The sequence below is a fragment of the Flavobacterium ardleyense genome (assembly GCF_033547075.1).
Taxonomy (GTDB): domain Bacteria; phylum Bacteroidota; class Bacteroidia; order Flavobacteriales; family Flavobacteriaceae; genus Flavobacterium; species Flavobacterium ardleyense_A.
Genome location: NZ_CP137891.1, coordinates 2,883,573 through 3,114,258 on the forward strand (window position 1 = coordinate 2,883,573; position 230,686 = coordinate 3,114,258).

The window sequence follows — 230,686 nt, forward strand, 5'->3', positions numbered from 1 at the left end:
TATTTTGAAAGATTTCTAAATCTAAACCGGAAAAGTCCGCCTGATTTTGATATCGATTGGAGTTGGAAAGAGCGGGATACAATTTTAGAATATATTTTTAATAGATACGGAAAAGAACACGTGGCTTTCTGTGGTACTAATGTGGAATTTAAATACCGTTCGATTTTCCGGGAATTAGGAAAAGTTTTCGGACTTCCAAAAGAGGAATTAGATGTGCTTGCCACTACTCCACTTCAAAATCACGACACCAATAAAGTGGTAAAACTCGTCCACGAATACGGGCAAATGTTGGAGAAATATCCCAATCAGCGCAGTATGCACTCCTGTGGAATCATCATTTCCGAAGAGCCAATTACCAATTATACCGCTCTTGAAATGCCTCCAAAAGGTTTTCCGATTGTACAATTTGATATGCACATCGCCGAAGATATTGGTTTTGAGAAATTCGATATTCTCAGTCAACGCGGCATTGGACATATCGAAGAAGCGACGCAGATAATCAAAGAAAACCGAGGTGTGGTAGTGGATATTCGAAATCCGCTGTTATCCAAAAACGAAGCTGCTGCGAATAAATACTTGAGTAGCGGGAATACGATTGGCTGTTTTTATATCGAAAGTCCCGCAATGCGTGGCTTGTTGCGACGATTAAAATGTGAAGATTATAAAACTTTGGTCGCGGCATCGTCTATTATTCGACCAGGAGTAGCCCAAAGTGGAATGATGAAAGAGTATATTTTCCGACATAATTATCCAGATCAGTTCGAATATTTTCACGAGGTTTTCAAAGAGCAGTTGGGAGAAACCTACGGCATTATGGTTTATCAAGAAGATGTGATAAAAATTGCTTTGCATTACGCTGGCGTTCCCGCTTCGGATGGAGATATTTTGCGTCGTGCGATGAGTGGAAAAGGTCGAAGTAAAGATGCATTGCAAAAAGTGAAGGATAATTTCTTTGAATGTTGTGCCAAAAAAGGACATCCATTGCAATTGAGTGAAGAGATTTATCGTCAGATCGAATCTTTTGCGGGATATTCTTTTTGCAAAGCCCACTCCGCTTCTTACGCCGTAGAAAGTTATCAGAGTTTGTATCTAAAAGTACATTTCCCCATAGAATTTATGGTTGCGGTCATAAACAATCAAGGTGGTTTTTATAGAACCGAAGTGTATCTGCACGAAGCTAAAATGTGTGGTGCCATTATCCACGGGCCTTGCGTAAACAAAAGTGATTATGTGAGTACACTTTACGGAAAAGATGTTTATTTAGGATTTATGCAATTGCAAGGAATTGAGCAGAAATTAGTAGATACTATATTTCGAGAGCGCAAAGAAAATGGACTTTTCTTATCGATCGAAGATTTTATAAATCGGGTTGATATTGGAATTGAAAGTATGAAAACCTTGATTTTCATTGGTGCTTTTGCCTTTACCAATCAGACCAAAAATCAGTTGTTGATTCGAGCACAGATCATTCTTGTGAACTTCAAACCCGCACATAAACAAGCGATGCTGATTCAGGAGCCTATCAAAGAATATACTTTGCCAGTCTTGCCGCGCTCACAATATGAAGATGCTTTTGACGAAATTGAACTCCTGGGATTTACCGTTTCCTGCAGTCCTTTTGATTTATTAAAAACCAGTTTTCGCGGCGATGTAATGGCAAAAGACCTCAATAATTACCACCAAAAAACCGTAAGAATGTTAGCCTATTTGATTGCTCGCAAGCACGTGCCTACCAAGCGTGGCGCAATGTTTTTTGGAACTTGGATTGATGCTGACGGAACTTTTTTTGATACGGCGCACTTTGCCGATACACTTAAAAATTATCCATTTCAAGGCGGCGGTTGCTATTTACTTTTGGGAACGGTGCAAGTAGATTACCACTTCCCCACAGTCACTATTACGAAGATGGCCAAAATGCCATTTATCGCCGATCCACGCTACAACAATACCGAGAGAGAGCGTTTTGCAACTCAAAATAAGCTAAAAGAGGATATTTCAATGACACAACGCGCGCCATATCCGCAAGCACACGAGATTAATTTGCCGAGGAATAAGATGACGGTTTAGAATATGTGTCGTTTTTTGGGCGCAACCTTCGCCACAACGAATATTCTAACATTGAAAATTTCGTGAGGCTCAGGTCGGGCTGTACTCTATATCTTTGCTGCCTGAAATTTTATTTTAAATTAGAAAAACTCACTAGGCAGCAAAGGATGCCGTTCCCATCCCTTGCGCAAGAAAGTATCCGCCTCGATAGAAAAGTGCTCTTAAATTCGGTTTAATTCATGCAAAATCGACTGAAAGAATAAATGTTAAAAAAAGTTAAAAAAAATTAAATATTAAGCCAATAATTATTGTATTATTGCCCACATTAACTTTAACAAACCCAAATAATGAAAAAATTTTACTCTTTGTTCTTTATGCTTGCGACTGTTTTCGCAATGAATGCCCAAAAACAAGTTTTTGAAAAACCAACTCTTAAAAACGATATTAAAGAACACAAAACCATTGCAATTCTTCCTTTCTTCGTCAAAATTTCTTTTAAGAAACCACCAAAAAACTTTAGCGCAGAAGGAAATAAAGCAGAAGAAATTAAAATGTCAAAATCAATTCAGTCAAGCATGTATACCTATTTGCTTAGAAAAGGTGACAAATATTCTGTTGGTTTTCAAGACGTAGATAAAACCAATATTATGCTTCGAAAAGCTGGAGTAATCGAAAAGCTTGAAGACATGACAAAAGACGAAATCGCAAAAATATTAGGAGTTGATGCTGTAATAAGTGGCTCTTTTGAAACAGAACAAACAAAATCTGAAGCTGGTGCAATTGCAACAGCTGTACTACTCGGTGGTTTTGGTGGGAAAACTGGCTCAGGATCTTTAACTATGATGCTGCACAATGGCTCCGATGGAGAGTTATTATGGAGATTTTTCAAAACTATGGACGACAACATTTCAACATCTACAGATGATATCGTAGAGAGTATGATGCGTAAAGTTTCAAGAAATTTTCCGTATACTAAATAATATTAATACTAAAATTGACTAAGGCTGCTAAATTTTATGCAGCCTTTTTCTTTTAATGTACATAGCTAATTTAAAAATTACTTTGATAAACAAAACAATATATAAAAACTTTAAATTGGTTTAGAATAGCATCTCTTTTCCAAATTATAATATTTTGAAAAATTCTGCTTAAGAATAAATAGTAAATTGCCTTCTTATCACTGAGAATTGCAAAAGTTAAAAATTATTTGTTTTTGAATATTAGTTTAAAATCCTTCAAGAATTAATACCAGCTACTTACTACTCTTCCATTTTAAAAGATAAATTTTTATATTAGTTTTTTTTGTATTTTTAAAGTAGAAAAAAAATAGTTATGGAATATAATTTCAACCGCTTTCTAACTGAGCACGATAAGGACTATGCAACTGCTCTTTCAGAAGTAAAATCAGCTAAGACAACATCGCGTTGGATGTGGTATATTTTTCCACAAATAAATGGCTTGGGTCAAAGTGAAACTTCCAAAATCTACGCAATTCACAATTTGAAGGAAGCTAGAGAGTATGTTAAACATCCTGTTTTAGGAACTCATCTCATCGAAATTTCCGAAGCTTTATTAGATCTTGAAACCAATGATGCTTACTCGATCTTTGGAAAACCCTACGATAAAAAATTACATTCTTGTATGACATTATTTGATCAAGTTAGCGGCAACACTGTTTTTGAAAAAGTTCTTTGTAAATACTTTGGTGGAAAATTTGATCAAAAAACTTTGGAGTTGATTGCTATCAATGAAGATTAATACGCTTAATAAAATTCAACTTAATGAAGATGGAAATATTTGATTGTTAGGAATATTAATCTAACAAAATTCCCCAACCCCTAATTTTGTCACGATTCAAATCGGAATCCTGTCAAGAAATGTTATTACTCTATTGCTCAAATAATTAACGCAACTTTTAAAAATACCAAGAAAAAAAGCAGCATTTTTGTTTCGATAATAAAATAACCAAATGAAAAACATATTTTTCTCTCTCCTATTTACTGCGTTAACAATTCCTGCAATTGCGCAGGAATTTCAAGGAACCGCTACTTACCAATCAAAAACGAATACTTCTGAATGGATGGATAAAATCTCTGGAAACAGTCAGATTACTCCCGATATGCAAAAGATGATCGAAGATCGAATGAAGAAAATGTCCGAAAAGACTTTTATTCTAAATTTTGGAAAAAGTAATTCTATTTATAAAGAAGAAGAAAAATTGGATGCTCCCGGCACCGATGGTGGAAGCCGCAGAATGATGGCATCGGTTATGGGTGGCGGCGGAACGTATTATAAAGATATCAAAGACAAAAAGTTCATTGTTGATCGTGAATTTATGGGAAAAGAATTTCTAGTTCAGGACTCATTGCCAAAATACGATTGGAAAATGGAAAGCGAATCTCGAATGATCGACGGTTACACTTGCTATAAAGCTACTGCGATAAAAGCGGTGGATAAATCTGATTTTAGAAATATGGGTTTCAAAAAAGAAGATAAAAAGGAAGCGGATAAGAAAGCTTCAACTAGTAATTCAAACATCATCGATATGTTGGAAATGCCCGACAATGTAGCCATTACTGCTTGGTATGCACCAGAAATTCCGGTGAGTCAAGGGCCAGAAAGTTATTATGGACTTCCAGGATTAATTTTGGAAATCAATGACGGAAAAACGGTAATTCTTTGCTCAAAAATCGTTTTAAATCCTAAAGAGAAAGTAGTCATCAAAGCGCCAACAAAAGGTAAAACTGTTTCAGAAAAAGAATATAACAAAATCGTACTGGAAAAAATGGAAGAATTAAAGCAGATGAATGCTGCTCCAGGAGGATTTAGAATGGGAAGATAATTCTTTCACTACAGACAAACTTCATCGGCACAAATGATTGGCTGATTCAAAACTAATTTCCCGTAATATTCAATTGTTGAAATTATTCCCGAGCTTTAGACTGCGAAGCTAGCCCCGACATTCGTGGAAAGCCTTTTGAAAATAACGTCTAATTTTTCTTGGCAGAAAAGAGCGACCAAAGGCAGCTCCTTTTATGCCTTAGAAAAATAGACGGAATTGAAAAAGCTTGGAACATTGGCGGGATTGGCTCCAAAAAATTATCATTCTATAAAGTATAAATGCTATGAAAAATTTAATTATTGTGTTTTCGGTAGTTGCAAGTTTATGCTCAGCGCCAATTGTGGCTCAGAATTTTCACGGGATGGCGGTCTTTGAAGTTAATACCGCGGGAAGTGGCGCGATGGTGACGAGTACTGGTCTAAATCCGGCACAGATAGCTAAAATGAACGAACTTATGAAACAATCTAGTACAGAAACGTACATTTTGAATTTTAATAAGTCGGAATCGTATTATGAACAAGAGCAAAAGCTTGCTGCTCCAAATAATTCTGAATCAACAATGGGTTTTGGAAGTGGAATTGATAGGAAAGTGTACAAAAACATAAAGGATAACTTACAGCTTGAAGAGAAAGAGTTTATGAGTAAAGAATTTTTAGTGACTGATTCCTTAAGGAATTGGAACTGGCAATTGACTTCTGAAACCAAGAAAATTGGAGATTACACTTGCTATAAAGCGGTGTCTATAACCCCAGTTACAGATGTAGAAAAAGAGAATTATGAAAAGGCGAAAGCTTTGGAATCAGCTGCAAATACGTCAATTTTACTGACGAAAGCACCTCAAGACAAAACTTTTATTGCTTGGTATACCACAGAAATTCCGATTGCGCAAGGGCCTGAATATTATTGGGGATTGCCGGGATTAATTCTAGAAGCAACTAGTGAAAAAACCCAAATACTTTGCTCAAAAATTATTTTAAATTCTAAAACCAGCCAAAAAATAAAGCAGCCAAAAAAGGGGAAAAAAGTCACAAGTGAGGAATATAAGAAAATTATGCGTGATAAATTTGAAACCTTGAAAGATGCCAATGGTATAATTCAAATTAAAGTTGACTAATAATTTGAAATCCATATTTTTTACAATAAAAAAAGCAATGCATAAGCAAATTTTTATTTTTCTATTTTCTCTAGTGGCATTTGCTGCAAATTCACAAAACATTCGCTTTGACGGTTATGTAACTGATTCGGGAATTGTAGGATTGGAAATGGCGAATGTGATGGCGGTAAATGCTGAAAATGGCGTGATGGAAGCCTATGCAATTACGAATGATAAAGGTCGATTTTTGCTAAATCTGAAACCTAACTCCACATATATCGTGAAAGTGAGCTATTTGGGAATGAAAAATAAGGAGGTTTCAGTTCGGACTTCTACCGAAAATATTACCCAGAATATTATGCTTGAAGAAGGCGGTTTTGAACTTGATGGTGTGGAAATCGTGCGCGAAATGCCAGTTTCAATTAGTGGAGATACCATAATTTACAACGCAGATTCTTTTAAAACAGGCACCGAGCGCAAACTTGAAGATGTTTTGAAAAAACTTCCAGGAGTGCAAGTAAACGCTGATGGCGAAGTTGAAGTTGAAGGTAAAAGAGTGAGCAAATTGATGGTGGAAGGGAAAGACTTTTTTGATGGTGACACAAAACTTGGTGTGAAAAATATTCCTGCAGATGCAATTGACAAAATTCAAGTTTTGCGAAATTACAATGAAGTAAGCGCTCTCAAAGGTTTGGGGAATGACGAGGAAAGTGTGGCGATGAATATTAAATTAAAGGACGGTAAAAAGAACTTTTGGTTTGGCGATGTCTCTGCGGGAATTGGGATCGGGCACGAGGAATCGCGTTACATTGCGAATCCAAAATTGTTTTATTATAATCCAAAATTTAGCGTTGGAATTCTGAGCAACTTTAATAATATTGGCGAATTGCCACTTACGGTGCAGGATTATTTTAAATTTAGCGGAGGATTCAAGAATATGATGCGGAAAGGTGGCACAAATTTCAATGTTGCGTCGAATGATTTGGGAATTTCGCTGATGCGAAATAACCGCGCCAAGGAAATTGAAACGCAGTTTGGAGCAACGAATTTCTCTTATAATATTTCGAAAAGCTGGAGTTTAAGTGGTTTCGGAATTCTATCCTCTTCTACAACCGAAATGGAAACGGAATCCAAAGTTGAGATTTTAAATACTGGAGTTGTGGAAGAGCGAAAAGATGTTTCACTTCAAAATAATAATCTGGGATTATTCAAATTGAGTTCAACTTATAAGCCAAATACTAAACTTCAATTTGATTATGATGTCTTGATGAAAATATCTGGTCAAGATGAAAATAATGCGCTGTTGCGAAATGTAACTGCAGGCGGAATTCAGAATTCAGAAAATATTTGGACTGCAAAAGAGCAGAATCCATTGTCGGTAAATCAGAATGTGAGTTTGTATTATACGGCAAGCGACAAAAATGTTTTTGCTTTTGAAATGCAGCATTTATATCAAGACGAAGATCCTTTTTATAATGCAAATCTTCAATCGCAACCGTTTGATTTTATTGGATATGACGGTGGACAAAATAGAAATAATATTAATCAACAACGTTTTGTAAGAACGAATAAAATCGATTCGAAACTTGATTATTATTATATGTTGACTCCAAAGAGCAATATCAATGTCACTCTTGGAAACACCTATTCTCATCAGAATTTTGATACGAATATTTTCCAAATTTTGGATAATGAGTTAGTTAACAGTCTTGCGGCAGCGGAAAATAGCAATGATGTTCGCTATATTTTTAATGATGCGTTTTTAGGCTTGCATTATAAATTTATAACCGGAAAATTCACTTTTACGCCCGGATTTAGCGTTCACAATTATTCGATGCTTGATGATCAGAATGCTACCGAAAACAAAAAGTCGTTCGTGAAAATTCTTCCAGATGTTTATGCTTTATACCAAATTAAGAAGTCTGAATCTTTGACCTACAATTTCAGTTTGAGCAATGATTTTACAGATATTAATCAACTTGCGGAAGGATATGTGTTTTCGAATTACAACAGTTTGTTTCGCGGAAATAGAAATTTAGAAAATGCCACTTCGCAAGTTCATTCTTTGAGATATTTCAAGTATAATATGTTTAATTTCGAAAATATTTTTGCGTTTGCAAATTACTCGAGAAGAGTTGATGCGATAAAAACAGCAGCAATTTTCGAAGGAATTAATCAAACATCTTCACCATATCAGTCTAATTTCGCAGATGAGAATTTCTCGGCAAATGGACAATACGGAAGATCTTTTTTAAAGAATTATAAAGCTTCTGCAAGTGTGGGAATCAACTGGTCGAAGTATAATAATATTCAGAATGGCGAACAGATAACTTCTGAGAGTTTTACACAGAATTACACTCTGAAAGGCTCGACCAACTTCAAGAAAATGCCAAATTTAGAATTGGGTTATAACTTAGTAATCAACGAATATAGCAATTCGACTTTCTACACTCAAAGACCATTTGCAAAACTTGACTATTATTTCTTAAATAGCTTTTCGCTAGTTACAGAATATGAATTTTTTCATTACAAAAACGAAGACAAAACCGTTATAAATAATTACGATTTTCTGACTGCTAGTTTAATTTTCAAAAAACCATCTAGCAAATGGGAATATAAAATTAGCGGAACCAATTTGCTGAATACAAAATCTCTGAACGATGATAGCTTTACGCAATTTGCGAGTAGAACATCGCAGTATAAAGTACAGCCAAGATATTTGATATTTGGGTTGAGTTATAATCTTTAGCTGTTAGCTACCAGGTTTTAGCCTTTAGCTTTTAGCCTTTAGCTTTATAATTTCATGAATGTTTTATAAATTTCAACTTATGTAAAGACGATTTAAGTTAGTGTACCTTATACTCTTGTGTAATTTTTAATAAGCAATGTTGAAAATTAACTTTGATGATTGCATACGCTTGGAGGACAATAGAGTAAAAAAATAAGTCCACATTTGACAAAATTTTCTTGTCAAATGTGGACTTCAATTATTTAGCTAAAGGCTGTTAGATAAAGGCTGTTAGCTGTAAACTCGCTTATTTTCCAAAACTATACCTAATTCCCACATTCACTCCTACTCCACTTGCATTGACAAATTGAGTTGGAATAGTTCGCGGCTTATTTGGATCATCTCCTTGCACTGTCCCGCTATATTCATCAGAAAATTCGAAGTTCTTTTCGCTCTGAGGAAGATCTGCAAGTTGCTGCCCAGGAATTAAAAAGGTATTACTGCCATTAATTCCTGTGGTAACATATTCTTTAATTTCGGCCGATTTGCTTTTTATGCTAAAGTTTTTGAATTCTATTTCGCCAAATACAGAAAGATTTTTTCCGATTGGATAGGTCGCTCCTACGGCTCCTGCAAATCCTACACTAAATTTTGCCGTAACTTCTGTAAGTGCTTGTACTTTTACATCAGTCCCTGGCCCAGCAGCATCTTTTGCAAAAACATCACTTTCGATGGTTAATTTTCCAGCACCCGTAAGCAAAGCACCAATTCGCGCGTATGGATTTAGTTTATCAAAACCAGGCGTAATCAAGATTGCAGGCATAATATCAAGACCTCTTAAATAGGCAACAGCAGACGAATTGATTTCAGGAGTACTGAGTTTTCCGATGGTTTTCTTATCGCCATCAAAATAATTAAAACCAATTTCAGCGCCCACATATTTATTAAACATGTATCCTCCAGTAATGTTTGCTTTAAACCCACTTCCTAAAGTTCCGTTTAAAGACTTGACACGAGTTGTACCATCGGCATTAATGGTAACATCTGTGGATTGCTGAATATTAGTTAGACCATTTGGATCGGCATTATTATATTCAGTTTTTCCAGATTCGCCGTGAAGTCCAACTCCACCGCGAACGTAAAATTCCTGAGCAATTGCAGCACTGCTGCCCATAAGCAAAAGCGAACCAATGATTGATAATCTAATAAATTTTGACATAATTTCTCTTTTAAGTGTTGAATTTTTAAAGGTTGAAAATTTTTTGCATCAATATACGCATAATAATTTCATAGGTTAAACTGCTCGTGTACTATAAGAAAATGTAAACCTGACTTGCGCCTATAATATTTTTGTCAACTTTTACCCATGCGCCCTTCGGCGAAAGCCATACTTTTCGATAAATGAGGTAAGACAAATTTAGGATAGTACAGCAACTTCCTTCACTTCACCAAAGTTATCAATAATCTCAGCAATGCTATGGAAAGGTGAAACTATTTTGTTGAAAAAAAATACTGTAACAAAAGAAATGAATTGTGTAATCTACTTTGAATTTATAGCATGATATTTACAGTAATTATAAGTCTAAATATTCACGACTTCTTAAAATAGTATCTATGCAATTTAATATCCAACCTTTGCGATCGAAAGATGAGATTACAGCTTTACGATCTCTTTATGAAGGATATCTAAAAAGTATTTACTGGTCAGAAAACGAAATGATTACTATTCTGACTGGTCTATTTGAAGAAGTTCGTTCGGATGAAATTGTAAATATTTTTCAGCAACATCTCAATACAAAGTATGCTCACATAAAATCGATTCAAACTATATGTGAAAGTACTGGAATTGTAGCAGAGATGAAGGTTTTCGAGTCAATTAAATGTCTATGCGACGAAATTTCTTTTATCACAAGAAATACAAGTCGCGGAGTGGTTCGAGATGCTGCTTATATAGTGTTGATTCAGCATATTGTACATTCACAAATTGCCTCATACGGGACATTAAAAGCTTTTGCAATTACTCTTAAAGAGGAAGAAGAAGAGATTGTGGATGTTTTTGACATGCATTTGATGGATGAGAAACTTTTTGACCTAAATTTATCTAATATAGCCGAAGCTTATGTAAATGAGGAAGCGGCAAATAAAGAATTTTAGAAACCTACTGTCATAGTTAGGCAGTAACTTTATTAATTTAAACTCAATTATTATGGAAAAGAAATCGATTATGGGAATTGTAAGCGGGGTTGCAGCAGTAGTTGTAATAGGAATTATCGCAAAAAAGTCAGGAATTTTAGATTCAGTGATGGAAAAGATCAGATGTTTGATAGACGGTGATGCAGATTGTGGGTTTGACACCAAAAATACTGGAGATATCTTGCCAAAGGGCGAGGACACCAATATCAGCTATAAACATCTATTAAAAGATAATAAATAATAATCTTCAGTTTTGCAGTTATCTTAGAGATGCTAATGTTCTAATTGTGTGAAGTCTGATAATTTAATTTTTAATAAAGTACATATAAAATAAATTGTGTACTTTTGCAAAAAATTTGACTTTCAGGTCAATACAAAAAAGATTAAACGTTCCATTTTTATGAAGAAAATTGTTGAATTCCGTAAGTTATTAAATGTTGACAAAACGGTTGAATTAAAAGAGTTAAAAACAATCTACCGCAATGCAATGAAAGAATGTCATCCTGATAAATTTACAGGTGATGCAGATGGTCTTCATGCAGCAGAAGAAAAAAGTAAAAGCGTTATTGAAGCATACCACCAATTGGTAAGCATCAATCCTGCTACAATTGAGCAATTGCGTCCTGAATATAACGAAACTGTTGCAACGGCAACGATTACCGATTATAAATTTGAAAATAGTAGACTAATTGTAAATTTTTCTAACGGAAGTGTTTACGAATACATTAGTTTGCCAAAGGCTACGTACCAGAAAATGGTAAATGCAGATTCTCCGGGTCGTTTTGCGAAACGTCACATTTTTAATGCATTTCCTTACAGAAAGGTCAGCAATCAAGAATAATTACGTATTCATGATCAATATTATTAGAGTGCTCCAATTTGGAGCACTTTTTTTTTAGACACAATGCGGTGCGTTTTTGTGCGGCAGTGCTAATGTTTTAACTATTTTTGTACTTTAGACCAATCAGTAACTATGATAGAAGTAATAGGATATATTTTTGCGGTAATAATTGGATTAATTCTGGGACTCATGGGCGGCGGCGGATCAATTATCACTGTTCCGGTGTTAGTTTACATTATGGCACTAAATCCTGTAACTGCAACCGCATATTCGCTATTTATTGTTGGTACAACCTCTGCTTTTGGTACAATTCAAAATCTTAAAAATAAGCTTGTCGATATTAAAACATCATTGATGTTTGCCCTACCGTCTTTGGTTGGAGTATACCTATCACGCAAGTATGTAATTCCAGCAATTCCCGAAACATTATTAACCGTAGGTGAATTTGAATTACATAAAGGAATGTTTTTGATGGTCCTATTTGCAATTGTAATGCTGCTTGCAGCCAAATCAATGTTGAAGACTCGTGCGGAGGAGGAAATATTACAAACCAAACCCGAGGCCACTTCAACTGAAATCGCAATCTCGCTTTTCCAAGTTTTTTTAATCGGAATTCTTGTCGGTTTGATCGGTGCTGGAGGAGGTTTCTTATTTATTCCAATGTTGGTTTTCATTACTAAATTGCCAATGAAAACGGCGGTTGCTACATCATTATTTATCATTGCAATCAATTCGCTCATCGGATTCATTGGTGATATTGGGTCGACTGAAATAGATTGGCCTTTCCTACTTAAATTTTCGTTCTTCTCGATTATCGGAATTTTCCTGGGAATATACCTCAATAAATTTATCAACGAAAAACAGCTTAAGAAAGGTTTTGGCTACTTTGTTCTACTAATGTCTGTGGTAATCTTCGTAAAAGAACTGTTTCTATAATTTTTACGTCTAAGCGACAGTAGCTTAAAGTATTTACAAAAAGACCAAATCGCCCCACTGCCAATACATACTATTCAGAAAATTATTATTCAAACAGTTTTTAATTAATACGATACTATTCTTATAATTATTTCAAGGCATTTTCGCACCTAAATGGAAGTGTGACCCATAATAATTGAGAGATCTATTTAGAAAAGAAATTTCGACGCACCGCAATTCCTTTACTAAATAAGCTAAAATATGTATAAAAATCACAACTAAATTCTCTTAATTTTAATAAATTCGGTAGATTTGCACCCAAAATAAAACACAACTCACAACATGAAAAAAATCTTTTTATTACTTTCTGTTTCGACACTTTTCTTTGCCTGCAATAGCAAAGATTCTTACTCTCTAACGGGAACAGTGAAGGGTATGCAGGATGGTAAAATTATCTTAGAAAAACAAGATGACGCAGAAGCAGTTGCCGTAGATACGGCGATAATTGAGAATGGGAAATTTAAATTTGAAGGTAAAATTGCCGAACCAGCGATCTACTCTTTGGTATTAGAAGGGTCTCAAGGAAGATCATTTGTGATTCTTGAGAACGGAAAAATCAATATTGAAATTAATAAAGATAGTATGTTCCTAAACAAAATCTCAGGAACCTATAACAATGAGCAACTTTCAGAATACAATGCTATCGGAATGAAAATTCAGAAAAGGCTTAAAGATTTTGAAACTGTAAATGGTGAGAAGATGATGACCGCTCAGCAAAATCAAGATACTGTAACCATCGAAGGGTTGAGAACCGAATACGGTAAAATCCAATCAGAAATGGAGCAATCTACTTTAAAATATATTCAAGAGCATCCAAAAGCATACGTTTCTTTATTGCTAGTAGAGGGAATGATTTCAAATCCAAATGCGGATGCGGCAAAAACAAAGTCTCTTTTTGATGGTCTTGACTCAAGCTTAAAGAGTAGTGCAAAAGGTAAAAAAGTCGCTACATTAATGGAGACTTCCAAAGGTGTTGCAGTTGGATCTCCGGCTCCAGATTTTTCTGCACCCAATCCAGAAGGCAAAATGGTATCACTAAGAGAGTCGTTGGGCAAAGTAACAATTATCGATTTTTGGGCATCATGGTGTGGTCCTTGTCGTCAGGCAAATCCAAGCCTAGTGGCACTTTACAAAGAATTTCACGATCAAGGTCTAAATATTGTTGGAGTTTCACTTGACAAAACTGCAGACAAATGGAAAGAAGGAATTGCTGCTGACGGACTTCCTTGGACACAGATTTCAAATCTTAAATTTTGGGATGATCCTATCGCGGCGACATACAATGTAAAGTCGATCCCTAATATGTTTGTTCTAGACGAAAACGGAATTGTAGTTGCAAAAGATCTGCATGGTGCCGAATTGAGAGCAAGAGTTGCTACTATGTTGGGCGCAAAATAGACTTAAAAGAGTAAAATTTTAAAATCCCCTTTACGGGGATTTTTTTATTTATTTCATTCTCAGACAACTAAAAAAAATATCAAAATTTCCTGATTTTTTTGTGCAAATAACCAAAAAACGTCTGTATATTTGCAACCGCTTGCCGACGCTATTACAGCGGGAGTTATCCGGGGAGATACTCAAGCGGCCAACGAGGGCAGACTGTAAATCTGCTGTGCAAACTTCGCAGGTTCGAATCCTGCTCTCCCCACTTCAAAAACCCAACAGTCTTATGATTGTTGGGTTTTTTTCTTTTAAAGCACTTCCAATTTTCATTTTTGCAATAAGTTTTTTTTGGGCGCGTCCCTTTGGGCCGGGCTGTACTCTCTATCTTTTGCTTTCAGGACTTCTTGCTAAACAATAACGAATAAGACAAGCAAAAGGATGCCGTTCCCATCCCTCGCGCAGTTTACGGTAAGTAAGAGGATTTGATGACCCTAAAAAACTCTTCCGCTATTACGGTCAGGAACAGATTTCTGATTTCTCACTACTATAATTTTAAATAACTACAAATTCACGGCACTTACTATAAAATTCTATCCAAATATAACTATAGATAGACCCCTGCTACCATAAAAGTGTTTTCTAAAGCTGAGCATTCAAATCTGATCTACAGCCGCTTATAAAAAATATCGGCACTGTTAAAGAAAACTTAATAATATGTCAGAAAAATATCTAAATTTGCGCAACTTATTTTGAAGTTTTAAAAAATATTTTGAAAATATGCATTCCTTATGAAATATAGTATTGTTCTTATCAGCTGCCTTTTATTGACAAGTTGTGGCGCGAGAGTTAAAGCAAATATCACTGATCAACGCGAGCTATTAACCATCGACGACAAAGTGGCTTTTCTTGAAGTGAAACATGCAGTTCCACAAAGTGCTAAAAAAGTTGGTTCTGCAAAGTTTGGCGATTCGGGTGTTTCTACAGATTGTAATTATGATTCGAATCTCGTAAAGGCTAGAAAAATCGCACGCGCAAATGGTGCCAACATTGTCAAAATTATAGAAGTCAAAACACCTGACTTATGGTCGTCATGTCACCGCATGAAAATCGATTTTTACTACTACGATGGAGATGTATCACAACTTGCACAGACTCAAATTCAAATTAAATAAATTTACTAAATATCAAAATATGAAAAATGCTTTAGTTTGCTGCTCGCTAGCATTACTAGTTTTAACTTCTAGCTGTGCTACAATTATTTCAGGCACAACTCAGAAAATCAATTTCGCCAGCACACCTCCTGCTGCAGGAATTTTTATCGATGAACTTCAAGTTGGAATTACTCCAAAAGAACTTGAACTTGAAAGAAAAAGAGAATACCACGTCATGATCAAAATGGACGGATATACTACCTACGAAACCAAATTAACAAAAAAGTTTAATGCCTGGTATCTTGCAAATATTGCTTTGGGAGGTATTATCGGGCTTATCGTTGATCCAATTACTGGTGCGATGTACAAATTGACTCCAAAGCAAATTGATGCTGAGTTGACAAAAGGTGTAGCCTTCAACAAGAAAAATGGAGAAGTTTATATCGCCGTAGCTTTAGAAATAGATCCTTCATGGCAAAAAGTTGCACAACTAGAAGCAGCAAAATAATTTCAGATCACTAATTAAAGCTCGGCAAAGTAAATAAAGGTTTATTTTGCCGAGCTTTTTTTAATATATAATTTTACTTTTCTGCCCTGTTTTGAGCCTCGGGCGAATTTTGCTTTTTAGAAATATGGAAAAATGTTTCAGTTGCGGTTTCCTCTACGCTACTGCGAGCATCCTGCTCGTCCCCACAATCAAAAATTTATTTTCTTCCAAATCCATTTTCTTTAAGCAAATACAATCAATCAATCACTATATCATTTTACTTATATAAATTTGCTTCACCCGGAAACACAAACCAAAAGTTGAGAAAATAATGAAGTTTAAAATTGATCCTTTTATTCTTGCCATAGTAATCACCGTTGTACTCGCTTATCTCTTTCCGCAATACGGAAGTCATTCTAGCACTATAGATTTAGATTTGATCGCGAGTATTGGAATCTCGTTGATTTTCTTTTTTTACGGACTTAAACTCAGCCCCGAAAAAATGAAAAGCGGTCTGAAAAATTGGAGATTACACATTCTAGTTCAAGCATCAACCTTTATAATTTTTCCTTTAATCGTTCTTATATTCTATCCACTTGTAGATTCAGAGCAAAACAAAAATCTGTGGTTAGCATTTTTCTTCTTAGCTGCCCTCCCATCTACCGTTTCCTCTTCTGTTGTAATGGTATCAATCGCCAAAGGAAATATACCCGCAGCAATTTTTAACGCCAGCATTTCCGGTATAATCGGAATCATCATCACTCCCTTATGGATGGGATTCTTTCTGAACAACGCCGACACTGATTTCGAATTAGGAGCGATCTACATCAAACTAATTACCGAAGTCTTACTTCCCGTTATCCTCGGACTTTTCCTGCACCGCTACTTAGGAATATTCGCCACCAAGTATAAAACTTTTCTAACCACCTTTGATAAATCGGTCATCCTATTAATCATTTATAAAAGCTTTGCTACCTCTTTTGACGAAAACATCTTTGCCACTTTAAAGCCGTCAAACCTAGTAGTAATGGTAATATGTGTGGTAATTTTATTTTATGTGATGTATTTTATTACCGGCTTCTTAAGCAAGAAACTTGGCTTTAATCTGCAAGATAGAATCACCGCTCAGTTCTGTGGTACCAAAAAATCATTAATTCACGGAACCATATTCTCCAAAATTCTATTTCAAAATGCCGCCACAATGGGAATCATTCTACTTCCCTTAATGCTCTTCCACGGTTTCCAAATATTCATTATCAGTATAATCGCCAACAAATTTGGAACTTCAGCTTCAGATGACTAAAACGGCAGTATATTTCAATAATTAAGTTAATATTCTTTTGGGCGCGTCCCTTTGGGCCGGGCTGTACTCTATATCTTTTGCTTTCAGGACTTCTGCTAAACTATAGCGATTAAGCTAAGCAAAAGGATGCCGTTCCCATCCCTCGCGCGGTTTACGTAAGACAAGATGATTTTGTTGTTGATCGTGCAAAAACAAATATCACGTAAATGCCGTTATTTAATTAATTAATAGTATTTACCAAGAGAAATAAAGTCGCTACACTTTTTGACGGTTTGTCCGTCGAAAGAAAAGTCAATTGATTTTAAGTATACTTATAAATATTGCTTAAGTTTGACAATAAAATTTATTTTTCCACATGGCAAAAGATTTCGCAGGAAAAGGTGGTAAAAGACCTCAAATAGAGATACCGATAAGTAAAATCCTATTAGATCATCAAAATCCGAGATTAGTTCAATATACAACAGGAAGTGATGAGATCTCACAATTTGATTTAATTAAAATATTACAAGAAAACTTTGACACTGAAACTATTGCAATGTCATTAAAAGAGAATGGATATTTCGATGAAGAGCCATTAATTGTAGTACCAAATAATCTGCCTGAAGATATAAATTTAGAAGAATATAGCTACGAAGATGCTGTTAAAATACTTCAAGAATATACAGAAAATCATGATTTAACATTTACTGTTGTTGAAGGTAATCGTCGTGTATCATCAATTAAATTACTTACTGATTCTACTCTTAGAGAAAAATTAGGAATAGATAAATTCTATCCTAAAGTAGAGAACAAAGATATTATTGAAGATATTTCAAATATACCTTGTATTGTGTATCCCACTAGAGATAAAGTCTCTAATTATTTGGGAGTGCGTCATATTGCTGGCCTATTAAAATGGGAAGCATTTGCTAAAGCAGCATATATTGCGAACACTATAAAAAGTGAAGTAGATAAGGGAAAAAGTGTTGCAGCGGCAATAAAAGAAGTTCAAAATACTGTAGGAGATAGATCAGATGTTCTGAAGAAGCAATTTGTTGCTTTTAAATTATGGGAAGAAGCAAAACATGACTTACCTGAATTTGATACTGAACCAATATTATATAAATTTTCACTTTTAAATGTTTTATACAACTCACCTTTGATACGTGAATATATTGGAGTGAAATCGTATTCAGAAATAAATTTTGATAATAGAATTGTTCCATTAGAAAAATTAGATGAATTTCAATCCGTTTTGACCTGGGTATTTGGTAACAAATTTAAAAGTGAAAGACCTGCTTTAACAGATTCTCGTTTAATTACAAGTACTTTAAGTCACGTTGTACACAGTCCGGAAGCAGTTGCTTATCTTAGAAAATACAAAGATCTTGAAGGAGCTTTTGACAGAACTAATGGAGAAAAGGAATATTTAATAAAAAACCTTAGTAAAGCATTTGTTACAATACAAGAATCATTAAAATTCGCTTACAAGTATGCTGGTGACAAAGAAATAAGAGAAAAAGTAAAAGACTTAGAGGAGGTTATTGAGGTATTAAAAAATAATCTTGAAGTTAATTCTAGCCAAAAAAATCTCTAATGAATCCTATTTTATTCCCATATATTCAAGGTAGTGAAGTTGAGTGGATTGAGTTAAATTTACTTAAATATGGCCAACCAATATCAAAAGCAACAATTATTGCTCAAGTTCCACAACATGATGATACTGATAATTTTAATGAAACATTAGAAGAACGAGTTGATTCATGGCTATCTGAACTTATATCCAGAAATTATAATTTATCGTCTTCATTTTACGAATTAAAAGGAAATACTGTGTATCCTAATTTTAGTTGGGTTGAATATCCAGAATATTTTCTTTGCCTTTATTTTTCATATGCTGGTGCTTCCAATGACCCAGTTGGAACCAAATTATTTGAAAGAATATCAGCAAATACTATTAAAAATTTTATTGGAGGTGAAATTTGTACTTTTGGATTTCCATCATCTAAAAATTTAAATGAATTTTTAGATGATGTAGCTCCAGTTTGTTTTGAAGAAAGAGGATCTAAAGCGCATAATGATTACAAAGATGATGGTGTCGATGTACTTTGTTATAAAAGTTTTGATGACAATAAAAGTTCTAACCTATATGTTTTATTACAATGTGCGGCAGGTAACAATTGGAAAAATAAAGTTCCAATTCATGTTGAACGATGGACTAGATATATTCAATGGTCTTCTAGAAACATATTGACCTCTATCTCAACAACAGATTATGTAAGTGAAAGACAATGGTCAAAAAGTGCAAGTGATTACGGAATTTTATTAGATAGAAATCGTATTATTAATTGGTATATTAAAACAATTGACGTTTTTTTACGAAGAGAAGTTCTCATCTGGTGTAGTGATAAAGTAGCTTAAAAAGAAAAGGATTATTATTTAAATTCGTTTTTTTTATACAGATTTTTAAGAAGATTAAAACCAAACTTTAATCGACAGTTTTTTAAAATTTTCTTTAAAATATTAAACTAATAATTACACTAGTTAATAATAAAAGACTTTAGTTCATTAATATTATATGATGGTCTCTTTTTATGCAGCACTGCATGACAATTTGGACAAACCGGTTTTAAATCTACAATAGGATCTAATTCATACTCAGAACCAATTGTAGAAATATCTACTACGTGATGAACATGAATAAAATTTTTTCCAATTTCACCAAACTTCTTTTCAAAATCAAATTCGCAAACCTGACATTTAAACCCATAATGATTTATACATAAACTTCTAGCAACTGTATTCTGGATGTGCTAATTTAGCTGACAGTAGAAGTTAAGCATAAAGTCTTACATTAAGCTTATGATACAAGAACGAAAATTATATGATGCAGCTTTTAAACGACAAGCTGTAGAATTAAGTAAAGACAGAAAGAACCTATCTGAACTTGCAAGAGAACTTGGTATACAGGTCACTTTACTTTACAAATGGCGTAAAGAGTTTGATGCTTTTCAATCAGGAAGCTTTCCAGGTAATGGTAATTTAAAATTAACTCCGGAACAGGAACGTATACGGGAACTAGAGAAGAAATTACATGATGTTGAGTTAGAACATAGTATATTAAAAAAAGCAATCGCCATTTTCTCCAAGACCGATCGATGAAATACTGGTTCATTAAAAGTAATGAAAAGGTTTTTCCGATTGATAAAATGTGCAAGGTTCTAGAAGTAAGCTTTGGTAGCTACTATAGATGGAAGCGGTCTTCTGTTAGTAATAAAGTCAGCAAAAAAGAACATTTAAAAGTAGTAATAAATGACACCTACTTTCATTATAAGCAGCGGTATGGTAGTCCAAGGCTTTGTATTGATCTACAGAAGAGAGGGATTGAAATATCTCGAATTACTGTAGCTAAGTATATGAGAGAAATGGGGTTACGAAGTAAATTAAGTAAAAAATTCCGAATAACTACAGATTCCAACCATGATTATTTAATTGTAGAGAACCACTTAAATCGGCAGTTTAAACAACCTGAACCTTCCAAAGCATGGGTATCTGATATTACCTATATTCCTGTAAAAGAAGGGTTTCTTTATTTAACGACTATATTAGATTTATATGATAGAAAACTGATAGGCTGGAGTTTAAGTGATGGAATGGCTACTGATCAAACAAGCTTACCAGCGTGGAGAATGGCTCTTAAAAACCGAAAAATAAGTAAAGGACTTATCTTTCATTCTGATCGTGGTGTTCAATATGCCAATAAGAAATTTGCTAATACTCTTGAGTCTTATAAGGTCAAAAGGAGTATGAGCAGAAAAGGGAATTGCTGGGATAATGCAGTCGCTGAAAGCTTCTTTAAATCACTCAAATCAGAGCTGATTTACGGCAATAAGCTTATATCGAGAAAGGACATGGAGAAGGAAGTATTTGAGTACATAGAACTATGGTATAATAAAATGAGAAGGCATTCTTCACTTAATTATCTAACCATTAATGAGTTTAATAATTTAAAAATTAATAGCAAATATGCGGCTTAACTAATACTGTCATTATTGTTTGCATATCCAGTCCTTTCAAAAACATTTACCAGTATTTTTTTTGATTTTCCTTCAATAAATTTTTCGGATGACTCAATATCATCTGGATAAATAACTTCAATATTAGAACTTAATTTAGATAAAAACTTTTCATATATTTTTCTTCGTTATATAACTTTTGTTTTAGATACTTCTTCGTAATAATCCAAATGAAGAGAAAGAGATATTAATGCTTTTTGAAGTGCTGTTTCACCACCATTTTCAAAAATTTTGTCAAGATAATATTCAGTGCCAAACGTATTAGAATTACGAGTCATTAATTTCCCATCCATCATACATTGATAATTATAAATATAATCTGATGCAGAATTACGATTCATACCGAACAACACTAATTCATCTAAACCATTTTTTTGAGTAATATTACCCTCAAAAATTTCTTTAGCTATGTCAAATGATTTAATAATCTGATCATTAGTAATTTTAGGCATATATTTATGTTGTTTTATTATTATTTTTATTTAAGACTTAACTTTTATTTTATATAAAGATTTTATTAATTCAAACCATTCTTTAAATGTCATGTTTGGATATTTATCCGCATAATACTTTGTGCAAACTTCAACCGCTTCAAGAACTCTATTTTTTTCTAATAATGGATTTATTAAATCTAAAACATCTATGTCGGATATTTCATTTAGTTTATCTAAATATAATACTTCAATAGGTTCAGAAGCAACATCCACATCAACTTTTATTTCAATTTGATTATCAATAAATAAAATTGGAAGTTTTTCAAAAAACATCTCCAAATTCTCTCTTCTGAAAAGGATTATTTTTTCTCCGTTTGATAACACTCCGGTTTTAAATTCATTTTGTTTAATATTCGATTGCAGCGAGTTTCTTGAATAGAGTGAAACATTGTTTTTGGCATTTAATCTATCCTTAGTTTTTGAAGGATTCCAAGAAACCATTGTATCATTATCAACATCGTATCCAAGTATAATAAAAGGAATATTTGCTTTGAAAATTTTATCAAAATGATCACTAAATGGTAATTGAACTCTAGTTACATCAGGAGAGTTTTTGAAATAAGCAGGTGATAGATTTTTAAGAAAAATAAAATATTTCTGTTCGTATATTTTTATTAGGAATGGATTACCCTCATCGTAGCTAAAACTCTCTATATGATTTAGTGTTTCAACGAATTTTATCTTTAGTTCTTTTGCTAATATATTTCTCATACTTTAATTTAACTATCTTATTATTCCATCAAAGTTTTGTGCAATAAAGAATTGCTTTTTATTTTCTTCAATTGTTCTACATTTGATAAATCACTGTCAAAGTGAACATTTGAAACTTCTTTACTAATTAATGTTGAATTAATTTTAGGCACCGTTTCACTTTCGAAAAAAGCCAAAGTATCTTTTGCTAATTGGTAATCAAAAAAATGTTCGAATGATTTCTCAAAGTCACTTCCTAAAGTATCTATAATTACTTCATTAATTATGTTTAAAACATCACTATTTTCTATTTTATCAGCAATTGACTTTACTAAATCAAATATTGATTTACCCTTACCTGTTTCTACTGCAAATACTGAAGCTATAATTAGTTTTGAGTTTTCATTAGGGTTTAACTGTTCCACAGAAAAACTATGAATTCTTTTACTATTAGCTGTACTTTTGACTTCAATCTTATCTATCCCATCATTAAAATCAAACTTATCTTTTGGAGAAACGTGCCAGGATTTTATTAAATATTCTGGATTAAGTGATTGCTCAATGACCAATATTTCAGCCCAAAGACCTTGGATAGATTTTGTTGGCAATTTTGAAAATTTAGTAAACAGAATAATTAAATTTTCTACCTCAATTTTAAGTTCTTTTAACTTTGCGATTTCAGCTAATTTTAAAACAATAAAGTATATAATATTTAAAAAATATTCTTGTAAATCAACAGAATCTGTCTTTAGAGCAATTATAGTATAATTACCCTCAGTATTTTTTTTGCCTTTAGCTTTTAACTGACATCTTTGGTTGAAACGTATTGAAATAGATTCTAAATTATAATCTAAAACTTTTTCAGTTGAGACTTCCTCGCATTTAATAAAAAATAAAGGCAAACCTTCTTTTGATATTCCGATTTTATGACTTTTAATTTTAGGTAAACTAGCAATTGAAAAACCATCTTTATCTTCGGGTATTTCATTCTTTAAATTAGAAAATATTTGAAAAATTGATTGCATATAGTTACTTATTAATACCAACAAATGAGTGGGAAAAATCTTCTGGATAATAAATACCAAATGTATATACCAATTTATTATCCCATTGCATTGAATCATGCTTTAATCTGACTCTATGAATTTGAATACAAATTGAATCATCAAACTTTATACCCTTATCACCAGGATACTTGTCACTACCTGATAATGCACGACCTGAGAAAATATTATTTATTTTAAATTTATCACCATCAGATACTAAACTCCTTTTACGACCACCAGATACTTCAAAAGCCATCTCAAATATATAAATATGACTTACTTCTTTTATATCAGCTAAATACCTAAGATACTGAATTGTGGATGATTTACGAAGTGCATCTGGCATGTTTGCAATTTTGAAATTTTTAAAAAATTCTATTGCTTTGTCTACTTCAATTTTTATATATCTGTGACGCCTGTCTGGTGTACCAAAATCTTCAAAGTTTACAAAAGTATTATTAGCAATAAAATCTTCAATAAAAATAATATTTTCATCAAGATGCTGTAAGGCATTTAATTGTCTCCAACCACTTAATTTATGTTTTATCAGGTCAACAGATAAGATATTGTTTCTGGTAGGATTTACATTTCCACTTAAAATTAAAAGTTGCTCATATTCTTCTAATGAATGTTCCTTTAAATTTGTTCTAAAAATCTCTTCGTGTTCAACATACTCTCTATATTCTAGTATTGATTCATTAGGAAGAAAAACTCTACAGCTATCAATGAAGTTCTTTTTATATCCAAAGAAACGACAACGCTGCTGGATTGTATCAGCATTAGACTTACCTATGCTATATCTAGGCATATATGAAACCATTAAACCTTCAACGGTGTAACCACGATTTAACATATCAGCACCAACTAAAATGTGAGCAGAGGAATTACTCCAATCAATCTCTTTTGAACCAGCAATAACTATTTCAATATTTGTATCAAGTATAACTTGCAAAATTTCGGACATTACATCTTTAAAAGCAGGTGGATTTTCAATTCTTCTTACAGCTTCTGTATAATTATCTTTAAATTGTTCTATAAGTTCTTTTTTACTAGGGTCACCATCGGGTAACTGCAAACGATCTTCCCAACTGTCTTTAAGCATTTTTACCCAATCATAAAATTGTCTACTAACATCCTTTAAGCTATCAGCATGAACTAACATTGACAAAAATTTCTCTTTACCTTGAATATTTACTGTAATTGCTACACCACATAAGAAAATTTGCAACGCATTAATCAAACTTTGAGGACATTCAGTAAGTTGGTTTTTTTTATGATGATAAACTTCACTCTCAGGGATGGTAATAATTAAATCCGTATTTTCAATAAAAAAAGTTTTACCTCCAGTATATGATTTACCTGGCGTTAAGACCTTGTGAAATTTTGGCGAAAGTAAATCCATGATATTAATCAGTAGTGGACCTTGTGGAGTAGCTGTATATTGAATATAAGAATGATTTGGAATAGCAGCTCTTAAATTTAAAATACTTGAATAGGTTGAACTAAATTCATCTTCTTCCCAATCTTCGCTTTTACTATTTTTTCTACCATAAGTATTTAAACTTGCTTGGTCAGCCTCATCATCAATAATCATTACTCCATTATTTCCGAGTGCACCTTTTACCTCAAAAGTTTCGAAGATTTTAGTTAGCTCTGAAATATGCTTGTAGTGTTTTAAAACTGTAATTAGAATTGCCGGTTTATGGTTCAATAATAATGCACTTTTGATTTTTAAATGAACATTGTCTTTAATGGCTGGACTTGGATATACTTTAAAAAACCTACTATTACTAGAATCTGTTAAAAGGTCTTTCTTTAAACGATTTGTAGTTTGTTCTAATAAATTAATTTTAATACCTGCAAAATAAATTATAATTCGAAAGCCATTGTCAATTGCCAAAGCTGTTAGCGTTGTAAATGACATTGTTTTACCACTTTGAACATATCCAACAGCAATTCCCGTTGTGCTCCCTATTGTTTCAACTGGATCAATACAATTGGTTAATATGCTTTCTGATTCATTTAACAACGTTTCTTTTTCTTCACGGTCTAGTTGTGTTAATCTATCAATTAGATCTATAGTTCGTGGACCTTTAACTACATTTAGTTTAGCTTCGTTACTTTTGATTACAATTATTTCTTCTGACATATACTAAAGGTTTTTAATAAATGAATTAAAATTCAATCTAACATTACCTGCTCCTTTAGTTCCTTGAGAAGGAGCAATTATTTCTGCTAATACCAGAGACCTGATTATTAGTAATATTGGCTGATAGTCTTCTTCTTTTTTTAATTTTTCAAATCTTGTAAAAAAAGGATGAGCTAGATTAATTTTATATATTATTTTTTGCGTAAACAACTCATCTTCAATGGTACTTATTGAATACAAATCTGAAATTTTTGCTTCCGTAATTAATTCAAGAATAAGTTTATATTTTTCACCTTTCAGTTCAATAATATCTTCATGCGAATCAATAGTTTCGGCTTTTTTATAAAAGATCTCATTGTTGGCCTCTAAAACTTTGTTCTCAATTTGTTTTATTGAATTGTCTAATTGAGTTTTAAGATTTTCTCTGTCATAAGTTTTCTTAATGGTGTTTAAAATATTTTTTCCAACAGTCTTATTGTCTTCAATTGATTTTGGTTTTATAAACTTTTCAGCTTGATTATATAAGTCAAAATCTTTACTAGATATTTCTGTTTTTAGTGCTTCCATTAAAGCCTCTAAATCATCTTGTTCTTGGAAACTACCTTTATTAAAACTAACTGCAAATCCTTCTAATTCTAATTCCCCAAAAATTCTTTTATATCTTGGAGAACCTACTTGACCACAAAGTGCTTTAGGCCTATATTTTTCATCATGACTACCTTCAATAACTCTACCACGTCTAAAAAGAGAGATCCCATTTACTTTATTCGTACTCATTGTACTAAGTAAAGCTATGAATCCATTTACTTTATATTTGCCAGTAGAAAAGTTAATTTCTTTTTTCCATTCAATTGGCTCATCATTTGGGCTGTTATAAAAAGGAGCTTTTAGTATCTCAGGCTCTTCATAAATTAACTCCTCATTATTAATAAAAAGTTTCATATCACCTTTTCTAATAAACTTTCTGTAAATACTTAATAAATGTCTTTTTATTTTATCAATCTGATGATTGGAAGGTGCGTTTTTTGAAAGTTGTGTTAATGTCAAAAGTGTGAAATGAGTTGTCATATCTTTCTTTACATTTACAACTTCTAATAATTCTTTTTCCTCTTTTAATACTTTTTTCAAATCAAATTCAACCAACCTTTCTTCATCTTCGTCAAGTGCTGCCGTTCTAACCGACCAAAAATCTGCTAACCAAATTGAAGCAGTTTTCATACCCATACCAAATTCATGTAAACCAGTATTATCAATAGGAATATTAGCTGGTTCAAATGCTCTTTGAAAATTATCTATATCAATACCTGCTGCATTATCATATATTTCAATAATATCATTTTCCTTATCAATATTAATTCTAACCTCAAATTGATAATTATTATCATTGGCTTCTAATAATCTTGATTTATTATTTTCGAAACTTTGAACTGCATTATCAACATACTCACCCAAGGCATACCATGCCGTATTGTTTAAATTACGGAACTGACCATATACACCTGTTTGGATTTTAATTGATACATTTTCTATATTATTCATACTCTCTAATCAAGTTAATAGCTATTTTTTTTACAACACCTACATTGACAGCATTCCCAAGGGCTCTAAATGCTTTTGCAACTGTAGGTGGCAATTCATTTAAATCTTCCATACATTGTAGTTTAGCAGCTTCCTTTCTAGTCATATACCTACCTAACCAAGGAAAAATAGGTATTTGTGTGGTTGTTAGTACTAACGCTGGTGAATATGTTGGTTGCTTAACTCTTATTCCTGATGGTCTGAATTGTACAATTTTGTCATTGATAGTTAATGGTCCTTTATCTCCACAATTCCATTCAAACTTTTGATGACTATTCTCAAATTCTAATATTTTTGGAATCCAATTATCCAACCACTCTTTGTGCTTTTTGTAAAACTCTCTATTTGCCCGGATATAATACTTTTTCCAAACAGGAAACTCTGATTGATTTATTTTTAAACCATCCTGAGCATACGTTGGCAAACATTTGAGCATATCGTCAAAAGAGTTTCCTTTTATTAAAGTCCCAAAAGAACCTCTTTTATTTTTTAAATCTTTAGCGTGCAATTTTATAGGTGCTTTTCCTTCAAAAGGATAATCTGCCCCAAATTCCATTGCCCAGATAGGGAACCTAGGTACTTCTTCAGGTTTTAGATTATTTAAAAATTCTTGCCAAATCGCTAAATGATTTTTAGTAGTTTCTTTGAATGTCATAAAGTCATTATCCTCTGGAATAACAATATCATGAATACTTATATCTTCTCTTTCTTCTTTCTCAGGAAATAAAAAGTCTTGCAAACCTCCTTTTTCTCTTAGTCGACCAACTATATAAAATCTTGAACGGTGCTGCGGAATACCAAAATGATGTGGTGACAAAGTTGCTTCACTTACTTCATATAATTTTGACAATTCATCATAAATTACTTTCCAAGTATTACCATCATCATGGCCTTTTAGATTTGCAACATTTTCTAAAAACACAAATTCTGGTTTATGACGATTTAATATTTCTAATATTTTATAAAATAAATTTCCATTTCTTGGGTCTTCTAAGCCTAATCGAGCACCTGCTTTTGAAAATGGTTGACATGGAAAACCAGCACAAAGTATATCATGACTTGGAATAAGATTTACATCAACTAAATTAATATCACCTTCAATTTTAGTATTGTGATTTTTTTCATATAAAACTCTTAGTTCACTATTTAATTCACTTGCAAAAACACATGTATGACCTAAATCTTGTAAAGCCAAGTGAAAACCACCTAACCCAGCAAATAGATCAATAAATTTTAATTCTCTCATTTTATTTTAAACCAAATTTATTAGCAACTAATTAGATCAACGCATTATCTATTACCTCGAAATTAAATACCCTAAGGTATACAAAAGAAGTATATGAATGATCGACATCAAATACTCTTAATCTAAGTTGCTGCTAAAATACATATAAGTTTTCCACATTTTAAGATTTCAATAGAATTATAATTTATCTTATGTGACATAGTATATTTCTTTTTGAAAAATATTAGTATCCTATATAAACGAATCTAAAACTCAGCTATGACAACTCAACGAAAACATATTATCGATACTGTAAATGCTATAACTGACTCTGAAGAATTACTTTTCGGTGCAGGATTGAATGTCGAAATGAGCGGCGATATGCTCGAAGTTTCGGAGACTTTTGATGTGGGAGATGTTTTTACTTTCGACCTTAGCTTATTGCAAAGTAGTAAGAACGAAACCGTGCAGAAAGTAGCGGATTTATTAGTGCAGATGGTAGATTTTAGAGAATCGCTCATCAATCTGCACTCGCTTACGGATGAGGAAATTGATGATGTTCGACAAGAGAATGAAGACTTCGACAATGAAGAAAATGAGACTTTCAATAATCAAGAAAACGGTGAACTCTAACTTATAAAGAATCAAAAAGTGTCCAACCTTCATTTGAAGCTTTTTCTGCTTCTGCGGCCAATTCTACGGAGTAAGGAAAAGCATATTTTTGAAGTGAATCTTTCTGAAGCCATTTCTGCTCATCTTCTCTTTTCAAAATAATCGGCATTCGCCTTTTACTATTATGAATTTCCGACATTAGTTCGTTGGCTTCGGTAGTGAGCATCGTAAAAGTTTTCTGCTCCTTCCCTGTTTCTGCATTTTGAGTAATCGAATAAAGTCCCGCGAAAGCGAATAATCCGTGGTCGGGTTCGAAAATCGAGTATTTCTGCTTGTTTTTGCCTTTCGCGTCAAGCCACTTCCATTCTAAATAACCATCCGCAATAATCAGACAACGTTGATTTGCCACGTCTCTAAACGACGGCTTTTCGGTTACCGTTTCTATTTTCGCGTTAAGCGTACTTTTCCGAATCTCATTATCCATAGCCCAATGCGGAATCAATCCCCAATTAAAATGAGTTATAATTGCCGGATTTTGATCGGTGATGATGGGCATCGGGGGAAAGTCAAAACCGTTGTAGTGATTTTGAGGAGCGAAGTTGATCGTTGGATCAACCTCAGCGTCAAAGCGCTTCTCAACTTCAATCTTCATTTTTGTTTGAGTAACGTGGTAGCACATTTTTTTATTTGATTATATTTCTAAAGATAAAAAATGATTCCAGAATCTGCAAAATGCTTTTTGAAAAATATATTTTCAGAAATTGAACAAAAAAAAATCCCTTTCAACTTTTGCCGAAAGGGAAATTAATATTTTTATAAAATAAATTTTCTAGTTCAATTTGAAACTCACCGTAACATTTGCAGTCACATCAATTTCGCCAATCGCGATGGTTTCTCTTGGCATATCGCTACTTGCAGCACCTTTGGCCATTGAGCTATACATCATTGGCCTCGGGTAATTTGGTTGTGAATTATCACTAATCATAATCGCTGCACCAACTTTTTGTCCTAAAACTGATACGTAGTCATTTGCTTTCAACTGCGCTTCTTTCATCGCCAACTTTCTAGCTTTCGATTGGTATTCGGCCAATTTTGAAGATCTAAAATCTACGGTTCCGATTGTATTTACACCCGCATGTATTAGCTTCTCCATAACTATATCATACTTTGATAAGTCTCTGAGCAAAATTTCGATGGTTTGAGTTGCCACATAACTATATTTCTTTTTGTCGTAATCATATGGTGAACTCAAAGAAACACGTTTTGTCTGCACATCCTCTTTTGGGAGTTTTAAATCTTTAATTGCTTTAATAACCTCAGCAACCGTTTTATCATTCTCTTTCTTTACAGAAGTTGCATCGCTACCTTTATTTTCAACCGAAATAGAAATAAAAGCTTGATCTGGCTCTACTTTAACTTTGCCTTCTCCCGAAACGGTAATCTGAGCTGGCGGAATTAATTCTTGTGCCTGTGATGGCGTAATAGTGCACATTGCAACCACGGCTAGTATAAGGAATGACTTTTTCATAATTTAAATTTTTAGTTTTGAGTTAGCGTACTTTTCAAAAGTTGTGCCACTAAATCTTTTTCATCTTGGCCATCACACCCAAAATGATAATAGGAATGGCAAGAATTACCACCATAAAAATATTCTCTGTAAACATCTCTGGAAATTTTGCCAAGGTAATTGCATACCCTCCAATTGCTCCACCAAAGTGAGCGGTATGCCCAGTATTATCTCGCTTGGCACGCATTCCGTAAAGAGAATATAGCAAATAGCCTATTCCAAAAATATAAGCTGGAATCGGGATCGGAATAAAGAATAAATACAAATTCATCTCCGGCTGAAGTAATATCGCCGAGTATAAAACTCCAATTACGGCTCCCGAAGCTCCAATTGCTCGGTAATTTAGATCGTCTTTATATAAATATAAAGTCAATAAGCTTCCGCAAATAAGACTTCCGAAATAGACTAGCAAAAATGAAAATGCATTCGTGTACATTAATACTACTGGTGCAAAGAAATAGAGCGTCAACATATTAAAAGCCAAATGACCAATATCTGCGTGCAAGAATGCCGAGGAAAACATTCGATATTGCTCACCATTTCTGATTGAAGCTATGTGAAATTCAAATTTTCGGAAGAATGCCATATCTCCAAATCCCTTAAAACTGAACAACGCATTGGCGGCAATAATAACTATTAAAACTAAATCCATACAGTTTTTAAAAAGTGAAAAGTAAAATTAAACATCTTCGTACAGCTTTTGGCATCGACTGCTATCTAAATTTGGTTTTAAGCGTATATTTGTACTTTCAAAACTTGACTAGATGCAATTACTGTTCTTTATACTTTTCTATCCACTTATTTGGCTAATTTCCATTTTACCTTTTAAACTGCTATACTTCGTTTCAGATTTTTTTTAAATCATCGTTTATAAATTAATTGGGTACAGAAAATCTGTCGTTCGACATAATTTAAAACTAGCTTTTCCAGAAAAATCAGAAGCGGAAAGATTAATTATCGAAAAGAAATCTTACCATCACCTGTGCGATATTTTTATGGAAATGATAAAAACGATGAGGAATGCTGATAAAGAGATTCAAGAAAGATTCAAATTTGTCAAAGTATGATAAGAATCATAATGATATGCCAAGTTTAGAAGTATCTTTGCACCATGAAAATCTTTATATTCATAATTGTTACAGTTTTACTTCTAAAACCTGCATTGCCGTTTCTGGAGTATGTTGTCAATTATGATTATATAACCCAAGTTCTTTGCGAAAACAAAGCGACACCTGAATTAGAATGCAATGGAAAATGCCATCTTATGAAGGAACTTGCAAAAGCTTCGGAGGTAGAAAAACCCTTATCATCACAAAAAAAATCAGTGGTTGGATTTGAAATCATGTTTTTTCAAAAAATCCAAGAATTTACTGTCCTTACACCTAATTCTACTTATTTGGTAGTTAGTAATTATTACTTTGATAATTACACATACTTAGTACTAGATACGCCCTTTCGTCCACCCACAGTAGCATAATTTTTTATTGACTCATATTATTGATTTCTCCAATGGCATTTTAGTCATTGGATGTAACATCGTATTTAAACAATTCAAAAAAAAAATTATAATATATGGAAACTAAATTTTCAAAAAACATCTTGCTTTCTGTGGCAAAAATTACTTCTATCATCGTCTTAATATTCTCAATGAACTCTTGTAGTTCAGACGATGACAATAATCCCATATCGGATGAAACAGCGGGACTTGTAAAAATTCAAACAATCGAAAACGACATGCATTCAATCGAATTATACTCACAGAGTGGTACGTTAGTTCAAGGGTATAATTCGGTTTCTTTTCGAATAAAAGACAAATCAAATTCAAATTATATCACACCTTCGAGCTTAAGTTGGATGCCGATGATGCATATGACAAATATGATGCATGCCGGGCCATTTTCGGAAATTAAGGTTATTTCGGGAACAAATCTGTATAGTGGTTATCTTGTCTTCCAAATGGCTGAAAATGCTAGTGAATTTTGGGAAATTAGATTAAAATACAGTGTTAACGGGCAGGAACATCAATTAAATGCGCCAATTTCGGTCGTTGCAAGTGCAAAACAACGTGTAACGACTGTTACGGGACCTGACGGCGTGAAATATATTTTGGCTCTAATTGAACCTACTACGCCAAAAGTCGCTTTGAATGATATAACTGTTGGGGTTTTTAAAATGGCTTCGATGACTTCGTTTCCAATCGTAGATAATATGAAAATCTCAATTGATCCACGTATGCCTAGTATGGGGAATCACGGATCTCCAAATAATATTTCACTTACACAATCTACTTTAGATAGGTTATACTACGGAAAACTTTCGCTTACAATGACAGGATATTGGAAAGTAAATATGCAGCTTTTTGATGCTAGCAATGTCCTTGTTGCTGGTCAATCTATTGAAGGCGCTGTAGAAAACAGCACTTTATATTTTGAAGTAGAATTCTAAATTTACTCTTCTATTATAATATGGTCGGATTTACGAATCCGACCATTCTTAAAACAAAGTTATGAAAAACTTTAAATTTTTGATGGTAGCTGTAGTAGTTGCAGCGTCATCTTATGCACAAGAAATTGAAAAAGACAGTACTTCGACCCATAGTTTAAAAGAGGTGATTGTGATTGGTCAAAAAGCAACTCTTGATAAGAAACAGTATAAATCTCTTGGTACGGTTGAGGAATATCTGGAAAATTCTCCAAAGATAAATATGATAAAAAGAGGTGGTTACGCTTGGGAACCACTTATAAATAATATGCCATCAGAAAGAACTTTGATTACAATTGATGGAATGCGAATTTTTGCTGCTTGTACCGATAAAATGGATCCCATAACAAGTTATGTTGAAATATCTAATTTGTCCGAAGCATCGATTGTTTCGGGACAACAAGGCGCTGTTCACGGCTCCACGATTGGCGGCGGAATAGATTTGAAAAGACAGCGAGGAACATTTAAGGATTCTGGTTGGAAAGGATCTGCTCAGGCAGGTTTCGAGACAAATAATAAACAGAAAATTGGCGGCCTTGCTACACAATATTCAGACAGTACCTTTTATTTTGATGCAGCCTTTATGGCACGAGATGCCGAAAATTACTATGCTGGAGATCGCAAAGAGGTTTTGTATAGTCAATATGGCAAGTACAACGTTTCGGGAAATCTTGGTTTTTTGTTAAATCGCAATTCGGTTTTGGAAGCTTCTATTATTTATGATCGAGCGACAAATGTAGGATATCCTGCCTTGCCAATGGATGTATCTCTAGCCGAAGCATTGATTACATCAGCTACCTATAAAATTATGCCGACAGAATTGTGGTATTCTAAATGGGATACTAAGATCTACTTTAACAAAATAACACATATCATGGACGATAGCAAACGTCCTGACGTTCCAATACGCATGGATATGCCTGGTTGGTCTACAACTTACGGATTTTATTCAACTATCGAGAGACATCAAAACAAACATCACCTTACTGCAGATATCAATGGGTTTCTAAATCAGTCGCGGGCAAAAATGACGATGTATCCAAATGATCCAAATGAGAACGCGATGTTTATGCTTACTTGGCCCGATGTTCAGACAAGATACGTGGCGCTACAATTGAAGGATCATCTAGTTATATCTGATAATTCAGATCTCGAAATTTCGGCAAGTTTGGGTGCGCATACCAATGAGGTGACGGATCTATTTGGACTACAAAGTCTGCAGATTATCTATCCAGAAATGGAAGCTAGCCACACAAGATTACTAAAAAGTTTAGCGGTAAATTTTAATTATAGTAATTCAGGATTAGGATATGGACTAGGTTTAGGATATGGCGAACGTGCCGCTTCAGTTTCGGAAGGATATGGATTTTATCTTTTTAATAGTTTTGACCGTTATGATTATATCGGAAACCCTACACTTAAAAATGAGCAATCATTGGAATTCAACTTCTTTTCGTCCTTTAAAACAGAAAATACTAAGGTGCAACTAAGCGGATCGTATTTTAATATTCGAAATTATATCGTTGGTATTCCGAAGCCATCATTTCTGCCAATGACTATTGGCGCTGATGGTGTAAAAGTATATTCGGCACTTAATTATGCGGTAATCGCATCGGCCGACATTACTTTTGAGCAGAAACTAACTGAAACTTTTACCTTTTCGGCGCAAGCTACTTACAGTCAAGGGCAAGATGATAATGGCGGCAACTTGCCATTTATTAGTCCATTACAATATAAGACTGCCCTAAAATACTATCGAAATCAAACAAGTGCCGAAATTTCTTTTCGAGGGAATGCTGCACAAACGGCATTCAATTCCTTTTATGGGGAAGATCGCACTGCTTCTTATGGCGTTTTTGATATGGCTTTGGCAAAATCATTTACCTATGAAAAAACAAATTTGACCGCAAAAATTGGGGTTGAAAATATTTTGGATAGTCACTATTCTACTTATACCGATTGGAACAATATTCCAAGAATGGGTAGAAATATATTTGTAAGTTTAAAATTTAGCCTCTAAAAAAGAGGAATAGTTCCATCTAGCTACTCTTCTAACTAACTTGAATTTTTATTAAAGTAGTAGTAGATGTTCCTTAAATGGGATGTTTTGCCGCGATATGATTGAATTGTAGTTACTGCGATCTACTGAAAACGGGAGCCCGCGCAAAGGATGGGAATGGCATCCTTTGCTGCAAGCGAAAATTTTCAGAATTGAAAACTGAACCTACTTGCAGCAAAGATATAATGGACAGCCTGACCTGAGCCACATTGTAATTGAATGTTAGGAAGGTCGTTGTGGCGAAAGGTTGCGCCCAAATAAAATCGATAATATCTATTTTAATTCTAATGTTCTAATGAGTTATCTTGCTTTTTATCTCGGATAAAATAAACGCCAATCAAGATAAGAAGTCCGCCGAGAGCGTACCAAAGTGTGAACTTTTCGCCGTCAAGAATTCCCCAAATTACTGCAACCACAGGAAGTAAGAGCGAAATAGTACTGGCAAAAACCGCCGATGTATCTTGAACGAGTTTAAAAAAAAGAAACATCACCAGTGTGGTGCTAATCACGGTAAGAAAAATTAGATAGCCCAGAGATTCTAGAATTTGAGATTGGGTGAAATCAATTTTGGTGAAGAAACCTGAAAACGCTAAAATAAGCAGCGATGGCAGCATCCAAAATGTATAAATGGAACTCGCAAGGTCTACAGATGAGATGTGCATTAATTTTTTTTCGATTATTAGAGCCGAAATTGCGTACAAAGCGGCGCCGAGAATCAGAATGCCAATGTAAAAATAATGATTGGAGCTGCTATCATCTCCAGAGCTCAAAACCAGCACCAAAGCCCCTGCAAACCCAATGATTGCACCGAAATACTGAATTATTTTGTTTCGGATTCCAAAAAGTAAAGCGCCGATTAACAATGTAAAAATCGGATCGAGCGCGTTGATTATTCCCGCTAATGAACTGCTAACTTCCCGTTGCGCAAAGGGAAAAATGAAGACCACAAGGAAATTTCCAAAAAAACCTGAAAGCGCTATCCAAAACACATCTTTTCTGGACATTTTTCGTAATGCCGGAAAGCCAATGAAAGCCAAAAGTAAGCCTGAAATTCCGGCTCTAAAAGCCCCAATCTGCAATGGATCGAAAACTGGCAAGGTCTTTTTGATCAATATAAAAGAGGAGCCCCACGTGATGGCGATGATAAATAGAACGAGGAATTTTTTGGCGAGGAGTTTTTTGAGCATTGCGAGGACAAATTGAAGTTGACAAAAGTAGTATTTTGGCGAGTAACTTATGGGCCAATATCAAAGTCTTTTTTCTATAACATTGCTTCTAATACTGTTGATGTATTTTAAAAAATAGCAACTAAGATAGACTTTAGAGTTAGATAGAAGCGATTATTCTATTTTACTATATATCAATGGAATACTTACAAATAAAAAGTGATAGAAACGAAAATTACTGAAAAGACAGTATATTATATCGGAAACCAAATGATGGGAAGTCGTCATTTATTATCAGCTTTTTTAAAATAGATACAATATCGAAAACATTTATAATTATTTTGAAACTATTCATGCAAATTATATAAAAATCCTTATTCCATATTTGTGAACTTTATCACTGTGAAAATAACTTCACAATTAAACAAACTATATTATGGAAAATGATCACAATGGAAATTTAGACAGAAGACCTATGATGACTGGTATGTTTGCCGACCGAGAGAGTACAGAAAGTGCCTACAATGCATTACATGAAAGAGGATATACCAAGGATGAAATTAACTTGATTATGTCTGATGATACTCGCGAAAAGTATTACTCAGATAAAAATGACCATTCTGAATTAGGTACAAAAGCAGCAGAAACTGCAGGTACTGGATCAGCAATTGGTGGAACATTGGGAGCAATTGTTGGAATCATCGCGGCTATTGGAACTAGTGTTGTAATACCTGGCTTAGGATTAATTATCGCTGGACCAATTGCGGCCGGATTAGCCGGCGCTGGAGCTGGAGGAATTGCTGGAGGACTTGTGGGAGCACTTGTGGGATCTGGAATTCCTGAAGATCGTGCAAAGGTATACGAGTCTGGAATTAACGATGGACACGTAGTAATGGGGGTTCGTCCAAGAAGTGACGAAGATGCAGATTACCTTGAAAGAAATTGGAGAGACAATCGAGGACAAGATATCTACAGATAAATTTTAAAGGCGGACTAACAAAATACCTGTTGTAATTTATCAACAGGTATTTTTTTTTATTAACCGGGTGAAGAATTCGAACTTTATTTTGGAATTGTCAGCTTTTTTTGCAAAATAATTTCAATGCATCCATGGTGATTAAAATAAAGCTCTTACATCGTAGATCTAACGAGATTGTAGTATTTTTTAAGTACTTCAATTAGTGCCGATATTTGAATCTTTGACATTAATTTGCTTTTTTCTGTAAAATGGAATTTGTCTTGTAATCTATCAGCACGCTTTTTTGCTGCTGTTCGCCCAGACTATTTGCCTTCTCCTTATTTAGTACAAGAGCATTTTTTAATTTGATTGCTTGTATTATAGCCGTGCCTAAACGAGCTTCGGGAATATTTAGATTTTTAAGAGTAGCATCATCAATTAAATAATTGGCAACACTTCTATGAATGAATTCCATGTTTTGTTTTACAAAATCTAGTTGAAGTAAACTGATGGGAGTACTTTCCATTAAAAGCGATTTGGCTAATTTTCGCGCGTCTTGATCGGCTTCTGCTTGATATTGGGTCCAGAAAGAAAAGAATTGTAAGGCCTCACTTTTATTATTTGGAATTAGGTTTTGAGGTACACCTAAAAGATAAGTTACATATTTCCAGAGATGAAAAATCCCTAGTTCTTCTTGTTCAGAGTATTTGAAATTAAGCTTTTGAAGCCCGTATAAAAAGTAGACGGTAAATGCAGTATTGGTTGCAATCATATCGGCGTGATTGATTGGAATTCCATATTTTTCTTGATTCCAATTAAGGTCTTTGTCCAAAATTGTCAATCTAGACACAGCGTGCACCAATCGTGTTTGGAGGCAAGCATCTATTCTAATCTTATTATCTTCTTTGCTTCTGCTTACATTTACCCAAAAATTTAATGTATTATACAATCGATGAAGAGAACCTTTTTCCAATGAACCTGTAGCAATTAAGGGTTTGGTGAGATTTGCAAAATTATATCCTCCCAAGAGTGCAAAATTTCTTAAAATTAAAAGTCCTGTTAATCCACTTCTTTCAGATAGGTTGCAACCTTCTCTAATCAATTCAAAATCGACCCAAGTGGGAACTTTCTCTAATTTATTTTTGAATTCTAAAAAGCTATTTGGTAATTTCTCATTTATTTTATTTGAATGTAGCGATTTCATTATATTCTTAAACTCGCCGTTTTGCAACCATTCTTTGGTTAAGAGATCCAGGTTATGATCATATTTATAGAATAATTCTGGATCGAGATTAGATTCCAAATTTAATCTATCAATTTTGGCCCACTCTAGAAAATCCCGGCCATTTCCCGTCTCCCAAAAAGTCTTATTCGTTTCGTTTTTAACCATTATAGGGTAGCAAATATTAGATTTGAAAAATTTAGTGCACTTAAAGATTCGCGCTATAAAGTTCAAATTTTTAAATTAGAAATACAATTCTACCGAACTTAAAGTCCTAATAAAATCTCACTTGATTAATCCCTTTCTGATTTACCGCCAGTCATTTGCGCAAGGGATGGGAATGGCATCCTTTGCTGCCATCACAAATTTGATTTTTGAAAACTAAATCTTCTGGCAGCAAAGATATAATGGACAGCCCGACCTGAGCCACACCCTTTACTTTCTTGCTAAAGTAAAGGTTGTGGCTCAGGTTGCGCCCAAATAAGAATACACCTACTACCAACTTAAGATTTAATACTTTACCTCATCAGTGCTCACATCTTCCTATCTTAAACTGTGTAGAAGAGTAAGGAAAAAACCTTTATATGATATAGGTCATAAAAAAGGACAATATTATCCTTTACCTTTACAATGGTTCTAAATAATCTATAAACAGTTTTTAAAAATATAAAATTATGACAATTCTAGATGAAAAAACAATTGGTGAATATGTAGCGCAAGATTTCAGAACTGCTGCTGTATTTTCAAAGTATGGTATCGATTTTTGTTGCAAAGGGAATCGTAGTATTACAGAGGCTTGTGAGAAAAAAGCATTGGATCCAACAAAAATTCAAGGTGAGATAGACAAGTTATTGCAAACTTCGCAAACCGGTCACATTGATTTTACCAGTTGGCCGCTCGATTTGCTAGCAGATTATATTGAAAAAACGCACCACCGCTTTGTAGCCGAAAAATCGCCCCTATTGGTGGCTTTTCTTGATAAACTGTGCAAAGTTCACGGGCACAATCACCCTGAATTATTTGAAATTACTGAATTATTTAAAGGTTGTGCACAAGAATTAGGCAGTCACATGCAAAAGGAAGAGCAGATTTTATTTCCTTTTATCAAAAAAATGGTAGCTAGCAATTTGAATAATTCCGAATTAGATCAGCCTGGCTTTGGATCGGTAGCGAATCCAATTGCGATGATGAAAGCGGAGCATGAGAATGAAGGAGAACGTCTTGAAAAGATTTCTGCCCTCACAAATAATTATCTGCCGCCTGCTGATGCTTGCAATACTTACAAAGTTACGTACGCAATGCTGCACGAATTTGAACAAGATTTACACACACATATTCACCTAGAAAACAACATATTATTCCCCCAAGCTTTGCAAATGGAATCGCAAATGGCATACGCATAATCTTTCAATTACTATTTTTTAAAACCTAAAAACCCGGCTTAATTAGGCCGGGTTTTTCATTATCTTTAGTAGCAATTTATACTAATACTTCACTGTCTTTTGAGGGTGATAGTGCGTTAAGTTCCAAACTATAAAGTTTTAACTCTTCTTCAATCTTGCCTCTTGTCTGGACAAAAAACGTTGAATGATCAAACAAATCACGGTAATAATTAATTCCCTCTAGCAGATTGGCTTGAAAATTTTTCAGTTTTTTAAGTTGCGCTAAGGATGCATTTTCTGAAATATTTCCTAATTCCTCTTTAAGGTACTCTACATACATTTTGATTTCATTGATAAACATATTAGGCCTAGAAATAGTTTCATTAATAATATTTGTTTTGCCGTAGATATGTTGTGCCATTGTATTTAGCGAAACTTCTTTATCAAAATAAGCCAAATTTGGTCCAGGGCAAATTACGATTCCTTGCTGCTGTCCTTTAATTTTGATGCCATTTTCAAGGTAAGATGCATTAGCCAGACCTACACAAAGACAGGCTTTTTCGGTGATTTTGATCTTTTTGTACTCAAACTCTTTTGCCGAAAGTGTTTCTTTCTTCTGTTCTAATAAGGCAAGTTTTAAATCTTGAAATTTCTTCGAAGCGGAGCAAATTCCTTGTTCACCATACTCCTTGCTCAATGCCAGAAGTTTTTTTGGGCAAGAACTTCCCGGTTTATTCTGCTCGATTCTCGATTGCTTAAAATATTCATTGCTCATTCCTCTCACCGTGTTAAAAGGCACTCCTAAAGGTGAAATATCACTTAAGTAAAAATCTTCTTCTTTCGCTTTCGCTAAAATTGCTCTAGTCTCCAAATCTACCGAAGTTGCTTCTGGCACTAACAAAAATGGTGATCCCCAGCCTACGGAAGTTACTTTGTAATGGTCTAGCAAGAAATCGTGCTCCTCTGCTGTACCTACACCACCTTGTGCAGTTATTATTAATGGCAGAGGCTCTGTAGGGATGGGAAGGTTTTTTAATTCGAGTGCTTTGATCATTAATGAATGTGCCGACTCTATTAGTTCTAAACGTCTATTTTTAAATTCTTCCAAAATCGGTCCCATCAGATGCCCATCGGTGGCAAATGCGTGACCGCCACAATTAAGACCAGATTCTATTCGATACTCGGATACCCACAATCCTTTTTTTGCCAAGAAATTTCCTTGAATCATCGCCGAACGATAATCGCTCACTTTGAGAATAATCTTTTTCCTGAGCGAACCCTGCGTGTCCGGATAAAAATCGCTAAAATGCTCGAAATATCCATAAAGTCTTGGATTCATCCCCGCCGAAAGAATTACCGAAGATGTCAATGTACTATTAGCAAATCCTCTCAATGCCGCGTGCGCATCATTAAAAATCGCCTCTTGTTTTACATCGCCAATGAAGTTTTCTTTGTCAATCTTTGTCATAATATTGACATCAATCGCTCCTGCGAAAAGATTTTCATCTAGATAATTCTTCAAAGATTCTTTGATTGCTACACCATTCCCAACGAATGATTTCAATCCCTGACTGAGGTCTGAGTGCGTAGGCAACATATTACTAAAATTTTCTAGCTGCTCCTTGCTTTCTACTAACTGATTTTTGAAATCCTCTAGTTTCGTCTTTACAATCGTGTCCATCATATCTAGATAATGAGTGATTCTCGACGCTCTGTAATCATGAAATTTTTGTGTAATTTCTTGGTAAGGAATTGAAAATTTTTTACTGTAAAATGACCTCATCTTTTCTATGAGATCATCATCTGTAATGGATAGTGCCGAAGCAATACCTAAGTGAGCCACACGAATTGGACTGTCAATGGTATATGCAAGACCCATGACAGGAATGTGAAACGTATGACTATTTTTTGTCTCTTTCATAAAATAAATAACTAAATTAATATGAAGCCGAAAATTAGGACAATCAAGTCTTTAAAAGAATGATATATGTCATACTGAACCCTAAAACACTTTCTCTAATTTTGGAAGTACTATAATTTCAATTTATTTTTGGATTTATAAGCACAAAAAAACGCGAACTTTAAAGTCCGCGTTGTATAACAAAGCTGGTTGGTTAGAAAATATGAATGCATTAATTTGGCAATAAAACATCTTCTATAATATGGACAATTCCATTTGTAGTTTCGAAGGAAGCGACAATTACTGATCCATTTACAAGAATGTGATTTTGTGTTTTAGTGATTTTAATTTTTCCACCGTAAACCATGTCAAATTCGTCAGCATCCTGCATATATTCAGTTTTTAAAACTCCTACATATGTGTGATAACCTAAAATATTTTCTAAATCTTCTAGCTTTTCTGCATGCAAAAGATCCTCCATCGATGCATCACTGAGTTTAGCAAACGCCGCGTTTGTTGGAGCAAAAAAAGTATAAGGACCGGCATTGCTCAGTGCATCGACTAGTTCAGCTTTTTTTAGAGCGAGCAGCAAAGTAGTATGATCTTTACTATCTGCCACAATTTGCACAATATTAAGCTTTGAATCAGATTTATTTGCATCAGGTGGACTTATGTTCAAGGGAGCTGTTGTCAAGTCATTTGCCACCTCACTAGTATCAGTATTTTGCTTACAACTCACCAAAAATGCTAATACGGCAAAAAGCAGTATTTTAATCGACGTATTCATTATCCTAACGGTTTTAGAATTATTTAGTAAAGAAAACAAAATATTACTTTACATTTCTTGCTTTGTCCTAAAATTCGATCCAATATTCTTAGAAACTATTCAGCATGGTGAAATGAAGACACTGTTTTGATAAAGTTCTTTTTACTAGTATCTGAATACGCTTTGTCATTAATTAGATATTTATCAATTAAATCTCGACTTCCCTTGTGGTCAATATCCAATTTTTCTTGAATGGTTTTGGTACTAACTACTTTCTTGGCACTCACCTCTCTAGTAGGAAATTGAAAAACTGCAAGATTTGAGCTATTTTCTATTTTAGAGTCCATATGATTTGATTTTCTTTAAATATAAGGATTAAATTTTAATTTGATGTTGAAGAATTACATCAATTACACTTTCATACATTTCGCTCAATGCTACAACAAGGTCATTTTCATGAGCAATATCCAATGCTTTTACCACGGCAAAATTTTCATTTTCAATGACCTCGACCGTAATATTTTCGTTTGCCGAAGCAATTCCAATCTTTAGAAGTTCCACTATATTGTCTGCCTCCCGACCTCTCAAATCTGCTTCTTGTCTAATGATGATGTGATCAAACATCTGACCTGCTAGCAATCCACATTCAATAATATCCTGATCTCTTCTATCGCCAACGGCCGAAATAATGCCAATAATTCTCTTACCTTCAAAATTTTTTAGGTATTCCTGCATCGCTTTGTAACCGTGAACATTGTGGGCATAATCTACAATAATTTCGTAGCCATTATGTTGAAAGTGGTTCATTCGACCAGGCGTATTTTTACTATCGGGAATAAATTTTGACAAAGCCGTAGCAATGTGCTTTGCAGATATTCCCTGTAAAAAAGTTGCCAACGCTGCTGCTAAGACATTGGCCATCATGAATCTGCAGGTGCCATTAACGGTTAAAGGAATATGATTACAGTGGGCAATGATTGTTGAAATTTTATCTTTTAAGATAGTGAGATTTCCCTCTTGATAAAATGCCACCGCGATGTTTTGATTGCTAAGTGATTCGATAAGTTCATAATTATACTTATCTATGAAAAAAGCATAATTACATTTGAGCGTACTAGCAATTTTGACGCAGTTTTCATCTGTACCATTTAGCACTGCCCAGCCACTAGGCTTCACACTGTGCGCAACTACAGCTTTTACATTCGCTAAATCCTCGAGCGTATCTATATTATGAAGACCTAGATGATCCCCTTGAATATTGCTTATGATTCCCACATCGCAATAATCATAATACAGTCCTGCTCGGAGAATTCCGCCTCTTGCAGTTTCCAAAACTGCATAATCAACTGTAGGATCACTCAAAACGATTTTTGCGCTTTGTGGACCAGTCATATCACCTTCTGCTATGAGAATGTCATTCACATAAATTCCATCGGTTGTGGTAAAACCTGGTGTAAAACCCGCAGTTTTCGCAATAAAAGCCGTTAGTCTTGTAATTGTGGTCTTACCGTTTGTACCGGTAACAGCTATAATAGGAATACGAAAATTTGATTTTGGAGGATACAACATATCGACTACGGCTTCCCCGACCGATCGCGGAATTCCCGAACTTGGCGCTAAATGCATTCTGAATCCAGGAGCTGCATTCACTTCTATAATGACACCATTGTTTTTTCTAATAGGCATCTCCAAAGTTTCGGCAATAATATCAAGACCACATATATTAAGTCCCATAATTTTGGCTGCTCTTTCAGCAAGTAAGTTATTTTCAGGATGAATATGATCTGTCACGTCCTCGGCAGTGCCACCTGTGCTAAGATTTGCAGTTGACTTTAGGAAGACAACTTGTCCTCTATCCGCGACACTTTCCAAACTAATATTCTGCTTAAGCAACATATTATGCGAATCTTGGTCAATGGTTATTTTGGTTAAGTTTTTAGTGTGGCCTATCCCCCGCTCCGGATTGTGATTTTCTATTTCAATTAATTTCTTTATAGAGTGAATGCCATCGCCAATGACGTGCGCCGGATTTCTTTTGGCCGCAGCCACAACTTTATAGTCTATCAACAATATTCGGAAATCAAATCCTTTTGTATATCGTTCCACTAAGACTGTAGTAGAAATAGTCTGCGCAAATAAATATGCCGCATGTGCTGCGGTCCACGTTGTAATATTTATAGTTGCACCCTTTCCTTGATTACCATTCAGAGGTTTTATAACCAAAGGGTAACCAAGAGTATCAATTATCTCACTCAATTCGTCCTCACTATCGCAGGTGCTTCCTTCTGGCACAGGAATAAACATTTGCGAAAGTAAATTCTTAGTTTTTTGCTTATTGCCAGCATCATCAACCGCAAGACAGGAAGTGCTTCCAGCAATAGTTGCCTGAAACTGCTTTTGCTTCACCCCGTATCCTAAATAAATTTTTGAATATTTTCCAAATCGACGCCACGGAATGCTTCTAGCTTCGGCTGCCGCGACAATGCTTGCTGTACTTGGTCCTAACTGATTGCTGTAGTAAATTTTAGAAATCTGTTGAAAAATCTCTAAAATTTCAACATCTTTTCCATCTCCCAAACTCGACACAATGCTTTTTAAACTATTTACTACATATCGTGCCGTGTCGAAATCCTGATAGCCAAAAGCAAATAGATAGGTATTTGCAGCAGCGGCAGATCTGAAATTAAAATAATAGTTGAGTTGGTTATTAAAAGGTTGCAATAACAATCCAATTTTGCAAAGCAGAATTACAACCTTTTCTTCTTGGTTATTATGCGCATGAATTTGATCATTTTGAAAAACTATGGGAGCATGATTTAAAGATTCCAGCTGCCCATATAGGTCTGTGAGTTTTGAAACAATTGATACGTTACTGTTATCAAATAACACAGTAAATTGTACTAAAGGCTTATAATACGAACTCCAAATATTCGAACCTTTTAAATATCGAGTGGCAACTATTTTCATACGTGCTTAAAAATATTTAGAAATGAGTACTAGGTTACAAATCGTACACTGAAAAATATTATACCATATCATCCATCGATCTCAAGTAACACAAGTAGTTGTATCGTTCGATTATTTCTGATTGATCGTTGCATTCTTCGACTCTTGCATCGCACTGTTCATCAGTCGATTGTAAATGTTCGAAATCTAAATCCTCCTCTACAACGCAAATTATGTTTAGTTTCGCTTGAGTTGCTAAAGTGTCATCAAGAGGAGATTTGCGGAGGTTAGTTTGAAAATTCATAGCGGTACTTAAATTTATTGGTTAAAACGTAAAGCTATTCTTAATATGCTGAATTACTGTTATATAGTTACTACATACATTTATAATATTATTTTACTAAGAACATATCTATATGATGCCCTTGTAAAAAATCAATCAAATAGACTAAGGTTGTGTAAGATCTCCAGTGTATTGCATTATTCCACCTGCAAGGTTAAATACATTTGTAAAGCCTTGCTGATTCATATAATTGCAAGTTTGATGGCTTCGGACACCCGATCTGCAATAAATATAATAATTGGCATCTTTATCTTCTAACCCATTAATTGTATCTACAAAATTCTGACCTGAATAAATATCAATCATCATTGCATTTGGAATAATACCCTCCGCCCATTCGGCAGGTGTGCGAACATCAATTATAATCGCATTCTCTTGATTTGCAACTTGATCAGTCCATTGTTTCTGAGATAAATCCATAAGTATTCTTAATTTTTAAAGTTATGAAGCATTATTAACAAAGTAATAACATTTAAATATCTCCTACAACATTATTTTTTTTACATTTGTATATACAAATATTGTAGATGTAAATGACTGTAGAAGAAATTATAAAAGCACACAAACCAATCTCGCTTCAGAAGAAGACTTTATTAAATTTGAGTATTACAAATCAGATTTTAACAGAAGATTTTAATGAGGTCTTAAAGCCCTATGATTTGTCTAATGAGCAATTTAACGTCTTACGAATTTTGCGAGGTCAAGAAAATCAGATTCTAAATATGCAGAGTATACAAGAACGAATGGTTGCAAAGACTAGCAATACCACAAGACTTGTAGATAAGCTATTGCTAAAGGATATGGTTACTAGAGATGTCTGTCCTTCAAATAGGCGAAAAGTTGAAATAAAACTTACTGGCAAAGGTTTTGATGTACTACGAGAATTAGATCCAAAAATTGAACTTTACGATGCTGCATTGTCATCAAAATTAAACGATGCCGAACTCCAACTACTTAATAATTTGTTGGATAAATTACGTAAATCTTAAACCTTAATACATACTTTTTACAATGAAACACTTAAAAACGCTCGCCATTGCTATCTTGGCTTTTACAACTACTACACTTGTAGCACAAACAAAAACGATTAATACTGCCAAAAGTCAAATTAAATGGGTTGGCGAAAAAGTTACTGGAAAGCATGAAGGAACTGTAAATTTATCTTCTGGAACTCTTATTTTGGACAAACAAAAAATTGTAGGCGGAACATTTACAATTGCAATGCCGACACTTACTGTAACTGACCTTACAGCAGATCAAGGAAAAGCTAAACTTGAAGGTCATTTAAAATCAGAGGATTTCTTTGATACTGAAACTTCTCCAGAAGCAAAACTTGTTTTTAGAAGTGTAGCTCCTAAAGCAAATCAGATGTATACTGTAACTGCTGACCTTACTATCAAAGGAATTACACAACCTGTAACTTTTGATCTTAAAGCCAACTCAACTACAGCTTCAACAACGTTTAAAGTTGATAGAACTAAGTATGATATAAAATTTAAATCTGGTTCTTTCTTCGATAATCTAGGTGATAAAGCAATCTATGATGATTTTACTATTGCGGTAAACTTAGTTTACTAAGCTAAAATCTCCGCTTACAAAAAAACCCAATCTCGCGATTGGGTTTTTTTATGTCACAATATTATAATACTTAGGCTTTTAATTTCGATTTGAAGTTTTTTGTCAAAGCATCTTGATGCAAGTAGATACTAGTAGTTTTTAATTGTACAAAAGCTTTAGAAACATACAGATATCCTTTGTAATCATTCTTATCTCCCCACGAATTTTTAATTTTGTAGTACTCTTTACCACCTTGATCTTTTGCAATCCCCACAATTTGCATTGCGTGATCGTCGGTAGTGTATAACGAATAGAGACCCGCAAGACGCATCTCTTCTGTAATTACTTTCTCTTGAACTGGCTTGTCAAAAAACTTTTTACGATCGCTATCTGTAATATTATATAAATCTACATTAGGAACGTGAGCTACTCCGTTTTTCCAACTAAAGTAATCTTCAGAAACATCTGTCGACCATGCAACAGAAAATCCATTTTTTAAAGCTGCATCAATAACATCCGTCATTTCGGTCATAGGAACATTATAGGCCATATCATAACTCCAATTATCAGGAACTGGAACAAGTATTTTCTCATAATATGGACTGTCCATATAGGATGTAATTTCAACATACTGCTCAGGAACAATGCCCACCACTTCTTTCGCAAAGGTATGTGGCGTATAGTTTTTTCCTAAATAAGTAAACGTTGCAGGAACTTTCCCTAATGTTTTGTCAAGATAATCATTGATATCTTTAACCCACGAAACACCTTTCTTTGGATCTGGATTCTTCATATAATTATCTAAAATAGCTTTGAAATCTTTTTGGAAAGCTGCGGATTTCAAACTTCCTTTTCCATAATCTTCATTGGTGTAAGCCTCTTGCGGCATCGCGCCATATTTCTTAATCATATTGACAACATCGTGTGGTTCGCCACCATCACCAAGGGACATATTTCCGTTCATCAAAATATAGTTTCGAGCTTTTGACAAATAGACTTGTCGTGCGGTATATATTTCAGCTAGATCAACGGGAGCTTTTCCCAATCGAATCATTTCACTTTCTAAAAATGAATTTCCAGAGTAACTCCAGCAGGTACCCGCAGATCCTTGATTTTTTATTGAAGTATTTTCAATATCAATCATATCTTTAAAATGAAACTTCGAATTTATTGAAGCATTATTTATAACTTTATTGACCAAATCATCTTGTGCAAATATCGAAGTCGCGCAAAACAATAGGGAGAGCATTATCGTTTTTCTGATCATAGTTTCTGTATTATTTTTTTAACGAAGTCGCTAATTTACTTAAAGCTTTGCTTTATCCGATTGTTTTTATCTTTTTTAACGTGTAAAAACCAAATCAGTATCTGTTGATAATTTACTATCAAAACCATAGCCGTCGTAGTCAAAGTGTTTTAAGTCATCCACGGTCTGCGCATTGCTATCGGCTATAAACCGCACCATCATTCCCCTAGCTTTTTTTGCGTAGATAGCTATAATCTTCAAATCGCCATTTTTATAATCCTTAAATTCCGGTTTGATAACCGGCACTTTCAACGCTTTCGTATCAATTGCCGAAAAATATTCGACACTCGCAAGGTTTATAAAAAGTTCGTCTTTTTTCAGCTCTTTGTTCAATGCGGCTGTTATTTTTGGCTTCCAAAACTCGTAAAGATTTTTGTTATGCCCTACTGGCAAAGTGATTCCCATCTCCAATCTGTAGGCTTCCATCACGTCGAGCGGTCTCAAAATTCCGTACAATCCTGATAATATGCGCAGTGAATCTTGAAGTCCCACTATTTTTTCTTCGCTCAAACTATAAGCATCAAGTCCTTTGTATACGTCGCCGTCTAAAGTAAAAATCGCCTGTCTTGAAGTATCAGTTATTTTAGTATTAAATTTACGATCTTGATTTCGCTGCCAATTCAAATCAGCTAATTTTTGCGAAATCGACATCAATTTGGACAAAGCATCTGGAGATTGATTCATCAGCTCTTGCTGAATTTCTTTTGCCTCTTCCAGAAAAATTGGTTTTGTATGTTTTTGAAGTGGTAATGCGGTGTCAAAGTCTAGCGACTTGGCGGGTGACAATACTATTTTCATTCTATTTTTTTAGGTTGAACTCAAAAATACAAAATTTGGATCGCATTTTCAATTGTGCTGAGAATGTTTTGGCTTTCGCCGAAGGCACTCCGTTTTCAGTTCGCGTTTGTAATAAGTAGGAAGCTAGAAGAGGAAATTCTTAGGGCCAAATTGCCGTTGGATAAGGGATTATTGAGATTCTTAGCGCAGAAAATTTTCTGGTGCTCGTTTAGAACGAGTACCTACATTATTTTTAGACGTAAATGCAGCGTCTGTGACGCGGATTATTACGAAGAAAATTTGTTTAAAGTATCCGCGTCACAGACGCTCCAATTCTTTTTCACTTCCAGGTAGATACTCGCCACAGGCAAGCACCAGATTAGTAACACAACTTTCCCGCAAACTTGTCATTTCGACGAAGGAGACCCGAACTATTGCGAACTGGCGAAGCAAATCACATATTAAAACTCTTTTTTTTTCGTGAAAAATGCTGTATTTAATTCTAATCTTTATTTCTAAAGTAACGATAATAGTTTTCTGGTGCTCGTTTATAACGAGTACCAACTTTCTTAATAGACGTAAACAAAGCGTCTGTGACGCGGTTAACTCTCATAAACGTTTGTAATAAACTACCCCCTTGACGGACGCTATGATTTAATTGTAAGTAGGTACTCGAAAAAGACAAGCAGCAGCTGCATTTAGTAATTTCAGCATTATAACTTCAACCGAAGACGAAATCCCACACTAGATATCATAAATCACGTTGACTTGAAAATTAAAAATTATATAGCAACTTAGATTCTTTCGGCGAAAGCCAAAAAAAACGACCTGAAATAAAAAAACTTCAGGTCATTAATATTTTAAATTGAAAGATTGAACTACTCCTCTTCTTCCAAACTTTTACTTTGCGCATAGCCGCGCCATTTTTCAATAACTTCGGTCATATCCTGAGGAATTTCGGTATCAAAACGCATTGTTTCGCCAGTTGTAGGATGCACAAACCCAAGCGTTTTTGCGTGTAATGCCTGACGTGGCAAAATTTTGAAGCAGTTCTCAACAAACTGTTTGTATTTTGTAAAAGTTGTTCCCTTCAAAATCAAATGACCTCCATAACGCTCATCATTAAATAAGGTATGACCAATATGCTTGAGGTGCACGCGAATTTGGTGCGTACGACCAGTTTCTAATTTGCAAGAAATCAAGGTTACATAGCCCAAACGTTCCAAAACTTTGTAGTGCGTAACTGCTGGCTTTCCGATAGTTTCATCTTCAAAAACTGCCATTTGCATACGATCTTTAACGTGTCTAGCAATATTTCCAGTGATGGTGCCTTCGTCTTCCTTAACATTACCCCAAACAAGTGCAATATATTCGCGCTCAGAAGTTTTTGCTTCAAATTGCTTGGCAAGATGAGTCATTGCAGCTTCGGTTTTGGCAATAACCAATAATCCAGAAGTATCTTTATCAATCCTATGAACTAAACCTGGACGCTCGCTGCTATTCATTGGGAGATTATCAAAATGAAACGCTAGCGCATGCACCAAAGTTCCAGTATAATTTCCATGACCAGGATGTACAACCATTCCCGCTTCCTTATTTATAAGCAACAAAGCGTCGTCTTCGTACACTATATTCAACGGAATATCTTCTGGATCAATTCGGTTTTCGTAAGGCGGATGCGTTAATAAAATTCGAATTACATCTCCTGGTTTTACTTTATAATTAGATTTAACCGCAACATCGTTGACGTAAATATCGCCCGAAGTTGCTGCACTTTGAATTTTGTTTCGAGTAGAATTCTGAATCATGTTCATCAAGAACTTGTCAATTCTTAATAATAATTGTCCTTTTGGCACTTCAAATCTAAAGTGTTCAAAGAGTGTGTCTTCTTCTACATTATCATCTATATTATTCAGCATCTTCAAGATTCTCTAGAGGTTCGTCTATTTCATTTTCGTCAAATGCTACTTTCCCATCACCAAGAACAACATCAATTTTGGACGTCTTCATTACCTTATCTCCAGGTTTCAAAACTTTTCCTTTCTGTTTAAGTTGTCTTACCATGTCTTTTCCTAAATACGGAACATAAGTAATTTCGCCAATTTCAAGTCCTAGAGCCAAAAGCGTCGGTGATACCTGTCTAAATGTTTTTTCGATTAGATCTGGAATGACCACTGATGTAAATCCTGACGAATTTATTTTGATGTAAATCTTTCTATCTTCTTTGACTTTAGTGCCTGGAAGAGGATCTTGTTCTACAACGCTAAATTTTGGATAGCCTTTTTTGAAATCAACACTATCAAGCAAAACATAATTAAGATTTAATTCTTCGACCTTTTCCTTAACTTGCTGCTCTGTAAGTTTGCTTAGGTCTGGAACTTCTATTTCTTGCCCGTGATTTGTATTGCTATCTAGCCAAAAAATAAAGGCGAAAACCAATGCTGCGACTATTGCAATTGCAATTGCAATCTGCGTAAAGAAAACGCGACTGGTTAGATATTTTCGTAAACTCATAATTAATTAATTTGTCGCAAAGATATAAAAATACTAAAGGGTATTCATTTGAAAAAAATTGATAAATTTGTTGCATAAATCAACCTCTTCACCTCTTAAACAAACTCATTATTATGAAAAATATTGCCATCATTATGGGCGGCTATTCTAGCGAAGTTCAAATCTCATTACTAAGTGGTAATGTGGTGTATAACAATCTTGATAAGATGAGATACAATAGATATAGAATTCATATATTAATAGAGGGGTGGTTTTATTGTGATGAAAATGATCAATTGTCAGCGGTAGACAAAAATGACTTTTCAATTCAGGTTGATGGTAAAAAGGTAAAATTTGATGCTGTCTTTAATGCAATTCATGGTACGCCTGGCGAAGATGGTTTAATGCAAGCATATTTTGCACTGCTAGAAATACCACAAAGTTCTTGTGGTTATTACCAAGCAGCGCTAACTTTTAATAAACGCGACCTACTTTCTGTTTTAAAACCGTACGGAATAAAAGCCGCAAATTCGTATTATCTAAATAAAGGAGACGAAATTAATACTGCCGAGATTGTAAAATCTGTTGGGTTGCCTTGCTTTGTAAAACCTAATAAATCTGGCTCAAGCTTCGGAATATCCAAAGTTAAACTTCAAGACGAATTAGAGCAAGCAATTGAAAAAGCATATCAAGAGGATGATGAAATAATTATCGAAAGTTTTCTAGATGGAACAGAAGTTTCTGTAGGAGTAATCAAATACAACGATGTAGTGACAGTTCTGCCGATTACTGAAATTGTTTCGGAAAACGAGTTTTTTGATTATGAAGCCAAATATTTAGGCAAATCTCAGGAAATTACTCCAGCCAGAATATCCGCTGAGATGACCGCAAAGATTCAGAAAATCGCCAAGAGAATTTACGAAATTTTAAAAATGGAAGGCTTCAGTAGAAGCGAATTTATTATTGTCAACGACGAACCGCATTTACTTGAATTAAATACGGTGCCTGGCATGACAACCGAAAGTCTATTGCCACAACAAGCTGAAAAAGCCGGAATCTCATTGTCACAATTATTTTCTAATAGTATTGAAATGGCTTTAAATAAATAGCAACAATGGAAGCACTCGATTGGCATCAAATTTTTCTCGACGATAAATCGTTTGGCTTTTTGTTTGAAGTAGCTTTTCGGACAATTGTAATGTTTACGGTATTGCTGCTAACATTAAAACTAACTGGAAAAAGAGGTGTTCGCGAACTTTCTGTCTTTGAAACGGTTATAATAATAGCGTTAGGATCTGCGGCAGGTGACCCTATGTTTTATGATGACGTTGCTATTTTACCAGCACTCACCGTTTTTCTAGTAGTAATTTTGTGCTACCGATTTTTAACTTGGCTTACAGGAAAAAGTAAAAGATTTGAAGAATTTATGGAAGGCAAAACTGAATGTCTGATTAAAGAGGGAAAATTTGTTATAGAGACCTTTAATAAAGAATCACTAGCACAAGACGAATTTTTCTCCGAACTTCGACTTCAATCAGTATCGCATCTTGGACAAATAGAATATGGTTATCTCGAAACTACTGGCGATATGAGTATCATTTTTTACGATGACAATTCGGTCAAATATGGATTGCCAATACTACCACATTTGTTTCTCAATAAAACGAAAACTATTTCTCAAAGTGGAATTTACGCTTGTACGCATTGTGGCGCTGTAGATGAGCTTTCTCCTGGCATAGCGACCTGCAAAATTTGTAAAAAGCAGGAATGGGTTGAAGCTATTAAGACAAAAAGAAATGCTTAAAAAAATAGATGAAAAATGAAAAAAGCTGTTTTTCCGGGATCGTTTGATCCAATAACCTTAGGACATTTGGATATTATCACTCGTGGATTGCCATTATTTGACGAAATAATTGTTGCGATTGGGGTCAATGCCGAAAAGAAATATATGTTTACGCTTGAAGAGCGCAAAAAGTTTTTGGAAGAGACATTTAAAGATGCTCCAAATATTAAAATTGTAGATTATACTGGTCTGACAATCGAGTTATGCGAAAGAATGGATGCAGCATTTATTTTACGAGGGTTGCGAAATCCAGCCGATTTTGAATTCGAAAAAGCAATTGCACACACCAATAGAAAGCTTTCTAAAATAGAAACAGTTTTCTTATTGACATCAACAAACACATCTTATATCAGCTCGAGTATAGTGCGAGATGTGATTAGAAACGGTGGCGATTACACATTACTTGTGCCAGAGGCAGTACGAACTAAATAATAAATAGAACTTCCGCAGAATATTTTTTGTGGTTTAAATAAAGAAAGAATGAATTTAGAAAGAGAATTAAACAAACGCAGTAATGGAGCATGCGAACTTTGTGCATCAACAGAAAATCTGAAACAATATGATATTCTTCCACAAAAGAAAGCAGGAATGGACGAAAGTATCTATCTATGTTCTACTTGTTTAGATCAAATTGAAAACCCTGAAAATGTTGATGCTAATCATTGGAGATGTTTAAATGACAGTATGTGGAGCGAGTATATTCCGGTACAAGTGATGTCTTACAGATTGTTGAAGCGTTTTGGCAATCATGAATTGGCGGAGCAAATTTATATGGATGAAGAAACTTTGGAGTGGGCAAAAGCTACTGCCGAAGGCGAAGAAGACGAAAACAAATTAATACATCGTGACAGTAACGGCGTTATTCTGAACACTGGAGATTCAGTTGTACTAATCAAAGATTTGAAGGTAAAAGGTTCTAGTATGGTTGCTAAACAAGGAACCGCCGTTCGTAACATTCGTCTTGATCACGAAAACGAAACATATATTGAAGGTCGCGTTGATGGTCAACAAATTGTGATTATTACGCAGTACGTTAAGAAGTTATAACATTTTAAACTTTAAATAAATATAAAACGGTTTACATCGACAATTGCGAATGTAAACCGTTATTATATTATTACTACTTTGAAAAATAAAAGTTTTTTGAAGTTATAATAATATGCTCCTACTCCTCTTTCTTTACTACATTTCTAGCAACTTCTATTTTGAATTTCTTCCCTTTCATCTTCTTGTCACGAATGGCAGTTAGCAGATTTGATACTTTGGTAGATTTGACCGCCACAAAAGAAATAAAGTCCTTTACTTCAATAATTCCTATATCAGATTTGTCCAATCCTCCTACTTGTCCAAAAAAGCCTACAATGTCAATTTTATTTAGCTTGTTTTTCTTTCCGCCGCTGATGTATACTGTCTTATACTCTGGGGCTTTTGGTAGCGTTATCGAATTTTTAACATCTAATACTGGCATTTTATAATCTAAATAATCTGCTTTTTTCTCAGCTTCATTATATAAAATATAAGCCGTACCTGAGGCCGTCATTCTTGCGGTACGACCATTACGATGCGTATACTCATCTACTTTTGATGGTAAATGATAATGTACAACATGTTTCATATCTGGAATATCAAGCCCACGAGCAGCCAGATCTGTAGTAATAAGGTAGCGAACACTGCCATTTCTGAACTGAATGAGCGCTCTTTCACGTTCGTCCTGATCCATTCCGCCATGATAGTAAGTGACACTGATACCTTTTTCGTTAAGCAAATCACTAATACGCTCAGCAGCATCTCGGTGGTTGCAGAAAATAATTGCCGATTCAGATTTGAAACTGCAGATTAAATTAAACAAGGTTTCTAGTTTATCTTTATCTGGAGACAAGACAAGTTTCGTAACAAGATTACTATCGTCCTCATCATCAGTTAGGAAATTTAAAACAACTGGTTTATGAACTTTCGTATACTTTGGAATTTCGATACCATCAGTTGCCGAAACCATTATTCGTTTATTAACTTTCGGCAAGCGTGCAATAATAAATGACATTTGCTCGTGAAAACCAAGCTGCAGTGATTTATCAAACTCATCCAGAATAAGGGTTTTAATGGAGTCGGTCTCAAAAGTGCCACGATCAATATGATCGGCAATCCGGCCCGGAGTCCCAATAAGTATAGCGGGAGGATTGCTAAGATTCTTTATTTCAGTTTCTATAGAGTGTCCACCGTAACAAGTATTTACTTTAAAAGAGGTACCCATTTTTTTCCAAACTTGCTCTATCTGCAAGGCAAGCTCCCGAGAAGGAACGAGAATTAAACACTGTACTTTATTAGACTCTTCAATAAGAGTTTGAAAGATTGGCAGTAAAAAAGCCAGCGTTTTTCCTGATCCTGTTGGAGATAGAAGAAGAACATCGCTGCTATCAATGATGGCTTCTTGAGCCACTACTTGCATCTCATTAAGTTCTGTAATGCCTAGATTAAGCAGTATATTATTGGAGTGTACATTATTATTCATTTGGCAAATTTACTAAGGAAGATTAGAAGAAAGATATAAAAACAAAAAAAACCGCTTAAATAATTAAGCGGTTTAAATATAAGGGTTGTTATAAATTAGTTTTTCACTACTTTTCTAACAAGGTTTCCTTCGTTTGTGTTAACATTTACCATGTAAACTCCATTTGCGAAATTTGACATATCAATAGTATTTCCTGATATGCTTGCATTCATTTGTTTTCCAGAAATATCGCTTACTGTTACAGAAATGATTTCTACAGAAGAAGGAAGATTTACTTGTACCAATCCGCTTGTTGGATTTGGATATACAGAAACTTGCTCCAAAGTATTGTTATTTAATGCCAATGCATCTGTAGTTCCGCTAACGTTTAATACTAGGTGCATGTTTGGAAAACCAACTTGCGTATAAGTTGTTGGAGTTGCAATACCACAACCTTCTGCTGCGATATAACCTGGTTTACTTTGTCCAGAAGAGTTTCCGCCTAAATAAAAACCTTCTTCAAGGTCATCATGAGCAAGCTCTATCACAAGTTTGCTTCCTACAGGAACAAGTGCTGATGTAAAAGGTACTGTTACCAATCCTAGAGAGTCAGTTTCGTCAACCATAACAGTAGTTGATGCGATCAAATTGTACTGTGGGCCAGGTACTAAAGTAAAACCAGTTGGGAAATTTGCAGTAGTTGCGTAAAGATTTACAGTTACTTCTACTTCACCGCTAACTTCTTCTAATCCAAAACTAATATTAGTAACACCATAAGGAGCAGTAACTCCAAGAGCTGGAAGATCGTATGCTCTGTAATAAGTAGATGCACTTGCAAAGCCAGTTGTCTGATCTGAGCATGATACTGACGTTTCAGGTACAATATCCTGTGACGTAGTTTGAGAAAAATCTTGTGCTTGAACTGCAAAAGAAGCACATAATACGAATAAACCTAAAGTAATTTTCTTCATGATAATTTGATAAATTTTATTTTGCTAAAATAGCAATGCTTTCGTGATTTTGCAAATTAATCTTTAAAAAATCAACCTTGATCAAATAACAATTTAATGTTTTCATAAGAATTGGACAGAATCTCGTTGAGGTTCTTTGATTTAACCCAACGTACTTCTTCGATACCTTCATCTTCCTGACCTACGAGAATTCCATCAAACTTGGAATACATCTCAAACCAGTGTGTGATTTTGAGCTTATATTCACCATTTCTTTTGAAGATATGATACGTTTTTTGCAATCTACGGGTAATCTTTAGGCCTGAAACTCCTGTCTCCTCCTCAACTTCTCTCATAGAAGTTTCTTCAATATCTTCGCCTTTTTCTGTTCCGCCCTTGGGCAAATCCCACTTTCCGTTGCGAAAAATGAACAATACATCACCTTCAGTATTATAGACAAGACCTCCACCAGCCTTTTGAACGGAGATTTTGGACTTAAGGACTTTCATAATTTCCTTTGCATCAGAATGATATAAATAAGCTTTTTGAATTTTATTATGGAACATTTTTGAGATCAATTGCTTGATATCGACGCTTTCTAAAAGGAACATCTGAAAATCTGTTTCTTTTATTATCTCATTTGTGAGAAAAAGAGGCTTGTCGTTTACGAAAACTTTATACATTTGTATTATGATTTTTACTAAAGATACAGCCGAGAAAACTGCCGAACTACTTTTGCAAATAAATGCAATTAAATTGAATCCGAAAAATCCTTTTACATGGGCATCCGGATGGAAATCTCCAATATATTGTGATAATCGAATGACACTGTCATTTCCACCTATCAGAAATTATATTCGTGAGTCATTTGCAAAGAACATTGAAAAACAATTTGGAAAACCAGATGTGATTGCCGGAGTTGCCACAGGCGCTATTGGTATTGGTGTTTTGGTGGCCGAATATATGGGACTCCCGTTTGTATACGTGCGACCCGAAGCCAAAAAACATGGACGTCTTAATCAGGTGGAAGGATTTTTGCAAAAAGGGCAAAATGTTGTTGTAATAGAAGATCTTATCAGTACAGGAAATTCAAGCCTTAATGCAGTTGCGGCACTTAGAGAAGCTGGAGCAAATGTTAAAGGCATGGTGGCTATTTTTAGTTATGGTTTTGATACTGCAACAGAAAACTTTAAAAATGCAAAGGTCGACCTCTTTACACTTAGCAATTATGATCATCTCCTACCTTTGGCCGTAGCCAAAAGATATATAACCGAAGAAGAATTATCGGCCCTTGAAGCTTGGAATAAAGATCCTGCTAACTGGGCAGCAACAGTTTAAAACTATTAAAATTTTAAAGTTATCATTATTATGAATATAGAGACTCCAAAGACCACGGTAGAAAAATCAGCTGAAAGCATTTTCAATTCATTGTCTAACATTGAGAATTTTGAAAAATTGATGCCGAGCAATCTTCAAAAGTTTGAAATAATTAACCCTGACACTTTCAAGTTTTCCTTAAAGGGAATGCCTGAAATAGAATTGAAGGTTAAGGAGAGAATTCCAAACAGCAAACTTATCCTTGAGTCTGCAAACGAGAAGATGTCATTTTCTTTAATTGCTAATTTGACAGAGATCTCCGAAAACGAAACAGATGTGCAATTAGATTTTGAAGGTAAATTTAACGCTATGATGGCAATGATGATAAAAGGTCCAATCACTAAATTTATGGAATCTATATCATCAAATATGAATAAGCTTTAGATATAAGCTTCAAAAAAAATTATATGCTTTACTAAAATTTGGTTTTAGTAAAGCATTTTTATTTCCTTTATATTGTAGTAGTATTCGATCTCATCGCTATGCTCAACTACCAACAAACCCTGAGGAGTTACATCTTTAATAATTCCCATCAATCTCTTTCCTTGGTCAACTTCAAATACCATGGGTACATCTTTTTTAAATAAATGTGATTTGTAAGTTGTCCACAAATCCTCACTACTATTTTTCATATCATTAACAACTAATTCAAGTTCGGCAATAATATTTTCTAGAAGTATCGTCTTGTCAAAGACTTGCTGTGTAACTAATGCCAATGAAGTAGCAGTAGGCATATTTTCAAAAATTATTTGATTAACATTTATGCCGATACCAAGTATTGATGTGATACTGCCATCACCTCGCATACTATTTTCTATTAATACTCCCCCAAGTTTCTTTGTATCTGCCATAATGTCGTTTGGCCACTTTACAGATAATTTTGGAACTTGATATTTTTGAAGTACGTTAAAAATACTTACTGCAACTGCAACATTTAGCAAATAGATCTGACTAATATCCGAAATTACTTTTTCAACATAAACACTAAAAGTCAGGTTCTTACCTGCTTCAGCGGCCCATTGAGCTCCCATCTGTCCTCTTCCCTGCGTTTGATTTTCTGCCACAACACACATAAAATTTTCTACATTATTACTATGAGAAAGTTTTTTAAGATAATCATTTGTGGAGGGAATGGCATTAAGTTTGACTATACGCATACAATGAATATATTAATACATAATTTAATGTTATGTTAACGTTCAAAATTAAGCACAAAAAGTGGTAACTTTGCCAATTACAGAAAAAAATAAATGACTAAAAAAGCTATAAACAATGATGTTCTTCTAGCAAACATCATAAAAGGAATTGAAGAAGTTAAAGGACAAGATATTGATATTTTAGATTTACGCGACATTGATACATCAGTGTGCGATTACTTCGTAGTATGTAATGGAACTTCAAATACTCAGGTTAATGCCATCGTGAATTCCATCCAAAAAATCGTTTCTAAAGAGTTGCATGATAAACCATGGCATGTGGAGGGTTCTGATAATGCCGAATGGGTACTTATGGACTACGTAAACATCGTTGTACATGTTTTCCAAAAGCATATTAGAGAATATTACAACATAGAAAGTTTATGGGGCGATGCCAAAATCACAACAATAGAAAATAAATATTAGAGTTAATGGCGAAAGACAATAATCCAAATCCGAATAAATTAAAAATTAGTCCATGGCTCGTCTATGGTGTAATTGTATTTATTTTCCTTGCCATCAGTTTTGCAACTGGTGGATCTTCGTTTCAAGATGCACAAAAAACATCATCATCAAAATTTAATGTTTTTCTTGAATCAGGAGATGTATCCAAGGTAAATATTTTAAATAAAACTCAGGCCGAAGTATTCCTTACGCCAGAAGCTTTAAAAGAAAAGCAGCATGCGGCGGTTGCTAAAGATTTGCTAAACAGACCTAATCCGGGTCCACACTATGTATTTGACATTGGTAATGACGAAATCTTTCAGAAGAAACTGGAAGTTGCGGTTGCCGAAGGAAAACTTAAGGACTTTAGCTTTATGCAACAAAGCAATTGGACTGATTTACTGATTGGTTTTCTTCCGATAATTGTAATTATTGCAATCTGGATTTTCATTATGCGCAGAATGTCTGGCGGCGGCGCCGGTGGCCCTGGCGGACAACTCTTTAATATCGGGAAATCTAAAGCAAAATTATTCGATGAAAAAACCGATATCAAAACTACATTTAAAGATGTAGCAGGCCTTGAAGGCGCAAAAGAGGAGATTCAAGAAATTGTTGAATTTCTTAAAAATCCTGAAAAATATACAAATCTTGGAGGGAAGATTCCAAAAGGAGCGTTACTTGTTGGTCCTCCAGGGACAGGAAAAACTTTGTTAGCCAAAGCTGTAGCAGGAGAAGCGCAAGTACCTTTCTTTTCACTTTCTGGTTCAGACTTCGTAGAAATGTTTGTAGGTGTTGGAGCCTCAAGAGTTCGTGACTTATTTAAACAAGCAAAAGAAAAATCGCCAGCTATTATCTTTATTGATGAAATAGATGCTGTAGGTCGTGCAAGAGGAAAAAATAATATGTCAGGTTCAAATGATGAACGTGAAAATACATTAAACCAACTTCTTACTGAGATGGATGGTTTTGGCACAAATTCAAATGTTATTGTTCTTGCTGCTACAAATAGAGCCGACGTTTTGGACAAGGCACTTATGCGCGCCGGACGTTTTGACAGACAAATTTTTGTTGATCTTCCAGATATTAGAGAACGCAAAGAAATATTTGAGGTTCACTTGAAACCTCTTAAGATTGAAGAAGCATTGGACACTGATTTCTTAGCAAAACAAACGCCTGGTTTTTCAGGTGCTGATATTGCAAATGTATGTAACGAAGCTGCACTTATTGCTGCTCGCTACGACAAAAAAGCGGTGGACAAACAAGATTTCTTAGATGCAGTAGACAGAATTGTTGGTGGTCTTGAAAAGAAAAACAAAATTGTAACACCACATGAAAAACGTGCAATTGCCATTCACGAAGCTGGACATGCAACTGTAAGTTGGATGTTAGAGCATGCTGCACCACTTATCAAAGTAACAATTGTTCCTCGCGGACAAAGTTTAGGTGCTGCTTGGTACCTTCCAGAAGAGAGACTTATTGTACGTACTGACCAAATGTTAGACGAAATGTGCGCTACAATGGGTGGTCGCGCTGCTGAAAAAGTTACTTTTAATAGAATTTCTACTGGAGCTTTAAGTGATCTTGAAAAAGTGACAAAGCAAGCAAGAGCGATGATTACAGTTTACGGACTAAATGAAAAATTAGGAAACGTGACGTATTACGATTCTTCAGGTCAGAATGAATATGGTTTTTCTAAACCTTACTCAGAAGATACAGCAAGAATTATTGACGAGGAAATTTCGCTACTTATAGAAAGTCAGTACCAAAGAGCTATTACTATACTTGAAGAAAATAAAGATAAACTTTTCCAACTCGCTGATATTTTGATTGAAAAAGAAGTTATTTTTAAAGATGATTTAGAAACAATCTTCGGGAAACGTACTTTCGACGAGAATCTACAAGAGCAAATTTCATAAAAAATTATAATTTTCATAGACAAAATCTTAATTCAAAATAAACCATTTTGAATTAAGATTTTTTTATCTTTGAACGTTTTCAAATCATAAATAAACGAAAATGCCTATTATGAGTCTTTTCAAGAAACTTTTCGGAGCAGCTGATTCTAAGGAAGAAAAAGAAACGGAAAATATTTACAACAGTCAGCATGATCTTCCAAAAGTTCCAGTTGATGAACGATTTATGCTTAATTTTAAAAAGAATGGCGGTAAATTTATTTACTGTGAAAATTTGGATGAAGTAAAAGAGCAGTTTGAAAATATTTTAGAAGAAAATGATTGGTTTGAATCAGAAGTGATGTGTTTCGAGCCAAAACTTCATATTCTCTTAGACGAAAACAAGTTAGAACATGCAAACGTTAAAAATCCTATATTTTTATTTGCCTCTTGTGAGAATCTGATTGCCGATGAAGGATCGATTTTCCTTTCTTCAAATCAGCTTAAGCAAAATAAGCCAAATCAATTGCCTTCCAATATTATTATTTTGGCAACAACAAGTCAAATTATTGAAAGTACAAGTGATGGATTGCGTCTGATAAAAAGGAAATACGAAAAAAACTATCCCACAAATATTACGACAATAAAGTACTTTGACAAAGCAAAAGAAGAAGATTTTTTACAGTACGGCAGTACCCCAAAAAACCTTTATTTATTGCTTTTAGAAGATCTCTAGTATGCGCGAAACACTCATAAGAACGGCTTCTGGTCTAATTTACATCTTTCTGTTAATTGGGGCAACATTGTATTCCTCTGCTACATTTCAGGTTTTATTTGGAATACTAATGTTAATCAGCATTTATGAATATTGCAGATTGATTAAGACAAGTATCTGGGTGCCAATGTTTGTAGGTGCTTTACTTTATTCGTTGTTTTCTTTAATTAGTAAAAACAGTGTCACCTCAATACTTATTTTGATCCCAACTTTATATTTTAGTGTCAATACTATGATTTTGCTCTTTAAGAATGACATGGCAGAATTAGTAGGTGATCAAAAATTGCGATCTGTTGGTAATTATATTATTTTACCTTTTATAATTATTGCACAAATTCCTTTTGAAGCAGATTTTTACAATCCAAAAATAATAATATCTATATTTATATTAATATGGATTAACGATACGTTTGCTTATATAGTGGGCAAAACGATAGGAAAAAATAAATTATTCGAATCGATATCACCAAAGAAAACAATCGAAGGATTTATTGGCGGCTTAGGTTTTGCCATGCTTGGAGGACTGCTATTATCGCAATATTATCTTCATCAGCCTTATCTTATTTGGGTGATTATAGCCTTGATTATAGCTATTTTTGGAACAATCGGAGATCTGATTGAGTCTCGCTTTAAGCGAATTGCCAAGGTAAAGGATAGTGGAAAAATTATGCCTGGTCATGGAGGAATATTAGATCGATTGGATAGTATTATTTTTGCAGCACCATTTGTATTCTTGTTTTTTCAGATTTTAAATTTACTTGCAAGGTTTTAATAACTTCTTGATATTTCTATCAAAAATTCAATCGAAACTATTATATGCGAAGTACTTCGCTAGGTAAAATAAATGCTGCAAGATTTGATTGTTATTCGTCCTAATACTTTCATACTAGCATTATGTGTTGCAAAAATTTAGTTGATTTATTTTTCAAATTTTGAATTTTATTTTTTGTGAAAAATTACTCTCTGCTTAACGACTAAAAATTTCGTGATAATATTAAAATCTCTAGGCTTTGACTACCAAGTAATACCTATAAACACTAAACTGCTTGATTAAACAATCTAGTATTTTTACTAGTTACAATTCTATAATCTAATGCTTGTATTTTGATTGATCTTCGCGAGAGGGATAGGAACGGCATCCTTTGCTGCACATCAAAAAGTGACCTGAAAAAGCAGAACTGAATTGATCAAACTAGTTCAAAACTTATTTGCAGCAAAGATATAGTGTATAGCCCGACCTGAGCCAGACAAAGACTAATTATGAAAACTAGTATAACAGGATTTGATTGTTAACAAAAACATTGTGGCGAAAGGTCTCGCCCTGATGAAAGATACTAATGAATTTGTTGGTTAAAACATCGAAAATAGCAGAAAATCAAGATTCTAACGGAGCAAGAAACATTTTCAGCAATCATATATGGTTTTAAATGCTTATATTTTTTTATATTTACATTCTTAAATCTTTTATTAATTTAAATTAAAATATTATGTCAGAAATTAAAATTTTATCAAAGAAGGAAATTGATGCTTTATTAACTAAACCAACGGCGGCTAAGGAAATTATTTATGGCTCAACTATAGAAAAACTTAAGAGTGGCGAAGGGTTTTTAGTTAATATCGAATCGTTTAAAGAAACCATGAAAACACCTTTACAAACATATTATGCAAATAAGTATAAAAAGAAAGGAAACGACATTATAGATATTAAGAAAATGGGTGATAGTTATTTAATTAGAAAAAAATAATTAGTCGCAAATTTTCATCATAACCGACTCGATTAGTAGCTGCGGTTTTTCCCTGTGTTAAATAAAATTAGTATCATGTTTCATAAAGAAGGATCTCGGATTATTTTAATTTCTACAACTTTATTGGTTGCAGTATTATTACTTACAGATAAATTTGTCGAAAATTATTGGTTGTTAAAATCAATTCAAGTTATTTCGTTAATTTTTCTGATTATCATTTTGCAATTTTTTAGAAATCCGAAAAGGAGCGTTGCTCTTGACGAAGCTCACATAATTTCTCCAGTTGACGGGAAAGTTGTAGTGATTGAGGAAGTTTATGAAGCAGAATATTTTAAAGATAAACGACTGCAAGTATCAGTATTTATGTCTCCAATTAACGTCCATGTTACTCGTTATCCAATGAGCGGCAAAGTAGTTTTTAGTAAATATCACCCTGGAAAATTTCTTGTAGCATGGCATCCTAAATCTAGCACAGAGAATGAACGGACAACAGTAGTTGTAAATAACGGTAAATTTGGCGATGTACTTTATAGACAAATTGCTGGCGCTCTTGCAAAAAGAATTATTAATTATGCAAAGGAAGATATGCAAGTCATTCAAGGTACTGATGCAGGATTTATCAAATTTGGATCAAGAGTAGATTTGTATTTACCTCTTGGAACTGAAATTAATGTTGTTTTGAATCAAAAAGCAATTGGTGGGAAAACTATTATTGCGACAAAAATGTAATGACAGATCAAGAGTTAGAAATAGAATTTGCAAAGGCAGTTGAATATGCTATGACCTTGTCACAAGCTTCTTTACCTCAAGATGTTCAATTGCGTCTTTATGCCTATTATAAACAAGCATCATTTGCAACTTCAATTCCATCAATGTCGACAAACTTTGATCTACGCAATGCATTTAAAACCAATGCGTGGATGCAAATAAGTCATATATCTGTTCGCGAAGCTAAAGAGTTGTATATCGAAACAATAAATTTGCTTAAAAGCCAAAAGTAATTCTATGAAAATAGCCAAGAATCTCATTTTTTTTTCAAGTCTGCTGCTACTGCTAAGTTCTTGTGATGAAAAAAAATTAATTGAAGTTCAAGTGCCGTTACCTTCCGGTCCTGAGAAAAAGAAGTTGGGAAATCCTGATGATGTCAAGGCAGATATAGGATCTTTTCAATTGGTGCAATTGCCATATAGCTATGATGCTTTTGAGCCGGAGTTTGATGCCACCACTATGGAATTGCATTATTCTCGACATTACTTGTCCTACGCAAATCATCTTAATAAAGAATTAAAAGGGACTCCTATTGAAAAATTCAGAATTGAAGAAATCATTTCCAGCATTGATATGAACAATATCGCTTTACGCGAAAATGCCGGCGGTTATTACAACCATAGTTTGTATTTTGAATCTATAACTCCTAAAAATGGAGGCCAACCATCTGCCGCTCTTTCTGAAGCTATTGTACGAGACTTTGGAAGTTTTGAAAACTTTAGATCTTTATTTACCGCAGCTGCTCAAAAAATTGTCGGATCCGGTTGGGCATGGCTCGTTATTGACAAAGCTGGCGTCTTGCAAATCGCAACCACTGCAAATCAGGATAATCCAATGATGCCGCAATCTATAATCAGGGGAACCCCCCTTCTGCCTATAGATGTTTGGGAACATGCTTATTATCTTAATTTTCATACCAAACGTAAGAAATATATTGACACCTATTTTGATTCCATAAATTGGGCAAAAATTTCAGAACGATATAATACTGCGTTGGGAATTTAAAAATAAAAAAAACCTGTACTAATTCACGTACAGGTTTTTTTTTTGATCTACGACTCGCTGAGCTTATCGCAAATTTGCCAGTGATTGCTCAATAGTTGCAATTTTAGATAGTGCATCTGCTTCTTTTTTACGCTCAATGTCCAAAACATTTTGAGGCGCACCAGCTACAAAACGTTCGTTACTCAACTTCTTCTGTACCGAAATTAAAAACCCTTGAGTGTACTTAAGTTCTTCGCTTAACTTTGCAATTTCTTCCTCGACATTAATCGCTCCCGAAATTGGAATAAAGTATTCGTTAGCTTGAACCCTAAAAGTTAATGCGCCTTCTTCCTTTTCAGAAATATAATTATACTCAGAAATATTTCCAAGTTTGATAATGACGCTATCAAAGTCAGCGTCAGAATTAGTATTGTTCATCACTTTCAACACGATTGAGTCTTTAAAAGCGATGTTTTTTTCTTTTCTGATTGTTCTAATGGCAGAAATCACTTCCATAGTATTTTCAAAATCCGAAATTATCTTTGAATTAAATTCATTAGCGTCCGGCCAAGTCGAAATAATTAGTGCCTCTTCTGAAGTTCTATCCTGTATCAAGTGCCAAATTTCTTCCGTTAAAAACGGCATAAATGGATGTAACAATTTCAAATTATCCTCCATCAGCGCAATCGCAGCATCAAAAGTTTTGCGATCAATAGGTTGTTGATATGCAGGTTTTATAATTTCCAAAAACCATGAGCAGAAATCATCCCATACTAATTTGTAAATTGACATTAAAGCATCGGAAATTCGGTATTTTTCGAAATGATCTTCAATTTCTACCAAAGTCTGATTCATTTTCGCTTGATACCATTCGATACCAACTCTTGATGATTCAGGTTGTGTAATTTCATCACTTACCTCCCAGCCTTTTATAAGTCTGAAAGCATTCCAAATTTTATTCGAAAAAGCTTTTCCTTGATTGCAAAGTTCTTCGTCAAACATAATATCATTTCCAGCCGACGCACTTAGTAGAAGACCAACGCGAACTCCATCAGCACCAAACTTTTCGATTAGATCTAATGGATCTGGTGAGTTACCTAATGATTTCGACATTTTTCTACGTTGCTTATCGCGAACAAGTCCCGTTAGATAAACGTTGGTAAAAGGTTTTTCACCTGTATATTCGTACCCTGCGATGATCATTCTAGCCACCCAGAAAAACAAAATATCCGGACCTGTTACAAGATCATTCGTTGGATAATAGTATTTAAATTCTTCATTATCGGGATTTACGATTCCGTCAAATACTGACATTGGCCACAGCCAAGAAGAAAACCAAGTATCTAAAGCATCCTTGTCTTGACGTAAATTTTCAGCTTTGAAATCATCAAAACCATCTAATTTCTGAACCATTTCTAATGCTTCTTCACTACTTCTCGCAACTACAAACTGCTCCTTTCCATCTCCATAATAATAGGCAGGAATTTGCTGTCCCCACCATAATTGACGTGATATGTTCCAATCGCGAATATTAGTCAACCAATGACGGTAGGTATTTTCAAATTTAGCAGGATGAAGTTTTATCTCATCATCTTCTAGAACCGCTTTAATCGCTGGCTTTACCAATTCCTCCATTTTTAGAAACCATTGTTCTGAGAGGCGGGGTTCAATTACAGATTTAGTTCTTTCGGAAGTACCTACTTTATTTATATGTGATTCAGTCTTTGCTAATACGCCAAGTTCTTCAAGTTCTTTTGCAATTTCTTTTCGAACAACAAATCTATCTTTTCCATTATAATGCAATGCATAACTATTGAGAGTGGCATCCTCATTAAGGATATCTATAATTTCAAGATTATGTTTTTCGCCCAAAACTTTGTCGTTCATATCGTGAGCAGGAGTTACTTTTAGGCAACCTGTTCCAAATTCTAAATCAACATATTCATCTTCAATGATCGGAATACTTCTTCCAGCAATCGGAACTATTGCTCTTTTACCCCTAAGGTGTGTAAATCTTTCATCAGCAGGATTAATACAAATTGCAGTATCTCCAAAGATCGTTTCTGGTCTTGTGGTGGCAACAGTAAGTGATTCAGAAGTACCTTCAATCTGATAATTAATATAATATAAATTTCCTTGCTGTTCTTCAAATATCACTTCCTCGTCAGAAACTGTAGTGCGCGCTTCAGGATCCCAATTTACCATACGGAACCCGCGATAAATTAAGCCTTTGTTATATAAATCTACGAAAGACTCAATAACTGCGGCAGACATGTCAGGATCCATCGTAAACTTGGTTCTTTCCCAATCACATGAAGCACCCAACTTTTTAAGCTGCTCTAGAATTACTCCTCCGTATTTGTCTGTCCACTCCCAAGCATGCTTCAAAAACTCCTCGCGAGAAAGGTCATTTTTATCAATACCTTGTTCTTTTAATTTCGCAACAACTTTTGCCTCTGTGGCAATTGAAGCGTGATCCGTTCCTGGAACCCAGCAAGCATTAAATCCTTTTAGTCTCGCCCGTCTTATCAGAACATCCTGTATAGTGTTATTAAGCATGTGTCCCATGTGAAGGACGCCAGTAACGTTTGGAGGAGGAATTACAATTGTATAAGGCGTTCTGTGATCTGGTTCAGAATGAAAATAGTTATTTTCCATCCAGTAAGAGTACCATTTGTCTTCGATATTTTTCGCATCAAAATGTGCAGGAATATTCATGTGAGCTTGTTTAGTAAGATTGCCAAAAATTTATGGTCTACTTATTGCAAGTACAAAAATAATGAAATAGTACAGTATACAAAATTAAGAATGATATATTTGTATTTATTGCCAATGACAATTAAATTTGAAATTAATACACAACCATTAAAATAATTACAATGAAAAATTTTTTACTTATCGCAGCAATTGCATTTAGTTCTGTAACTTTTGCACAATCAGGAGCAAAAATTGAGTTTAAAGACAGTGACAACACAATCGATTACGGAAAAGTATCTAAAGATTCTGACAGCGGTTTGAGATCATTCGAATTTAAAAATACCGGAGATGCACCGCTTATAATTACAAATGTTCAGTCAACCTGCGGATGTACAGTTCCTTCTAAACCAGAAGCGCCAATTATGCCTGGAAAAACAGGTAAGATTGATGTAAAATACAATATGGCTCCAGGTCCAATAAGAAAGACAATTACGGTTGAATCCAATGCAGTAAATTATGAGGGCGGAAGAGTACCTTTAAAAATTAAAGGAGAAGTAGTAGTTAAATCTGAAACGAATGTTTTGGAAAAGAAAAAAACTATGATGAGTAAATAAAATAAAAAAAATGCCTTTCAAATCGAGAGGCATTTTTTTTTTATAACATCGCATGTAGTCGAAAAGAAATAGGAATAACTTTACCATCCCGTAATATTTCGAGCTTAATGAGTTTGTCCTCAGCCCCGCGAAGAAGTTTTGTAATTTGATCTAGAGACATCTTGTGTGCAACTTTGCCATTCAGACTAATAAGTTGATCATTTACTTTAACTCCCGCCTCTGCCGCTGAACTTCCTGTTCTCACATTAAATATTTTGAAAATAGGTTTTAGGTCAAATTTATAAACAAAACCATTATTGATTTTAGTTCCCGTGCCGTCGAAAGTTTCTCCCTTATAATTTCCGCTTATTTCTACGCGTTCTTTTACCCATTCCATGCCGTCGTGTTGCAATTTTATTCCACTTTTGTCATAAAGAAATTCTTGTTCAAAGTTTTTATTCGGCTTCAAATAGAGCATTTTATTTTTATAATCAAAAACCTGATCAAATCTTCTCATTACTTCTGCTCCTATCGATCCCAATCTATCGATTGTATTACTAATATTTTGAGTAGAAATAGAATCTGGAAATGAAGTAATAATATTCTCAAATTCAAACTTACCCATTTTTAAAAATTCAATTCTTGCTTTTGCACCAAAAATATCACCGCTGAATCCTCTACCTAAAAAATCAGGAATACTTTTCTGTGGCAGTTCAATTGAATTTGATCTATTGGCAAACAACCATAATGCATCGCTGTTTCCGTTGTCTACAAGAACTTTCGCCAACGTCTCTACTTTTCCGCTTTTCACAACAACATCAATATAAGGTTTGTCTTTAATGATTTCTACGGCAAACTTTTCAAATCTCTTGAGCTTTTGATTCATCCTTTCCGATGGTCTTTTAATCACAATCCGTTTTCGTAGATAATCGATCTCAACAAGGTAATTTTTAAAAAACGCATAGCCTAAAATGCCATTTACAGGAATTCCTACATTTGGCGAAAAATTCACTTCTTGATTCAGCACAATCAAAATACTATGGTTATCATCAAAATAATGGGGTGTTGTTAAATTATTACTTTTAGCAATTAGCGCTTCAATAGCAGCTTGACTACCCATACCCTGCAACTGTAATTTTTCTACATTTTCAAAAATTACATTCTGATTTTCGTCAAGACTAAATAACACAGTTTCGGCAACCCCGGTATCTAATAAAAAAGTTAGATCAACACCGTTTACATTGACATTTACAAAAATTAGATTACTAAGCAGTTGAAAAGGAATTTTTACTGAATTCTTGTTTTTGTCCATTATAAAACCCTCCTGCGCTTGCGAGAACAGAAAAGCAAAAAATAGTATGGTCGAAAGAAAAATTCTCATAAGAATTAATTACTTAAAAGTACTAAAATAGATGGCTACAAACCCAAATTTGATACGTTAAACTATCGAAAAAGTCTAAAAAATAGTGCAAATTTGCATATCAAAATTTAATACTATGCCTAAAGTTTCTCACAAGGGTTCTCAAATGCCCGAATCACCAATTAGAAAATTAGTTCCCTTTGCCGATATTGCCAAGAAAAAAGGACATAAAGTATATCACTTAAACATCGGTCAACCCGATATAAAAACTCCAGAGGTAGCGATGAACGCTATAAAAAATGTAGAAATGGAAGTACTTGAGTACAGCCATTCTGCAGGTTTTGAAAGCTACCGAAACAAATTGGCTGCTTATTACCAAAATCAAAATATCAATGTAAACGCATCCGAAATTATTATAACTACAGGTGGATCAGAAGCACTTATGTTTGCAATGGGAAGCACAATGGACGTTGATGACGAAATTATAATTCCAGAGCCTTTCTACGCTAATTACAATGGATTTTCAACTGCTTCAGGGGTAAACGTCGTGCCAGTTGTTTCAACTATTGATGACGGATTTGCACTTCCTCCAATTGCGGAATTTGAAAAACTAATTACTTCAAAAACCAAAGCAATATTAATTTGCAACCCTGGAAATCCTACTGGATATCTATATTCGAAAGAAGAAATTATGCAGTTGGCAGAAATAGTAAAAAAGCACGACTTATTCCTAATTGCCGACGAAGTTTACAGAGAATTTACCTACGATGGTGACATTCATTATTCAGTAATGAGCATTCCTGGTCTGGAAGAAAATGCAATAATGATCGATTCAGTTTCCAAGCGTTACAGTATGTGTGGTGCGCGAATTGGCTGTATTGTTTCAAAAAACAAGGAACTGATGGCTACTGCAATGAAGTTTGCGCAGGCTAGATTGAGTCCTCCAACTTTTGCACAGATTGCTAGTGAGGCGGCTTTGGAGACTCCGCAAACTTATTTTGACGAGGTGATCTCGGAGTATCGCGAGAGAAGAGATATTTTAATTAAAGCTCTAAAAGATATCGATGGTGTAAAAGTTAGTAGCCCTAAAGGTGCTTTTTATTGCATTGCCGAATTGCCTATCGCAGATGCAGAGAAATTTGCGCAGTGGCTACTTGAAGATTTTGACCTTAACGGAGAGACAGTGATGGTGGCACCTGCCGCTGGTTTCTACTCTACAAAAGGTTTGGGAATGAAAGAAGTTCGCATCGCTTATGTCTTAAAACAAGAGGATTTAATTCGATCAGTCGAGATATTGAAAGCAGCGATTACAGCCTATAACGCGCTTTAATTTTCAGCATTTCACTTATAAAATTTAAAGGTTGTCATTTGGCAACCTTTTTTTTGTTTCGCATTTTTTTTGGGCGAGCCCTTCGCCACAACGTTTTCGTCATTAATGAACTTCTATCCTATCAGTTTTCATAAGAAATTGTAATCTGGCTCAGGTCGGGCTTTCCGTTCCCAATCTTTGTCGTAGCTTTTGCTCCGCAAAGCCACAACAAAGGATTTGCTTCGCCAGTTCGCAAAAGCTCGGGTCCACTACTATCCCTCTCGCAAAACTTCGGTGAGATTCACCATTGCGGTTGCTAGAAATCTTTACTATCTCCAAATTAACCTCACGATAATCTGTCGAAATAATTCCAAAAGCAACTAGGTCTTTTTACTATAAGTACTTTAATAAAACAAGCTGCGGTAAAATGTGAAAATAATTTTTTCTCACGATCTTGTAATTTTTCGCTACTCTTGCAATTTTCTCAGTCCAAACTAATCACGCCCTATCACTTCCATTCCCTAGAATTAAATATCCACTTACTAAACTTCATTCGCCATTTCCTAATCTCGAATCGCCTTTCCACTCTCCTATCTCCAGTCTCCAGTCCCCAATCTCATTCCCCAATTCTCCATTCTCCAATCCCAACCCTCACAATTAGACAAAAAAAAAGCAGGCTTTTTACAGCCTGCTTTAGTTTTTATAAATTTGAAATCCTTATCGTTTTAATGAGAAATGGGCTTTAAATTCTTTGTTTGTTCCGTTTTCTAAGTAGAATACTGTAAACCAGTAATCTGATGATGGAAGTTCTTTTCCGTTGAAAGTTCCGTTCCATCCTTCGCCACTTGGACTGATTTGTTTGATTAGTTTTCCGTAGCGATCAAATATATAAATTTTTGCGCTTAGATCACTAGCTAAGGTTGGAATATTCCAAGTGTCGTTAAATCCATCTCCATTTGGTGTAAAGAAGTGTGGATAGTTAATGGCAAATACTTCCAACACTAAGTCATCTTCACATGAATTTAGATCACGAACTACTACTGTGTGTAGTCCCGGCGTGATGTTTAGGAAGATGCCGTCATTGTCTAAGAATGGACCATTGTCTAATGAATATACATAGTCTCCAAATCCTTCTACCGTAACGGTCAAGGTCTGATTGTCAGTGAACGCATTGCTTACTGTAAAGCCTTCTCCAACTGCAACAGCTGGACCTGATTTAATTACTGTAAAACTTGCTGCCGCTGATGGACATCCTAATGCACTTACACTTGTTGCTACTAACGAGTAAACTCCTGGTGTAACAGTTGTGATGCTATAAGTAGCGTCTACTGCTCCTGCAATGACAACGCCATCAAGTGACCATTCAAATGTATAAAGGGCTGGATCAAGGTTGCTATCCAAAGTCATCCCGCTGTTTAATACTCCGGTTACAAAGTCAACACATAATGCTGGATTGTCTGAAGTAATTACTGGATTTGGAAGCGCTTCGATTGTAATAGCTACCTCTACCGGAAGTGATCTACATCCTGTAGTTGTATTATTTACTGCTGCAAATAAGATTCCTGTACTTGCTGAATAAGCTGTTGCTGGATCAATTGCATTGGTTCCGTCTTGAGCATCTTCTAGAGTTGGGTAGTACGAAACTGTGAATTCTGGCGCTACTTGAGCTCCTAATATTTCGGTGCTAAACAATGTTTCTAAATCGATAATCAAAATTCCATCTGCATCTGTATCACAAGTTGCATAAGCTGTTGGTGTAGTTGATACGGCACCTTCGGCAACTACTAATGTTACTACTGCATAAGATTTACAACTCGTAGCTCCATGAGTAACGGCTACCACTATATCCTGAGGATTGGTAATATTAGTATAAAGGTTTGGCAACTCATTGATTCCTGCTTCGGCATCTGCTTGGTTTAAGTAGTATGCAAATGTGAAATCTGCAAGGTCTTGACCTTCTTCAAGTACTTCGTCGTTGTGAGCGTTTAATGTAAACTCTGCCGTTCCGGTTGCTCCGATATCACAGTATTTGTATTCGGTAGGATCGTTTAACACTGGAAGTCCATTCACAACAATATTCTGCTGAATAATTACATAACAGTTGTCTCCCAAATAATTAACCGATGCGTTCATTACTTTGATCCAGATTGTTGTTGCTGGACCTACATAATTTGTTGGATCGGCAATAGCATTTACGCCATCAATTGCATCTTGCTCGGATAAATAATATTCGAATATCAGGTTTGGATCTTCATCTGCGATATACTCTTCGTTGGCGGTCAAATCAAAGACTCCTTCTTCGCTACCTAATGTATCTTCACAACCTTCGATATCCAATCCAGCTAAATCTGTACGTGGAGTTGGCAATGGCAATACGCGAATATCCATAGTAGTATAGCTCACACATCCGTCTGCAGAGGTTACCATCACGCCAAGTGTTTGTGCATTGGCAATATTGGTGTATGCGGTTGGATCTGTAATAGCATTTGTACCAGCTTGTGCATCTGCCCAACTTGGGAAGTATACAATGCTGTATCCTACAGCTGTTCCTACGATTTCTTCATTTTTTATCGTTAGGTCAAAAACCGTCTGTGGCAAAGTGGTCGTTGGGCCGTCGTCACAAAGTGACAATGGCGTTGGACGTGTAAGCAAGATTGGTAAGTTGACACTAATTTCAAAACTCTTAACTGCGAAACAATCACTATTATCATCATCTATACGAACCCAAATCGTTTGTGGATTTGAAGTGTTGGTATAGAATGTATCTTGGATAATCGGAGCTACTCCAGCATTGGCTGCAGCCTCAGATGTATAATAAGTTACTGTATAAGGTCCTGCTCCTGTTTGTGCATCTACGATAATTGGGGTTTGAACAGTCAAGTCAAAAGTGGTAAAACCATTTTGATTGTTGCTATCCTCATCACATTTTACAATTGGATCAAGTGCTGGAATTTTTGGCGCTGCTGTTACATTTAGTTCGATTGCTAGAATGCTGAAACATCCGGTTAGCGTGTTTTCTGCACGTACCCAAATAAAATCTATAAAGGCAGTGGTATTTTCAAACGGACTTGTCTGAGCAGTAGTTCCTGTTATTGCATCTTGCTCGGTAAGGTGGAACGTCACATCGGTGTTTGGTTCTCCTTGTAATAAATCGGCAACAAGCGCATCTAGATCAAATATCGCAAAACCATTTCCATCTTGATCACACTCTACAACAGGTCCTGTTGGTGGGTATAAAACTGGTAGTGGCACTACACGAAGATCCATGCGGCTTGTTACAAAACATCCAGTAGCAAGATTCTTTACAGTAACCCAAATAGTTTGAGCGTTGCTTATGTTGGTGTATAAAAACGGAAGCGCATTGGTTTGTGCCTCGGCATTTGCTTGGTCAAAGTAAAAAGTTACTTCCATTCCGTCTTGACCGTTTAGGATCATCGGAATAGTTGATTGCAAATCAAATTCTTCTGTTTGATCTCCAGGATTGTTTACATCACAAAGGGTGTAAGCAGGAATTGGAGCTGCTACAAGTGGCAGTGCATTGACAACCAAATCCAACGAAATAACGTCAAAACATCCAGTATCATTATTCTCTACTCGTACCCAAATAGTTTGAGTAGTAGAATTATATGAAGTTACATTCACAATTTCGGCCGTTCCTGCAGTCGCATTTGCTTGTGTAGGATAGAAAGAAACGGTGTGAGTTGTAGGGTCTATAGTATTTAAAATTCCGGCGATTGCAGTAGTCAGATCAAAAGCAGCACTACCATCGGCGTTGTCGTCACAAACTTCCAAAGCTGGAATTTCGGTGGCAACCGGGGTATTATTCACAATCAATTGAAGCTCTACAATATTCGAACAACCTGTAAGTGCAAAAGAGACATTGACCCAAATTGTTTGAAGGTACGGAACGTTGTTATCATAAATTGAAGGCAACGCATTTTCGCCAAATTCTGCATCAGTTAGAGTTTCATGGTAGGTGATAGTAACACCTGCAGGCACTGGACCTCCACTAATTTCTTCATTTGCATCGGCTAAATTAAATGTGCTCCAACCATCGCTATTTGGATCACACACTTCAAGAGGTGTTGGCGTATTTGCCGTTGGCCCTTGGGTTACATTAAGCTGTACTTGAGTGGTATTAAAACATCCTGTTGCAGTATTTTCTACTCTAATGAATACAATTGCTGGTCCGCTCACATAAGGAGTTGGCAGCGCATCAACATCAGCGATGGCATCGGCAAGAGTTAAGTGATACGTTATAACGATACCTGTTGCACCATTCACTTGCGGATTGTTTAGATTTAAATTAAAGGAAGCAGTGTTCACTATTCCATTGCTACAACCATTCATTGCTGCTGGCTCATTGGCAATAGGACGTGCATTGACTACTAGATTGAAAGAAGTTACGGCAAAACATCCGCTTACGGTATTTTCTAGTCGCACCCAGATTTGCGCAGACGCACTGTTGTAAGGAGCCGCTGTACTTATTTCGGTACCGGCAACTCCACCTTGCGCTAATGCCTGAGATGTGTAGTAAGTAACTTCAATATTTGCTTGACCGTTGATGATTTCAGCGGTTTTTGTATTTAAATCAAATGCTTCTATCCCATCTTCAGGAATACTTGTCTCACATAATTGGTAGGCTGTAATTGGCGCAATAGCTGGTTTTGGATTTACAACTAATACCAATGTAGTTGTACTAAAACATTCTGGCGACAATGGATCAAAAACTCGTACCGTTAAAGTATAGGTATTTGCGTTGATGATGCCATAGTTGGTAACATTGGCAATCGGCGTTGTAGATGTATCTGTTTCAAAATATTGAACAGTTAGTCCTGAACCAGCTCCTGCTATCTCATCATTTTTTGTCGTTAAGTTAAAAGCGGCAAGACCATCGTAATTGTCATCGCAAACTTCAAGTGGCGTTGGATCTGTGATGGTAGGAGGACTACCGACTGTAATAGCGGCAGTACCTGTTTGCGCTTGACTGCACGCCGCAGCAGTTGCATCACTCACATTGACCAAATCTACATTCACAGTTCCTACAGTAGCAGTTGAAATTGGTATAGATACAGAATTTCCTGTAGTAGTCGTAATTGTTTGTGGTGCACCACCATCAATAGTATAGGTAAAAGTATAAGGTGCTGTTCCTGCAGCTCCAGTAAAAGTTACCATTGGCTCTGTCGTATTTTGACAAACCGCAGTAGTTCCAGAAATTGTTGCAGTAGGCAAAGCTCTTACGGTAATAATCGCAGTACCTGTTTGATTTTGAGTACAGCTAGGAGTACCTAAATTTTGCACACTAACTAAAGTATAAGTTGTGTTTCCAACAGTTGCGGTTGGTGCAGATATTGTTGCAACACTGCTTCCAGCAGCACTCGTAACTGTCTGAGGTGCTCCGCCATTTACTGTATAGGTAAAAGTATAAGGAAGTGCGCCACCAGCTCCGGTAAAAGTAACCGTAGGATTTGTGTCATTTTGACAAACATTTATTGTACCTGCAATTGTAGCAGTAGGAAGCGGTGCCACATTAATAGTAATAATTTGCGAAACACTTCCTGTACATCCTGTATTTCCACTAGCACTTACTAATTCAACCACTGTCGTAGTTTGCAAGTTTGAAAGCACTAGCGTATTATTAACTGGCGAAACTGTTATAGTTTGATTTGTACCTCCATTTACATTATAAACAATTACAGTTCCCGCTGCAGCATTAAATGTAATTGTCGCAGATTCCCCAACGCATATATTAGTACTACTTGAAGAAATTGAGGCTCCACCTCCAGCACCCACAATAACTATAATTTCTTGAAATGGTCTACAAAGGGGATCGATAGGAGTCGGATTTGCAATTGCATATACATAATATGTTCCCGGAGTATTTGGAAGTGATCCTGGCGTACCTAGAACTGGCGCATCATAGATCGCAAATCCAGCGGCATTGGCAGTTGCAAAGCCAAGTGGGATTCCACCACTATAAACGGTAGCTGCAGTTTGTTGGGAAGTAAAATAAACATACGAAATTCCATCTGCAGCAGTAAAAGATGTCTCTACTGAAAAAGGCGCTGGATCTGCATCAGGACATAAATCTTGTTGAGGCGAAGGATTTTCTATAATCGTAGATGACACTAGGAAATTTCGAATATAAATACAACCTCCAGCATTAATATTTTGAACACTCATCCATATTTCTTGTCCATCACTAACAAATAGCGTCGGATCGGCAATAGGATTGGCAACGTTTTCGGCATCAACTAAACTAGTATGAAAAGCAATTTCATAATCATTCGGATCTAATCCCGCTAAAATTGTTGCAGTGTTCTCTGTAAGATCAAATTCGTTAGTACATTGGACTAAATCAACTGCTTGCGCGGTCTCATTTGGAAATACTTCCACGAGAACATTTTTTGATAAAGTAATTAAATCTCCACATACGTTATATACCGCTGTCGCTGTATAATTGGTAGTTACAGTTGGAGCAACATTTATAGTAGTATTATTTCCCAAATCATTTCCTGCATCATCAGTCCAGTTAAAAGTAACTGCCGATGGACCATTTGGTGTAAATCTCCATGCTTCATTTGAAGCTGACCAGTTTCCAGTATTTCTATTTGGTGGAGTATACGCTAGAGTACCTGTTGCATTTTGAATTCCTATAAGTCCACGACCACTCTCGAAACTATTACATGGAGTTCTATTTTGCACATAAACTTCGATTATGTTAGAAATTTCATATATAACGATTTGATAGGTCTGCAGTCCGAAATTAGTACCACATTGAAAATGCCCTAAGTGATAAAAGTTAATTACCAATTTTCGACAAGGATAGTTACCCATTAATTGATAATTTACTGAAACTTCTGGAGGTGACTGCGATGGATTTGTATCTTGCAAAATTCCATAAATAGCGTTTTTCCAAGGAAATGCTGTATTAGGAATTGTCATTGGAAATTGATATCCCGATCCAGAGTTTGCCGGGTAACTATTAAAGGACACTAGTCCATTTGAACCAACGTTTGCTGTAGTAAATTTATTCCCAAAGAAACAAAAGTCAAAAGGCAGCGGAATATCTCCCGACCACACATCATCTGTTCCTACAGATACAGGAGTAAAACCAGGGCCAAAAAATGCTGCTTGTGGACAATAAGGAATTGACGAAACCTCGTAAGTTGTTGTAGTACCAAGATCTTGATAAGAAGCTGTAAGTTCTCTAACATCTCCAATTTCGCAGATAGGTTCGATATTATTAAATAAATCTATATTACCAGCCAATACTGTGGCGCATCCATTTGAGTTTATAGTTGCAGAAGCATTCTGAGCAGTAATCGGATTATTACAACCATTAAGTGTAGCTGAAAGCAAGGTATATGTAGTTGTTTCTTGTATTAATGGAGTTGTAAATACCGCGGTTCCCGCAGCGTCTAAAGTAACTGTACTAAATAAATTTGAACTTGACTTAATTATTACAAGAGCTCCCGGAGTCCCGGTTATTGTAAAGCTAGCAGAGTTATTTGGGCAGATTGTTACGCCTGTCGAAATTGTAGCAGTTGGCAAATCTACCACTGTGACAGTAGCAGTACCATTTTGTAATTGAAAACATCCTGGAGTTGCACATGAAACGCTAACTAGCGAATAAGTGAATACTCCTACCACATCTGTGGGTACAGGAACAGTAACGCTATTAGATATTGTTGATGAGACTGTTTGAGGTAGTCCGCCATTAATCGTATAAACAAATGTATACGGTGCACTTTCACCACTTCCAGTGAAAGTAATTACTTGAGAAGGAGTGTCTTTACACACTGTCGCCGTTCCACTTATTGTTGCCGCGGGCAACAATACCATATTAGTAATAGGTGTTGTAGATAGTGCAGACTCATCGATATTGTTGCCAAATACACCTGTGAAGATGAAAAGTAACAATAATAAGTAGGCTTGTTTCATATATAATAAAGTTTGAGACGGGAAATTTACATAAAATTAACAAATAAAACCAACCAAACTTTCAAAATCTAAAAATTTAACAGCGACGGTCTTTTTAGAATTTTATTAATTATCTTTGCATTTCGAAAAAGTTCAACAGAATACAAATAATAGTATAGATGATAAATCCTTTGGATGTAGATCAAGAAATCGGCGATAATCATATTGCTAGTAGTGCAGAAAACCCGTTACGTAGTGACGCATTTGTCCTTACAGATGATCAAAAAATTGAATCAATCAAAAAGGACGTTTACAACATCCTTCAAACTTTAGGAATGGATCTTACGGATGATAGTATGCAAGGCACTCCTAATAGAGTAGCCAAGATGTTTGTAAAGGAAATATTTGGAGGTTTAAATCCCGATAGAAAACCAAATCCATCTGTTTTTGAAAATCCATATAAGTATGGAGAAATGCTGGTTGAAAAAAACATCACAGTTTATTCTACTTGCGAGCATCACTTGCTTCCTATTATAGGACGTGCACATGTTGCTTATATCTCGAATGGTTCAGTTATTGGTTTATCTAAAATGAACCGCATCGTTGAATATTATGCGAAACGGCCTCAAGTACAAGAGCGACTAACAATGCAGATTGTTCAGGAGTTGCAAAAAGCATTAAATACCTTGGACGTTGCCTGTATTATTGATGCAAAACATTTATGTGTAAATTCACGTGGTATTAAAGATATTGAAAGCAGTACCGTTACTTCAGAATTTGGCGGACGCTTTAAGGAAGAAGCCGTACGAAGAGAATTACTTGATTATATAAAAATGGAAACTAAATTCTAAATTTAGAACTTAGTTTTCTGATGAAAACCAATGCCCTAGCCCTGATTGCAGCGGCATCCTTTTTCTTTTTTTCTTAGAAAAAAGAAAAAGATACAGCGGAAAGCAGGAAAAAGCTCCAAATAAAAATTAAAGATGACTCCCTTATACAAAACTCAAGAGGTAAAAATTTACAATTCGCTCAGTGGCGAAAAAGCAGTCTTTGCTCCTATTCACGAGGGAAATGTGGGTATGTATGTCTGCGGACCGACCGTTTACAGCAATGTTCACTTAGGAAACGTGCGTACATTCATGTCATTTGATGTGGTTTTTAGATATTTTTTGCATCTGGGATACAAAGTGCGGTATGTGCGAAATATCACCGATGCTGGTCATCTCGAAAATGATGCGGATTCTGGTGAGGACCGAATAGCAAAAAAAGCGCGCCTCGAAGAATTAGAGCCTATGGAAATTGTGCAGCGCTATACTGTGGATTTTCATAATGTGCTAAATGCTTTTAATTTTTTACCGCCAAGTATTGAGCCAACGGCAACAGGACATATTGTAGAGCAAATAGAAATTATCCAAGAAATTCTAGACAAAGGTTTTGCCTATGAAGCCAATGGATCTGTCTATTTTGATGTGGTAAAATACAATGAAAATCATCATTACGGAAAGCTTAGCGGACGTAATATTGAAGATATGTTGAATAATACACGTGATCTGGACGGGCAATCTGATAAAAGAAATCCACAGGATTTTGCACTTTGGAAAAAAGCGGAGCCCAAACATATTATGCGTTGGAATTCTCCGTGGAGCAACGGTTTCCCTGGATGGCACTTGGAATGTACAGCGATGAGCACCAAATATTTGGGAAACCACTTTGATATTCACGGTGGTGGAATGGATTTAAAATTCCCACATCACGAATGTGAGATTGCCCAAAATGAGGCGGCAAAAGGGTGTGATCCAGTCAACGTTTGGATGCATGCGAATATGCTTACGCTAAACGGCAAAAAGATGGCGAAATCTACCGGAAATTTCATTTTGCCAAGTGAAATTTATACCGGTGAGAACGCTATTTTAAGCAAGTCTTTTACACCATCGGTAGCTCGATTTTTTATGCTACAAGCCCACTACCGAAGTATATTAGATTTTTCTGATTCGGCAATTGTTGGCGCAGAAAAAGGATACATCAGATTGATGGAAGCAGTAAATCTTTTGGATACTCTCCCAATTTCTTCAACGTCGACCGTAGATGTGGCGGCTTGGAAGCAGTCTTGTTATGATGCGATGAATGACGACTTTAATAGTCCAATTTTGATCGCACAATTGTTTGAAGGTGCAAAACATATTCACGCAGTTGCGACTGGCAAGGAAACACTTTCTAGTGAAGGAATTGCAGATTTAAAAAATACAATGCATTCGTTTTTGTTTGATGTTTTGGGATTGAAAGCTGAAAACGATACTACTGCCGAGGACGAAAAGAGATTGGAAGATGTTGTAGAAATTTTGATTACGATGCGTAATTCTGCTAGAGCAAATAAAGATTTTGCCCTTTCTGATAAAATTCGTGACCAATTGCTTGAAGCTGGAATCCAATTGAAAGACACAAAAGAAAAAACAATTTTTACGACTAAATAAAGAGAAAAAGGCAATGTTGAAAAAGATTCTAATAGCGCCTTTTATTTTTTTGGTACAAATTTATAAAGTCGTACTTAGCCCGATCTTGCCCGCCGCTTGTAGATATGAGCCCACCTGCTCCACCTACATGATTGAGGCTTTGCAAACTCACGGTCTATTTTACGGACTTTTTTTAGGATTAAAAAGAATACTAAGTTGCAATCCTTGGGGTGGAAATGGCTACGATCCTGTTCCAGAGAAAAAATGCAAACATTAAAATAAATAAGAAAATAAATAAAAGTTTATGACCAACGCACTTTATATGGTTTGGAATCCGTCGGAGGGAATAGACCTCGGAATTTTGATGATTCGGTTTTATAGTTTGATGTTTGTGGTGGCTTTTGGTCTCGGCTGGTACATTATGAAGCGTATATTTGAGCGCGAAAATGAACCCGTAGAAAATCTTGACACCTTATTTATCTGGACCGTTCTTGCAACTTTGCTTGGAGCTCGTTTGGGTCATGTGTTTTTTTACGACTGGGAATATTATCGCAATCATTTAGTTGAAATTCTTTTACCGATTCGTGAAAATGCCAACGAAAGTATTTTATTTTTTCAAGGTTGGGAATTTACAGGATTTCAAGGACTGGCGAGTCACGGAGCAGCGATTTCAATTATTTTGGTCATGTATTTTTACAGTAAAAATGTTTTAAAACGTCCCTTGTTATGGATTTTGGATCGTATAGTAATTCCAGTGGCGAGCGGTGCGATTTTTGTCCGATTGGGTAACTTTTTTAACTCCGAAATTATTGGTGAAGCAACCACTTCTCCTTTTGGAATTAAATTCTTGCACGACGCTTTTTCAGCTCAAGATGCACAGCAGTTAACGCAAATTCCTGATACAAAAATGGCTTACGATGCGATTGCAACTAGTCCACAATTTGCAGAATTGCTCAATCAAATTCCAGCAAAACATCCTGCACAACTCTATGAAGCGGTGGGCTATATTGCAATTTTTGCCGTACTATACTTTATGTATTGGAAAACCGACGCGCGAAATAGACCTGGACTGTTGTTTGGAGTTTTTCTAGTTTCACTATGGTCGGTGCGATTTATAGTGGAATTTATCAAAGAAAGTCAAGGTGGTTTTGAAAGTGCTTTAGGCCTTTTCTCAACCGGACAATGGCTAAGTATACCGTTTATAATCGCCGGACTATTTTTTATTATTCGAGCTAAAAAACTTCCAAATACTTTGTAATATTTAATTTTCTAAATATATAAAATTCCTGCTATTTTTGATGGTGGGAGTTTTTTTTTGGAGCTGTTCGCGCTATTCTCTGCAATTCCTCGTGGCAACACTTTTTTCCCAATGCCATAGAAGGATCCCGATTGCTATCGGGACTAAGGTCGCTCTTTTCTGTCAGGAAAAAATAGTCTTGCTGCCTGCGGGATTTCCGTTATTATTACGGCTACGAAGTAGGATTTACGAAGTAGGATTTACGAAGTAGGATTTACGAAGTAGGATTTACGAAGTAGGATTTACGAAGTGGGATTTACGAAGTAGGATTTACGAAGTAGGATTTACGAAGTAGGATTTACGAAGTAGGATTTACGAAGTAGGATTTACGAAGTAGGATTTACGAAGTAGGATTTACGAAGTAGGATTTACGAAGTAGGATTTACGAAGTAGGATTTACGAAGTAGGATTTACGAAGTGGGATTTACGAAGTAGGATTTACGAAGTAGGATTTACGAAGTAGGATTTACGAAGTAGGATTTACGAAGTAGGATTTACGAAGTAGGATTTACGAAGCAGGATTTACGAAGTAGAATTTACGAAGTAGGATTTGGAATTTTAAAAAAATGCCTTACAGATCGGGTTGCTGCAAAAAACGCAACTATCCTAACAAAAATCACCCAAACTCCCCTATCTTACACCCTTAATCTTTGAAATATGAAAATAAATTTATTGTCTTGCGATGCGCCAAGACCAGACAAAAGAGCGATTGCCAAATGCATTGCAGAAATTTCGATTAATGTTAGTGCTTCCTTAGCGAATGAGCTGACCGATATTCTGCTGGAAGGTGACCCCGTAGATTTTGAGATAGATGATAAAAATTCAAGCTCAGCATTAAGAGATTTACGAAAACTAAGTATCGACTACGAAATTGTAGAATAATTTGTTCAGCATTTCTGGGCTTTCCTAGATGTATAAACAAGGATACGATAGAGCAAAAAAGGAAGATTATCAACAGTGAAAGTAGTGCTTTATAATTTTTAATTAAAAGAAGACATCGCATTGCTGTCAACTATTCTTTTAATTGTATAATTTTTTGTATTCCTGCTTTGTCTACATTTGACGATATCTTAGACACAATTCTGCCTTATGACTTTTACCTCCTTTCTCAAAATCAACATCATAGCAGTAGTTCTCCTTGTGGTTTCTCAAAATGCATTTTCGCAAGAAGAAAATATAGAAATAGCCAAAGACAGTGTTCCCTTCGTAACTCTTTACGACTTATTCAAAAAGAAAGAAAATCGAGTTGACACACCTCAAGCACTAACGAGTTTTATAATTTTGCCTACCTTGGGATATCAGCCGGCGAACGGTTTTACGGGTGGTTTTATAAGTCAATATAGTTTTAGAGAGAAGGAAGAAGATCGGGTTTCTTTACTTTCTGGAGGAGCATCTTACAGTACCAAAAAGCAAATTTTAACCTACGCTAAAAATAATATGTATCTCAAAGGCGACACATATTTCTTAAGTGGCGATTTACGTTATTATGTGTTTTCTCAATCTAATTTTGGACTGGGTTCGGATATTGTACCGTACGGAGAAGCATTTGAAAACTTCAACTATGAAGCGATTGAAGAGCCAATGAAATACAATTATTTTAAATTTCACCAAACCGCCAACTACAAAATTCTTCCGAATATTTACGCTGGCTTAGGAATTCACATTGATAGTTATGATCAAATTCAGGATGAACTTCTAAATCTGGAAGCAAATCAGCTAACCGAACATTATAACTATTCTCAAGAGTATGGATATAATGATGAGCATTATACGGTTGCAGGAGGAAGTGCAAACTTAATCTATGATGGCAGAGATAACTTGATCAATACAAATTCGGGATTGTTTGTGAATCTTAGTTATCGTTTTAATCCTGAAATTCGTTCGAGTCAACAACAAAGCTCTACGCTAACTTTAGATTCACGGTATTTTATTCCATTAAGTAAATCTAATAAGCAACACGTTTTGGGATTTTGGCTCTATGGCCAATTTTTGACTAGTGGTAATTTGCCCTATCTAAATTTACCCGCAATTGGATGGGATCAAAATAGCCGCACTGGAAAAGGATATATTCAAGGCCTTTTTAGAGGTGCTAATTTGGCTTTCTTAGAAACAGAGTATCGCTTTCCGATTCTGAAAAATCAACTAATCAGCGGTACCGTGTTTGTAAATGCAACATCGGCAAGTGATGTGGCGGGGGATTTAGCTCTTTTCCACACTATTCAGCCCGCAGTTGGACTGGGATTACGGGTCTTACTGGACAAGAATACGCTGACGAATTTCGTTATGAACTTTGGTTTAGGTCGTGATTCTACGACGTTTTACTTTAATGATGGGGAGGGGTTCTGAGAAATTTAAAGATTGAAAGATTTGTATAATGTAAAATTGTCTACTGTATATTGTAAAAAATGTATACTGTATAATTGATTATTATAAGCCTGTATTCTGTAAATTGTGCAAAATGTAGAGTGAAGATATTGAATAATTACAGCCGCTTTTGCAATATTTCAATGGTTATTATAGCATAAGCTTTTCTACAATTACAGCCCAATAAAATACCGCAGCGCTTTGGGATTGTGCTTATGAATAATTTGCAATTTACTTTGATTTTCCATTACTACTGAACTTCGGTAATCTGTATGATTGGCAATTAATTTCTCAATTCGGTAGGTGAAAGTTTCCAAGGTTTTTAATGCCTTAAATAAATACTCCAAACTTTCAATTGAATAGACCGAGGTCTCTTCGTCAATCTCCACGGGATTCTGACCGTGCATAGCCAGATTTCGGAGACTATTCACCAAAGTGGATTCGTAAAAACTTTTCCCTTGAAACTCAATTTTGCCATACGGAAATATACTTTCGGGTTGAGTATCATTGGCGAATTCTAATAAGTCTTTTAAAGTAAAACCTTGAAATTCACCCAACTGATTAATTTCATCCTCTCTACGTTCCAACTGACGTATGCGCGATTGAAAATAGCTTCGAGAACGTTCACTTTGTTCCGCTCGATTTTTAAAATATTGGATCATGTCTTCATTTCTGAAATTTTTTAGAAAAAGATATTCTCTCATCTTTCGTTCAAACGTTAGCACATCATCTTGAATAGCTCTCAATACTGTGGTTTGATTATAATCGGCAAAATGAACAACACCACTTAAAACTTCACCTTTAAAGACAAATAATGCGCTGTGCTGATTATTTCTAAATTTCTCTATTAATGAGTTGTCAAAGATTTTCTCTTCTTTGTCCAGTCGGTTTTCGTTCCCGATTTTTTTCTTCCTAAAGGTATTCCCTTCCAAAACATAAAAATTTTCGGAGTCGTAATCCGGCATATTGTTAATTTTGAGTTGCTGACAGATACTAACACACGCTACATCCACCTCTCGGTCGTAATATAAAATTGATGATTGCTCTATATCTCCGAAATTAAGTTTTAAATGTTCCATAGTTTGTGTATTTTTCCGCGATCGACTTGAGTTTGTTGGGTAGATTCAAATATATACATTTTCATTCTAGTAGAATCAGCAGTTTTAAAATTGTTAGAATTTTTACACTACAAAAAATCTAAGGTCCTTCCCACATCAACTCTTCAAATACATCTTTAGCGCTTCAACCGAAGCCAAATCTCCTTCTTGCTAATTGTCTAAAGTGAATATAGCGGGTTTCGCTTACGCAAAATTGAGTAAAGTTGAAGCCTTTCGGCGAAAGCCAAAAAATTACAATTCTAAAGTTTCGATCAGATAGTTTTGCGACACAATTATTGATACTGCACTTAAGCGTACACTTAGAATATTAGTAAAAAAATCTTAAATAGTGGGGCACCGCACATTCGGTGGGTAATTCTTACACAGGTGCCACAACTCTAAATTACTGCAATCCCTTGATTTTAAAGCAACAGACAAATAGGAACGACAGTTGCTTAAATGTTTTCAATAAAATTTGACCCTAGAAAAATATTTATGAAAACACAAGCCATAGCAACTACAGAAACCTACTTCAACGATAATATCGACTCAGTAGTGCAGCACCCAGCTTCAAAATTTGCAAAAGCAAAATCTGAAAAAAAAGTAATTTCAATCGCGAAAGCAACAGTTACCACTAAGAGAAAAATTTCTAACCAAATAATTCTATCTGCAACAATGCTACTGCTTGTAGGTGGAGCAACTCTTGTTTATTTCTTACAAGCAGATTTTCAGCAGTTCAATCAAATGCGAATGAGTTCGACACTAGGATTGACTTTTCTAATTTTAACATTGGGACTGTTGCTTTTTAAAGTTTCCTTCCTAATTTATAACGTTTATCTATACTTTACTTACAAGCCAATCGAATCAGTTTCGGATGAATTATTACCAACAGTAACTGTAATTGTTCCCGCTTACAATGAAGGTAATTTGGTGCTTGAAACTTTAAGAAGTATTGCCAATAGTGATTTTCCTGCCAAGAAATTACAAATTTTAGCAATTGACGATGGTAGTAAAGATGATACTTGGTCTTGGATGCAAAAAGCAAAAGCGGAGTTAGGAGACAAATTAGTTATCTTACAGCAGCCTGAAAATAAAGGAAAAAGACACGCGCTTTACCGTGGTTTTAATCTTGGTACTGGAGAAGTTTTTGTGACAATTGATAGCGATTCGATAATCAAAAAAGACACTTTGCGTAATCTTGTTAGTCCATTTGTCGTTGACGCAGAATGTGGAGCAGTTGCAGGAAATGTAAAAGTGCTGAACAACAAGAACGCGATTTTACCAAAAATGCTTAACGTAAGTTTTGTGATGAGTTTTGAATTTGTACGTTCGGCCGAAAGTCAGTTAGGCAGCGTTTTATGTACTCCTGGAGCCTTGGCGGCCTACAGAAGTTCAGCGGTTTTTAAATGTCTGCCAGAATGGATTGACCAGAAATTTATGGGTCAAGCTTCGGATATTGGCGAAGATCGTGCGATGACAAATATGATATTGAAGCAAGGTGAGAAAGTGCTTTTCCAAAGAAATGCAGTGGTTTTGACCGATGTTCCTGAGCAGTACAAAGGACTTTACAAAATGTTTATTCGTTGGGGACGAAGTAATGTACGTGAGAATTTGGTTATGGCAAATTACGTTTTCAAAAGTTACAAAGAAGGTTCAAAAGCAGGAACAAGATTGCTGTTTTTCAACCAATTTCTAACTATTGTAATGACCTACCCATTCCTGATTTTCACCGCGTTTATGATTGCAATGCATCCACTGTTATTTATTAGCTCTACCCTACTAGGAATCCTAGTGGTATCGACATTTCCTGTCTTATTTTATGCAAAAAGATATAGCGCGTCTGAGTCATTATGGGCGTATGCCTATAGCGTTTTATATACTTTTGGATTGTTTTGGATTGCACCTTACGCAATTGCAACGGCTGGAAAAAGCGGTTGGCTAACTAGAGAATTAACAGTATAGTTGTTAGCTTTTAGTCCATCAGTTGGCGGATAAAATCTTATTATAAAATACTCCACCATTATATTTACTCTTCAAAAGCCGCTATTTTAGTGGCTTTTGTGTTATTAGCTATTTAAATTTTCTTTTTGAAGTTTATAAAATCGCGAATGGTACAAATTTATGTCTTCGATTTTTTTGGGCGAGCCCTTTCGCCAGAACTTGACTTGCAAAGTATCATTTTTTTCTTGGCTCAGGTCAGGCTGTTTGCTATATCTTTTCTGGCAAAAAGCCAGAAAAGGATGCCGCGCCCATCCTTCTCGCAAAATCGGCATTGAAGATTATTTAGGGGTATAAATTTAAAATAAGTCTAGCCCCTCTTTGATACAGTAAAGCATCTTCAGTGCGAGCTCCTAGACCTGCATTTATTTTATCAGTCATAAATATGGCCAAATGATCCTTTCTATGTACCTTGCTAGACTATGAAAATTGTTAAAATAAATCTATGACCGAAAAATTACAAGATACAAGCAATAAGAAACCATTTCTCGGACTTATTGTTAATAACAAAGTATTTTATCCGTCGCTTTTTATCGTCGTTATTAGTGTAGTTTTAGCCATGCTTTTCAGCGGACAGGCACAAAGCAGCTTTGAAAACGCACAACGAATTGTCGCCGAGAAAGGCGGTTGGGTTTACACTATTTCTGTAAATGCCTTTATTATATTTTGCCTTTTTATGGCCTTCGGAAAATATAGTTCTATCAGATTAGGTGGTCCTAAAGCCAAGCCAGAATTTAAAGTTCACGCATGGTTTGCCATGCTCTTTAGTGCGGGAATTGGAAACGGATTAGTGCTCTTTAGCATTGCAGATCCTGTTCGCGATTTTATGAATCCCCCTAGACTTGCCGCAGATGCTGCGCCTACCGCAATAGCTCAAGAAGCGATCAACTTTTCTTTCTTACACCACGGAATTCACGGCTGGGCAATATATTCGGTAATTGGACTTTCTTTGGCGTACTTCACATACAACAGAAAGATGCCTCTCACCATTCGCTCGGCATTTTACCCTTTGTTAGGCGATCGGATTTACGGATGGATTGGTGATGTCATTGATGTTATAGCCGTGGTCGCAACGCTCTTTGGATTGGCAACGACAATGGGCTTCGGGGTTGGACAAATTAATGCTGGTTTCAATCATGTATTTGGTATAGCAAACAGCCTTCCTACTCAATATTTAATTATTTTAGGAATTACTTTGATTGCGACTATATCAGTAGTGAGTGGAGTAAATAAAGGAGTAAAATTTTTGAGTGAACTAAATGTTGGAGTTGCCGCAGTAATATTTATCATGGTATTATTACTGGGACCTACAGCCTTTATTCTAAAAAGCTATGTGCAAAATATCGGAAGTTACCTGACCAACTTTCTAGATCTCGCTACTTGGTCAGATTCCTATGGAGGCGATTCTTGGCATAACAATGTTACATTAATGTATTGGGGTTGGTGGGCTTCGTGGTCTCCTTTTGTAGGAACTTTTATCGCCAGAATTTCTAGAGGTCGTACAATTCGCGAATTTATTTTGGGAGTATTATTTCTTCCCGCTTTAGTAACCTTTTTATGGTTTTCTGCCTTTGGTGGTACTACGATGTTGGGATTAATGGAAGGTGACTTTTCGGTTGCTAATGCCGTCGATGATAACATTTCTACTGCGCTTTATGTGTTCTTTGAAAAATTCCCACTAGCAATTGTGCTAAAGGTTTTAGGCATGATTCTTATTTGTAGTTTCATTATTACTTCTGCAGATTCGGGAGCATTGGTAGTGGACGGAATTACTTCTGGCGGAAATAAAAAAACACCAGCCATACAAAGAATTATCTGGGTGTCACTTTCTGGAATAATCGCTGCAACACTATTAACTGGAGGTGGATTGGGTACGTTGCAGGCAGCAGTTACTATATCGGGGTTGCCTTTTACAATTTTGCTATTAATGATGTGTGCTTCATTATATATGGGCATCAAAGAAGATTACAAAGTCAGCCAACGACGCTCTCATTTAAAACCCGACGAATCGTATAACAGTGATTTAATTAAAATTCTTGAAGAAGAAAATGTTCTCGAAGAAAACGAAAAACTAATATTAACGGAAGAAAAAATCGCAAAGCAAATCAGTGATAAAGAAGAAGGAAAGTTTTAATTTCAGAAGAGTTTTTAGATTATAAAGAGTTGAAAAACATCTTTAATTAAACTACTGATAATCATTTCAAAATTACCAATATGAAAAATATTCTCGTTGCTACTGACCTAACCGAAATGGACGAAAAAATCATTAGCTATGCAAAATTTCTGAAAAAAAAATGGAATCTCGATACTATAAATTTTGTTCATAATATCCGTATCTATGACATTGATGACGCGCTAAAAGATCTCTTAGGAACAAAAGATATTAAATCTATCATTCATCGAAATCTTAACGCAAAAATTTCCAAGATTTTCCAGGAAGATCAAAATTATACTTTAGAAATCCTTGAAAATGCGAATACTGAGTATGCTTTAAAATATTGGGCAGAGCAAAATAACGTGAGTACTATTTTGCTAGGTTTTAAGCAAAAAGACAATGGAACGGCTGCAATGTCACAAAAGCTGATTCGTATTTTTAAAGGCGATGTGCTCCTGGTACCGGCAAATGCATCTCTGAGCTGGGATCGAATTTTGGTGCCGACAGATTTGAGCGCAATGTTTAAAATTGTGTTGGCAAAAATGGAAGTATTAAAAAAGCTAAATCCCCAAGTCGACTTTAAAATCGTGAAATCTTTTAATATTCCAACCGTGTTTTTCCCATATATTGATATCGAAGATCAGAAGGTTATAAATGAAGCTGAAAAGCACATTTATAAACAATTTATTGAAGCCAAAAAGAAATACAAAATTAGCGATGATGACATTTTTGTTGCAAGTTTTAGAGGCAAAAATAGTATTGTCGAGATCATTAAAAAGGAAAGCAAATCTTTTAATGCAGATCTGATATTGATGAGTGCCAAAGGAGATAGTAGTGTAAGTTCTATATTAATAGGTAGCACCATTAATGAATTGATTAATACTGCACCTTTTAAAGCTATTTATATATTAAAAGAAAAATAATTTTTTAATTACTGTTTTCTTTTCCATTTGTTGCAAAAAAATAATTCATTGCATACATACTGAATTAAATTTTAAACAATTTAGTTTACTTTATTGATTTCTGTTTCTCATGTTTTTTTAGATTTTATTTTCTAAAAGAAAACATTTGGATCGTCCACAATTTTCAATTTTAAAATATAATTTTTATACTTCTCTTTTTTAGCCTGCCCCCATTTTTTGATATTTGGGTCAGTTAATTCTATTAAGACAATACGACTAAGATATGATTTTTCTGTACCTGCATTCTCACCGGATTCAAAGCCATTAAGTTGGTCTAAATTATCTAGCCAGAATTTAAAAAATCCATTGTCAGAGTCTTTAACAACTCGCTTTAAAATTAAATATGATTTCTTCGTAGATAACTCCGACTTATCAAAACTCTCGAAAAGGTCCTGCGTAACTTTCTTCAGTTTATGATCCTCTCTGTTTACGATTAGTAAATTTGAATACGCATACAAGGTTCTGATAGACCTATCGCCCGCTTCATATTTTGCTCTAAGTCCTGAAGAATTAAATTGCGGAAGGACTGCTTTTTTGGCTTCATTTAATACTGCTTCTGCATTAATTTCGCCGCTGCTGTAGTGCAAAAAATTTTTGTCCTTATCAAAATACAGTAACACGGGAACACTATCAAAATGTAAATTTGCAGTTTTTAAAAAGGCTTTTTCAGCATCTGAAACTTCATTATACGTATTTATCGCATAATTGATAAAATTAGAATTGTAGTAGGAAATAATTTCAGCATCTTCTTTAAGTAGAGTACCAAGACGTTTGCAAACTGAGCAGTCTGAATTGTAGTATTCTATAAAGACATTTTTGTTTTGCGCTTTTGCTTTTTTAAAGGCATCAGATAGAGATCTTTCAAACACAACTTGTGCAGAAGTAAAAAGGCTTGTGAAAAGAAGGACAGCGAGATAAATATTTTTCAAAATAAATTATTTAAAGGAATAGCTAAATTTTATAAGTCTGGATTTCTAAAATAGATTGAAGTAATAAAAAAAATACTCTGGTTTAATTAATAAATATCAATATACTAAGATTTTTTAAAAATAAAATTGTTTTTAGAAAAACATAACAATAGTTTCATTTTGGCAAACAGAATTTCAATACTAGATTTTTAATTAGTAACAACTTGATTAAACCTCATCAGTCGGAAATTTCAAAAACTCTAGAATTCAGAATATGATTTTAAAATATAAAATTTGACTTCATATAATATTGAATAAATTATCAAGTACGTAAATTAGTTCTGTGCAAATTTTATAACTTCAATCGAAGTCAAATCTCATTCGTGCCCCACCTGATAAATGAGAATAATAGTATATCTCAACGATTAATTGTATAAAATTGAAGTCTTTCGGCGAAAGCCAAAAAAAAATTTAATTATAATACCATTCCACGATTACTGTGATTGATACAAAATTCTTATATTAGATAGATCATCTTTCTTAAAAAAACAATGTCCTATGAGTGATATTCCAAAATTTAAAATTTGTCTAACGATGGCAGGCGCCGTATCTGCTGGTGCTTTTACCGCAGGAGTTATGGATTACCTATTAGAAACTCTTGAATTATGGGAGCAGGCAAAAAATAAAAACAGCAGTTTAGGTCCCGATCATCCCGAATATGATTTGTCAATTCCGATGCATGATGTAGAAATCGACGTTATATCTGGTGCTTCGGCGGGTGGTATTTCTGGCGCACTTACTTTATTGAATGTGATGGATGCCAACTTTCAAGCAGTAAATAAGGACAATCCTTTGGGTAAAAATAATCGCTTTTATCAAAGTTGGGTCGAAATGGGAGACGATTCAAAGTCGACAACTTTTGAAAAAATGTTGGAAAATGATGATATCAAAAAGAATGAAAAACCGGAGTCTTTACTGAATTCTCGAGCAATTGATGTCATTGCAAACAACGCTTTGAACATTAAAACACAAAAAAAATTACCCTCATATATTTCAGAAAGTCTCGATTTGGTGCTGACAACTACAAATTTGCGCGGCTTAAATTTTAAAATTGATTTTGGCGGAAGCGATAAAAACGGTTCTATTATAACAAGTCACGCTGGCTTTTTTAGGTATAAGCTCGCCAATGATCTTTATCCGCAAGGCATTCCTGAAGGAGATAATATGTATTATGTTCTAGATTTAAATAATGCCAAAGATATGGGGTATTTAAAGGATGCAACTTTAAGCACCGCGGCATTTCCAATAGGACTTAAGTCTAGAGAAGTAGCTATTTCGCAAAAATATGTAGAGCGCTATCCCAACTATCTTTTTGGTCAGCGTACAGGAATTTCTCCTATTATTAAAGATAGTCCTGTCTATAAATTTAATTCCATTGATGGTGGATTGATAAATAATGAACCTTTCGCGATTGCATTAAAGATACTTAAAGAGAAAAATTTGGCCGACGTTCTTCTTGACCGTTATGCCGTTATTATGATGGATCCTTTTCCAAATCAAGATAATGATATCGAAGAAGAGAATCCTCCAAGAGATATTATTTCAATTGCTAAGGGAATGTTTAAGGCGTTGCGAAATCAAGTGATGTTTAATCAAGACGGTATTTTGGAGGCTCTTGATCAAACAAACCGCACCAAATATCTCATCGAACCGGTGCGAAAAGTGATGTCTGCGGGCGGATTGGTACGACCTAAGAACGATTTAGCGTCGGCACCTTTTAGCGGCTTTGCGGGATTTTTAGACAAGTCGTTCAGAAATCACGATTACCACCTTGGTAGGCAAAACTGCCAAAGTTTCCTACGCTATTATTTTGGAGTGCCAGAACCAGAAATTGCCGCTCGCCTTACGGATTGTCCAAATGTTGAAGCTTTTGAGAGATTTTCTTTTAATGAAATTCAGGCAGAACGTAAAAGTCCACGGTTATTTCCAATTATTCCAGATATGCGTGTATTGCACGCTGCAACAAATAAGTACGACTTGGAAAATTACGGAATTGACGCGCAATTAAAATATCCAGAATACCCTTCTATTTCTCAAAAAAATTTTCAGAAACGATACAAATCATTGCTTAAAAATCGAATTGAATCTGTATCTAATGCGTTGGTGTCAAACTTTTGGTTTTCAATTGTGAACAGGCTATTTTTAAGAAGTAAAGTTTACAATGAGCTAGAAAAAACCCTAGAAACAGAATTAAAAGAAGCGGGATTAATGCGATAATAAGATTAGCTGATCTATTTCCTTTACTCCCTATCAGATAAGGTAAAACTTAATATGAAATTAAATAATCTACCGCACTATCCTTAATGAAATTCGATAAGAATGACTCAAAATTTATCTGATATTTCCACGACTCAAAAATACAGCTTATAAGAATTATCCAAAGTCTTGTAACATTTTCACTGCTTAAGTAATGTATTTTTACACTTGCACGATATTAAATATATAATTTATATGATTGTGTAACTTTATTACTAACCACAAAAAATTAACATTATGGCAGAAATTAAGATTGAAAAAAAGAAACCTATATGGCCGTGGATACTAGCGCTGTTACTTATTGCGCTAATTCTTTACTTTCTATTTTTTAGAGAAACGACAGTTATAACCAATGAAAGTACTACAAACGATACGATTGTTGATAATACTGAAGTTATTGATGATGGGTATGTAAATGATAATCTTTCTGATGTCGCAGCATTTCTTGCTTTCGCAAAAATGGATGACGGAAATATGACACTTGATCATGAGTATTCTCATAATGCTTTGACAAAACTTATAGACGCTACTGAAGAAGTTTCTGAAAAAACTGACTTTGATTCAAAAATGGATTTGGATAGTGCTCGTAAATATGCCGATGAAATTACTAAAGATCCAATGGCGACAAATCATGCCGATAATATTAAAAAAGCAACTGATATAATTAGTAAAACATTACAAAACTTGCAGCAGGCAAAATTTACTAATTTAACTTCGGAAGCGTCTAAAGTAAAAACCTCATCTGAATCAATCAATGTAAAAGAACTTGCATTAAATCAGAAGAATAAAATCAAAGATTTCTTTTCTGATGCAGCGGTCTTACTTGAAAAAATGAATAGTAATAATTAAAAACATACGTTATGGACAAAGATAAAAAAGATTTATTTTATTTGGACGAACTATCCGATTACAAGGTTGCAGACGATTATGCAGATGTAAGAGGATGGGATGTTAAAGATGTTGATAGTAGAGTTATTGGAAAAGTTGATGATTTACTAGTAAGTAAAAGAGCCGAGAGGGTTGTTTACTTGGATGTAGAAGTTAATTCATCTGTTATAGAGAAAGGACATGATGTATATGGAGCAACTTCTGATGGCATTCACGAATTTTTAAATAAAGATGGAGAGAATCACTTGATAATTCCTATTGGAATGGTAACTATTAGTAGAGATCGTAAAGAGGTGATGACAACTCAAATTAATCAAGAAACTTTTGCTAAAACGAAACGTTTTGCTAAGGGATATGCAATTGACCAGGACTACGAAGTAGGTACCTACAGAAAATACAATCCGGAGGAAGAAGCATTAGTGGTTTACGATGAAAACTTCTACAATCGTAAAGGATTCGGTAGAAACCTCTAAAGTACAGATAGAGAAATATATTAAAGGTGCTCAAGACTTATCTTGAGCACCTTTTTTTTATATTTAAAAAATGAATGCTACACTCCTGAATCTTGGCATTAAAATTTTTAATTTTTATAATAGTGCTATTTCTAAGATTTTAGTAGAGGCAAAAATTAAGTATTGTTTTTAATTATTTTGTATTCCATGAACGGTAATAAAAAAGTCGTGTAACTCTCTCAAGAAATGTTGTAAGTAAATTTATTCTAATTATCTGCAATTTTGTAAATCAATAACCAATAAATTCAATAAAGATGGATAATTCAAACAGTATCGACAAATTAAACAAATTAGTAGAAATTAATAATGATAGAGTTGAAGGATATGAGACTGCTGCCAAAGAAATGGACAATGGTGAACTTCACAGCCTTTTTGGAAAATTAGCGGCAACTTCTCACAATAATCTATCGGAATTGCGCGCTGAAGTAAATAGACTTGGCGGCGAACCTACAGAGGGAACTAAAATTTCAGGAAAATTTTTTAGAGCGTGGATGGATGTAAAGGCGGCTCTATCGAGTGATGAAAGACAAACAGTGTTAGATTCTTGCGAATTTGGAGAAGATAAAGCACTTGAAGTTTATGAGGAAGTTTTAGAAGACACCAAAGATTTAACCTCAGAACAAGTGGCTATGATATCTAAGCAAAAAAGTGCATTGAAACAGGATCATGATCATGTGAAAGTATTACGAGATGCAAATAACGGATAAAAATTTGTCTCGAAATAAACTAAAGAAGCCTCAAATTTGAGGCTTCTTTTATTTTATAAAGGTATTTCCGGTTCTAAAATTAGTATTTTTCTGAAATGCAGAATTATCTATAATAATTTCGATGGTAGTCCCCTTTCCTAGTTCTGACGTGATCTGAATAGTGCCTCCGAGGCTCTTGATTCGGCTATTCATATTATTATGACCAATTCCGCTTCTTTTAAGTTTTACGTCAAAACCGACGCCATCATCCTGAATGAGAATGCGGATTATATTATTATCTCTCTGAAAAGTTATAATACAATTTTGAGCTTTTGCATATTTATTCACATTAAGTACTGCTTCTTGTATAATGCGATAGAGGTTTATTTTGTAAAGATTTGGAACATCATTCCAGTTAGACCCATCCATTTTAATATAGGAGAATCTTGTTGTACTGATACCTTCTTGATTTTGTAGCAGCCCTTGCAGCAACATATTGAAATCGCTTGTGTCAAAGAAAGTATTGCGACTAAGCTCGTGCGAAATAGTTCTAATTTCACCTTCGACCTTTTTTAATTCTTCTATATAATCTTTTCGTTTCTCAATTGCATTTTCATCTTTTTTCGAATTAAAAAAGCCAAGATTCAGACGGATTCCGTAAAGTGTATTTATCACACCGTCGTGCAGTTCTTGCGCAATCTTAGTTTTTTCTACTTCCTTTGCCTGATTGATTTTCTGCTGTTGTTCTGTGAGTAATTTAAAAACATCCTCACTTGCTTTTTCTTGTAGTCTTAAAAATTGTAATTCCTTATTCTTATATTTTATATAACGAATTATTACAAAGGTTACTAAAAGAATAATAAGTATAATCGCAACCATTATTATTATAATGTTGTTACGACTAAGTTCTTTATTAGCAGCTTGGATTTTGGTTGTTTCATATTCGATACGGGCATATTTATTTCGCGTCTTTTTCTGTAATGCCTGCGAATTGTCACTTATTTTAATATATTCTGTCAAATATTGCTGACTATTATGCTGATCAATTCTCGCGAGTAGTCTTAACGTACTTAAAATTTCGTTCGTATTGCTGTTCTTGACCGCAATTTGATTGGCTAAGTTTATATATTTAATAGCACTCAGGTTATCATTCTGACTCGCATAATACTCACCAAAATAGATGTATTTGTAAAGTAAATCTGATTCATTTCCTAGATTCTTCGCAATTTTTATAGATTCTAGAAACATCGTTTCTACACCTAAATATTCGCCATTTTTAAATTTTGAATAAGCTAGGTTGCTGAGAACTCTTGCGTAGGATAAAGGGTTATTAACTTTTAGTCTTTCATTTAAAATAGATTTTAAATTTACAATGGACTTGTCATATTCCTGACGTTGATCGTAAAGATTGGAGATATTAACAACGGTAGAAACTCTATAAATACTTTTCTCGCTTGTAGTCAAGTCTAATTTTTCTATATTCTGCAATGCATTGTTGTGATAGTTTAGTGCTGCATCAAAATCACCAATTTTCTCCAGACAACTTCCTAATAAAGAATTACACGAGTATAATAAGAAATAGTCCTTTGTATTTTTTAAGTTTTGCAAAGCCTTGGATACCTGAACTTCACAGGCAACATAATTGCCATCGTAAAATAAAACGTACGCTTTATTAAACTGCATTCGAGCAACATTGGAAAAATCTCGATTTTTTAAGTAGATCTTTTCTGCCTGATAATAGTAGTAGTACGCACTATCTTTTTGGGAGATTTGAAATGAATCGCCTATATAAAAGAAAGCCTTGGCCATCGATAAACTATCATTAGATCTCTGTGCATATTTAAGAGCTTCTTTACTGATAGAGTAGGATAAAGCATATTCATTTATATAGTAATATTCTAATGCAATATCTAAATACTGGTTAGGGCTAATTATATATGGCGAGCGTTCCCGTAAGTCCTTTGATACTGAATCCAAGAACATCTTTCTTTGCTCAATCGGTAATGAACTTATTAGTTTTGGCGACCACTTAATGGAATCGCTAGTTTGCATTCTGTTTTCCGAGCATGAGACAATTAGGTGAAGTAAGAATAATAGAGCAATATTTCTCAATGTATTGTAAATTCCTAATTTAACAAATATTTTATATACGTAATAGTAAACAAAAAAACTGACTAATACACATTGGCATAAGTCAGTTTTTATAATAAAATTAAAATTATTATCTTTTTGGTGGTTTAATAATATCCGGCTCTCCTGCAAATGGATCTCCAGTTGACATCGCCGTTGAATCTGTAGGTGTGGAAATAATTTCCTGATTCAAAGCTGGATTCGTCATTCTAGAGCTGTCCATTGGCCCTTCAGCCATTTCATCAACAGAACAAGAAAATGTAAAAAGTGAAAGTGCGATCACTGCTATTGCTAAAAATTTATTTTTCATAACGATTTGGGTTGTTTGTTATTTTCTAATACAAAGAAAACAATAAATTCATATTATAGGTTACGGCATACACGTAAAATTTTATTAGATTTGAATTAAACTATATAACATTAATGGCAACAAAAATTCTTATCGTAGATGACCACCCCATGACCGTGGCAGCCTACGTGAATTTATTGACTGAGATCAACCTAGGGCCATTTCCTGCCAAATTTATAACTGCTTACACGTGTGAACAGGCTTACAATATGATCAATATTCAAAATACCATGGAAACTCCAATTGACTTGGCCCTTCTGGATGTTAGTTTACCCTCCTTCGTTTTGCAAAATATTATGGATGGTGTTGATATCGGCAAGCACCTAAGAAAAAGAATGCCAGATTGTAAAATAATAATACAAACAATGCACAGCGAGCCGTTAAGAATCGATAATATTATCAATCAACTATCGCCTGAAGGTTTTATCTCCAAAAACGATATTGATTTTGAGAGTTTTCCTAAAATCTGCCAACGTATCATGAATGGCGACATCTATTATAGCCATACAATTGAACAAGCTCGGGAAGAATTTGCCAAATTTGATATAGATTTTGATTTGCATGACAACAAGATTCTTAATCTTTTATCACAAGGTGTCAAAACTATCAACTTGCCTGACTATATCCCTTTATCTTTGAGTACAATTGAGAAGAGGAAGGCAACTATTAAAGACCAACTTTTACAAGGAAAAGGCTCAGATCTGGAATTATTGCAAAAAGCGAGAAAGCTAGGATTAATATAGTTTCCTAGACTTTTTTAAAGCGCTGCCTTTGTGAGCAGCAATATGATCTGACTTATCACTTCTTATTTCATATTGCGGATCGTCTTTGCTCGCGTGGTGCGTATATCCTTTATAATCAAAATCCTGATAATGTAATTTTATAATTTTGCCACTCACCATTCCCGCTTCTGAATTCCACTTTACATGGTCTCCAATTTTAAAATCTGATGCCATAGTTTCTAAATTTTAGTAATTACAAATTCACTTCTTCGATTCATTTGATGTTCTCCTTCTGAACATTCGATTCCGTCTGAACAATTGTTAAGCAATTGCGACTCTCCAAAACCTGCCGATTTTAACCGCTTTGGCGAAATCCCTTTTTTAATCAGCCAATTCATAGTCGACTTTGCACGATTTGTAGATAATTCTAAATTGTATTCTTTTGAAGCGCGACTGTCGGTGTGCGACCTGATGCTGATTTCCATCATCGGTTCTTGCTGCATAATCAACAGAATTTTTGTCAATTCATATTCGGCATCGGGACGAATATCAAATTTATCCAAATCAAAATAGATATTTTTAATCGAAAGTATTTTGGCCAGATCATCACCAACTTTCATTGGTTTTTGAGATTTCTCAAAGATAATATCGGTTGAAGTTTTAGTTGAAGTTGCAGTCACTTGTTCTTGAGAATCATATAAATCTTTTGAAAATGTAAGATGATAGTTGTGCGCACAATCAATAGTAAACGAGAATTTTCCATCTTCTGAAGTTAGAATGCTTTGAAGACTTTCACCTTTCTGATTTTGCAACGTGACTTTCACTCCAGAAACCAAGTTTTTGTTCTCTGAATCGACAATCCTTCCTTCATATGTGTTCTCGCATTTTTGCACTTTCGTGAATTTATAAATATCATCAAATCCAAGTCCTTTGCTCCTATTGGAACTATAGAATCCTTTGCCAGTTTCCGAATTTATCAAAAAAGCAAAGTCGTCAGCATTGCTGTTGATTTCTGATCCGAGATTTTCAACGCGAACATCTTCTAATTTAGAATTCAAATCTGTTTTATAAATATCCAGTCCGCCCAAACCTGCTCGGCCGTCCGAAGAAAAATAGAGTTGATTGTCAGCACTTATAAAAGGAAAAGTTTCTCTGCCTTCGGTATTAATTTTTGAACCTAAATTCTCTGGCTTTCCATAATTTCCATTTTCGAAAATTTCTACTCGAAAAATATCCGAAGCGCCAACTGTTCCTGGCATATCTGAGGAAAAGTACAAATATTTTTCATCAGCGCTCAAAGCAGGATGAGCACAACTAAAATCATCACTATTAAAAGGAAGTGCAATTGCATCCGTCCACTTTTTACCATCAAAATTGGCCTTAAAAATTTTAAGCAAAGTTTTTTTATTCTGATTTTTGACTCTTTTTCCTTCTTCCGAATTATTTTGAGTGAAAAACATCGTCTTTCCATCTTCGGTGAAAATCGCCGATGATTGATTCAGTTTTTTGCTGAAATCCGTTTTTAAAGGTTTTGGATTTGACAAAATTCCATCAGTCGAAATAACTGCTTGGTAAATTTTTGAAAATGCTTGATTGGTCCAAGAGTGCGTTCTTTTGATAAATCCTGAGGTATCGCGGGATGAAGTGAAATAGAATTTATCATTCAAAATAAACGCGCCATAATCTGAGTAAGGTGAATTTATTGAAGTTGTGTCAACTTTAAACTGCTTTGGAATCAATTTAATGTCTTCCAAATAATTTTGATTCCCGAAATACAATTTGAATCTTGAATCTGACTTTATCTCTTCAGGAATTTGATTTAGAAATTTATCCGCCAAATCATATTTATTCTGAGCTTTTAGACTTTGAACATACCTAAAATAATATTCGGCAGGGACTACTTGTTTTTTCAATCCGAAAAGTGATTTATAATAGGAAGTAGCGCTTTTGTAATCTCCATTGAAATAATACGAATCTCCAATATTCTGATAAACTTCTGCAGTTCGGAAACCTTTTTTTAATAGCTTTTTATAAATTTCCACCGATTCAAAATACCCCATATTTTCGTGCTTAGTATTGGCCACAGAAAGTTTCTGCTCTTGGCAAAAAGCAGTAGATAAAAAAAGCAGGCTTAGAAAAAGCAGTAAATAATATTTCATAGTTCTTAATTTTAGAAAAATCTCGGGGAACTAAGTCCGCTGTAGGATTTAAATAATTCGAAACGTAAAAAGATTTCGTGACTTCCTTGATTGTATTTCTGCAGTTGTGTGGTTTCAAAATCGTAGGCATAACCAACAAATAACATTTCAGAAATTTGAAATCCTGCCAACGCACTTACTGCAGCGTCATATCGATAAGCAGCACCTAAAGTTAGCTTTTGATTAAATAAAAAGTTCGCCGATAAATCCATCTGCAAAGGCGTACTATCAAGGTATTTCGCCAAAAAAGCTGGTTTGAAATCGATATCAGAATTTATCGGAATTACCGTTCCAGTGATGAAGTATAAATTAATTCTTTCCCGATTTAGCGAAAGCTCATTATCATCGTACTTATAATTTTCGAAAAGTTGAGGTGCGGATAATCCAAAATAAGTTTTGTCTGAATGTAGATAAAAGCCAATTCCAAGATTCGGACTTATGGAGTTTTTGAAATTTTCTAGAGTTGTATCAGCTACATCTTTTGGATTAAGTTTATTTGCGTAGAAATTGAAAAAAGTCGCTGAGGTATTCAGTCCGAAATTTAGAGAAAACTTTTTCGAAACTATCAATGTATAGGAAACCGCGGCGGTGATAGTGTTTTCGGCGGTTGGGCCAATTTGATCATTCACGAAAGATAATCCCGCACCAATATTTGAACTGGCAAATGGTGTATGAATCGAAAATGCATTTGTTTTGGGCGCTCCATCAAATCCAACCCATTGATTTCTATGCATTGCAAAGAGCGACATAGCACCACGACTTCCCGCATATCCTGGATTAACCACTATCGTGTTGTACATATAGTGCGTATATTGCGAATCCTGCTGCGCGAATGCAAGGGAGATACTAAAGATGCAAGTAAGCACTGTAAGTAAAGTCTTCAAATTCAAAAGGATAGAATTTTAAATATTGATAGTCTCTCAAAAATACGTTTTTATTAGTAATGACCACCGAGAACTTCAACTGAAACCAAGACAAAATTTGCTTGACAGAAGAAAAATACTTCAATTTTAAAGATTTCGGCTCTCTTAACGGGTAGTAGCCATTTAGCGAAAGCGAAATTACCGCCACAATATACCCGAATCATATAAAAATAATAAATTTAAGAAATTGTATATTTGAAATTCTAGATTAAGAAAATCTTCAATTTGTAAAATTTTGGATTGCTCTTTGCTAGTGATAGATTTCTTAAATAATATATGATGAAAAGAATAGCAATAATAATACTGATGATGGCACCCTTTTATGGCCACTCGCAGATTAAAGGATTTCTAGACAAAATAGGAAATAGTCTTGAATCAGTAACTGGCGAAAGCACGGACCGTTTTGATATTTCTGGAGCTTTGAAAGAAGCTTTAAATAAAGGTGTTGACAAAGAAGTTTCGAAACTTACACTTGAAAATGGATTTTATAAGAATGAAGCCGTAAAGATTCTGATGCCCACGGAACTCCAGAAAGTGGACAAAACTTTGCGAAGCGTGGGATTATCATCGCTCTCTGACGAAGGAATTAAATTACTAAATCGTGCCGCCGAAGAAGCAGTTAAGGAAGCAACTCCAATTTTTATCACCGCCATCAAACAAATGAGTATTGCCGATGCTAAAACAATATTGATGGGCAAAAATAATGCGGCTACCACTTATTTAGAATCTAAAACTACCAAAAATTTATACGCGAAATTCAATCCAGTAGTTCAGAAAAATCTCCGAAAAGTTGGCGCTGACGTGGCTTGGACTTCTATAATTTCAAAATATAATTCACTTCCACTTACTACCGACGTAAATCCAGACATTACAGATTACGTGACTAAAAAAGCACTTGAAGGTGTTTTTAAAATGATTGCGGTAGAAGAATTATCGATTAGGACAGACATCGGCGCTAGGACTTCTCCCCTACTAAAGAAAGTCTTTGCGATGCAAGATTAAATAAACCAACAAACCAAAATACTATGAAAAATAAAATATTAGCACTCGCAGTGGTGCTAAGCCTTTCTGGCTGTGCCGAACTGCAACAAGTAGCATCTCAATATCCTGGAATTGGACAAACGTTAGGAAATGCTGATATCGCGATGGGGCTTAAGGAAGCGTTGAATAACGGTGTCACCAAACAAGTAACAAAACTCACCGTTTCGGATGGTTTTTATAAAAATGCTGCCGTAAAGATTTTGCTTCCGCCCGAACTTCAGAAGGTGGATAAAACTCTGAGAGATCTTGGACTTTCTAGTCTTGCTGACGAAGGTTTAAAAGTTTTAAATCGTGCTGCCGAAGATGCAGTTAAAGAAGCGGTTCCAGTTTTTGTAACTGCGATAAAAAGTATGACCATTACCGATGCGAAAAATATTTTGATGGGCAATGACAATGCTGCCACTATCTATTTGCAAAGAACAACTAGTTCACAACTTTATGGTAAGTTTAATCCTATCGTGAAAAAATCGTTGAGTAAAGTTGGAGCAGATAAGACTTGGAATCAAATTCTTACAAAATATAATACACTGCCGCTTGTAACAAAAGTAAATCCTGACCTAAATGACTACGTAACAAACGAGGCTTTGAAAGGAGTTTTCACAATGGTAGCAGTAGAAGAGAAGGATATTCGTAACAATGTTGCGGCAAGAACTTCAGATTTACTGAAACGAGTTTTTGGAATGCAATAAATTGCGATTGTAATAGATTGTTAGTCAATAACATATAAATAACATACTCTTAACAACTGTATTAAAATTTTAATTGCATCTTTGTATCATAATAAAGGGTTTTTATTATTTGGTTAGAGTTAGTTACAAGAATGCCAGTGTTTTATTTCACTGGCATTTTTATTTTTAGTCCTATTTAGAAAGCATAAATATTACTTTCCTACAAAGAATTTAGGTCGTTTCGAAGCTTTTTGAAGTAATCAAAAGCTAAAATTAGCCTCGATCCATACCAAGAAAACATTTCTCCATCCACCACCATAATTTTTACTTTCTGATTTAATTTCACGAAATCATCAAAATCTGATTCCTTAAAAGGATAGGGTTCAGAGGATAAAAGAATATAATCAACCTCGTTTTCTTTGATGTTTTCAATCTGTACTTCAGGATATCTTTCCAGATTTTCAAAAGCATTTTGGAAATTATTCAGCTTTAAAATCTCATTGATATAAGTGCTATTTGCCGCAACCATATAAGGATTTTTCCAAATAAAATACGCGATTTTTTGTAGTTTTTGAGTGGAAGCAAAAGCGTGAAATTCTTGCATTGCAGCATTAGTTTCACAAACCATCTTTGCAGCAGAATCTTCTACACCAAAGATTTTTCCGAAATCCAAAATCATCTGATTATTATCTTCTACCGTATAAATATTGGTCGTCCAAACTGGACAAATTGCCGAAAGATCTTCGACAATTTGTTGGGTATTTTCCTCTTTATTGCAGATAATTATATCTGGTTTTAAAGCAGCAATTTTATCAAAGTTGATCACTTTGGTACCGCCAACCATAGTTTTTGTGTTTTTGAGACCAACCGGATGAATACAGAATTTGGTCAAGCCAACGATGCTGTCTTCCAGCCCTAAACTAACAAGAAGTTCAGTTTGCGAAGGCACCAAAGATACGATTCGCTTTGGCGTTTCAGTAAACGAAAATGTTTTCCCAATCTGATCAGTTAGTTGCATAGCCAAAAACGAAATTACATTTTATCGATGATTGCGCTCATTTGCGTTTGCATTTTTAGCGCTTCTTCTCTTGCTTTTTCGGCAAAGTCCAATCCACCCGAAGCATAAATTATTCCTCTAGAAGAATTTACCAAAAGACCCACATTTTTGTTCATTCCGTATTTGCAAACCTCCTTCAGATTTCCACCTTGCGCTCCTACTCCAGGCACCAATAGAAAACTTTCTGGAACGATTTTACGAACTTCAGCAAGGTATTCCGCTTTGGTAGCGCCAATAACGTACATCAAGTTTTGACTGTTTTTCCAAGTTTTCGAAGTTTCAAGAACCTGTTTGTACAAGTCTACTCCATCCACTTTTTTAGTTTGAAAATCGTAGGCACCTTCATTTGAAGTCAATGCCAACAGAATTGCAAATTTATCTTCGTGTTGCAAAAATGGCTCAACCGAATCCTTTCCCATATACGGCGCCACAGTTACAGCATCAAAGTCAAGATCTTCAAAAAATGCTTTGGCATACATTGCCGAAGTATTTCCGATATCACCTCTTTTTGCATCGGCAATGGTAAAAATATCCGGGTACGTTTCGTTGATATATTGCACGGTTTTCTCTAGAGATTGCCATCCTTTAATCCCGTACGCCTCATAAAATGCAGTATTTGGTTTGTAAGCAACCGCCAAATCATGAGTTGCGTCAATGATGGCTTTGTTGAATTCAAATATTGGGTTTTCGCTATTTAATAAGTGCTCCGGAATTCGTTCCAAGTCCACATCTAGTCCGATGCATAGGAATGATTTCTTCTCTTTTATCTGTTGTGTTATATGCTGTATGGTCAAAATATATGATTTTTCGTGTTTTTACTACGGTGCCAAAGTTCGTTAAATTTTGTCTAAAAACCCTAATTTTGTAAATATAATAATGAGGTCGAATAATCGTTTGTCAAAGATATTTTTGGGTGGAGATTGCTATTTCCGTGATATTTTTTTGGGCGAGACCTGCGCCAAGACGAATACGGTAACATTGAAGATTTGTTTTGGCGCAGGTCCGGGCTATACGTTCCCAATCTTTCTTGTAGCTTTTGCTCCGCAAAGCCACAAGAAAGGATTTGCTTCGCCAGTTCGCAAAAGCTCGGGTCCACTGCTACCCCTCTCGCGGGACTTGTGGTGAGGTTGGAGTGAGGTGGTTGGGTGAAGTTAAATAGCAATTTTCCATAACTTGCTTGCCTATCAAACAACATTTCCTCACTGGATATAAATCTATTTATTAGCAAAATAAGAAATATATTAGCGTAAGTATAATCAAACGTCCTCCAGCTATACATAATTTCTTTGTGTATGGCTTATCATATCGGTGATATTAATGTGTTAATTACTAATAACCTTGTTTAGTTTGTCATGAAAAGCCAATATCGAGACTTATCTGAGCGCACAGGGGTAAAACTTTAATTTTATGATAAACCAGCCAAGTCGGATTGATTTGGAGACTTACTGAATTTCATTGTTTACTATCTTAAAAAATGAGATAATAAATACAATAAAGTATATTTGCACTTCCACATAAGTCGAAAGAAAAATATGAACAGAATTAAAGTGGTTTTGGAAGAAAAAGGAATTAAGCAAAAGTGGCTTGCAGAACAATTAGGAAAAAGTTATAACATGGTTAATTCTTACATTCAAAATAGACAGCAACCAAGATTAGAAGTGCTATTTGAAATAGCGAAGATTTTGAAAGTGGACGCAAAGGAACTTTTAAACAGCAAAACTAATGTGTAAAGAGACCATTGAATTTGAGAATATTTATGTAGTTGAAGAGCCACAGTTGGATTTGTTTGCTTATTCAGATGAAAATAATTTAAGGGATGAATTCAAAATAGTTTCTAAAAATAAAGAACTTGAATTTGAATCAATAGGCCGACATACTCTATTGGGAAATGGTAATTGTGTTGAGTATTTAAAATTCCTGAAATCTTCTACTGTAGATTTGATTTTAACAGATCCTCCATATAATCTTGGAAATTTTATGCATAACAGGAATACAAACCTTGTAAAAATGCGTGAAAATCAATTCGCATATGCAGGTTGGGACAATTTGTCTCAGGAAGATTGGGAAAAGGAAATGGACGTTTTTTTTAGCGAAAGTAGTAGAATTCTTAAAAAAAGAGGTGCTTTACTTTTGTTTATGTCACTAATTAAAATAGAAACAATTATAAAACTTGCATCAAAATACAAATTCTATTACAAGACAACAGGAATATGGCATAAAACTAATCCTATGCCTAGAAATATGAATATTCATTTTGTCAATTCGACGGAAGCTTGGGTTTACTTTATAAAGGATGACACTTCTGGAACTTTTAATAATGATGGCAAGTTGGAACACGATTTTATAGAGACGTCACTAACAACAGGCAAAGAGAAGCAATTTGGTAAACATCCGACACAAAAACCGACGAAAGTTATAGCACATTTTATTAATTTATTATCTAACGAAGAGGATGTTGTACTAGATCCATTTATGGGAAGTGGTACAACAGGTGTATGTTCTAGAAAATTAAAAAGAAAGTTCATTGGAATAGAATTAAGCGATGAATATTATGAACTTTCAAAAAAAAGAATGCTGAATGAGTAAGTTAAAAGTTGCAGATTTATTTGCTGGCGTTGGTGGATTATCGCAAGGTTTTATTTCAAAAGGATTTGAAATAGAATTTGCAATAGAACATAATAAGGAAATAGCATATTCTTATAAATTAAATCATCCCAAAACAATTGTTTACGATGAAGACATTTCAAAGATAGATTTAAAACTCCTCAAAGAAAACCATCCTAAAATCGATGTTATTGTTGGAGGTCCGCCTTGCCAAGGTTTTTCGCAAAAAGGTAAGAGATTAAATATTGATGATGAGAGAAATTATCTTTTTAAAAAGTTTATTGATACAGTTGAAATATTTAAACCAAAGTACTTTGTTTTAGAAAATGTGCCCAACGTTTTAACAACAGCAAATGGTTTTTTTAAAGATGAAATTATAAAAGGGTTTGAAAAATTAGGTTATGCAGTAAACTCAACCATATTAAATGCATCAGATTTTGGGATACCTCAGAATAGAAAAAGAGCTTTTTTTATTGGCTCATTAAGTGGAGATTTATTAGAATTTCCAAAACCTAATAATATTAAAATCACTATAAAGGACGCAATTTACGACCTTCCACATCTTGAGTCAGGGCAAGGCAAAGAGTTTTTTGAATATGATAAACAACCTTTATCAGACTATCAAAAAAAATTACGCAGTAAATCGAAAGGAATTTATAATCACCAATCTACTAAACATTCCGAATTAGCAATCGAGAGATTGAAGTTGATCCCGAAAGGAAAGGGAAAGGAAGTTCTACCTCCAGAGCATAGAACTAAATCAATTTATAGTGGAACTTGGACAAGATTGCCAGAAGATGGAATTGCCGCTACAATTACAACTAGATTTGACACACCGTCATCTGGCCTTTTTACGCATCCTATTTTAAATAGGTGCTTAACAGTTCGTGAAGCAGCAAGAATTCAATCTTTTTCAGATGATTTTATTTTCTATGGAACAAAAACAATACAAATGAAACAAGTCGGAAATGCCGTTCCACCTTTGTTAGCATCAGAAATAGCGAAAATAATTAAGAAAGACATAGAAAATGAACTTACCAAATAATGTAAAAAGACGAATTCCGATAGATCCAAAATTAGCTGTAGGGTCATCATTGCCTAAACCAAAAGAATTAATTGCATTAACAATTTTGTTATATCTCTTAAATGAAGAAAAGGAATATCTTGATTATTCAGTTCAGTCTGGCAATACTATTAATATTAAAGATGAATTGATTGATTCGATGAAAAATTTCTTTTCTTCCATTAATGGTTATAATGAGCAAAAAATCGATGACCTAAGAAAAGATAACCCGTTGGTTACAATGCAACTTGAACCTTTACAAGTTTCTCTTCAAATAGTTTGGAAACTTGCAAAAGTAAAGGCTATAAATTCTAGTTCTTCAAGTCAGGAAAGAACCGGAAGAGTTAGAGTTCCTAAATCATTAAATTTCACCTCTAATCTTATTTTACTCAAATCCACATTAAGTGACGATAATAATGCGATTACAGAACTTGCGAAAAAAGTTTTGTATTCTTGGCTTTTCAATGAATCTGTTGAAGTAGAAAATCAAAATTTAGAATCTAAGTTAAAGACAACTTTATTAATATTAACAGAAGATACTCTATACAAAACTTGGCTAAACGATAATACTGACGTTCTTTTCCAACAGGAAGGCATTTATGATTTAATAAACAATTCCACAGATGCAGTTGATTTAAAAGGAGCAAAAGAAATTAAAGGAACTTTAAGAAACTTAAAATCTCTTTATTCTCACAATTTGCATCCATACCTAAAAGTAGAAGGCGATAATGTTAGTTTAAGAGACCAGACTTCATTAGATGAATATGTAAATTATAGAATTAAAGTTGCTAATCAATTAGACTTGACACCAAAAAACATAGAGATTGTTGAATTAGAAAGAGAGAATGAGGAGACAAACGGTCCTCAAAATTTAGAGAATATCCCTCATCAAATCATTTTCTTCGGTTCTCCTGGAACAGGAAAAAGTAGAACTGTTGAAAATATTACGAGAGATAAAAGAATCGTAAGAACAACATTTCATCCTGAAACAGATTATCATTCTTTTGTTGGAAGTTATAAACCTGTAATGGATGGAATCAGCATAAAATACGAGTTTGTTCCGCAAGTATTTACGAAAGCATATTGCAATGCTTGGCTAAACCCGAAACAACCATATTTCTTAATTATTGAAGAAATCAACAGAGGAAACTGTGCTCAAATTTTTGGAGACTTATTTCAATGTTTAGATAGAGATGATAACGGCTTTTCAAAATATGACATTAATTGCGATAAGGATTTAGCAAAATATTTGAAAGCTGTATTTGAAAGCTCTGATAATTTAGATGCAGTAGGTGAATACAAAGCAAAAATCCAAACAGAAGATTTTGATAAAATCATTCTGCCAAACAATTTATACATTTTGGCAACAATGAATACATCTGACCAATCTTTATTTCCAATGGATAGTGCCTTCAAAAGACGTTGGGATTGGGAATTTGTACCAATTAATTATGAGGACGCAAATTCTTTAAAAATCGTTGTAGGAGATAGCACATATAACTGGGGTAACTTTATTAAAAACATCAATCCGAAAATTAAAGAACTAACAGGAAGTGAAGATAAACAACTTGGAAACCGCTTTGTAAATCCCAAAGATGGAAATATCACGTTTGATCAGTTTAGGTCTAAAGTGCTGTTTTATTTATGGTCTGAAGTATACAAAGATGAATACGGTACACAAAATTCAATATTTAAATTTGAAGAAAATGGAGAGGTAAAGGATTTTCAATTTGGTGATTTATACAATGAGAATTCAACAGATTTAGTAAAAGCTTTTTTGACTTATAACGCAATAGAAGTAGTATAATGATTATCCTATTTGAAGAATATCAATACAAAACAGAAAAACTTAAACAAGTTTTATCTGAAAGATATTTCTTTCCAATCAATTCTGTTTACTCAAAAATTAGTTATGTCGGTTATTACTTTAATCCACTAATAAACGATGCTGTTATCATTTTTCCAAAGGTATTCATTAATGAATACGGTTTAGCTTTTGATGAATTTGAGCCTGAAACTTTAGTAATACTAACTACTGAAGAAAAGGATATTCTTTCAAAAACAGGAAAAGACAAAATTGTTTTTGAAATCTCAACTTGGCTATACAGAGCAGTTCAACAATTCAATAAACGCCATTTTTATAATTCAATTTCTGAGAATCAATTTTTGAATCAAGTTGTTACCAACCTTGAAGAAAAATCGAATACAGAACTTGATATTATTTTAAGTTTATTAAAATTCTATAAGGAAAGTCAGACTTTATTTTCGTTTATATCAAAATCTGCTCATTCACAACAAAATAAGATAAATTGGCATAAAACAATTAATAAAAAACAGCCAATTATTCAAAACAATACACCTATATATCTTGATTTAGCAACTACAAGAAAAAAAGTTAATTATGACGAAGAACTCTTAGTTCTTTTCTATTCAACCTTATATTTCATCAAAGGAAAATATGCTTTTGACTTTTATCCACCGCAAAATTATGAACTTATCAAAGGTCATCAATTTGAAAATGTTTTGCGTAAAGGTTGCAGATATTTAAAAAGTATCAAAGACAAGTACTATTCAGACAAAATGATTAGTTTGTATAATTTACTCTATGCTTTTTTTGAAAGAAGCGAAAAAACACAATCCAAAAAACAAATTGAAGAAGTTCTATTAATAAAAGATTTCAATATTGTATTTGAAGATATGATTGACGACTTAATCGGTGATAGTCAATTATTGCCTGAATTAAAAAATCACGCAGATGGAAAACAAGTTGATCATATTTATAAATATAAATCACTTTTATTTGCAGATGAAATTTATTTCGTTGGTGATAGTAAATATTACAGTCCAAAAAATAGCGTGGGGAAATATTCCAAGGCAAAGCAATTCACTTACGCCAAAAATGTAATTCAGTACAATATTGACTTATTTAATGATCATAAATTAGACAAGCAACTTAGGTATAGAGAAAATTTAACCGAAGGTTATAACATTACACCAAATTTCTTTATATCAGCTTTCGTAAATAAAGACTTTGACTTTTCAAATTCCTGCTTAACAGAAGCAGGGAAACCAATAATGCAGAAACATTTTGAAAATCGTTTGTTTGACCGTGATACATTAATTGTTCAGTCTTACAATATTAACTTTCTATTTGTTATATCGGCTTATTTAACTAACAATTCAACATTAAAGACAAACTTCAAAAATGACACACGTAAAAAGTTCAGAGAAAAATTAGTTTCATTTGTTAATGACAAATACCACTTTTACATTCTTGAACCAAAAGACAATTTATTTATTGAAAAACATTTTAAGCTTTTAAATGGTAAAATTTACAAACCGTCAAACTTAAAAGAGGAATTAATTTTAGCATTCGAAAAACACGACCAAACATTCATATTAGCAAAAATAGAAGAAGATCTAAAAACAAAAACAGAGTACAATTTAACATAGCTAAAGGTGATATAATTAACTTTCTTAAAACCTTACAGAGCCTAACAAAAATTGATTAAGAGAAAAATGACAATGAACAAACGCGGACGAAAACAAGGGCGAAATACTAACAGGTGTTTGTGCCAAAAGAGGGTTTATCAATAAATGAATATTTGACGTTGTATCAAATTTTTTGCTGGGTTGCCATTACCACTGCTACCTGATTACCTTTGCTTCTGTAAAATTCCTGATTTACCAAATTTAGTTATATTGTTAAATCTTTTCTTAATTCAAAAATTTTTTCAATCAAACCCCTCACCCCGCGAGAGGGATAGTACTGGACCCGAGCTTTTGCGAACTGGCGAAGCAAATCCTTTGTTGTGGCGTTGCGGAGCAAAAGCTACAACAAAGATTGGGAAGGGATAGCCCGGACCTGCGCTACCCTAAATGCTGAATGGTATCGCGGTTTTCTTGGCGCAGGTCTCGCCCAAAAAAAACTCCAACTTCAACAAAAGAAAAAATGCCTTGAAAAATAATTTCTCAAGGCATTTATATTTAATAGCAGTTTCGGTTTAGAAAACTTCGCTCGCTTCTTTCAATTTTTCGGTATTGCTTACCAACTGAAGTTCGTCTACAATCTTCTGGATTTCACCATTCATAATATTTCCAAGATCGTAAAGGGTCAGACCAATTCGGTGATCTGTAACACGACCTTGTGCATAATTGTAGGTTCTAATTTTTGCAGAACGGTCACCAGAGCTCACTTGTGATGTTCTCTTAGTAGCATCTTCAGCCTCTTTTTTGGCAAGTTCCTGCTCGTAAAGTCTTGAACGCAAAACGCCCATCGCCTTATCTTTATTCTTATGCTGCGATTTCTGATCTTGACATTGCGCGATCAATCCCGAAGGAATGTGGGTCAATCTCACCGCAGATTTTGTAGTATTCACCGACTGACCTCCAGGCCCTGACGAACAGAAAAAATCTACTCTCACATCGTTCATATCTATCTGTACATCAAATTCCTCCGCTTCTGGAAGTACCATAACCGTGGCTGCAGAAGTATGAACTCGACCTTGAGTTTCTGTCTGAGGAACACGCTGCACTCGGTGTACACCTGCCTCAAACTTCAAAGTTCCGTAAACATCCTCGCCGGTAACTTCAAAAATCACCTCTTTGAATCCTCCCGAAGTACCTTCATTCATATCCACCACTGATGTTCTCCATCCGCGGTTTTCACAGTATTTAGTATACATTCTGAACAAGTCTCCGGCAAAAATACTCGCTTCGTCTCCACCAGTACCTGCACGAATTTCGACCATCACGTTTTTGGCGTCTTCTGCATCTTTGGGAATCAGCATAAATTTGATCTCGTCTTCCAATTCAGGAATACGATCATTTGCCTCTTCCATCTGCATTTTGGCCATATCATTCATCTCAGGATCGCTTCCGTCAGCAAGAATCTCCTTCGCCTCAGCAATATTTGAGAGCAGTGAAACTAGTTCCTCACGCTTTGCAACAAGTCCTTTCAAGTTTTTATACTCTTGATTAAGTTGCACATAGCGCTTCTGATCTGCAATTACCGCAGGCTGAATAATTAAATCTGATATCTCGTCAAAACGTTGCTTAACTATTTGTAGTCTATCTAACATCGTGTGTTTCTTTCTTTATATAGGAGTGCAAATTTACGAAAAAATCGTTTATATTTTGTGTTGTTCTGTATAATAGTGTCTTAATAAAAAAATGCAGGTCAAAAAGTTGAGAATTTCTCTTTTTTGAACCTGCATTTTTAAAGAATTAACCAATTATTATCCGCATTTTGACGAACCACAGTTTTTGCAAGTAAGACAACCTTCTTGATACATCAATTGAGTTGAGCTACAGTTGGAACATTTCTGACCAGCGATTTCTGTTCCGTCTGGAACATATTTCTTTAATGCTCTAGCAACACCATTTTTCCACGTATTAATGGATTCAGTGCTTAATTGTAAACTATTAATAAGATCTACAACATTCTGAATTGGCATTCCGTGACGTAAAGTCCCAGAAATCAATTTAGCGTAGTTCCAGTATTCTGGATCAAATTTATGAGATAAACCTTCGATTGTGGTTTTGTACCCTCTCAAGTTTTTATATTGAAAGTCATAACGGCTGCTGCCATCTTCGTTTCTATTTTTGATAATGCTTCCTTCGGTTACCCATCTTGGAATCAAAATTCCATCTTCGTCATCAGATAATCCGGTGAAAATTTCATAAGGACGATCGTCAAGGATTCCGATAAAAGCAATCCATTTTTCTTTATTATTCTGAAATCTTACGATGTCAGCTTCTAGAATTTGAGGTCTCTTGGAAGTGAAAAGTATTGGAGTAGTTGTCAAGCCTTCGGTTTCAGGCTTTTCCTCTTTCTTAGTTTCATTCGAAATCAAAACTCCAGATCTTGAACCATCTCTGTAAACAGTAACTCCTTTACATCCTTCTTCCCAAGCTGTTCTGTATAACTGATCTACTAAATCTTCGGTAGCGTCATTCGGAACGTTGATTGTCACTGAAATTGAGTGGTCAATCCATTTCTGAATTGCTCCTTGCATTTTCACTTTACTCAACCAATCAACATCATTTGAAGTTGATTTATAGTAAGGTGATTTCTCTATAATCACATCCAACTCTTCGTTAGAATAATTGATAGTCGTATCTAAGTTGTTTATTTCCATCCATAATTTAAAATTATGGTGAAATACAACATACTCTTCCCAAGAATCTCCTACTTCATCGACAAAATCAATACGAACATCTTTATCGTTTGGATTAACTTTTCTTCTTCTTTTGTAAACTGGCATAAATACCGGCTCAATTCCCGAAGTTGTCTGAGTCATCAAACTTGTACTTCCTGTTGGCGCAATTGTAAGAAGTGCAATATTTCTACGACCGTGCTCCATCATATCGTTGTATAAAGCTGGATCGGCATCTTTAATTCTCATTAAAAATGGATTGTTCTCTTCTCTTTTTGAATCATATATTGCAAAAGCACCTCTTTCGGCAGCCATTTCTACAGAAGCTCTGTAGGCAGCTAGTGCTAGAGTTTTGTGTACTTCTACAGAGAAAGCAGTTCCTTCTTCGCTAGCATATCTAATTCCCAAAGCGGCAAGCATATCACCTTCGGCAGTGATTCCAACCCCTGTTCTTCTTCCTTCTTCAGCTTTGATTCTGATTTCTGTCCAAAGATTACGTTCTGTTCTTTTGATTTCTTCATCTTCGGGATCGGCATTAATTTTTGCTAGAATTGCATCAATTTTCTCCAATTCAAGATCGATGATGTCATCCATCATTCGTTGCGCTTTGTTCACGTGTTTTTTGAAAAGTTCAAAATCAAACGAAGCTTCTTTTGTAAACGGATTGTTTACGTAAGCAAATAAATTGATTGCAAGAAGACGGCAAGAATCATAAGGACATAGTGGAATTTCGCCACAAGGATTTGTAGAAACAGTTTCGTAACCTAGATTTGCGTAGCAGTCAGGCAATGATTCATTGATAATTGTATCCCAAAACAAGATTCCTGGCTCTGCAGATTTCCAAGCATTGTGGACAATTTTTGACCAAATTCTACGAGCTTCCACATCTTTTGTGAAGGCAGGATTATCGCTGTGAATAGGATATTTTTGAGTATATTTTTCGTCATTTTTTACCGCTCTCATAAAGGCGTCGTCAATACGAACCGATACGTTTGCTCCGGTGATTTTACCTTGCTCTAATTTGGCATCGATAAAATCTTCTGAATCTGGGTGGTTTATAGAAACTGACAACATCAAAGCTCCACGACGACCATCTTGCGCTACTTCTCTAGTTGAATTTGAGAAACGCTCCATAAACGGCACAAGACCTGTAGAAGTTAATGCTGAATTTTTTACCGCCGATCCTTTTGGACGAATGTGAGAAAGATCGTGTCCTACTCCACCACGGCGTTTCATTAGTTGGACTTGCTCTTGGTCAATTTTCATAATTCCGCCGTAAGAATCACTTTTTGATCCATTACCAATTACGAAACAATTTGACAAAGAAGCTATTTGATAAGGATTTCCAATTCCAGTCATTGGACTTCCTTGCGGAATGATATAATTGAAATCCTTGATTAGGTCAAAAATTTCATCTTCGCTCATTGCATTTGGATAGCGAACTTCAATTCTTGCAATCTCACTTGCAATACGACGGTGCATATCGTTTGGAGATAATTCGTAGATATTTCCATCAGAATCTTTTAAAGCATACTTATTAAGCCACACTCTAGCGGCCAAATCATCCCCTTTAAAGTAATCTAAAGACGCCTTAAAAGCTTGATCGTTAGTATATTTTGTAGATTTTTCTGCAGCAATAACATTTTCCATAGGATTAATTTTTGGTAGACAACAAAGTTACCAAAACTTCAACATTTTTTACTTGAAAAATTTAAAGATATCAACAAGTTATCAAATTTATTTTGCAATTTGTTGATTTTCAGATGTTTATTAAATATTGAGTAGCGAAAAGTTTACAAATTTTTTTACTTTGATATTTTCCTAGCGATTTTAAATATTTAATTTTACACTAACAGCCGTTAGGAAAACCGCAAAAAAAATCCAAAAAAAATCCCGAAACAGAGGCGTTTCGGGATTTGATTGAGAATATATAATAACCTAATTTTTTACAGGAATATTTTCTAAAATTTCTACAAGATATTTCCAGAATTTTTGAGATGATTTTATAGATGCACGTTCATCTGGAGAGTGAGCTCCTTTGATCGTTGGTCCAAAAGAGATCATATCCATATCTGGATAATTCGTTCCTAAAATTCCACATTCTAGACCTGCGTGACAAGCTACAACATCTGGTTTATCGGTATTTTGTTTCTGATAAATATCAACTAATACATCCAAAATTTCAGAATTTACATTTGGAGTCCATCCTGGATAAGATCCGCCAAATTCAACTTCGCATCCAGTTAATTCAAAAGCAGAACGAAGCGCATTGGCCAAATCCATTTTTGAACTTTCTACAGATGATCTGGTTAGACATTTAATTTCTACAGTTCCGTCTTTAATAACAACTCTGGCAACATTATTAGAAGTTTCTACAAGATCTTCCATATCTGGACTCATTCTGTAAACTCCGTTGTGTGCTGCATAAATTGCTCTAACAACTCCTTCTTGAACTCCTAGAGCCATCACTTTTGCTGGAGTATCGCATTTTTCGATGGTAATCGAAAGATTTGGCTCCATTGTATGCAATTCAGATTTGATATCGCCAATTACTTCCTGCATATCAAAAACGAAAGCTTCGTCATAAATCCCCGAAATAATTACGGTGGCATTACTTTCTCTCGGAATCGCATTTCTCAAACTTCCTCCATCAACTTCTGCAATCTGAAGTCCGAAGTTTTCAAACCCATCAAATAATAAACGGTTCATAATTTTGTTGGCATTCCCCAATCCTTTGTGAATATCCATCCCGGAGTGACCTCCGTTAAGACCTTTCACCGAGATTTTATATCCAACTGAATTTTCTGGTGTTTCTTCTTCCTCGTACCCGCGAGTAGCCGTTACATCAATTCCTCCGGCACAACCAATATCAATTTCGTTATCTTCTTCTGTATCAAGATTTAAAAGTATTTCTCCTTGCAGAATTCCACCTTTAAGATTCAAAGCTCCCGTCATTCCAGTTTCTTCGTCAATTGTAAACAAAGCTTCGATTGCAGGATGCGCAAGATCTTTACTTTCCAAAACTGCCATAATCGCTGCAACTCCAAGTCCGTTATCTGCACCTAAAGTTGTTCCACGAGCGCGAACCCAGTCACCATCAACATACATATCGATTCCTTGAGTGTCAAAATCAAAATTTGTATCGGCATTTTTTTGATGCACCATATCCAAGTGACCTTGCAAAACAATAGGCTTGCGATTTTCCATTCCCGCAGTGGCAGGCTTTCTGATAATTACATTGCGAATTTCATCTTCAAAAGTTTCTAAACCTAAACTCTCTCCAAATTGTTTCATAAACTCAATTACTCTTTCCTCTTTTTTGGAAGGGCGAGGAACTGCATTCAAATCTGCAAACTTATTCCAAAGCACTTTTGGCTCTAAATTTCTAATTTCTTGACTCATATATATGTTTTAAAAAATTTGTGTTAGACAATTCAACAAATATAAGAAACTCAAAAGCAGCAAGATATTATATTCTATTTTTCTTAGTAAAATTCCTTAATTTTAAACTCTCAAATTAATTTTTTCGCTTTCGCTAAAAGACGAATTGGTAAGAGATAATATTTTCAAATGAACCACACTACTTTTAAGAAATACTTCTTGCCTTCGCTACTTTTGATTAGCATCGTTGCAGTTCAGATTTTGTCCGCATTTCCCGAATTTATAGAACGGTACTACAGCAATTTTCTTTTTCAATATATCTCGAAGGGTTTGCGACTGACCTTTGGCAGATTGCCATTTTCGTTTGGTGATGTACTTTATATCTCGATAATTCTCTATTTAATTTACCATTTAGGTATTTCGATAATTCGAAAGAAGAAATGGACACTTAAACAATCACTTTTGAATGTCTTGTCTGTTTTAGGTGTATTCTACTTCCTATTTAATTTTCTCTGGGCGCTGAATTACCACCGACAGCCAATTACCGAAAGACTAAATTTTACTACAGAATATACTTCTGCCGAACTTCTAGTATTCACGAACAAACTAATTCAAAAAACTAACCAACTTCAGGAAGAAATAACTTCAGACAAGGACAAAATCGTACTTATTCCCTACTCTACTTCGGAAATGTACAAATTGAATTTGGCAGGCTATAAAAATTTAGAAAAAGAAAATTCAGAATTTGCTTATTCAACTATTAGTGTCAAAAATTCTATTTTCTCGGTTCCCTTAAGTTATATGGGTTTTGCAGGATATTTGAATCCCTTTACCAATGAAGCGCAGGTAAATACCGAAATGCCAAAATATTCTATTCCAGCAACAGCAAGTCACGAAATGGCGCATCAGATAGGAATAGCATCTGAAAGTGAAGCTAATTTTGTGGGTTATCTATCTACGGTCCAAAATCCAGATTTATTTATCAAATATTCAGGCTATACGATGGCGCTGCGCTATTGCCTCGGCGCTTTAAAATTTCAAGACGAGCAAGAATTTCAAAAGACTTTTAAAACTATCAATCCTGGAATTTTAAAAAACTTCCAAGAAAGTGAAGACTTTTGGAACTACTATTCAGGCAAGACAGACAAATTTTTCTCCATTTTCTACGATAATTTTCTAAAGGCAAACAAGCAAGAAGATGGATTGGAAGGCTACAGCAAATTTGTTGATTTACTGGTTGGCTATTACAAAACAACGGACTTACCTTAAGCCTTTAGCCAAAATTAATTTCACGAAAGTGTAACAAAAAGCTTCAGAAAACTACTAATCAAAATATGACCACGAATACCGAAGCCGATTTCGTTCAGCAATTGAAGGCAAATCAAAACATTGTGCATAAAATCTGCCGTCTCTACACACGAGATCAGGATTCGCACATGGATTTGTTTCAAGAAATCACAATTCAGCTTTGGAAAGCCTATCCGAAATTTCGTGGAGAAGCAAAATTTTCGACTTGGGCATATCGCGTCGCATTAAATACTGCTATAACACTTTACCGCAAAAGTACTCGGACTATAAATACTGTCGAATTTGATTCACAATTTCACATTACAAAATGTGAAGATTATAATTATGAAGAGGAAGAGCAGCTAAAATTGCTGTATCAAGCAGTTTATCAGCTAAACGATATTGAGAAAGCAATCGTTTATATGTATTTAGAAGAAAAGGATTACGCGGAAATTTCTGAGACTTTAGGAATAACGGAGGTCAATGCAAGAGTAAAAGTCAACAGAATCAAAGGGAAATTAAAAAAAATATTAAATCCGTAGAACTAATGGATGAATTGGATTTATTAAAAAAAGATTGGAAGAAAACCAATACTATATTTAAGGAAGTTTCAGAGTTGGAACTTTATAAGATGCTACATAAGAGTTCGTCGTCAATTGTGCAATGGATTCTAATCTTTAGTATCGGTGAGATAATTCTATGGACAGCAATTAGCTTTTATAGTAGTACAGATGATTATTTAAAAAGCATCAACCATCCGGAATTAGAAATATATTTTGATGCAATCAGTATTTTTAATTATGTGATTTCAATAGGATTTATATATTTCTTTTATAAAAAGTATCGACAAATATCAACAGTTTCATCTACCAAAAAGTTGATGAACTCCATATTGAGAACCAGGAAAATTGTAAGATTGTACGTAAAATACAATTTATTTATGATTGTATTTGGTATGTTACTGGGCATTTTTACTGCTTTTACCTACAATCCTGCGATCGTGGGAATGAAAGAGAAAATGCAGTCAGAATCTAGTATGATGGCAGGCGTAATTGTAGGGGTTGTAATCATGACATCAATTATTGTGGGCTTGTTTTGGCTGTTTTACCGCTTGGTTTACGGTAGACTAACTAGAAAACTCCATACAAATTACAAAGAACTGAAGCGTATAGAAATGTAGCGCAGTTGGCTAGTGAACTTTGAGGAAAGATGGGTCTTGCTCAATTGCAAAGGCAACTTTATGAACAATATCATCAATAGAATCATTGTCATAATCAATTATAAGTGGTGGCTTTATTACAATAGATTGCAAAACACCTTTCTTTTTTATGCGAAGTCCTTTCTTGTCAAAAGAGCGTCGGAAACCATCGATTACAATCGGAATAACTATAGGGCGATGTTGCATGATGATATGCGCAGTACCTTTCCGGATAGGGTTGAAAGATTTGGTTGTTCCCTGCGGAAACGTAATCACCCAACCGTCATCTAGCGCAAGTTTTATATTTTCGATGTCATTTGGATTTACATCGCGTTTTACTTCCTCATCCTTACTTCTCCAAGTTCGTTCGACGGTAATAGCTCCAGCATAGCAGAAAATTTTTGGTAGAAGTCCTTTTTTCATCGTCTCCTTAGCTGCTACATAATAGATATTAAGCTTAGGATTCCAGATGTACATCACATTTTTAAGTGTATCTGTTCTTCCTTTTAAACTAGCATTAAAAACGTGAAACATTGCTGCAACGTCGGCAAAATATGTTTGATGATTGGCTACAAATAAGACATTGGAATCTGGCAAATTTTTGATAATTTCTGAACCTTCAATTTTAAGCTCATTAAAACCTTGATATCTCTGATGACTCATAAATCCCAAAATACGAATCAACCATTTTTTTAGAAATAAGATGTGTCCGAATGGATTTCTATCAAAAATTTTCATTTACAAGATTTGAGGTTTCGTATCAAAAGTACGAAAGTGGAAGGCTAAACAATGCTTTTTAAAACATCTTTTAATTCTTGCAAAATCATCGCAGTTGCACCCCAAATAACGGTGCCGTCCATCTTAAAGGCAGGAACTACTACATCTGTAGAGTAACTAGCAGTTACCCGCTGTAAGGTCAAACTATTATCGTCTAAAATATCAGCTAAAGGAAACAGCGCCATTGCCGCGACTTCTCTCGGGTCTGGAATAAATTGAGGTTTTGTATCACAGAATCCTAAAAACGGGTAGACATTAAAATTACTTGGAGGTATAAAGACGCTCGAAAATGAGCAGATAATGTTTATTTGCTCGGGTCTTACTCCAATTTCTTCATGAGTCTCACGCAATGCTGCTTCCAAGATACTTTCATCCTTTTCCACTTTACCGCCCGGAAAAGCCACCTGTGATGAATGAACGCCTTTATAGGAATTTCGCACGATCAATGCAATCATACTAGTATTTTGATCCGGATAGATAAGCATCATCACCGCAGCATCCCTAGCAGCTTTAAGATTATAATCATGATTGAGAAGTTGCAACCTTCTTTCAACCGGAGACATTTTAAGATGCGAATCAGTTGCTGGCAAAGATACTTTCGCTATTTTTGGAGCTAATTGAAGAAATTCATCAAAAGTCATAATTCGGAAATATTTTTGACGAAGTTACAGAAATTGAATTTTAAAAAGTAAAAAAGATAGACGTGTATAGCAGAGAAGAAAATCAAAAGTTAAAAAGAGAGTTTTGGATTGCATTTGCAGAGAAATACCCCCGTAAATGGGTTTTGTATGACACCAAAATCAAAGATTTTTCATTCAAATTTTACGTTGACAATAAAAAAGTTCAAGTTCTAATTGATATTGAGCATAAAAGCGAGGATAAGCGAGTTTTGTATTTTGAAAAACTCGAGTCTTTAAAAAGTATTATACATGAAGAATTTGTGAAAGATCTCGTTTTTGAGAAAGAATATCACTTGGAGACTCAAAAAATCGTTTCTAGAGTTTGGGTAGAAATGAGCGGAGTAAAAGTCAGCAATCGCAGCGATTGGGATCGCATATTTGACTTTTTCTATAAAAACATGGACGGACTGGAGCGATTTTATTTGGAATACGATGATTACATCAAAGATATTTGATAGTGATTCGTCATTTTAATAAATCATTTTTAAGTTTAGCTTCTGATCACTAGTAATTTGAATTGCACAATCAGAAAAAACCGGCGCACTGAATTTTGGCTTAAAATCTCGTGAGAAAGCATATCCCTCTTTGGGAATACCAACCATATTTGTATTCATTTTTCCATCAGAATTTTCGTCGTGGTGAATTGCAATCGCATATTCACCATCAGGTAAATCATTAATTGTAAAATTTGATTTTCCTGTAGAAAGCTTAAACTGCGATAATTTATACTCCCCGCCAGCTTTTGGAAATGATTCTGATCTATTAAATACGGCAATTTGCACAGTGCCCTTCGTGCTTTTCAAGTTTTCTATAGTAATGGTAACCGAATTAGTTGGAGCAACATCGTGAAAAATGGATAAAATAGAAAAGACGAAAAAATATTTTAGGATTGTCATAGTATTGGGAGAGTTAAATTAATTCAGTTATAGGCTCATGGCAATAAAAATGCCAAATAGGAAATTCAACCTAAAAATAAACTTACAAATCCAGAATTTTAATAAAGATTGATAATCGCTAGTTTCTAAAGTAGATCATTATAACTACTTCAAAAACGATTCTTTACCTCATCCAATAAGTCGCAGAATTGGCATACTTTGATTAGAAGACCACCTAATATGTATTGTAATACTCGCATCCTATCTAATTTAACTCACAGTCATCTTACAAAATTTTGACTCTGCTGTTCTATAGTAGTTGAATTTTTAAGATTATAGATCCAAATACTAGGCGAACGTTATCTCAAAGTTAACAAATATTTATTATAAATATCTTCGCTTATAAAATTTAATTTCTACAAGCTATGCTGAATTCTGTTTAAGTTTTATATTTAAGTACTATAAACCAGTTAATGAAATAGTACTGCATCTAACTGCCGTTGAAATTTTAAAGCATAAAAAAAGCCACTTCGATGAAGTAGCTTTTTTTATAAGATGCGTTTGACTAATTTTTTTTGATAAATTCGTCAACGAGTTCTGGAGCCATAATACTTTCAGTAAAAGTATATGCACCTGTTTTAGGAGATCTCACCATTTTGATCGCTTTTGAAAGTCTCTTTGATGTTCCTTGTAAAGTTGCTACGGTTTTCTTTGCCATGAGTAAGTATTATTTAATTTCTTTATGAACTGTTACTCTTTTCAAGATTGGATTAAATTTCTTAATCTCAAGTCTGTCTGGAGTGTTTTTCTTGTTCTTTGTTGTTATGTATCTAGATGTACCTGGTTGACCACTTGTTTTGTGCTCAGTACATTCTAAAATTACCTGAATTCTATTACCTTTCTTTGCCATCTTGCTATATAGTTATTTTGGAAAAGATTATTTAATAAATCCTTCTGACTGCGCTTTTTTCAAAACTGCAGCGATTCCATTTTTATTAATTGTTTTAATTGTAGAACAGGCTACTCTTAACGTAATCCACCTGTCTTCTTCAGCAAGGTAAAAACGCTTTTTCACTAAGTTTACAGAAAACTTTCTCTTAGTTTTATTCATAGCGTGGGAAACATTATTTCCAACCATCGCTCTTTTACCCGTAAGGTCACAAACTCTTGACATTATGCTTATCTTTTATCGTTATTCAAAATCAGGGTGCAAAGTAACAAAAAAGAAACCTATTTAACAAAACAATTAAAGCAGATTTTTTAAAATTTCTTTGCGCAACATCTCTAAGCTTTGATTTACAGCACGATCGATCACTTTTTCTCGAGGCTGTCCAAAGTTAAATTCTTCTACAATCACCTCTTTTGGCGTTGCAATTGCTATAAAAACAGTACCTAATACAGCATCAGAATCACCTTTAGATGGACCAGCATTTCCGGTTGTACTCACTGCATAATCAGTCTTAAACATCCTCTGTACCGATAGCGCCATCTGCCGAGCAACTGCAGAACTGACCACCGAATGCTCTTTGATAAGATCGCTGCTAATTCCTAATACATCGATTTTGATACTAGTGTCATATGGAACAATTGCGCCCTTAAAAAAAGTTGAAGCGCCAGCTAATTCGGTTAAAATTTGTGAGATTTTTCCTCCAGTACAACTTTCAGCAGTAGCCAAACTGAGATTATTTGCTCGCATTAAATTTGAAACAGAAGCTTCTAAAGTTTCATCTTCTTCCATACCAATAATGATATCGCCAATCACCGTTACCAGCTGCGAAATACTTTCTGCTAATAAATCTTTAATCTCCCTTTCCGAATCTCCACGTGCGGATAATCTAAGTCTAACCTTGCCAGCACTAGGTAAATAGGCTAGCTTTATAGTTTCCGGTAAATTATTTTCCCAATCCTCAAGACGTTCCGCGATTAGACTTTCGCCTTGTCCGAAGGTGATGATCGTTTGATGGATAATAACCGATCTTTTATACTCTTTTATTATTTTCGGAATCAATTCATCCAAAATTATGGCTTTCATCTCAAATGGCACCCCAGGAAGCGATACATAGACTGTATCTTGTTTCTTCATCCACATTCCAGGCGCCGTTCCATTTACATTCTTTAATATAATGGCTGTACTTGGCACCAAGGCTTGATCTTTATTAATTCGAGAAATTGGTCGTTTATAATATTCCTCTATTATCTTGGTTACATGAGCTAGGACTTCCTCATTAACAATTAAGGTATCTTCAAAATAATCACAAAATACTTTTTTTGTTAAATCGTCTTTTGTGGGACCCAATCCACCGGTAATTAAAACAATATCAACCTCATTTTGCAATGATTGAAAAGTATGTTTAATTTGTTCAGCATCATCCGAGATAGAAAGAATTGATTTAATCTCAATTCCTATTTTATCTAATGACTTTGCTATAAATTGTGAATTGGTATCCAATATTTGGCCAATCAGAATTTCGTCGCCTATTGTAACAATACTTGCTTTCATAAAACTTGAATAGTGTCAAAATTGCATTTTTACAGGCATTTAAAAATTAATTTAGCGTGAAATCTTTTTTAATTTCTTTTATAGCCTTTTCAATTTGCGTCTCTACTGCCTTATAGGATTCTTTTATTTCTTTTCGCTTGCCTTCACGTTTTGTCCATGCTTCTATTTGCAAGATTTCTTCAAAAGCGATAATTAAGCCCAACAAGTCTAAAGTTGGTTTTATTTTATGCGCAAAGCTATAAGCTTGATAATAATTTTTATCTTTTATTCCAGCTTTAATCTGTTCTAAATCTTGGGGAACTTCAGAGATGAAAAGCTGCAAAATTTGATTGACAAATTCCGGATCATTGTCAGATAGCGCGTAAACTTTGGATAGATTGTAGTGTAATGCCATTATTTTACTTGAATTCTAAATAACTGTTTCTCTTCTAAAAATCCTTCTAATAAATCCTCTGACTTAACAGAAGCAACTCCTTGAGGTGTTCCTGTAAAGATTAAGTCTCCAATTTTTAATGTAAAAAATTGTGAAACGTAAGCGATAATTTCGTCTATATTCCAAAGCATGTTTTTACTTTCACCTGCTTGTACTGTAACACCATTATTGGTAAGTTTAAACTGAATGTTATCAACAGATTGTAAGTCAATTTTATTAATAAAATCTCCAACAACTGCCGAACCATCAAATGCCTTCGCTTTTTCCCATGGCAATCCTTTATCCTTTAATTTTTGCTGAACGTCACGGGCCGTAAAATCAATACCCACCGTGATTTCGTCGTAATATTTATGCGCAAACTTTTTGTCGATATACTTTCCAACCTTATTAATCTTTACAACTAATTCAATTTCGTGATGAACATCCTGACTAAATTCAGGAATCACAAAAGGATGCTGTTTCAATACTAATGCCGAATCAGGTTTCATAAAAATTACTGGCTCCTCAGGTCTTTCATTTTGAAGCTCGGCAATATGACTAGCATAATTGCGTCCAATACAAATAATTTTCATCTTATAAATTTTGTTGGTAAAAAACACCTACTAAGGTAAACTTTTTCGTTAATTTTTTGAATTTAATTTACGTAATTTAATCGCAGTGAGAACTTTTTTGGTGTAAAGTGGAAAATCAGCATTTTGAATCCATCCAAAATATCCAGGTTCCGACTCTAAAATTTTATTCACTTTCTGCCCTTTATGTTTTCCAAAAGAAAAACATTCTTCATTGTCTTTATCAAGTACTATAAATCCTGCAAAATCCACAGATTTCTTGCGAGTGGTATATTCTGAAAGTTCTCTCATGTCTTTGGACAAATCAGGATAGCGTTCCAATTGCGCTTTCAAAATTTCGTAAGTAGCATTTGTATCTGCTTCGGCACTGTGCGCATTTTCTAAAGTTTGTCCACAGTAAAACTTATACGCTGCACTTAGCGTCCGTTCTTCTTTTTTATGAAAGATGGTTTGTATATCAACTGCAACGCGATTTTTGAGATCAAAATCAACTCCTGCTCGTAGCATCTCTTCTGCTAATAATGGAATATCAAATCGGTCTGAATTAAAGCCAGCTAAATCCGAATCTTTAATCATATTATAAACTTGCGAAGAAAGCATTTTGAAGGTAGGTTCATTTGCAACTTTCTCATCAGATATGCCGTGAATTTCGGTAGAACTTGGTGGAATAGGCATTTCGGGATTTACCAACCAGGTTTTGCTTTCTTTATTTCCGTTTGGGAAAACTTTTAAAATAGAAATTTCAACAATTCTGTCCTTTGAAATATCTATACCGGTCGTTTCCAAATCAAAAAAACACATCGGTTTACTAAGCGTCAATTCTTGCATTATTTTATTCTTAAATGTATTATTATAAAAAAACCCGACGATATTGCGCGTCGGGTATATATTTAAAATGAGGTTTTAGACAACTCTATTCACATCAAATGCTTCCATATACTGAGCAACTCTCTGAACAAAACTTCCTCCTAGAGATCCATCAACAACCCTATGATCATATGAGTGAGATAAGAACATCTTTTTGCGAATTCCGATAAAATCACCATCTGGAGTTTCGATAACTGCCGGCACTTTTCTGATGGCGCCAAGAGCTAAAATCCCAACTTGTGGCTGATTTATAATTGGAGTCCCAAAAACACTTCCAAATGTTCCAACGTTAGTAACTGTATAAGTACCTCCTTGAGTGTCGTCTGGCTTTAGTTTCCCAGCTTTTGCACGGTTACCTAAGTCATTTACAGCTTTCGCCATTCCTAAAAGATTCAATTGATCAGCATTTTTAATTACTGGAACAATTAAATTACCATTTGGTAAAGCAGCTGCCATTCCTAAGTTGATATTTTTCTTTTTGATGATATAATCACCATCAACAGCGATATTCATCATAGGGAAATCCTTAAGCGCTTTGGCAACAGCCTCCATAAAAATTGGAGTAAATGTTAGCTTCTCGCCTTCTCTCTTTTGGAACGTATTTTTATTTTTTTCTCTCCAATCCCAAATATTGGTAACATCTACCTCAATAAAAGACTGAACATGAGCAGAAGTTGCCAATGAAGCGGTCATATATCCAGAGATCAGCTTGCGCATACGATCCATTTCTATAATCTCATCTTGTCCGTTTACAGATACAGGAGCTGCCTTTGCAACTGGAGCCGCTTTTGGAGCTGCAGCTGTTGGTTGTGGAGCAACTGCTTGTGGAGCTACAGAACCTCTGTTTTCTATATGTTTTAAAATATCATTTTTAGTTACACGTCCTTCGCTTCCGCTACCAGAAATGCTTTCTAATTCTGAAATTGAAATATTTTCTTGCTTAGCAATATTCTTTACAAGTGGCGAAAAGAATTTATCTGAATTTGCAAAATCTTCTTTTGAAGCCGAATTTCCAGCGGTTTGTGGCGCCGAAGTATTCGCATCTGCAACAGTTAAATTTTCAGCTTTTGCAGAAGTAGATTCGGAAGGAGCGTCTACAACAACTCCACCTTCTACCTCAATAATCGCTATCGTTTGACCAACTTGAACTAAATCGTCCACATTAAAGAGTTTTTCGATCAGTTTCCCAGAAACTTCAGAAGGAACCTCACTATCAACCTTATCTGTCGCAATTTCTAAAACTGCTTCATCAACATCGATGTGATCACCTACTTCTTTTAACCAGTTGGTAATAGTTGCCTCTGCAACGCTTTCGCCCATTTTGGGTAATTTCAATTCAAATCTTGCCATATTGTTAACCTAACGGTGTGTTTTAAATTCTTTTGCAAAATTACTAAAAATATATTTGCTTTCGTTTACTACTTTCTTAGTTTTTTAACAAATCAAATTGCTTGAACAGTTTATCTCTCAATCAAGATTACTTCTCCTCTATCATCACTAGAATTACTGCCGATTATAAATTCGGCGAAAGCCATTTTAAAACTTGAATTCTCCGATTTCAGAAACTGCATACTTTTCAAAATCTCTTTGTAGGTTAGAAAGTTTGTGTCATATATATATTGACTGTGTTTATCCGAAACTTTTAGATCTGCCAACTCACGAAGATAAACTTTCTTCTTTAATTGTCTTTGAAGTCTTTCAAATAAAATTGCATCCTGTGAAACCAAAATATATTGATCAACGATGATACTTTTCCCCTTCTTACTTTTCTTAAAAGTCATAAAGAAGTATGAACCCATCTTCATCATTACATTAAAGGTGGGTGATACTTTAAAATGTTTTTTATAAAAGAAATTCATCGCATCCCGAAAACGATTCATATAAGTTTCATCCTTAATTGTGCTCTCTCCTTTATAATGAATTACAGAAGTTTTTGGAAAATAATAATTATCACGCCCAGATTTTAAAATTGTGTAAGACAAATCGATATCGTCTGAATACATAAAACAATCTTCATCAAAACCTCCCACTTCAAGATATAATGCGCGTTTCATAACCATAAAAGCGCCGACTAGTATTTCGGCTTTCGCCAAATTAAATTCAGCCACCGAACTCATATAGTACTTATTAAAAGCCTGAACCTTGGGGAAAATCTTGTAAAGTGCTGTCACTTTTGTGAAAGCTACAAATGGTGTTGGGACCCCACGTTTTGATTCGGCGAGAAAATTACCTCTACCGTCAATGAGTCTACAACCAACGATTCCTAAATTAGCTTCAGCTTTAGCAAATTTCAGAATTGACGTAAAAGAATCTTCGGCAACAACCGTATCTGGATTTAAAATACATATATATTCACCTTTGGCAGCGGCGACACCAATATTGTTCCCTTTCGGGAAACCTGCATTTTCCTTATTTTCGATCAACTTTATTTGAGGAAATCTCGCGCGAACCATCTCGCAACTATCGTCGGGCGAATTATTGTCAATAATGATAATTTCAGCCTCAATGTCTTTCGTTGCCTTGATTACACTATCAATGCACAGCTCCAAAAAGTAGCGGACATTGTAATTTAAAATTATAATTGATAACTGCATCAGGCAAATATAATAGATAATTTGCGGCAATGTAAAATAATTGTGCAACCTATCTCTATCTTCTTATCAAAAGTAAATTGCACAATTTGGCAACTCCTTTTTTATCCTGCTTTGCTCCATACTATCTATTGGATTCCCAACTAGAATAAGTGTTCGCAGACTTGTAAGATGTGCTATATCCTTCGGCAATTTTTTAATTTTATTACCGCCTAATGACAAAAATGTCAAATTTTTTAAATTCTGTAAACTATCCGGCATTTCCTTTAGCTTATTGTTGTTAGCATTTAAAATATTTAAATTCTTTAAGTTGCCTAAATTTTCAGGTAAATGAGAAAGCTGATTATTCTCTAAATTTAGTTCTACCAAATTCTTTAAATTCATCCAGTCATTGTCAATTTGATAAAACTGATTGCCAGAAAAATTTAATTTCTTTAGATTTTGAAGCTTCGAAAATGAGTTAGGTACTTCACTAAGTTGATTATTGTCTAGATCCAAATACTGTATGTTTTTGCAGTTGCCAATCGTTTCGGGCAGGTGAGTAATAGAATTTGATGATAGGTACAAATATTCTAATTTTCTTAAATTGCCTACTGCATCAGGTAATTTAGATAAATTGTTTAAAGCTAAGTCTAACTTTTTAATCTTCTCAAGTTTCCGAATGTCTTCTGGTAAATATTTAATTGAATTTTGTCTCAAAATCAGAACTTCTAATTTATTAAAATTAAATAAAATTGGACTAAAATTTTCAATATTATTTCTCATAAGATTTAAAAATTCCAATGACTTAAACTTCAAAATGTCGTCTGGAATGACAAATAAAAATTGATCACGAAGGTTTAGTTGAGCAACTACCAACTCAGATTCTAATGCTTCGTTCATGTTTAAAAATACCGGTTTTTTAGTATTTGCATCTTGCGCATACAGCCCTAAATGCGAAAGCATTAAAAATATATAGAATAGTCTTTTCATAATAAATAAAAAAAGGCCGGCTTGCTGCTGCATACCGACCTTTATAAAGATTTTTAAAATTAATTTGATTTCATTACTTTAAATGAACCTTTCTTAGATCCCACTTGCACCTGAAGTACAAATAATTGATTGCCGTCGTATGGTGTTAGATTCACAGAGATTTTTTGATCCATACCATTTGAGACATCAGTTAGCTCGGTCACTTTTCTGCCAACTATATCGTAAACCTCAATAGTAATTGGTTCTCCCGAAACTTCATTTATTGCAACTGTTAGTATTCCATTTGTTGGATTGGGATATACCGTAGCAATGCTAGCTAATGAATGATTAGGATAATCAACATTTAAGGATTCTTGTTGCCCTAAAAACTTTTCGTTTGAAAAAACCAAGGCTGCTGACGCGTTAAATGAAATTTCTGATCCTGTAGCATCTAATTGCGACTCATTACTACCGCTTGGATGTTGGACAGAGAAGAATCCATATTTATAATCTGGAGTAAAAGTCAATCCTGTTGGCTCAGCACCCACTGGCATTGACGAGTGCAAAAGTACTTGTGGATCGCTCTGAGTATGATTTGGACGAACAACCCAAATGTAATTACGACCGCCATCTTGAATAACCCAAAGATTTCCTTTGTCATCAAAGGCTAAATTATCATTTCCGCTGCCCCATGGCTCGGTGATGATTTCACCGTCAGTTTGAATTGGGTAGCTTAATCCACCTACAAATGTCGAAAATTCACTGATGGTCATTCCGTCATCTTTAAAAGAGTAAACTCTTCCTTTACCTTTGGAAGCAAAGTAAATTTTTCCATCAATTGGACCAATTTCACAATCTTCTACTCCGTTAAAATCAGTACCACCTAGGGCAGCAGCAACAGTACGTAGATTATTTCTATCTGCTTGGGTTGTATTTGGAACCATAATCCACGTTGCAGTTGAAGAACTTGGCTCATTGTTGGAAAGATCTAAATCTAATTTAAGTACGTACACTGTTCCTTCACTAAAATTATTTGGAGTATCGGCTACAAATTTGTACACGCAATGCGTACCGCCGTCTTCCCCATAATATGCTGTGGTACCATCTGCAGTAATTACTACATTCTCGTGATTCATTCGGCCCATTGCCCAAAGCTTCTGAGGAGTTCCAGTGCCGTAATCCATCACCTGTGCTGTAACAGGATCAATTTCTACGAGCCAGCCTAAATCTTCATAACCATCTCCATTTGCATCTCCCGAAGTTGTCGATTCTTCGGCGGTAATTACTGTACCCCAAGGAGTAACTCCTCCTGAGCAGTTACGTTGTGTTTTGACTAAAGATGGGCCGCTAAAATCTACACTGCGACTATCAGAAAGGCTCCACAGTGGCTTTAAGTTGTCTTGACCTAAATTAAGAGAAATGTCTAAAATCGACACGCCTCCTGGACTGTTTTCATGATTGATTGACAGGTATCCAAGGCTATTTTGTGTTGCGCCTTGTGAAGGAATATATCCCGTAAAATCATGATTTCCTGGAACAGTGCCGCCGCCAGTCATATATTGATCTCCTTGTTTAAACAACATCTGAAAACGTTGCTCTTGCGGGTAAATCATAAGTGGAGTTTGTGCCGTTGGAATTATTGAGGTAAAACACGCTATATGCCCTTCTTCACAAGTGTAATCAGCTAGCTTATTGCGCATATACATATCAAATCCGATATCAGAACTTGATTCATCACGATTATGAATTTCAACCGAAATTCTGTTTATACCATCTTGAAATGCTGATTTAGGAATGTAATGCGAAAAATATCTTTTCTCATCAGCACCATCAACTATTCCAGATGAAAAAGTAAGATAGGTAATTGCCCCCGCTGGCATATTGTCTCTTACAACTTCTACTCCATTGATGTAAATTACTGCACCGTCATCACGACGCAACCCAATTTCGACCATATCCTCTAGCTGTGTTAAATCAATCTGAATGTCCCGAGAGAAGTAGGAAGTGATAAACTTATCAGATGACGTAGAGCCGTATGAGATAGTAGTTTTCATTGGATCGCCATAACCTAGTGGCGCCGCAGCTGCATTCCAAGACGTATTGTCAAATTGTAACTCCTTCCAAGCAGTGCCTTGATCAGAGCCATTGTCCAGAAAAGACCATGAGGAACCTTTTGCCAATGGAAATTGTGCTGCCGGCAAAACTGCATTTGTTAAGGAACCTAAATTAGAATTAGTTTTCGAAACTTGTAAGGAAGTTTCTAGTAGACCCAAATTAGTTTGTGCAAATCCTCCGTAGGATAACAAAAACGAAGAGTAAAGTAAAATTCTTTTTTTCACGATAAGGTGTTTTTTATTATTTTTAATACTTCAAAACTACGGCGGCTAAATTACCTTGGGGTTAACTACTTTTTACCAAACTAATACGATATTTGCCGCCGAATCATTAGAATGTTACCAAAAAACCTACCTAGTATAAGGGTTGTCATTTAGATCTTTCATAAAAGCAATAATCTCTCTTTTCTCTACCTCAGTCAAGTCTAATTTGTCTGAAGACAGTGTTTGATTCTGTACTTTAAAGCCCAAGCCTTCGCCACCTCCTTCATTATAAAAATCCATCACCTCTTCTAAGGTTTGATAAGCTCCGTTATGAAAGTATGGAGCAGAATTCGCTGCATTTCTAACCGTTACAGTTTTAAAAGATTTTTCGTAAATCCACGCATTCTCACTTCTAATTTTATTGTTAAATCTACCTTGATCGATATCTAATGTACTTCCGTTATGCCTTGTTAAAACTCCAAGAATTTCAGATTCGTTTTCACTAAATAAAGGTGGAATCAGACCACTAAAGGTGGGTGCAAAATGACAAGTGGCACAATTGGCCCTACCCATAAATAAATTAAAACCATTTTTTACATCATCTGAAATCTGATTTTGTTCGCCTCTAACATATTTATCAAACGGACTATTAAAAGATTGCAGTGACAATACATAAGAAGACAATGCTTTTGAAAAATTTTCTCGTGTAATAGAATTCTTTCCAAAAAGATTTTCAAATTGAATTATATATTGTTTTTTTGATTTTAATTTCTTAATAATCTCAACATACTCAGTATTAAACTCATCTGGATTAAAAATTACGTGCTCTGCTTGCTGCTCTAAAGTAAAAGCTCGCAAATCATAAAAGAAACGATCAGCGTAAACCGCATTAAGTAAGGTTGGTGAATTTCTCAACACAAATTCGCCTTTAACGTTGCTTAACGATTTAGGTATGCCATCAGTAAATGACTTTTCAGGATTATGACACGATGCACAACTAATCTCTTCGTTATTACTTATTATTGGATCGAAAAATATAGTTTCACCTAATTTTCTTAATTTTTCACTATCCTCCTTTTGCTTAAGTTTGGTAAAGAAGTAGGGATTTAAAAAATTAACCGCAAATATCGATTTACTCCTTGGATTCCAAGCGCTACTATTTGCCAGTGCCTCTAGATCATAATTTGTATCTAGTTCACCAAGTAATTTATATAAAGGATCTATATAGTTTTTAAGAAAATGCAGTCGATCAAGGTTTTCAAATGTTTTTTCTTTTTCTAAATAATCGATTGCATCATCAAAAGTTGAAATAATCTGAATATTGTTTAAATCAGTTCGAGAACTACTTTCCATAAAATAATTCCGCATTCCTAGAAGAGAAGATTTTGTATCCAAAATTGCACTGAGAGATCCGGGCGTATCGAAACCAGTAATTCCTAAGGTAAATATTCGGACTAATTGCATCCGCATCGCACTAACTTCAATAGGATTTTGTAGAATTCGCTTACCTACTTTATTATATAATAATGAATAGCTAGTATTCAGCTTTTTCGCAAATGCCGCAATTTCATGTTTTTCATCAGCGACATTGGCAGAAAACAATAACTCATCCAACACTTGTAGCCCTTCTGGTTCCACAATATATGGTGTTGTACTTCCTCGTTCAATTTGCAACAAAGGAGCACCATTTAATAAACTTCCAACATACTCTGGATGATGAAACGTTAGGTAAAACTCTACAGTTTTATACTGCTCTCTTGTTTTAAAATATACTTTACGTAGTGAATCGATATTAATAGCGCCTTTGCGGTAACTTTGTGCACATAAATCTAAATTAGCAAAAGCCATATTTAGCTTTGCCAAATTACCTTCAATATAATTAATTTTGCTATACTCATCCGTTTTTGTGAATGAGAATAGAAATATTGAAAGAAATAGTACCGATATTGCAAAGGTAGTTTTAACTATAGAAAAAGTCATAATTCTAATTTTTGGTCGCAAATCTAAAGTCCTATGCCCTTAAACTCATTACCGGTAAATTATTAAATTGTTACTTATGCTGTCTTGAGCTAGACAGTTTGAATCAGAAAATTTTCATAAAAAATTTTACTCAGGCTTTCTCTCTTTGTCTAGAAAAATTTTGTTTCAATTTTTTTCAAAATTGTTAAATAGTTGCAAATGATCTTTATTCTAAAAAATTAAAAGATATACCGCTGCAAAAGCGTGCAACAATCTGATTTAAAAGCGGTACTTTTGCAAAATCTTGAGTTTTGTAGAAGCTCAATAATATCAACTTTAATATTTTTATTTTGAATTATCTTTCTGTAGAAAACATATCAAAATCTTTTGGCGAGCGCACATTATTTGAAAATGTTAGTTTTGGCATCAATAAAGATCAAAAAATTGCCTTTATCGCAAAGAATGGATCTGGTAAGACTACTATTATGAGTATCATAAATGGCGAGGAAGAAGCCGATACGGGAAATGTAGTGCTTCGAAAAGATATCACAATGGCATTCTTGTCACAAGTTCCAAATTTGCAAGACGAATTGACTATAGAAGAAAGCATCTTTGCTAGCGATAATCCAACTTTAAAAGCAATTGAAGCGTATGAAAAAGCCTTAGAAAATCCGGAAGATTCTGATGCTTATCAAGCAGCATTTGACAAAATGGACCAGTTTGATGCTTGGGATTTTGAAACTAAATTCAAACAGATTTTGTCTAAACTAAAAATGGACAATCTGAAACTGAAGGTAAAGAATCTTTCGGGAGGACAGAAAAAAAGACTTTCTCTAGCAATTATTCTGATCAGCAGACCTGATTTACTAATTCTGGATGAGCCTACGAATCATCTAGATCTAGAAATGATCGAGTGGTTGGAAAGTTATTTTGCCAAAGAAAACATCACATTGTTTATGGTTACTCACGACCGCTTCTTTTTGGAGCGCGTTTGTAATGAAATTATCGAACTTGACAATGGAAAATTATATCAATACAAAGGAAACTATTCATATTACCTTGAAAAAAAGGAAATGAGAATCGCTTCTGAAAATGCAAGTATTGACAAAGCACAAAATTTACTTGTAAAAGAATTGGAGTGGATGCGTAGACAGCCAAAAGCTCGTACTACAAAATCTAAATCTAGACAAGATGACTTTTACGTGATCAAAGAAAAGGCAGAAAGCAGACGTAGAGAGAACAAAGTAGAACTCGAAATTAATATGGAACGGATGGGTAGCAAGATTATCGAGCTGCACAAGGTTTCTAAGAAATTTGAAAACAAAGTAATTCTCGATAACTTTAGTTTTGACTTTCAGCGTGGCGAGCGTATTGGAATTATTGGTAAAAACGGAACAGGAAAGTCAACTTTCCTAAATATTCTAACCAACACTATGCAGCCAGATTCTGGAAAAGTTGTGGTTGGAGAAACGATAAAAATTGGATATTACACTCAAAGTGGTATAAACCCAAAACCAGGTCAGAAAGTTATTGATATCATCAAAGAATACGGAGAATTTATTCCTCTTAACAAAGGAAAAATCATCTCCGCAGGTCAATTGCTTGAGCGTTTTCTTTTTGATAGAAAGAAACAACACGATTTTGTCGAAAAATTAAGTGGTGGCGAATTGAAACGTCTTTACTTATGTACAGTTTTGATTCAGAATCCTAACTTCTTAATTCTGGATGAACCTACAAATGATCTTGATATTGTAACTCTGAATGTACTTGAGAGTTTCTTACTTGATTATCCTGGATGTCTATTGGTGGTTTCTCACGATAGATATTTTATGGATAAGATTGTAGATCATTTATTTGTTTTTAGAGGCGAAGGTGAAATTGAAGATTTTCCCGGAAATTATTCAGATTTTAGAGCGTATGAAGACAGTGCTGATATCGCTCAGAAAGAGGAAAATAAGATTGAGAAAAAAGCTTGGAAAGAAAAAAATCCTACGGGAAATTTGACTTTTAATGAGCAAAAAGAATTTCAAAAAATAGAAAAAGAGATTAAAGATCTTGAAGCTGAAAAGCAAGGCATCGAAGATTTATTTTCTGCTGGGAAAGTCGCTGATGATCAAATAGAAACCAAAGCAAACGATTTACAGCAAATTATTGAAAAGATTGAAAACAAAGAAGCTCGTTGGTTTGATTTGTCTGCAAAAAACGAAGAATAATATTTTGAAGCTTTAATTAAATGTGGCATTTGGCTAAATCGTATTTGCGTTTTTTATGGCATTCTGGAAATCAACACGGATTGCACTCGCCATTTGTTTTTGATCTTGTAACGAAGTGCTTTTATAATAAACAATACAGAAAGTCTTATCAAGTGCTTTCCGCCCATCGGGAAGCACTTGCCAAAGATACCCGAGAAATTTTGGTCGAAGATCTTGGGTCTGGCTCTAGAGTTTTCAAATCAAATTTAAGAGCAGTCAATGCAATTGCAAAAAATGCAGGCATCAATTCTAAAAGAGCCGAATTGCTGAATCGTCTTGTAGATTATTTTGAAGCTGAAGAAGTTTTGGAAATCGGAACATCAGTTGGATTGGCGACAATGGCTTTGTCGGTTGATAACCAAAAAGCTAAAATAACCACGGTTGAAGGTTGTACTAAAACTGCAATGGTGGCTGCGGAATATTTTTCGAAATTTGGAATGAATACTATAACTTCAGAAGTGGAGAAGTTTGAAATTTTTATAAAAAACATTCCTATCAGTAAGAAATATGATTTTATATATTTCGATGGAAATCATACAAAAGAAGCGACAATAACTTATTTTAAATCACTTTTAAAAACCACTCACAATAATTCTGTGTGGATTTTTGATGACATTCATTGGTCAGCAGAAATGGCTGTCGCCTGGGAATTTATAAAAAGCCAGCCTGAAGTGACAGTTACTATTGACACTTTTCAATGGGGATTTGTGTTTTTTAGGCAAGAGCAACACAAACAACATTTTGTGATTAGAGCATAAAAAAACCGCCTCGATTGAGACGGTTTAGTTTATCTATAAATAAATCTAATTATTTTTTAGCTTCAGCGTTTTCATCTGCTTTTGCAGTAATTCTAAGCGCTTTCATTTTTGGACCTAATTTAAATTTAAGCTCAGCAATTTTTAAATTATCTGCAGTACTTAAACCTTCTTTTTCAACGGTATTTTTACGAGAATCCAATGCTTCGTACATTGCTTTTGCCATGTCCAAATCTTCTCTAGACATTCTATCTTTATTAGCTTCCAATGCATTATTGAAGTCATTGTAAGCTTTCAAAATATTATCTTTATTTACCCAGTCAAAATTCATATCTTTTCCAAGTACTCCAGCTCCAAAGAAGCTATCTCTAAACTTAACTTGTGGGTCAGCTAGAGCTGCTTTCTCAGCTTCTAATTCTGCATTATATTTATCTTTAAGTGCTTGGTAACGTGCTTTACTAGCGTCTAATCTTTCTTGTGCAGCGGTTTTGTCGCTCATTTCAGCTATCGCAGCATCCGCATCCATTACACGTCTGTCGTATTCTGATTCAATAGCAGCCCAATTGTTTTTTGCATCTGCAGCAGCAACATTTCCAATTGAGTCAACGTAAACAGTGTAAGTGTCTACCCTTTTAATTCTCAATTCGTCATCATTGTTCTTACAAGAAGTAAATCCTAGCGCTAAAATCGCAGTTCCTAATAAAATCTGGTTGGTTTTCATAGTTTTTGTTTTGTTAAAATTATAAATCGAAAGTATGAGTTGTATGACAATATTAAAAACTAAAATTAAAATTTTAAGAATATTTTAAGCTAATTGCCACATAATTATACGACTATACCTACAAAATTAAAAAATCTAATTCCTACATTTGCATCTGAATCTTGGCTTAAATAACGTACTTTTATAAAGATATGGCGGACACATTAATAAAGATTACAGACTTAAAACGGAACTTCGTGTTGGGCGAAGAAATTGTTTATGTATTAAAAGGTATAGACCTAGAAATTAAAAAAGGGGAGTACGTCGCATTAATGGGCCCATCGGGATCGGGAAAGTCAACATTGATGAATTTGTTGGGTTGCCTTGACACTCCCACTTCAGGAGATTACATATTAAATGGCAAGCAGGTAAACAAGATGCAGGACGATGAGTTGGCTGGAATTCGAAATAAAGAGATAGGATTTGTCTTTCAAACATTTAATTTACTACCTAGGACTACAGCTTTGGACAATGTTGCGCTTCCGATGGTATACGCTGGGTATAGCAAAGCTGATAGAAGAGCGCGCGCCACTGAGGTTTTGACACAAGTAAATTTGTCTGACCGCATGGATCACGAGCCAAATCAATTGTCTGGTGGTCAACGACAGCGTGTGGCCATTGCTAGGGCTCTAGTCAACAAGCCGTCGATAATATTGGCCGATGAGCCAACCGGAAATTTAGATAGTAAGACATCTTTAGAAATTATGGCATTATTTGACGATATTCATAAAAACGGAAATACAGTTATATTAGTTACCCATGAAGAGGATATTGCCGAATATGCTCACAGAATTATTAGACTTCGTGACGGTATGATTGAAAGTGATACAATAACAAAAAAATAGAAAATAGGAAATGAAAGTATATACTAAAACTGGCGACAAAGGAACTACAGCACTTTTTGGAGGATTGCGAGTGCCTAAGCACCACATAAGAATTGAAAGTTACGGAACAACTGACGAATTGAATTCACATTTAGGGATGCTTCGTGACTGCGAGATGGATCAAAAGTACAAAGACGTTTTAATCAAAATTCAGAATAAGTTATTTACGGTAGGTGCCATTCTGGCAACGCCGCCAGAAAAAGAGTTTTTAAAAAATGGAAAAGAGCGTTTAAATATTCCGAAAATCGCTGAAGAGGATCTTTTATTTCTAGAAAATCAGATAGATGAGATGGAGATGGAGCTTCCTCAGATGACACATTTTGTACTTCCTGGAGGACATAAAACTGTGTCAACATGTCATATTGCAAGATGCGTATGCCGCCGTGCAGAAAGGCTTTCAGTGCACCTAAATAGTCTAGAACCTATTGATGAGTTTGTGATAAAATACTTAAACCGACTATCTGACTATCTTTTTGTGTTGGCACGAAAGTTGTCTTTAGACCTTAACGTAAGCGAAGTTAAGTGGATACCTGAGAAGTATTAATGAGTAAATCCATTATTGCTGGATGTTTTAACATATCTTTTATCTGTAAACCCTTGCTACCATTCACGTTCTTATCTTTTTTTAAAATAAGTCGAAATAAAGTTGACAGTTTCAGTATAAAAATTATTTTTGCATAAACAAAAAATTACTAGAAAGATGTACTGGACCTTAGAATTAGCATCCTATTTAAGTGATGCACCATGGCCTGCCACCAAAGATGAACTTATTGATTACGCTATACGTGCCGGAGCTCCCTTAGAAGTTGTAGAGAACTTACAATCTATCGAGGACGAAGGTGAAATCTACGAATCAATGGAAGAAATTTGGCCTGATTATCCTACCGACGAAGATTATCTTTGGAACGAGGACGAATATTAAACTAAAAAACAAAAAAGTCTCTTAATGAGACTTTTTTTGGATTTGATACAAACCACTTTTATAAATTTAGAAATTCAATAGAATATGAACTTCATTAATAGCATTTTAAACACCTTTGTGGGAAATAAATCTCAGAAAGATGTTAAAGCTCTTCAAGCTAATGTAGCTAAAGTAAGATCGTACGAAGCCGGATTAATGGCTTTGACCAACGATGAGCTACGTGAAAAAACAGTCTACTTCAAGGACAGAATTAAGCAAGCTCGTCTTGATAAAGACGAAAAAATTGCCAGTCTGAAGACCGACGTAGAAAAAATTGAAGATATTGACAAACGTGAAGAACTTTACGAAGCCATCGACGCTCTCGAAAAAGAAGCTTACGAAATATCTGAAAAAACCCTGACCGAATTACTGCCGGAAGCTTTTGCAGTTGTAAAGGAAACCGCTAGACGATTTAAAGAAAACACAGAAATTAGAGTTACTTCTACTGCAAAAGATCGCGAACTAGCGGCTGACAAAAATTATATCACACTAGAAGGAGATGAAACTATCTGGGCAAATTCTTGGAATGCTGCCGGAAAACAAATTACCTGGGATATGATTCACTACGACGTTCAGCTGATTGGTGGAATGGTATTGCACTCAGGAAAAATTGCTGAGATGCAAACTGGAGAGGGAAAAACACTTGTTGCTACTCTTCCACTCTATCTAAACGCTTTGACTGGAAACGGAGTTCACCTTGTAACTGTGAATGACTACTTAGCAAAACGTGATAGTACATGGAAAGCACCACTTTTCGAATTTCACGGAATGACCGTTGATTGTATTGACAATCATCAACCAAACTCTGAAGCTCGTAAAAAAGCCTACGAAGCAGATATTACTTATGGTACAAATAACGAATTTGGTTTTGATTATTTGAGAGATAATATGGCACATTCTCCTGGCGATCTTGTTCAGAAGAAACACAATTATGCAATTGTCGATGAGGTCGATTCTGTATTAATTGATGATGCTAGAACACCACTTATTATTTCTGGTCCAGTCCCTCAGGGAGATAGACACGAATTTATGGAGCTTAAGCCAAAAATTGAAAATCTTGTCACTATGCAAAGGCAACTTGCAAACGGATTTTTGACCGAAGCTAAAAGATTAATTAAAGAAGGAAACACAAAAGATGGTGGATTCAATCTTTTGAGAGCCTACAGAAGTTTACCTAGAAATAAAGCACTGATCAAATTTTTGAGTGAAGAAGGAATTAAACAATTGCTTCAAAAGACCGAAAATCAGTATATGCAAGATAACAACCGCGACATGCACTTGGTGGATGATGCTCTTTATTTTGTAATTACAGAGAAAAACAATCAAGTTGAATTAACGGACAATGGTGTAGAATATCTTTCAAAAGATACCGATGCGTCATTCTTTATCCTACCAGATATCGGAACTGAGATTGCAGCGATTGAAAAGAAAAATCTTGGAAAAGATGCAGAAGCAGAAGCAAAAGAGGTTTTGTTTCAAGATTTTAGCATCAAAAGTGAGCGTATTCATACTTTAACACAACTTCTAAAGGCATATAGCCTTTTCGAAAAAGATGTAGAATATGTGATCATGGACAATAAAGTAATGATTGTCGATGAGCAAACAGGTCGTATTATGGATGGACGTCGTTATTCTGACGGACTTCACCAAGCGATTGAAGCTAAAGAGAATGTAAAAATTGAAGCAGCGACTCAAACCTTTGCAACAATTACACTTCAAAACTACTTTAGAATGTACAACAAACTGTCAGGAATGACGGGAACTGCGGTAACTGAAGCTGGAGAACTTTGGCAGATTTATAAACTTGATGTTGTAGAAATTCCAACAAACAGACCAATGGCTCGTTTGGATAAAGAGGATTTGATTTACAAAACAACTCGTGAAAAATTTAATGCAGTAATCGAAGATGTAACTCAATTGTCGTTGGCAGGAAGACCAATACTTATTGGAACAACTTCTGTTGAGATTTCTCAATTATTAAGCCGAATGCTGAAAATGAGAAATATTCCTCACAACGTATTGAACGCTAAAATGCACAAGCAAGAAGCACAAATCGTTGAGGAAGCTGGTAAACCTGGAGTTGTAACTATTGCAACTAACATGGCTGGTCGTGGAACGGATATTAAATTATCCAAAGAAGTGAAAGCAGCTGGTGGACTTGCAATTGTTGGTACAGAGCGTCATGACTCTCGTCGTGTTGACAGACAGTTACGCGGTCGTGCAGGACGTCAAGGAGATCCAGGAAGTTCACAATTCTACGTTTCGTTAGAAGATAACTTGATGCGTTTATTTGGTTCTGAAAGGGTTGCAAAAGTAATGGACAGAATGGGTCTTAAAGAGGGCGAAGTAATTCAGCACTCAATGATGACTAAGTCTATAGAAAGAGCGCAGAAGAAAGTTGAAGAAAATAACTACGGTGTTCGTAAGCGTTTGCTTGAGTACGATGATGTTATGAATGCACAACGTGAAGTAATCTACAAACGTCGTCGTCACGCATTGCACGGTGAGCGTTTGAAGCTTGACATTGCAAATATGTTGTATGACACTTGCGAAGTTGTAGCTACAGAGAACAAAACGAATTCTGATTTCAAGAATTTCGAATTTGAATTGGTACGTTATTTCTCAATCACGTCTCCTATCACAGAAAGTGAATTTAACAGTATGTCCGCCGATGCGATTACTGGCAAAATCTATAAAGTTGCACAGCAATATTATGTTGAGAAAACGGCTCGTTCTGCGAGAGAGGCTTTCCCAATTATTAAAAATGTGTACGAAGAGCAAAACAATCAATTTGAACGTATCGTTGTTCCATTTTCGGATGGAGTAAAATCGTTGAATGTTGTTACAGATCTTAAGAAAGCATATGATTCTGAAGGAAAACAATTATTGGCTGATTTCGAGAAAAATATCACTCTGGCAATTGTTGATGAAGCTTGGAAAAAACACCTACGTAAAATGGACGAACTTAAACAGTCAGTTCAACTTGCAGTGCACGAACAGAAAGATCCATTGCTGATTTACAAATTTGAAGCATTTAATCTTTTCAGAAAAATGCTTGATGGAGTAAATAAAGAGGTGATTTCATTCTTATTTAAAGGTGATATACCTCAGCAAAATGCTCCTCAAATTACTGAAGCTATTGATGTTGAAATCAATGAAGACTATCAAACATCGAAAGATGATCTTGATGCTCCAAAAGAAATCAATACGGCTGCTGAAAACAGAGAAGCAGGGCAAATGCAACAGCAACGTCAGGTTACTGAAACTATCACTAGAGAAATGCCGAAAATTAACAGAAATGATACTGTTACAATTAAGCACGTAATTAGCGGTAAAACCGAAGAAATGAAATACAAAAAAGCTGAAGCACTTGTAGCTTCTGGCGCTTGGGTTATTGTATAATTAAATCCAATATTATATCTAAAGAATCTCCCTTCATTAATTTGTTGGGAGATTTTTTTTGCGAAATGATTAATTTTAAACTATATTAGTTGCTAATTATTATAAATAATTATGAAAAAACATAAATACCCGACAGTATTCGGAGATTTTTTTTCTTTTTAAAAACAATTAGTTTAATTTTTTAAATCTTTTATCTATGAAAACATTTTTACTTATTATAATTTTTTATTTACTAAATCCTTTTCAAGGTTTTTCGCAAACCTACCCCCTAACAAAAGAATGGGCAACCTACACAAACATAAATGTGTTTGGACTGAACACTGCAATAGTTACTGATTCTAAAAACAACGTTTATATCACGAAGAGTTTTACTGATACTGATAATCACAATTTGAATTCACTTTCAAAATTTTCACCCTCCGGAGAATTGCTATGGACAACCCCTAATTTTGGGTCAGTTTATGGAATAGTTATTACTGGAGATGATGATATTATTATTTCGGGTCTTACAAATGTGCAAACTGGTATTGCAACCTTAGGTGCTTTTCAGGAAACTTTTGGAGGTGGCAGCATGGACGGATTTTTGATGAAGATTAGTGCTGAAGGATCTACCATTTGGGGTACTTATTTTGGCGGAATAGCTATGGATAGTTCACCTATGACACCTTATGGTGCGGCAATATATTTTCAGGGACTAGCACTTACCTCCGATAATGAAATTATTTGGGCTTGTACTACACAAAGTGACAATATGGCTACGAGTGCGACTTTTCAGAACCAAAGAGATGGAGCTAATTACCTTCTATCAAAATTTACCGCAGACGGACAAAGACTTTGGTCAACTTATTATGGCACAGCAGATTCTAGATATAGCATAACGGGTTTACAGGTTGACAGTTCAGGAATTTATCTTGCTGGTGCTGTGGAAAATCAATATACCGCTAATTCATATTTTGATACTTTTGACGAGTACGTGCATCAGAATCTAAAGAGAGATGTTTACGTGTCTAAATTTAATTTAAGCGGAAATAGGATGTGGAGTCGTTATCTGCCAGGGAATGGATCAAATCTTGCTAAAAGAAATACACTTTTATTAAAAACTAATAATCTGTATTTGACATTTGCTACTTCTAGTACTAATTTTGGAACGTCCGAAACTTCATTTCCTGACTTTTTAGGAAATAAACCAGGTGTTCTTGCCAAGATGGATTTGAATGGTAATGTGGATTGGACAACCTATTTGCCAGATAATGGCAGTTTTGCAGACATTAATACGGGTGGAGTTTACGCTGATGGTGGCTCAGGAATCTATGTAATGGGCAGCACTATAGCTACTCCTACTAGCTTTTTGGAAATGTTTGTGCCAGAAAACGAAGGATCGTTCACACCTTATGTTATCAAATTCAACGATCAGGGCATTATGGAATGGGGAAATTATGTTGGAGGAAGTACAACTAATGTGAGAACTTTGTTCGGATTAGCTTTTTACGATAGCGGATTTTATATGTATGCTCAGCATGGAAACATTACAGATGATGGCATTGCCACACCAGGAGCATTTCAGGAAACTCCAATAGACCAAGGAAGCAATACTTTTCTTGTCAAATATGGAGCGACAGCACTCGGCATACCAAAAGAAGATATTTCGCTCTTTTCAGTATATCCAAATCCCGCATCCACAACTTTAAAAATAAATCTTAGTAATAAAGTAAACTTTCCAACAATTGGAAATTTGTACAATGCATTATCTCAAAATGTTGCTTCATTTACAATAAAAAGTACTGAAAGTACTGTAGATGTTAGTAAATTAAGTTCAGGAATTTATTTCCTGCAAATCGGCCAACAAAATGAAAATGCGATTAAAAAGATAATTATTAAATAAGGTTGTTTTTCATATATAACAGGTAATTTTCGATCTCCTAATTACAATAACATCGCTACTATTTTTTAATCGAAAAGTTAGCGATGTTTTTTGATAGTATTGGGAAATTGACAAAGGCAGTTTGAAATAACAATTATAATTTTTACATTTACCTTAGTTTGAAAAACTAATTCAAAAAAAACTAACTATCATGGCAAAGAGTCAAGACGCAAAGAAGACAGAAAAAAAAGAACCTCTAAAAACCGCTAAGGAGAAAAAAGAGGAAAAGAGAGATAAGAAAAATAATCCAAAAAGAGATTAAAGAATTGCGCCTTAAATGGCGCAATTTTTATTTACACAAATATCAAAAGGTGTATATTTGCATCAAAACTTACAAATGCCCAATACAGCAGTCATTACAGAGCTTTTTACTAAATTTCAAAACAGCATCAGCAACGGAACTTTTGCCAAACTTACTTTGACAAAAACCATCGGAAAACCTGCTTTGCAGAATATATATGTGAGAGTTAAAATTGTAGATTCTGAATTGAAACTCGGAGTAACTTTTAAAGTTTATGACGATGAGCTGATTGAAACCGAAGAAGTGATTGAACTAAAAGATGCTCAAGAATTCCTCTCTCCTTACATCAACAATCCTTTTATGTGGATTTTGCTGTTTACCACCAAAGCAGATGTTACGATGAAGCTAAACAAGAAAAGACTCGCTTCGATCACTGAGAAAGAACCAACTTTCAAAAATCCTGATACTACTTTGGCTGATTTTCAAGCGAAGTAAAATACTATTACTTCAATCCGTCTGGAAAAATCTTACCTGGATTTAGAATTCCGTTTGGATCAAAAACATTTTTGATAGACTTCATCAGTAAAAGATGATTTCGACTAAAAGCGATATCCATATAACTTTTCTGAACGTAACCAATTCCGTGTTCGCCAGACAAAGTTCCTTTTAGAGAAACCGTCAGTTCAAATATTTCCCGAATTGCTTTTGGAATTTCGTATTTCCACTCGTGCTCGCTTAATTCACCTTTGATGATATTAATGTGAAGATTTCCGTCGCCCGCGTGACCATAGCAAACCGTTTTAAAATTATACCTCTCTCCGATTGTTTTTATTCCCGACAGTAATTTCGGAAGTTCGTAACGAGGCACGACTGTATCTTCTTCCTTATAGGTTGAATTTGCTTTTACAGCTTCATTGACCGCACGGCGTAGTTTCCAAAGTGCATTTTTCTGATCTTCGGTATCGGCAAAAAGAATTTCGTCAATAGAAAATTGCTCGACAACTGCAGCGATTTTCTCGATTTCAGAAAATAGCATATCAGGATAATTTCCGTCCACTTCAATTAGAAGATGCGCTTGAACTTCATCTTTGATTTCGATACTAATTCCATCCACGTATTTCAACGTCCAGTCGATGGCTTCTCTTTCCATAAATTCCAATGCACTAGGAACAATTCCAGCCTGAAAAATTTTGGCAACCGCCTGACAAGCTTCGGTAGCGTCAAAAAATGGAACGAGAATAAGGATGTTGTGTTTATTTTGCGGAAGCAGTTTTAGAACTATTTTGGTAACGATTCCCAAAGTACCTTCGCTCCCAACCATCAAATGAGTCAGGTTATATCCGGTTGAATTTTTCAAGGTATTTGCACCAGTCCACATAATTTCGCCATTTGGCAAAACCACTTCAAGATTTAGAACATAATCTCTAGTCACGCCATACTTCAAAGCTCTCGCACCGCCAGCGTTTTCGGCGATGTTTCCACCGATGAAACAACTTCCTTGACTACTTGGGTCGGGTGGATAAAACAATCCAACTTGAGACACCGCATCGCGTAGAACTTGAGTGATTACCCCAGGCTCAACTGTCACTTGAAGATTGTTCTGATCAATTTCGATAATTTGATTAAAACGCTCCATCGAAAGTCCGATTCCTTGACGAACGCAAAGCGCGCCGCCACTCAATCCAGTCTGACCACCAATGGCAGTGACTGGAATTCGGTGTTCATTTGCAATTTTTAGAATCTCCGCAATTTCTTCTGAAGTTCGTGGTTTCAAAAGTAAAGATGGCGGAAAACTTAAATTCTCTGTTTCATCGTGACCATATTCTTGACAAGTATCAAAATCATTGGAGACATATTCTCTGCCTAGTAATTCTTCAAATTGTTCGACGATGGCGTAGTGAATTGAAATGCGCATATTTTAAGGATTGGGGATTGGGGATTAAGAAATTTAGATATACTTTGACAAAAACTTATATGGATCAAATTGCTAGTTCTGTGTGATTATTTAATGTTTTGTAACAAATGCGCAAGTTTTTTCTTGTCTTGTCTATTGTCCCAAAATGCAGTGATTATTATCTTGTGATCTGAAATTTTGTAGTATATACTAAAATTTCCTAGTGAAGCTACTCTTATGTCTTTGAAATCAGTTGATTTAAAAATAAAAGGTGTACGAGCAATCTGGTCTGTTCTCTCAGAAACTAACTTAATAAGTTTCTTTGAATAGACCTTTGATTTATTCCGATTTACCCAATATTCTAGTATTCCAGCAAATTGAAAATCAGCTGTTTTTGTCCAAATTACATCGTATCGAGCCATTCAAGATTTCTTTTATCCATCGCTTCCTGAGAAATCAGATCTCCTGCTTCAATATCTTTTTCGCTCATTTCTAATAATATTTTCTGTTCCTCTGTCAACACTACAATATCAGATTCAAGTGAGCTAACAGAAATTAATTTATCAAGAGCTTCTAAAATATCTCGATTTTTAATAGAAAGAATTTTGTCTATTAATCCATTTCTTAAATTCTCTACCGTTGCCATTTCTTTTTATTTAGACCTTAAATATCGTAAATTTCTTCAACTTATCAAAACTGATTTTATTAAGGAAAAGTATATTATAACGTATTTTTTTCTTCAGCAATGTTTCTAATTCGAGTGGCTTCGACAAGCTCAGTTCCGAGGCAGTACGAAGATTAAATTTAGTAAAGGAAAGGTGCGCTCAACTACATTGTGTCTAACCAATTCAAATTCCTTTTATCCATGCCTCATTGAGAGATAAGTCTTCCTAATCTTATATTTTGTTTGCTCATTTCTAACATTTTCTTTTACTTCAGATACACCTAACAAAGAATTATCGGTATTTCTGTTTGCGGCTGAATAGAGAGATTCAAAACCGTTCTTATCATTTTCAAAAAAGCTTGTTAAAACCAATACCTAGATTTCACATATATTAATTATCTTTAATTAAAATTAAAAAGATGGCAAGTTTATCAATATCAAATAAAATGGTGGAAATGTATTTCGATTATTTGCGGCACTTGGATAGCAGTGCCAAAAAGAAACTCATAATTAAACTCACAGAATCAATAGAAGTTAAATCCGATAAAAAATTCGATATAGAATCAATATTTGGAGCGTGGGAAGACAATCGAACATCAGACGAGATTATTAGTGAGATTAAATCTTCTAGAGTTGAGAAGAAGAATAGCGCTGCTTTATAATGAAGTATTTACTAGATACAAATATATGTATTCATCTATTTCGAGGTCAGTTCAATCTGCTTGATAAATTTAAACAGATAGATTTACAGGATTGTGCGATTTCAGAAATAACTTTGGCTGAACTCATTTTTGGTGCTGAAAATAGTCCGAATCCCGAAAAAAACCAAAAGATTATCGACGCTTTTTTAGAGCAAATTAAAATTCTACCTATTTTTAATGCTATTCCTATTTATGCAAAAGAAAAATGCCGATTGAGAAAAAAGGGAATTATGATTAGTGATTTTGACCTTTTTATAGGAACAACCCCTGTTGAAAATAAGCTTATAATGGTTACTGAAAACATTAAAGAATTTGAACGTATTTCTAACATAGAAATTGAAAATTGGGTACACCGGTAATCGCATTTCTAAATACTAAAATGAATAAAAAAAAACCGCTTCAATCTGAAACGGTTTATATACTTAAAATAAAATTTTTACTTCCCGAATAATCCTCCTAAAAGCCCACCTAAGCCACCTTCTTCAGATTTTTTAGCAGAACCGCCACCCATCAAACCGCCAAGTATGTCGTTTAGAGGATTTCCGCCTGATTGACTAGTACCGCCGCCGCCAAGTAATCCACCTAAAATATCATTCAAAGGATTACCAGGTTCGGCTTGTGCATCACTAGAGGCTTTACCTAAAATCCCACCAAGTAAATCTGACAAGCCTCCGCCGCTTGATACTCCTGATTCTTGTTTTTGTTTGCCAATATAACCCATTACGATTGGAGCTAGGGTGGCTAATAATGGTCCGATTGTACTCATAGAAATTCCTGTTTTACTTGCAAGTGAACTTTCGACGGCACTTTTCTCTGAGCCAAAAATATGGTCTAGAATTGAATTTCCTTCCGATTGTTTTTCTAATGCCTGTGAGGGATTGCTTAAGATGCTACCATTATGATCCTTATCCAATGCCTTATTTAGAGATTCAGCTTCGTCTGCATCTTCTGATTTATTTTTTAAATACATGACAATAAGTGGGACAGCGACGGCCGCCAAGCCAATCATCTGACCTTTACTAATTCCAAACTTATTTTCAGCTTCTTGAGCAACTTGGTTTCCAGTGCTTCCGGTAATTAAATCTATTAAACTCATCTTTATATTTTTTTAAAATTTCTTTCCTAAAGATACCAATTTATTGCTATACAATAAATTACTACTTTTCCTTTTTTAGTTCTAAAATTCAAAGACTCGATTCGTAAAGATTTGATTCAATAGAGATTATATATAAAATTCAGTGGTTATACTACTTGACATTCAGAGTTCGCGTAGCATTTATAAAAATACATTGTAATACAATCGTTGTAGTGTCCAGTACCGCTCTCCTCAATTGAGAATTCATAATCTAATATCGAAGCTTCGGCAGGCTCAGCCACCGTCACAGGTTTAACCCCAGCAACAGGCTCAGCCACCGAGAAAGTGCACTAGTCAGATATTTTTTATTATAAACTTGATTTGACTGGACTTCGTAAATCCTAAATTAAATATCGTAAATCAAGTGTGGCTTCGATAGGCTCAGCCACAGCGACAAGCTCAGCCACCGAGGAAGTGCATTGATCAGATATTTTCTATTATAAACTTGATTCCACTGGACTTCGTAAATCACAAATCAGATATCGTAAATCTAAGAAAATGTGGCTTCGACAAGCTCAGCCACCGCGACAAGCTCAGCCACCGAGGAAGTGCATTGATCAGATATTTTTTTATTGTAAACTTGATTTGACTGGACTTCGGAAAGCCTAAATCAAATATCGTAAATGCGACATCCATGCTCATGAAAATATAAACTTGTAGTAAGAAATTCAGCCGAATTCTTGCACGTCAATACTAGATACCTTAAAATCGAAGACCTCTAAATTGAAAATCCAAATATCAACTTAGGTTCTTTCGGCGGAAGCCTTCTCCTTTTTCTTTTTAAGATTAGGAAGAAAAATCGCTACCATTCCTATCAAAGGCAGAAAAGCGCAAAGTTGATACACATACTCGATGCTAGTGTGATCTGCTAGATTTCCCAATAACGCCGAGCCCAAACCGCCCATACCAAAGGCAAAACCGTAGAAAAGACCAGAAACCATTCCGAGTTTTTTAGGTAATAATTCCTGAGCATAGACCAAAATTGCCGGAAAAGCTGAAGAAATTATCACTCCAATAATCACGGACAAAATACTAGTCCAAAATAAATCGGCGTAAGGAAGCATCAAAGTAAATGGCGCCACACCTAAAACGGAGAACCAAATAACGTATTTTCGACCAAATTTATCACCAAGTGGACCACCGATTAAAGTACCGATTGCACCCGCTGCGAGGAATAAAACGAGATAAAATTGAGAATCTTGAATGGAGACGTTAAACTTTTCGATGAGGTAAAAAGTAAAATAGCTACTCATACTTGCAGTGTAGAAGAACTTTGAAAATATTAATACCATCAAGATCACAACCGACATAAAAACTTGTTTTTGGGTCAAATCGGGCATAACAATTACCGGCTTTTTTTTGGCAACAGACAGCAAATGATTTTTATACCAAAAAGCAATTTTTGTCAACACCGCAATTCCAATAACTCCTGCTGCGACAAACCACACGATGTATCGTTGAGAATTTGGAACTACAATTAATGCCACTAATAATGGTCCTAAGGCAGTACCCGCGTTTCCACCTAATTGAAAGATTGACTGTGCCAAACCGCGCTTTCCGCCAGAGGCAAGAAAGGATATGCGAGATGATTCGGGATGGAAAATTGAGGAACCAATTCCCACAAAAACTACAGACAATAGAATTAACTGAAAACTGTCCGCATAAGAAAGTGTGACAATTCCAGCGATTGACGAGATCATTCCAAAAATCTGCGAAAACGGCTTTGGATGTTTGTCGGTATAAAGACCAATTAAAGGCTGTAAAATCGATGCTGCTAATTGATATGACAGTGTTATCAGTCCAATTTGGGTAAAAGAAAGGTCTAAATTTTCTTTTAAAATTGGATAAACAGCTGGAATTACTGCCTGAATTAAGTCGTTGAGTAAATGGGCAAAAGCAATAGCGAAAAGAATGGGATAAGCAGTTTTCTGAATATCGGTGGTGTCTGCTACTTTTTCAGATGCGGAAAAACCTGATTTTATCACTTGAAATTATTTTATTTTTTTAGATAGGCGTGTTGAACGATTCCACTTTTCACTTTTGAATTGAGCATCAAAATTACGATAAATGCGCCGCAACCAGAGAATGCCATTCCTAAAATCATTGGCAAAATTGTTTCGTTGTGCATAAAACTTACTATTCCCGAAAGAGAAGCGCCAAACACCATTTGGATAAAACCAATTAAAGCAGATGCACTACCTGCGGTTGCTTTAAAAGGTGCAAGAGCCATTGCGGTTGTATTGGGAACTAACAATCCTAACGAGAATAAGAATGTTATTAACAGTCCTACTAAAATTGGCAAAGTAATAATTGACAAAGAATACGTTAATAACATTAAGCCAGAAACGCTGACTAAAATGATGGAAGCAAAAGTAATAATTTGCAGCGATGAATATTTATTAAGTAATAATCTATTAAGTTGGCTTCCGGCAATAAATCCCGCAGCATTGGCGCTAAAAACGTAGCCAAAAGTAGATTCACTTAATCCAAAATAGGACATAAATACAAAAGAGGATCCGCTAATATAGGCAAACATTCCGCCCATTCCGATGCTTGAAGCTAATGCAAAATACATAAAACTTTTTTCTGAAAATACTGTTTTGTAATCCCTGACAATTGTTTTTAATTTTAGCGGAAGCTTATTATTAATACTTCCACTTTCTGGCAAAAAGAAATAAACTGACAAAATAAGGATTAAACTAAATCCTGAGAGCACATAAAAAATAGTTCTCCAAGTAGAAACGGTTAAGATATAACTTCCAACAGATGGCGCAATTATGGGCGCCACTCCCACAATAAGCATCAATGTCGAAAATATTTTTGCTGTTTCGCTAACTGGAAAGACGTCTCTCACCACTGCCCTACTCACCACCATGCCGACGCAACCTCCGAGCGCCATAATCACCCGCATATAAATTAACCAATCTATAGTCGGTGACAAAGCACAAGCGATAGATGCTAGGAAAAACACTCCAAGTCCAAATAACAAAGGTTTTCTACGTCCATACTTATCGGTAATTGGACCATAAAAAAGTTGTCCAACGCTGATTCCTATAAAATAACTTGTGAGCGAAAAAGCAACTTGCGAAATATTGGTTCCCAAGCCCGTAGCAATTGCCGGAAATGCGGGCAAATACATATCGATGCTAAAAGGTGCAAGGGCTGAAAGTCCACCTAAGATAAATAATAAGGAGTATTTTTGTTTATTAGTCATAAATATTGCGTGCTCAATAATAAAGATTGGCAAATTTACGCCTCAGGTTTAGACTTCTAATCAGATGCAATCTTAAAGTAAAGCCAAAAAAGAGAGATCTATAGGTTTTTTCTGCTGAAATTGTTTCCTTACTTTTACTAAATCAAACAAACACAAAGTGGCAACTGATTCAAATAAAAATACTTCTCAATCTGCATTAACTGAAAAGGCGGGTATCACACGACCAGAAATCAGTAGTCTAGCTGTTGCTCAGCAGATTATCAAGAGCCGAAGCAAAGACATTTCGTCGGAACAGATTACAAATGGAATTTTGCAGGGCGATATATCATTACTAAGTCGGGGAATTACAATGATTGAAAGTTCGAATCCCAAGCATTTGGAAAAGGCCGCTGCAATAATTTCGACTTGCCTACCACATTCGGGCAAATCAATTCGGATAGGAATTACGGGAGTTCCAGGAGTTGGGAAAAGTAGTTTTATCGAATCTTTCGGAACTTTTTTAACTGCATTAGGTCATAAAGTCGCTGTTTTGGCAGTAGATCCGAGTAGTACAATTTCGCACGGAAGTATTCTAGGCGATAAAACACGAATGGAAGAATTGGTAAAAGATAAAAATGCCTATATCAGACCTTCGGCATCGGGAAGTGCGCTTGGTGGAGTTGCTCGAAAAACTCGTGAAAGTATTACGCTATGCGAAGCTTTTGGTTTTGATATTATAATTATCGAAACCGTCGGTGTTGGTCAAAGTGAAACTGCCGTACACAGTATGGTCGATTTCTTTTTGCTGCTAAAGATTACTGGAGCGGGCGATGAACTGCAAGGTATCAAACGGGGCATTATGGAAATGGCAGATGCAATTGCGATCAATAAAGCCGACGGAGAAAATTTGCAGAAAGCAAAATCTGCCAAAGTTGAATTCAATCGAGCTTTGCATTTATTTCCAGCCAAAGCTTCGGGGTGGATGCCAAAAGTGACCACTTGTAGCGCCATTACGAAGGAAGGAATTGATAGTGTTTGGGAGATAATTTCGAATTTTATGACCCTCACCAAAGAGAATTCATCTTTTGAGCAGAGGCGAAAAGAGCAAAATCAATATTGGATGATCGAAACAATTGAGGAGCAGTTAAAATCTCGATTTTATCAAAATTCAGTAATCAAATCATTGTTAGAGGAGAATAAAAAAGCGGTGCTAAACAATGAAATATCACCATTTGCAGCCGCTCAATTAATTTTGGAAAAATATTTCGGCGAAAGTCAAACTCCCAATTAGTCTTGGATTATTCTTCGTATAACTTCACTTCACGATCGTAAAAATCATTTGCAAGTGAAATTAGCATTTCCATTTCTTCATTTAATTCTCCTTCGTCAAGATCTTCTGCTTCTTCAAGAAATTCCACTTCGTCATCTTTTAGATTGATGATAAATCGTGGATAATCAAGGTGAATAACAAAAATATCATCTGGAAAATCTGTATTGTCTGCAAGTAAAAATTTAGGTAAATCCATAGTATTATTAAGAATTAAGTATAGGTTGAATTGTGTTTCTTAAGATCAATTTTTTGGTCAGTTTTGTAAAGCGAATATACAAAAATATTGCCGCCGCTGTTAGTCCAACTAGAAGTCCTATCCAAACTCCTACGGCTCCCAAATCTGTATAAATTCCCAAGTAAAACGAAATCGGAAATCCTAAAACCCAGTAAGCAACAAAGGTCATATACATCGGAACTTTCACGTCTTGCAATCCGCGCAAAGCACCCAAAACTACCACTTGAATTCCGTCCGAGATTTGGAAAATCGCCGCAATGATCAATAATTTGGAAGCAATTCCCACCACTTCGGCGTTGGTCAGTCCTTCCTGTAAGTCGTTTGGATTTAGGAATAAAATTGGTAATACTTTGTGGAATGCGATAAAAAGTCCCGCGAACAGAAATTCAATCATTATTGCGAGTAAAAATATTGATCGAGAAACAATTAGCAGTTTTTTATAATCACCAAGTCCCTTCTGATTGCTCACGCGAATCATCGCGGTTACACTCAATCCCATCGCAAACATAAATGTCAATGATGCCAAGCTTAAAGCCACCTGATTTGCCGCCTGACTACTTGCGCCAATTGTTCCACAGAGCCAAACCGATGCAGTAAACAATGCCACTTCAAATAGCATTTGCATTGCCGAAGGCGCTCCAATACTGGCGATTTTTCTGAAAAGTTCCTTACTAATAGTTGATATTTTGAAGCCAGTAAAATATTCTTTGAGTTTTGGATTTTTGGAAAGAATCACGTGCATAAAAATTACCATTAAGATTCGCGAGATTACCGTACCAACCGCGGCACCGAGAATTCCCATTTTTGGAAAAATCCAAATTCCATAAATTAATAAGTAGTTCAAGATTACGTGAATCACATTCGCCATAATCATCGCATACATCGAATATTTTGTTAGCGATAATCCATCGGCAAATTGTTTATATCCTTGATAAATCACAAGAGGAATCAACGAAAATCCTACCAAATCTAGATATGGCATCGCCATAGCAGTCACTTCTTCGGGCTGATTTAGTAATCCCATCAGAGGTTTTGCAAGAAGCATAATTGCAAAAAGTCCAAAACCTAGCGCGATACAAAGCATCATTCCGTGGTGGAAAGCAGCTCTTACTTTACTGGTGTTTTTGGCAGCATCCGCTTCGGCAATTATCGGAGTAATCGCAGTGGAAAAACCAATCCCTACAGACATCGCTATAAATACCATACTATTTCCGAGCGAGACCGCGGCAAGTTCATTACTTCCTAGGCTTCCCACCATTATATTATCCACTATCCCAATAAGTGTATGCCCAAGCATTCCTAATATTATAGGATACGCAAGTTTAAGATTATAGGAGAACTCTTTTGTGTATGTTTTAAAATTCAAAGTCCAAATTTTTAGCGTGCAAAGGTACAGAAGCCGCGAGAAAAATTTTACGCTAAAATCACAAATATTCAGATATATTTGATATTCAAGCTCTTGGCCGTTCAGCCCCCGTATTTACTGAAAAAAATAGTATTTAAATGTAAACGAATCGACGAATAACGTAAAAAAATGAATGTATTGGTTGTATATATTTGCATCAAATTAAACGAACAAATAACAAACATTCATTCCCTATGAAATTTACAGCAAAATTAAAAGGTGCTTTATTAGCAATAGCAGCAGTTGCAATTGGCGGAACTGCACAAGCTCAAGAATCAACTTATAATCAAAACTTCAAACTTGGAGTTGGTGTTAACGCTGGAATAATGACAGATGACGCTTACGATTTCGCTCTTGGAGCAGATGTTCGTTTGCAGTACAATTTTTCTAGAAGAACATCACTTACACTTACAACTGGTTTTACAAATCTATTTGTAGACAAATTTGAGCGTTTTGATAACCAAAATTTACCTGCAAATGCCGAATTTAAAGACCTTGGCTTCATCCCAGTAAAAGGTGGATTCAAAATTTTCTGGTGGGAAGATCAGTGGTACGCAATGGCCGAAGCTGGAATCGCAATTCCTGTAACAAATGATTACAGTGATAGAGTAGGAAATAGTTTGATCCTTTCTCCATCTATTGGACACGCAACAAAATATGTAGATTTATCATTAAGATATGAGCACTACACAGATTTCCCAACTAGAGATGGTGGAAATGGTGTAGGACAAGTAGCACTAAGATTAGCTTACGGTTTCAAACTATAAGCACAATAAAACCAAATAACCAACCGATTACAACCAAAACCAAATAGATTACTCTAACCAAATAATCTAAAACCCAAAACGCCACTTAACTTTTTGCTAAGTGGCGTTTTTTATTATTCCTCACTTTCCAGTTGCCTTCTGTACATAGCGATATTATCCTGAACTTTCTCGTCCAACTCCGGATATTCCATATCCTTATATTTCTTCAATTCCTCCAAAATCACCTTCCCTACAATATACCTGCTCATTTCCTTATCGTCTGCCGGAATGGCATACCATGGCGCAGATTCAGTGGTGGTTTTGTTAATTGCATCTTCATAGCAGTGCATATATTCATCCCATAATTTGCGTTCTTTAAGATCGCCAGTAGAGAATTTCCAATTGTGTTTCTGTTTCTCAAGCCTACGCAAAAGCCTTTGTCGCTGCTCCTCCTTGCTCAAATTCATATAAAACTTAAGAATAATCATCCCGCTATTTTTCAGATGATTTTCAAAACTATTAATATCTGCCATCCGCCTTTCCCAAAAATTGGCATCCACATCATCCACCGACAAAATAGTTGGCAAATTTTCATTGAGCAAATACTCCGGATGCACGCGCGTTACCAATACATTTTCATAGTGCGACCTATTAAAAACCGCAATTTTTCCCTTTTCAGGAAGTGCGATATAATGACGCCACAAATAGTCGTGCTCCAGCTCAGTACTAGTGGGCGTTTTAAAGCTTTCTACGATAACTCCACGCGGATTTGTTTCCTTAAAAACCTCTCGTATCAAGCTATCTTTGCCCGAAGTGTCCATTCCCTGCAGCACAATTAATACCGAATATTTGTTGTGCGCATACATTTGCTCCTGCAGCTTTTTAAGCTTATTTCGCACCTTATTGAGTGCTTTTTCCTTGTCGTCCGTATTTTTTTCCGATTCAATTAAAGTCGGATAATCGACAAGTCTAAAAGGTAATTTTACCTTAAAATTTTCAATATTCACATCTTCCATAGAGTTGTTTTTTAATAAATGTATATATTTATCTGTTCAATAACAATAATTATTTTCAGGAGCTATTTCCAGCTTTGCTCTTCAAGTCCTCGCAAAAAAAGCAGTAGTTGCAAAGCCGCAATAAGAGCTTCCGTTGGTCGCTTTATTGCGTCAGCAACTACAAAATGCTTTTTTAGCTCCGGGCTTTCCGTTGCAATCTGGGCTAAAAATTCCCTAAATCCACCAATATGTCAAAATTCACCATCGAGCTTCTACTCCACATCATCGGCATCGGCTCCGCATCAGGACTGATTTTCAAGAATGACACACTTTACATCATCTCCGATAATTCTAATGTACTTTTCGAATATTCCATCAAGAACATCAGTCTCACCCAAATTCCGCTGACCACAAATCCACCACAGCAGAATATGCCAAAACCACAAAAACCAGATTTCGAAGCCATCACATTGCACAACGACACACTATACGTTTTCGGCTCCGGATCGACACCCAACAGAAATAAGTTAGTTACCGTTCCAGAAAAAGACAAAAGTAATTTGAAAGAAATTGATCTTTCAGATCTCTATTCTGTAATGCAGAGTTTCTCCCAAATAGATGCTGCCGAATTCAATATCGAAGGTGTTGTCCACGACGGCGAATCTTGGTATTTCTTTCAACGCGGCAATGGTCCATCGTCGCGCAACGGAATCTTCACCGTCAACGGCAATAATTTCACCGATGATTTCTCCATTTTATACAACGAAGTAAAACTTCCAAAAATCAATGGTGTCCGAAGCACTTTCACCGATGCAGTTTTTACCAACAACACGCTCTACTTCCTCGCCACCGCCGAAGATTCAAAATCCGTTTACCACGACGGTGAAGTCAAAGGCAGCCTCATTGGCACATTCGATCTTGCCAAAATGAAAGTCAAAAAAACCAAAAAAATCAGCGACACCCAAAAGTTTGAAGGATTGACCGTTTTTAAAAACGACGGCAAAGAGATTGAGTTTTTATTGTGCGAGGACAATGATAATGACAATTTGAAAAGCGGGATTTATACGTTGAGGATGGGGAAATAGAAAATAATGTAAATATTTTCAGAGATTTAGGCTGGACTATATTTTTAAAAATTAATTTCGTCTAAATGAAAAGTCAGCAATAAAATACTGTTCCGTCAGGTTTGACTTTATTATAATACAGAATTTCATTGCCGATTTAAAAGGACGATAATAATACATCAGAGCCGTAGGCTCGACTTTATTGTAGCGCAGGATTTTAATCCTGCGTAAATGGAACGATGCGTTGCACGAAAAGAGCCATAGGCTCGGCTTTATGATTTACGCGTAAATTCATCGCAGCAATAAACTGTTATTTTTAATATCAATTGTTGCCAAACATCCACATTAAAAATTTATAAAATCGTTCCTCTGGAACTTTTCAACTACATCATAATAATGGACAACGGATTAAAATCCGTTGCTACAATAAGGCCATCCCTACGGGATTGAGAAACAGCGCCATTATAACGAAATCATATAATTTGTTAATAGTAACCGTCGGATCAATTCTGAAATCCTACCACTTAATCAAAACTTTAGCGCAGCAAAACTTATAATGCAACATATAATTCGCGCAATAAGGCAAAATATAATCTCAGAGCCTTAGGCTCGACTTTATTGTAGCGCAGGATTTTAATCCTGCGTAAAAGGAACGGAACGTAGCACAAAAAAGAGCCGTAGGCTCGGCTTTATGATTTACGCATAAATTCATCGCAGCAATAAAATATTATTTTTAAAATCAATTGTTGCCAAACAGGCACATTGAAAATTTATAAAGTCGTTCCTCTGGAACTTTCAACTTCATCATAATAATGGACAACGGATTGAAATCCGTTGCTACAATAAAGCCATCCCTACGGGATTATTTGCACCGAATAAAATAATGAGATAAAATTGTAATGTAGTTGAATAAATATCTCTCTAATAATCTTAAATCCGAATAAGACAATTGTATTTTATCAAATTACTACACCACAATAAAAGAAACTAAAGTGAAATATCAGAGCCGTAGGCTCGACTTTATTGTAGCGCAGGATTTCAATCCTGCGTAATAGAGTTATTGTTTAGCACAAAAGAGCCGTAGGCTCGGCTTTATGATGAGCAAGTAATCTAAGATTAAAAACTTTTTTTCTTAATAGCCGAAGAAAAAATAAAATCCTCGTGTTATTTTTCCCCTCACAATTTACAATCCTAAATCAAATCATCAAACAAATAACGTTCATCAAATTCAATCTCAAATTTTTCCAAAAGCTCTAAATATTCCTCTCTAAAAGTTTTTTTCGCGTGATGTTTTTCTTGATTTTGTATATAAGAATATACATTTTGAATTTGCGACTGACTATAAGAAAAAGCACCATAACCTTCCTGCCACTCAAAACGATGCTCTAAAATTTTTTGATCATTTATGAATTTGGAGGATTTGGCTTTCACCGTTTTCATCAATTCAGACATTGAGACAGTTGGTTTTAAAGAAAGAAAGCAATGAACGTGATCTTCAACACCATTTACAATAAGACTCTGACATCCCGTATTGTTAATAAATTTTGCAATAACAGAAAATACTTCGCTTCGCCATTCCTTGTTCAAGACTGCCTTCCGGTATTTCACAGCAAAAATAATTTGTACATAGACTTTATGATATGTATTTGCCATGATAATTTATTTGATTTGAAATTTCTCTGAAAGAAAATAAATTTATTAAATTCATAAAATATTATAAATACCTAATTAACAGATAAATATAAGGTATTTTATGTTTCTTCGGTATAATATTTATTCTAAAATTATCACGAGTAAAATATGTGTAGATTCTCTACCTGCAATTTATAAAATCGTTCCTCCGGAACTTCGGACAACGCACTTCTATCTGCAACGGATTAAACCGTTGCTACAATAAAGCCATCCCTACGGGTTTAAAACGCATTGGAACGTGAATAAAATTATTTACATATCGTAATAGTCAACTAATCAATTCTAAAATCTCGAGAAATCTTAAAAGCTTTAGCGACGAACATTTATATTGCATGACAATGTTCGACCAGAGAGAGAAAATATAATTCAGAGCCGTAGGCTCGGCTTTATTGTAGCGCAGGATTTTAATCCTGCGTAAAAGGAACGATGCGTTGCACGAAAAGAGCCGTAGACTCGGCTTTATGATTTACGCGTAAATTCATCTCAGCAACAAACTATTATTTTTAAAATCAATTGCTGCCAAACATGTACATTGAAAATTTATAAAATCGTTCCTCTGGAACTTTTCAACTACATCATAATAATGTAAAACGGATTGAAATCCGTTGCTACAATAAAGCCATCCCTACGGGATTAAAACGCATTGGAACGTTAATAAAATATATACATATCGGAATAGTCATCTAATCAATTCTGGAATTCAGAGAAATCATTAAAATTTATGCGACGATTATTTATAGTGCATGACAACATTCGCCCAGAAATAGAAAATATAATTCAGAGCCGTAGGCTCGACTTTATTGTAGCGCAGGATTTTAATCCTGCGTAAAAGGAACGATGCATTGCACGAAAAGAGCCGTAGGCTCGGCTTTATGATTTACGCGTAAATTCATCGCAGCAATAAAATATTATTTTTAAAATCAATTGTTGCCAAACATGCACATTGAAAATTTATAAAGTCGTTCCTATGGAACTTATCAGCTACACTATCTCAATATACGACGGATTAAAATCCGTTGCTACAATAAAGCCATCCCTACGGGATTGAGACGCCCCACTTTTTTTTAAGCTTATAATAATTTAGAAAAAAATCTAATTGGAAACAAATTTTAAGATCCTATTCAATAACTAACTTCTTCACATTTTATCTTTCCTCGTTAAAACCGTACCTTCGTTGCCTTAATTTTTATTACAATTATGAATATTTCAAAAATCCTTCTCATTTTAACTTTACTCATTATGAGTAGCTGCAATCAAGATAAAAAAGAATCTAATTCTCAAGACAAATTTGCAGAGGAACCACATTCTTTTGCACAGCCAAACAAGGCTTATATAAAACATCTGAAACTAGATATTAAAGTAGATTTTGATACGCAAATTATCAGCGGAACCGCTACCTACGATATTGAGAACAATGATAGTGACGAAATTATTTTAGATTCGAAATACTTGGATATCGTATCGGTAACGGCAGATGGAAAAGATACTGAATTTTCATTAGGAAAGTTTGACCAGCAATTAGGTCAAGCGCTAAACATCAAAATTCAAAAAGGAACAAAACAAATTGCGGTTACCTATAATACAACCAAAGACACCGAGGCAGTGCAATGGCTCAATCCACAGCAAACTGCCGATAAGAAATATCCGTTTCTTTTTACACAAGGGCAAGCGATCTTGACTAGATCGTGGATTCCAATTCAGGATAGTCCTCAAATTAAAATTACTTATGAAGCCAACGTTCAAGTTCCTAAACACTTGATGGCAGTAATGAGTGCCGAAAATCCTAAAACGAAAACTACGGATGGATTGTATCATTTTGCAATGAAACAATCGATTCCTGCCTACTTGATTGCTTTGGCAGTTGGCGATATTGAATATAAAGCAATCAGTAATCGAACTGGAGTTTATGCCGAGAAGTCAATGTTGGACAAAGTGCACAACGAGTTTTCGGATATGGAGAAGATGGTTTCGGCAGCCGAAAAGCTGTACGGTCCTTACGCCTGGGAACAATTTGATGTATTGGTGTTACCTCCAAGTTTCCCATTTGGTGGAATGGAAAATCCACGATTGACATTTGCAACTCCAACCGTAATTGCTGGTGATAAAAGCTTAACCTCATTAGTTGCGCACGAACTAGCGCATTCTTGGTCTGGAAACCTAGTGACAAATGCCACGTGGAATGACTTTTGGCTGAACGAAGGTTTTACGGTCTATTTTGAAATGCGAATTATGGAAGCTGTTTACGGAAAAGAGCGCGGAGATATGCTGGCGTTAATTAGCAGACAAGATCTAAATGACGAATTAGAAAATTTAGAAGACACTCCAGATGCTACGAAACTTAAGCTAGACTTAAAAGGACATAATCCAGATGATAGTATGAATAGCATCGCTTATGATAAAGGTTATTTATTCTTACGAACTCTCGAAGAAAAAGTAGGGCGAGAAAAGTTTGATGCTTTTATCAAAACATATTTTAAAGTACACGAATTTTCGACAATGACAACTGAGAAATTTGTGGATTATTTAAATAAGAACCTTTTAGAAAAAAACAATATCACGTTCAATACTGATGAATGGATTTACAAATCTGGAATTCCCGCAAATCAGGCAATCATCACTTCGGATAAATTTAAAAATGTAGAAAGCAAACTGGCGCAATTCATTTCCACGGGCAATTTTGATAAAGAAGTAACTAAGGATTGGACACCACAGGAATGGGTACATTTTGTTCGGAATTTTCCAAAAACTATGACCGCTGACCAAATGCTAGTTTTGGATAAGGAGTTAAATTTGACAAATTCTACAAATTCCTATATTCAGATGGTTTGGTATGAACAGGCGTTAAATCAAAACTACCACGGAAATAATGTTGACAAAAAGATTGAAGAATTTCTAACTCAGGTTGGTCGTCGTTGGTATGTGGAAACACTTTTTAAAGCTTTCAAAAGAAATAATAGAATGGATGATGCTCTAAAGGTTTACGAAAAAGCACGTCCTAATTATCATTCGGTAACTGTAAAAACGATTGATGATCTATTGGGTTATAAAGCGAAATAAGTATTGAAAACGTTAGCCCGCGTGAGGGATGGTCGTGGAAATCCTTTGTTGTGGCTTTGCGAAGCAAAAGCTACGACAAAGATTGGGAACAGACAGCCCGACCTCCCCAAAAATATCATTTCAACTTTTGCACAATTTTTCTTTGGGGAGGGCACGCCCAAAAAAACATAATTACAACCAAAAAAAATCCCTCTACCAAGACGGTAAAGGGATTTTGATAATATAAATATTACAGAATACTGTTTTACAATTTTACTTTTCTATTTCGCTAAGACTCTCCATTTTCTTCATTGCCAAGAAGCCTTTGATATCTTCAAAATGCTCTTTTACTCGGTGATCTCCGAATTCGAAAACCTTGGTAGCCAAGCCGTCAAGGAAATCTCTATCGTGAGAAACGAGGATTAATGTACCGTCAAAATCGCGCAATGCGTCCTTGATAATATCTTTGGTTTTCATATCCAAATGGTTTGAAGGCTCATCGAGAATCAGTAAATTCACTGGTTCCAGCAACAATTTGATCATGGCAAGTCTGGTCTTTTCACCACCAGAAAGCACTTTTACTTTCTTGGTAATGTCGTCACCTTGAAACATAAATGCACCTAAAATATCTTTAATTTTTGTACGTACATCACCAACTGCGATATCGTCAATTGTTGAAAATATCGTTCCGTTTTCGTCCAATAAAGCTGCTTGATTCTGAGCGAAATAGCCAATCTGAGCGTTGTGTCCTATTTCGACACTTCCACTATTGATTTCGATTTGCTTCATAATCGCTTTAATCATAGTTGATTTTCCCTGTCCGTTTTTACCAACAAAAGCAACTTTATCGCCACGCTCAATAACCAAATTTGCATCCTTGAAAATCAAGTGATCGCCGTAGGATTTTGTCAAATCTTTGACCACCACAGGATATTGTCCCGAACGAACCGAAGCTGGAAACTTCAGTTTAAGGGCTGAATTATCAATCTCGTCAATTTCTACAGGCACAATTTTCTCCAGCATTTTTACACGAGATTGCACCGATAATGTTTTAGAAAACGTTCCTTTAAAGCGCTCGATGAATTCCATATTTTCGGCAATCATCTTTTGCTGCTCATCATAGGCTTTTTGCTGATGCACTCTTCTATCTTTTCGAAGCTCTAAATAATGAGAATATTTAGCTTTATAATCGTAAATACGACCCATTGTAACTTCAATTGTTCTATTGGTAATATTGTCTACAAATGCTCTATCGTGCGAAATTACCACTACCGCTTTTGCTGAATTTATTAGAAAATCTTCCAACCACTGAATACTTTCGATATCCATGTGATTCGTTGGCTCATCCAGTAGAATAAGATCGGGCTTCTGCAATAATATTTTTGCAAGTTCGATTCGCATACGCCATCCACCAGAGAATTCACTTGTAGGTCTTGTGAAATCAGTGCGTTCAAAACCAAGTCCGATCAGAATTTTTTCGACTTCCGCTTCGTAGTTTATTTCTTCGATTGCGTAGAATTTCTCACTTAGATCTGATACACGCTCAATTAATTTCATATAAGCATCCGACTCGTAATCGGTGCGTATTGTCAGTTGCTCGTTTAAATGATCAATTTCAGCTTTCATAGCGAAGATTTCACCAAAGGCTTTTGAAGTTTCCTCCATAACAGTGGCATCATCCGTAGTCAACAAATGCTGAGGAAGATAAGCGATAACAGCATCTTTTGGTGCCGAAATTCCACCAGTACTCGGCTTGCTTTGACCGGCAATTATCTTTAATAATGTCGATTTTCCAGCACCGTTTTTACCCATCAAGGCAATTTTGTCATTTTCATTTATGGCAAATGAAACATCAGAGAATAAGGTAGTTCCGCCAAACTGAACGGATATATCGTTTACTGTTATCATATAGTTTTATGCTTATTTTTTTGAATTTGCAAAGGTAGTTTAAAAAAGTTTACAGTAAACAGTTGACGGTTAACAGCGCTTAGTTTGTGAGTAAGAAAGTTGATATAGTTTCAAATTCGATAAAATGAGTTTTCTATTTTAAATAAGAGATTGATACTATAAGTTCGGAAATAACAGAGAAGTTTATAAAAGAAACTTGACGTAAACCAAAACTATGAGAACACAAACCGTAAACTGTCAACCGTTAACTAACAAAAAAGCAGCCGCAATAAAAATTCACAACTGCTATTTGATTTAATTTTCAATTTTAGTCCCACGTCCAAACTGTAAACCGTGAACTGCAATCCGTCAACTAAGAAAAAAGCAGCCGCAACAAAAAGTCACAACTGCTAATAAATCTAAATTTCAATTTTAGACTCACGACCAAACTGTAAACCGTTAACTGTAAACCGTTAACTTACAAAAAAGCAGCTGCAACAAAAAGTCACAACTGCTACTAAATATAATTTTCAATATTAGAGTCACGCCCAAACTGTAAACCGTAAACTGCAAACCGTTAACTAACAAAAAAGCAGCTGCAACAAAAAGTCACAACTGCTACTAAATACAATTTTCAATTTTAGACTCACGTCCAAACTGTAAACCGTAAACTGTAAACCGTAAACTTAAATTAAATTAAATACTCATTCTAAAATCCTCAACAATAGGATCAGCTTTTCCGAAGTCCACTTCCTCAATAAAGAGTTCAACTGCCATTCCAGATGTCCCAAAACCAGCAAGTCTTCCTGACTGAATATTATTTTTAAGTAATGTATCGATCCCAGCGTCTTCCAATTTCGTTTGAAGTGCTGTTGCTAAAATTTCGCTTCCCGAAAATATTTTCATTAATGCCATAGTATATTTTTTTAATTTTTTAGTAAAGCTTTGCTTATTTTTTAAAGGTACAAATAATTATTCCTCGGTGTAATCAAAAATTTCGGGCTCCAAAAGTAATTTGTCGGCAAACACCTCAACGCGCTCTGTATATTTGTCAGTAAATACAAGACGTTGGGTTTTTGTAATACTGTTTGAAATCCGCATCATCTTGGTTTCATGACGCTGCTTTAACAAGGTATCTGCATCATCGACAATAAACATTTTAAGCCGGTTTACGTTGAAGCCCGCAGTACTAAACATATTTGCCAATTTTTCAGGCGTTCCTACAAGTACATCGATTCCGGTTGAAATATAATTTTTATCATATTCCATATCTCCTTTTTCGTGCACTCCATAAACCTGCAGTTTATTGTATTGACCTAATTTGTCAAACATTGCTTCTACTTCTAGCACTTTGGCTTTGTCTTCAACAATAATTAATGCTCGGGGAGATTCTTCGCCTTCTGCAACTAATTGTTGTAAAACATTAATCACAATTGTTGACGTTTTTCCAGTGCCTTGCGGCGAAATAACCATACAGTCGGCACCACTCTTAATAATTGAAAAAGTATCTTCTTGGATTTCGTTCGCCTCGTCCAAACCTGATTCAACAAGGCCTTTTTGCAAATTGGGATTTATTTTCTTTAATTTCATTTTTTATTTTCTTTACTTGCTTGCAAATAGTTTGACGTCATTTTCTGTTACCTGCGGCTCTCCTAGAATGATTAGTCGCTCTACAACATTTCGCAATTCTCTAATATTTCCTGTCCAATCGTACTGCTTTAATAATTCTATTGCCTCATCAGAGAACTTTTTGCACGTAGATCCGTGCTCGCCCGCAATTTTTTCGGCAAAATGGCATATTAACAATGGAATATCCTCACGACGATCGTTTAATGCCGGTACTTTTATCAAAATTACTGCTAGTCGGTGGTACAAATCTTCGCGAAAGCGTCCTTCTGCAATTTCCACCGTTAAATCTTTATTGGTAGCTGCTACAACTCGTACATCTACTTTGATTTCTTTTTCGGCTCCGACTCTACTAATTACTGATTCTTGTAATACTCGTAAAACTTTGGCTTGCGCCGAAAGACTCATATCACCAATCTCATCCAAAAAAATTGTGCCTTTATGAGCTGCTTCAAATTTACCAGCTCGATCTTTTACTGCCGAAGTAAAGGCGCCTTTTACGTGTCCAAAAAGTTCGCTTTCTATTAATTCTGAAGGTATCGCAGCACAGTTTACTTCAATCATCGGTGCACCCGCCCTATCACTTTTCTCGTGAAGCTGATGTGCTACCAATTCTTTTCCGGTTCCGTTTGGTCCTGTAATTAAAACTCTAGCTTCGGTCATTGCGACCTTTTCTATCATTTCCTTGATATGATTGATGGCATCACTTTGACCAATCATTTCGTAATTTTTACTAACTTTCTTTTTTAAAATTCTATTTTCCGTAGCAAGTTGTTTTCTATCCAATGCGTGCCTAATGGTATTCAGCAATCGATTAAGATCTGGCGGTTTCGAAATATAATCAAACGCGCCCATCCTCATGGTCTGAATTGCTGTTTCCATATCGCCGTGACCAGAAATCATTACGATTGGAATTTCAGGCTTCAAAGCTCTTGCAGCTTCCAAAACCTCAACACCATCCATTTTGGGCATTTTTATATCACATAATACAAGATCGTACTCATTGTTTTTAATTTTTTCCAATCCTGCCACACCATCTTCGGCATCTTCAACAATATATTGATCGTTTTCTTCTGAAATTATCTTGGATAAGACTCTACGAATTGACGCTTCGTCTTCTATAATTAGTATTCTGCTCATAATAAATTTTTAAAAATCAGACTGAAAATTAGGCCATTTCGATTTTAATATTTCAACCATTTGTACATCTCTTTCCAGGTTGGCTTTTTTCCATGCATCAAAATTCCCACTCTATAAATTTTTGCCGCAACCCAAACCGTCAAAAAGAATGTTCCGAAAAGTAATGCTATCGAAAGTGCTAACTGCCAAAGCGGAACACCAAACGGAATTCTCATCATCATAACGATTGGAGATGTGAGTGGAATTATTGAAAATGCCGTAGCGACCGTTCCATTTGGATCTTTCAAGACGGCAAAAAATCCAATGTAAATTGCCAACATCAACGGCATAATGATTGGAATTAAAAATTGTTGCGCGTCAGTATCACTATCTACCGCAGCACCAATTGCGGCGTAAAATGAACTATAGAGAAAATATCCTCCAATAAAGTAAATCAAAAACATAATTAAGATTGTTGCAATTGGCAAATTCCACATTTCTGCAATATACAATTGTAATTTTCCAGCTTCGGCCTGTGCCGCTGCCATCATTTCTGGAGATCCACCCGCATTCTTGGTCACATCTACATCGAGAAACATGGAAATTCCAAATAATAATACAATTCCTATTACTGCCCAAATTATAAATTGAAGCACTCCTGCCATCGATGTACCGATAATTTTCCCCATCATCAACTGAAATGGTTTTACCGAAGAAATTATGATTTCGACAATTCTGTTCGTTTTTTCTTCAATTACAGATCGCATTACCATATTCCCGTAGATAATAATAAACATCATAATAAGGTACCCAAAGGCACCACCTATGGCGACTTTTATTTCATTCAATCCTTTGACACTTTCGCCACCTGTAACTTTTACTAAATTTAAGTTGACTTTTGCCTGCGCCTTTGTAATCACTTCGAGATCTAAACCGTCAGCCGTCAGGTTCTGATTTGTAAGTTTTTGTTCAATTTTATCTTCAACAGAATTTATATAACTCGTTGCCGGACTATCATTCGAAATATATTCGATCGAATTTTCATGATTTCTAAGATTTGTTTCCTTGGGAATAAAGATAATTCCCTCGTAACGCTTTGCTGTCACGCTATCACGTAAAATCTGCATATCTACCGTAGACAAATCCAAATAGTTGAAATCTGAATCGCTTTTAAATTCATTGACAAATAATCCAGACTGATCGTGAATAGCAATTGTTTTTGTGTCGGATTTCATTCCGCTCAAGTACGCGATGATTACTGCTATAGCCACCAATAATAGCGGACTTAAAAATGTCATTACGATAAAAGACTTATTTCGAACTTTAGAAATAAATTCTCGTTTAATTATTAGGGTTAAAATACTCATATATCGATATGCGATTTAATTTTTTTATAAATAGTCTCTTATTTCTCGCGAACACTTTCGATGAAGATATCGTTTACAGTTGGAATTTTTTCTACAAAATGGGTGACTTGGCCAGACTGGGTCAATAGATGCAACAATTCATTTGGAGAAGCATTTCCTAACTGAATATTAAATTTCAATTCATCATTTAGCGACTTAAAATTTGTTTTGGTCAAGCTAAATTTTTGTGTGACATCATACAGTAGTTTCTCCACATTATCAGACATTATTCCCACCTCGTAAGTATTGCTGCGGTACTTTCTTTTAACTTCATTGAGAGGCCCCTCAATCAGCTTGTTTGATTTATGTATTAAAGCAATATAATCGCAAAGCTCCTCGACGCTTTCCATTCTGTGGGTCGAAAATATAATCGTTGCACCACCTTCTTTCAAAGCTAGAATTTCATCTTTTATAATATTCGCATTCACGGGGTCGAATCCAGAAAAGGGTTCGTCAAAGATTAAAAGCTTTGGTTTGTGGAGAACAGTGACCACAAATTGAATTTTTTGAGCCATTCCTTTCGATAGTTCTTCAATTTTTTTGTTCCACCAACCTGTAATATCTAGGCGATCAAACCAATAGTCCAACTGCTTTTTTGCTTCGGCTTTGCTCAAACCTTTCATCTGTGCAAGATAGAGACATTGTTCCCCCACTTTCATCGATTTGTAAAGCCCACGCTCTTCTGGTAGGTAACCAATGTATTGAACATGCTTTGGCTGCAATTTCTCGCCATCGAGCAAAATCGTTCCGCTATCGGGTAGTGTGATTTGATTAATAATTCGGATCAGAGATGTTTTACCAGCTCCATTTGGACCGAGAAGTCCGTAAATACTGCCTTTGGGTACAGATAGTGATACTTCATTAAGCGCTACATAATCTCCATATTGCTTTACTACTCTATCAACTTCAAGAATATTTGCCATCTACTATTTTAATTTAGGTAAAAGTATATAATTCATTGCAGAAAGACTTTCTTTTATACAAAAAAACCCATCCGAAATTCTTGCGAATATAAGGATGGGAAAAATTGCTATGAAAAAGATTTTACCAGTTACCAACTAGTAATCCCCAAATATAAAAATATTTTTTAGTTTATGAAAACATATCTTTTACTTTCTCAAAAAAAGATTTATCAGACTTTTCAGGATGTGGTAAAAAATTCTCATCATCTACATACTTTTCGAAAAAATCTTTTTGCTCTCTGCTTAAGGTTTTTGGAGTCCAAACGTTTACATGTACTAGCAAATCTCCAGTACCGTATCCGTTAATATTAGTGATACCTTTGCCTTTGAGCCTTAGAATTTTACCTGACTGAATTCCTTCCTCTAGCTTAATTCTTACTTTACCATTTACAGCATCAATATCTTTAGACGCTCCAAGTACTGCTTCGCTAAAAGAAATATACAAATCAAGATGAAGGTTTTCGCCTTCACGTTTTAGAGTCTCATGCTCGATTTCTTCAATTGCAACAATAAGATCTCCAGGAATTCCATTTCCAGGAGCATCATTTCCTTTATTAGAAACTTTGAGTTGCATTCCGTCAACAACTCCTGCAGGAATTTTTACCGAAACTGTTTCGTCCTGCAAAACCATTCCTTGAGCATCTGCCATTGTCGGCTTACTCTCAATTGTCTGACCTGATCCACCGCAATTAGGACAAGTGCTTGCAGATTGCATACGACCCAAAATAGTATTGGTTACGCGCATCACCTGACCTTGACCATTACAAGTTGTACAAGTTTTATATTTTACGCCTTCGGCCTGAACCTTGCGTTTTACTTTTATTTTCTTTTCAACGCCATTAGCAATTTCTTCAAGAGTCAACTTTACTTTGATACGCAAATTCGTCCCTTTTACGCGACGCTGACCTCCGCCACCGCCTCCAAAGCCACCGAAACCTCCAAAGCCGCCGCCACCGCCGCCAAAAATGTCACCAAACTGACTAAAGATGTCGTCCATATTCATATGTCCGCCACCGTAGCCGCCTTGACCACCTTCAAAGGCTTGGTGACCATATTGGTCATACTTTGCTTTCTTCTGTGGATCACTTAAAATTTCGTACGCCTCTGCAGCAAGCTTAAATTTCTCCTCTGCGTCCTTATCACCTGGATTTTTGTCAGGGTGATGCGCAATTGCTTTTTTACGATATGCTTTTTTTATTTCCTCAGGAGAAGCACTTTTGGTGATTCCTAAGATTTCATAAAAGTCTTTTTTCATTGTCTAGTGTGAATTTTTAGCCTACTGACCAGTGACTACTTGTGGGAAACGAATAATTTTGTCGCCCAATTTATATCCCTTTTGAATTACGTCTACAATCTTCCCTTTTAATTTTGGAGTCGGTGCAGGAATTTGTGTGATAGCTTCGGCAAAATCTGCATCAAAAGCATCTCCAGCTTTTACTTCAACTTCTTCCAGTCCTTTTGACGCGAGAGTAGTTAGTAATTTAGTTTGAATTAACTCAACCCCCACAATAAGCGGATTGTCATCTGACTTTTTAATTTCGGTAAGAGCTCTATCAAAATCATCCAATACAGGCAATAGGGAGTTCAGTACATCTTCATTTGCAGTTTTAAACAACTCTATGCGCTCCTTTGCAGTACGTCTTTTAAAGTTTTCGAATTCTGCAAAAAGTCTTAAAAATTTATCTTTCTCTTTGGCCAAATCCTGCGTCAGTTGCTCCTCTATAGAAATCTCTTCAACTTCTTCATTAAGAATTTGCTCGCCATTTGCATTTTGCTCCAATACAGAATCGTCAAACTCTTGCTCTTTTTCAGTGTTTTCAGTTGTCATACCAACAATATTTTTAAATATATTTTTAAAATTCATTTGATTACCGCAATGCAATAGTTTTGCCATTGTGCAATGCGTGCCAAATTGTCATTTAAATATAATTAGACTTCGCATTGTTGAGAATGCTTTGCTATATTGACAGAAAAATCAGAATGCTTTCGCTAAAAGAATTGCTCTAAACCGAATTTTACTTATTTTGAAAGTAAATCTTTTAAGGCTTCATCCACTTCATTAAATCTGAATTTGTATCCTTCCGAAATTATTTTTGAAGCATCAACTTTCTGACTGTCATAAAGTAAAGTAGCCATTTCACCCACAAAAGGTGTTACCATAAATTGAGGAATATTTGGTAAAATGATGCGCTTGCCCAATTGTGAAGCAATTGAGTGTACAAGCATTGTATTTGTCACGGGTTGCGGTGCCACCACATTATAAATGCCGCTAAGTTTATTTGCCAAAGCAAAGTAATAAATTTTTACAGCGTCGTCAATATGAATCCAAGATTGCCACTGATTACCACTACCAAAGGCAGCGCCAGCTCCCATCGAAATCGGTTTGAGAAGTTTTTGTAACGGAACACTTTCTTTTGCTAATACTAATCCTGTCCGAAGGTAGCAAGTTTCAATTCCTATCTTATTAAAAAGCCGGACGCTGTTTTCCCATTTCTCTACTACATTTCCTAAAAAGTCATCGGCATAATCTGTGAAATTTTCATCATAGTTTTCATCCATGCTTGAGGGATAGACCGCGATACCAGAAGCCGAAATGATTTGCTTGACCTGATGCGGATTTTCTTTTAAAGTCTTGTAAAGCAAATTTCCCGACAACACTCTACTTTGTAAAATTTCCTGTTTATAGCTAGATGACCATCTTTTGGCAATTGTTGCTCCAGCTAAATGTATGATTGCATCAACTCCAATAAATGCACTTTTATCAATGATGCATTGCTCGGGATTCCAATAATAACCTTCAAAGCTGGGCAAACTTTTTATTTTGTCCTTATCGGTAGTAAAATAATTGATATGAATTCCGTGGGATAATAATAGATTTGAAAGATGAGTTCCAATTAGGCCCGTCGCTCCAGTAATTAATACTTTCATATTGATGTGATTTCCTAATTTATAATTTGTGGCAACCGCTAAGCTACGAACACTTCACATCAATAAAGCCACATTTACAGCATGTTTAACTTAAAAGTAATTTGTTATTTCGGTTTTTTGATTTTATGCTCCATTCAAACATCATCTCCGACACAATATCTCCCTGTTCATTAATTCCTTGCGATTGTAATTTGAGAACTTGTCCTTCTTTGGTTTCAATTGCTGCCTTAACTGCGGTAGCGACTTCTTGGCCCTGATTACAGCTAAAAAGTATTTCACCTTTCGCTTTTTTTATAAAATTCATCTCGCAATTTGTGACCAACATCGAAATATTGTGTCCACTTTTTTGCAATTCATTCATAATCAAGGCTCCGGTACTAAGTTCTGCCGCCATCGATTGTGCAGCAAAATAAATTGAGTTAAAAGGGTTCTTATTTATAAAATTTTCCCGAATTCTAGCGATACAACTCATATCGTTTATATCCACTACTCGCACTCCGCATAGATAAGCAGAAGGAAGTTTGGCAAACAAGAACCAATTAATATTTGAATTGGACATTTTCATAGTCGAAATTTTCACCCAATGTAAACAAATATCCCACAACAAACTTTGTTAATTATTAGTTAAATTTCAGTACTCTGTAAAACACAGTACTATTCTTTAGCCATATATTTGCATAAGACAATATCAAACTATACCCACCATGAAAAAAATTAATCAAAATATCGTAGCGTTCTTCACCCATCTCAGTGCACTATTGCAATATGCGTTTCCGTTTTTCAGCATCATAGTTCCATTAATAATTTGGAGCACCGCCGAAAAAAAATTGATTGTCAGAAGACATGCAGCCGAAGTTTTTAATTTTCAAGTAAGTATTTTAATTTACACCCTCATTTTGGCTGGATTGGCGATTCCATTTTTAATATATGGATTTGGCAGCTTTTTTACTTGGGACGAATTTATGGCCGGAGCAGATGTCAATTTTGCAAATTATTCTCAAGCTATCGCACCACTGACATTTGGATTTATCTTTATTGGCCTTTTATTTTTGGCGAAAGCCGCAGAATTCTTTTTAATAATTTATGGCGCTGTAACTGCGTCTCGAGGTGGATTCTTTAACTATCCCCTAAGTATTAAATTTATAAAGTCAACCGAAATTGCAAATTTGGATGGCGAAATCATCCCCACTCACTAAAAAATATTAATATGATAATGCTAAAAAAATGAATATAGAAAACACAAAAGCGCAAATGCGTAAGGGAGTTTTAGAGTTTTGCATTTTATCGGTTCTGAAAAAAAACGACGCCTACACCTCTGAAATACTTGAAACCTTAAAAAACGCAAAATTACTGGTGGTCGAGGGCACGATCTATCCCCTCCTAACACGATTGAAAAACGATGGACTACTCAACTATCGCTGGGAAGAATCATCTTCAGGACCACCTCGAAAATATTACGGACTGACAGAAACAGGAGAAATCTTTCTTAAAGAATTAGGAAGTACTTGGACAGAATTATCAGATGCAGTAAATATTATAACCACTCAAAATAACAATCATGAATAAAACAATTAACATCAACCTAGGCGGACTATCTTTTCATATAGATGAAGATGCTTACCAAAAATTGTCTCGTTATTTTGAGGCTATAAAATTATCGCTCTCAAAATCTGGCAGTCAAGATGAAATAATAAGAGACATTGAGCTGCGAATTGCTGAATTATTTACAGAATGGCAGACCGCACAAAATCAAGTGATTACTCTCTCACAGGTAGATCAGATGATTGGAATAATGGGGCAACCTGAGGATTACAAGATAGATGACGAGCCAGAAGAACCACACACCACTTTTCAGTCGGCAAAGCCATACAGAAAATTGTATCGAGATACCGAAAAAGGAATGATTGGCGGAGTCTCCTCAGGCCTATCGCATTATTTTGGAATTGACACTGTCTGGATTCGTATTCTCTTTGCGCTAGTCGTTTTTTTAGGATTTGGAACTGGAATCATCATCTATCTTATCTTATGGATCGTAACTCCGGCTGCTGTCACTACGGCTGAAAAATTGGAAATGACTGGTCAGGCGGTTAATATTTCTAATATCGAGCGCAAAGTGCGTGAGGAGTTTGACAACGTTTCTAATAGACTGAAAAACATTGACTATGATGAGATGGGAAAGCAGTTCAAAACTGGTGGTACCCGCGTAGCAGATAATTTTGGCGGAGCTATGCTGAGTATTATTGGTGTGCTGGCAAAAGTTTTGGGAGCATTTATCCTTTTTATTGCAGCATCTACTATAATTGGTTTACTAATAGGATTAATTACAATGGGTAGTAGCAGCTTTGTAAATTTCCCCTGGTATGAGTATGCCGAAGTTGCAAATTACACTAGCTTTCCTCTTTGGACAATTAGTATTCTCACCTTTCTAGCAGTAGGAATTCCATTTATTTTTCTATTTATCTTGGGAATCAAATTAGTTGCTCCCACCGTAAGAGCAATGAATGCTGTCTTAAAATACGTACTTATAACAATCTGGCTTTTTGCAGTTGCGGCCTTAATTTTTATGGGAGTTCAGCAAAGTTCTGCGGTAGCTTATGATGCTAAAACCTCAACAAAAGAAATTTTGAATATTGCAACTACTGATACCCTAAAAGTAAAGTTTAGATACAATGATTTCTATACAAGCGATTTGGATACTTCTTCTGATTTTAAAATAATTAGAAATGAGCAGAATCAGAAAGTAATTTACTCAAATAGTGTCGAAATTATTGTTGCAACTACAGATCAGCCTCAAGCATATTTGCAAATTGAAAAAAATGCTGACGGTTCGTCCTATCAAGAAGCCAGAAATGCTGCCGAAAAAATTCTCTACAAATATGAGCTGCAAAATAACACTTTGCTACTTGATAATTATTTCATTTACAATGCGGCAAATAAGTTTCGAAATGAGAAAGTGAAATTATATCTTTACTTGCCTGAAAATCAAATCATACAACCTGACAGCTCATTAAAATATTATGACAACTCAGATAGTAGTGTGTGGAATGCAGATTATTCGCAATCTTTGATATACAGGGCAAAAAACAACTCTTTTCAATGTATAAGTTGTGATGAATTTAGAGTAGGTGCAAAATCTTCAACATTAATTGACACGAACGATGTAAAAAACATAGATTCGCTAGAGACGACAAACAGCGAAAAGAAACGCACCCGTAAGTTTTCATACCGATATAATTCTAACTAAAAAAAGCACAATTTATGCAACGTATTCTATTACAACTATCTATAATCATTTTGCTGGCCACAGCTTCTATTATGCAATCCTGTGGAAATACTCAAATTCTAGAAAGCATTACTCCTTCTGAGAAAACTACAGAACAGGTTGATGTTACTGCAGATTTTGATAAAATTAGAGTCAGCCAAGATATCGAGGTCGAACTCAGTCAAGGCATTAATAAATCCTTTGAAATCATTGCAAGCGATGAAGCTCGTGAAAATTTGAAAATTGAGGTTGAGGATGGTGAACTATCAATTGGTTTTAAGAAGCAGTCCCTCTTTAGAAATAATTCAAACGTAAAAATTTTAATTACTACACCAATAATTTCAAATCTGACTACATCGAGCAGTGCAAAAATAATAGGCATGAATACATTCAAGAGCAAAAACCTAACTTTAATAAGTAGTAGTGGCTCTGAGTTGCAAGTCACTGTAGATGCGGGCGAATTGTTTATTACAGCAAGTAGCGGAAGTAGTATTGAAGTAAAAGGACAGTCAAATATAATTACAGCCGCTAGTTCTAGCGGAAGTAGTATCGAAGCATTGGCTCTTACTGGTGAAACAGCGATTGCAAAATCAAGCAGTGGAAGTTCAATTGAGCTGGGACTAATAAAAAGTCTGGATGCAATTTCTTCAAGCGGAAGCTCAATTAATTATAAAGGTACTCCTCAAATAGTCCAACAGAAGGCAACCTCTGGAAGTTCTATTAATAAGAATTAATTTTTTAAATAAAATGTACTTTTAAAAGAAAAGCAGAAGGAAGTGGAATTATAATAAATAAATAACTAATTTCATTTCCAATTAACAATTGTTACTTCCAAAAAAAAAAGAAAGTGTATTGACTTTGGAACAAGTGAAAAATAAAATCAGGTGGGCACTTCGAAGGCATCCAATCCTTTATTATATGAGGTTTGCAATGATCTGCGAAAATATTTCAGCAGAGGTTGACGATGAAAATTGTTTTAATACGCTGAACGATCGGAAAGATATTGCGCCATTATTTGAAAGTACCTTTAATAAAATAGAGCTTGGTGGCAAATCAGACTTAGCAAAGGCATTAATGATTGCAAATTTTCTTAATAAAAAAATCATCGGCGGACCAGGTTTAGGCCTCTCTTCCGATGTTGCATTATATAAAATGTTGAATGAAAATGCGGGCGTCTGTAGCGATTTCTCGCAAATTTATAATGTTTTTTGTCTGATGGCAGATATAAAAGTTCGAGAATATGGCGTGGTAGAAAAATTCTACAATCCTCAATTTGGACACACATTTAATGAAATTTACTGTGGTAATTTGCAAAAATGGATCATGCTTGATGTGGGCAAAGGAGTATATTATACTGACAAAGTAACGGAACAGCCCCTCTCGGCAAACGAATTGTTTGTACAACTGCGCAGTCAAGAAAATCCTCAAGTATATAGCTTTTTTGAGAAAAAAGATGATGACAGGCGACTTGACAAAATATATAACTCAGATAGCATTCCGTTTCTTATTACCAACTATAGCAATAAGACATATGATCTATACTTTAACAAATATCAAAATAAGGTACCAGGTTTTTTGATAAACTTTTGGCTCATTTTAGTGCGAAAGAATTTTAAATTCTCATTTATACTTGATGATTACAAGAAGTTTTTCTAACGTAAATGTCCACAAATAAATGATATATTTGTACTAAACCCCTTAGACCTATGACTAAAATTTGCTCAACCTTTATTTTTCTACTCTTTATAACAACTATTTTTGCACAGAAAGTAAAGGGATCTCGAGCTGTAACAATTGCTCCCAGGGAAATTGCTTCCTTCGAAACGATAGAAGTGGATAGTAGTTTTGATATTTTTCTAACCTTTGGCGATCAGTGTGCAATAGAAGTTGAAGCAGACGATAATTTGCACGAGTTTATAAAAACTGATATTGCTAATGGAAATCTCCGTATATCTACCTCACAAGAATTTAGCAGTTATAAAAAACTTAGTCTAAAAATCACCTACACTAGCGACCTTAAGATAGTAACATGCAGCGATGATAGCTCAGTTACAGGATTGCAAGACATAGTTTTGGCAGATTTTACTTTTAAAAATTCGGGCTCATCAAAAATTTATGCGGTAGTACGAGCACCGGTTTTTAATATGATTAGCAGTGGAAAGTCGAAAGCTGAACTAAATTTAACATCTGAGAAATCCTCCATTCAGTTATCAAAAAATGCAAATCTCAAAGCCCTAATCTCTTCCAAATCTTTAGTGTTTGATATGTATGATAAATCGGTTGCGGAGATTGAAGGTGATGCTACTAATCTTACACTTAGGCTAGACCATAATTCGAGATTTATCGGGAAAAATTTAACTGCTGTAAATGCGACCATTGTCGCCGAAGGATATTCCTCATCAAGCCTTCAAGTTACTACCAAAGCAAAAATTGAGGCTTCCGCCAAATCAGAAATCGAGTTTTATGGTAATCCGCAGTTTGAAATTATCAAGTTTCTAGATTCAGCGAAACTTAGTAGAAAACCATTATAAATTTAAAATTATAAAAAAATAAGCCACTCACAAATTCTTGTAAGTGGCTTGTTTTTTTTTAAATATAATTATTTTTATGATTCCATCATTGTTAGGTATCGCTCGGCGTCTAGAGCAGCCATACAACCACTTCCCGCAGCAGTGATAGCTTGACGGTAATCTTTGTCCTGCACATCACCAGCAGCAAAAACCCCTGGTAAGTTGGTCTTGGCAGTTTTTGCATCAGTTATTAAATAACCTGTTTCATCCATAGTCAATTGATCTGCAAATATATCTGTATTTGGTTTGTGACCAATTGCGATAAATAAACCTGTGATTGCTATTTCCGAAGTCTCCTGAGTAAAATTATTAATCATTCTCAAGCCTTCCACAACATCGCCACCTAGAACTTCTTCGACTTCGGTATTGTAAAGAACCCTTAGATTTGGAGTATTTGCAACCTTATGCTGCATTGCTTTCGATGCTCTCATTTTATCTTTACGAACAAGCATAGTGACGCTTTTGCAAATATTAGAAAGGTAGGTAGCTTCTTCGGCGGCAGTATCTCCGGCACCTACAATTGCTACGTCCTGATTTCTGTAGAAAAACCCGTCGCATACTGCACAAGCACTTACACCTCCACCTCGAAGTCTTTGCTCACTTGGCAGGCCAAGATATTTTGCAGTAGCTCCAGTTGAAATAATTACGGTTTTAGCGTAAATAACTTTATTTCCATCGATGGTAATTTTGTGAATACCACCTTCTTCTTCACTAAACTCAGCTTTGGTCGCCATTCCAATGTGCACTTTAGTTCCAAAACGCTCCGCTTGTGCTTGTAATTGTAGCATCATTGTAGGACCGTCAATCCCTTCAGGGTACCCAGGAAAGTTATCAACTTCTGTCGTAGTTGTCAACTGTCCACCTGGTTCCATACCAGTATATAAAACTGGATGCATATCTGCTCTTGCTGCATAAATTGCTGCAGTATATCCTGCAGGTCCTGAACCTATAATTAGGCATTTTATAACTTCTGATATTTCTGACATAAATTTTTGACTTTAATGTCTGCAAAGGTAGCTTTTATATGAAACACTGGAAAGCCAAATTTTACCGTTTTTGACTGTTCTAAAATTTTTCTTGATTTCTTAATTTTCTAGTTGTACAATTCGAATAAAATTATATCTTTGCAGCAGAATTTTACGGGGTGTAGCGTAGCCCGGTTATCGCGCCTGCTTTGGGAGCAGGAGGTCGCAGGTTCGAATCCTGCCACCCCGACGAACAAATCCTTTCTGCATTGCAGAAGGGATTTTTTGTTTATTACAGATCCGAGCTTGCTCGAAGATTTGTAATAAATGAAAAAGACCTAGCAGTTTGAAAAACTGCCCAAAGGATTTGGACGTCTCTTAATACCCTAATCCCAGGATCATTCTTTAATAATCCTGCCACCCCGACGAACAAATCCTTTCTGGTTTCAGAAGGGATTTTTTGTATAAAATAAAGCCGAGCTTGCTCGTAGATTTATTTTATACAAAAAAGACCTAGCAGTTTGAAAAATTGCCCAAAGGGCTTGGACGTCTCTTAATACCCTAATACCAGGATCATTCTTTAATAATCCTGCCACCCCGACGAACAAATCCTTTCTGCATTGCAGAAGGGATTTTTTGTTTATTACAGATCCGAGCTTGCTCGAAGATCTATTTTATACAAAAAATCCCTAGCAGTTTGCAAAACTGCTGAAAGGATTTGTTTGTCTCTAATAACCAAAATTTAGGATCACGGAGTAATCCTGCCACCCCCGACTAAAAAATCCTTTCTGGTTTCAGAAAGGATTTTTTGTTTTATAAAAAACCGAGCTCGCTCGAAGTTTTATAGAAAAGAAAAAATACTTAGCAGTTTGCAAAACTGCTATAAGGATTTATATGTCTCTAAAATCTCTACAAAAGAATCATGTACTAATTGTGCTATTCAATTCATATGATTTTAGCAAAATAATAGCTACTTTAGATGGTGTTCTCTAATAAACGTCTTGCGCGAGATCCTGATATCGAACTCGATTTACAATATAGCTTAAATGAGTCCTTTTGTAAAGAGCGGACTGAGTAAAATTAATATCCGAAGTTATTATAAAGCTATAACCTGAGAGAGCATTTATAGACTTACTTAAGAAAATAAGGGTCGTTTGCATTTTTACTACCCGACTCCATAAGCTTCTGAGGTTTTATATAATTATTTATTACTCCAAAGTCTGCTCACCACCACCGTTTACAAAAATAGTCTGACCACTCACCCACTCCGAAATCGGAGAAGCAAAATACAGCATCGCTCCTGCAATATCCTCTGCTGTTCCCAGTCGTTTAATTGGTGTGTGAGCCAGCATCGTTTTTTCGATTTCGGGTGTCAAAACACTTTCCAGTGCAGCAGTACGTGTAGCTCCTGGACCAACAGCGTTAATTCGAACTTCCGGTCCAAAATCGTGTGCTAAATTTGCCACTGTATGGTTTACCGCCGCTTTTGACCCACCGTAACCACTCATGTTTGGACTTTTATTTATGCTAGACATCGAGGTGGTGAAAACAATAGATCCGTATCCCTCTTTTTTCATGTATGGAACAACCAACTGGCATAGCTTCCAACCACTAAAAACGTTTAGTTCATAATCTCGTTTAATATCTTCAATTGAGATTTTAAATGGATTTTCTCGTCCACCGCCACCACCGCCGGCATTATTTATCAAAATATGCACCCCTCCAAATTCCTTTACAGTCGTCTCTACCAAATTTACCAAGTCACCATCCTTCAATACATTGCAAGAAACGGCAAGTACCTTTACCCCTAGCGCCTCGATTTCTTTGGCAGTATTTTGAGCATCCTCTAAGTTAAAATCACCGATTGAAATGTTTGCGCCGTGTTTGGCCAACATTATCGCCGTAGCTTTCCCAATTCCGTTTGCCCCACCAGTCACGATGGCAACTTTTCCTTTTAAATTAAACAATTCTGAAGCATTCATATATTTTTAGTTTTAAGTTTAAATTAATTGAGTCTATTTCAATTTTAAATACACTGATTTTCCGCTTTTGATAGTTTCAAGAATAGATATATTTCTAATTTCCATCGGATTCACCGTTAGTGGATTTTTGTCTAGAATTACAAAGTCTGCAATTTTTCCAGCCGAAATACTGCCTTTTGAATCTTCTTCAAAAAACTCATAAGCAGAATTAATTGTGATTGCTTTAATGGCATCGTAGGGAGTTGTTCTTTCGCCTTTTCCGATAATAGCACCAGATCTTGACACTCTGTTAACTGCGGTCCATATTGAGAAAATTGGATTTATCGGGGTTACTGTCGCATCCGAATGATTGGTTGGCTTTAATCCCAAGCGGGCAGCAGAAACCATCGGGCTCAGAAAATCGGCTCTATCTTTTCCTAAGTTTTTTACGTGTACATCACCCCAGAAATAAGCGTGATTCGTAAAAAATGAGGGCTGCATTTTATATTTTACAAAGGTTTCCAATTGATCTTGACGCGCAAACTGAGCGTGGATAATAATTGTTCTACGATCTTTATCCAACGCCTGCTTCAAACTTTGACAAGCATATACGTGTGCTTGGATAATCATATCTACAGTGGCATCACCATTGCAGTGAATAAATAACTGATTCTCTTTCTCATAAGCCACAAGAAATAATTTGTTGATGGCGTCCTGAGTCAGACTTGGCAATCCGCGACAATCGTGCACGCAACCCGGAACTTGAGTTAAGAATGGTTTACTAAAAAAAGCCGTTTTCCCTTGTGGAGATCCGTCAGCAACAATCTTAGTCCCTTGAACTTTAAAACCATTTTTATAGTTCTTAAATTTTAACCCATTATCTCTTAAATTGATTTCTAATTCGTCGTAACCTGCTAGAGCGATCAAATCTATCTTAAACTTTCCTGCATCTGCCTGCGACTGAAAAAATTGGATAGCGTCCCGTGTTGTCATTCCATCTTGTGCGGTGGTGATTCCGTTGGACGCATAATATTCTTGAGTCTTATCAAAAAATTGGCCCTGCTTAGACGCTAGTTTTTCAAGCATTATTCGCATAGCTGGATACATTGCTGTTTCTTGCAACAATCCACTCAACTCATTTGTATTCGTAAATCTATCAATTGTACCTCCCTGAGGACTGGTACTTTTCTCGTCTAATTTTAATTCTTTCAGTGCTAGACTATTTGCCACGCCCATATGGCCACTTGTGTGCTGAAGGTACACCGGATTATTGCGCAAAACTTTGTCAATATCATTTTTGGATGGATGTCTTTTTTCCAACAATTGGCTTTCATCATATCCCCACCCGTAAATCCATTCGCCCTCTGCGATTTTATTTTCTTCCTTAAAATTTTTTAATTTCTGAAGAATGTCATCAATATTTTTGACTTCCCCAACTGGTTCCGGGTTTAAATCTACTTGACCCATCGTATTTGAAACCATTCCAAAATGGCTATGCGGATCAATAAATCCTGGTAGTAATGTATGCCCTTTTAAATCAATTTCTTCCGCATTTGCATATTGAGACTGCGCTTCATTTTGTTTTCCTACAAACACAATTTTCCCTTTTTCAACAACGACTGCTTCAACATATTCTGGCTTTTCTGAATGCATTGTTAAAATCTCACCATTAAAATAAAGCTGAGTGTCAGATTTGCTAGAAACTTTAGATTGCGCTTTTTTAGAAACACAACTAAGTACAGCAGCAGATAAAGTTATTAGTAGGAAAATCTTCTTCATAATAATTGATTTAAAAAAAATTTATTGCCGAGAATTATCTATGCCATTCCGAATCTATGTCGCGCAATATTCCTTCATAGCGGTCCTTCAACTCAGCAGAAATTTGTTTAGAAGAGGTGTGAATTTTTCTTAATTGAAGGCTCAAAAATATACCGAACAGACCAGCAAACAAGAAACTCATTGCAATTAATACTACCACACTAAGACCTGCAAATAGCGGATTCCAAATTAAAAAGAACGAAGCAATTGCGCCAAGAATACCAAAAATTAGCAACGGCATCCAATTTCTACTTCCATATCTTTTCATGTCTAAGGAAAAGCTGATGGATGAAATAGATCTAAATAACAGTAAAAAACCAACATAGAAAGCTAGAATACTTATTGATAAGGCAGGGTGTGTAAACATCGAAATACCTACAACTAAAGTAATAATACCAAAGGCAAGCGACCAGCCCCAATTATCAAGTTCATCTTTATTGGCTACCGAAAATATTATTTCTGACAAACCTCCAAAAACAAATGACAGGGAAAATAATAGTGATAAAGTTAGTAGAGAACTCAGTGGAGCACTAAAAGCGATGATACTAATAATGATAAACAGTATGCCGACAATTAAAGGAACATACCAATATTTGACCGAGTTTTTGATTGAATTTAAAAATGCTGATTTCATGGGAATGTATGTATTAAAATGTTATTTATTAGTCTTTAATCTATCTTAAGCGTTAATATTCTAAGTTTTTTTCTGCTCCGTTTCCAAAATGGATAAGGCATTCTCTCCCACCATCATTCCCTGCGATTGACCGCCTAAAATGTATGCTCCAATCCAGTTGAAAAGTGTTCGGAAACGATTTCGGTAATTTACCAGCAATAACAAGTGCACAAAAAACCACGAAAACCATGCTAACCATCCGGTGAGGGTGGTTTTAGGAAAAGTAAGATCGGCAACAGCTTTATTTTTACCTATTACCGCCATCGAGCCTTTGTCAGTATATTTAAAAGATGCTTTAGTTTTGCCTGTGCTCTGTATAATTATTTCTAAATTTTTTGCCAGTTGTTTCCCTTGCTGCATTGCTACGCTGCCCAGTTGCGGATGTCCTTTTGGCCAATCAGGATCGGTGGTTTGTATACAGGCATCGCCTATTGCAAAAATATTCGCCGACCCTATCAACATATTATACTCATCAACTTTTAATCGATTTCCTCTATCGTAGAATTCATCCGGAATACCATTAAATTTCATGGCAGTGACGCCCGCGGTCCAAATCAGGGTTTTAGTTTCTATGAATTCGCCATCTTTAAAGAATACTTTATCATCTTTATAATCAGCGACAAACTTTCCTAAAATTAATTTTACACCAAAATCTTCCAAGCTCTTTTTTGAATATTGTTGCGATTCTTCGCTCATTGGCGGAAGTACAACTTCCGCGCCATCTACCAAATAAATATTTAGTGGCTCATTTGCTAATTCTGGATAAATTTCGTGCAAAACTCGCATCTTCATTTCGGCAATCATTCCCGCAATTTCTACTCCCGAAGGGCCAGCGCCAGAAATGACAATATTTCGCATTTTGCGACGCTCTACTTCATCTTTTTCGTAAGTATATTTTTCGCCTTGAGCAATCAAATAATTCCGAAGTACGACCGCGTCATCAACTGTTTTCATTGGTAAAGAATGCTTTTGAATGTTTTCCATTCCAAAGTAATTGGCTTTGGTACCCGTTGCAATTACCAAATAGTCGTACTCTAATTCGCCAGAAGATAGCACAACTTTGTTTGCGCCTGGAACCACTTCTAAAAGTTCTCCCAAGCGAAAATTTAAATTTTTTTCTCCCCTCAATAAAGTTCTAAAAGGAATTGAGATACTAGAAACATCCAGCATTCCTGTGGCTACTTGATATAATAATGGCGGAAAAAAATTGTAATTGTTTCTATCCACTAGCGTTACCTGAATTCCCTTTGTGCCACCCAACTTTTTCGCAAGATTTACTCCCGCAAAACCTCCACCTATTATTACTACTTTTTTATCTTTCATCAATTTCATTTTAGGTTAAAATACCGCAACTTCAAGGTGAGAAATTGCGAAAGAAGTTGCTAGTTTTTATCTTAACTTGATGTCACCACCATCTGCCATCAAAGTTTGTCCGGTCATATATTGACTGTCATCACTTAGTAAAAATGCTACGACTGGTGCTATATCGTCTTTAGGATCGCCAAAGTGACCCAATGGAATATGTTTTGCAATTTCATCATATTGAGCGGGACTGCTTTCTTTCCATTTCACAACTCCTTCAGTCATTGCCAACGGACTTACAACATTAACTCTAATTTTATCCTTACCCCATTCATTGGCCGCTACACGGCTTAATCCTCGAATTGCTTCTTTGGCAGCAGCGTAGCTAGCCTGACCTATCTGCCCATTGAGTGCAGCGCCCGAACCAAAGTTTACTACTGATCCTTGGTTTTTTTTAAGCTCCTGATATGCGGCTTTCATAAAATTTAAAGTAGCATTAAAACCTGTCCCAAATGATAAAGACCAATCTTCTTGAGTCAATTCAAGCAATGGTTTTTGTCTTGATGCATGGGCATTATTTACAAGGCCTGTTAATTTTCCAAATTTGGCTATAGCCAATTCTACTGCTTCCTGGGCCACAGATTCTTTGGAAACATCTCCTTTTAGAAAAACAATTTTACTTGAGTTTTCTTCAACTTTCTTTTTACCAGCTTCCTCATTTATATCAACTGCTACTACCGAAGCACCTCTAGCAACTAGTACCGATGTTAATGCTCCCCCAATTCCAGCTGCTCCGCCGGTTACGATTATTACGTGACCTTTTAAATTTTCCATATTTTTTAATTTTAGTTTAAATGTCTAATTGGTAATAACTTCAGTTTTGTTCGTGAGCTACGCCAATTAAAGAATAGCAAAGATACCACTGCTTCGAGAAGAATATTTTGTTCACAACGTTTAGAAAAATGTCCAAATAGTGTATTTAACAAAATTTAACTTGCTGAAATTGAAGTATTCTAAAACTACAAAATATTATTTAAATGTCTAATAAACTTTATTGCAACAACTTCCTAAATTTTCCTGGACTGAAGCCACTATGTTTCTTAAAAAACTTTCCGAAACTATAGACATCACTAAAATGTAAACTTTCGGAAATTTGTTCGATACTTTCTGCTGTCTGGGTTAATTGATTTTTGGCAAATGTCATTGTAGTTGCTGCAATTAGATCACGTGGAGCAGAGCCAGTAGTTTCTCGAACACAATTGCTGATGTATTTTAGAGATAAATTAAGTTTGTCAGCATAATATTGAAGCTCCCGCTGCGATTTAAAATCTTTTTCAATGGCATTCAGAAATTCGATGGTTATACTTTCTTTGCGATTATTTTTACTAGGAACTCTATTTTTACTATCAAAAATTTCTTCGACTACCATATAAATAAGTGCCATATATAAACTTTGGAGGATGCGATCTCTGAAACCTGATCCCACTTCCTTTTGATAATAATGATTAATTGTCTGAAGGTGTTTCCAAATGACATCAAATTCTACACCATCTAATTTTAACCCTTTGTCAAGTTGCTGCTGATTTTGGTAGGCTTCGTATTTATTAAAACCTAGCAACAAATCCGAATTTAGTTTTGAATCAACTTCCAACATAAAAAGCTGAATACTTTCAAAGCTGCTCACACTATATACCGCACCCTTATTTAAAAAAAACAGTGTGTTAGGCCAAATCTGATAATCTTTTCCGTTTACTTGTATATCCAATTGTCCTTCTTTTAGATAAATAGAGACATTTTCTTTAGGAGTATATTTCCTATTGATTTTGATGGTCTCTTTAAAATCTACTTCTGTGATTATAACTAAGGACTTATTATCCATTTGAGAGCTTTTTCTAAATGATTTATGATTTTAAAATTACAATTTTATTTTGGTAGAATTTCCCCTAGCCCAGATTGTAGCGGAAAACCCGGAGTCTAAAAAAGCCTTTTTTCTTAACTTCTGGACACACAAGAGCGACCGGCGGAAGCTCCTTGTGTGGCTTAGAAGTTGGCTTTTTTTGCGAGGATTTGTAGAGAAAAGCTGGATTAGCTCCAAATAAAAAAGCTGATCATCAAAATAATCAGCTTTGCATGGTTTAAAAAAAGAGTGTAGCTACTTTGTACTAATATTATATTCTGGCAAGACCGCAGCTTTAGCAAATGCATCGTCGGCCTGAGCACCACCACCGCCAGCAACTCCTACAGCGCCAATTAATTGGTCTTTGTAATATAACGGCACCCCACCGCCGAGCAATAAAAGTTCTGGAAGATTTGCTAAATTTTGCATGTCAGAATTTGCTTTTGCATCGCGATCCAACTTTAATGTCGCAGTCTTTGTCGAGGCCGAAGTAAATGCTTTTCTACGTGCTGCTTCGGTGTTATGAGGGCCAATTCCATCGCCTTTGGATACCACAATTGTTTGTCCCGCCACATCTACAATGGCTACAGTAACTTCTTTTCCGGCGGCATTTGCGGCTTTCCTTACCTGCTCAACCAATTGGAATGCGATATCAGAAGTTAGCTGAGCAGTAAAATTTAGTTGAGACTTTTGGGTTTTTGCAGGTCTCATAGACTGTGCATAAGATGTAATTGAGGTTATCATTACTATAAAAATGAATGCACTATTTATATAATTTTTCATCTTAATTTCCTCGATAAGTTGAGTAACCAAAAGGTGAAAGTGTAATTGGCACGTGATAGTGATTTTGGTCTTCTATTTGAAATACGACCTCGATAAAGGGATAAAATGACCCTATGTTTTTCGCTTTAAAATAATTGGCTGTAAGAAAAGTCAGTCTATAAATTCCTTGATTATCTGCCTTAGAATCTAAAAAATCTGGGATGCGCCCATTTTTATCGGTTATTTTCTGATCGATGGCCACCCAAGTTTTTTGGTCTTTGGCCCTTTTTTCTAGCATTACTGGCACACCCACCGCAGGTTGTCCTAGACCAATATCTAATATATGACTAGAAAGTTGGAAATTTGAGGATTGAGCAAAGAATAAAGAACTAAATAATAATAGTATTACCAAGAAGAAATTTTTCATAAATGTTAACTTTAATTTAATTTATTTTAAAAATCAGGACAATAGTTACTGTTTTTATAACTATCTTTTAAAACTTAAGCAAAGGAACAAAAAAATGTTTGCGAATCATTTTTGTTTAAGTATATTTGTGAAAACTTAAACAGAATGAATCGGCTTAGTATTGCACAGTTAGCTCAATTCTCAGGAATTAAACCGCATACCATTCGGATTTGGGAGCAGCGCTATAATGCACTATCACCTGAAAGGACGGAAGGAAATACCAGGTCGTATTCGGGCAATGATTTGCGCAGACTCCTTAATATAGTAGGGCTTTTGGATAGCAAATATAAAGTTTCTGACCTTTGTGTTATGACCGATGAGCATTTGCACCATCTTATCCAACAGCAATATAACGAGGAAGTTGATACAGATTTTCAGAAATATGTGTTGCAACTTATCGCGGCGGGAATTGACTTTAACCAAGCGCAGTTTGAAGAAACATTGGATTATTGTCTGGAAAAAATAGGAGTTATCGCGACTTTCAAAAAAGTGATTTATCCGCTGCTTCAGAGGCTCGGCATGATGTGGGCGGCAGATTTAATGCCACCTGCTCAAGAACATTTTATGAGCAATATTATTAGACAAAAATTGCTTGTTGCTCTTGATACAATTCCACCGGCAAAAGATACTGCAAAAAAATGGCTGCTTTTTCTGGCCGAAGATGAATTTCACGAAATAGCACTGCTTTTTGCACATTATCTGTTAAGACTTCGCGGAGAAAATGTTATTTACTTAGGAACAAATGTTCCTTTAAGTACGCTACAACAAGCCGTGGACACTGTTGTCCCTGATGCTGTGCTGACCTTTTTTGTAAAAAGCAATTTTACCGAAGATCAGCAACTGTATCTTAACTCAGTAAGAAATTGTTTTCCCAATGGAAATATTTATATTAGTGGGAACGAAAAATTGATATCTACTTTAGAATTAGATAGTAATACGACTTGGCTTCAAAATATCGATGATTTATAGAAATACTGTAAAGTGGGATTCAATATAAATAACAACTAAATAATTACAAAATTTATGGCTCGCATTGCAATTATTGGTTCTGGTTTTTCTGGTTTAAGTGCTGCTTGTTATTTAAGCAAGGCAGGGCACGAAGTGCATATTTTTGAGAAAAATGCGTCCATTGGCGGACGTGCGCGTCAGATGAATACAGACGAAGGCTATATTTTTGATATGGGTCCGAGTTGGTATTGGATGCCAGATGTTTTTGAACGTTTTTTTGCAGATTTCGGACATAAACCTTCCGATTTCTATTCGCTTCGTCTTTTAAATCCTTCTTTTGATATTGTTTTTCCCGAAAACGAAACTATGCACGTTCCGGCAAATTTTGAAGAACTTTGCGCGATGTTCGAATCTATCGAAAATGGCAGCGCTGTGAAGTTGCAGAAGTTTATGGACGATGCAAAATTTAAGTACGATGTTGGAATGTCAAAATTAATTTACAAACCAGGTTTATCTCTCTTAGAATTTGCCGATTACGAGGTAATTTCGGGTGCATTAAGATTAGAATTGTTTTCTTCCTTTAGCAAACATGTTCATAAATATTTTACGCATCCAAAGCTGATTGCATTAATGGAATTCCCGGTATTATTTCTGGGTGCTATGCCACAAGACACACCTGCTTTGTATTCGTTAATGAACTACGCTGGGCTTAAATTAGGAACATGGTATCCCAACGGAGGTTTTGGAAAAGTGATAGAAGGAATGGCAAAGGTTGCAACCAACTCTGGCACAAAATTTCATTTGAATGCAGCAGTGACCAAAATCAATCATCAAGATGGAAAAGCTACTGGAGTAACGGTCAGTGGAGAAAATTTAAATTTTGACTCCGTGGTTTCATCGGCAGATTATCATCATACCGAAAGCAAACTATTGCAAGAGGAAGATCGAAATTATTCGGAGAAATATTGGGACAAAAAAACCTTTGCTCCTTCTTCATTAATCTATTATTTAGGATTAAATAAGCGTCTAAAGAATATTGAACATCATACCTTATTTTTTGAAGAAGATTTAGATGTCCATTCTAGGGAAATATACAAGCAGCCGCAATGGCCTACAAAACCGTTATTTTATGTTTGTTGCCCTTCCAAAACTGATAATACTGTTGCTCCTGCTGGACATGAGAATATTTTTATGCTGATGCCAATTGCAACAGACCTTGACGATAGCGAGGAAATGCGAGAAAAGTATTTCAAATTAATGATTGAGCGATTAGAAAAGCAAACTGGCGATTCTGTTCTTGAGCACATTGATTATAAAAAGAGTTATTGTGTGGACGATTTTAAATTAGATTACAATTCATACAAAGGCAATGCTTATGGATTGGCAAACACGCTTATGCAAACTGCCAATTTGAAACCAAAAATAAAAAACAAAAAGATTAAGAATCTTTTCTATACCGGCCAACTTACCGTTCCTGGACCTGGAGTACCGCCCTCGTTAATATCTGGAAAAATCGTTGCAGAGCAAGTAGAAAAAAATTTAAAAAAAGCATATGAAAAAGCTATATGATAATTTGTCCGTAGAGGTCAGCAAAATGACTACGCGTAGCTATAGCACGAGCTTTTCTCTTGGAATCTACTTTTTGAGTCCTGCAATTCGAAATTCAATTTATTCCATTTATGGTTTTGTACGAGTGGCCGACGAAATTGTGGATAGCTTTGAAGGCTACGATCGTGAAGGCTTGTTGGCAAAGTTTCGCGCCGACACCTTTGAGGCAATCGAGCAGGGAATTTCTACCAATCCTATTTTGCATTCGTTCCAACACGTAGTTAGAGAATACGATATTGATCTTAGTTGGATTACGATTTTCCTTGACAGTATGGCGATGGATTTGCAAACTGTTGAGTACAATAGAGAGAAATTTAATTTGTATATTTTAGGTTCCGCAGAAGTAGTTGGTTTGATGTGTCTACACGTTTTTGTCCAAGGAGATAAGAAGCAATTTGATGACCTTAAACCGTATGCAATGAAGCTGGGTGCGGCATTCCAAAAGGTGAATTTCCTACGAGATATGAAAGATGATTACGAAGTTTTGGGTCGAAACTACTTTCCGCATATCGATTTCAATGATTTTACAACTGATTTAAAAGCTACTATTGAGAAAGAGATTGAAGCCGATTTTGCCGAGGGTCTTGCTGGGATAAAGCTACTTCCGGCTTGCTGCAAAGGCGGCGTTTACTTAGCTTATGTTTATTATTACTCACTTTTTAAAAAAATTAAAAGATTACCTGCATCGCGAATCATGGAAGAGCGAGTGCGCATCAATAACACTCATAAATTTGGCTTGATGGTCAATAGTATGGTGCAGTACAAGATGAATTTGCTTTAATATCTGATGCCACTTTTGGCTTTCGCCGAATGTATATAGATTAACAAGAAGCTATAAATTTCTTAAGAATGTTGGAGGTTTTAACTTCGATTTTTGGGGCACTTCGGCAACTACCGAAGTCATAAAATCATCCAACTCCTTAGAATACAAAAAAAACAAAAATGAAAACCTATCAATATAAGGCGGAGCAGTTTATCCCAATAGATTTAGAGCACGCTTGGGACTTTTTTTCGAATCCTAGAAACCTTTCAACCTTGACGCCAAAAGAAATGGATTTCACGGTTTTGACTGAGTTACCTGCAGCAATCTACGAGAATATGCTCATTGATTATACTGTAAAACCATTGTTTGGTATTCCGTTAAAATGGCAAACAGAAATTATCGAAGTAGAGCACAAAAAGCACTTCACCGATATTCAAAGCAAAGGACCTTTCAAGCTATGGAGACATAAACACGAGTTTGAAGCTGTTGAAGGTGGAGTTTTGATGAATGATACCGTTGATTACCAAATGCCTTTTGGAATTTTAGGAACCTTGGGTCACTCACTTTTGGTAAAAAAACGAATAGAAGGTATCTTTACCTATAGGAAAAAAGTATTGGACAAATTATACAAAAATAAAAAATAATGGTACTTACAAATATACTAATTACGCTAGGAGCATTCGTTGGGATGGAAGCCGTTGCTTGGCTTGCTCACAAATATCTGATGCATGGATTTCTTTGGACTTTACACGCCGATCATCATAAAAAAGAAACTACAGATTTTCTAGAACGCAATGATTCCTTCTTTTTAATCTTTGCAACGCCTGGAATTATTTGTCTTTTCATAGGAATGCAAAATGATTTTAATCCGTTATTTTTCATCGGCTTGGGAATCACGCTTTACGGAATGGCTTACTTCTTTATTCATGATATTTTTATTCACCAACGCTTTAAAGTACTTCGTAATTCAGATAATGCCTATTTCAAAGCCTTAAGACGTGCTCACAAAATGCACCACAAACATCTTGGCAAGGAGCACGGAGAATGTTTTGGCATGCTATGGGTTCCTATAAAATACTTCAAGCAAAGTATGGATAAGAAAAAATCTGCTACTACTAAAGTCAGTTCTTAATATAAAACGAAATTTTTTAATCTTTGAAAAATTTAGATATGAAAAAAACTTTACAGATTGCAAACGGTATAGCATTAGTCTTTACAATCGTGATGAGCTATGTTTCTAATACTGGCGTTTTTGATGGTAATACTATGAAAACCGTCTCGGATTCTTATTGGAATCTCTTCACTCCTGCTGGCTACGCATTTTCAATTTGGGGAGTTATTTATCTCGGATTACTCGGATTCGTTTTATACACTGGCCGTTCACTATTTACCAAGAAAGAAGAAAATGACACTATTATACTCGAAGTAGGATGGTGGTTTGTCATTTCGTGCATCGGAAATTCGCTGTGGGTTGTGGCGTGGCTTTACAACTACACTTTAGTTGCAGCAATTATAATGTTCATCGTACTAATTTCATTAATCAAAATAATTATTAATACTAGAATGGAGCTCGACTTCCAGCCTTTGCATAGATACTTGCTTATTTATTGGCCATTTGCTTTCTACAGCGGATGGATTTCGGTTGCATTTATTGCAAATATTTCGGCTTTGTTGACCAAAAATAATTGGGATGGGTTCGGAATTTCCGAGGTTACGTGGACTATTATAATGATTGCAATTGTAGGACTTCTAAATATTGCAATTGTTCTAACGCGAAATTTACGAGAATTTGCCCTTGTGGGGATTTGGGCACTTATTGCAATTGCGGTTTCCAATAGCGACAAAGGTTCAGCAGATGTGGTGATGGCTGCTTATATTATGGCTGGAATTATTTTTATAACAATTGGGTATAGTGGCTTTAAAAATAGAGAAAATACGATTTCTAAAATGTAATTCATGAAAGAATCAATAAGTATTTGCTGGTTTAGACGTGATTTGCGTATTCATGATAATCATGCTTTTTTTCAGGCATTACAAAGCGAAAACCGAGTTTTACCTTTGTTTATTTACGATTCAGATATTTTAGATAAACTTTCAAATAAAGAAGATACTCGTTTAGCATTTATTCACGAGCAACTCTCGGCGATGAATAATATTCTGAATAAAAATGGTTCGTCAATGTACACCGCGTATGGCAAACCACTCGAAGTCTTTAAGAAATTGAAAGAGAAATTCAATATTAAAGCTATTTTTTGTAACAAAGATTACGAACCGTATGCTAGTGAGCGAGATGCAGAAATTTTGGCTTTCGCCGAAAGAAACCAGGTAGAATTTATGTCTTTTAAAGATCAAGTCATCTTCGAAGAATTAGAGATTATGAAGGCTGACGGAACGCCATACACCATTTTCACACCTTATTCTAAAATGTGGAAACAAAGCTTTTTCTCTCAAGAAATTCCGAAGTTTCCTTCCGAAGATAATTTAGACAAAGCAATTCAAAACCAACAATTCCCATTTCTAAAAATTGAGGACGTTGGATTTAAGAATATTCCCAGCGGAATTGACGCACCTTCTGTTGACAAGGCAATCATAAAAGATTACCATAATACTCGAAATATTCCTTCAATCGAAGGAACAACAAGACTCAGTATTCACCTTCGTTTCGGGACTGTCAGCGTTCGCGAGTTGGCGAAAGTGACTCAAGATTTAAATGAAACTTGGCTGAATGAATTAATTTGGCGTGAGTTTTTTATGATGATTCTCTATCATTTTCCGAAAGTAGTAACCAATTCCTTTAAAGCAAAATACGACCGAATAGAATGGAGAAATAACGAGGAGGAATTTGCAGCTTGGTGTTCTGGAAATACGGGCTATCCGATGGTAGATGCCGGAATGCGTCAACTCAATGAAACCGGATGGATGCACAACCGAGTGCGAATGGTAACCGCTAGTTTTTTAATTAAACATTTGTTGGTCGATTGGCGTTGGGGGGAAGCATATTTTGCCGAAAAACTTATAGATTACGATCTTTCGGCAAATAACGGAAACTGGCAATGGGCCGCAGGATCAGGATGTGATTCAGCACCTTATTTTCGAGTTTTTAATCCAACTTTACAAACCAAGCGATTTGATCCCGAATTAAAATACATTCGAAAATGGATTCCAAATTATGATAGTCAAATTGTACCCGAAATTGTCGAGCATAAATTCGCAAGAGAACGAGTGCTTCAAACATTTAAGAAGGCATTAGCAGATGCATAATTAACAATTGCTGGAAATCTTTGTATCTTTTTACTTTCTAATCGAAAAAGATAAAAGCTATGAAAAATTCAAAAATAATACTAATCGCCGCAGCCGGAATAACTGCGGGTCTTCTATTTTCGTCCTGTAGCGTTTCAATTCCAAAGAAAGCCAATGCTGTCAAGCCTTTTAAAGAAAATAGATACTTAGGAACTTGGTACGAAATCGCGAGACTTCCGATGAAATTCGAAAAGAACCTCAACAATGTTACTGCAACTTATACTGCCTATTCTGATGGAACTTTAAAAGTTGAAAACAGGGGATATAATTACAAAAAAAATGAGTGGAGTGAGGCTATTGGAAAAGCAAAATTCATTGGACCTCGTGACGAAGCGAGACTAAAAGTCTCATTTTTTGGTCCTTTTTATGGAGGGTATAATGTAATTGCAATTAGCGATGATTATCAAGAGGCATTGGTTGCAGGCGATAATCTCAAATATCTATGGATTCTATCACGCTCTACTTCTATTTCACAATCTACAAAAGATAAATTTCTAGCTGAAGCTAAAAGAATCGGCTATGATACCGACAATTTAATTTGGGTAGAACATACAAAAGACAGATAAGTTTATATTATTATGGCAAAGAAAATATTGGTTACCGGCGGGACTGGTCTTGTAGGGAACATGCTCACAAAAAAACTTCAAGATCAAGGGTATGAAGTTAGTATAATGACTCGCAGTCCAGAGAAAGTAAAAAACTTAAAAGCTTTTTATTGGGATATCAAAAAGCAAGAAATTGACGAAAAATGTCTTGACGGAGTTGAAACTATTATCCATCTTGCCGGCGAAAATATCGCCGATGGCCGATGGACTGATGAGCGTAAAAAAGCGTTGGTTTCTAGCCGTACCGAATCAATTGGACTTATTTACGATTTGATGAAACGCAAGGAGCATCAGGTGAAAACGGTATTATCTGCTTCCGCAGTTGGTATTTATGGAGATCGTGGAGAAGAAATCTTGGACGAAACTAGTAAACCTGGAACAGGATTTCTAGCCCATTGCTGTGAAGAATGGGAAAAAGCAGTTGAACAAGGTACCGATTTAGGACTTCGCGTGGCTAAATTCAGAATTGGATTATTGCTTACGCCAAAAGGTGGAGTTTTGGATATTTTTAAATTGATGGTCAAAACCTTTACCGCAAGCAAACTCGGCTCTGGCGAACAGTGGTTTCCATGGATTCATTCTGATGATCTAATTGGAATGTTTTTATGGGCGGTAGAAAACGAAGATGCGAAAGGAGTTTACAATGCTACTGCACCAAATCCTGTCCGAAATAAAGAATTTACCAAAACACTTTCTGATGTATTGCACAGACCTTTCTGGCCGTTCGCAATTCCAAAAGCGATGTTCAAATTATTAATGGGAGAGAAAAGTGAGTTGGTTTTGATGAGCACGCATACCAAAGCGGATAAGATTATAAAAGCTGGATACACATTTAAATTTTTGTCTTTGAAAACTGCTTTGGAGGATTTGACAAGATAAAATTGGATTCTCAATCAAATAATATCTGCAAATAGAATGCAAAATTTTGTTCGACCCTGATGGGGTTGTGAAAAATCGGTCTATTGATATTAAACGAAACGTGATATTGCATTTTATCTTCAAAATTCAAGAATGATCTTAGAGCAAAAACTAAGTATTGCTAGAAAATTAAATATCTGATGACTTATTCTCCAATTTTATTTCCACAATGCTGATTTATAAAAACAATCTCTCCTTCTCTCCTCGACCTTTCATACGGCGAAGCTAGCCCCGATAGAAACGAAAATCCCTGCTTAGGGCATTTGCCTTTTGGTAGCAGCGGCGGGAAAGAGCGACCAAAGGAAGCTCCTTTGCCGCCGACTGCTACGGCAAATGCCCAAGCAGGATTGAAGAGAATAGCGGGATTTAGCTCCTGAAAAATATATTAAACAAAATCTGAAGTTGGATTTTTATCTTCAAAATTCTGAATATTCTTGGCGTTGAAGATTTTTAATTCCTTATTTCGATTGTAATTCCACGCGATTACGCCAATAGAAAGCAGCAGCGACATTGTGAGGTACCGCCAACCGAGGTCGATTTGGGTATTTATTTCGCCACTTGTAGAAATAACAAAACTTAAAATCGAGGTCAAAATATAAATCGCTCCACCTAAAAGTCCACCGGAAGCTCCAGCATTTTTAGGGAAAGCCATTAATCCTGCCGTGAAATACACATTGAAAATAAAGCCCGAACAGATGTGAATGAGGAATGCAAAACCGACTAAGGTGAAGATGTTTTGCTGAAAAAGTCCTGAGAAAATCATTATTCCAATGAAGATTAATTGGAAAACTGAGAATGCAAAAACCTTGTATTTATATTCCCAATTAATTAATTGTTTGCCCAACAATCCGCCAATCATCCAAGAAACGCCCAGCAATAGCGCGCAATATCCAATTGTTACCGCCGAATAATGCAGCGTATGTTCAATGATAAATGGGCCTGACATACTGAAAACCATCACGACTGAGTAGGCTAAACCAAGAATGAAAATTCCTAAAATGAAATTGGCATTGCTCAACATCATTTTATACACTTTTAGGACAGAACGAAGTTTAAAAGGTTGCTTTTCGGCAAGTGTTTCGCCGCTATAAATCATTTCGAGCACTAACATTAGCAATCCGTAAGCGGCAAGAAAATAGAAGTTTGACTGCCATCCGAAGTGTTTTTCAAGAAATCCTCCAAGGAAAGGAGCGATAATTGGCCCTGAAGACCAGACCACGGTAAAATAACTTAAATAATTTTTAAGCTTTTCGCCGCTGTACATATCCACAAATAGCGCACGTTTTGAAACGACAATAGTTGCCACCGAAAATCCTTGAATGATGCGCAGTCCACAAATAACGTAGATATCTCTTGAAAAGCCAATAAGCAATGAAGAGATTACCGCAATTGCCAGTGCATATAATCCAATTTTATACCTTCCGAGGCTATCAAGAATACTTCCTACAAATAATTGCCCCAAACCGTAACTCAACAGAAAGCACGAAAGAGTCAGCTGAATTTGACTTTCGGCAACTCCCAAATCGCGCGACATTGCAGGGAACGATGGCAGGTAAATATCTGTAAGCAATCCCGATAATGGAATAAGCATAAATGCGAGAAATGTCGCAATTTTGAGGCGTTTTGGATCTGCCGCTGTGAGCATAAAGTTGGTGTGTTTTTCTTATGAGCGGCAAATTTAAGCCTATTGTGGCAGACCCTACTTTATTATACAACTAATTGGAATAAATTTAGCATTTTGTCACTAGGGCACTATTTTTAATAATCGTAATTTTAACCAATGGAAACTCTCGATACAATTACTGAATTACAATCGTCCCCAGATTTAATTGCGAAATTAAAAAAACACAGTTTGCAAAAGCAGTACAATCAAGGTGAAATTATTTTGAATGAAAATTCGAATATTTATGCCATTCCGATTGTGATAAAAGGCAGTATCAAAGTTATCCGAACCGATGAGGATGGCCGAGAAATTTTACTGTATTATATCAAAGCTGGCGAAAGTTGTATTATGTCATTTCTTGGCGGAATGCATCAGGAGACGAGTAAGGTAAAGGCTGAAGTTGAAGAAGATGCGGAGATTTTGTTTCTTCCAATGGACAAAGTCGTACTCTTTATCAAAGAATATCCGCAGTGGCTGGACTATATTTTCAAATTGTACCATAAACGCTTTGAAGAATTACTTGAAATTGTAAATGCCATTGCTTTTAAGAAAGTAGATGAGCGGCTTTTAAATTTACTCGAAAAGAAAAAAGAATTATCTGGGTCCAAAATCATCAACACTACCCACGAACAACTCGCAAACGAGCTTGGTACTGCAAGAGTTGTGGTTTCACGATTATTAAAACAGTTGGAAGAAAATGGAATATTGTTGCTTTCCAGAAACAAAATAACCCTTCTGTAACAATTGTTACCAAAAAAAGCAATTCAATTTCAGATATTTGCATTATTAATTTTAGAACATCAAAAGAAACTCTAGTTTCCATTAAATATAAATCTTAAAAAAAAATACGGTATGTTTTTTAGACAAGTTTACGACAAGACACTTTCTCACGCTAGTTATGTAATAGGTTGCCAAGTTGCAGGTACAGCACTTGTAATTGACCCGCAACGTGATGTGGATGTTTATTTGCAAATTGCAACAGAAAATAATTTGAAAATTACCGCTGTTGCCGAAACTCATATTCACGCAGATTTCCTTTGTGGATCACGTGAACTTGCCGCTTTGACAGGAGCTACAATGTATCTTTCTGATGAAGGCGGACTAGACTGGCAATATAATTTTGACCACGTTGGATTGAAGCACGGATCTATCATCAAATTAGGCAATCTAACTTTTGAAGTAGTTCATACTCCTGGTCATACTCCAGAAAGTATTACGTATCTATTAAGGGATCACCCTGCAACAGATGCTATTGTTATGGCATTTACCGGAGATTTCGTTTTTGTAGGCGATGTCGGAAGACCTGACTTACTAGAAGTTGCGGCAGGAATTAAGAATACTAAAGTTTTGGGTGCGCAGCAGATGTATGATTCTATCAGCAAATTTGCAAAACTTCCAGAATACATCCAGGTTTGGCCTGCTCACGGCGCTGGATCTGCTTGCGGAAAAGCATTAGGTGCTGTTCCAAGTTCGACTGTTGGATATGAGAAAATTCGTAACTGGGCTTTCCAATACGAAGATGATAAAGAAGGATTTGTGGATACTCTTCTTGATGGTCAGCCGGAGCCACCGAAGTATTTTGCAATGATGAAACACCTTAATAAGGAAGACCGCCATTTATTAACTTCTGTGCCGAAGCATCCAATATTAACAACTTCTGAATTTGATATTGCTAGGGGAAAAAACTTGACGATTATTGACACTCGTAATAAGGTTGATTTTGCAAGATCACACTTACCTGGAGCAATAAATATTCAGAATGACAACTCTTTTGCAACTTGGGCTGGTTGGTTTCTAAATTACACTGAGCAATTTATTCTGATCGCACCAGAAAATAAAATGGAAGATTTGACTCGCAAATTAATGCGAATTGGTCTTGATAATATTTTCGGATTCATGACCGACTTGCCTGACTCTAAAGGGAATTTTGAAATCGTTGATAATGTTCCTGCCGAAGAATTAAAAGCTGCAATTGGAAATGATGCGATTCAGATTGTAGATGTTCGAAATAGTACCGAATTTAAGGATGGACATATAGAAGGTGCAGTGAATGCTTTCGTCGGAACATTGCCAGACAATTTAGAATTGGTTGATAGAGACAGAGAAGTAATTATTCACTGTCAAGCAGGAGATCGATCTTCTATTGCTTATTCTATTTTGCAAGCAAATGGATTTAAAAATATTAAGAATTACCCAGGTGGAATGAAAGAATGGAAAGAGCTTGGAAATACTGTTGTTACAGAAAACTAATAAATTAGAATTATGGGATTACTTTCAATGATATTTGGAAAAAAAGATAATTCCGAGCTTAAAGATGCTATTGCAAACAAAGCTTTTGTAGTAGATGTTCGGAGTCCGGGAGAATTTAATGGTGGATCTGTGAAAGGTGCTGTAAATATTCCTTTGGATCAGATTAATAATAATATCGCGAAATTTAAAGGCAAGAAGCAAGTAGTTGTTTTTTGCCGAAGCGGAATGCGAAGCGGTCAAGCTAAATCTATCTTGGAACGCAACGGAATAGAAAATGTGATTAATGGTGGCGGAATAAATAATATGTATACTGCATTGAGTTCGTAAAAAACTATGGACAAATCATTTTGGGAATCGCGATGGCAGGAAAAAAATACCGGTTGGGATATAGGATATGCAAATCCTGCCATTTCCAATTTTATGGAGCAGTATCCAAATAAAGGCGCTGCCATTTTAATAGCAGGTTGTGGAAATGCATACGAAGCGGAGTTTTTACTCAAGAACGGATTTACGAATATTACTCTTATCGATATTGCCGAAACTGCAGTTAAAAATCTTCAAGAGAAATTTAAAGTAGAAAAATCCATTCGTATTCTCTGCGAGGATTATTTTGAGCACAATGATACTTACGATGTTTTGATAGAGCAAACATTTTTCTGCGCAATCAATCCAATTCAAAGAGCTGATTATGCTCAGAAAGCGCATTCATTATTAAATGACAACGGCATTTTGATGGGAGTTCTCTTCAATCGAGAATTTGATAAAGCAGGCCCACCTTTTGGAGGTACAGCAGAGGAATATCTCGAATACTTCAAACCGTATTTTGACTTAAAAATATTCGAAACTTGCCACAGTAGTGTTCCACAACGTCAAGGATCGGAATTGTTTATCCACTTGATCAAAAAATAATTACAGAATTTTAAAAAAATCATATTATGAAAAAGGTACTTTTTACAAATTGGAATTTAATGAGAATTGCACGATTTGCCTTAGGCCTTTTTGTGATTCAACAAGGTTATGAAACAGATCAGCCAATTATGCTGGGTCTTGGAATTCTACTGGCCGTTTTGCCATTATTGAATTTAGGATGTAATGGAAATAATTGTGCGGTACCTCAGAAGAGAAGTTTTTTTCAGAGGAATAAGTAGGTTGACAGAGTAAAGAAAATCAAAACCTCAAAAATCGTTGTTTCTTAAAAAGGAAACTATTATATTTACTCAACATTAAGCTTTGAGATAAATGGATTATAAATTTAAAGTTGTTTTCCTTAAGCCAGTTTTAGATTTTCTGGAAAACCTGGATCCTAAATCTAGGGAAAAGGTAATTTATAATATTTGGAAATCTCGAAGCGTAAATGATAATGATATTTTCAAAAAACTCAATGACGAAATATGGGAATTCAGAACCTTATACAATAAACAGTACATAAGACTTTTTGCTTTTTGGGATAAATCAGACAAAAAAGACACCATCGTTATTTCAACTCACGGACTAATAAAGAAAACCGAAAAAATTCCAAAGGGAGAAATTGAAAAAGCGGAAATACTAAGGCAAAAATATTTTAACAGCAAAAGATAACAATATGAAAACATACAGTCTAGATGAAATAACTGATAAATTCATCGGTGAAAAAGGAACAAAAAATCGAGAAAATTTTGAAAATGAATTAAAACTTGATTTGATTGGTCAGACGATTAAACAAATTCGAAAAGAAAGAAATTTGACACAAGAGCAATTGGGAGCAATAGTTGGTGTAAAAAAAGCTCAGATTTCAAAGATTGAAAACAGTTTAAATGATGCAAGATTTGAAACTATTATCAAAGTTTTCAAAGCGCTTAACGCGAAAATTAATTTCAATGTAGAATTACTAAATTAAAATTTCTATATTATTTAAAATTCCTCATAGCTACTTAATTCTTTTCAAAAGTAAAAAATTCGCACAATTGATCAATATTATTTCAATATAAAATTCTGCGAAACAATTTATTTGAAACTGTTCATTCGTAATTGGAGCAATCTCATAGAAAGCTATTATTTACTAATAAAATCTTCCTCCCTTTACGCTGATTGCTAATCGCTGAAAGCTAATTTCTTTTACCTCCTTCCCCAACGTTTATAAATTTTGCCGAGAGGCAGACAACAACTCTCTCTACTTCCGCAATTTTCTAGCAAAAGCAAAATCACTCAAGATTAAATGATTATTTTTGCCAAATAAATAGAAGAAATATTATGCTAATCATTGGAATTGCAGGTGGAACGGGAAGTGGAAAAACAACCGTAGTACATCAGATAATGAACGAATTGCCTGAGACTGAAGTTGGAATTATATCGCAAGATTCTTATTATAAAGAGACAACTGAACTTAGCTTTGATGAACGTGCACTGATAAATTTTGACCATCCTCGTGCCATTGACTTTGAACTTTTGGTAGATCATCTTAAAGAACTAAAAGCTGGTAATGTAATTGAGCAACCAATTTATTCGTTTGTAACTCACAATCGTACCACCGATACTATCATTACGCATCCCAGAAAAGTGATGATCGTAGAGGGGATTTTGATTTTGGCTAATGCCGAATTAAGAGAAATGTGTGACATCAAAATTTTTGTTCACGCCGATCCTGACGAGAGACTTATCCGAAGATTAAAACGTGATATCGCCGAGCGAGGGCGCGATCTTGACGAGGTTTTAAACAGGTATCAAACTACTTTAAAACCAATGCACGAGCAGTTTATCGAGCCTACGAAAGCTTTTGCAGATATTATTATTCCAAACGACAAATACAATACTGTGGCAATTGATGTGGTGCGAGCGGTAATTACACAGCGATTAGTGTAAAATAAGTTGTATTTTTAATGGTACATTTACCAATTGATACTAATAAATTATTTTCAACTATAAGTATCTCCATTTTTGAGCAATGAAAAATCCCTATAAAGACAGAAACTGGTTCAAATTCATAAGCAATAAGTACATTTGGGTACTTTTGTTTTTTGTGAGTTGGATGCTTTTTTTGGACAACTATTCATATCTGGATCACAGGCTTTTGAATAAGCAAATTCAGGAGTTGGAAGATAATAAAGAGTATTATAAAGAAGAGATTAATCAGGATTTGAAAAGTATAAAATCTTTTAAGAATCCAGATCAAATCGAAAAATACGCAAGAGAAAAATATTATATGAAGCGGGAGAATGAAGACATTTACATCATCGAATTTGAAGATGAAAATGGCGAGAAAGTCGAACGTTGATTTTAAATAAAATAGCTACATCTAATGTCAGAGCCAGTATACAGCAATTTCGATCCTATAAGTTCGAAGCAGTGGAAACAACAAATACAATTTGACCTCAAAGGCGCAGATTACAATGAGACGCTTATTTGGGAAAGCCTTGAAAATATTAAGGTAAAACCATTTTACCATGGAGACGAAGACAATTCTGTACTTCAAACCAGAAAAAAATCAGACGGATTTTTAGTTTGCCAAGACATATTTGTATATGATTTGGAGAAATCAATTTTTCGCGCCAACGACAGTTTAAATCGCGGTGCCGAAAGTTTGTATTTCATTATCGAAGACAAAAATCTTGATATCAGTCGACTTATTAAGGAAGTTGCAATCGACAACACAACCATTTATTTTGAACTGCGTTTCCTTTCTGCCGAATTTACGAAAGATTTAGATTTAGCTGTGGCTAATAGAAATGCGACAGTTTTCGTATTATTAGATCCGATTCACAATTTGGCCAAAGACGGGAATTGGTTTGAAAGTACTCCAACTGATAATTTGGAATTCTTGAAATTGCAGACAGAAACTCTAAAATCTGCTTCTGCCCTTTCAGTTGATGCAAGTCTTTATCAAAATGCGGGAGCAAATATTGTTCAGCAATTGGCTTATACACTTGCGCACGCAAACGAATATTTGAATACGGTTGAATCAACTGATAAGCCGATGCTTTTGCAAATGGCAATTGGTTCGAACTACTTTTTCGAAATTGCCAAATTCCGAGCAATGCGGGTTCTTTATGAAACGCTTGCAAAAGAGTATAACAGCAATATTGAATGTCATATTTTGGCAAAGCCAAGCAAGCGCAACAAAACTATTTATGATTACAACGTAAATTTATTACGCTCTACGACCGAATGTATGAGCGCAATTTTGGGCGGAGCTGATTCAGTTTCAAATATGCCTTACGATGTGCTTTACCATAAAAGCAATGAATTTGGGGAGCGTATTTCTCGAAATCAATTGCTGATTATGAAAGAGGAAAGTTATCTAGACAAAGTTGGGAATCCTGCAGACGGAAGCTATTATATCGAATCGCTGACTAAGCAACTTGCAGAAAAGGCACTTGCATTGTTTAAAGATATCGAAGCAAACGGAGGATTTTTGAAACAATTGAAAGAAGGAACTATCCAAAGAAAAATTATGGAGAATGCTGAAAAAGAGCAGGCTTTATTTGATTCTGGAAAAGAAGTTTTGATTGGTACAAATAAGCATCCGAACAAGAATGATAGAATGTCTGGCGATATGGAATTATTTCCTTTTCAGAAATTCAAATCCAAGAAAACAATATTACAACCTATTGTAGAAAAGCGACTTTCGGAGAAATCTGAACAAGAAAGACTCGATAGCGAAAAAGAATAGGATTTCCCTATCATAAGTCTCAATACATTTATTAAAATCAAACCACATTAGAAATACAGTTTTAAATAACACATTATGGAATTAAAACAAACTATAGAAAATTTAAATTTTCCAAATAAATATCAAGATGTAATTAATAAAATCGATTTAAATAAAACAAATGATTTTGTCAAGGCGATGCTTAATACAATAGTAAAAAAATATGGCATTTCAAATGTTGGTAGCGAAATTAGATTTGATAATTCAAATTCAAAAGTAAGCACACATCTTACACATATAATTGAAGTTGGAGGATTAAAAATCATTTCAGACAACAATCTAAATATTGATGATAAAAATAATTTTCAAAACATAATTGTTGCTGTGGCGCTTGTGTTAAATTGTAGTTTAGCAATTGAGCTTAAAAATTTGAAAATATACGATGGAAGGAGCTCGAATTATTATAACAATGATGCCCTTCTTACAATTGTCCAAAGATTAGCTAATCACACAATTAGCGGAATGTCATATTCTAATGGCTTTGAACATCACGCAACTTTAATGATTATGAATAACTTAGTAAGTCAATTGACAGATTAGATTATGTTGGAATTATGAATTTAGTTGAACTTGAAGAATGTAAGGCAGGTTTTATTCTTAAAGGTATTATAAACCATAGATCCAGAGGACATTTCATAATATTTCTTGAACATTACTATTTTCCTGATTTCATTGGTGCGATGATTTCGACTAAAAATACTGGAAACCAAAATATATTGATGTCAGAGGGTCATTTTGAAGAAACCTTTGAAGATGGCACAGTTTGCAAAGTCAAGTTTAAAGATTCATATCTTGTTCCAGCAAAACTTCATAAATTTTTTGACATGGGTCCTTTTGAATTATGTGGAGTTTTAACAAACGATGGAATCAGATTTATCACCAAGAATTTAGAAAATTTCAAAGTAGAAAGTTGGGCTAATTACTTAGAAAAGGAAAAGTTTTAAGATATATTACGAAATATAATTTTACAAACTCGGAAAGGGATGGCTTCTTAATATAATTCATTAAGCGATTTAAATATTAAGAAATTATTCTTGACTAAAAGAAAGAAAAACTCGATAGCGAAAAAGAATAAGACTAAGCCGATTTCAAAGTAATAGCAAAGTCGAATGTATTTTAGTACATATTATGAAAAGAAAAAATCTTGAAAATCTTCAATTAAAAGAAACGAACTCGGTACAAGAGAAGTCGAATAAACTTTTTATGACTGCCGAGGACATCGAATTGAAGTCTCATTATACAAAGGAGGATACAGACCATTTGACTCACTTAGATTATGGAGCTGGCTTTGCGCCAAATTTGCGCGGACCCTATTCTACAATGTACGTGCGTCGTCCGTGGACAATTCGTCAATATGCAGGTTTTAGTACTGCCGAGGAAAGTAATGCTTTTTACAAACGAAATCTTGCTGCGGGACAAAAAGGTCTTTCGATAGCATTTGATCTACCTACGCATCGCGGTTACGATAGTGATCACGAGCGTGTGGTTGGAGATGTCGGAAAAGCTGGAGTTGCCATTGATTCTGTCGAAGATATGAAAGTATTATTCGATCAGATTCCACTGGACGAAATGTCGGTTTCGATGACCATGAATGGCGCGGTACTTCCTATTATGGCGTTTTATATTGTGGCTGCCGAAGAGCAAGGTGTGCCGTTAGTAAAATTGTCTGGAACGATTCAGAATGATATTTTGAAGGAGTTTATGGTTCGAAATACATACATCTATCCTCCAAAACCTTCGATGCAGATTATTGCGGATATTTTTGAATATACTTCTAATAAAATGCCGAAGTTCAACTCGATTTCTATTTCGGGTTATCACATGCAAGAAGCGGGTGCAACGGCAGATATTGAACTTGCCTATACCCTCGCCGATGGTTTGGAATATATCCGAACTGGACTTGCCACCGGAATGAAAATTGACGAATTCGCACCTAGACTTTCATTTTTCTGGGCAATTGGAATGAATCACTTTATGGAAATTGCCAAGATGCGTGCGGCTAGAATGTTATGGGCAAAAATCGTATCGCAGTTTAATCCAACCGATCAAAAATCTTTGGCTTTGCGTACGCATTGTCAGACTTCCGGATGGAGCCTTACTGAGCAAGATCCTTTTAATAATGTGGCGCGAACTACGATCGAAGCAGCTGCGGCGGCTTTTGGAGGTACTCAATCGCTACATACAAATGCACTAGACGAGGCGATTGCCTTGCCAACTGATTTCTCTGCGAGAATTGCTAGAAATACTCAGATTTTCTTGCAGGAAGAGACAAAAATCACTAAAACTGTCGATCCTTGGGGAGGCAGTTATTACGTAGAATCTTTGACGAATGAACTTGCCGAAAGTGCTTGGAAACTGATCGAAGAAGTTGAAGAGCTCGGTGGAATGACCAAAGCGATTGAAGCTGGAATTCCAAAACTTCGTATTGAAGAAGCAGCAGCAAGAAAGCAGGCTCGTATTGATAGCACTCAAGATGTGATTGTCGGGATTAATAAATACCGACTTCAGAAAGAAGATCCACTTCAGATTCTTGATGTCGATAATCAGATGGTGCGAAGACAACAACTAGAATTGTTGGCAAAAATAAAATCAGAACGCGATTCTGCCAAAGTGCAAGAAGCGTTAAACGACCTTATAGAATGTGCTAAAACTGGTAAAGGAAATTTACTAGAATTAGCCGTGATTGCAGCTAGATACAGAGCAACTTTAGGTGAAATTAGCGATGCTCTGGAAACAGTTTTCGGAAGATATAAAGCACAAATTAAATCTTTTAGCGGCGTGTATAGCAAAGAAATTAAAGACGACAAAAGCTTTGAAGAGGCAAAACAATTAGCCAATAAATTTGCCGAAATGGAAGGGCGACGACCACGAATTATGGTTGCCAAAATGGGACAAGACGGTCACGATCGAGGTGCGAAAGTCGTTTCGACTGGTTATGCCGATGTAGGATTTGACGTGGATATTGGCCCATTATTCCAAACTCCGGCGGAGGCTGCGAAGCAAGCGGTAGAAAATGACGTGCATATTTTGGGCGTATCATCTCTCGCGGCGGGGCACAAAACACTAGTTCCGCAGGTAATTGAGGAGCTTAAAAAGTACGGGCGCGAAGACATTATGGTTATTGTGGGCGGCGTGATTCCGTCTCAGGATTATCAATATTTGTTTGATGCGGGCGCGGCGGCGGTTTTTGGTCCAGGTACAAAAATTAGCGAAGCAGCGATTTTATTACTTAAAATTTTGATGGACGAAGAGGTTTAAGTACTTCTAAAATATATGTTGAAAATCCTTCTTTCCTATTGTAGAAAGAAGGATTTTTTTGTTGGATTAATTTCACAATGTCTTGTATGGCGGGGTTTTGCGCAAGGGATGGGAGTGGCATCCTTTGCTGCCTTCCGAAAATTTTATTGCTTGAAAATAATAATTTCTGGCAGCAAAGATACAGCGGACAGCCCGGCCCGAGCCACCTTTTGGCTCAATGCTAAGATGTACGTTGTGGCTCGGGATGCGCCCAAAAAATAATCATCGTTGTTATCATAATTTGAATTATTTGGAGCTTTTTCCCGCTGTCCGTTATAGCTTTGCCGCCCAAAAGAGGGCCGGCAAAGGCTGCCACTGCCATCAGGGCTAGGGCACTTTTGCTATCAAGACAATTCGTTATAAGTTTCCCAAAAAGCATCCTTATCAGAGGGAAAACCTCAGCAAATACAGAACTAATTACTATCTTTAGCAACTTCAAAAATATAAAAAACTCAAATGAAAAAGTCTCTTTGTATTCTGTCAGTCTTTATGCTTGCACCAATTGTGACCCACGCTCAGAAAAAAATTGTCTATCCAAAAACGGATACCGTTGAACAATCTGATGATTATTTTGGAACCAAAATTAGCGATCCATATCGTTGGCTTGAGGACGATACTTCGAATAAAACTGCAAGATGGGTGGTTGCTCAAAATGCGGTAACTAATGCTTATTTGGACGCAATTCCGTATCGTGATAAGCTGAAAAACAGAATTGCAGAGTTGATGAACTACCCAAAATACGGGGCGCCAAGCAAAAAAGGTGAGTTCTATACTTTCTTTAAAAATGATGGTTTGCAAAATCAAGCTGTACTGTACGTACAAAAAGGTCTTGATGGAACCGCAGAAGTTTTGCTAGATCCAAACAAATTATCCAATGATGGAACGGTGGCACTACAAGCGGTAGAAGTTTCGAAAAATCAGAAATATATGGCCTACACTGTTTCTGCTTCAGGAAGTGACTGGCAGACTGGATATGTGATGGATTTTAAAACCAAAAAACTAATTTCTGACAAATTAGAAAATCTAAAATTCTCAAGTATTTCTTGGAATGGAGATGATGGTTTTTACTATAACGGACACTCAAAACCAACGGATGAAGCAACAAAGTTTAGCGCTTCGACTGAATATCAAAAGGTTTTCTATCATAAAATAGGAACGCCGCAAACTAGCGATGTTTTAATTTATGAGGATAAAATTAATGCTCGCCGATTTGTTTCGGCAAAATTAACCAAAGACGCTCGCTATTTAATTTTGAATATTTCTGAAGGTACAGACGGAAATGAATTGAAGGTTAAAAATTTGAAAAATCCAAAGGGTGAATTTCAGACTCTGATCAAAGGTTTTAATACAAATGCATCGATAATTGAGACTTCTGACGACAAATTATTGCTGCTTACCAATCAAGATGCGCCAAACTATAAATTGGTTTTGATTGATCCAAAGATGCCCGCAAAAGAAAATTGGAAAACGATAATTCCGGAAGAAAAGGAAAAATTACAAAACGTAACGACAGCTGGAGGAAAATTATTTGCCTCTTACCTAAAGGACGCTTCAACTCAAATGAAGCAATTTGATTACGCTGGAAAATTTGAATACGATGTGAAATTCCCAGTAGTAGGAACAGCTTCAGGATTTTCGGCAGATAAAAAAGAAACTACTTTGTTGTATTCTTTTACTTCGTTTATCTACCCCACAACGATTTTCAAGTACGATATCGCAAAAGGAACATCGGAAATTTACAGAAAATCCGAAGCGAAGTTTAATTCAGAAAACTTTATCACTAAACAAATTTTTTACACAAGTACAGATGGAACAAAAGTCCCGATGTTTATCACTCATAAAAAGGGTGTGAAGCTTGACGGAACGAATCCGACTTTGCTTTATGCTTATGGAGGATTTAATATCAGCCTTACTCCTTCTTTCTCTGAATCGAATATTGCATTTATCGAAAATGGTGGAATCTACTGCGTTGCTTCCCTTCGTGGTGGCGGCGAATATGGCGAAGAATGGCATAAAGGTGGAATGTTAGACAAAAAACAAAATGTTTTTGACGACTTTATCACCGCTGCAGAATATTTAATTTCAGAGAAATATACTTCAAGCGAACGTCTTGCAATTCGTGGTGGAAGTAACGGCGGACTACTTGTAGGAGCGGTTATGACTCAAAGACCAGAACTTTTTAAAGTTGCAATTCCTCAAGTTGGAGTGTTGGATATGCTGCGTTTCCACAAATTTACTGTTGGTTGGGGTTGGGTTGTAGAATATGGAAGTAGTGAGAATGAAAAAGATTTTAATAATTTGATCAAATATTCACCGTTACACAATCTGAAAGCAAATGTTTGCTATCCTGCAACGTTGATAACTACGGCCGATCACGATGATAGAGTTGTGCCTGCGCACTCTTTTAAATTTGCTGCCGAACTACAAAAGGTGCAATCTTGCAACAACCCAGCGCTTATCAGAATTGATACAAATGCGGGACACGGTGCAGGAAAACCAACTTCTAAAGTAATTGCCGAAGCTGCTGATATCTGGAGTTTTATATTTTATAATATGGGAGTAAAAATCTAAGAAGATTTTATAAATTTTTAAAAAGCCGGAAGCCATGTTAAAGACATTACTTCCGGCTTTTTTTATTATTATTTTCCAATTTAATCTTTCATTATAAAAAAAAATGTCATCATATAGATGTCAGATGCAACTAATGCATATATTTATCATAACAAACAAACTTGAATAGGAATATTTAAGTAAATAATTTCATGAATCTCACATTATAAAAATACATTAATTATGAAAAAAGTAATTTGGCTTTTAGCCCTAATCGTTTCTGTTACAGCTTGCTCTAAGGACGAAATAAATCCCACACCTGGCGACTCATCTGTCGATTATTACCCGCTAAAAACAGGAAATACTTGGAAATATTCGGCAGTAAATGATCAAGCAACAACTCAAGATGTTCTTTCTGTGAGCGGACAAACAACTATTGCTGGAAAAAATTATTTTACAATGCAGGCAGAAAATATTCCTACAGGTTTTTATACGTCATCAGTAAATGGACAATCTTTGAGAAGTGAAAATAATACCATATATATGACGGGCACTTTAGATTTTAATTTAGGAGAATTTCTTCCAATAAATCTTAATTTAAACGATTTTATTCTTGTAAAGAGTGGCGCGGCAAATTCTCAATTGCTTTCGACGGTTTCAGGAAGTATGAGCCAAACTTTCGAAAACATTCCACTTAGTGCAAATTATACGCTCTCTACAATAAATCAAAATTCATTGCCGTCATATACGTCGCAGGGCGTTGTATATAATGATGTAAAAGTAGTGAAGTTTGCATTGAATATGAAAGTTACTGCAACGGTAAATTTGGGAGGCTTTCCTCTAAATTTTACCATCCTTGAAAGTCAGGATGTAATTTCCTCTATTCAATACTATGCTAGAAACGTTGGAATGGTTCATGCAGAAACCATATTAAGTTATAATTTGCAAGATTTATCAAATTTTCCCATAGAATTGCCAATACCTCAATCCGAGACAATGCTTTCTAATGAATTCTTGATTGACTTTTCGGAGTAATTACGTTTTAAATTTATGTTTTCCGTTGTTAATATTTGCACAATTTTGAATTTCTCAACATTGCAAAGTGTTAAATTTGCGCCACTAACTAAATTAAATCAATTATGAAAAAATTAATTCTGTCAGCTTGTATGATTGTTGCTGTTGCCTTTTCGGCAAATGCACAAGAAATAAGTCAAAATGCATTGGGTCTTCGTATTGGAGACAACGATGGTTTTGGTGGAGAACTTTCTTACCAAAGAGCGTTGGGTTCAAACAACCGTTTAGAGCTTGACTTAGGATGGAGAAATAGCGAGCACTATGACGCCTTAAAGATTACTGGTCTTTACCAATGGGTTTGGAATATTGACGGAGGTTTTAACTGGTATGCTGGATTAGGTGCTGGATTAGGAACCTTTGATGGTGACAAAAAATATTTCTACGACGAGAAATACGATAAGAACAGTGGAACTTTTGCATTACTTGCTGGGGATATTGGTATCGAATATTTATTTGACTTTCCATTGCAAATTTCTCTTGATTTACGTCCAGAGCTTTACTTTGGTGGAAAATACAGAACAGATAATTTTGCGCCAGATATAGCTTTAGGTCTACGTTACAGATTCTAAAATATAAAATGAAAATGCTAAAAATCCCGATTCGTCGGGATTTTTTGTTTTGGTTACTTTCGTAATATAATGGTCTTTTTTTAATAATAAAAATGAAGCACTGTACGCATTAATGCTCTTTTTGGCTTACTTTTGAGGGTTCATTCTGCTCTCAATCTACTTCAAACTTTTGAAGGGAGTATTAACAGAATTTATTTATGGAAAAATATTTCGCGCATTTTATACACGAGTTCAAAACTCCACTAGATAATCCAGTACTAATTTTTTCGCTTATCCTGTTTATAATTTTGCTATCGCCAATATTATTGCGCAAAATTAAAATTCCTGGAATTATTGGACTTATTGTTTCAGGCGTCGTAATCGGGCCTTTTGGTCTAAATATCCTAGAACAAAATTCTGCAATTGATCTTTTTTCAACTATTGGTCTTTTGTATATTATGTTTATCGCAGGTCTAGAACTTGATCTACAAGAGTTTAAAGCTCATAGAAATAAAAGTTTAATTTTCGGATTTCTTACCTTTATTATTCCACTTTCAATCGGATTTCCAGTGTGCTATTATCTGTTAGAATATAATGCTATGGCTAGTATTTTGACTGCGTCAATGTTTGCAACTCATACGCTCGTGGCCTACCCAATCGTGAGCAGTTTGGGAATTTCGAAAAATCCAGCAGTAGCTGTTACAGTCGGCGGAACAATTTTAACCGACACTGCAGTTCTGATTATTTTGGCTGTAGTTATGGGAAGTTCGCAGGGAAGTTTGGACCAAGAATTCTGGATCAGATTGGTACTTTCTCTAATTGCTTTTACTGCAATAATGTTTTTGATAATTCCGAGGATTGCAAAATGGTTTTTCGAAAAACTAGAAAGCGAGAAGCACGCCCATTATATTTTTGTGCTTTCGGTAGTGTTTTTTGCCGCGTTTTTGGCAGAGGCTGCCGGTGTTGAACCTATTATAGGTGCCTTCTTCGCCGGACTTGCGCTCAATCCATTAATACCAAATTCGTCAGCCTTAATGAACCGAATTGAATTTTTAGGTAACTCTCTGTTTATTCCGTTTTTTCTTATTTCGGTGGGAATGCTGGTCAATACGCGAGTAATTTTCTCCGGACCGTCAGCTTTGATTATTGCCGGAACGTTAACCATTGTCGCAATTAGTGCCAAATGGTTTGCAGCCTACTTTACCCAGCTTATTTTTAAATTTTCAGGGCCTCAGCGCCAACTTATTTTTGGATTAAGTAGTGCGCACGCTGCGGCAACCTTAGCAGTTATTCTCGTTGGTTACAAAGCTCAAATATTAGATGAAAATATTCTCAACGGAACAATTATCTTGATTCTAGTTACTTGTATTGTCGCCTCATTTGCAACTGAAAAAGCCGCTAGAAAAATTATTATTAGTGATGAAATGGAAGATGAAGATATTGATCAGATATCTACAAGCGCCAATGAACACATCCTAATACCATTTGTGGACATTGAAAACGTGCACAAACTTTTAGAATTTGCGACGATGATCAAAGAAAAGAAATCTCCAAAACCTATCACAATGCTATCGATCGTCCCCAATAACGAAGAGGCAGAGATCAATATTGCAAAATCACGCAAAAAATTGGACGAGTATGTACTTCAAGCCGCTGCATCGGAGATAAAGGTCAATACAATGGTAACGATTGACCACAATCCGGCCAGTGGAATTGTGCGAACTGCCAAAGAGCTTACCGCAGACATTATTATTATTGGCTGGCCTACAAAAGTTGGTTTTATCGAGAAGATTTTTGGTGACAAGGCTACTTCAATAATTAATAACACTCACAAAATGTTATTTATATCGAGATTTCAAAAACCAGTAGCATTTAATAACAAATTAATCATGATTTCTCCTGCATTTACTGAGCGGGAGGTTGGTTTTGAACAACTAATTCAAAAAATCGCGCGAATAGCTCAAGAGTTCAATATGCCAATTATTAGCTATAGTGATGAGCGGACTAATGATGCTCTCAATAAACTTCTTATTGACAAAAAAATTAGTATTAGACCAATCTTTAAACGATTTGAAGATTGGGAAAAATTTTCTAAGTTAAGTGAGGAAATAACCGAAAAGGATTTGATTATCTTCAACTCAGCCCGACAGGGATCTATTTCGTACGAAACTATTTTAGACCGGATTCCCTACAAATTAGAAAAATATTTTAAAAATAATAACCTATTAATTACCTACGCACAGCAGAGCAAAACTTTAGAAAAATACAAGGAATTGCCACCAGAGCCACTTACGATTGGCCTTGAGGCAATTGAACAGATGGGTAAAGGAATCGGAAGTATTTTTAGAAAGAAATAACTTAGATTTAGGTTAGGATATTGCTATCTAATTGTAAATTACCTCTTTGAAAAAAATTACTGAGAATTTATCAAAATGGACAATCTTCTAGATCAAATAAAAAACTGTCAAACTTGCAAAGCGCACCTTATCCATGGGGTAAATCCAGTCGTAACTGCTAGCACCAATAGTAAAATTTTAATCGTAGGTCAAGCTCCAGGACGAGTTGTCCACGAAACTTCAATTCCGTGGAATGATCGCAGCGGTGACACGTTGCGTACTTGGCTCGATGTGGATAGAGATACCTTTTACAACACCGATCTTTTTGCAATTATGCCAATGGGCTTTTGTTTTCCAGGATCTGCAAAAACCGGCGATCTTCCGCCACGCAAAGAATGTGCACCATTATGGCATCAACAATTACTTGACAAAATGCCGAATCTTAAACTCACAATTCTAATCGGTCTCTACGCCCAAAAATATTATCTAGCAAAAAACTCCCAGAAAAATCTAACCGAAAACGTTAATCACTTCGAAGATTACTTGCCTGAATATTTCCCATTACCCCATCCTTCTGGACGCAATAATATTTGGCTCGCCAAGCATTCTTGGTTTCCTCAAGTTGTACTACCCGAACTCAAAAAAGTAGTTCACGCTATCATTAAACCACAGTAAAATCTACAAAAGTTATAAAATATTTAATAATCGGATATAATTGTCCGAAATAATATTTTTTTTTATCTTTGTAGAAATCACTTCCACAATGATATTTTCCAAAGCTTGCGAATATGGAATTCGCGCAACAATTTTTATTGCAACACAATCTGAAAATAGCAAGAAACTTTCTTTAAATGATGTTGCCTCAAATATAAATTCGCCCGCAGCTTTCACCGCCAAAATCTTACAACAATTAGTAAAAACTGGCATTGTCAATTCGGCCAAAGGTCCTAACGGTGGGTTTTGGATTTCGAACGAAGCTTCACTCGAAATGAATATGCTCCAAGTGGTAAAGTCAATTGATGGAATTGAGGTTTTTAGCCGATGTGCACTAGGTTTTCAGCAATGCGATTCTACTCATCCGTGCCCTATGCATTTTCAAATCACCGATATTCGCGACGCATTATATAAAATGCTAAACGAAACGAAGCTGAATGAACTTTCAAAATCCATACAAAATGGAGAAACATTTATTAGAGGTATTTCAATGATAGATTAAATTCATGACACTACTTTTCTAGTTTCACAAACTTTGAATTATAAATTATGAACAACGACATTCTTTCCTTAGCAGATATAAAAATACTTGTAGATGAGTTTTATGCTCGCATCAGACAAGACGAAAATCTTGCCGATATATTTAACAATGCCATACAAGATCGCTGGCCCGAGCACCTCGAACGGATGTACACTTTCTGGCAAACCGTACTTCTTGACGAACATACCTACAATGGAGCACCGTTTATGAAGCACCGAAATTTGCCCGTTTCTGCCGAACATTTTAACCGATGGTTACAGCTATTTTTCGCAACTGTCGATGATCTATACACCGGACAGATTGCTAACGAAGCTAAAATGAGAGGACAGAAAATGGCCGAAATGTTTCATTATAAAATAGAGTATGCTCGAGAGCAGAATCAGAAACCTCTCATTTAATTATTTAGTAACCCCTAAAACTTATCGATTTGTCAACTCCCATAAAAAGAAATAAATTACTTCAACCAATCAGCAGAGAGCATCATCACGGTTTGTTATTGTCTTGGAAAATTCGACAAGGAATTTCTAAAAAAATTGATCCAATGCGTATGAAAAAGTATGTAGATTGGTTTTTCGAAAATCACCTTATTCCACATTTTGCCTTCGAAGAAAAGTATATTTTTACAATTTTAGATCCTAAGCACGAACTTATCGTTAAAGCACTCAGCGATCATAGACGCCTGCAAAGGCTGGCAAATGACGAGAAAAATGTGGGAAATTCGCTGAGTTTATTTGAGGAAGAATTGGAGCAGCATATCCGTTTTGAAGAACGGATCTTATTTAAGGAAGTACAGGAGCATGCCACTGCCGAAGATTGGGAAAAACTTGAAAATCAACATCACGATGAGACTTTCGTAGACAACACTTCGGATGAATTTTGGAAATAAATGTTTTTGGCTTTCGCCGAAAGAACCTGGCGCACAAAATTATTTATTAGTTTAGAAGTACACCTTTTTAAGATATCTAGCAAAGAATTTGTCCACTTTTGAAGTAATTAAAATATATTAAAGTAATAATGCCATTTTGGCTTTCGCCGAAAGAACCTTGGCAACAGCATACAGTTTCAGTTTAGAAATTAACCCTTCTTAGATATCTAGCTAGGGATTTTTCCACTTTTGAAGCAGTACGTTATAATTGAAATATATTTTAGCATAGATGTAAATACGAATGTTGGTAAATTTTGCCGAAAGCTTAATTCTAATAACAGTTAGATACTAATTATTAAAAATTTAACTGCCTTCACTTCCACGCATTCTAGTCAAATCAGCTTGAAAAGAGTACTTTTAACAAATACCATTTCAAAACAAATGATTATGACAGTAGCGCAAGTTTTTGATGCACAGCAAAATTTCTTTAATAGCAATAGTACGAAAGATATTTCTTGGAGATTAAAACAGCTCTCTAAACTGGAGAATTTGCTCAAGCAAAATGAAGAAATGTTATACGAAGCAATCAAAGACGATTTTGAGAAATCGCAATTTGAAACCTATGTTACCGAACTTTCCTTTATTTACAGCGAAATAGCGTACACCACAAAGCACCTGAAAAGTTGGGCGAAGCGTAAAAAGGTTGCTACAGGACTTGCTAATTTTCCCGCTCGATCCTACATTATTCCGGAACCATTAGGCACTTGTTTGGTAATTGGGGCTTGGAATTATCCTTACCAATTATCATTACTCCCCGCTGTAGCTGCTCTTGCAGCAGGAAATACGGTAATCATCAAACCTAGCGAAATGCCCGCTCGTACCGCAGCTGCAATGGCACAAATAATCAATACTAATTTCGACCCTAAAATTTTATATGTCGCTGAAGGCGCGGTAGAAATGACGACCGAACTTCTTAAACTTAAATTCGATAAAATATTCTTTACCGGAAGTACTGCCGTGGGCAAAATAATTTACAAAGCCGCGGCCGAAAACCTTGTTCCCGTTACTCTCGAGCTCGGCGGAAAAAGTCCAACTTTCGTTTGTGCAGATGCCGATATTGCAGTGTCTGCACAGCGAATTGTCTGGGCCAAATTTCTAAATGCTGGTCAAACCTGCGTCGCACCTGATTTTATCATGGTCGAAAAATCAATCGAGCAGAAATTTCTAATTGCCTTAAAAGAAGAAATCGAAAAGCGCTATTCAAACATTCAAGTGACCGACGATCATTATCTGCAAATAATCAACGATAAAAATTTTAAAAGACTGACCGGATTGATTGATCAATCAAAAGTGTTTTATGGCGGACAGACAAATTCCGAAAACCGATTTATTGCTCCAACCATAATGCAAAACGTAACTTTTGAAGATAAGGTGATGCAAGAAGAAATTTTCGGACCAATCTTACCAGTTATTTCCTTCGACTCAATCGAAGAAGCAATCGCGAAGGTGAAAGCCCAACCCAAACCTTTGTCATTATATATCTATTCAAAAAGTTCAAAAACAATTGATAAACTTCTCAGTGAATTATCTTTTGGAAGTGGCGCAGTCAATGACAGTTTGATGCAACTTTCCAATCATCACTTACCATTTGGCGGCGTTGGCAATAGCGGAATGGGCAGTTATCACGGAAAAACAAGTTTTGACAACTTTAGCCATTTCAAAAGTATTTTGCATAAACCTTTTTGGTTTGAATCATCAATGAAATATGCGCCGTATACAGACATGAAATTAAAATTAGTGAAGTGGATTATGGGCTAGAATTGACGAATTGATTATAAAATATCAGAGCCGTAGGCTCGACTTTAATGTATCGCAGGGTTTTAATCCTGCAATCAATAATCGAAAAAACACACTTGTCTTCTTAATGGACAAAAGTATTCTAAAATATCATAGCCGTAGGCTCGACTTTATTGTAACGCAGGATTTTAATCCTGCGATTAGGAAAAATAAGTAGCTCAGAGAGCCGTAGGCTCGGCTTTATGATTACGTAAGTAAAAAGAAAGTCCTCTTAAACTGCACCTGCGGCGCAATTCATTTAATAAAATTTATAAAGTCATTCCTCTGGAACTTAGATCCACACTTGCCATTTCTGCAACAGATTAAGATCCGTTGCTATAATAATGCAATCACTAAAAGATTAAAACATTTAATTATAAATTACTCCTTTACTTTTTGTTGCTTTTCAATTTCGATGATTTCATCACCGGCGATCGCATAAGCAATATCACCGATTTTTGCTTTTACGATGTGCTTTCCGGTAAAAGCACCAAAAGCGGGAAGAATTATTTGATTTTCTGTCCTAAAAAAACAAGCTAGAATTTCTGACTGCCGTCCTACTCCGCGAATTTTTATTCCCGGATGAATGTGACCTGCAAACACAAAAAGTCCTTCGCGCTCAGTTGGAAAATGCGTTAAAAGAAATCCATCAACAATCATTTCTTCGACCATCTTCACTCCTATTTCCTCATACTGCCAATCTTGTATGATGTCGTGATTTCCGGCGATCAAAATAATTTCGGTAGGACAATCTTTGCACCAATCTTCAAACCTCAACCATTCGATATTCTGAACGCTGTGAAATAAATCGCCAAGAAACCAGATTTTTTCAGCTTCGAAATAAGAAACGACCTTGTCCAGTTCGTCAAAGTTTTTGTGCAATGCTTGACTTGGAATCCCTATACCATGTTTACGGAAGTGTGATACTTTTCCTAAGTGAACATCAGCGATTAATAGTGCTCTGTGTTTTGGCCAATAAATAGCGCCACTAGTGTGTAAAATAAAAATATGATTATTAATTTCAATCTTATGAGTCATTGTAATTTTTTAGATTTTTGTATAAGATGCCACCATCTTTTTTATACGGTCTGCCAGAGTTTCACTTGACAATTTTTCGCGCAAGCGATCTGTAATAATCGGAAAACTAAAAGGCGTTGGTTTGCTGCATTCTTTAACCACAACTTCCTGACCAAGAATTCTTTCTAAAGCCAAAATTAATCTTCCTTCTTCCAATTGATGTTCAAAAGTTTCTCTATATGCTTGTTGTAACAATAAATTATCCGGTTCATAGTCCTTAAATACTTCAAATAATAGCTGAGTTCCACTTTGCAAATGCTTTGTTTTGACTTGCTTTCCAGGCATTCCGGTGAATAATAAGCCAGAAATTACGGCAATATCTCTAAACTTTCGTCTTGCCATTTCGGTAGCATTCAGACTTCTTTCTAGATCAGCATGAATAAATTCTGTCGAAAATAAATTGTTGTCTAATACTTCTTCAATAGAAAATGGTTGATCTGACAATAATTCGAAACCATAGTCATTATAGGCCAACGAGAAACTTATTGGCGAAAGCAAACTAATCCGATATGCCAATAAACTAGCAAGTGCCTCGTGGACAAATCGACCTTCAAATGGATAAAATATCGCATGATATCCTTCACGGGTTTTAAAAGTTTCAATCAAAAACTGATTTGCGTCTGGAACTATTGACTCTTTTCGCTGTCGGATAAGTAATGGTTCAAGTGCAATTATCTCTTCAGTTTTTCCTGTTTCGTGATTTGCAGAATATAATTCTTGGCGTAGCAGTTCACTCATTTGAGCTGAGAACGCCATTCGGCCTCCACTCCAACTTACCACTTTTGCCTTATTTTTTGGATTGGCTAATTTGACCAAAACTTGCATATTTTTCACTTGATATAATTCTAGTTTTCGACCTGCAAAAATAAAAGTATCGCCACGCTCTAACTTAGAAATAAAACTCTCTTCCAAAGTTCCGATATAACCACCTCCAAAAAATTTGACTTGCATCGAAGCATCGCCGACTATTGTTCCAATCTGCATTCGGTGTTGCATTGCGGTTCGTCTGCTGCTGATAAAATACCTGCCGTCTTCGTCAATCTCAACTTTTTTATATTCGTCATAAGCCTGCAAGCTCTGACTTCCGAAGTGAATAAAATTCAGAATCCACCGCCATTGATCATCATTTATTGCTTGATAGCAAAAAGTGGTCTGCACCTCTTTAAAAATATCTGCAGGTAAAAATCCATCAGAAACCGCCAAAGTGTTAAGATATTGAATCAAAACATCCCAACTATTTAAGTAGGGAATTCGATCTTCCACAATTTTTTCTCGAACTGCTCTCCGCAAGGCCGAAGCTTCAAAAAGTTCCATCGCGTGAGTTGCGAGAAAGTGAATTTTACTCTCTTTTCCGGGCTGATGCCCACTCCTCCCCGCTCTTTGCATAAATCTCGCGACTCCTTTTGGACCGCCAACTTGAATAATACTTTCAACCGGTGCAAAATCGACTCCCAAGTCTAAACTTGAGGTACAAACCACGATTTTTAGCTGCTCATTTCGGATTGCATCTTCCACCCAATGTCGGGTTTCGCGACTAATACTACTATGATGCATAGCAATATCTCCAGCAAATTCGGGATATTTTTCGAGTAAAGCTCTAAACCAAAGTTCACAAGCTGAACGCACATTTACAAAAAGTAATGTAGTTTTACTTTCTTTGATAATCTTCACCGCATCATCCAGCAATTGCAATCCCATGTGCCCTCGCCACGGATAGGTTTCCATCTTTTCAGGAATAATTGATGCTACGGTGATTTTTTTCTGAATATCAGCTTTTATTAAAACTGAATTTTGCATGTGTGTGGAATTTGGTCCTAATAAAACTTCTTGCGCTTGCGCCAAATTGCCAATCGTCGCTGATATTCCCCATATTTTCAGCTTAGGAACAATAGTTTTCATTCGCGACAAAGCAAGCTCCATCTGAACGCCTCTTTTACTTCCCAACAATTCGTGCCACTCATCTACAATTATCGCTTCGCAGTTTTTGAAAACTTTTTCGTAGCCTTTGCTAGCAAGAAGTAACTGCAAACTTTCGGGCGTTGTAATTAGCAAGTCAGGCATCATCTTCTTCTGCTTCGCTCGATCGTTGGCAGAAGTATCTCCCGTCCGAGCTCCAACGGTCATCTTAGTTTCCAAATCTTCGGTCACTCTTTCTGCAGCTTGCAAAATTTCTTGTGATAATGCTCTTAAGGGTGTTATCCAAATCGCCTTCAATCCGGGAGTATGCTTAGTTTTGTAATTTGGATTTTTTCGAATATAATCAAGAACGACGGGCATCCACAAGGCATAGGTTTTCCCGCTCCCTGTAGGCGCATTCAAAAGTCCATTTTTACCTTGCAGGAAAGCAGTCCAAGTCTGAATTTGGAATGGAAAAGGTTTCCACCCTCTACTTTTGAACCAGTCTTTTCCAATCTGAATTTGTTCGTCTCTAGTCATATATTTCTAAAAAAAATCTTCTTCTATAATTTTAAACAATCATCGATTTTAGGTCTTCGATATTATTCGCTTCTTCAATTTTTTTGTCGTGTCTCCAGCGCAAAATTCTTGGAAATCGTGTGGCAATTCCACTTTTGTGTCTTGATGATAACGCAATTCCTTCAAAACCTATTTCGAAAACTAACTGTGGCGTCACACTTCGTACTGGACCAAATCGTTCAAGTGTATTCTTCTTAATAAAGTCGTCCACTCTTCTGAATTCTGCATCTGTTAGTCCAGAGTACGCTTTCGCAAAAGTTACAAGTTCTCTTTCGCCGTTTTCTAAATCTTGCCACAATGCAAACGTATAGTCTGTAAAAAGATTTGAACGTCTTCCGCTACCTCGCATTGCGTAAGTCAAAACTGCGTCGATGGTTAAAGGAGCTATCTTCCATTTCCACCAATCGCCTTTTTTACGACCTACGAGATAGGGAGAATCTTTGCGCTTTAGCATTAATCCTTCACTCTTCATTTCTCGAGATCTTCCTCGCTCAGCGGCGAGTTCTTCCCAAGTATTGAAATCTACTCGGGTAGAAATTGCCCAAGGAAGATATTCTTTATCTAAACTTTTATATAATTCTTCTAATAAAAGTCGGCGTTCAATAAAAGGCTTGCTTCTAATATCTTCCCCATTCCATTCTAGAAGATCGTAAACTTTTAAAATAACCGGAACTTTCTTTAGCAATGCTGCCGAAACGGTTTTCCGACCAATTCGAGTTTGAAGATCATTAAAGGCGCCAATTTCGCCATCAATATATGGTAAAATTTCAGCATCAATTACAGTTCCGTTGGGAATCGCGCCAACGAAGGCTTGAAATTCTGGATATTTATCCGTCACCAATTCTTCTCCTCTACTCCAAACATATATTTCATTATCGCGAATTATTGTTTGAGATCGAATTCCGTCCCACTTATGTTCGGCGCTCCATTCACTCGGGCTTCCGAGAGTTTCCAAATCTGTTTCTAACGGATAAGCGAGATAGAACGGATACGGTTTTGATAAATAGTCGCTACTTTTTTCGTCAAGAATTAATTCTTGATATGAGATTTTTGCTGGATTCCAGTCGCCCATTAATTTATAAGCTAAAATATCTTCATCCATATTTTCAGCTTTCGCCAAAGCTCTAGTCATTAATTTCTGACTGACTCCAATTCTGAAACTTCCCGTGATTAATTTGGTAAAGACAAATCGCTCGTAGTAATTCATCGACAGCCAATTTTCGTGCAGATATTCTTTTTTCTCAGGTTCTGATTTCTTTTTTAAAGCAATAATTTCCTCTAGAAATTCGGTCAAACTCTTGTCTGAATGCTGATCTGATTCGGGAATTATCAAGGCGATTGTTTCGGCAAGGTCACCAACAATATGATAGGATTCTTCAAAAAGCCACATTGGAATATCGGCAATTTCATTCGCCCAAAGTCTCAGTAATGTAGTATTAACAGGACGTGGCGGTCTTCTATGAGACAACAATGCAATGGTCCAAACCTTATCTGTTGGATTAGCGTTTTTGAAATATTCTGTCAACGCTTCTACCTTAATGGTAGTTTTGTTGGTATTATCCAGGTTTCGAATTAATTCGGCAAAGTTTCTCATACTATTTCTGTTTCAGATTTAGATTCCATTTCGCCCATCTCACCTTCATATTGTGTGGTTGCAGTTCGCGCATCATATCCTTGCTCTCTGAGATATCTCGAAAAAATATCCGAATATCCGTGAGTTGCAATAATCCGTTCTGCTCCTGTCGCTTTGATGCTTTCCATCAGAGATTGCCAATCGCAATGATCGCTGAGCACAAAACCTTTATCAACCGCGCGGCGTCTTCTTGCACCTCGAAAAGCCATCCATCCACTTGCTGATCCGGTCACGAACGGAGTCATCTTACGAATCCACGGACTTCCGTGAGCCGAAGGTGGCGCAATCACAATATTACCTAGTAGTTCTTCTTTTTTGGTTTCGCGAGTTACTAAAGTTGTTGGTGGAAGATCTACGATTGGACGTAAAACTTCGGTCATATTTTCGATTGCTCCGTGGGTGAAGATGGTTCCGATATTTGGATCAAGGAATTTCAGCAAGCGCTGTGCTTTTCCTAGAGAATATCCGAAAAGAACAGAAGTTTTTCCTTCGGCGCGATTTTCTACCCACCAATTATTAATGTCGTCCATTACTTGTGCTTGCGGAACCCATTTGAAAACTGGTAATCCAAAAGTACATTCAGTGATAAATGAATTGCACTTTACGACTTCGTAGGGAGTAGAAATTCCATCATCTTCGGTTTTATAATCTCCAGTGAAGACCCAAACTTCTCCTTTATACTCAACTCGAACTTGTGCTGACCCAATAATGTGACCAGCAGGATGCAGCGAGAATTTGACATTATTAACTACAAATGTTTCACCCCAATCTTTTCCGGTTACGTTGGTAACTCCAAGACGGTGTTTTAAAATTGGAACATTAATATTATGAGTGATATAATTTTCATTTCCAAACTTTGCGTGATCCGCGTGCCCGTGGGTTATGATCGCATTTTGAACAGGTCGCCACGGATCCAAATAAACATTTGCTTGTTCACAATAAATTCCTTTATCGTTAAATTCTAGTAGTGGTTTTCGCATCTTAGATAGTTGTTTTTGTAAAAACATTTTCTGCTATCTATAAATTTATAGGATGCATTTAGAAATGAAAAATATATTGTAAGAAGTTTAACTAATTTAGAGAATGATAGTTAGAAGTACGTAATCCAAATCTTTCAAATTTGAATAATCCGTATAATGAGAAGTCATAATCGTTTAAATTTCTTCCAGTGATCACTATTTAGACATAAAAAATTTCGTAAGCGAATCGGCAAATTGAAAGCAAAATTACGAACATCAGAAATTTTCTAATGATAGCATTTCCTTTCTTGATAGCAAATTTAGAACCGACATATCCACCGAGTCCGTTGAAAAATGCCATCGGAAGTGCGATTGACCAAAGCACTTTTCCTTTGAGTAAAAAGAGGCAAATAGACCCAAAGTTGGTTGCAAGATTTACTAGCTTGGCGTGCGTATTTGCCGTAAGAAAATCCATTCCCAAAACGGTAACGAATGCCAAAACAAAAAAAGTTCCCGTTCCAGGGCCTATAAAACCGTCGTAAGCTCCCACAATAATACTGATAATGACGCCGTAGATAATCATCTGTTTTTCGGGTATATCCTGTGCTTTGGCTTGACCGAAATCTTTTTTGAAAAAAGTAAAAATTCCCATAACGATGAGAATTACTAGCAGGACAGGTTTGATAAAGTCATTTGATACAATCGTGAGCATATAAGATCCGAAATAAGCTGCTGCAAAAGCGGTAATCGCCATAATAATAAATAATTTCCAAGCGACTTTAATTTTTTTTATATACATCAACACTGCCATGGAGGTTCCTGTGAAAGCTGGAATTTTGAGAGACCCCATTACGGTGGCTGCAGGAATTAATGGTAAAATGCTTAGTGATAAAGGAGTTTGTATAAGTCCGCCACCGCCCACAATTGAGTCGACAAATCCCGCTACAAAAGCAACAAGGCAGAGAAGAAAAAGAATATCATATTCCATTGTAGAAAAAAGTGCAAATTTACCTTATGTATATTTAGTGACATCATTATTTAGAGTTTAAAATCTAAAAATTTTTAATTGTCATTATAAAGAATTTTCTAAGACAGTGTGATCAGAATTTAATAAAGTACACAACTACAGTGACACAAAATTTTAGACTCAATAAAAAGATACAACATTCTTTATTCTCCCCACTAATTCGACATTTCTTGAGAAAAATTATAACTCGAATTGTCATCATCTAGTATTAATTAGGCATTTCGCCGCAGCAGCCCTTGAAGTTATTAAGACATCCTAACTTTTTTTTGCTCATTTGCCAAAAGCATCAATAAATAGAGGCTCTCAAATTTTCCGAAACGTTATATCATTCTTAAGTTGCGAAAATTATCAGAGAACTTAAATGAAATAACCTTCAATAATCTGGACGTAATTAGTATTTGTGCTTTGATGTTAATCTTGGTAAGTGCCATTAGATACGGAGATTTATAAATCTTTCCATTATGTATTCAATACCATAAATTATCAGTGTAAATGTTTTTTATATTGATAAAAATTCAGTAATATTGAATTAGAACTATTAATTAACCACTAAAACTTTTTATCTTATGAAATTAAAAAAACTAAGTCTCCTATTATTATTATGTGTTTCGGTAGGTTTTACTTCTTGCAAATCGCACGAAGCGAAGGACACCCAAATTAAAACTGATATCGAGAAAATTTTGGTTCCTGGTGTAACCGTTGAAGTTGATCGTGGAGTAGCGAAAATAAATGGAACATTTGAAAATGAGCAAACTCACACAAAGGTTTTGGAAGAAGCTAGAAAGGTAAAAAATGTAAAATCGGTTTTGGACAATGCTATTACGCAAGCAGCTCCTACCGTAACTCCGGATAATATGTTGCAAAATAAAATTGATGCAATTTTAGTATCATATCCGCTGGTTACGGCAAGCATAAATGATGGTCTTGTAACGCTCAACGGAACTATCGAGCGTGCAGAACTGCCAAAATTAATGCAAAAAGTGAACGAAACACAGCCTAAAAAAGTTGAAAATTTATTAAAAATCAATAACTAAATAAGTATATGACTTTAAAAG

Annotated in this window: 214 protein-coding genes and 2 tRNA genes (2 of these 216 only partly in view); 123 read left to right on the plus strand and 93 right to left on the minus strand. The window is 35.4% G+C overall.

The genetic code is table 11. The features are described from left to right. The 6 genes from SBO79_RS12540 to SBO79_RS12565 form a co-directional block, all read left to right on the plus strand. On the plus strand, nt 1-2,067 hold the 3' portion of the coding sequence (locus SBO79_RS12540) for a DNA polymerase III subunit alpha (protein ID WP_318640737.1). The gene continues 990 nt to the left of window position 1, outside the view; the window shows 2,067 of its 3,057 coding nt (coding positions 991-3,057); its start codon lies off the left edge, out of view; the stop codon is at nt 2,065-2,067. 326 nt (nt 2,068-2,393) lie between these two features. After that, a complete protein-coding gene (locus SBO79_RS12545) occupies nt 2,394-3,026 on the plus strand; it encodes a hypothetical protein (RefSeq protein ID WP_318640738.1) in 633 nt (210 codons plus the stop codon). Between the two features lie 352 nt (nt 3,027-3,378). Then, entirely contained in the window at nt 3,379-3,804 is a 426-nt protein-coding gene (locus SBO79_RS12550) for a DUF1810 domain-containing protein (RefSeq protein ID WP_318640739.1), read from the plus strand. Between the two features lie 211 nt (nt 3,805-4,015). Then, nucleotides 4,016-4,888: a GLPGLI family protein gene (locus tag SBO79_RS12555; RefSeq protein WP_318640740.1), complete on the plus strand. Its 873-nt coding sequence runs from the start codon at nt 4,016-4,018 to the stop codon at nt 4,886-4,888. 283 nt (nt 4,889-5,171) lie between these two features. Beyond that, nucleotides 5,172-6,002 carry a GLPGLI family protein gene (locus tag SBO79_RS12560; protein ID WP_318640741.1) on the plus strand — a complete coding sequence of 277 codons (831 nt, stop codon included), beginning with the start codon at nt 5,172-5,174 and terminating at the stop codon, nt 6,000-6,002. A gap of 37 nt (nt 6,003-6,039) precedes the next feature. Continuing rightward, nucleotides 6,040-8,730: a carboxypeptidase-like regulatory domain-containing protein gene (locus SBO79_RS12565; protein WP_318640742.1), complete on the plus strand. Its 2,691-nt coding sequence runs from the start codon at nt 6,040-6,042 to the stop codon at nt 8,728-8,730. Nucleotides 8,731-9,016: 286 nt separating this feature from the next. Here SBO79_RS12565 and SBO79_RS12570 read toward each other — a convergent pair whose 3' ends face one another. Further along, nucleotides 9,017-9,928 carry an outer membrane beta-barrel protein gene (locus tag SBO79_RS12570; RefSeq protein WP_318640743.1) on the minus strand — a complete coding sequence of 304 codons (912 nt, stop codon included), beginning with the start codon at nt 9,926-9,928 and terminating at the stop codon, nt 9,017-9,019. Nucleotides 9,929-10,323: 395 nt separating this feature from the next. Here SBO79_RS12570 and SBO79_RS12575 point away from each other — a divergent pair, with 395 nt between their 5' ends. The 11 genes from SBO79_RS12575 to SBO79_RS12625 all read left to right on the plus strand — a co-directional run bounded on the left by SBO79_RS12575 (nt 10,324) and on the right by SBO79_RS12625 (nt 19,442). Then, nucleotides 10,324-10,863 carry a YciE/YciF ferroxidase family protein gene (locus SBO79_RS12575; RefSeq protein ID WP_318640744.1) on the plus strand — a complete coding sequence of 180 codons (540 nt, stop codon included), beginning with the start codon at nt 10,324-10,326 and terminating at the stop codon, nt 10,861-10,863. A gap of 52 nt (nt 10,864-10,915) precedes the next feature. Then, entirely contained in the window at nt 10,916-11,143 is a 228-nt protein-coding gene (locus SBO79_RS12580; RefSeq protein WP_318640745.1) for a hypothetical protein, read from the plus strand. Nucleotides 11,144-11,302: 159 nt separating this feature from the next. Continuing rightward, nucleotides 11,303-11,743, plus strand: coding sequence for a KTSC domain-containing protein (locus tag SBO79_RS12585; protein WP_318640746.1), 441 nt, complete (start codon nt 11,303-11,305; stop codon nt 11,741-11,743). Nucleotides 11,744-11,875: 132 nt separating this feature from the next. Beyond that, nucleotides 11,876-12,679, plus strand: coding sequence for a sulfite exporter TauE/SafE family protein (locus tag SBO79_RS12590; protein WP_318640747.1), 804 nt, complete (start codon nt 11,876-11,878; stop codon nt 12,677-12,679). A 321-nt stretch (nt 12,680-13,000) separates the two neighbouring features. Next, nucleotides 13,001-14,116: a DUF4369 domain-containing protein gene (locus SBO79_RS12595; protein ID WP_318640748.1), complete on the plus strand. Its 1,116-nt coding sequence runs from the start codon at nt 13,001-13,003 to the stop codon at nt 14,114-14,116. Nucleotides 14,117-14,285: 169 nt separating this feature from the next. Continuing rightward, nucleotides 14,286-14,366, plus strand: a tRNA-Tyr gene (locus SBO79_RS12600). Between the two features lie 523 nt (nt 14,367-14,889). Then, nucleotides 14,890-15,273 carry a hypothetical protein gene (locus SBO79_RS12605; RefSeq protein WP_318640749.1) on the plus strand — a complete coding sequence of 128 codons (384 nt, stop codon included), beginning with the start codon at nt 14,890-14,892 and terminating at the stop codon, nt 15,271-15,273. Between the two features lie 19 nt (nt 15,274-15,292). Beyond that, nucleotides 15,293-15,760: a PEGA domain-containing protein gene (locus SBO79_RS12610; RefSeq protein ID WP_318640750.1), complete on the plus strand. Its 468-nt coding sequence runs from the start codon at nt 15,293-15,295 to the stop codon at nt 15,758-15,760. Nucleotides 15,761-16,070: 310 nt separating this feature from the next. Continuing rightward, the gene (locus SBO79_RS12615; RefSeq protein ID WP_318640751.1) at nt 16,071-17,042 is read left to right on the plus strand and encodes a bile acid:sodium symporter family protein; all 972 of its coding nucleotides are present in this window, start codon (nt 16,071-16,073) and stop codon (nt 17,040-17,042) included. 355 nt (nt 17,043-17,397) lie between these two features. After that, nucleotides 17,398-18,618, plus strand: coding sequence for a hypothetical protein (locus SBO79_RS12620; RefSeq protein ID WP_318640752.1), 1,221 nt, complete (start codon nt 17,398-17,400; stop codon nt 18,616-18,618). Next, nucleotides 18,618-19,442, plus strand: coding sequence for a hypothetical protein (locus SBO79_RS12625; protein WP_318640753.1), 825 nt, complete (start codon nt 18,618-18,620; stop codon nt 19,440-19,442). The genes SBO79_RS12620 and SBO79_RS12625 overlap by 1 nt, the downstream gene beginning before the upstream one ends. A 119-nt stretch (nt 19,443-19,561) precedes the next feature. Here SBO79_RS12625 and SBO79_RS13975 read toward each other — a convergent pair whose 3' ends face one another. Beyond that, nucleotides 19,562-19,831, minus strand: a complete 270-nt coding sequence (locus SBO79_RS13975) for an HNH endonuclease (RefSeq protein WP_406600262.1) — start codon at nt 19,829-19,831, stop codon at nt 19,562-19,564. 52 nt (nt 19,832-19,883) lie between these two features. Between SBO79_RS13975 and SBO79_RS12630 the strand changes: the two genes are divergently transcribed. Both SBO79_RS12630 and SBO79_RS12635 read left to right on the plus strand, forming a co-directional pair. Further along, on the plus strand, nt 19,884-20,183 hold the full coding sequence (locus SBO79_RS12630; RefSeq protein ID WP_318640197.1) for a transposase: 300 nt from the start codon (nt 19,884-19,886) through the stop codon (nt 20,181-20,183). Continuing rightward, nucleotides 20,180-21,058: an IS3 family transposase gene (locus tag SBO79_RS12635; protein ID WP_318640754.1), complete on the plus strand. Its 879-nt coding sequence runs from the start codon at nt 20,180-20,182 to the stop codon at nt 21,056-21,058. The genes SBO79_RS12630 and SBO79_RS12635 overlap by 4 nt, the downstream gene beginning before the upstream one ends. Nucleotides 21,059-21,225: 167 nt before the next feature. Here SBO79_RS12635 and SBO79_RS12640 read toward each other — a convergent pair whose 3' ends face one another. From SBO79_RS12640 to SBO79_RS12665, 6 genes are read right to left on the minus strand one after another with little or no spacing between them, the layout of a single operon-like run. Further along, nucleotides 21,226-21,549: a hypothetical protein gene (locus SBO79_RS12640; protein WP_318640755.1), complete on the minus strand. Its 324-nt coding sequence runs from the start codon at nt 21,547-21,549 to the stop codon at nt 21,226-21,228. Between the two features lie 30 nt (nt 21,550-21,579). Further along, nucleotides 21,580-22,302, minus strand: a complete 723-nt coding sequence (locus SBO79_RS12645) for a hypothetical protein (protein ID WP_318640756.1) — start codon at nt 22,300-22,302, stop codon at nt 21,580-21,582. Between the two features lie 20 nt (nt 22,303-22,322). Then, entirely contained in the window at nt 22,323-23,306 is a 984-nt protein-coding gene (locus SBO79_RS12650; protein ID WP_318640757.1) for a PD-(D/E)XK motif protein, read from the minus strand. A 4-nt stretch (nt 23,307-23,310) separates the two neighbouring features. Then, nucleotides 23,311-25,476, minus strand: a complete 2,166-nt coding sequence (locus SBO79_RS12655) for a Z1 domain-containing protein (RefSeq protein WP_318640758.1) — start codon at nt 25,474-25,476, stop codon at nt 23,311-23,313. Nucleotides 25,477-25,479: 3 nt separating this feature from the next. Next, nucleotides 25,480-27,015 (minus strand): ATP-binding protein, encoded by a 1,536-nt coding sequence (locus SBO79_RS12660; protein ID WP_318640759.1) that lies wholly within the window; start codon nt 27,013-27,015, stop codon nt 25,480-25,482. Continuing rightward, entirely contained in the window at nt 27,008-28,300 is a 1,293-nt protein-coding gene (locus SBO79_RS12665; RefSeq protein WP_318640760.1) for a DNA cytosine methyltransferase, read from the minus strand. Before SBO79_RS12665 ends, SBO79_RS12660 begins: the two co-directional genes overlap by 8 nt. A 258-nt stretch (nt 28,301-28,558) precedes the next feature. Between SBO79_RS12665 and SBO79_RS12670 the strand changes: the two genes are divergently transcribed. Then, nucleotides 28,559-28,912: a hypothetical protein gene (locus tag SBO79_RS12670; RefSeq protein ID WP_318640761.1), complete on the plus strand. Its 354-nt coding sequence runs from the start codon at nt 28,559-28,561 to the stop codon at nt 28,910-28,912. Between the two features lies 1 nt (nt 28,913). On the opposite strand, the gene SBO79_RS12675 is transcribed toward SBO79_RS12670, so the two are convergent. From SBO79_RS12675 to SBO79_RS12685, 3 genes are all read right to left on the minus strand, one after another. After that, nucleotides 28,914-29,570 (minus strand): SOS response-associated peptidase, encoded by a 657-nt coding sequence (locus tag SBO79_RS12675; protein ID WP_318640762.1) that lies wholly within the window; start codon nt 29,568-29,570, stop codon nt 28,914-28,916. Nucleotides 29,571-29,720: 150 nt separating this feature from the next. After that, nucleotides 29,721-30,419 carry an SIMPL domain-containing protein gene (locus SBO79_RS12680; RefSeq protein WP_318640763.1) on the minus strand — a complete coding sequence of 233 codons (699 nt, stop codon included), beginning with the start codon at nt 30,417-30,419 and terminating at the stop codon, nt 29,721-29,723. A 49-nt stretch (nt 30,420-30,468) separates the two neighbouring features. Continuing rightward, complete coding sequence (locus SBO79_RS12685) at nt 30,469-31,110, minus strand: rhomboid family intramembrane serine protease (protein WP_318640764.1); 642 nt, start codon at nt 31,108-31,110, stop codon at nt 30,469-30,471. Nucleotides 31,111-31,336: 226 nt separating this feature from the next. On the opposite strand from SBO79_RS12685, the gene SBO79_RS12690 reads away from it, so the two are divergent. The 4 genes from SBO79_RS12690 (at nt 31,337) to SBO79_RS12705 (ending at nt 34,959) form a co-directional block, all read left to right on the plus strand. Continuing rightward, entirely contained in the window at nt 31,337-31,525 is a 189-nt protein-coding gene (locus SBO79_RS12690; protein WP_318643513.1) for an LpxL/LpxP family acyltransferase, read from the plus strand. Between the two features lie 44 nt (nt 31,526-31,569). After that, the gene (locus SBO79_RS12695) at nt 31,570-31,935 is read left to right on the plus strand and encodes a hypothetical protein (protein ID WP_318640765.1); all 366 of its coding nucleotides are present in this window, start codon (nt 31,570-31,572) and stop codon (nt 31,933-31,935) included. 95 nt (nt 31,936-32,030) lie between these two features. Continuing rightward, entirely contained in the window at nt 32,031-32,903 is an 873-nt protein-coding gene (locus SBO79_RS12700) for a hypothetical protein (RefSeq protein WP_318640766.1), read from the plus strand. A 61-nt stretch (nt 32,904-32,964) separates the two neighbouring features. Further along, nucleotides 32,965-34,959, plus strand: a complete 1,995-nt coding sequence (locus SBO79_RS12705) for a TonB-dependent receptor plug domain-containing protein (protein ID WP_318640767.1) — start codon at nt 32,965-32,967, stop codon at nt 34,957-34,959. Between the two features lie 323 nt (nt 34,960-35,282). On the opposite strand, the gene SBO79_RS12710 is transcribed toward SBO79_RS12705, so the two are convergent. After that, a complete protein-coding gene (locus SBO79_RS12710; RefSeq protein WP_318640768.1) occupies nt 35,283-36,185 on the minus strand; it encodes a DMT family transporter in 903 nt (300 codons plus the stop codon). Nucleotides 36,186-36,600: 415 nt separating this feature from the next. Here SBO79_RS12710 and SBO79_RS12715 point away from each other — a divergent pair, with 415 nt between their 5' ends. Then, a complete protein-coding gene (locus SBO79_RS12715) occupies nt 36,601-37,143 on the plus strand; it encodes a hypothetical protein (protein ID WP_318640769.1) in 543 nt (180 codons plus the stop codon). 226 nt (nt 37,144-37,369) lie between these two features. Here the strand turns inward: SBO79_RS12715 and SBO79_RS12720 are convergent, their stop codons facing one another. Next, nucleotides 37,370-38,512: an oxygenase MpaB family protein gene (locus tag SBO79_RS12720; protein ID WP_318640770.1), complete on the minus strand. Its 1,143-nt coding sequence runs from the start codon at nt 38,510-38,512 to the stop codon at nt 37,370-37,372. 506 nt (nt 38,513-39,018) lie between these two features. On the opposite strand from SBO79_RS12720, the gene ric reads away from it, so the two are divergent. Then, the gene (gene ric / locus SBO79_RS12725; RefSeq protein ID WP_318640771.1) at nt 39,019-39,747 is read left to right on the plus strand and encodes an iron-sulfur cluster repair di-iron protein; all 729 of its coding nucleotides are present in this window, start codon (nt 39,019-39,021) and stop codon (nt 39,745-39,747) included. Between the two features lie 76 nt (nt 39,748-39,823). Here ric and SBO79_RS12730 read toward each other — a convergent pair whose 3' ends face one another. The 6 genes from SBO79_RS12730 to SBO79_RS12755 all read right to left on the minus strand — a co-directional run bounded on the left by SBO79_RS12730 (nt 39,824) and on the right by SBO79_RS12755 (nt 46,101). Beyond that, the gene (locus tag SBO79_RS12730; RefSeq protein WP_318640772.1) at nt 39,824-41,647 is read right to left on the minus strand and encodes a hypothetical protein; all 1,824 of its coding nucleotides are present in this window, start codon (nt 41,645-41,647) and stop codon (nt 39,824-39,826) included. A 211-nt stretch (nt 41,648-41,858) separates the two neighbouring features. Next, on the minus strand, nt 41,859-42,413 hold the full coding sequence (locus SBO79_RS12735) for a fasciclin domain-containing protein (RefSeq protein ID WP_318640773.1): 555 nt from the start codon (nt 42,411-42,413) through the stop codon (nt 41,859-41,861). 95 nt (nt 42,414-42,508) lie between these two features. Further along, nucleotides 42,509-42,739 (minus strand): hypothetical protein, encoded by a 231-nt coding sequence (locus SBO79_RS12740; protein WP_318640774.1) that lies wholly within the window; start codon nt 42,737-42,739, stop codon nt 42,509-42,511. 28 nt (nt 42,740-42,767) lie between these two features. Then, the gene (gene cphA / locus SBO79_RS12745; RefSeq protein WP_318640775.1) at nt 42,768-45,359 is read right to left on the minus strand and encodes a cyanophycin synthetase; all 2,592 of its coding nucleotides are present in this window, start codon (nt 45,357-45,359) and stop codon (nt 42,768-42,770) included. 58 nt (nt 45,360-45,417) lie between these two features. Further along, nucleotides 45,418-45,642: a hypothetical protein gene (locus tag SBO79_RS12750; protein ID WP_318640776.1), complete on the minus strand. Its 225-nt coding sequence runs from the start codon at nt 45,640-45,642 to the stop codon at nt 45,418-45,420. A gap of 144 nt (nt 45,643-45,786) precedes the next feature. Beyond that, complete coding sequence (locus SBO79_RS12755) at nt 45,787-46,101, minus strand: rhodanese-like domain-containing protein (RefSeq protein ID WP_318640777.1); 315 nt, start codon at nt 46,099-46,101, stop codon at nt 45,787-45,789. Between the two features lie 113 nt (nt 46,102-46,214). Between SBO79_RS12755 and SBO79_RS12760 the strand changes: the two genes are divergently transcribed. Continuing rightward, on the plus strand, nt 46,215-46,670 hold the full coding sequence (locus tag SBO79_RS12760; RefSeq protein WP_318640778.1) for a MarR family winged helix-turn-helix transcriptional regulator: 456 nt from the start codon (nt 46,215-46,217) through the stop codon (nt 46,668-46,670). Between the two features lie 22 nt (nt 46,671-46,692). Beyond that, entirely contained in the window at nt 46,693-47,259 is a 567-nt protein-coding gene (locus SBO79_RS12765) for a YceI family protein (RefSeq protein WP_318640779.1), read from the plus strand. 70 nt (nt 47,260-47,329) lie between these two features. Here SBO79_RS12765 and SBO79_RS12770 read toward each other — a convergent pair whose 3' ends face one another. From SBO79_RS12770 to SBO79_RS12785, 4 genes are all read right to left on the minus strand, one after another. Beyond that, on the minus strand, nt 47,330-48,505 hold the full coding sequence (locus SBO79_RS12770; protein WP_318640780.1) for a C1 family peptidase: 1,176 nt from the start codon (nt 48,503-48,505) through the stop codon (nt 47,330-47,332). A 75-nt stretch (nt 48,506-48,580) separates the two neighbouring features. Then, nucleotides 48,581-49,342: a peroxide stress protein YaaA gene (gene yaaA, locus SBO79_RS12775; protein WP_318640781.1), complete on the minus strand. Its 762-nt coding sequence runs from the start codon at nt 49,340-49,342 to the stop codon at nt 48,581-48,583. 857 nt (nt 49,343-50,199) lie between these two features. Continuing rightward, nucleotides 50,200-51,240 (minus strand): RluA family pseudouridine synthase, encoded by a 1,041-nt coding sequence (locus SBO79_RS12780; protein ID WP_318640782.1) that lies wholly within the window; start codon nt 51,238-51,240, stop codon nt 50,200-50,202. Further along, a complete protein-coding gene (locus tag SBO79_RS12785) occupies nt 51,230-51,835 on the minus strand; it encodes a PASTA domain-containing protein (RefSeq protein WP_318640783.1) in 606 nt (201 codons plus the stop codon). Before SBO79_RS12785 ends, SBO79_RS12780 begins: the two co-directional genes overlap by 11 nt. Before the next feature lie 113 nt (nt 51,836-51,948). Between SBO79_RS12785 and SBO79_RS12790 the strand changes: the two genes are divergently transcribed. The 4 genes from SBO79_RS12790 to SBO79_RS12805 are packed head-to-tail and all read left to right on the plus strand — an operon-like array spanning nt 51,949 to nt 54,704. Further along, nucleotides 51,949-52,923 (plus strand): D-alanine--D-alanine ligase, encoded by a 975-nt coding sequence (locus SBO79_RS12790; RefSeq protein ID WP_318640784.1) that lies wholly within the window; start codon nt 51,949-51,951, stop codon nt 52,921-52,923. Nucleotides 52,924-52,928: 5 nt separating this feature from the next. After that, a complete protein-coding gene (locus tag SBO79_RS12795; RefSeq protein ID WP_318640785.1) occupies nt 52,929-53,618 on the plus strand; it encodes a DUF421 domain-containing protein in 690 nt (229 codons plus the stop codon). A 15-nt stretch (nt 53,619-53,633) separates the two neighbouring features. Continuing rightward, the gene (coaD, locus tag SBO79_RS12800) at nt 53,634-54,089 is read left to right on the plus strand and encodes a pantetheine-phosphate adenylyltransferase (RefSeq protein WP_318640786.1); all 456 of its coding nucleotides are present in this window, start codon (nt 53,634-53,636) and stop codon (nt 54,087-54,089) included. A gap of 48 nt (nt 54,090-54,137) precedes the next feature. Then, nucleotides 54,138-54,704, plus strand: a complete 567-nt coding sequence (locus SBO79_RS12805) for a PhnA domain-containing protein (RefSeq protein WP_318640787.1) — start codon at nt 54,138-54,140, stop codon at nt 54,702-54,704. Nucleotides 54,705-54,822: 118 nt separating this feature from the next. Here the strand turns inward: SBO79_RS12805 and SBO79_RS12810 are convergent, their stop codons facing one another. From SBO79_RS12810 to SBO79_RS12820, 3 genes are all read right to left on the minus strand, one after another. Beyond that, nucleotides 54,823-56,166 (minus strand): DEAD/DEAH box helicase, encoded by a 1,344-nt coding sequence (locus tag SBO79_RS12810; RefSeq protein WP_318640788.1) that lies wholly within the window; start codon nt 56,164-56,166, stop codon nt 54,823-54,825. 95 nt (nt 56,167-56,261) lie between these two features. Then, a complete protein-coding gene (locus tag SBO79_RS12815) occupies nt 56,262-57,116 on the minus strand; it encodes a T9SS type A sorting domain-containing protein (protein WP_318640789.1) in 855 nt (284 codons plus the stop codon). A 71-nt stretch (nt 57,117-57,187) separates the two neighbouring features. Continuing rightward, nucleotides 57,188-57,778, minus strand: coding sequence for an NUDIX hydrolase (locus tag SBO79_RS12820; RefSeq protein WP_318640790.1), 591 nt, complete (start codon nt 57,776-57,778; stop codon nt 57,188-57,190). Between the two features lie 7 nt (nt 57,779-57,785). Between SBO79_RS12820 and pyrE the strand changes: the two genes are divergently transcribed. Next, nucleotides 57,786-58,433, plus strand: coding sequence for an orotate phosphoribosyltransferase (gene pyrE, locus SBO79_RS12825; RefSeq protein ID WP_318640791.1), 648 nt, complete (start codon nt 57,786-57,788; stop codon nt 58,431-58,433). Between the two features lie 30 nt (nt 58,434-58,463). Continuing rightward, nucleotides 58,464-58,856 (plus strand): SRPBCC family protein, encoded by a 393-nt coding sequence (locus SBO79_RS12830; protein ID WP_318640792.1) that lies wholly within the window; start codon nt 58,464-58,466, stop codon nt 58,854-58,856. A 44-nt stretch (nt 58,857-58,900) separates the two neighbouring features. Here the strand turns inward: SBO79_RS12830 and SBO79_RS12835 are convergent, their stop codons facing one another. After that, nucleotides 58,901-59,629, minus strand: coding sequence for a biotin--[acetyl-CoA-carboxylase] ligase (locus SBO79_RS12835; RefSeq protein ID WP_318640793.1), 729 nt, complete (start codon nt 59,627-59,629; stop codon nt 58,901-58,903). Nucleotides 59,630-59,722: 93 nt separating this feature from the next. Between SBO79_RS12835 and rsfS the strand changes: the two genes are divergently transcribed. The 8 genes from rsfS to SBO79_RS12875 all read left to right on the plus strand — a co-directional run bounded on the left by rsfS (nt 59,723) and on the right by SBO79_RS12875 (nt 66,297). Further along, nucleotides 59,723-60,094: a ribosome silencing factor gene (rsfS, locus tag SBO79_RS12840; RefSeq protein WP_318640794.1), complete on the plus strand. Its 372-nt coding sequence runs from the start codon at nt 59,723-59,725 to the stop codon at nt 60,092-60,094. Between the two features lie 5 nt (nt 60,095-60,099). After that, entirely contained in the window at nt 60,100-62,028 is a 1,929-nt protein-coding gene (gene ftsH, locus SBO79_RS12845) for an ATP-dependent zinc metalloprotease FtsH (RefSeq protein ID WP_318640795.1), read from the plus strand. Nucleotides 62,029-62,137: 109 nt separating this feature from the next. Then, the gene (locus SBO79_RS12850) at nt 62,138-62,740 is read left to right on the plus strand and encodes an LUD domain-containing protein (RefSeq protein WP_318640796.1); all 603 of its coding nucleotides are present in this window, start codon (nt 62,138-62,140) and stop codon (nt 62,738-62,740) included. Between the two features lies 1 nt (nt 62,741). Further along, nucleotides 62,742-63,551, plus strand: coding sequence for a phosphatidate cytidylyltransferase (locus SBO79_RS12855; protein WP_318640797.1), 810 nt, complete (start codon nt 62,742-62,744; stop codon nt 63,549-63,551). Between the two features lie 715 nt (nt 63,552-64,266). Then, the gene (locus SBO79_RS12860) at nt 64,267-64,524 is read left to right on the plus strand and encodes a hypothetical protein (protein ID WP_318640798.1); all 258 of its coding nucleotides are present in this window, start codon (nt 64,267-64,269) and stop codon (nt 64,522-64,524) included. A gap of 75 nt (nt 64,525-64,599) precedes the next feature. After that, nucleotides 64,600-65,253, plus strand: a complete 654-nt coding sequence (locus tag SBO79_RS12865; protein WP_318640799.1) for a phosphatidylserine decarboxylase family protein — start codon at nt 64,600-64,602, stop codon at nt 65,251-65,253. Continuing rightward, on the plus strand, nt 65,253-65,525 hold the full coding sequence (locus SBO79_RS12870; RefSeq protein WP_318640800.1) for an acyl-CoA-binding protein: 273 nt from the start codon (nt 65,253-65,255) through the stop codon (nt 65,523-65,525). The genes SBO79_RS12865 and SBO79_RS12870 overlap by 1 nt, the downstream gene beginning before the upstream one ends. Nucleotides 65,526-65,529: 4 nt before the next feature. Next, nucleotides 65,530-66,297: a superoxide dismutase gene (locus SBO79_RS12875; protein WP_318640801.1), complete on the plus strand. Its 768-nt coding sequence runs from the start codon at nt 65,530-65,532 to the stop codon at nt 66,295-66,297. Between the two features lie 63 nt (nt 66,298-66,360). On the opposite strand, the gene SBO79_RS12880 is transcribed toward SBO79_RS12875, so the two are convergent. Continuing rightward, nucleotides 66,361-68,994 (minus strand): valine--tRNA ligase, encoded by a 2,634-nt coding sequence (locus SBO79_RS12880; protein ID WP_318640802.1) that lies wholly within the window; start codon nt 68,992-68,994, stop codon nt 66,361-66,363. A gap of 161 nt (nt 68,995-69,155) precedes the next feature. Between SBO79_RS12880 and SBO79_RS12885 the strand changes: the two genes are divergently transcribed. Next, on the plus strand, nt 69,156-69,587 hold the full coding sequence (locus SBO79_RS12885; protein ID WP_318640803.1) for a DUF1573 domain-containing protein: 432 nt from the start codon (nt 69,156-69,158) through the stop codon (nt 69,585-69,587). 40 nt (nt 69,588-69,627) lie between these two features. Here SBO79_RS12885 and SBO79_RS12890 read toward each other — a convergent pair whose 3' ends face one another. Then, nucleotides 69,628-70,947 carry a PDZ domain-containing protein gene (locus tag SBO79_RS12890; RefSeq protein ID WP_318640804.1) on the minus strand — a complete coding sequence of 440 codons (1,320 nt, stop codon included), beginning with the start codon at nt 70,945-70,947 and terminating at the stop codon, nt 69,628-69,630. A gap of 115 nt (nt 70,948-71,062) precedes the next feature. Here SBO79_RS12890 and SBO79_RS12895 point away from each other — a divergent pair, with 115 nt between their 5' ends. Beyond that, entirely contained in the window at nt 71,063-72,256 is a 1,194-nt protein-coding gene (locus SBO79_RS12895; RefSeq protein WP_318640805.1) for a pyridoxal phosphate-dependent aminotransferase, read from the plus strand. A gap of 696 nt (nt 72,257-72,952) precedes the next feature. On the opposite strand, the gene SBO79_RS12900 is transcribed toward SBO79_RS12895, so the two are convergent. Further along, the gene (locus tag SBO79_RS12900) at nt 72,953-80,179 is read right to left on the minus strand and encodes an FIDD domain-containing protein (RefSeq protein WP_318640806.1); all 7,227 of its coding nucleotides are present in this window, start codon (nt 80,177-80,179) and stop codon (nt 72,953-72,955) included. Between the two features lie 158 nt (nt 80,180-80,337). On the opposite strand from SBO79_RS12900, the gene folE reads away from it, so the two are divergent. From folE to SBO79_RS12930, 6 genes are all read left to right on the plus strand, one after another. After that, nucleotides 80,338-81,009 (plus strand): GTP cyclohydrolase I FolE, encoded by a 672-nt coding sequence (folE, locus tag SBO79_RS12905; RefSeq protein WP_318640807.1) that lies wholly within the window; start codon nt 80,338-80,340, stop codon nt 81,007-81,009. Between the two features lie 132 nt (nt 81,010-81,141). Further along, on the plus strand, nt 81,142-82,629 hold the full coding sequence (cysS, locus tag SBO79_RS12910) for a cysteine--tRNA ligase (protein WP_318640808.1): 1,488 nt from the start codon (nt 81,142-81,144) through the stop codon (nt 82,627-82,629). Nucleotides 82,630-82,642: 13 nt separating this feature from the next. Further along, nucleotides 82,643-82,885 carry a membrane protein insertion efficiency factor YidD gene (yidD, locus tag SBO79_RS12915; protein ID WP_318640809.1) on the plus strand — a complete coding sequence of 81 codons (243 nt, stop codon included), beginning with the start codon at nt 82,643-82,645 and terminating at the stop codon, nt 82,883-82,885. Between the two features lie 27 nt (nt 82,886-82,912). Continuing rightward, nucleotides 82,913-83,866, plus strand: a complete 954-nt coding sequence (gene lgt, locus SBO79_RS12920) for a prolipoprotein diacylglyceryl transferase (RefSeq protein ID WP_318640810.1) — start codon at nt 82,913-82,915, stop codon at nt 83,864-83,866. 696 nt (nt 83,867-84,562) lie between these two features. After that, nucleotides 84,563-84,787, plus strand: a complete 225-nt coding sequence (locus tag SBO79_RS12925; RefSeq protein ID WP_318640811.1) for a hypothetical protein — start codon at nt 84,563-84,565, stop codon at nt 84,785-84,787. Nucleotides 84,788-84,994: 207 nt separating this feature from the next. After that, nucleotides 84,995-86,251 (plus strand): BamA/TamA family outer membrane protein, encoded by a 1,257-nt coding sequence (locus SBO79_RS12930; protein ID WP_318640812.1) that lies wholly within the window; start codon nt 84,995-84,997, stop codon nt 86,249-86,251. 191 nt (nt 86,252-86,442) lie between these two features. Here the strand turns inward: SBO79_RS12930 and SBO79_RS12935 are convergent, their stop codons facing one another. Next, nucleotides 86,443-87,348, minus strand: coding sequence for a hypothetical protein (locus SBO79_RS12935; RefSeq protein WP_318640813.1), 906 nt, complete (start codon nt 87,346-87,348; stop codon nt 86,443-86,445). 513 nt (nt 87,349-87,861) lie between these two features. Between SBO79_RS12935 and SBO79_RS12940 the strand changes: the two genes are divergently transcribed. From SBO79_RS12940 to SBO79_RS12950, 3 genes are all read left to right on the plus strand, one after another. Continuing rightward, nucleotides 87,862-89,328 (plus strand): glycosyltransferase family 2 protein, encoded by a 1,467-nt coding sequence (locus SBO79_RS12940; protein ID WP_318640814.1) that lies wholly within the window; start codon nt 87,862-87,864, stop codon nt 89,326-89,328. A 481-nt stretch (nt 89,329-89,809) separates the two neighbouring features. After that, nucleotides 89,810-91,498, plus strand: a complete 1,689-nt coding sequence (locus SBO79_RS12945; RefSeq protein WP_318640815.1) for a BCCT family transporter — start codon at nt 89,810-89,812, stop codon at nt 91,496-91,498. 80 nt (nt 91,499-91,578) lie between these two features. Then, nucleotides 91,579-92,442 carry a universal stress protein gene (locus SBO79_RS12950; RefSeq protein ID WP_318640816.1) on the plus strand — a complete coding sequence of 288 codons (864 nt, stop codon included), beginning with the start codon at nt 91,579-91,581 and terminating at the stop codon, nt 92,440-92,442. 131 nt (nt 92,443-92,573) lie between these two features. On the opposite strand, the gene SBO79_RS12955 is transcribed toward SBO79_RS12950, so the two are convergent. Further along, entirely contained in the window at nt 92,574-93,410 is an 837-nt protein-coding gene (locus SBO79_RS12955) for a thioredoxin fold domain-containing protein (RefSeq protein ID WP_318640817.1), read from the minus strand. Nucleotides 93,411-93,947: 537 nt separating this feature from the next. Here SBO79_RS12955 and SBO79_RS12960 point away from each other — a divergent pair. The 4 genes from SBO79_RS12960 to SBO79_RS12975 all read left to right on the plus strand — a co-directional run bounded on the left by SBO79_RS12960 (nt 93,948) and on the right by SBO79_RS12975 (nt 97,812). Further along, a complete protein-coding gene (locus SBO79_RS12960; protein ID WP_318640818.1) occupies nt 93,948-95,666 on the plus strand; it encodes a patatin-like phospholipase family protein in 1,719 nt (572 codons plus the stop codon). A 276-nt stretch (nt 95,667-95,942) separates the two neighbouring features. Beyond that, nucleotides 95,943-96,554, plus strand: coding sequence for a hypothetical protein (locus tag SBO79_RS12965; RefSeq protein ID WP_318640819.1), 612 nt, complete (start codon nt 95,943-95,945; stop codon nt 96,552-96,554). A gap of 11 nt (nt 96,555-96,565) precedes the next feature. After that, nucleotides 96,566-97,066: a PRC-barrel domain-containing protein gene (locus SBO79_RS12970; protein WP_318640820.1), complete on the plus strand. Its 501-nt coding sequence runs from the start codon at nt 96,566-96,568 to the stop codon at nt 97,064-97,066. Between the two features lie 293 nt (nt 97,067-97,359). Continuing rightward, on the plus strand, nt 97,360-97,812 hold the full coding sequence (locus tag SBO79_RS12975; protein ID WP_318640821.1) for a PA2169 family four-helix-bundle protein: 453 nt from the start codon (nt 97,360-97,362) through the stop codon (nt 97,810-97,812). A 48-nt stretch (nt 97,813-97,860) separates the two neighbouring features. Here the strand turns inward: SBO79_RS12975 and SBO79_RS12980 are convergent, their stop codons facing one another. Both SBO79_RS12980 and SBO79_RS12985 read right to left on the minus strand, forming a co-directional pair. Then, nucleotides 97,861-99,843, minus strand: coding sequence for a tetratricopeptide repeat-containing sensor histidine kinase (locus tag SBO79_RS12980; protein WP_318640822.1), 1,983 nt, complete (start codon nt 99,841-99,843; stop codon nt 97,861-97,863). 169 nt (nt 99,844-100,012) lie between these two features. Continuing rightward, nucleotides 100,013-100,231 (minus strand): hypothetical protein, encoded by a 219-nt coding sequence (locus SBO79_RS12985; protein WP_318640823.1) that lies wholly within the window; start codon nt 100,229-100,231, stop codon nt 100,013-100,015. Nucleotides 100,232-100,344: 113 nt separating this feature from the next. Between SBO79_RS12985 and SBO79_RS12990 the strand changes: the two genes are divergently transcribed. Beyond that, complete coding sequence (locus tag SBO79_RS12990; protein WP_318640824.1) at nt 100,345-101,013, plus strand: response regulator; 669 nt, start codon at nt 100,345-100,347, stop codon at nt 101,011-101,013. Here SBO79_RS12990 and SBO79_RS12995 read toward each other — a convergent pair. The 3 genes from SBO79_RS12995 to SBO79_RS13005 are packed head-to-tail and all read right to left on the minus strand — an operon-like array spanning nt 101,005 to nt 104,074. Then, nucleotides 101,005-101,226 (minus strand): hypervirulence associated TUDOR domain-containing protein, encoded by a 222-nt coding sequence (locus SBO79_RS12995; RefSeq protein WP_318640825.1) that lies wholly within the window; start codon nt 101,224-101,226, stop codon nt 101,005-101,007. The two genes, SBO79_RS12990 and SBO79_RS12995, sit on opposite strands and share 9 nt — an antisense overlap. Before the next feature lie 5 nt (nt 101,227-101,231). Then, nucleotides 101,232-103,151 carry an OmpA family protein gene (locus SBO79_RS13000; protein ID WP_318640826.1) on the minus strand — a complete coding sequence of 640 codons (1,920 nt, stop codon included), beginning with the start codon at nt 103,149-103,151 and terminating at the stop codon, nt 101,232-101,234. Between the two features lie 11 nt (nt 103,152-103,162). Continuing rightward, nucleotides 103,163-104,074: a PorP/SprF family type IX secretion system membrane protein gene (locus tag SBO79_RS13005; RefSeq protein WP_454771242.1), complete on the minus strand. Its 912-nt coding sequence runs from the start codon at nt 104,072-104,074 to the stop codon at nt 103,163-103,165. 318 nt (nt 104,075-104,392) lie between these two features. On the opposite strand from SBO79_RS13005, the gene SBO79_RS13010 reads away from it, so the two are divergent. Both SBO79_RS13010 and SBO79_RS13015 read left to right on the plus strand, forming a co-directional pair. Continuing rightward, the gene (locus SBO79_RS13010; protein WP_318643515.1) at nt 104,393-105,115 is read left to right on the plus strand and encodes a DUF4197 domain-containing protein; all 723 of its coding nucleotides are present in this window, start codon (nt 104,393-104,395) and stop codon (nt 105,113-105,115) included. Between the two features lie 23 nt (nt 105,116-105,138). After that, on the plus strand, nt 105,139-105,843 hold the full coding sequence (locus SBO79_RS13015) for a DUF4197 domain-containing protein (protein WP_318640828.1): 705 nt from the start codon (nt 105,139-105,141) through the stop codon (nt 105,841-105,843). Nucleotides 105,844-106,042: 199 nt separating this feature from the next. Here SBO79_RS13015 and SBO79_RS13020 read toward each other — a convergent pair whose 3' ends face one another. Together SBO79_RS13020 and pyrF are read right to left on the minus strand one after the other, a co-directional pair. Then, the gene (locus SBO79_RS13020) at nt 106,043-106,840 is read right to left on the minus strand and encodes an ABC transporter substrate-binding protein (protein ID WP_318643517.1); all 798 of its coding nucleotides are present in this window, start codon (nt 106,838-106,840) and stop codon (nt 106,043-106,045) included. 14 nt (nt 106,841-106,854) lie between these two features. Next, nucleotides 106,855-107,673 carry an orotidine-5'-phosphate decarboxylase gene (gene pyrF, locus SBO79_RS13025; protein ID WP_318640829.1) on the minus strand — a complete coding sequence of 273 codons (819 nt, stop codon included), beginning with the start codon at nt 107,671-107,673 and terminating at the stop codon, nt 106,855-106,857. A 738-nt stretch (nt 107,674-108,411) separates the two neighbouring features. Here pyrF and SBO79_RS13030 point away from each other — a divergent pair. Genes SBO79_RS13030 through SBO79_RS13050 form a run of 5 tightly spaced genes read left to right on the plus strand, consistent with a single transcriptional unit; the run spans nt 108,412 to nt 113,999 of the window. Then, nucleotides 108,412-108,609, plus strand: coding sequence for a helix-turn-helix transcriptional regulator (locus SBO79_RS13030; RefSeq protein ID WP_318640830.1), 198 nt, complete (start codon nt 108,412-108,414; stop codon nt 108,607-108,609). Then, the gene (locus SBO79_RS13035; protein ID WP_318640831.1) at nt 108,602-109,465 is read left to right on the plus strand and encodes a DNA-methyltransferase; all 864 of its coding nucleotides are present in this window, start codon (nt 108,602-108,604) and stop codon (nt 109,463-109,465) included. The genes SBO79_RS13030 and SBO79_RS13035 overlap by 8 nt, the downstream gene beginning before the upstream one ends. After that, entirely contained in the window at nt 109,458-110,528 is a 1,071-nt protein-coding gene (locus SBO79_RS13040) for a DNA cytosine methyltransferase (RefSeq protein ID WP_318640832.1), read from the plus strand. The genes SBO79_RS13035 and SBO79_RS13040 overlap by 8 nt, the downstream gene beginning before the upstream one ends. Further along, nucleotides 110,512-112,353, plus strand: coding sequence for an McrB family protein (locus tag SBO79_RS13045; RefSeq protein WP_318640833.1), 1,842 nt, complete (start codon nt 110,512-110,514; stop codon nt 112,351-112,353). Before SBO79_RS13040 ends, SBO79_RS13045 begins: the two co-directional genes overlap by 17 nt. Next, on the plus strand, nt 112,353-113,999 hold the full coding sequence (locus SBO79_RS13050; RefSeq protein WP_318640834.1) for an LlaJI family restriction endonuclease: 1,647 nt from the start codon (nt 112,353-112,355) through the stop codon (nt 113,997-113,999). Before SBO79_RS13045 ends, SBO79_RS13050 begins: the two co-directional genes overlap by 1 nt. A 551-nt stretch (nt 114,000-114,550) precedes the next feature. On the opposite strand, the gene prfA is transcribed toward SBO79_RS13050, so the two are convergent. The 3 genes from prfA to SBO79_RS13065 form a co-directional block, all read right to left on the minus strand. Beyond that, nucleotides 114,551-115,627: a peptide chain release factor 1 gene (gene prfA, locus SBO79_RS13055; RefSeq protein ID WP_318640835.1), complete on the minus strand. Its 1,077-nt coding sequence runs from the start codon at nt 115,625-115,627 to the stop codon at nt 114,551-114,553. 156 nt (nt 115,628-115,783) lie between these two features. After that, nucleotides 115,784-118,354, minus strand: a complete 2,571-nt coding sequence (locus tag SBO79_RS13060; protein ID WP_318640836.1) for an adenosylcobalamin-dependent ribonucleoside-diphosphate reductase — start codon at nt 118,352-118,354, stop codon at nt 115,784-115,786. A gap of 288 nt (nt 118,355-118,642) precedes the next feature. Next, complete coding sequence (locus SBO79_RS13065; RefSeq protein WP_318640837.1) at nt 118,643-120,106, minus strand: aminoacyl-histidine dipeptidase; 1,464 nt, start codon at nt 120,104-120,106, stop codon at nt 118,643-118,645. 168 nt (nt 120,107-120,274) lie between these two features. Between SBO79_RS13065 and SBO79_RS13070 the strand changes: the two genes are divergently transcribed. From SBO79_RS13070 to SBO79_RS13080, 3 genes are all read left to right on the plus strand, one after another. Then, nucleotides 120,275-121,354, plus strand: coding sequence for a DUF3810 domain-containing protein (locus SBO79_RS13070; protein ID WP_318640838.1), 1,080 nt, complete (start codon nt 120,275-120,277; stop codon nt 121,352-121,354). Nucleotides 121,355-121,419: 65 nt separating this feature from the next. After that, nucleotides 121,420-121,914, plus strand: a complete 495-nt coding sequence (locus SBO79_RS13075) for an RNA polymerase sigma factor (RefSeq protein WP_318640839.1) — start codon at nt 121,420-121,422, stop codon at nt 121,912-121,914. Nucleotides 121,915-121,919: 5 nt separating this feature from the next. Next, a complete protein-coding gene (locus tag SBO79_RS13080; protein ID WP_318640840.1) occupies nt 121,920-122,552 on the plus strand; it encodes a DUF8845 family protein in 633 nt (210 codons plus the stop codon). A 9-nt stretch (nt 122,553-122,561) separates the two neighbouring features. Here the strand turns inward: SBO79_RS13080 and SBO79_RS13085 are convergent, their stop codons facing one another. Continuing rightward, entirely contained in the window at nt 122,562-123,308 is a 747-nt protein-coding gene (locus tag SBO79_RS13085; protein WP_318640841.1) for a lysophospholipid acyltransferase family protein, read from the minus strand. Nucleotides 123,309-123,352: 44 nt separating this feature from the next. Further along, nucleotides 123,353-123,988, minus strand: coding sequence for an NUDIX hydrolase (locus tag SBO79_RS13090; protein ID WP_318640842.1), 636 nt, complete (start codon nt 123,986-123,988; stop codon nt 123,353-123,355). 62 nt (nt 123,989-124,050) lie between these two features. Here SBO79_RS13090 and SBO79_RS13095 point away from each other — a divergent pair, with 62 nt between their 5' ends. Continuing rightward, nucleotides 124,051-124,482 carry a DUF4268 domain-containing protein gene (locus SBO79_RS13095; RefSeq protein WP_318640843.1) on the plus strand — a complete coding sequence of 144 codons (432 nt, stop codon included), beginning with the start codon at nt 124,051-124,053 and terminating at the stop codon, nt 124,480-124,482. A gap of 15 nt (nt 124,483-124,497) precedes the next feature. Here the strand turns inward: SBO79_RS13095 and SBO79_RS13100 are convergent, their stop codons facing one another. The 13 genes from SBO79_RS13100 to SBO79_RS13160 all read right to left on the minus strand — a co-directional run bounded on the left by SBO79_RS13100 (nt 124,498) and on the right by SBO79_RS13160 (nt 137,111). Next, nucleotides 124,498-124,923, minus strand: a complete 426-nt coding sequence (locus tag SBO79_RS13100; protein ID WP_318640844.1) for a DUF2141 domain-containing protein — start codon at nt 124,921-124,923, stop codon at nt 124,498-124,500. A gap of 544 nt (nt 124,924-125,467) precedes the next feature. Continuing rightward, nucleotides 125,468-125,620, minus strand: coding sequence for a DUF4295 domain-containing protein (locus SBO79_RS13105; RefSeq protein ID WP_318640845.1), 153 nt, complete (start codon nt 125,618-125,620; stop codon nt 125,468-125,470). 9 nt (nt 125,621-125,629) lie between these two features. After that, the gene (gene rpmG, locus SBO79_RS13110; RefSeq protein ID WP_056069900.1) at nt 125,630-125,812 is read right to left on the minus strand and encodes a 50S ribosomal protein L33; all 183 of its coding nucleotides are present in this window, start codon (nt 125,810-125,812) and stop codon (nt 125,630-125,632) included. A gap of 27 nt (nt 125,813-125,839) precedes the next feature. Next, a complete protein-coding gene (gene rpmB, locus SBO79_RS13115) occupies nt 125,840-126,076 on the minus strand; it encodes a 50S ribosomal protein L28 (protein WP_318640846.1) in 237 nt (78 codons plus the stop codon). Nucleotides 126,077-126,148: 72 nt separating this feature from the next. Continuing rightward, nucleotides 126,149-127,402 carry a CinA family nicotinamide mononucleotide deamidase-related protein gene (locus tag SBO79_RS13120; RefSeq protein WP_318640847.1) on the minus strand — a complete coding sequence of 418 codons (1,254 nt, stop codon included), beginning with the start codon at nt 127,400-127,402 and terminating at the stop codon, nt 126,149-126,151. Between the two features lie 46 nt (nt 127,403-127,448). Next, nucleotides 127,449-127,796: an Hpt domain-containing protein gene (locus SBO79_RS13125; RefSeq protein ID WP_318640848.1), complete on the minus strand. Its 348-nt coding sequence runs from the start codon at nt 127,794-127,796 to the stop codon at nt 127,449-127,451. Further along, complete coding sequence (locus SBO79_RS13130; RefSeq protein WP_318640849.1) at nt 127,796-128,407, minus strand: fumarylacetoacetate hydrolase family protein; 612 nt, start codon at nt 128,405-128,407, stop codon at nt 127,796-127,798. Before SBO79_RS13130 ends, SBO79_RS13125 begins: the two co-directional genes overlap by 1 nt. 48 nt (nt 128,408-128,455) lie before the next feature. Continuing rightward, entirely contained in the window at nt 128,456-129,232 is a 777-nt protein-coding gene (locus SBO79_RS13135; protein ID WP_318640850.1) for an exonuclease domain-containing protein, read from the minus strand. Between the two features lie 75 nt (nt 129,233-129,307). Continuing rightward, nucleotides 129,308-130,621 carry a dihydrolipoamide acetyltransferase family protein gene (locus SBO79_RS13140; RefSeq protein WP_318640851.1) on the minus strand — a complete coding sequence of 438 codons (1,314 nt, stop codon included), beginning with the start codon at nt 130,619-130,621 and terminating at the stop codon, nt 129,308-129,310. 110 nt (nt 130,622-130,731) lie between these two features. Beyond that, on the minus strand, nt 130,732-131,865 hold the full coding sequence (locus SBO79_RS13145; protein ID WP_318640852.1) for a glycosyltransferase family 2 protein: 1,134 nt from the start codon (nt 131,863-131,865) through the stop codon (nt 130,732-130,734). A gap of 66 nt (nt 131,866-131,931) precedes the next feature. After that, the gene (locus SBO79_RS13150; RefSeq protein WP_318640853.1) at nt 131,932-132,834 is read right to left on the minus strand and encodes a leucine-rich repeat domain-containing protein; all 903 of its coding nucleotides are present in this window, start codon (nt 132,832-132,834) and stop codon (nt 131,932-131,934) included. A 59-nt stretch (nt 132,835-132,893) separates the two neighbouring features. After that, nucleotides 132,894-135,152: an alkaline phosphatase PhoX gene (locus SBO79_RS13155; RefSeq protein WP_318640854.1), complete on the minus strand. Its 2,259-nt coding sequence runs from the start codon at nt 135,150-135,152 to the stop codon at nt 132,894-132,896. 126 nt (nt 135,153-135,278) lie between these two features. After that, entirely contained in the window at nt 135,279-137,111 is a 1,833-nt protein-coding gene (locus SBO79_RS13160) for a cytochrome-c peroxidase (protein ID WP_318640855.1), read from the minus strand. A gap of 329 nt (nt 137,112-137,440) precedes the next feature. Here SBO79_RS13160 and SBO79_RS13165 point away from each other — a divergent pair, with 329 nt between their 5' ends. Next, a complete protein-coding gene (locus tag SBO79_RS13165; RefSeq protein ID WP_318640856.1) occupies nt 137,441-139,303 on the plus strand; it encodes an ABC-F family ATP-binding cassette domain-containing protein in 1,863 nt (620 codons plus the stop codon). 20 nt (nt 139,304-139,323) lie between these two features. Then, nucleotides 139,324-140,100 carry an O-methyltransferase gene (locus tag SBO79_RS13170; RefSeq protein ID WP_318640857.1) on the plus strand — a complete coding sequence of 259 codons (777 nt, stop codon included), beginning with the start codon at nt 139,324-139,326 and terminating at the stop codon, nt 140,098-140,100. 49 nt (nt 140,101-140,149) lie between these two features. Here the strand turns inward: SBO79_RS13170 and SBO79_RS13175 are convergent, their stop codons facing one another. Beyond that, on the minus strand, nt 140,150-140,818 hold the full coding sequence (locus SBO79_RS13175) for a hypothetical protein (RefSeq protein WP_318640858.1): 669 nt from the start codon (nt 140,816-140,818) through the stop codon (nt 140,150-140,152). A gap of 191 nt (nt 140,819-141,009) precedes the next feature. Between SBO79_RS13175 and SBO79_RS13180 the strand changes: the two genes are divergently transcribed. The 6 genes from SBO79_RS13180 (at nt 141,010) to SBO79_RS13205 (ending at nt 148,761) form a co-directional block, all read left to right on the plus strand. Beyond that, complete coding sequence (locus SBO79_RS13180) at nt 141,010-141,702, plus strand: ABC transporter ATP-binding protein (RefSeq protein ID WP_318640859.1); 693 nt, start codon at nt 141,010-141,012, stop codon at nt 141,700-141,702. Between the two features lie 10 nt (nt 141,703-141,712). Further along, on the plus strand, nt 141,713-142,285 hold the full coding sequence (locus SBO79_RS13185) for a cob(I)yrinic acid a,c-diamide adenosyltransferase (protein ID WP_318640860.1): 573 nt from the start codon (nt 141,713-141,715) through the stop codon (nt 142,283-142,285). Between the two features lie 156 nt (nt 142,286-142,441). Next, a complete protein-coding gene (locus SBO79_RS13190) occupies nt 142,442-142,663 on the plus strand; it encodes a DUF2795 domain-containing protein (protein ID WP_022828503.1) in 222 nt (73 codons plus the stop codon). Between the two features lie 84 nt (nt 142,664-142,747). Then, the gene (gene secA / locus SBO79_RS13195; RefSeq protein WP_318640861.1) at nt 142,748-146,104 is read left to right on the plus strand and encodes a preprotein translocase subunit SecA; all 3,357 of its coding nucleotides are present in this window, start codon (nt 142,748-142,750) and stop codon (nt 146,102-146,104) included. Between the two features lie 196 nt (nt 146,105-146,300). Next, nucleotides 146,301-147,986 (plus strand): T9SS type A sorting domain-containing protein, encoded by a 1,686-nt coding sequence (locus SBO79_RS13200; protein ID WP_318640862.1) that lies wholly within the window; start codon nt 146,301-146,303, stop codon nt 147,984-147,986. Between the two features lie 316 nt (nt 147,987-148,302). Continuing rightward, nucleotides 148,303-148,761 carry a hypothetical protein gene (locus tag SBO79_RS13205; protein ID WP_318640863.1) on the plus strand — a complete coding sequence of 153 codons (459 nt, stop codon included), beginning with the start codon at nt 148,303-148,305 and terminating at the stop codon, nt 148,759-148,761. 7 nt (nt 148,762-148,768) lie between these two features. Here SBO79_RS13205 and SBO79_RS13210 read toward each other — a convergent pair whose 3' ends face one another. From SBO79_RS13210 to SBO79_RS13220, 3 genes are all read right to left on the minus strand, one after another. Beyond that, nucleotides 148,769-150,181, minus strand: coding sequence for an FAD-binding oxidoreductase (locus SBO79_RS13210; protein ID WP_318640864.1), 1,413 nt, complete (start codon nt 150,179-150,181; stop codon nt 148,769-148,771). An 86-nt stretch (nt 150,182-150,267) separates the two neighbouring features. Continuing rightward, nucleotides 150,268-150,582, minus strand: a complete 315-nt coding sequence (locus SBO79_RS13215) for a type II toxin-antitoxin system RelE/ParE family toxin (protein ID WP_318640865.1) — start codon at nt 150,580-150,582, stop codon at nt 150,268-150,270. Next, nucleotides 150,564-150,806: a hypothetical protein gene (locus SBO79_RS13220; protein ID WP_318640866.1), complete on the minus strand. Its 243-nt coding sequence runs from the start codon at nt 150,804-150,806 to the stop codon at nt 150,564-150,566. The genes SBO79_RS13215 and SBO79_RS13220 overlap by 19 nt, the downstream gene beginning before the upstream one ends. Before the next feature lie 437 nt (nt 150,807-151,243). Here SBO79_RS13220 and SBO79_RS13225 point away from each other — a divergent pair, with 437 nt between their 5' ends. Then, nucleotides 151,244-151,486, plus strand: a complete 243-nt coding sequence (locus SBO79_RS13225) for a hypothetical protein (protein ID WP_318640867.1) — start codon at nt 151,244-151,246, stop codon at nt 151,484-151,486. Beyond that, nucleotides 151,486-151,884 carry a type II toxin-antitoxin system VapC family toxin gene (locus SBO79_RS13230; protein WP_318640868.1) on the plus strand — a complete coding sequence of 133 codons (399 nt, stop codon included), beginning with the start codon at nt 151,486-151,488 and terminating at the stop codon, nt 151,882-151,884. The genes SBO79_RS13225 and SBO79_RS13230 overlap by 1 nt, the downstream gene beginning before the upstream one ends. Nucleotides 151,885-151,961: 77 nt before the next feature. Here SBO79_RS13230 and SBO79_RS13235 read toward each other — a convergent pair whose 3' ends face one another. The 3 genes from SBO79_RS13235 to SBO79_RS13245 all read right to left on the minus strand — a co-directional run bounded on the left by SBO79_RS13235 (nt 151,962) and on the right by SBO79_RS13245 (nt 155,874). Next, complete coding sequence (locus SBO79_RS13235; RefSeq protein ID WP_318640869.1) at nt 151,962-152,621, minus strand: DUF937 domain-containing protein; 660 nt, start codon at nt 152,619-152,621, stop codon at nt 151,962-151,964. 782 nt (nt 152,622-153,403) lie between these two features. Next, entirely contained in the window at nt 153,404-154,645 is a 1,242-nt protein-coding gene (locus tag SBO79_RS13240) for an MFS transporter (RefSeq protein ID WP_318640870.1), read from the minus strand. Nucleotides 154,646-154,656: 11 nt separating this feature from the next. Next, complete coding sequence (locus SBO79_RS13245; protein WP_318640871.1) at nt 154,657-155,874, minus strand: multidrug effflux MFS transporter; 1,218 nt, start codon at nt 155,872-155,874, stop codon at nt 154,657-154,659. Nucleotides 155,875-156,031: 157 nt separating this feature from the next. Here SBO79_RS13245 and meaB point away from each other — a divergent pair, with 157 nt between their 5' ends. Beyond that, nucleotides 156,032-157,144, plus strand: coding sequence for a methylmalonyl Co-A mutase-associated GTPase MeaB (gene meaB, locus SBO79_RS13250; protein ID WP_318640872.1), 1,113 nt, complete (start codon nt 156,032-156,034; stop codon nt 157,142-157,144). A gap of 7 nt (nt 157,145-157,151) precedes the next feature. On the opposite strand, the gene SBO79_RS13255 is transcribed toward meaB, so the two are convergent. Further along, nucleotides 157,152-157,379, minus strand: a complete 228-nt coding sequence (locus SBO79_RS13255) for a DUF8828 family protein (RefSeq protein ID WP_318640873.1) — start codon at nt 157,377-157,379, stop codon at nt 157,152-157,154. A 7-nt stretch (nt 157,380-157,386) separates the two neighbouring features. After that, the gene (locus SBO79_RS13260; RefSeq protein WP_318640874.1) at nt 157,387-158,784 is read right to left on the minus strand and encodes an MATE family efflux transporter; all 1,398 of its coding nucleotides are present in this window, start codon (nt 158,782-158,784) and stop codon (nt 157,387-157,389) included. Between the two features lie 233 nt (nt 158,785-159,017). Here SBO79_RS13260 and SBO79_RS13265 point away from each other — a divergent pair, with 233 nt between their 5' ends. Then, nucleotides 159,018-159,590: a hypothetical protein gene (locus SBO79_RS13265; RefSeq protein WP_318640875.1), complete on the plus strand. Its 573-nt coding sequence runs from the start codon at nt 159,018-159,020 to the stop codon at nt 159,588-159,590. A 113-nt stretch (nt 159,591-159,703) separates the two neighbouring features. Here the strand turns inward: SBO79_RS13265 and SBO79_RS13270 are convergent, their stop codons facing one another. Then, on the minus strand, nt 159,704-160,585 hold the full coding sequence (locus SBO79_RS13270) for a PPK2 family polyphosphate kinase (protein WP_318640876.1): 882 nt from the start codon (nt 160,583-160,585) through the stop codon (nt 159,704-159,706). A 227-nt stretch (nt 160,586-160,812) separates the two neighbouring features. On the opposite strand from SBO79_RS13270, the gene SBO79_RS13275 reads away from it, so the two are divergent. Then, nucleotides 160,813-161,649 (plus strand): DUF6929 family protein, encoded by an 837-nt coding sequence (locus tag SBO79_RS13275; protein WP_318640877.1) that lies wholly within the window; start codon nt 160,813-160,815, stop codon nt 161,647-161,649. A gap of 1,170 nt (nt 161,650-162,819) precedes the next feature. Here SBO79_RS13275 and tnpA read toward each other — a convergent pair. Then, nucleotides 162,820-163,281: an IS200/IS605 family transposase gene (tnpA, locus tag SBO79_RS13280; RefSeq protein ID WP_318640878.1), complete on the minus strand. Its 462-nt coding sequence runs from the start codon at nt 163,279-163,281 to the stop codon at nt 162,820-162,822. Between the two features lie 1,236 nt (nt 163,282-164,517). Between tnpA and SBO79_RS13285 the strand changes: the two genes are divergently transcribed. Continuing rightward, the gene (locus tag SBO79_RS13285; protein WP_318640879.1) at nt 164,518-166,377 is read left to right on the plus strand and encodes a hydrolase/aminopeptidase; all 1,860 of its coding nucleotides are present in this window, start codon (nt 164,518-164,520) and stop codon (nt 166,375-166,377) included. Nucleotides 166,378-166,629: 252 nt separating this feature from the next. Here SBO79_RS13285 and SBO79_RS13290 read toward each other — a convergent pair whose 3' ends face one another. From SBO79_RS13290 to SBO79_RS13335, 10 genes are all read right to left on the minus strand, one after another. After that, the gene (locus tag SBO79_RS13290) at nt 166,630-168,264 is read right to left on the minus strand and encodes an ABC-F family ATP-binding cassette domain-containing protein (RefSeq protein ID WP_318640880.1); all 1,635 of its coding nucleotides are present in this window, start codon (nt 168,262-168,264) and stop codon (nt 166,630-166,632) included. 675 nt (nt 168,265-168,939) lie between these two features. Further along, nucleotides 168,940-169,158 carry a putative signal transducing protein gene (locus tag SBO79_RS13295; RefSeq protein WP_318640881.1) on the minus strand — a complete coding sequence of 73 codons (219 nt, stop codon included), beginning with the start codon at nt 169,156-169,158 and terminating at the stop codon, nt 168,940-168,942. 57 nt (nt 169,159-169,215) lie between these two features. Continuing rightward, nucleotides 169,216-169,833, minus strand: coding sequence for a DEAD/DEAH box helicase (locus SBO79_RS13300; protein ID WP_318640882.1), 618 nt, complete (start codon nt 169,831-169,833; stop codon nt 169,216-169,218). A 12-nt stretch (nt 169,834-169,845) separates the two neighbouring features. Further along, a complete protein-coding gene (locus tag SBO79_RS13305) occupies nt 169,846-171,009 on the minus strand; it encodes a sigma-54-dependent transcriptional regulator (protein ID WP_318640883.1) in 1,164 nt (387 codons plus the stop codon). Nucleotides 171,010-171,053: 44 nt separating this feature from the next. Continuing rightward, entirely contained in the window at nt 171,054-172,355 is a 1,302-nt protein-coding gene (locus SBO79_RS13310; RefSeq protein WP_318640884.1) for an ABC transporter permease, read from the minus strand. A gap of 38 nt (nt 172,356-172,393) precedes the next feature. Next, on the minus strand, nt 172,394-173,317 hold the full coding sequence (locus SBO79_RS13315; RefSeq protein ID WP_318640885.1) for an ABC transporter ATP-binding protein: 924 nt from the start codon (nt 173,315-173,317) through the stop codon (nt 172,394-172,396). A 169-nt stretch (nt 173,318-173,486) separates the two neighbouring features. Beyond that, a complete protein-coding gene (gene dnaJ / locus SBO79_RS13320) occupies nt 173,487-174,611 on the minus strand; it encodes a molecular chaperone DnaJ (RefSeq protein WP_318640886.1) in 1,125 nt (374 codons plus the stop codon). A gap of 21 nt (nt 174,612-174,632) precedes the next feature. Next, nucleotides 174,633-175,220 carry a nucleotide exchange factor GrpE gene (locus SBO79_RS13325; RefSeq protein WP_318640887.1) on the minus strand — a complete coding sequence of 196 codons (588 nt, stop codon included), beginning with the start codon at nt 175,218-175,220 and terminating at the stop codon, nt 174,633-174,635. Between the two features lie 155 nt (nt 175,221-175,375). Beyond that, nucleotides 175,376-176,284 (minus strand): TIGR01777 family oxidoreductase, encoded by a 909-nt coding sequence (locus tag SBO79_RS13330; RefSeq protein WP_318640888.1) that lies wholly within the window; start codon nt 176,282-176,284, stop codon nt 175,376-175,378. Nucleotides 176,285-176,369: 85 nt separating this feature from the next. Next, on the minus strand, nt 176,370-176,849 hold the full coding sequence (locus SBO79_RS13335) for a DUF4442 domain-containing protein (RefSeq protein ID WP_318640889.1): 480 nt from the start codon (nt 176,847-176,849) through the stop codon (nt 176,370-176,372). Nucleotides 176,850-176,988: 139 nt separating this feature from the next. Here SBO79_RS13335 and SBO79_RS13340 point away from each other — a divergent pair, with 139 nt between their 5' ends. From SBO79_RS13340 to SBO79_RS13365, 6 genes are all read left to right on the plus strand, one after another. Next, nucleotides 176,989-177,480 carry a DUF4870 domain-containing protein gene (locus tag SBO79_RS13340; RefSeq protein ID WP_318640890.1) on the plus strand — a complete coding sequence of 164 codons (492 nt, stop codon included), beginning with the start codon at nt 176,989-176,991 and terminating at the stop codon, nt 177,478-177,480. A 28-nt stretch (nt 177,481-177,508) separates the two neighbouring features. Continuing rightward, nucleotides 177,509-177,850, plus strand: a complete 342-nt coding sequence (locus SBO79_RS13345; protein WP_318640891.1) for a PadR family transcriptional regulator — start codon at nt 177,509-177,511, stop codon at nt 177,848-177,850. Then, nucleotides 177,843-179,528: a PspC domain-containing protein gene (locus SBO79_RS13350; protein ID WP_318640892.1), complete on the plus strand. Its 1,686-nt coding sequence runs from the start codon at nt 177,843-177,845 to the stop codon at nt 179,526-179,528. The genes SBO79_RS13345 and SBO79_RS13350 overlap by 8 nt, the downstream gene beginning before the upstream one ends. Before the next feature lie 14 nt (nt 179,529-179,542). After that, the gene (locus tag SBO79_RS13355) at nt 179,543-180,280 is read left to right on the plus strand and encodes a head GIN domain-containing protein (RefSeq protein WP_318640893.1); all 738 of its coding nucleotides are present in this window, start codon (nt 179,543-179,545) and stop codon (nt 180,278-180,280) included. 133 nt (nt 180,281-180,413) lie between these two features. Then, a complete protein-coding gene (locus SBO79_RS13360) occupies nt 180,414-181,202 on the plus strand; it encodes a transglutaminase domain-containing protein (RefSeq protein ID WP_318640894.1) in 789 nt (262 codons plus the stop codon). A gap of 50 nt (nt 181,203-181,252) precedes the next feature. Continuing rightward, entirely contained in the window at nt 181,253-182,077 is an 825-nt protein-coding gene (locus SBO79_RS13365) for a GIN domain-containing protein (RefSeq protein WP_318640895.1), read from the plus strand. 74 nt (nt 182,078-182,151) lie between these two features. On the opposite strand, the gene trxB is transcribed toward SBO79_RS13365, so the two are convergent. Further along, entirely contained in the window at nt 182,152-183,102 is a 951-nt protein-coding gene (gene trxB, locus SBO79_RS13370; protein WP_318640896.1) for a thioredoxin-disulfide reductase, read from the minus strand. Between the two features lie 154 nt (nt 183,103-183,256). On the opposite strand from trxB, the gene SBO79_RS13375 reads away from it, so the two are divergent. Next, nucleotides 183,257-183,331, plus strand: a tRNA-Pro gene (locus SBO79_RS13375). Between the two features lie 958 nt (nt 183,332-184,289). Here SBO79_RS13375 and SBO79_RS13380 read toward each other — a convergent pair. From SBO79_RS13380 to uraH, 8 genes are all read right to left on the minus strand, one after another. Next, entirely contained in the window at nt 184,290-185,063 is a 774-nt protein-coding gene (locus SBO79_RS13380) for a glucose 1-dehydrogenase (RefSeq protein WP_318640897.1), read from the minus strand. A 33-nt stretch (nt 185,064-185,096) separates the two neighbouring features. Next, nucleotides 185,097-186,821, minus strand: coding sequence for an amidohydrolase (locus SBO79_RS13385; RefSeq protein ID WP_318640898.1), 1,725 nt, complete (start codon nt 186,819-186,821; stop codon nt 185,097-185,099). 34 nt (nt 186,822-186,855) lie between these two features. Then, entirely contained in the window at nt 186,856-187,494 is a 639-nt protein-coding gene (locus SBO79_RS13390) for an HdeD family acid-resistance protein (protein WP_318640899.1), read from the minus strand. A gap of 60 nt (nt 187,495-187,554) precedes the next feature. Further along, nucleotides 187,555-188,856 carry an NAD(P)/FAD-dependent oxidoreductase gene (locus tag SBO79_RS13395; RefSeq protein ID WP_318640900.1) on the minus strand — a complete coding sequence of 434 codons (1,302 nt, stop codon included), beginning with the start codon at nt 188,854-188,856 and terminating at the stop codon, nt 187,555-187,557. 66 nt (nt 188,857-188,922) lie between these two features. Further along, the gene (locus SBO79_RS13400) at nt 188,923-189,669 is read right to left on the minus strand and encodes an SDR family NAD(P)-dependent oxidoreductase (protein ID WP_318640901.1); all 747 of its coding nucleotides are present in this window, start codon (nt 189,667-189,669) and stop codon (nt 188,923-188,925) included. Nucleotides 189,670-189,886: 217 nt separating this feature from the next. Further along, nucleotides 189,887-190,714, minus strand: a complete 828-nt coding sequence (locus SBO79_RS13405) for a helix-turn-helix domain-containing protein (RefSeq protein ID WP_318640902.1) — start codon at nt 190,712-190,714, stop codon at nt 189,887-189,889. Between the two features lie 273 nt (nt 190,715-190,987). Further along, nucleotides 190,988-191,515, minus strand: coding sequence for a heme-binding protein (locus SBO79_RS13410; protein WP_318640903.1), 528 nt, complete (start codon nt 191,513-191,515; stop codon nt 190,988-190,990). Nucleotide 191,516: 1 nt separating this feature from the next. Beyond that, nucleotides 191,517-191,921, minus strand: coding sequence for a hydroxyisourate hydrolase (uraH, locus tag SBO79_RS13415; protein ID WP_318640904.1), 405 nt, complete (start codon nt 191,919-191,921; stop codon nt 191,517-191,519). A 144-nt stretch (nt 191,922-192,065) separates the two neighbouring features. Between uraH and SBO79_RS13420 the strand changes: the two genes are divergently transcribed. The 9 genes from SBO79_RS13420 to SBO79_RS13460 all read left to right on the plus strand — a co-directional run bounded on the left by SBO79_RS13420 (nt 192,066) and on the right by SBO79_RS13460 (nt 200,063). After that, entirely contained in the window at nt 192,066-192,929 is an 864-nt protein-coding gene (locus SBO79_RS13420) for a MerR family transcriptional regulator (protein ID WP_318640905.1), read from the plus strand. A 54-nt stretch (nt 192,930-192,983) separates the two neighbouring features. Then, nucleotides 192,984-194,477, plus strand: coding sequence for a bifunctional phytoene desaturase/3,4-desaturase (locus SBO79_RS13425; protein WP_318640906.1), 1,494 nt, complete (start codon nt 192,984-192,986; stop codon nt 194,475-194,477). Continuing rightward, on the plus strand, nt 194,461-195,297 hold the full coding sequence (locus SBO79_RS13430) for a phytoene/squalene synthase family protein (RefSeq protein WP_318640907.1): 837 nt from the start codon (nt 194,461-194,463) through the stop codon (nt 195,295-195,297). The genes SBO79_RS13425 and SBO79_RS13430 overlap by 17 nt, the downstream gene beginning before the upstream one ends. Nucleotides 195,298-195,458: 161 nt before the next feature. Then, on the plus strand, nt 195,459-195,923 hold the full coding sequence (locus tag SBO79_RS13435; RefSeq protein WP_318640908.1) for an SRPBCC family protein: 465 nt from the start codon (nt 195,459-195,461) through the stop codon (nt 195,921-195,923). Then, the gene (locus SBO79_RS13440; protein WP_318640909.1) at nt 195,923-196,411 is read left to right on the plus strand and encodes a sterol desaturase family protein; all 489 of its coding nucleotides are present in this window, start codon (nt 195,923-195,925) and stop codon (nt 196,409-196,411) included. The genes SBO79_RS13435 and SBO79_RS13440 overlap by 1 nt, the downstream gene beginning before the upstream one ends. A gap of 38 nt (nt 196,412-196,449) precedes the next feature. Further along, on the plus strand, nt 196,450-197,232 hold the full coding sequence (locus SBO79_RS13445; protein WP_318640910.1) for a TspO-related membrane protein: 783 nt from the start codon (nt 196,450-196,452) through the stop codon (nt 197,230-197,232). A 3-nt stretch (nt 197,233-197,235) separates the two neighbouring features. Continuing rightward, nucleotides 197,236-198,540, plus strand: a complete 1,305-nt coding sequence (locus SBO79_RS13450) for a cryptochrome/photolyase family protein (protein ID WP_318640911.1) — start codon at nt 197,236-197,238, stop codon at nt 198,538-198,540. Nucleotides 198,541-198,599: 59 nt separating this feature from the next. Beyond that, nucleotides 198,600-199,145, plus strand: coding sequence for a lipocalin family protein (locus tag SBO79_RS13455; protein ID WP_318640912.1), 546 nt, complete (start codon nt 198,600-198,602; stop codon nt 199,143-199,145). 12 nt (nt 199,146-199,157) lie between these two features. Beyond that, nucleotides 199,158-200,063, plus strand: a complete 906-nt coding sequence (locus SBO79_RS13460) for a TIGR01777 family oxidoreductase (RefSeq protein WP_318640913.1) — start codon at nt 199,158-199,160, stop codon at nt 200,061-200,063. A gap of 424 nt (nt 200,064-200,487) precedes the next feature. On the opposite strand, the gene SBO79_RS13465 is transcribed toward SBO79_RS13460, so the two are convergent. Continuing rightward, complete coding sequence (locus SBO79_RS13465) at nt 200,488-201,747, minus strand: MFS transporter (RefSeq protein ID WP_318640914.1); 1,260 nt, start codon at nt 201,745-201,747, stop codon at nt 200,488-200,490. A 135-nt stretch (nt 201,748-201,882) separates the two neighbouring features. Between SBO79_RS13465 and SBO79_RS13470 the strand changes: the two genes are divergently transcribed. The 22 genes from SBO79_RS13470 to SBO79_RS13575 all read left to right on the plus strand — a co-directional run bounded on the left by SBO79_RS13470 (nt 201,883) and on the right by SBO79_RS13575 (nt 222,442). After that, entirely contained in the window at nt 201,883-202,506 is a 624-nt protein-coding gene (locus SBO79_RS13470; protein WP_318640915.1) for a Crp/Fnr family transcriptional regulator, read from the plus strand. A gap of 111 nt (nt 202,507-202,617) precedes the next feature. Further along, nucleotides 202,618-204,015, plus strand: coding sequence for an MBL fold metallo-hydrolase (locus SBO79_RS13475; protein WP_318640916.1), 1,398 nt, complete (start codon nt 202,618-202,620; stop codon nt 204,013-204,015). Nucleotides 204,016-204,027: 12 nt separating this feature from the next. Then, nucleotides 204,028-204,342, plus strand: a complete 315-nt coding sequence (locus tag SBO79_RS13480) for a rhodanese-like domain-containing protein (RefSeq protein WP_318640917.1) — start codon at nt 204,028-204,030, stop codon at nt 204,340-204,342. Nucleotides 204,343-204,348: 6 nt separating this feature from the next. Beyond that, complete coding sequence (locus tag SBO79_RS13485) at nt 204,349-204,924, plus strand: methyltransferase (protein ID WP_318640918.1); 576 nt, start codon at nt 204,349-204,351, stop codon at nt 204,922-204,924. Between the two features lie 26 nt (nt 204,925-204,950). Further along, a complete protein-coding gene (locus tag SBO79_RS13490; protein WP_318640919.1) occupies nt 204,951-205,163 on the plus strand; it encodes a hypothetical protein in 213 nt (70 codons plus the stop codon). A 91-nt stretch (nt 205,164-205,254) separates the two neighbouring features. Then, nucleotides 205,255-205,593, plus strand: coding sequence for a type II toxin-antitoxin system RelE/ParE family toxin (locus SBO79_RS13495; RefSeq protein ID WP_318640920.1), 339 nt, complete (start codon nt 205,255-205,257; stop codon nt 205,591-205,593). 4 nt (nt 205,594-205,597) lie between these two features. Next, entirely contained in the window at nt 205,598-205,891 is a 294-nt protein-coding gene (locus SBO79_RS13500) for a helix-turn-helix domain-containing protein (RefSeq protein ID WP_318640921.1), read from the plus strand. Nucleotides 205,892-206,244: 353 nt separating this feature from the next. Beyond that, the gene (gene udk / locus SBO79_RS13505; protein WP_318640922.1) at nt 206,245-206,853 is read left to right on the plus strand and encodes a uridine kinase; all 609 of its coding nucleotides are present in this window, start codon (nt 206,245-206,247) and stop codon (nt 206,851-206,853) included. An 82-nt stretch (nt 206,854-206,935) separates the two neighbouring features. Further along, nucleotides 206,936-207,265, plus strand: a complete 330-nt coding sequence (locus SBO79_RS13510) for an FtsB family cell division protein (RefSeq protein ID WP_318640923.1) — start codon at nt 206,936-206,938, stop codon at nt 207,263-207,265. A 24-nt stretch (nt 207,266-207,289) separates the two neighbouring features. Beyond that, nucleotides 207,290-208,660, plus strand: a complete 1,371-nt coding sequence (locus SBO79_RS13515; RefSeq protein ID WP_318640924.1) for a methylmalonyl-CoA mutase subunit beta — start codon at nt 207,290-207,292, stop codon at nt 208,658-208,660. Between the two features lie 75 nt (nt 208,661-208,735). Beyond that, nucleotides 208,736-209,239: a hypothetical protein gene (locus SBO79_RS13520; protein ID WP_318640925.1), complete on the plus strand. Its 504-nt coding sequence runs from the start codon at nt 208,736-208,738 to the stop codon at nt 209,237-209,239. Nucleotides 209,240-209,253: 14 nt separating this feature from the next. Continuing rightward, the gene (locus SBO79_RS13525) at nt 209,254-209,643 is read left to right on the plus strand and encodes a hypothetical protein (protein WP_318640926.1); all 390 of its coding nucleotides are present in this window, start codon (nt 209,254-209,256) and stop codon (nt 209,641-209,643) included. A gap of 184 nt (nt 209,644-209,827) precedes the next feature. Further along, a complete protein-coding gene (gene scpA, locus SBO79_RS13530) occupies nt 209,828-211,957 on the plus strand; it encodes a methylmalonyl-CoA mutase (protein ID WP_318640927.1) in 2,130 nt (709 codons plus the stop codon). Nucleotides 211,958-212,452: 495 nt separating this feature from the next. Next, the gene (locus SBO79_RS13535; protein WP_318640928.1) at nt 212,453-214,567 is read left to right on the plus strand and encodes a prolyl oligopeptidase family serine peptidase; all 2,115 of its coding nucleotides are present in this window, start codon (nt 212,453-212,455) and stop codon (nt 214,565-214,567) included. Nucleotides 214,568-214,789: 222 nt separating this feature from the next. Then, on the plus strand, nt 214,790-215,581 hold the full coding sequence (locus tag SBO79_RS13540; protein ID WP_318640929.1) for a hypothetical protein: 792 nt from the start codon (nt 214,790-214,792) through the stop codon (nt 215,579-215,581). Between the two features lie 104 nt (nt 215,582-215,685). After that, entirely contained in the window at nt 215,686-216,189 is a 504-nt protein-coding gene (locus tag SBO79_RS13545) for a hypothetical protein (RefSeq protein WP_318640930.1), read from the plus strand. A gap of 197 nt (nt 216,190-216,386) precedes the next feature. Continuing rightward, the gene (locus tag SBO79_RS13550) at nt 216,387-218,525 is read left to right on the plus strand and encodes a cation:proton antiporter domain-containing protein (RefSeq protein ID WP_318640931.1); all 2,139 of its coding nucleotides are present in this window, start codon (nt 216,387-216,389) and stop codon (nt 218,523-218,525) included. A gap of 75 nt (nt 218,526-218,600) precedes the next feature. Continuing rightward, the gene (locus tag SBO79_RS13555; RefSeq protein ID WP_318640932.1) at nt 218,601-219,179 is read left to right on the plus strand and encodes a uracil-DNA glycosylase family protein; all 579 of its coding nucleotides are present in this window, start codon (nt 218,601-218,603) and stop codon (nt 219,177-219,179) included. Between the two features lie 88 nt (nt 219,180-219,267). Further along, nucleotides 219,268-219,720, plus strand: a complete 453-nt coding sequence (locus SBO79_RS13560) for an RrF2 family transcriptional regulator (RefSeq protein ID WP_318640933.1) — start codon at nt 219,268-219,270, stop codon at nt 219,718-219,720. A 47-nt stretch (nt 219,721-219,767) separates the two neighbouring features. Further along, complete coding sequence (locus SBO79_RS13565; protein WP_318640934.1) at nt 219,768-220,157, plus strand: group III truncated hemoglobin; 390 nt, start codon at nt 219,768-219,770, stop codon at nt 220,155-220,157. A gap of 29 nt (nt 220,158-220,186) precedes the next feature. Then, the gene (locus SBO79_RS13570) at nt 220,187-220,645 is read left to right on the plus strand and encodes a hemerythrin domain-containing protein (RefSeq protein WP_318640935.1); all 459 of its coding nucleotides are present in this window, start codon (nt 220,187-220,189) and stop codon (nt 220,643-220,645) included. 426 nt (nt 220,646-221,071) lie between these two features. Continuing rightward, nucleotides 221,072-222,442, plus strand: a complete 1,371-nt coding sequence (locus SBO79_RS13575) for an aldehyde dehydrogenase (protein ID WP_318640936.1) — start codon at nt 221,072-221,074, stop codon at nt 222,440-222,442. Nucleotides 222,443-222,841: 399 nt separating this feature from the next. Here SBO79_RS13575 and pdeM read toward each other — a convergent pair whose 3' ends face one another. From pdeM to SBO79_RS13600, 5 genes are all read right to left on the minus strand, one after another. Further along, nucleotides 222,842-223,498, minus strand: a complete 657-nt coding sequence (gene pdeM / locus SBO79_RS13580) for a ligase-associated DNA damage response endonuclease PdeM (protein ID WP_318640937.1) — start codon at nt 223,496-223,498, stop codon at nt 222,842-222,844. 9 nt (nt 223,499-223,507) lie between these two features. Continuing rightward, nucleotides 223,508-225,973: a ligase-associated DNA damage response DEXH box helicase gene (locus SBO79_RS13585; protein ID WP_318640938.1), complete on the minus strand. Its 2,466-nt coding sequence runs from the start codon at nt 225,971-225,973 to the stop codon at nt 223,508-223,510. A gap of 31 nt (nt 225,974-226,004) precedes the next feature. Continuing rightward, nucleotides 226,005-227,606, minus strand: coding sequence for an ATP-dependent DNA ligase (locus SBO79_RS13590; RefSeq protein WP_318640939.1), 1,602 nt, complete (start codon nt 227,604-227,606; stop codon nt 226,005-226,007). Continuing rightward, entirely contained in the window at nt 227,603-228,625 is a 1,023-nt protein-coding gene (locus SBO79_RS13595; protein ID WP_318643519.1) for a ligase-associated DNA damage response exonuclease, read from the minus strand. Before SBO79_RS13595 ends, SBO79_RS13590 begins: the two co-directional genes overlap by 4 nt. Nucleotides 228,626-228,824: 199 nt before the next feature. Beyond that, nucleotides 228,825-229,592: a sulfite exporter TauE/SafE family protein gene (locus SBO79_RS13600; RefSeq protein ID WP_318640940.1), complete on the minus strand. Its 768-nt coding sequence runs from the start codon at nt 229,590-229,592 to the stop codon at nt 228,825-228,827. A 605-nt stretch (nt 229,593-230,197) separates the two neighbouring features. Here SBO79_RS13600 and SBO79_RS13605 point away from each other — a divergent pair. Both SBO79_RS13605 and SBO79_RS13610 read left to right on the plus strand, forming a co-directional pair. Next, nucleotides 230,198-230,665 (plus strand): BON domain-containing protein, encoded by a 468-nt coding sequence (locus SBO79_RS13605; protein ID WP_318640941.1) that lies wholly within the window; start codon nt 230,198-230,200, stop codon nt 230,663-230,665. An 8-nt stretch (nt 230,666-230,673) separates the two neighbouring features. Further along, on the plus strand, nt 230,674-230,686 hold the beginning of the coding sequence (locus tag SBO79_RS13610; RefSeq protein ID WP_318640942.1) for an SH3 domain-containing protein. 407 nt of this gene lie beyond the right edge of the window; only the first 13 of its 420 coding nucleotides appear in the window; it begins with the start codon at nt 230,674-230,676; the stop codon falls past the right edge of the window.

What these genes read in the sequence shown, in the direction of transcription:
- SBO79_RS12545 (WP_318640738.1), top strand. Translation starts at nt 2,394, where the DNA reads ATGAAAAAATTTTACTCTTTGTTCTTTATGCTTGCGACTGTTTTCGCA.
- SBO79_RS12550 (WP_318640739.1), top strand. Translation starts at nt 3,379, where the DNA reads ATGGAATATAATTTCAACCGCTTTCTAACTGAGCACGATAAGGACTAT.
- SBO79_RS12555 (WP_318640740.1), top strand. Translation starts at nt 4,016, where the DNA reads ATGAAAAACATATTTTTCTCTCTCCTATTTACTGCGTTAACAATTCCT.
- SBO79_RS12560 (WP_318640741.1), top strand. Translation starts at nt 5,172, where the DNA reads ATGAAAAATTTAATTATTGTGTTTTCGGTAGTTGCAAGTTTATGCTCA.
- SBO79_RS12565 (WP_318640742.1), top strand. Translation starts at nt 6,040, where the DNA reads ATGCATAAGCAAATTTTTATTTTTCTATTTTCTCTAGTGGCATTTGCT.
- SBO79_RS12570 (WP_318640743.1), bottom strand. Translation starts at nt 9,928, where the DNA reads ATGTCAAAATTTATTAGATTATCAATCATTGGTTCGCTTTTGCTTATG.
- SBO79_RS12575 (WP_318640744.1), top strand. Translation starts at nt 10,324, where the DNA reads ATGCAATTTAATATCCAACCTTTGCGATCGAAAGATGAGATTACAGCT.
- SBO79_RS12580 (WP_318640745.1), top strand. Translation starts at nt 10,916, where the DNA reads ATGGAAAAGAAATCGATTATGGGAATTGTAAGCGGGGTTGCAGCAGTA.
- SBO79_RS12585 (WP_318640746.1), top strand. Translation starts at nt 11,303, where the DNA reads ATGAAGAAAATTGTTGAATTCCGTAAGTTATTAAATGTTGACAAAACG.
- SBO79_RS12590 (WP_318640747.1), top strand. Translation starts at nt 11,876, where the DNA reads ATGATAGAAGTAATAGGATATATTTTTGCGGTAATAATTGGATTAATT.
- SBO79_RS12595 (WP_318640748.1), top strand. Translation starts at nt 13,001, where the DNA reads ATGAAAAAAATCTTTTTATTACTTTCTGTTTCGACACTTTTCTTTGCC.
- SBO79_RS12605 (WP_318640749.1), top strand. Translation starts at nt 14,890, where the DNA reads ATGAAATATAGTATTGTTCTTATCAGCTGCCTTTTATTGACAAGTTGT.
- SBO79_RS12610 (WP_318640750.1), top strand. Translation starts at nt 15,293, where the DNA reads ATGAAAAATGCTTTAGTTTGCTGCTCGCTAGCATTACTAGTTTTAACT.
- SBO79_RS12615 (WP_318640751.1), top strand. Translation starts at nt 16,071, where the DNA reads ATGAAGTTTAAAATTGATCCTTTTATTCTTGCCATAGTAATCACCGTT.
- SBO79_RS12620 (WP_318640752.1), top strand. Translation starts at nt 17,398, where the DNA reads ATGGCAAAAGATTTCGCAGGAAAAGGTGGTAAAAGACCTCAAATAGAG.
- SBO79_RS12625 (WP_318640753.1), top strand. Translation starts at nt 18,618, where the DNA reads ATGAATCCTATTTTATTCCCATATATTCAAGGTAGTGAAGTTGAGTGG.
- SBO79_RS12630 (WP_318640197.1), top strand. Translation starts at nt 19,884, where the DNA reads ATGATACAAGAACGAAAATTATATGATGCAGCTTTTAAACGACAAGCT.
- SBO79_RS12635 (WP_318640754.1), top strand. Translation starts at nt 20,180, where the DNA reads ATGAAATACTGGTTCATTAAAAGTAATGAAAAGGTTTTTCCGATTGAT.
- SBO79_RS12640 (WP_318640755.1), bottom strand. Translation starts at nt 21,549, where the DNA reads ATGCCTAAAATTACTAATGATCAGATTATTAAATCATTTGACATAGCT.
- SBO79_RS12645 (WP_318640756.1), bottom strand. Translation starts at nt 22,302, where the DNA reads ATGAGAAATATATTAGCAAAAGAACTAAAGATAAAATTCGTTGAAACA.
- SBO79_RS12650 (WP_318640757.1), bottom strand. Translation starts at nt 23,306, where the DNA reads ATGCAATCAATTTTTCAAATATTTTCTAATTTAAAGAATGAAATACCC.
- SBO79_RS12655 (WP_318640758.1), bottom strand. Translation starts at nt 25,476, where the DNA reads ATGTCAGAAGAAATAATTGTAATCAAAAGTAACGAAGCTAAACTAAAT.
- SBO79_RS12660 (WP_318640759.1), bottom strand. Translation starts at nt 27,015, where the DNA reads ATGAATAATATAGAAAATGTATCAATTAAAATCCAAACAGGTGTATAT.
- SBO79_RS12665 (WP_318640760.1), bottom strand. Translation starts at nt 28,300, where the DNA reads ATGAGAGAATTAAAATTTATTGATCTATTTGCTGGGTTAGGTGGTTTT.
- SBO79_RS12670 (WP_318640761.1), top strand. Translation starts at nt 28,559, where the DNA reads ATGACAACTCAACGAAAACATATTATCGATACTGTAAATGCTATAACT.
- SBO79_RS12675 (WP_318640762.1), bottom strand. Translation starts at nt 29,570, where the DNA reads ATGTGCTACCACGTTACTCAAACAAAAATGAAGATTGAAGTTGAGAAG.
- SBO79_RS12680 (WP_318640763.1), bottom strand. Translation starts at nt 30,419, where the DNA reads ATGAAAAAGTCATTCCTTATACTAGCCGTGGTTGCAATGTGCACTATT.
- SBO79_RS12685 (WP_318640764.1), bottom strand. Translation starts at nt 31,110, where the DNA reads ATGGATTTAGTTTTAATAGTTATTATTGCCGCCAATGCGTTGTTCAGT.
- SBO79_RS12695 (WP_318640765.1), top strand. Translation starts at nt 31,570, where the DNA reads ATGAAAATCTTTATATTCATAATTGTTACAGTTTTACTTCTAAAACCT.
- SBO79_RS12700 (WP_318640766.1), top strand. Translation starts at nt 32,031, where the DNA reads ATGGAAACTAAATTTTCAAAAAACATCTTGCTTTCTGTGGCAAAAATT.
- SBO79_RS12705 (WP_318640767.1), top strand. Translation starts at nt 32,965, where the DNA reads ATGAAAAACTTTAAATTTTTGATGGTAGCTGTAGTAGTTGCAGCGTCA.
- SBO79_RS12710 (WP_318640768.1), bottom strand. Translation starts at nt 36,185, where the DNA reads ATGCTCAAAAAACTCCTCGCCAAAAAATTCCTCGTTCTATTTATCATC.
- SBO79_RS12715 (WP_318640769.1), top strand. Translation starts at nt 36,601, where the DNA reads ATGGAAAATGATCACAATGGAAATTTAGACAGAAGACCTATGATGACT.
- SBO79_RS12720 (WP_318640770.1), bottom strand. Translation starts at nt 38,512, where the DNA reads ATGGTTAAAAACGAAACGAATAAGACTTTTTGGGAGACGGGAAATGGC.
- ric (WP_318640771.1), top strand. Translation starts at nt 39,019, where the DNA reads ATGACAATTCTAGATGAAAAAACAATTGGTGAATATGTAGCGCAAGAT.
- SBO79_RS12730 (WP_318640772.1), bottom strand. Translation starts at nt 41,647, where the DNA reads ATGAAAGAGACAAAAAATAGTCATACGTTTCACATTCCTGTCATGGGT.
- SBO79_RS12735 (WP_318640773.1), bottom strand. Translation starts at nt 42,413, where the DNA reads ATGAATACGTCGATTAAAATACTGCTTTTTGCCGTATTAGCATTTTTG.
- SBO79_RS12740 (WP_318640774.1), bottom strand. Translation starts at nt 42,739, where the DNA reads ATGGACTCTAAAATAGAAAATAGCTCAAATCTTGCAGTTTTTCAATTT.
- cphA (WP_318640775.1), bottom strand. Translation starts at nt 45,359, where the DNA reads ATGAAAATAGTTGCCACTCGATATTTAAAAGGTTCGAATATTTGGAGT.
- SBO79_RS12750 (WP_318640776.1), bottom strand. Translation starts at nt 45,642, where the DNA reads ATGAATTTTCAAACTAACCTCCGCAAATCTCCTCTTGATGACACTTTA.
- SBO79_RS12755 (WP_318640777.1), bottom strand. Translation starts at nt 46,101, where the DNA reads ATGGATTTATCTCAGAAACAATGGACTGATCAAGTTGCAAATCAAGAG.
- SBO79_RS12760 (WP_318640778.1), top strand. Translation starts at nt 46,215, where the DNA reads ATGACTGTAGAAGAAATTATAAAAGCACACAAACCAATCTCGCTTCAG.
- SBO79_RS12765 (WP_318640779.1), top strand. Translation starts at nt 46,693, where the DNA reads ATGAAACACTTAAAAACGCTCGCCATTGCTATCTTGGCTTTTACAACT.
- SBO79_RS12770 (WP_318640780.1), bottom strand. Translation starts at nt 48,505, where the DNA reads ATGATCAGAAAAACGATAATGCTCTCCCTATTGTTTTGCGCGACTTCG.
- yaaA (WP_318640781.1), bottom strand. Translation starts at nt 49,342, where the DNA reads ATGAAAATAGTATTGTCACCCGCCAAGTCGCTAGACTTTGACACCGCA.
- SBO79_RS12780 (WP_318640782.1), bottom strand. Translation starts at nt 51,240, where the DNA reads ATGCTGAATAATATAGATGATAATGTAGAAGAAGACACACTCTTTGAA.
- SBO79_RS12785 (WP_318640783.1), bottom strand. Translation starts at nt 51,835, where the DNA reads ATGAGTTTACGAAAATATCTAACCAGTCGCGTTTTCTTTACGCAGATT.
- SBO79_RS12790 (WP_318640784.1), top strand. Translation starts at nt 51,949, where the DNA reads ATGAAAAATATTGCCATCATTATGGGCGGCTATTCTAGCGAAGTTCAA.
- SBO79_RS12795 (WP_318640785.1), top strand. Translation starts at nt 52,929, where the DNA reads ATGGAAGCACTCGATTGGCATCAAATTTTTCTCGACGATAAATCGTTT.
- coaD (WP_318640786.1), top strand. Translation starts at nt 53,634, where the DNA reads ATGAAAAAAGCTGTTTTTCCGGGATCGTTTGATCCAATAACCTTAGGA.
- SBO79_RS12805 (WP_318640787.1), top strand. Translation starts at nt 54,138, where the DNA reads ATGAATTTAGAAAGAGAATTAAACAAACGCAGTAATGGAGCATGCGAA.
- SBO79_RS12810 (WP_318640788.1), bottom strand. Translation starts at nt 56,166, where the DNA reads ATGAATAATAATGTACACTCCAATAATATACTGCTTAATCTAGGCATT.
- SBO79_RS12815 (WP_318640789.1), bottom strand. Translation starts at nt 57,116, where the DNA reads ATGAAGAAAATTACTTTAGGTTTATTCGTATTATGTGCTTCTTTTGCA.
- SBO79_RS12820 (WP_318640790.1), bottom strand. Translation starts at nt 57,778, where the DNA reads ATGTATAAAGTTTTCGTAAACGACAAGCCTCTTTTTCTCACAAATGAG.
- pyrE (WP_318640791.1), top strand. Translation starts at nt 57,786, where the DNA reads ATGATTTTTACTAAAGATACAGCCGAGAAAACTGCCGAACTACTTTTG.
- SBO79_RS12830 (WP_318640792.1), top strand. Translation starts at nt 58,464, where the DNA reads ATGAATATAGAGACTCCAAAGACCACGGTAGAAAAATCAGCTGAAAGC.
- SBO79_RS12835 (WP_318640793.1), bottom strand. Translation starts at nt 59,629, where the DNA reads ATGCGTATAGTCAAACTTAATGCCATTCCCTCCACAAATGATTATCTT.
- rsfS (WP_318640794.1), top strand. Translation starts at nt 59,723, where the DNA reads ATGACTAAAAAAGCTATAAACAATGATGTTCTTCTAGCAAACATCATA.
- ftsH (WP_318640795.1), top strand. Translation starts at nt 60,100, where the DNA reads ATGGCGAAAGACAATAATCCAAATCCGAATAAATTAAAAATTAGTCCA.
- SBO79_RS12850 (WP_318640796.1), top strand. Translation starts at nt 62,138, where the DNA reads ATGAGTCTTTTCAAGAAACTTTTCGGAGCAGCTGATTCTAAGGAAGAA.
- SBO79_RS12855 (WP_318640797.1), top strand. Translation starts at nt 62,742, where the DNA reads ATGCGCGAAACACTCATAAGAACGGCTTCTGGTCTAATTTACATCTTT.
- SBO79_RS12860 (WP_318640798.1), top strand. Translation starts at nt 64,267, where the DNA reads ATGTCAGAAATTAAAATTTTATCAAAGAAGGAAATTGATGCTTTATTA.
- SBO79_RS12865 (WP_318640799.1), top strand. Translation starts at nt 64,600, where the DNA reads ATGTTTCATAAAGAAGGATCTCGGATTATTTTAATTTCTACAACTTTA.
- SBO79_RS12870 (WP_318640800.1), top strand. Translation starts at nt 65,253, where the DNA reads ATGACAGATCAAGAGTTAGAAATAGAATTTGCAAAGGCAGTTGAATAT.
- SBO79_RS12875 (WP_318640801.1), top strand. Translation starts at nt 65,530, where the DNA reads ATGAAAATAGCCAAGAATCTCATTTTTTTTTCAAGTCTGCTGCTACTG.
- SBO79_RS12880 (WP_318640802.1), bottom strand. Translation starts at nt 68,994, where the DNA reads ATGAATATTCCTGCACATTTTGATGCGAAAAATATCGAAGACAAATGG.
- SBO79_RS12885 (WP_318640803.1), top strand. Translation starts at nt 69,156, where the DNA reads ATGAAAAATTTTTTACTTATCGCAGCAATTGCATTTAGTTCTGTAACT.
- SBO79_RS12890 (WP_318640804.1), bottom strand. Translation starts at nt 70,947, where the DNA reads ATGAGAATTTTTCTTTCGACCATACTATTTTTTGCTTTTCTGTTCTCG.
- SBO79_RS12895 (WP_318640805.1), top strand. Translation starts at nt 71,063, where the DNA reads ATGCCTAAAGTTTCTCACAAGGGTTCTCAAATGCCCGAATCACCAATT.
- SBO79_RS12900 (WP_318640806.1), bottom strand. Translation starts at nt 80,179, where the DNA reads ATGAAACAAGCCTACTTATTATTGTTACTTTTCATCTTCACAGGTGTA.
- folE (WP_318640807.1), top strand. Translation starts at nt 80,338, where the DNA reads ATGATAAATCCTTTGGATGTAGATCAAGAAATCGGCGATAATCATATT.
- cysS (WP_318640808.1), top strand. Translation starts at nt 81,142, where the DNA reads ATGACTCCCTTATACAAAACTCAAGAGGTAAAAATTTACAATTCGCTC.
- yidD (WP_318640809.1), top strand. Translation starts at nt 82,643, where the DNA reads ATGTTGAAAAAGATTCTAATAGCGCCTTTTATTTTTTTGGTACAAATT.
- lgt (WP_318640810.1), top strand. Translation starts at nt 82,913, where the DNA reads ATGACCAACGCACTTTATATGGTTTGGAATCCGTCGGAGGGAATAGAC.
- SBO79_RS12925 (WP_318640811.1), top strand. Translation starts at nt 84,563, where the DNA reads ATGAAAATAAATTTATTGTCTTGCGATGCGCCAAGACCAGACAAAAGA.
- SBO79_RS12930 (WP_318640812.1), top strand. Translation starts at nt 84,995, where the DNA reads ATGACTTTTACCTCCTTTCTCAAAATCAACATCATAGCAGTAGTTCTC.
- SBO79_RS12935 (WP_318640813.1), bottom strand. Translation starts at nt 87,348, where the DNA reads ATGGAACATTTAAAACTTAATTTCGGAGATATAGAGCAATCATCAATT.
- SBO79_RS12940 (WP_318640814.1), top strand. Translation starts at nt 87,862, where the DNA reads ATGAAAACACAAGCCATAGCAACTACAGAAACCTACTTCAACGATAAT.
- SBO79_RS12945 (WP_318640815.1), top strand. Translation starts at nt 89,810, where the DNA reads ATGACCGAAAAATTACAAGATACAAGCAATAAGAAACCATTTCTCGGA.
- SBO79_RS12950 (WP_318640816.1), top strand. Translation starts at nt 91,579, where the DNA reads ATGAAAAATATTCTCGTTGCTACTGACCTAACCGAAATGGACGAAAAA.
- SBO79_RS12960 (WP_318640818.1), top strand. Translation starts at nt 93,948, where the DNA reads ATGAGTGATATTCCAAAATTTAAAATTTGTCTAACGATGGCAGGCGCC.
- SBO79_RS12965 (WP_318640819.1), top strand. Translation starts at nt 95,943, where the DNA reads ATGGCAGAAATTAAGATTGAAAAAAAGAAACCTATATGGCCGTGGATA.
- SBO79_RS12970 (WP_318640820.1), top strand. Translation starts at nt 96,566, where the DNA reads ATGGACAAAGATAAAAAAGATTTATTTTATTTGGACGAACTATCCGAT.
- SBO79_RS12975 (WP_318640821.1), top strand. Translation starts at nt 97,360, where the DNA reads ATGGATAATTCAAACAGTATCGACAAATTAAACAAATTAGTAGAAATT.
- SBO79_RS12980 (WP_318640822.1), bottom strand. Translation starts at nt 99,843, where the DNA reads ATGCAAACTAGCGATTCCATTAAGTGGTCGCCAAAACTAATAAGTTCA.
- SBO79_RS12985 (WP_318640823.1), bottom strand. Translation starts at nt 100,231, where the DNA reads ATGAAAAATAAATTTTTAGCAATAGCAGTGATCGCACTTTCACTTTTT.
- SBO79_RS12990 (WP_318640824.1), top strand. Translation starts at nt 100,345, where the DNA reads ATGGCAACAAAAATTCTTATCGTAGATGACCACCCCATGACCGTGGCA.
- SBO79_RS12995 (WP_318640825.1), bottom strand. Translation starts at nt 101,226, where the DNA reads ATGGCATCAGATTTTAAAATTGGAGACCATGTAAAGTGGAATTCAGAA.
- SBO79_RS13000 (WP_318640826.1), bottom strand. Translation starts at nt 103,151, where the DNA reads ATGAAATATTATTTACTGCTTTTTCTAAGCCTGCTTTTTTTATCTACT.
- SBO79_RS13010 (WP_318643515.1), top strand. Translation starts at nt 104,393, where the DNA reads ATGAAAAGAATAGCAATAATAATACTGATGATGGCACCCTTTTATGGC.
- SBO79_RS13015 (WP_318640828.1), top strand. Translation starts at nt 105,139, where the DNA reads ATGAAAAATAAAATATTAGCACTCGCAGTGGTGCTAAGCCTTTCTGGC.
- SBO79_RS13020 (WP_318643517.1), bottom strand. Translation starts at nt 106,840, where the DNA reads ATGCAACTAACTGATCAGATTGGGAAAACATTTTCGTTTACTGAAACG.
- SBO79_RS13030 (WP_318640830.1), top strand. Translation starts at nt 108,412, where the DNA reads ATGAACAGAATTAAAGTGGTTTTGGAAGAAAAAGGAATTAAGCAAAAG.
- SBO79_RS13035 (WP_318640831.1), top strand. Translation starts at nt 108,602, where the DNA reads ATGTGTAAAGAGACCATTGAATTTGAGAATATTTATGTAGTTGAAGAG.
- SBO79_RS13040 (WP_318640832.1), top strand. Translation starts at nt 109,458, where the DNA reads ATGAGTAAGTTAAAAGTTGCAGATTTATTTGCTGGCGTTGGTGGATTA.
- SBO79_RS13045 (WP_318640833.1), top strand. Translation starts at nt 110,512, where the DNA reads ATGAACTTACCAAATAATGTAAAAAGACGAATTCCGATAGATCCAAAA.
- SBO79_RS13050 (WP_318640834.1), top strand. Translation starts at nt 112,353, where the DNA reads ATGATTATCCTATTTGAAGAATATCAATACAAAACAGAAAAACTTAAA.
- prfA (WP_318640835.1), bottom strand. Translation starts at nt 115,627, where the DNA reads ATGTTAGATAGACTACAAATAGTTAAGCAACGTTTTGACGAGATATCA.
- SBO79_RS13060 (WP_318640836.1), bottom strand. Translation starts at nt 118,354, where the DNA reads ATGGAAAATGTTATTGCTGCAGAAAAATCTACAAAATATACTAACGAT.
- SBO79_RS13065 (WP_318640837.1), bottom strand. Translation starts at nt 120,106, where the DNA reads ATGAGTCAAGAAATTAGAAATTTAGAGCCAAAAGTGCTTTGGAATAAG.
- SBO79_RS13070 (WP_318640838.1), top strand. Translation starts at nt 120,275, where the DNA reads ATGAACCACACTACTTTTAAGAAATACTTCTTGCCTTCGCTACTTTTG.
- SBO79_RS13075 (WP_318640839.1), top strand. Translation starts at nt 121,420, where the DNA reads ATGACCACGAATACCGAAGCCGATTTCGTTCAGCAATTGAAGGCAAAT.
- SBO79_RS13080 (WP_318640840.1), top strand. Translation starts at nt 121,920, where the DNA reads ATGGATGAATTGGATTTATTAAAAAAAGATTGGAAGAAAACCAATACT.
- SBO79_RS13085 (WP_318640841.1), bottom strand. Translation starts at nt 123,308, where the DNA reads ATGAAAATTTTTGATAGAAATCCATTCGGACACATCTTATTTCTAAAA.
- SBO79_RS13090 (WP_318640842.1), bottom strand. Translation starts at nt 123,988, where the DNA reads ATGACTTTTGATGAATTTCTTCAATTAGCTCCAAAAATAGCGAAAGTA.
- SBO79_RS13100 (WP_318640844.1), bottom strand. Translation starts at nt 124,923, where the DNA reads ATGACAATCCTAAAATATTTTTTCGTCTTTTCTATTTTATCCATTTTT.
- SBO79_RS13105 (WP_318640845.1), bottom strand. Translation starts at nt 125,620, where the DNA reads ATGGCAAAGAAAACCGTAGCAACTTTACAAGGAACATCAAAGAGACTT.
- rpmG (WP_056069900.1), bottom strand. Translation starts at nt 125,812, where the DNA reads ATGGCAAAGAAAGGTAATAGAATTCAGGTAATTTTAGAATGTACTGAG.
- rpmB (WP_318640846.1), bottom strand. Translation starts at nt 126,076, where the DNA reads ATGTCAAGAGTTTGTGACCTTACGGGTAAAAGAGCGATGGTTGGAAAT.
- SBO79_RS13120 (WP_318640847.1), bottom strand. Translation starts at nt 127,402, where the DNA reads ATGAAAGCAAGTATTGTTACAATAGGCGACGAAATTCTGATTGGCCAA.
- SBO79_RS13125 (WP_318640848.1), bottom strand. Translation starts at nt 127,796, where the DNA reads ATGGCATTACACTACAATCTATCCAAAGTTTACGCGCTATCTGACAAT.
- SBO79_RS13130 (WP_318640849.1), bottom strand. Translation starts at nt 128,407, where the DNA reads ATGAAAATTATTTGTATTGGACGCAATTATGCTAGTCATATTGCCGAG.
- SBO79_RS13135 (WP_318640850.1), bottom strand. Translation starts at nt 129,232, where the DNA reads ATGCAAGAATTGACGCTTAGTAAACCGATGTGTTTTTTTGATTTGGAA.
- SBO79_RS13140 (WP_318640851.1), bottom strand. Translation starts at nt 130,621, where the DNA reads ATGGCAAGATTTGAATTGAAATTACCCAAAATGGGCGAAAGCGTTGCA.
- SBO79_RS13145 (WP_318640852.1), bottom strand. Translation starts at nt 131,865, where the DNA reads ATGCAGTTATCAATTATAATTTTAAATTACAATGTCCGCTACTTTTTG.
- SBO79_RS13150 (WP_318640853.1), bottom strand. Translation starts at nt 132,834, where the DNA reads ATGAAAAGACTATTCTATATATTTTTAATGCTTTCGCATTTAGGGCTG.
- SBO79_RS13160 (WP_318640855.1), bottom strand. Translation starts at nt 137,111, where the DNA reads ATGACTTTTTCTATAGTTAAAACTACCTTTGCAATATCGGTACTATTT.
- SBO79_RS13170 (WP_318640857.1), top strand. Translation starts at nt 139,324, where the DNA reads ATGTGGCATTTGGCTAAATCGTATTTGCGTTTTTTATGGCATTCTGGA.
- SBO79_RS13175 (WP_318640858.1), bottom strand. Translation starts at nt 140,818, where the DNA reads ATGAAAACCAACCAGATTTTATTAGGAACTGCGATTTTAGCGCTAGGA.
- SBO79_RS13180 (WP_318640859.1), top strand. Translation starts at nt 141,010, where the DNA reads ATGGCGGACACATTAATAAAGATTACAGACTTAAAACGGAACTTCGTG.
- SBO79_RS13185 (WP_318640860.1), top strand. Translation starts at nt 141,713, where the DNA reads ATGAAAGTATATACTAAAACTGGCGACAAAGGAACTACAGCACTTTTT.
- SBO79_RS13190 (WP_022828503.1), top strand. Translation starts at nt 142,442, where the DNA reads ATGTACTGGACCTTAGAATTAGCATCCTATTTAAGTGATGCACCATGG.
- secA (WP_318640861.1), top strand. Translation starts at nt 142,748, where the DNA reads ATGAACTTCATTAATAGCATTTTAAACACCTTTGTGGGAAATAAATCT.
- SBO79_RS13200 (WP_318640862.1), top strand. Translation starts at nt 146,301, where the DNA reads ATGAAAACATTTTTACTTATTATAATTTTTTATTTACTAAATCCTTTT.
- SBO79_RS13205 (WP_318640863.1), top strand. Translation starts at nt 148,303, where the DNA reads ATGGCGCAATTTTTATTTACACAAATATCAAAAGGTGTATATTTGCAT.
- SBO79_RS13210 (WP_318640864.1), bottom strand. Translation starts at nt 150,181, where the DNA reads ATGCGCATTTCAATTCACTACGCCATCGTCGAACAATTTGAAGAATTA.
- SBO79_RS13215 (WP_318640865.1), bottom strand. Translation starts at nt 150,582, where the DNA reads ATGGCTCGATACGATGTAATTTGGACAAAAACAGCTGATTTTCAATTT.
- SBO79_RS13220 (WP_318640866.1), bottom strand. Translation starts at nt 150,806, where the DNA reads ATGGCAACGGTAGAGAATTTAAGAAATGGATTAATAGACAAAATTCTT.
- SBO79_RS13225 (WP_318640867.1), top strand. Translation starts at nt 151,244, where the DNA reads ATGGCAAGTTTATCAATATCAAATAAAATGGTGGAAATGTATTTCGAT.
- SBO79_RS13230 (WP_318640868.1), top strand. Translation starts at nt 151,486, where the DNA reads ATGAAGTATTTACTAGATACAAATATATGTATTCATCTATTTCGAGGT.
- SBO79_RS13235 (WP_318640869.1), bottom strand. Translation starts at nt 152,621, where the DNA reads ATGAGTTTAATAGATTTAATTACCGGAAGCACTGGAAACCAAGTTGCT.
- SBO79_RS13245 (WP_318640871.1), bottom strand. Translation starts at nt 155,874, where the DNA reads ATGACTAATAAACAAAAATACTCCTTATTATTTATCTTAGGTGGACTT.
- SBO79_RS13255 (WP_318640873.1), bottom strand. Translation starts at nt 157,379, where the DNA reads ATGGATTTACCTAAATTTTTACTTGCAGACAATACAGATTTTCCAGAT.
- SBO79_RS13265 (WP_318640875.1), top strand. Translation starts at nt 159,018, where the DNA reads ATGAAATTTACAGCAAAATTAAAAGGTGCTTTATTAGCAATAGCAGCA.
- SBO79_RS13270 (WP_318640876.1), bottom strand. Translation starts at nt 160,585, where the DNA reads ATGGAAGATGTGAATATTGAAAATTTTAAGGTAAAATTACCTTTTAGA.
- SBO79_RS13275 (WP_318640877.1), top strand. Translation starts at nt 160,813, where the DNA reads ATGTCAAAATTCACCATCGAGCTTCTACTCCACATCATCGGCATCGGC.
- tnpA (WP_318640878.1), bottom strand. Translation starts at nt 163,281, where the DNA reads ATGGCAAATACATATCATAAAGTCTATGTACAAATTATTTTTGCTGTG.
- SBO79_RS13285 (WP_318640879.1), top strand. Translation starts at nt 164,518, where the DNA reads ATGAATATTTCAAAAATCCTTCTCATTTTAACTTTACTCATTATGAGT.
- SBO79_RS13290 (WP_318640880.1), bottom strand. Translation starts at nt 168,264, where the DNA reads ATGATAACAGTAAACGATATATCCGTTCAGTTTGGCGGAACTACCTTA.
- SBO79_RS13295 (WP_318640881.1), bottom strand. Translation starts at nt 169,158, where the DNA reads ATGGCATTAATGAAAATATTTTCGGGAAGCGAAATTTTAGCAACAGCA.
- SBO79_RS13300 (WP_318640882.1), bottom strand. Translation starts at nt 169,833, where the DNA reads ATGAAATTAAAGAAAATAAATCCCAATTTGCAAAAAGGCCTTGTTGAA.
- SBO79_RS13305 (WP_318640883.1), bottom strand. Translation starts at nt 171,009, where the DNA reads ATGAGCAGAATACTAATTATAGAAGACGAAGCGTCAATTCGTAGAGTC.
- SBO79_RS13310 (WP_318640884.1), bottom strand. Translation starts at nt 172,355, where the DNA reads ATGAGTATTTTAACCCTAATAATTAAACGAGAATTTATTTCTAAAGTT.
- SBO79_RS13315 (WP_318640885.1), bottom strand. Translation starts at nt 173,317, where the DNA reads ATGGCAAATATTCTTGAAGTTGATAGAGTAGTAAAGCAATATGGAGAT.
- dnaJ (WP_318640886.1), bottom strand. Translation starts at nt 174,611, where the DNA reads ATGAAAAAAGACTTTTATGAAATCTTAGGAATCACCAAAAGTGCTTCT.
- SBO79_RS13325 (WP_318640887.1), bottom strand. Translation starts at nt 175,220, where the DNA reads ATGAATTTTAAAAATATATTTAAAAATATTGTTGGTATGACAACTGAA.
- SBO79_RS13330 (WP_318640888.1), bottom strand. Translation starts at nt 176,284, where the DNA reads ATGAAAGTATTAATTACTGGAGCGACGGGCCTAATTGGAACTCATCTT.
- SBO79_RS13335 (WP_318640889.1), bottom strand. Translation starts at nt 176,849, where the DNA reads ATGAAAATGTCCAATTCAAATATTAATTGGTTCTTGTTTGCCAAACTT.
- SBO79_RS13340 (WP_318640890.1), top strand. Translation starts at nt 176,989, where the DNA reads ATGAAAAAAATTAATCAAAATATCGTAGCGTTCTTCACCCATCTCAGT.
- SBO79_RS13345 (WP_318640891.1), top strand. Translation starts at nt 177,509, where the DNA reads ATGAATATAGAAAACACAAAAGCGCAAATGCGTAAGGGAGTTTTAGAG.
- SBO79_RS13350 (WP_318640892.1), top strand. Translation starts at nt 177,843, where the DNA reads ATGAATAAAACAATTAACATCAACCTAGGCGGACTATCTTTTCATATA.
- SBO79_RS13355 (WP_318640893.1), top strand. Translation starts at nt 179,543, where the DNA reads ATGCAACGTATTCTATTACAACTATCTATAATCATTTTGCTGGCCACA.
- SBO79_RS13365 (WP_318640895.1), top strand. Translation starts at nt 181,253, where the DNA reads ATGACTAAAATTTGCTCAACCTTTATTTTTCTACTCTTTATAACAACT.
- trxB (WP_318640896.1), bottom strand. Translation starts at nt 183,102, where the DNA reads ATGTCAGAAATATCAGAAGTTATAAAATGCCTAATTATAGGTTCAGGA.
- SBO79_RS13380 (WP_318640897.1), bottom strand. Translation starts at nt 185,063, where the DNA reads ATGAATGCTTCAGAATTGTTTAATTTAAAAGGAAAAGTTGCCATCGTG.
- SBO79_RS13385 (WP_318640898.1), bottom strand. Translation starts at nt 186,821, where the DNA reads ATGAAGAAGATTTTCCTACTAATAACTTTATCTGCTGCTGTACTTAGT.
- SBO79_RS13390 (WP_318640899.1), bottom strand. Translation starts at nt 187,494, where the DNA reads ATGAAATCAGCATTTTTAAATTCAATCAAAAACTCGGTCAAATATTGG.
- SBO79_RS13395 (WP_318640900.1), bottom strand. Translation starts at nt 188,856, where the DNA reads ATGAAAGATAAAAAAGTAGTAATAATAGGTGGAGGTTTTGCGGGAGTA.
- SBO79_RS13400 (WP_318640901.1), bottom strand. Translation starts at nt 189,669, where the DNA reads ATGGAAAATTTAAAAGGTCACGTAATAATCGTAACCGGCGGAGCAGCT.
- SBO79_RS13405 (WP_318640902.1), bottom strand. Translation starts at nt 190,714, where the DNA reads ATGGATAATAAGTCCTTAGTTATAATCACAGAAGTAGATTTTAAAGAG.
- SBO79_RS13410 (WP_318640903.1), bottom strand. Translation starts at nt 191,515, where the DNA reads ATGAAAAATTATATAAATAGTGCATTCATTTTTATAGTAATGATAACC.
- uraH (WP_318640904.1), bottom strand. Translation starts at nt 191,921, where the DNA reads ATGAAAAATTTCTTCTTGGTAATACTATTATTATTTAGTTCTTTATTC.
- SBO79_RS13420 (WP_318640905.1), top strand. Translation starts at nt 192,066, where the DNA reads ATGAATCGGCTTAGTATTGCACAGTTAGCTCAATTCTCAGGAATTAAA.
- SBO79_RS13425 (WP_318640906.1), top strand. Translation starts at nt 192,984, where the DNA reads ATGGCTCGCATTGCAATTATTGGTTCTGGTTTTTCTGGTTTAAGTGCT.
- SBO79_RS13430 (WP_318640907.1), top strand. Translation starts at nt 194,461, where the DNA reads ATGAAAAAGCTATATGATAATTTGTCCGTAGAGGTCAGCAAAATGACT.
- SBO79_RS13435 (WP_318640908.1), top strand. Translation starts at nt 195,459, where the DNA reads ATGAAAACCTATCAATATAAGGCGGAGCAGTTTATCCCAATAGATTTA.
- SBO79_RS13440 (WP_318640909.1), top strand. Translation starts at nt 195,923, where the DNA reads ATGGTACTTACAAATATACTAATTACGCTAGGAGCATTCGTTGGGATG.
- SBO79_RS13445 (WP_318640910.1), top strand. Translation starts at nt 196,450, where the DNA reads ATGAAAAAAACTTTACAGATTGCAAACGGTATAGCATTAGTCTTTACA.
- SBO79_RS13450 (WP_318640911.1), top strand. Translation starts at nt 197,236, where the DNA reads ATGAAAGAATCAATAAGTATTTGCTGGTTTAGACGTGATTTGCGTATT.
- SBO79_RS13455 (WP_318640912.1), top strand. Translation starts at nt 198,600, where the DNA reads ATGAAAAATTCAAAAATAATACTAATCGCCGCAGCCGGAATAACTGCG.
- SBO79_RS13460 (WP_318640913.1), top strand. Translation starts at nt 199,158, where the DNA reads ATGGCAAAGAAAATATTGGTTACCGGCGGGACTGGTCTTGTAGGGAAC.
- SBO79_RS13465 (WP_318640914.1), bottom strand. Translation starts at nt 201,747, where the DNA reads ATGCTCACAGCGGCAGATCCAAAACGCCTCAAAATTGCGACATTTCTC.
- SBO79_RS13470 (WP_318640915.1), top strand. Translation starts at nt 201,883, where the DNA reads ATGGAAACTCTCGATACAATTACTGAATTACAATCGTCCCCAGATTTA.
- SBO79_RS13475 (WP_318640916.1), top strand. Translation starts at nt 202,618, where the DNA reads ATGTTTTTTAGACAAGTTTACGACAAGACACTTTCTCACGCTAGTTAT.
- SBO79_RS13480 (WP_318640917.1), top strand. Translation starts at nt 204,028, where the DNA reads ATGGGATTACTTTCAATGATATTTGGAAAAAAAGATAATTCCGAGCTT.
- SBO79_RS13485 (WP_318640918.1), top strand. Translation starts at nt 204,349, where the DNA reads ATGGACAAATCATTTTGGGAATCGCGATGGCAGGAAAAAAATACCGGT.
- SBO79_RS13490 (WP_318640919.1), top strand. Translation starts at nt 204,951, where the DNA reads ATGAAAAAGGTACTTTTTACAAATTGGAATTTAATGAGAATTGCACGA.
- SBO79_RS13495 (WP_318640920.1), top strand. Translation starts at nt 205,255, where the DNA reads ATGGATTATAAATTTAAAGTTGTTTTCCTTAAGCCAGTTTTAGATTTT.
- SBO79_RS13500 (WP_318640921.1), top strand. Translation starts at nt 205,598, where the DNA reads ATGAAAACATACAGTCTAGATGAAATAACTGATAAATTCATCGGTGAA.
- udk (WP_318640922.1), top strand. Translation starts at nt 206,245, where the DNA reads ATGCTAATCATTGGAATTGCAGGTGGAACGGGAAGTGGAAAAACAACC.
- SBO79_RS13510 (WP_318640923.1), top strand. Translation starts at nt 206,936, where the DNA reads ATGAAAAATCCCTATAAAGACAGAAACTGGTTCAAATTCATAAGCAAT.
- SBO79_RS13515 (WP_318640924.1), top strand. Translation starts at nt 207,290, where the DNA reads ATGTCAGAGCCAGTATACAGCAATTTCGATCCTATAAGTTCGAAGCAG.
- SBO79_RS13520 (WP_318640925.1), top strand. Translation starts at nt 208,736, where the DNA reads ATGGAATTAAAACAAACTATAGAAAATTTAAATTTTCCAAATAAATAT.
- SBO79_RS13525 (WP_318640926.1), top strand. Translation starts at nt 209,254, where the DNA reads ATGAATTTAGTTGAACTTGAAGAATGTAAGGCAGGTTTTATTCTTAAA.
- scpA (WP_318640927.1), top strand. Translation starts at nt 209,828, where the DNA reads ATGAAAAGAAAAAATCTTGAAAATCTTCAATTAAAAGAAACGAACTCG.
- SBO79_RS13535 (WP_318640928.1), top strand. Translation starts at nt 212,453, where the DNA reads ATGAAAAAGTCTCTTTGTATTCTGTCAGTCTTTATGCTTGCACCAATT.
- SBO79_RS13540 (WP_318640929.1), top strand. Translation starts at nt 214,790, where the DNA reads ATGAAAAAAGTAATTTGGCTTTTAGCCCTAATCGTTTCTGTTACAGCT.
- SBO79_RS13545 (WP_318640930.1), top strand. Translation starts at nt 215,686, where the DNA reads ATGAAAAAATTAATTCTGTCAGCTTGTATGATTGTTGCTGTTGCCTTT.
- SBO79_RS13550 (WP_318640931.1), top strand. Translation starts at nt 216,387, where the DNA reads ATGGAAAAATATTTCGCGCATTTTATACACGAGTTCAAAACTCCACTA.
- SBO79_RS13555 (WP_318640932.1), top strand. Translation starts at nt 218,601, where the DNA reads ATGGACAATCTTCTAGATCAAATAAAAAACTGTCAAACTTGCAAAGCG.
- SBO79_RS13560 (WP_318640933.1), top strand. Translation starts at nt 219,268, where the DNA reads ATGATATTTTCCAAAGCTTGCGAATATGGAATTCGCGCAACAATTTTT.
- SBO79_RS13565 (WP_318640934.1), top strand. Translation starts at nt 219,768, where the DNA reads ATGAACAACGACATTCTTTCCTTAGCAGATATAAAAATACTTGTAGAT.
- SBO79_RS13575 (WP_318640936.1), top strand. Translation starts at nt 221,072, where the DNA reads ATGACAGTAGCGCAAGTTTTTGATGCACAGCAAAATTTCTTTAATAGC.
- pdeM (WP_318640937.1), bottom strand. Translation starts at nt 223,498, where the DNA reads ATGACTCATAAGATTGAAATTAATAATCATATTTTTATTTTACACACT.
- SBO79_RS13585 (WP_318640938.1), bottom strand. Translation starts at nt 225,973, where the DNA reads ATGACTAGAGACGAACAAATTCAGATTGGAAAAGACTGGTTCAAAAGT.
- SBO79_RS13590 (WP_318640939.1), bottom strand. Translation starts at nt 227,606, where the DNA reads ATGAGAAACTTTGCCGAATTAATTCGAAACCTGGATAATACCAACAAA.
- SBO79_RS13595 (WP_318643519.1), bottom strand. Translation starts at nt 228,625, where the DNA reads ATGCGAAAACCACTACTAGAATTTAACGATAAAGGAATTTATTGTGAA.
- SBO79_RS13600 (WP_318640940.1), bottom strand. Translation starts at nt 229,592, where the DNA reads ATGGAATATGATATTCTTTTTCTTCTCTGCCTTGTTGCTTTTGTAGCG.
- SBO79_RS13605 (WP_318640941.1), top strand. Translation starts at nt 230,198, where the DNA reads ATGAAATTAAAAAAACTAAGTCTCCTATTATTATTATGTGTTTCGGTA.